Here is a 226919-nt window from a genome sequence, read left to right as displayed (position 1 = left end):
CGGCTTGATCAGCGAGCCGATCGGCCGCTGCGCATCCAGCGCCCGGTTGAAGCCGGCAAAGCGCGGCTGGCGACTGCCCAGCAGCGCCTGCACCTCGCCGGTCTGCGGATTGGTCACCACCATCGCCGTCTCGACCTCGTCGATCCCCTTGCGCCCGCCCAGGCGCTTGAGGGTTTCGGCCATCGCCGTTTCGGCCTTGAGCTGCAGGATCGGATCGAGGCTGGTGAAGATGCGCAGCCCCTCCTCGGTCAGGTCCTCGTCCTGGTAGTCCTGACGCAACTGGCGCTTGACCATGTCGAGGAAGGCCGGATAGGAGGTATTGGCCAGGCTGCCGCGATTGCTGACCCCCAGCGGGGCCTTTTTCGCCCGCGCCACCTCTTCAGCGCTGACCACCCCCTGCTCGGCCAGCAGATCGAGGACCAGGTTGCGCCGCTCCAGCGCCCGCTCCGGATAGCGCCGCGGGTTGTAGTAGGACGGCCCCTTGACCATGCCGACCAACAGCGCCACCTGCGGCAGGCTCAGCTCGGCCAGCGGCTGACCGAAGAAGTACTGGCCGGCCAGGCCGAAGCCGTGAATCGCGCGCTGGCCGTCCTGACCGAGAAACACCTCGTTGAGGTAGGCCTCGAGGATCTGCTGCTTGTCGTAATGCAGCTCCAGCAATACCGCCATCAGCGCCTCGGTACCCTTGCGGGTCAGGCTGCGCTCGTTGCTGAGGAAGAAGTTCTTCACCAGCTGCTGGGTCAGGGTACTGCCGCCCTGCACCAGTGCACCGGAGGTCGTGTTGACCCACATGGCGCGGGCGATCGACTTGGGCGATACGCCGAGATGGTGGTAGAACTCGCGATCCTCGACGGCGATCAGCGTTTCCAGCAGATACGGTGGCACCTGGTCCAACTGGATCAGGATGCGGTCCTCGTTGTGCGCCGGATACAGGCCGCCGACCAGCAGCGGCTCCAGTCGCGCCACCGCCAGCGCACCGCCGTTGGCCAGCGCGAGCCCGGCCACCTGATTGCCGGAAAAGCGCACGCGCAGTTGCTGCGCCGGCTCGGCGCCCTCGTAGAACTGGAAACCGCGGGTATGCAGTTCGACCTGATTGCCGTTCACCGCCAGCTCGCCAGGCCCCTGGACCTTCTGCGTGCGCCGGTAGCCGAGGGCCTGCAGTTCGGTGATGAAATCCTCGCGCGTCAGCTTGAGGCCGGAGAACAGCTCCAGCGGTCGGGCATAGACCTTGGCCGGCACGGTCCAGCGCTTGCCGGAGAACTTCTCCTGGACCACGGCGTCGAGGTAGATCGCCAGACCGGCCAGCAGCACCAGTCCGGCCGCACCGAGCTTGAGCAGCCAGCCCAGCCACGGCCGGGCTGGGCGCGGCACCGGTTTGCGGGAACGGGGAGTACGGGAAGAAGGGGTACGAGATCTGGTCATGTTGGGCATTATACGTGGTTGGACCCGGGCGGATGGCACGCCCGGCGGTTTGCACGACGGAACGCAGTCGCCATAATGGACGATTAGACATGTTCCCGACGAAAAGGATCGCCTGTGACCCAGTCCCTGATCGAAGCCCTGCAGAACCCCGCCCTGTACCCTCACCCGGTGGAGGGCTTCGAAGTCATCGAGACGCACATCTCCTGGGTTCTGCTCACCGGCCCCTATGCCTACAAACTGAAGAAGCCGGTGAATTTCGGCTTCCTCGACTTCAGCAGCCGCGAGGCGCGCGAACACTTCTGCCGCGAGGAATTGCGCCTCAACCAGCGCACCGCCCCGGACGTCTATCTGGAAGTCCTGCCGGTCACCGGCAGCCTGGAAGCACCGCAGCTCGGTGGCGACGGGCCGATCCTCGACCACATCCTGAAGATGCGCCAGTTCCCGCAGAGTGGCCTGCTGTCCAACGTGCTGGCCCGCGGCGAACTGACCAACGCGCACATTGACGAGCTGGCCCGCGAGATTGCCGACCTGCACGCCGACGCCACGCACGTGCCGATGGAGCATGCGCTGGGCAGCGCCGACGCGGTGATGGCGCCGGTACTGCAGAACTTCGAGCAGATCCGCCCGATGCTCGAGGACGCCGCCGACCTGGCCCAGCTGCAGCACCTGGAGGCCTGGGCCGAGGACACTTTCACCCGCCTCGAGCCGCTGCTCGACCGGCGCAAGGTCGACGGCTTCATCCGCGAGTGCCACGGCGACATCCACCTGGCCAACGTCACCCTGCTCGACGACCACGTCCTGCTGTTCGACTGCATCGAGTTCAACGAGCCGTTCCGCCTGATCGACGTCATCAGCGACGCCGCCTTCCTCGCCATGGACCTCGAGGACCGCGGCCTCAAGGCGCTGTCGCGCCGCTTCATCAATGCCTATCTGGAGTTGACCGGCGACTACCAGGGCCTGACCCTGCTGCCGTTCTACAAGGCCTACCGCGCCATGGTCCGCGCCAAGATCAGCCTGTTCCGCCTGGCCCAGGAGCAGGATCCGGCCGAGCGCGCAGCCATCCTGGGCCAATACCGCAACTATGCCGCCCTGGCAGAGAGCTACAGCGCCATCCCCTCGCGCTTTCTGGCCATCACCCACGGCGTGTCCGCGGTCGGCAAGAGCCACGTGGCCATGCGCCTGGTGGAGGCCTTCGGCGCCATCCGCCTGCGCTCGGACGTCGAGCGCAAGCGCCTGCTCCCGGCTGCCGCCGAGGCCGAGCTGTATTCCGCCGCCGCCACCCTCGCCACCTACAGCCACCTGCACCAGCAGGCCGCCAGCATTCTGCTCGCCGGCTTCCCGGTTGTGCTGGACGCCACCTACCTCAAGCAGGCCCAGCGCGAGGCCGCCCATGCCGTGGCCGAGCAGAGCGGCGTGCCCTTCCTGATCCTTGACTGCCATGCCCCGCAGGCGGTCATCGCCACCTGGCTGGCCGAGCGCCAGAAGGCAGGTGTGGACCCTTCCGACGCCACCCTCGCCGTGATCCGCGCCCAGGAAGCAAGCCGCGAACCGCTGTCCGAGGCCGAACAAAGCCTCAGCGGGCGGGTTGACACCGATCAGGCCGCCAGCCTCGACGGCCTGGTCGAGCGCATCCGGCGCCGCCTGCCGGGACTCTGAAGCACTCCCTGCGCAGCCGCGAACCGGCGGCTGCGCCCTCCCCGGGTCGCAGCCCCGCGACTGATGGCACTCGCAGGCTCGCCAGCGCCGACTAGACTTTCCGGCGAGAGGCCAGCAAAGAGCGTGGCATCGCGGCACGCCAACCGGATGCAAATCCGGGGCAAGGGGAGTGAGCATGAACGACGAGCTGCTGGAGATGAAGAACCTCGGCAAGACCTCGGTGCTGTGGCTGCATGCCGTCGGCATCCACAGCGCCAACGAGTTGCGCCGCCGCGGTTCGGTCGCCGCCTACCGGGCGGTACTCGCCCGCGGCTTCAATGCCTCACGGGTATTGCTCTACTCGATCGAAGGCGCTCTACTCGACCTGCACTGGAGCGAACTGCCGCGCGAACACAAGTCGCGCCTGCTGGACCAGCTCGCCACCCTCGATCCACGCAACAAGAGCTAGCTCACAACCTCCGCAGCCCCCAATTTACCTCGCGGGGTTAAAACCCTATTGTCTGCAGGCGCTTGGCGCCCACGTTCGATCTGCCCCCCAAGGAATCGCGCCCATGTACCTCACCGGCGAGCAACCGGCCTATGCCGACCGACTGATCAACCACTTGCAGAGCCTGCCCGGGCAGCTGCTGGAAGGCCTCACGCCCTCGGGGCCGACGCTGGAGATCGCCGACCTGCAGGATGTCTGCGCACAACTGCCTGGCAACCAGCTGTACTTCATCGAAAGCGGCCTGCTGCAAGCCCGCGTCGACGAGCGGCCGGTATTCTTCCTCTGTGAAGGCGACCTGCTCGGCCTGCGCCAGGGTCTCGATCTGCCGGACTGCCACTACAGCTGCGAAGACCCGGTACGCCTGCGCCCCTATTCGCGCAACGCCCTGTTCAACCACATCCATGCCGACATCCAGCGCCAGGAGCTGTTCACCCAGTACCTGATCGGCCAGATCGGTCTGCTCTCCGACGCCCTCGCCCGCCTGCGCCAGCCAGAATTGCGCCCGAGCACCGGCTTCCAGCACTTCGCCGCCGGCGAGGAGCTGATCCACCAGGGCGACGAGGCGGACAACGTGTTCATCATCGTCGAGGGTCATGCCGAGGCCTTCGTCGACGGCCACCGCGTCGGCGACGTGCAGAAGGACGAGATCTTCGGTGCCATGGCGGTCTTCACCGGCGAACAGCGCAGCGCCACGGTGATCGCCAGCGAGCCGTGCACGGTGATGGTGATCCCCAAAGAGCAATTCATCAGCCTGATGCACAGCAACCCGCGCATCGCCCACAGCCTGATCGAAAGCCTGGCCCGGCGCATCCGCCTGCTCAACCAGGAAGTCACCCAGCTGCGCAGTGCCCGCGACGCCTGACCGGCCTCAACACGCACGCAAGAGGCGGCCGGGGTCGATCCAGACCGCCTTTTTTCTGCCTGCCGTTTTATACGCCGGTCACGGCGCGCGCCGCTGGCGCAGCGCCGCGCAATGATCCCGGGCGGACTGCCCCGGGGTGTACCAGACGAAATCGGCCTGCGCCGCGCTGACTGCTGCACCCACCTCGGCCAGCTGCAGCACCTGCACGCCGCTTGTCGCGCCCAGATCGGCCAGGTGCAACGGGACGCCGAGGTCGCGGCGGACATGGAAGCCGCCGGCCAGCAGCACCGCCGGCGCTGGCGCCGCCAGCAGGCGCTCGGCCATGCGCCGGTCACGCTGCTGCTGCACGGCCAGCATGGCCGGCAGCTGGCTTTCCGGCAGCAGCTGGCAGTGCGACTCACGGATCTGCGCCCGCAGCGCCTCGCTTACGGCCGGCGCGATGGAGGCCGCCCCCTGCAGTTCCGGCGCCGCACGGTAGATGCGCTTGATCTCGGCGGGATCGAGATTGGCCGCCAGCAGCGGCTCCCTCCGCGGCAGGGCATGGCGCACCAGCGGCCCGTACAGCACCCAGTCCCAGCCCGCCTGCCAGGCCAGCGCCTGCGGCAGATCGGTCGGCCACTGACCGCGCGCGACCTGCACCCGCAGCGCATCGACCCGCGCCTGCTGCTCGGGGTTGAGCATCTCCAGCAACAGCGCACCCGGCGGGCGCTGCGTCGCCAGCGCCTGCAGCAACCACAGCTGCAGGGCATGATGATCGGGGTTGTCATGCTGCTCGCCGATCAGCAGCCGCGACGCCGGCGCCAGGCGCTCGACCAGCTGCGCGGGAGTCAGTCGCGCACCGCTGTGCAGATCGACGATCACACCCAGCTCGGCCTGCTCGCGCCCCTCAGGACTCTGCCAGACCGGCAGCGGCGGCAACGGCTGGCAGGCGGTCAGCAGAACCAGGCAAGCGAACAGCCAGATGCGCATTGCGAATGCTCCTCTTAACGAACGATGATCAGCGGATGGCCGCGCTCGGGATGGCGCTGCACCAGTACCTCGAGGCCGAATACCATCTGCAGCGGCGCCGCCTGCAACACCTCGGCCGGCGTGCCGAGCGCCTGCACGCGGCCGCGCTCGAGCAGCAGCAGGCGGTCGCAGTAACGCGCCGCCAGATTGAGATCGTGCAGGATCACCAGCACCGCCACGCCGCGCGTGGCCAGCGCCTGCACCGCCTGCAGGATCGTGTGCTGGTGCAGCGGGTCGAGCATCGCAGTCGGCTCGTCGAGCAGCAGCACCTGCCCCGCCTCTCCCGGCCACAGCTGCGCCAGCACCCGCGCCAGATGCACGCGCTGGCGCTCGCCACCGGACAACGCCAGGTAGCTGCGCCCGGCCAGGTGCGCGGCATCCGCCGCAACCAGTGCCGCGGCGACGATCTCGCCATCGCGCTGCCACCCGCTGGCATGCGGCAGGCGGCCCAGGGCCACCACCTCCTCGACCCGGAAGGCGAAGTTCAGCGTCGAACTCTGCGGCAGCACCGCCAGCCGCCGTGCCCGTTCGGCGCCGGACCACGCGGCCAGCTCGCGCCCGTCCAGCAGCACGCGCCCCTGCGCCGGAGCCAGCTCGCCGCTGAGCGCACCCAGCAGGGTGCTCTTGCCGGCACCGTTGGGCCCGAGCACGCCGAACACCTCGCCGGCACGCAGCTCGAGATCGATCCCCTGCAGCACAGTACAAGGCCCGCGCCGCACCGCCAGACGTTCCGCGCGCAGCATCAGACCCGCTCCCGGCGCAGCAGATAGAGAAAGAAAGGCGCCCCGAGCAACGCGGTCAGGGTGCCGAGCGGCAGCTCCGCCGGCGCCAGCAGCAGGCGCGCAGCCAGGTCGGCGAGCAGCAGCAAGGCGGCGCCCGCCAGGGCCGCGGCCGGCAGCAGGCGGCGATGGTCCGGGCCAGTGAGCAGGCGTACCAGATGCGGCACCACCAGGCCGACGAAACCGATCATGCCCGCCGCCGCCACCGCCGCACCAACGCCGAGGGCCACGCAGCACACCAGCTCGCGCTTGAGGCGCTCGACGTCGAAGCCCAGATGGCGCGCCTCCGACTCACCGAGCAGCAACGCGTTCAGCGCCGCGGCCCGTCGCGGCAGCCACAGCGCCACGCCCAGGCACACCGGCAGCAGCGGCCACAGGCGCGCATAACTGGCGCCGTTGAGGCTGCCGAGGTTCCAGAAGGTCAGGCTGCGCAGGGTGCTGTCATCGGCCAGGTAGCTGAACAGGCCGATGCCGGCACCGGCCAGCGCGCTGAGGGCGATGCCGGCCAGCAGCATGGTGGCCACCCGCGTCTCGCCGTCGCGCCGGCCCAGGCGATAGACCAGCGCCGTCACGCCGAGGCCGCCGCCGAAGGCACAGAGCGACAGCAGCCAGGGCGCCAGCCAGGCCGGCGGCGCGCCGAGCAGGGCACCGCCGACGATGGCCAGCGCCGCGCCCAACGCTGCGCCGCTGGACACGCCGACCAACCCCGGATCGGCCAGCGGATTGCGGAACAGCCCCTGCATCGCCACCCCGCTGAGCGCCAGCACGGCGCCGACGGCGAGGCCGAGCAATGCGCGCGGCAGGCGGATCTGGCCGACGATCAGCTCGGCCTGTTCGAGGCCAGCGCCGTCCAGCGGCAGGCCGAGCAGACGCAGCAGCGCCCGCAGGCTGTCGCCCAGCGACAGGCTCACCGGGCCAAGCGCCAGCGCCAGCCAGAAGGCCAGCAGCAACGCCAGCGCCAGCACGGGAAGCAGGAGGGGACCGCAGGCCGGGCGGTTCATCGCGACGGGTTGCCTTGCTCGGAAAACGGGGCAGCAGCATAACAGGCCGCCGCGATCATGCCCCACGACCGCGGCTCGCGAACTGGCAGAACTGCCGGTCACTGCGGATAATCGGCGCAGACTCCGGGAGACCACCATGCAGCCACTGTGCAACAGCGACGAACTGGCCGAAGGCGCCAGCCGCGGTTTCGGCCAAGGCGGCCGCAGCCTGCTGCTGGTCCGCCGCGAGGGGCTGGTGTTCGCCTATCGCAACCGCTGCCCGCACCGCGGCATCCCGCTGGAGTGGCAGGCCGACCAGTTCCTCGACGTCAGCGCCAGCCTGATTCAGTGCGCCACCCACGGCGCGCTGTTCCTCATCGAGTCCGGCGAGTGCGTGGCCGGCCCCTGCGCCGGGGAGCGTCTCGAAGCCCTGCCCTGCCGCGAGCAGGACGGCAGCATCTGGGTCGAGGTGTAGGGTGCGCGCGGCCAGCCGGACAGCTGGCGCCTGGAGCGTCCTAGAGGATCACCTCCAGCCGCCGGGTCAGCCGGATGCCCGCGGGCGACAGCTCGGCACCATAGGCCAGCACCTCCACCCCGGCGGCTACCGCCGCCTGCAGCGCCGCGGCGTACTGCGGGTCGATCTCCACCGCCGGGCGCACTGCCTCGATGGCCGAGAGATTCACGCAATACAGCTGCACGGCGCGCACGCCCTGACGCGCCAGGCTGGCCAGCTCGCGCAAATGCTTGCTGCCGCGCTCGGTGCGCGCATCGGGGAAGGCCGCCACCGGCGTGCCGTGAAAGCCGAGCGTGACGCTCTTGACCTCGACGAACGCCGGCCCCTGCGCATAGTCCAGGCGAAAATCCACCCGGCTGTTCTCCTCGCCGTAGCGCACCTCGCGCCGGAGCTGCACGAACCCCGCCAGTTCGGCGATCACCCCGTCCTGCAGCGCCTCCTCCACCAGCGCATTGGCCCGCGCGGTGTTGACGCAGGCCAACCGCCCCTGCGGCGTCTCGCTCAGCTCCCAGGTGCCGGGCAGCTTGCGCTTCGGATCGCTGGAGCGACTGAACCAGACGCGGCCGCCCTCGCTCATGCAGTTGTGCATCGAGCCGGTGTTCGGGCAGTGGATGGTCAGCGTCTCGCCATCCAGGGTCTCGATATCGGCGAGAAAGCGCTTGTAGCGGCGCAGCAGGCGGCCTTCCTCCAGCGGCGGCTCAAACTGCATCGGGATGCCAGCTCTGCAAGCCGCGGGCAATGCGCGCAACCGCCTGCTCAAGGCGCGGCAGGCTCTGGGTATAGGCGAAGCGCACGTGCTGTCCGGCCAGGTGGTGACCGAAGTCCAGTCCCGGGGTGATGGCCACGTGCTCGGTTTCGAGAAAGTGCCGGCAGAACGCCTGGGAGTCGCCACCGAACGCCGAGATGTCGGCATACAGATAGAAGGCACCCTGCGGCTCGACGGCGATCTTGAAGCCCAGCGCCCGCAGGGCCGGCAGCAGGTAGTCGCGGCGACGAGCGAACTCGGCGCGGCGCTGCTCGAGGATCGCCACGGTCTCGGGCTCGAAACAGGCCAGCGCGGCGTACTGCGCCATACTCGGCGCGCTGATGTAGAGGTTCTGCGCCAGCTTCTCCAGCTCCGCCACCGCGGCCGACGGCGCCACCAGCCAGCCCAGCCGCCAGCCGGTCATGCCGAAGTACTTGGAAAAACTGTTGAGGACAAAGGCGTCGTCGTCCACTTCCAGCACGCTGGGGGCGTCCAGGCCGTAGGTCAGGCCGTGGTAGATCTCGTCCACCAGCAGATGACCACCGCGAGCCTTGAGCGCGGCGGACAGCCCGGCCAGCTCGCCACGCTCGAGCACGGTGCCGGTGGGATTGGCCGGCGAGGCGACCAGCGCACCGACGCTGTTCGCGTTCCAGTGCCGCGCGACCAGCTCCGCGGTCAGCTGATAGTTCGACTGCGGCCCCACCGGCACCAGCTGCGCATCGCCCTCGACCAGGCGCAGGAAGTGGCGGTTGCACGGATAACCGGGATCGGCCAGCAGCCAGTGCTTGCCCGGATCGACCAGCAGGGCGCTGGCCAGCAGCAGCGCGCCGCTGCCACCGGGGGTGATGAGGATGCGCTCGGGGTCTATGCTTACTCCGTAGCGTCGGGCATAGAAGCCCGCCAACGCCTCGCGCAGCGCCGGCAGGCCGCGCGCCGCGGTGTAGCGGGTGTGGCCGGCGGCCAGCGCCGCCTGACCGGCACGCACGATGGGCGCCGCGGTGGAGAAGTCCGGCTCGCCGACCTCGAGGTGAATCACGTCGTGGCCGGCTGCCTGCAACTCGTTGGCGCGGGCCAGCAGGGCCATGACGTGAAAGGGCTGGATGGCGCGACTGCGTGCACTGAAGGACAGAGCCATGCGGCCCTCCAAGGATCGGACAAACGCCGATTCTAGCCAACTGTCACACGACGCGGCAGGCACCGTGTGCGCCGGAGTAGCTTCCGCCCCGCGATTCTGGTAGGTTCGCCCGCTTGCAAGCGCAGGGCCGGCTAGAATGCCGCAGATGGACACAACCTGCGCACAGGATTAGCGACCGTGAGAGGCGGACATACCATGCCGACCAAGACCCAAGACAAAATCCGCGCCTTCGAGCCCTATGTAGAAACCAAGGGCGAGGAGTACATGGGCGACAAGATGCGCGCCCACTTCACGGCCATCCTCAATGGCTGGAAGAAGCAGCTGATGGAGGAAGTCGACCGTACCGTGCACCACATGCAGGACGAGGCCGCCAACTTCCCCGATCCGGCCGACCGCGCCAGCCAGGAAGAGGAATTCAGCCTGGAACTGCGCACCCGCGACCGCGAGCGCAAGCTGATCAAGAAGATCGACGAGACCCTGCAGCTGATCGAGGACAACGACTACGGCTGGTGCGACTCCTGCGGCGTCGAGATCGGCATCCGCCGCCTCGAGGCGCGGCCGACCGCCACCCTGTGCATCGACTGCAAGACCCTCGCCGAAATCAAGGAAAAGCAGCTGGGTTCCTGACCCGCAACGGGGCGCCACGGCGCCCCGCGCTGTTTCTGCAGCCCATGAACGCCCCCGCCTACACCGGCCGTTTCGCCCCCACGCCCAGCGGCTACCTGCACTTCGGCTCGCTGGTCGCCGCCCTCGCCTCCTACCTCGACGCCCGCGCCGCCGGCGGCCGCTGGCTGCTGCGCATGGAGGACCTCGACCCGCCACGGGAGGTCCCCGGCGCCCAGGACGCCATCCTCCACACCCTGGAAACCTATGGTTTCGAGTGGGACGGCGCGGTCGAGCGGCAGAGCACGCGCCATGGCGCCTACGCCGCCGCGCTCGACGGGCTGCTGGCGCGCGGCCTGGCCTACGCCTGCACCTGCTCGCGCAAACAGCTCGAAGGCCAGCCGATCTACCCCGGCACCTGCCGCAACGCCGGCCACGACCCGGCCAACGCCGCCATCCGCCTGCGCGTGCCGGATGCCGAGTACCGCTTCGTCGACCGGGTGCAGGGCGCCTTCGCCCAGAACCTGGCCCGCGAGGTCGGCGACTTCGTCATCCGCCGCCGCGACGGCCTGTACGCCTACCAGCTGGCGGTGGTGCTCGACGATGCCTGGCAGGGGGTCAGCGACATCGTGCGCGGCGCCGACCTGCTCGACTCCACCCCGCGCCAGCTGTTCCTGCAGGAACAGCTCGGCCTGTCCCACCCGCGCTACCTGCACATCCCCCTGCTGCTGCAGCCGGACGGCCACAAGCTCGGCAAGTCCTACCGCTCGCCGCCGCTGCCGCCGGACCAGGCGCCGGCCCTGCTGACTCGCGCCCTGCGCGCCCTCGGCCAGCAGCCGCCGGCCGAGCTGGAGCAAGGTAACGCCGCCAGCGTGCTGGCCTGGGGGATCCGCCTCTGGCATCCCGCCGCCATTCCGCGCCAGGCGGGCCTGGCCGAGGCACAGCTGCGGTAACAGTACAACCCCGACTGTTACCGGCTTCTGCTTCGCGCGCGCCTCCGTTACCATCCGGGCATCCCACGACGAGGTATCCCATGTATATCTACCGGCTGGTCCTGCTCCTGGTGGTGGGGATCTACCTGTTTTCCCCGGCCATCATGGACTGGTGGATCGACCCCAACGGCGCCTGGTACCGACCGTACCTGCTGTGGCTGATCCTGATCATCGTCACCTTCATCCTCCAGAGTCAGCGCGATGCCGACGAGCTTTAACCTCACCCACCTGCTGCTGATCAGCGCCGCCTACCTGCTGGTGCTGTTCGGCATCGCCTGGCTGACCGAGCGCGGCGCGATGCCGCGCGCGCTGGTGCGCCACCCGCTGGTCTACACCCTGTCACTGGGGGTGTATGCCAGCGCCTGGGCGTTCTATGGCGCGGTCGGCCTGGCCTACCAGTATGGCTACGGCTTTCTCGCCATCTACCTGGGGCTTTCCGGCGCCTTCCTGCTGGCGCCGGTACTGCTCTATCCGCTGCTGCGCCTGACCCGGACCTACCAGCTGTCGTCGCTGGCCGACCTGTTCGCCTTCCGCTTTCGCAGCACCTGGGCCGGCACCCTGACCACCGTCTTCATGCTGATCGCGGTGCTGCCGCTGCTGGCCCTGCAGATCCAGTCGATCGCCGACAGCGTCGCCATCATCACCCGCGAGCCGACGCATGCCTACGTGGCGCTGATCTTCTGCGCCCTGATCACCCTGTTCACCATCCTCTTCGGCGCCCGGCAGATCGCCACCCGCGAGCGCCACGAGGGCCTGGTGATCGCCATCGCCTTCGAATCGCTGATCAAACTGTGCGCGATGACCGCCGTCGGCCTGTACGCGCTGTACGGCGTGTTCGGCGGGCCCGCCGAGCTCGAGCAGTGGCTGCTGCAGAACCAGACCGCCCTCAGCACCCTGCATACGCCGCTGCAGGAAGGTCCGTGGCGCACCCTGCTGCTGGTGTTCTTCGCGGCCGCCATCACCATGCCGCACATGTTCCACATGGCCTTCACCGAGAACCTCAACCCGCGGGCGCTGGTCACCGCCAGCTGGGGCCTGCCGCTGTTCCTGCTGCTGATGAGCCTGGCGGTGCCACCGATCCTGTGGAGCGGCCTGAAGCTCGGCGTGGCCACCAGCCCGCAATACTTCACCCTCGGCCTCGGCATGCAGGTGGGCCACCCCTGGCTGACCCTCGCCGCCTTCATCGGCGGCCTGTCCGCGGCCAGCGGCCTGGTGATCATTGTCACCCTGGCGCTGTCGGGCATGGTCCTCAACCATGTCGTGCTGCCGCTGTACCAGCCACCGGCCGAGGGCAACATCTACCGCTGGCTGAAGTGGACCCGCCGCGGCTTGATCGCGGCGATCATCGCCGCCAGCTACGGCTTCTACCTGCTGATCGGGGCGGGCCAGGACCTGTCGCACTTGGGCACCGTATCCTTCGTCGCCACCCTGCAGTTCCTCCCCGGCGCCCTGTCGGTGCTGTACTGGCCGACGGCCAACCGTCTCGGCTTCATCAGCGGCCTGCTGGCTGGTGCCGGCGTGTGGATCCTGACCATGCTGCTGCCGCTGGTCGGCAACCTGCCAGGCTTCTACCTGCCACTGCTCGACATGGTCTACGTGCTCGACGACACCAGTTGGCACATCGCGGCCATCGCTTCGTTGGCGACCAACGTGCTGGTGTTCACCCTGGTTTCGCTGTTCAGCCAGCCGAGCAGCGAGGAGCAGAGTGCCGCCGAGGCCTGCGCGGTGGACAACGTGCGCCGCCCGCAGCGCCGCGAACTGGTCGCCGCCTCGCCGCAGGAGTTCGCCGCCGAACTGGCCAAGCCGCTCGGCGCGCGCACCGCCCAGCGCGAGGTGGAACAGGCGCTGCACGACCTGCAGCTGCCTTTCGACGAGCAGCGCCCCTACGCCCTGCGCCGCCTGCGCGATCGCATCGAGGCCAACCTCTCCGGCCTGATGGGCCCGAGCGTGGCCCAGGACATCGTCGAGAACTTCCTGCCCTACAAGGCCGGCGACGAGACTTACGTCACCGAGGACATCCACTTCATCGAGAGCCGCCTGGAGGACTACCAGTCGCGCCTGACCGGCCTGGCCGCCGAGCTCGACGCCCTGCGTCGCTACCACCGGCAGACCCTGCAGGAGCTGCCGATGGGCGTCTGCTCGCTGGCCCAGGACCAGGAAATCCTCATGTGGAACCGGGCCATGGAGATGCTCACCGGCATCGAGGCGCAGCTGGTGGTCGGTTCGCGCCTGGGCACCCTGCCCGAGCCCTGGTGCGGGCTGCTGACCACCTTCATCGACGCCCCCGACGAGCACCTGCACAAGCAGCGCCTGGCTCTCGACGGCCAGACCCGCTGGCTGAACCTGCACAAGGCCGCCATCGACGAGCCGCTGGCGCCCGGCAGCAGCGGCCTGGTGCTGCTGGTCGAGGACCTCACCGAGACCCAGCTGCTCGAAGACCGCCTGATCCACTCCGAGCGCCTGGCCTCGATCGGCCGCCTGGCCGCCGGGGTGGCCCACGAGATCGGCAACCCGGTCACCGGCATCGCCTGCCTGGCGCAGAACCTGCGCGAGGAACGCGAAAGCGATGCCGAAATTAGCGAAGTCAGCCAGCAGATCATCGAGCAGACCAAGCGCATCACCCGCATCGTCCAGTCGCTGATGAGCTTCGCCCACGCCGGCGGCCTGCAGCAGGCCCGCGAGCCGGTGTGCCTGGCGGAAGTGACACGCGAGGCGATCAGCCTGCTGTCGCTCAACCGCGACTACGACGTGCAGTACTTCAACCTGTGCGATCCGCAGCACTGGGTCGAGGGCGACCCGCAGCGCCTGGCCCAGGTGCTGATCAACCTGCTGTCCAATGCCCGCGACGCCTCGCCGCCCGGCGGCGCCATCCGCGTGCGTTCGGAGGCCGGCGAGCACACCGTCGAGCTGATGGTCGAGGACGAGGGCAGCGGCATTCCCAAGTCGATCGTCGATCGCCTGTTCGAACCCTTCTTCACCACCAAAGACCCCGGCAAAGGGACCGGCCTGGGCCTCGCACTGGTCTATTCGATCATCGAGGAGCATTATGGAGAAATAAGCATCGACAGCCCGGCAGACCCGAGACACCAGCGCGGCACGCGCATCCGGATCACCCTGCCGCGCCATGGTGGCCCGACGGCTGCCGAAAACCCGTGAAGTCCATGGACACTGCAACCGCAGCGCCACCGCGTGGCAACACGCCGCAGCGCGCGGCCCAGCGCCTTTTCCAGGCGCCCCCGCGAAGCCGTCCGCAGAGACCGGCGCAGACAGTTTCCAGCCGCTTCCGAGCACGTCGCGAGAGCTGAACAGACATGCCACATATTCTCATCGTCGAAGACGAAACCATCATTCGCTCAGCGCTGCGGCGCCTGCTGGAGCGCAACCAGTACCAGGTCAGCGAGGCCGGCTCGGTACAGGAAGCGCGCGAGCGTTACAGCATCCCCGGCTTCGACCTGGTGATCAGCGACCTGCGCCTGCCCGGCGCACCCGGCACCGAGCTGATCGGCCTGGCGGCCGGCACCCCGGTGCTGATCATGACCAGCTACGCCAGCCTGCGCTCGGCGGTCGACTCGATGAAGCTCGGCGCCATCGACTACATCGCCAAGCCGTTCGACCACGACGAGATGCTCCAGGCGGTGGCGCGCATCCTGCGCGAGCGCCAGCAGGCGCGCAGCGCCGCTTCGACCGGTGCCCCGGCCGAAGCGGCGGCGACGCCGAGCGCAGCCACTGGCGACGAGATCGGCATCATCGGCAACTGCCCGGCCATGCAGAGCCTGTTCGGCAAGATCCGCAAGGTCGCGCCAACCGACTCCACCGTCCTGATCCAGGGCGAGTCCGGCACCGGCAAGGAGCTGGTGGCGCGCGCCCTGCACAACCTGTCGAAACGTGCCAAGGCGCCGCTGATCTCGGTGAACTGCGCGGCGATTCCGGAAAGCCTGATCGAGTCGGAACTGTTCGGCCACGAGAAGGGCGCCTTCACCGGCGCCACCGCCGGCCGCGCCGGCCTGGTCGAGGCCGCCGACGGCGGCACCCTGTTCCTCGACGAGATCGGCGAGCTGCCGCTGGAAGCCCAGGCACGCCTGCTGCGCGTCCTCCAGGAGGGCGAGATCCGCCGGGTCGGCTCGGTGCAGTCGCAGAAGGTCGACGTGCGCCTGATCGCCGCCACCCACCGCGACCTGAAGAACCTGGCCAAGCACGGCCAGTTCCGCGAGGACCTCTACTACCGCCTGCATGTCATCTCGCTGCACCTGCCGGCGCTGCGTGAGCGCGAGGACGACGTGCTGGAGATCGCCCAGGTGTTCCTGCAGCGCCAGTGCGCGCGCATGGGGCGCGAAACGCTGCAGTTTTCCGCCGAAGCGCTCAAGGGCATCCGCCACTACAACTGGCCGGGCAACGTGCGCGAGCTGGAGAATGCCATCGAGCGCGCGGTGATCCTCTGCGAGAGCTCGGACATCAGCCTCGACCTGCTGGGCATCGATGTCGAACTGGAAATGCTCGACGACTACAGCCACGAGCTGCCGCCGCACGCGGCAGGCAGCGCCAACGAGCCGACCGAAGACCTGTCGCTGGAAGACTACTTCCAGCACTTCGTCCTCGAGCACCAGGACCACATGACCGAAACCGAACTGGCCCGCAAGCTCGGCATCAGCCGCAAGTGCCTGTGGGAACGGCGCCAGCGCCTGGGCATTCCGCGGCGCAAATCCGGGGCCGCAGCCGATTCCTGAAGTGCTACCGCACCGCTCCGGCGTAACAGCAGCCGGGTTCTCCGGTAACGGGAACCCGGCTTTTTTTTGCCCGCGGCACCCAAAAAAAATCACAAGCCGTTGATTTTAAAGGGATTTAAAAAGATGGCACGGCACCTGCATTAGTATTTGCACAACAAAAACAACAACGCTGAACCAACACAATAAAAACAAGACGTAACGACTCCAGTACAACAAGAACAACAGGATGGAGGCGCAGCAAACTGATTCTTTTGGAGAGGAGCTCCCCCGACGGGAACCTCCCTCGACCGGACCGAGAACAATAAAACTGCCCCAAGGCAGCATCCTGCACCGGTTGAACCCGCAAGGGTCGCGGCACGCTCAGCGTCCAAAGTAATCCGTTTGTTCTTTAGCCCCTGCTTGGGGATATCACCGGCCTGCCAGTGCCGGACGGGTCGCCAACAAGAACAACAAGGCTCGGCAGAACAACAAGAACAAAGCACCAATCGACTTAAGGGGAGCCTCGGCTCCCCTTGTGCTTTGTGCATCAGCCTGCCTACTGGCCACCCTCTCGTTCACCATCCCACCGGCCAGTGCTAGAATTCGCCTCCATTGCGCGGGGCCGATCCTGTTCCCGCCTCATCCGGTAACCAGTCGCCCCATGCTGAAGAAGCTGTTCCAGTCCATCCGCTCCCCCCTGCGCCGCAAACGCGCCGTCCGCTCGACGCCGGAAGTCCTCGGCGGCAGCCAGCACGCGCTGCGCCGCGAGCAGATCAGCCGCAACGCCGTCGGCGTGGTCGAGCGCCTGCAGAAAGCCGGCTATCAGGCCTACCTGGTCGGTGGTTGCGTGCGCGACCTGCTGCTCGGGCACCAGCCCAAGGACTTCGACGTCGCCACCAGCGCCACGCCCGAGCAGGTGCGTGCCGAGTTCCGCAACGCGCGGGTGATCGGCCGGCGCTTCAAGCTGGTCCACGTCCATTTCGGCCGCGAGATCATCGAAGTGGCCACCTTCCGCGCCCACCACCCGCAGGGCGAGGACGACGAGGACAGCCATCTCGCCTCGCGCAACGAGAGCGGGCGCATCCTGCGCGACAACGTCTACGGCAATCAGGAAGACGACGCCCAGCGCCGCGACTTCACCATCAATGCGCTGTACTACGACCCGGCCAGCGAGCACATCCTCGACTACGCCCACGGCGTGCACGACATCCGCAACCGCCTGGTGCGCCTGATCGGCGATCCGGAACAGCGCTACCTCGAGGACCCGGTGCGCATGCTGCGGGCGGTGCGCTTCGCCGCCAAGCTGGACTTCGACATCGAGAAGCACAGCGCCGCGCCGATCCGCCGCCTGGCCCGCCTGCTCAACGACATCCCTGCAGCCCGCCTGTTCGACGAGATCCTCAAGCTGCTGCTCTCCGGGCAGGGCGAGCGCACCTTCGACCTGCTCTGCGAGTACGACCTGCTCGCCCCGCTGTTCCCGGCCAGCGCCGCCGCCCTCAAGGCCGACCCGGAGTATGCCGGGCGCCTGATGCGCAATGCCCTGGCCAACACCGACGAGCGCATCCGCCAGGGCAAGCCGGTCACCCCGGCCTTCCTGTTCGCCGCCCTGCTGTGGCCGGCCCTGCCGGCCCGCGCCGCCGCTCTGCAGGCGAGCGGCATGCCGGCGCTGCCGGCCCTGCAGGAAGCCGCCCACGAGGTGATCAGCGAGCAATGCCGGCGTACCGCGATTCCCAAGCGCTTCACCCTGCCGCTGCGGGAGATCTGGGACATGCAGGAGCGCCTGCCACGCCGCAACGGCAAGCGCGCCGACCTGCTGCTGGAGAACCCGCGCTTCCGCGCCGGCTACGACTTCCTGCTGCTGCGCGAAAGCGCCGGCGAACAGACCGACAACCTCGGCGAGTGGTGGACCCGCTACCAGGACGTCAGCGACAGCGAGCGCCGGAGCATGATCCGCGCCCTCAGTGAAGGCGAAGGCCGCGACAAGGCTGCGCCGCGCAAGCGCCGGCGCAGCCCGCGCAAGCGCCGCAGCGACGCCCCGTCCGCCCATTCGCAGGACTGATGCCCATGCCGCGCGTCTATATCGGTCTGGGCAGCAACTTGGCCGAGCCCGCCCAGCAGCTGGAGGCGGCCCTCGCTGCCCTTGGCCGCCTGCCGCGCTGCCGGCTGGTGGCGCAGTCCTCACTGTATGCCAGCGACCCGCTCGGCCCGCCCGACCAGCCGCGCTACGTCAACGCCGTGGCCGCGCTGGACTGCGAGCTGGCGCCGCTGGAACTGCTCGATGCGCTGCAGGCCATCGAACTCGAACAGGGCCGCGTGCGCAAAGCCGAGCGCTGGGGGCCGCGGACCCTCGACCTGGACATCCTGCTGTTCGGCAACCTGCAGCTGGACGAGGAGCGCCTGCGCGTGCCGCACTACCATATGCACGCGCGCGCCTTCGTGCTCTACCCGCTGGCGGAGATTGCCCCGCAGCTGGTGCTGCCGGATGGCCGCGCGTTGCAGGCACTGCTCGCCGCCTGTCCCCCGCAGGGGCTCGAGCGTCTGTCCGCGACGGCGAGCGCGGTGGTAACGACGTAACACGCCGGTAACACCGCATAATTGACTTCATCCCCCCCCATCAGGACTATAAGCAACCGTTTGCCCCGCGCCGGTACAGGTTGGCGCCAACGAGGATAACCACAATGCCTGATGTCACCCTCACCACCCTGCAGGGTTACAAGCAGCGTGGCGAGAAGATCGCCATGCTCACCTGCTACGACGCCACCTTCGCCAAGGTGGCCTGCGAAGCCGGCGTCGAGATGCTGTTGATCGGCGACTCGCTGGGCATGGTCCTGCAGGGCCACGACAGTACCCTGCCGGTCAGCGTTGCCGACATGGCCTACCACACCGCCTGCACCAAGCGCGGCAACCGGGGCGCGCTGATCGTTGCCGACATGCCGTTCATGGCCAATGCCACCCTCGCGCAGGCACTGGACAACGCCGCCACGCTGATGCGTGCCGGCGCCCACATGGTCAAGCTGGAAGGCGGCGCCTGGCTCGGCGAAACCGTGCGCCGCCTGGCCGACAACGGCATTCCGGCCTGCGTCCACCTCGGCCTCACGCCGCAGTCGGTCAACGTCTTCGGCGGCTACAAGGTCCAGGGCCGCGGCGAGGCCCAGGCCCGGCAACTGCTTGCCGATGCCGTGGCCCTCGAACAGGCCGGTGCCGCCATGCTGTTGCTGGAGTGCGTGCCCAGCACCCTGGCCGCGGAAGTCACCCGCGCCGTCGGCATTCCGGTGATCGGCATCGGTGCCGGCGCCGGCACCGACGGTCAGGTGCTGGTGCTGCACGACGCCCTCGGCCTGAGCCTGTCCGGCCGCGTACCCAAATTCGTCAAGAACTTCATGACTGGCCAGAGCAGCATCCCGGATGCCCTGGCTGCCTACGTACGGGCGGTCAAGGACGGCCAGTTCCCCGCCCCCGAACATGGTTTCTCCGCATGATCACCGTCAAGACCGTTCGCGAACTGCGCGCCGCCGTAGCCCGCGCACGTAGCGAAGGCAAGCGCATCGGCCTGGTGCCGACCATGGGCAACCTGCACAGCGGCCATGTCGCTCTGGTGGCCAAGGCCGCCCAGCGCGCCGATTTCGTGGTCGCCAGCATCTTCGTCAACCCGCTGCAGTTCGGCGCCGGCGAGGATCTCGACAACTATCCGCGCACCCTCGCCGCCGACCAGGAGAAACTCCTCGAGGCCGGCTGTCATCTGCTGTTCGCGCCGGGCGTCGAGGAAATGTATCCCGACGGCATGGCCGGGCAGACCATCGTCAGCGTGCCGGGCGTCTCCGAAGGCCTGTGCGGCGGCAGCCGCCCCGGCCACTTCGACGGCGTGTCCACGGTGGTGACCAAGCTGTTCCACATGGTCCAGCCCGATCTGGCGATCTTCGGCGAGAAGGACTTCCAGCAACTGGCGGTGATCCGCAAGCTGGTACGCGATCTCGACCTGCCGATCCAGATCATCGGCGAACCGATCGTGCGCGCCGCCGACGGCCTGGCGCTGTCCTCGCGCAACGGCTACCTCAGCGAGGCGCAGCGCGCCAGCGCCCCCGCGCTGTACCGGGTGCTGAGCGAGCTGGCCGCCACGCTGCGCAGCGGGGGCCACGACTACCCGGCCCTGCTCGCAGGGGCCAATGCCCGCCTGAGCGAGGCCGGCTTCGTGCCGGACTACCTGGAAATCCGCAACCCCCTCACCCTGCAGCCGGCCACCCCTGCCGACCGCCAGCTGGTGATCCTGGCCGCAGCCCGCCTTGGCACGACTCGGCTGATCGACAATCTGCTCGTGGATCTCGACGCCACGGCCTGAAGAGGAACCCGCCATGCATAGCATCATGCTCAAAGCCAAGCTGCACCGCGCCCAAGTAACCCACTCCGTACTGGACTACGAAGGCTCCTGTGCCATCGACGGCGAATGGCTGGATCTGGCCGGCATCCGCGAATACGAGCAGATCCAGCTGTACAACGTCGACAACGGCGAGCGCTTCACCACCTATGCGATCCGCGCCGAGGACGGATCGAAGACCATCTCGGTGAACGGCGCCGCCGCGCACAAGGCCGACGTCGGCCACCGCCTGATCATCTGCACCTACGCCCAGTACAGCGAAGCCGAACTGGCCCTGCACAAGCCGCAGATGCTGTATTTCAACCCGGGCAACCAGCTCAGCCACACCAGCCAGGCGATTCCCGTGCAGGTCGCCTGACCGCCGCGCGTCGCCCGACAAGCCCGGAACTTTCCGGGCTTGTCTTTTTCCTATAGCCATCACCAGACACCGGATCAGTCGATGGAACACTACCTCAAGCCGCTGGACGCCACCCAGCAACCGGCGTGGCAGGCCCTGCGCGCGCAGCGCGAACAGATGCAACAGTTCAACCTGCGCCAGGCCTTCGCCGCCGACCCGCAACGCTTTCGCCGCTACTCGCTGAGCCAGGGCGGCCTGTTCCTCGACTATTCGAAAAACCTGATCGACGAGCGCACTCTCGGCCTGCTGGTCGAGCTGGCCGAGCAGATGAAGCTGTCGCAGGCGATCGAGCAACTGTTCGCCGGCGCGCCGGTGAACGCTTCCGAGCGCCGCCCTGCGCTGCACACCGCCCTGCGCCGCCCTGTCGGCGAGCAGGTGCTGGTCGACGGCGTCGACGTGATGCCGCAAGTCCATCGCGTCCTCGCCCAGATGACCGAACTGGTGCAACGCATCCACAACGGCCTGTGGCGCGGCTACACCGAGAAGCCGATCACCGACGTGGTCAACATCGGCATCGGCGGCTCCTTCCTCGGCCCGCAGCTGGTTTCCGAGGCTCTGCTGCCGTTCGCCCAGCGCGGCGTGCGCTGCCACTACCTGGCCAACATCGACGGCAGCGAGTTCCACGAGGTGACCGCCAACATGCGCGCGGAAACCACGCTGTTCATCGTCTCGTCGAAGTCCTTCGCCACCCTGGAGACGCTGAAGAACGCCCAGGCCGCGCGCCGCTGGGTGCTCGACCAGGGCTGCGCCGTGGCCGACCTGCACCGCCACTTCATCGCCGTGTCCAGCAACCGCCAGGCCGCCGTCGAGTTCGGCATCGCCGCGGAAAACATCTTCCCGATGTGGGACTGGGTCGGCGGGCGCTACTCGCTGTGGTCGGCGATCGGCCTGCCGATCGCCCTGGCCATCGGCATGGGCAACTTCAAGGAGCTGCTGTCCGGCGCCTACGCCATGGACCAGCATTTCCAGAGTGCGTCCTTCGAGCAGAACATGCCGGTGCTGCTGGCCCTGCTCGGCGTCTGGTACGGCGACTTCTGGGGCGCCCACAGCCACGCGATCCTGCCCTACGACCACCACCTGCGCAATTTCAACCAGCACCTGCAGCAGCTGGACATGGAGTCCAACGGCAAGAGCGTGCGCCAGGACGGCAGCCCGGTCAGCTGCGGCACCGGGCCGGTGATCTGGGGCGGCGTCGGCTGCAACGGCCAGCATGCCTACCACCAGCTACTGCACCAGGGCACCCAGCTGATTCCCGCCGACTTCATCGTCCCGGTGACCAGCTACAACCCGCTGGCCGACCACCACCAGTGGCTGTACGCCAACTGCCTGTCGCAGAGCCAGGCGCTGATGTGCGGCAAGACCCACGCGGAAGCCGAGGCCGAGCTGCGCGACCAGGGCCTGAGCGAGGACGAGGTGCAGCGCCTGGCGCCGCACAAGGTCATCCCCGGCAACCGGCCGAGCAACACCATCGTTCTCGAGCGCGTCAGCCCGCGGCGCATGGGCGCACTGGTCGCGCTCTACGAACACAAGGTGTTCGTGCAGAGCGTGATCTGGGGCAACAACGCCTTCGACCAGTGGGGCGTCGAACTGGGCAAGGAGCTGGGCAAGAACCTCTACGGCCGCCTCACCGGCGAGGACGCGACGCCGGCCGCGGACGCCTCGACCCAGGGGCTGATCGACTTCTTCCGCGCCCGCCATCGCGGCTGATCCGCCGCCCCCTGCGGCCCGCCCCAACCGGTGGCGGGCCGTTACTTGCACCCCCCGCCCTCCGGGTCCACGCTGAAGGACATCGCGGACAGCCTCCCAGGAGCTGCGCCATGTTCGACATCCGTGTTCACCCGGTCGCCGCCGCCACCTACCAGCACGCCTTCCTGCATGCCGACGACTACCGGCGCCTGTACCGCCAGTCCATCGAGCAGCCGGAGATCTTCTGGGCCGAGCAGGCGCGCCGCTTCCTCGACTGGTTCAAGCCCTGGCGCAGCGTGCACCACGGCGACTTCGCCCAGGGTCAGGCCAGCTGGTTCAAGGGCGGCCAGCTCAACGTCGCCTACAACTGCCTCGACCGCCACCTGGCGCAGCGCGGCGAACAGACGGCGATCATCTGGGAGGGCGACGATCCGGCCCAGTCCACCCGCCTGACCTATCGCCAACTGCACGAGCAGGTCTGCCGCCTGGCCAATGCGCTCAAGCACCTGGGCGTGAACAAGGGCGACCGGGTGTGCATCTACCTGCCGATGATTCCCGAGGCGGCCTGCGCCATGCTCGCCTGCGCGCGCATCGGTGCCGTGCACTCGGTGGTGTTCGGCGGCTTCGCCCCGGATGCCCTGCGCGACCGCATCCTCGATGCCGACTGCCGCCTGGTGATCACCGCCGACGAGAGCCTGCGCGGCGGCAAGCACATCGCCCTGAAGGCCAATGTCGACCGCGCCCTGCAGGACTGTCCGAACGTCGCCAGCGTGCTGGTGATCGCCCACACCCATGCCGGCATCGACTGGTTCGCCGGCCGCGACCACTGGTACCACGAGGCGCTCGGCCAGGTCGACGCCGACTGCGCGGCCGAAGCGCTGGACGCCGAAGACCCGCTGTTCATCCTCTACACCTCCGGCTCCACCGGCAAACCCAAGGGCGTGCTGCATTCGACCGCCGGCTACCTGCTGGCCACGGCGATGACCTTCCGCTACGTGTTCGACTACCACGACGGCGAGGTGTTCTGGTGCACCGCCGACATCGGTTGGGTCACCGGCCACAGCTACGGGGTCTACGGCCCGCTGGCCAACGGCGCCACCACCCTGATGTACGAGGGCGTGCCGACCTATCCGGACGCCGCGCGCCCCTGGCAGGTGGTCGACAAGCACCAGGTGAACATCTTCTACACCGCCCCCACCGCCCTGCGCGCGCTGATGCGCGAAGGCGAGGCGCCGGTGCAGCGCACCTCGCGCGCCAGCCTGCGCCTGCTCGGTTCGGTGGGCGAGCCGATCAATCCGGAAGCCTGGGAGTGGTACTACCACGTGGTCGGCGACAGCCGCTGTCCGGTCGTCGACACCTGGTGGCAGACCGAAACCGGTGCCATCATGATCAGCCCGCTGCCGGGCGCCACCACCCTCAAGCCCGGCTCGGCAACCCGGCCGTTCTTCGGCGTGCAGCCGGTGCTGCTGGACGAACAGGGCCACGAGATCGAGGGCCCCGGCGCCGGCATGCTGGCGCTCAAGGCCAGCTGGCCGAGTCAGATCCGCAGCGTCTATGGCGATCACCAGCGCCTGCTCGACACCTACTTCAAGCCCTACCCCGGCTACTACTTCACCGGAGACGGCGCGCGCCGCGACGAGGACGGCGACTACTGGATCACCGGGCGGGTCGACGACGTCCTCAACGTCTCCGGCCACCGCCTAGGCAGCGCCGAGGTGGAAAGCGCACTGGTGCTGCACGACGCGGTGGCCGAGGCGGCAGTGGTCGGCTATCCCCACGACCTCAAGGGCCAGGGCGTGTACGCCTTCGTCACCCTGATGAACGCCGCCCAGCCCAGCGAGGCGCTGCGCCAGGAACTGGCCGACCTGGTGGCCAGCGAGATCGGCGGCTTCGCCCGCCCCGAGCTGATCCAGTGGGCCGCGGGCCTGCCGAAGACCCGCTCGGGCAAGATCATGCGGCGCATCCTGCGCAAGATCGCCTGCAACGAGCTGGACAACCTCGGCGACCTCTCGACCCTCGCCGATCCGTCGGTGGTGGACGCGCTGATCGAGCAGCGCCTGCAGCGCTGAGCGCCTGCTCGGCACGGGCGTCGATGCGACAGGACTGGTAAACTGCCGCGCCATCTTCCGAGGAGACGCGCATGTCCGCCTTGAACCAGGCGCTGTGCGCCGCCCTCGAGCGCCGCCAGGCCCTGTTCGCCGAACTGCACGCCCAGGGCACCGACTGCTACCGGCTGTTCCACGGCAGCCAGGAAGGCGCGCCGGGCCTCACAGTCGACCGCTACGGCCCGCAGCTGCTGGTGCAGAGCTTCCATCAGCCGCTCGAACGCGACGCCCTGCTGCAGCTGCTGGACCGCTGCCAGCACGCCCTGGCCACGCCGCTGCTGCCGGTGTACAACGACCGCTCGCAACCCAACTCGCGCATCGACCGCCGCGACCCGGTGTACCAGGCTGCGCCGGAGGCACTGGCCGATCTGGTCGGCCACGAATGGGGCCTCAACTACCGCGTGCGCGCCCGCCACGCCGGCCAGGACCCGCTGCTGTTCCTCGACCTGCGCAACGCCCGCGGCTGGGTCAAGCGCCACAGCGCCGGCAAGTCGGTACTCAACCTGTTCGCCTACACCTGCGGCGTCGGCCTGTGCGCCGCGGCCGGCGGCGCGCGCAGCGTCAGCAACCTCGACTTCGCCGAAGGCAACCTGGCGGTCGGTCGCGAGAATGCCGCGCTCAATCCGGACCTCGCTGCGATGCGCTTCATCGCCTCCGACTACTTCCCCGCCATCCGCCAGTTCGCCGGCCTGCCGGTGGCCCGGCGCCACGGTCAACGCCTGCCGGACTACCCACGGCTGGGCGCCGAGCAGTTCGATCTGGTGTTCCTCGACCCGCCGGCCTGGGCGCGCAGCGCCTTCGGCACCGTCGACCTGCTGCGCGACTACCAGAGCCTGCTCAAGCCGGCCCTGCTGGCCACCGCCGAAGGCGGCACGCTGATCTGCTGCAACAACCTGGCCCGGGTCGAACTGGACGACTGGCGCGACCAGGTGCTGCGCTGCGCCAGCAAGAGCGGGCGTCCGGTGCGCGAGGTCGAGGTGCTGACCCCGGCAGCTGACTTCCCGTCCCACGACGGCCGGCATCCGCTGAAGACCCTGATCCTGCACCTCTGATCCCGGTGCGGGCGGGATATCCCCGCCCCCGGCCGGCACGCCATCGCACCGTCACCCTCACCCTCACCCTTATCGAACGGGCGGAGCCCGCCACATTCGGAACCGACAGGGCATGCCATACTCCAAGGCACTTCATGCACTGACCGAAGCGCCCAGCCATGTCCAAAGGATTGAAACGCGGCCTTGCCGCCGTGGTAGTCGTTCCGCTGCTGTATGCCCTGCTCGGCTTTTTCCTGCTGCCGTGGGCAGGCCTCAAACTGGCCAACCAGAAGCTGGCCGAATACGCCACCGTGCCGGCCAGCCTCGAGCGCATCGAATTCAATCCGTTCAGCCTCGAACTGACCCTGCACCAGCTGCACCTCGGCGAACCCGGCGCCGAACAGCTGGCCTTTGCCCGTCTGTACGCCAACCTGCAGGTCGACAGCCTCTGGCAGGGAGCGCTGCACCTGCTGGAGCTGCAGCTGGAGCAACCGCATGTCGAGCTGCTGTTCGCCGCGGACCGGCCGTTCAACCTGCTGCAGCTGTTCAGACTGCCACCGGCAGCGAGCGCAGCCGAACCCCAGCCCGCCGGCGAACTGTTTCCGCTGCATGTCGACCGCCTGCAGCTGAGCGGCGGCAGCCTGCACCTCAATGACCAGCGGCCGCAGCCGAGCGTCGAGATACGCTACGAGGACCTCGCCATCGAGCTGCTCGACTTCGGCACCCGCGCCGAGGACCAGGGCCAGCTCCGCCTCACCGCCAGCGGCTCGAGTGGCGCCAGCCTGTCGCTGCAGGCGCTGCTGAGCCTGCAGCCGCTGCGCGCCGAAGGCCACCTGAACATCACCGACATCGCACTGAAGAGCTGGTGGCCCTATGTGCGCCGGCTGCTGCCGCTGGAGCTAGAACAGGGCGTGGCCAGTCTGGCCAGCGACTACCACCTGGAGTTGCAGGAAGGCCTGCAGCTGCAGCTGGACAACAGCCGGCTGCAACTGGACAGCCTGCAAGTGCGCGAGGCGGATGGCCGACCGCTGCTCGACCTGCAACGCCTGGAGGCCGCCGCCGAGCGCCTGGAGTTCCACCCCGGCCCGCAGCTGCAGCTGAGCAACGGCGCGCTGCGCCTGGCCACGCTCACCCTGCACGGTCTCGCCGAGCAGCCGCCACTGCGACTGGACAGCCTGGAGGTGACCGGGACCGCCCTCAACCTCACCGAGCGCAAGGTGGTCATCGGCCAGCTGCACAGCCAGGGGCTGGAGGCCCGCGCGGCGCGCGAGGCTGACGGCCGCCTCGACTGGCAGGCCCTGCTTGACCGCCAGCTCGCGGCCCTGGAGCAGCATCGCGCCGCCCGCGCCCAAGCGGCCGGCCAGGCGCCGGCCGCGGCCGAAGCCCCCCAGGCCAGCCAGCCCGCCGACGCTGCGCCGGCACTCTCCGCGCCCCCAGCGCCGGAAACCGCAGATGCAGCAGCAGCGGAGCCAAACACCGCGGCCGACACCCGGAGCACGAAGCAGACCACCGCCAGCGCCCCAGCGCCGCAGGCCAACAGCCAGGGGACTGGCGCAGCGCCAACCAGCGGCGTGGCTGAATCAGCGTCGCAGACGGCAGCCTCCGGCGACACGCGAGCATGGCAGGTACTGCTGCAGGACGCCCAGCTGCGCGGTTGGCGCGCCCGTCTCGAGGATCGCGTGCCGCAGCCGGCGGTAGCGCTGGACGTCGGCCCACTGGATCTCGACGTGCAGGGCTTCACCAGCAGCGGCGAGCAACCCTTCAGCCTCAAGCTGGCCAGCGGCATCGGGCCCCGCGGCCAGCTCGAGGCCGACGGCCAGCTGCGCCTTAAACCACTGAGCAGCCAGCTCAAGGTGCGCACGCGCGACCTCGACCTGCGCCTGGCCCAGGCCTATCTCAGCCCGTTCATCCACCTGGAGCTGCGCAGCGGCCTGCTCGCCAGCGATATCGCCGTCGACCTGCAGGGCAGCGCGCCGCTGGCGCTCAGGGTCAGTGGCCGCGCCGAAGTCAGCCAGCTGCACACCCTCGACACCCTCAAGGGTCGCGACTTCGTCAAGTGGCAACTGCTCAACGTCGACGGTCTCGACTACCGCCACGGCGAACAGCTGCGCATCGACCGGCTGCGCCTGCAACAGCCCTACGCGCGCTTCATCATCAATGAAGACCTCAGCACCAACGTCAAGGATCTGCTGATTGCCCAGCCGCCCAAGCCCACCTCCGCGCCGCCGAGCAAATCACTGCACGTGGTGGTCGGCGGCGTGGACATCGCGGACGGCTCGGCCAACTTCGCCGATCTCTCGCTGACCCCCAACTTCGCCACCGCCATCCAGCAGCTCAATGGCCGTATCGGCACCCTCGACAACCAGTCCAGCAAGCCGGCCACGGTGGACATCCGCGGCAAGGTCGACCGCTACGCCCCAGTGACCATCCAGGGGCGCCTGACCCCCTTCTCGCCGTTGGAGCAGCTGGACATCACCACCCGCTTCAAACGGGTCGAGCTGACCACCCTGACCCCCTACGCCGGCAAGTTCGCCGGCTACAAGATCCGCAAGGGTCGCCTCAACCTCGACCTGCACTACCGCATCGAGAAGGGCCGGCTGAACGCCGAAAACAAGCTGCTGCTGGAGGACCTGCAACTCGGCGAGCGGGTCGACAGTCCCAGCGCCACCGACCTGCCGGTGCGCCTGGCGGTGGCCCTGCTCAAGGATACCCACGGCAATATCGACATCGCCCTGCCGGTCCAGGGCGACCTCAACAACCCCGAGTTCAGCGTGGTGCCGATCGTCTGGCAAACCCTGCGCAACCTGGTGCTGCGCGCGGTGCAGGCGCCGTTCAAGCTGATTGCCGGGCTGATCGACGGCGGCGAGGAGCCGCTGGACAGCGTGCCCTTCGCCGCCGGCTCCAGCGAGCTGGACAAGCCGGCCCGCGCCACCCTGGACAAGCTGGCCAAGGCCCTGCAACAGCGCCCGACGCTGCGCCTGGAAGTCGAAGGCATGAGCCAGCAGGCCGCCGACGGCCCGCTGCTGGCCGAACAGCGCCTGCAGCGCGAATACCAGGACATCTGGTACCGCATGCTGCAGCGCCGCGGCGACAAGGTGCCGGCCGAGGCCAGCCAGCTCAAGGTTCCGGAGGACATGCAGGGGAGCCTGCTCGAAGGCATCTACCGCGCCCGCCTCAAGCAACAGCCGCCGGCCGAATGGCGCGAGCTGAAGAAGCCGGAGCGCGCCGCGCGCCTACGCCAGTCGGTGCTCGACTCCTGGGCGCAGAGTTCGCTGCTGCTGCGCCAGCTGGCCCAGGACCGCGCGCGGACGATCAAGGCTTATCTGGTCGAGCAGGGGCAGCTGGCCGACGAGCGCATCTACCTGCTGGAGGTCGGCAGCGCCGAGACCGTCGGGGACAACCAACGCATCGCCGTGCCGCTGCATCTGGATAGCGAGTAGATGGCCGTCGCACACGGTCCAACCCACATAGCCGGTGGTGCCCGCGCAGAGTGCCGCCCCCATCCGCCCCCGAGGACACTGCGGTGAAAAGATTTCTCTTCCTGGCCCTGCTCCTCGCCAGCCTGCCGCTCAGCGCCGCCACCCTGCGCTGCGACCGCGACCTGGTCAGCAGCGGCGACCATACCAGCGAAGTACTCGACAAGTGCGGCCAGCCGAACAGCCGCGAGACCATCGGCTACCGCCAGCGGGGCGACGACTGGGGCAACTACGAGGAGGTGCGCGTCGAGGAGTGGGTCTACGGCCCCCGCAACGGCATGTACTACTTCCTGCGCTTCGAAGGCAATCGCCTGATCAAAATCGACAGCGACCGCAGGCGTTAGCCCGCCGCCAACCCGCCGAATCGCGGACAACAAAAAAGGCCCCGGAGGGCCTTTTTCGTCACGCGATCACGTCGATCAGACGCCGGAGGCTTCGGCAGCCGCCACGTCCTTGATCGACAGCTTGATGCGGCCGCGGTTGTCCACGTCCAGCACCAGCACCTTGACCTCTTCGCCTTCCTTGAGCACGTCGGTGACCTTCTCGATGCGCTTGTCGCTGATCTGCGAGATGTGCACCAGACCGTCCTTGCCCGGCAGGATGTTGACGAAGGCACCGAAGTCGACGATGCGCTCGACCTTGCCGACGTAGATCTTGCCGATCTCGGCTTCGGCGGTGATGCCCAGCACGCGCTGACGGGCAGCCTCGGCGGCTTCCTTGGTCTCGCCGTAGATCTTCACGCTGCCGTCGTCTTCGATGTCGATCGAGGCCTTGGTCTCTTCGCAGATGCCACGGATGGTGGCGCCACCCTTGCCGATCACGTCACGGATCTTGTCCGAGTCGATCTTCATCTGGATCATGGTCGGCGCGTTTTCCGACAGCTCGGCACGCGGCTTGGCGATCACCTGGTTCATCTGGCCGAGGATGTTCAGACGCGCTTCCAGAGCCTGGTTCAGCGCGATCTCCATGATCTCTTCGGTGATGCCCTGGATCTTGATGTCCATCTGCAGGGCGGTGACGCCCTTGTCGGTACCGGCCACCTTGAAGTCCATGTCGCCGAGGTGGTCTTCGTCACCGAGGATGTCGGTCAGTACGGCGAACTTGTCGCCTTCCTTGACCAGACCCATGGCGATACCGGCCACCGGCGCCTTGATCGGCACACCGGCGTCCATCAGCGCCAGGGAGGCGCCGCATACGGAAGCCATCGAGCTGGAGCCGTTGGACTCGGTGATTTCCGACACCACGCGGATGGTGTAGGGGAAATCGGCCTGGGTCGGCAGCATGGCGGCGACGCCACGACGGGCCAGACGGCCGTGACCGATTTCGCGGCGGCCCGGGCTGCCCATGCGGCCGCACTCGCCCACCGAGAACGGCGGGAAGTTGTAGTGCAGCATGAAGGCGTCCTTGCGCTCGCCTTCCAGGGTGTCCAGCAGCTGGGCGTCACGGGCGGTGCCGAGGGTGGCGACCACCAGGGCCTGGGTTTCGCCGCGGGTGAACAGCGCCGAACCGTGGGTCTTGCCCAGTACGCCGACTTCGATGGCCAGCGGGCGCACAGTGCGGGTGTCGCGACCGTCGATACGCGGTTTGCCGTTGACGATGTTCTCGCGCACGATGCGGTATTCGAGCAGGCCGAAGACTTCCTTGACCGCGCCGGCCGGGAACTGGCCTTCGCCTTCACCGGCGAACTTGGCGATCACCTGCTCGCGCAGGGCGTCGAGGGTGGCGTAGCGCTGCTGCTTGATGGTGATGGTGTAGGCGTTGGAGATCGCCTCGCCGAACTCGGCCTTGACCGCTTCGATCAGCACGGTGTTGGCTTGCGGAGCCTGCCAGTCCCAACGCGGCTTGCCGGCTTCGGCAGCGAATTCCTTGATCGCGCGGATGGCGCTCTGGAATTCCTCGTGGGCGAACAGCACGGCGCCCAGCATCTGGTCTTCGGTCAGCTCTTCGGCTTGCGACTCGACCATCAGCACGGCGTCTTCGGTACCGGCCACCACCATGTCCAGACGCGAGCTCTGCAGCTGCTCGTAGGTCGGGTTGAGGATGTAGCCCAGCTCGTCGTGGTAACCGACGCGAGCGGCACCGATCGGGCCATCGAACGGGATGCCGGAAACGGCCAGGGCGGCGGAGGTGCCGATCATCGCGGCGATGTCCGGATCGGACTTCTTGTTGGTCGACACGACGGTGCAGACGACCTGCACTTCGTTCATGAAGCCTTCGGGGAACAGCGGGCGGATCGGGCGGTCGATCAGGCGCGAGGTCAGGGTTTCCTTCTCGCTCGGACGGCCTTCACGCTTGAAGAAGCCACCCGGGATGCGGCCGGCAGCGTAGGTCTTTTCCTGGTAGTGCACGGACAGCGGGAAGAAGCCCTTGCCCGGATCGGCCTGCTTGGCGCCGACCACGGTGACCAGCACGCTGACGTCGTCGGTGCTGACCAGCACGGCGCCGCTGGCCTGACGGGCGATGCGGCCCGTTTCGAGGGTGAAGGTCGTCTGACCGAACTGGAATTTTTTGATAACCGGATTCACGGTATTTTCCTTCTCTGTGTTGCCTTTGGGGAAATCGGGAGGAATGGCGGGGAGACCCGGCGCATTCTGCAGGTCATGTACCAAAGAGCCCGGTGGCCGGCGATCTTTCGTACATGACCTCGAAAAGCCAAAAGCTGGAGGCCCGGAGCTGGAAGCGGGGAAAACCCTCTTTCAACTCCAAGCATCCAGCTTCCGGCTTCCAGCTCAACTACGTCTTAGCGACGCAGGCCCAGACGTGCAACCAGGGTGCTGTAACGAGTTGCGTCCTTGCCCTTCAGGTAGTCCAGCAGCTTGCGGCGCTGGTTGACCATACGGATCAGACCACGACGGGAGTGGTGGTCCTTGGCGTTGGCCTTGAAGTGACCCTGCAGCTTGTTGATGTTGGCGGTCAGCAGGGCAACCTGCACTTCCGGAGAACCGGTATCGCCTACGGCTTGCTGGTAGTCGGCAACGATCTGGGCTTTATCTTGAACGCTCAGTGCCATGGTGGGCTTTCCTCTGAGGTAACAGGCCGGGGAATGTCCCCGTTTTCATGATGGAGGAGTGACCGTGCCTGCTGACAGCCATCCTCGTCCGGTCCTCAGGACCGAATCAGTCGACGCGGCGCAATGCGCCCGTCGTCGGTCACTTCACCGATACCGATGAAGCGACCTTCGTGATCACGTACCCGCAGCATGCCGAACTTCGGCGCCTCCGGGGCACGCACCGGCTGCCCGTGCAGCCAGTAATACGCGCTGTGTTCCGACAGCTGCACCGCCGGCCAGTGCTCCAGACCGCAGTCCACCGGCAGCAGGAAACGGTCGAGGGCCTCGGCCCCGCCTTCTTCGTGCGCCTGCAGCAGCGTGTCCAGGCTGATGGCCTGCTCCAGGCCGAACGGCCCGGCCTGGGTGCGGCGCAGTTCAGCAACGTGCGCTCCGCAGCCCAGCGCCTGGCCGAGATCCTCGACCAGGGTGCGAATATAGGTGCCCTTGCTGCAGGTTACCGAAAGATCGGCAAACGGCGGCTCGAAACGTGTCAACTCAAGTCGTTCAATAGTAACAGAACGCGCCTCGCGCTCCACTACCTCGCCAGCACGCGCCAGCTTGTACAGCGGCTGGCCGTCGCGCTTGAGCGCCGAGTACATCGGCGGTACCTGCTGGATCGGGCCACGAAAGCGCGGCAACAGCGCCTCCAGCTGTTCCCGACCGACGGTCACCTCACGCTTCTCGAGCACCTCGCCCTCGGCATCGCCGGTGGTGGTGGTGACGCCCAGGTGCATGACCGTGGCATAACCCTTCTCGGCATCCAGCAGGTACTGGGAGAACTTGGTCGCCTCGCCGAAGCACAGCGGCAGCACGCCGGTCGCCAGCGGATCAAGGCTGCCGGTATGCCCGGCCTTCTCGGCATTGAGCAGCCAGCGCACCTTCTGCAGCGCGGCGTTGGAACTGAAGCCGTGCGGCTTGTCGAGGATCAGGATGCCGCTGACCGCGCGGCGGATTCGTTTCACCTGGGCCACGCCTTACTCCTTGCCAGCGTCCGGATCGCCCTGATGCTGGCGATCTTCGGCGACTGCACGCTCGATCAGCACCGACAGCTGGGCGCCGCGACGCACGCTCTCATCGTAGAGGAAATGCAGCTGCGGAATGGTGCGCAACTTGATCGCGCGACCGAGCAGCATGCGCAGGTAGCCGGCGGCGTCCTTGAGCACGGCCTGGCTTTCGGCGATCTTCTGGTCGTCGTCATCCTGCCCCATGACGGTGAAAAACACCTTGGCGTGGGACAGGTCACGGCTGACTTCGGTGCCGGTCAGGGTCACCAGACCCAGGCGCGGATCCTTGATCTCGCGCTGGATCAGCTGCGCCAGCTCGCGCTGCATCTGGTCACCGATACGCTGGGTACGGCTGTATTCTTTGGCCATGACATTTATCCGTGAAAAAAAGCCTGAAGCTGAAAAGCGCAAGCCGGAAGTCTCCTAAAGGAGCCTCCGGCTTGTGTTTGTAGCACCCGCTGACGCTTAGAGGCTACGCGCTACCTCGACCTTCTCGAAGACTTCGATCTTGTCGCCGACGCGCACGTCGTTGTAGCTCTTCACAGCGATGCCGCATTCCATGCCGGCGCGAACTTCGGAGACGTCGTCCTTGAAGCGGCGCAGGGATTCCAGCTCGCCCTCGAAGACCACCACGTCGTCGCGCAGTACGCGGATCGGGCGGTTGCGATGGACGTTGCCTTCCAGGACCATGCAGCCGGCAACCGCGCCGAACTTCGGCGAACGGAAGACGTCACGCACTTCGGCGATGCCGAGGATGTTCTCGCGCACGTCGCTGCCGAGCATACCGGTGAGCGCCTTCTTGACGTCCTCGATGATGTCGTAGATGACGTTGTAGTAGCGCAGATCCAGACCTTCCTGCTCGACGATCTTGCGCGCACCGGCGTCGGCACGCACGTTGAAGCCGAAGATCACCGCATTGGAGGCCAGCGCCAGGTTGGCGTCGCTTTCGGTGATGCCACCGACACCGCCGCCGACCACGCGTACCTGCACTTCCTCGTTGCCCAGACCGGCCAGCGAGCCCTGCAGCGCCTCAAGCGAGCCGCGCACGTCGGACTTGAGGACGATGTTGAGGGTCTTCTTCTCTTCCTGACCCATGGTCTCGAAGATGTTTTCCAGCTTGCCGGCATGCGCACGGGCCAGCTTGACCTCGCGGAACTTGCCTTGACGGAACAGGGCTACTTCGCGGGCCTTCTTCTCGTCGGCGAGCACGGTCAGGTCATCACCGGCATCCGGAGTGCCGTCCAGGCCGAGGATCTCGACCGGAATCGACGGACCGGCTTCCTTGATCGGCTTGCCGTTCTCGTCGAGCATGGCACGCACGCGGCCATAGTTGACGCCAACCAGCACCATGTCACCCTGACGCAGGGTACCATCCTGGACCAGCACGGTAGCCACCGGACCGCGGCCCTTGTCCAGACGCGACTCGACCACCACGCCACGGCCCGGAGCCGACGGAGTAGCTTTCAGCTCGAGCACTTCCGCCTGCAGCAGCACGGCTTCCAGCAGCTCGTCGATACCGGTACCGACCTTGGCCGAAACCGGGATGAACTGGGTGGTACCACCCCACTCTTCCGGAATCACTTCGCGCGCAGCCAGATCGTGCTTGATGCGGTCGAGGTCGGCGGCCGGCTTGTCGATCTTGTTGATCGCCACGACGATCGGCACACCCGCCGCCTTGGCGTGCTGGATGGCTTCCTCGGTCTGCGGCATCACGCCGTCGTCGGCTGCCACCACCAAGATGACGATGTCGGTGGCCTTGGCGCCACGGGCACGCATCGCGGTGAACGCGGCGTGGCCGGGGGTATCGAGGAAGGTGACCATGCCGCGGTCAGTTTCCACGTGGTAGGCACCGATGTGCTGGGTGATGCCACCCGCCTCGCCGGTTGCCACCTTGGTGCGGCGGATATAGTCGAGCAGCGAGGTCTTGCCATGGTCGACGTGACCCATGACGGTAACCACCGGTGCGCGCGACTCGGCCTCACCTTCGAACTTGAGCGACTCGGCCAGCTGTTCTTCCAGCGCGTTCTCGCTGACCAGCGTGACCTTGTGGCCCAGCTCTTCGGCCACCAGCTGCGCGGTTTCCTGGTCGAGCACCTGGTTGATGGTCACCGGAGTGCCCATCTTGAACATGAACTTGACCACCTCGGCGCCCTTCACGGACATCTGCGCGGCCAGTTCGGCCACGGTGATGGTCTCGCCAATGCTCACTTCGCGCACGACCGGCCCAACCGGGCTCTGGAAGCCGTGCTGGTTGCGCTTCTTCAGCTTGCTCTTGCCACCGCGGCCGCCACGACGGAAACGATCGCTCTCTTCCTCGGTGCTGCGCGGGGCAACACGCGGAGCCGGAGCCTTTTCCTTGAGCGACGGACGTGGCTGAGCCTGCTTGCGCTCGCGACGCTCCTCCTCTTCGTTGCGCTTGGGCGCTACGCGGCGGGCATCTTCCTTGGCGCGATCGGCAACGGACGGCTTGGCCGCCTCGACCGGCGCGGCGGCTGCGGCAGCGGCCGCGGCTTGGCGGGCTTCCACGGCACGCACGCGCGCTTCTTCGGCGTCGTCAACGCGGCGCGGCTCGGTGCGCACTTCGACCTTCGGACGCGCGGGCGCCTCGGCGGCACGCTTCTCGACCGCGGGCCGCTCTTCGCGCTTCGGCTCGACCGCCACTTCGGCGGCCTCCGGAGTGACGAAGGTCTTCTTCTTGCGCACTTCGACGCTGATGGTCTTGCTGCCAGCCACCCGCAGGGTGCTGGTGGTCTTGCGCTTCAGGGTGATCTTGCTGGGCTCTGCCAGCTTTTCACCGTGACTGCTCTTCAGGTGCGCCAATAGTTTCTGCTTCTCTTCGTCGGTCACTACTTGCTCGGCGTGGCTGTGCGGCAGACCTGCCTCACGCATTTGCTGCAGCAGGCGCTCTACCGGTGTAGCGACCACTAGGGCCAGTTCTTTCACCGTGACTTGCGTCATGCACTTCTCTCCTCAGGCCGCGACCACTTACTCGAACCAATGGGCTCGGGCGGCCATGATCAGCTTACCGGCATGCTCTTCAGTCATGCCGTCGATCTCGAGCAGGTCGTCAATCGACTGCTCGGCCAGGTCTTCGCGAGTCGCCACACCCCGCAGGGCCAGCTCGACAGCCAGCTCCTTGGTCATGCCGTCCAGCTCCAGCAGGTCATCCGCCGGGTGGATATCCGCGAGCTTCTCTTCGTTGGCGATCGCCTTGGTCAGCAGACGGTCCTTGGCACGGGAGCGCAGCTCGTTGACGATCTCTTCATCAAAGCCCTCGATGCTGAGCATCTCTTCCATGGGCACGTAGGCAATTTCTTCCAGGGTGGTGAAGCCCTCCTCCACCAGCACTTCCGCCAGCTCGGCGTCGACACCCAGCTCGTCGACGAAGAGTTGCAGGATGTCGCCGGTTTCGGCCTGCTGCTTGGCCTGGATATCGGCTTCGGTCATCACGTTCAGGGTCCAGCCGGTCAGCTGGCTGGCCAGACGCACGTTCTGCCCGCTGCGACCGATGGCCTGGGCGAGGTTGTCCTCGGCCACGGCGATGTCCATGGTGTGGGTATCTTCGTCGACGATGATCGCCGCCACTTCCGCCGGGGACATGGCGTTGATGACGAACTGCGCCGGATTGTCGTCCCACAGCACGATGTCGACACGCTCGCCGCCCAGCTCACCGGACACCGCCTGCACGCGCGAGCCGCGCATGCCGATGCAGGCACCCTGCGGGTCGATGCGCTTGTCCTTGGAGCGCACGGCGATCTTGGCGCGCGAGCCCGGATCGCGGGCGGCGGCCATGATCTCGATCAGCCCTTCGGCGATCTCCGGCACCTCGATGCTGAACAGCTCGATGATCATTTCCGGCGCGGTACGCGACAGGATCAGCTGCGGGCCGCGGTTCTCGCTGCGGATTTCCTTGAGCAGGGCACGCAGGCGGGCACCGACGCGGAACGACTCGCGCGGAATGATGTGTTCGCGGGCCAGCAAGGCCTCGGCATTGTTGCCCAGATCGACGATGACGTTGTCGCGGGTAACCTTCTTCACCGTGCCGGAGATGATCTCGCCAATCCGTTCACGGTAGGCGTCGACCACCTGGGCGCGCTCGGCTTCGCGGACCTTCTGCACGATCACCTGCTTGGCGATCTGCGCGGCGATGCGGCCGAACTCGATGGACTCGATCTTTTCCTCGACGACGTCACCGACCTTGGCGTCTTCTTGCTTCTCGCGGGCCTCGGCCAGGGTCAGCTCGGCGGCCGGATTCTCCACGGCATCGTCGGCCACCACAGCCCAGCTGCGGAAGGTTTCGTAATTGCCGCTTTGACGATTGATCGATACACGTATCTCGACCTCGTCCTCGTAACGTTTTTTCGTGGCAGTGGCCAGAGCCAGTTCCAGCGCTTCGAAAATCACGCCGGCCGGTACGCCCTTTTCATTGGACACCGACTCTACTACCAGCAGTACTTCTTTGCTCATCGTACGCCTCGCCTTTCGCAATCCATTGGGATCCGCTGGATCCGCGCCTCAATCAAAACGGGGAATGATGTTGGCCTTGTCGATCGAGTCGATCGGCAGCAGGTACTCGTGCTCGTCCACCTGAACGACCACATCCTGCTCCTCGACGCCACGCAGCAAACCCTGGAAATTGCGTCGTCCCTCGTAGGGCGAGCGCAGCCTGATCTTCACCTGTTCCCCGGCATGGGCAGCGAACTGCTCCAGCGTGAACAGGGGGCGGTCCATCCCCGGAGAAGAAACTTCCAGGGTGTACTCGCCACTGACCGGATCCTCGACGTCAAGCACGCCACTGATCTGCCGACTGACTTTTTCACAGTCGTCGATCAGGATGCCGTCGGGATTGTCGATATAGACCCGCAGCAGCGAATGCCGCCCCTGGGAAATGAATTCGATGCCCCAGCACTGGTAGCCGAGGGCCTCGACTACCGGGGCCAGCAAGGCCTGCAACTGTTCTAGCTTGCTCGACACCTGATCGCCTCCGCATGCTGTACAAACAAAAAATGGGCGAAACGCCCATCCCGTAGGTGACCACTCTAAGAGTGGTACAAATCTTCCAACTAGCAAAAAGCCCCTTAAAAGGGGCCTTTTGATAAAACTGGTTGCGGGGGCAGGATTTGAACCTACGACCTTCGGGTTATGAGCCCGACGAGCTACCAGACTGCTCCACCCCGCGTCAAAGAGGATTAACTATACAGCGCCAAGCATCGCCAGTCAACCGAAGACCAGAAAACAACAAAGCCCGCATTCGCGGGCTTGTTGTATATGGTACCGAGGAGGGGACTCGAACCCCTACAGCCTATGGCCACTACCACCTCAAGGTAGCGTGTCTACCAATTCCACCACCTCGGCAAACTCTTTACTGCAAACCGCTGATTACCGCTTCTGCTGCTCTGCGCCTGCCGGTATATCCGAAGAGCCTGGCTTTTGCGCATCAAGCACCGGAACATCATCTGCAGCGGGCTTGCTTGGAACTTCTAGTACTGCCGGATCCGGCAAACCACCTTGAATAAGCATATCAGCTTTGTCTTTGGCAAAAAACCCCAAACCCAAGCTGGTAGCAAAAAAAACGGCAGCCAACACAGCAGTAAAACGACTCAGAAAGGTAGCAGAACCCTGGCTACCGAACACGGTACCCGAGGCACCCGCACCAAAGGAAGCGCCTGCATCAGCCCCCTTACCCTGCTGCAGCAGAACCAAGGCAACCAAGCCCAGCGCCGCCAGCAGATGCACCACAATCACAACTGTCTCGAGCATCTCTCAGCTTCCTGCGGCACGACAGATCGCACCGAACTCGTCCGCATTGAGGGAGGCTCCACCCACCAGCCCCCCGTCGATATCCGGCATGCCGAACAACTCGGCTGCACTGACGGCCTTGACGCTGCCGCCATAGAGAATTCTCACACCCGCCGCGATCTCGGCATTATCTGCCGCCAACTGCGCGCGGATCGCCGCGTGTACGTCCTGCGCCTGCTGCGGAGTCGCAGTCAGGCCGGTACCGATGGCCCATACCGGCTCATAGGCAATCACCGCACCCGCGAAAACACCGACACCCAACCCCTCGACTACAGCGCCCACTTGCTGCGCCACCACTTCAAGGGTTTGCCCCGCCTCGCGCTGCTCGAGAGTCTCCCCTACGCACAGCACCGGAATCAGACCACAGGACTGCGCCGCGGCAAACTTGCGAACGACTACCGCATCACTCTCGCCCAGCAGCAGCCGACGCTCGGAGTGCCCAACCAATACATAGCGGCAACCGGCATCAACCAACTGGGCAGCGGCAATTTCGCCAGTCAGCGCGCCCTGCACGGGGTCGACTGCGCAGTCTTGCGCACCGACAGCAATGGCCTTGCCTTCCAGCCCGGACTGAACCTGGGCAATGTACAGGCAAGGTGGCATCACCACCACATCGACACCGACTGGCAGGGTCAGCATGCGCAAATTCTTGATCAGCTCGGCGACGCTGGCACGCGTGCCATGCATCTTCCAGTTACCAGCGACCAGGGGGCGGCGCATGCTAAACCTCGTCGTCCAAAGTGGGCGCAGATGTTACTCAAGCACCGGCAAACTGGCAAGCGAAATCAAGCACATAGCTCTTTCACCAGCGCAGCCAGGGTTTCCGCGTGCGCGCGCACCACGGCTTCCTCATCACCCTCGACCATTACCCGCACCAGCGGCTCGGTACCCGACTTGCGCAGCAGCACACGACCGCGTCCGGCCATCTGCTCGGTCACCCGCGCACAAGCATCCTGCACCGCCGGGTGCGCCACCGGATCCTGACCGCCACCGAAACGCACGTTGATCAAGACCTGGGGGCACTTGTGCAGGCCGTGGCGCGCCTCAGCGAGGCTCTGCCCACGCCGGCGCAGGGCCAGCAGCACCTGCAGGGCGGCGATGATCGCATCGCCGGTGGTGACATGCTGCCTGCAGACGATATGGCCGGAGTTCTCGCCGCCCAGGACCCAGCCACGCTCGAGCATCTCAGCCATCACGTAGCGGTCGCCGACTTTCGCGCGCACCAGGGGAATGCCGCGCTCCTGCAGCGCCAGCTCGAGCCCCAGGTTGCTCATCAGGGTACCGACCACGCCACTGCCTTCCGGCAGGCGATCGCGCTCCTGGAGGTCGGTGGCGATGATGTACAGCAGCTCGTCGCCATCGACCACCGCGCCGGTGTGGTCGACCATCAGCACGCGGTCGCCGTCACCATCGAAGGCGATGCCCAGGTCGGCGCCCTGCTCGAGCACCGCCTTCTGCAGCTCGCCCACGTGCGTGGAGCCGACACCGGCGTTGATGTTCAGTCCGTCCGGCTGCGCGGCGATCACCGCCACCTCGGCGCCCAGTTCGCGGAACACGCTGGGCGCCACCTTGTAGGTGGCGCCATGGGCACAGTCGAGCACCAGCTTGAGCCCGGCGAAATCGGTGCTGGTCGGCACGCTGCTCTTGCAGAACTCGATATAGCGGCCCGCGGCATCATTCAGTCGCGAAGCCTTGCCCAGCTGCGCCGACTCGGCCACGACCATCGGCGCATCCAGCAGCTCCTCGATCATCGCCTCGATCTCGTCCGGCAGCTTGCTGCCCTTGCTGGAGAAGAACTTGATGCCGTTGTCATAGTGCGGATTGTGCGAGGCGCTGATGACGATACCGGCATCGGCGTGAAAGGTACGGGTCAGATAGGCCACCGCCGGCGTCGGCATCGGACCGAGCAGCATCACGTCGGCTCCGGCAGCGATCAGGCCAGCCTGCAGGGCGGACTCGAACATGTAGCCGGAAATCCGCGTGTCCTTGCCGATCAGCACCTTGCAGTGGCCCTGGCGACGGAACGCCATGCCCGCCGCCCAGCCCAGCTTGAGCATGAACTCCGGGGTGATCGGAAACTCGCCGACTCGTCCGCGGATGCCGTCGGTACCAAAATATTTTCTGCTCATTCCATCATCCTGCTGTCAATCCGCCCATTCCACGGCGGCAATCATGCGAACCACATCCACGGTTTCGGCCACATCGTGCACCCGCAGGATCTGCGCGCCCTTGGCCACCGCCAGCGCCGCCAGGGCCAGACTACCATACAGGCGCTCACCCACCGGCCTGTCCAGCACCTTGCCGATCATGCTCTTGCGCGACACGCCAACCAGCAGCGGCAAGCCGAACTCATGCAGTCGTTCCAGCTGCTGGAACAGGCGCAGATTGTGCTCCAGGGTCTTGGCAAAACCAAAGCCCGGATCCAGCACGATGCGCTCGCGGGCAATGCCCGCCTGCGCGCAGGCGGTCATGCGCTCGGCGAGGAAATCGTGCACTTCGGCGTAGATGTCCGGGTAGCGGGGATCGTCCTGCATGGTGGTCGGCTCGCCGCGCATGTGCATCAGGCACACCGGCAGGCCACTGTCCGCTACCGCCTGCAGGGCACCGGGACGCTGCAGGGCGCGCACGTCGTTGATCAGTCCGGCGCCGAGACGCGCCGACTCGCGCATCACCGCGGCGGTGGAGGTATCCACCGAGATGATCACGTCCAGCTCGCGGGCAATCGCCTCGACGGCCGGGGCGACCCGATCCAGCTCTTCCTGCGCGGAAACCGGCGGCGCACCGGGGCGGGTCGACTCGCCACCGACGTCGATCAGCGTGGCGCCGGCGCGCACCATCGCCTCGGCATGGCGCAGCGCGTCCTCCAGGTGATTGAAGGAGCCGCCATCGGAGAACGAGTCGGGGGTGACGTTGAGGATGCCCATCACCTGCGGGCGAGACAAATCGAGCAATCGGCTGCCACAGGGCAGCCGATCGCGAAAGGAACGCGTAGTCATCGGGAAATCAATGTTCTCCGGCCGGGCCGCCAAGCGGCTTGTCGACGCGCGGCTCGGCATCCTGCTGCGGCTTGGCACTGCTGCCCGAAGAACCGCTGCCGGAGTCGTTCCAGCCCTTGGGCTCGCGCGGCTCGCGGCCATCCATGATGTCGGCGACCTGCTCGGCGTCGATGGTCTCGAACTTCATCAGCGCCTGGGCCATGGCATGCAGCTTGTCGAGGTTGTCGCGCAGAGCCTGCTCGGCCTGCTCGTAGTTGCCGTCGATCACCGCCCGCACTTCGTCATCGATCAGCCGCGCGGTTTCCGCCGACACGCTGCTGCCGCGCCCGGACGAGCGACCGAGGAAGACCTCTTCCTCTTCATCGGCGTAGGACAGGAAGCCCAGCTTGTCGGACATGCCCCACTGGGTGACCATGGTCCGCGCGATGCGGGTGGCCTGGCCGATGTCGCCGGTGGCGCCGTTGGTGACCTTGTCGTGACCGAAGATGACTTCCTCGGCGATCCGCCCGCCGAAGATCATCTTCAGCTTGTTGTGCAGCCAGATGCGGCTGTAGCCGTGGTGATCGCGCTCCGGCAGCGAGATGGTCACGCCCAGCGCGCGACCGCGCGGGATGATGGTGACCTTGTGCACCGGGTCGGAAGGGAACAGACAGCCGAGGATGGCGTGACCGGACTCGTGGTAGGCGGTCATCAGCTTCTCGTCCTCGGTCATGACCATGGAGCGGCGCTCGGCGCCCATCATGATCTTGTCCTTGGCCAGCTCGAACTCCTTCATTTCGACGATGCGCTTGCCGTTGCGCGCGGCGAACAGCGAGGCCTCGTTGACCAAGTTAGCCAGATCGGCACCGGAGAAGCCGGGGGTGCCGCGGGCGATCACCGAAGGCTCGACGTCGTCGCCCAGCGGCACCTTGCGCATGTGCACCTTGAGAATCTGCTCGCGACCGCGCACGTCCGGCAGGCCGACCACCACCTGGCGGTCGAAGCGGCCCGGGCGCAGCAGCGCCGGGTCGAGCACGTCGGGGCGGTTGGTGGCGGCGATGACGATGATGCCGTCGTTCATCTCGAAGCCGTCCATCTCCACCAGCAGCTGGTTAAGGGTCTGCTCGCGCTCGTCATGCCCGCCGCCAAGGCCGGCGCCACGGTGACGACCAACGGCGTCGATCTCGTCGATGAAGATGATGCACGGCGCATGCTTCTTGGCCTGCTCGAACATGTCGCGCACACGCGAGGCGCCGACGCCGACGAACATCTCGACGAAGTCGGAGCCGGAAATAGTGAAGAACGGCACCTTGGCCTCGCCGGCGATGGCCTTGGCCAGCAGGGTCTTGCCGGTGCCGGGCGGACCGACCATCAGCACGCCGCGCGGGATGTGCCCGCCGAGGCGCTGGAACTTGCCCGGATCGCGCAGGAAGTCGACCAGTTCGCCGACCTCCTCCTTGGCCTCGTCGCAACCAGCGACGTCGGCCAGGGTGGTCTTCACCTGGTCCTCGGACAGCAGGCGCGCCTTGCTCTTGCCGAAGCTCATCGGCCCGCCGCGACCGCCGCCACCGCCCTGCATCTGGCGCATGAAGAACATGAACACGGCGATGATCACCAGGATCGGGAAGCTGGCCACCAGCAGCTGGCTCCAGATGCTCTGCTGCTCGGGCTGCTTGCCCTCGATCACCACCTTGCTCTCGATCAGGTCGCCGATCAGGCCGTTGTCCTGGATCGCCGGACGCACGGTACGGAAGGGTTCGCCGTCGACACGGCGGCCGGTGATGATGTAACCGTCGACGGTCACACGCTCGACCTTGCCGTCCTTGACCTCCTGGATGAACTCCGAATAGTTGAGCGACTGCGGCTCGTTCGGAGTGGAGAAGTTGTTCATCACCGTTACCAGCACGGCTGCGATGATCAGCCACAGGATCAGGTTCTTTGCCATGTCGTTCAATTGACTACCCTCTCTGACCAGCCCCGCCGCGGAAAACGCTTCACGCGGCGGCCGGTTCTTTGCCGGTCTAACTTACTACAGCAGCCCGATTGCTGGCAGATCGGGTTGTAACGTCATTTGACCCGGCACGCCGAGTCGGCTCCCTGCAGTCTAGGCGCCACGGAATCCGCGTGCGAGCAGATACTGCTCGCGCGAACGGTCGCGCGACGAACTCGGCTTGCGCATCTGCACCTTGTCGAACAGCTCGCGCACCTGCTTGTGGTAGGCATCGAAGCCTTCGCCCTGGAAGATCTTGATCAGGAAATCGCCGCCCGGACGCAGCACCCGGGTGGCCAGATCCAGCGCCAGCTCGCACAGGTACATGGCACGCGGCTGATCGGCCGAACGCACCCCACTCATGTTGGGGGCCATGTCGGAAATCACCAGGTCGACCGGATGGTCGCCGATCGCCGCGAGGATCTGCGCGAACACCGCATCGTCGGTGAAGTCGCCCTGGATGAAGGTGACATCGGGGATGCTGTCCATCGCCAGGATGTCCGAGGCGATCAGGCGCCCCTTGTCGCCGATCACCCGGCTGGTGACCTGCGACCAGCCACCCGGCGCCGCGCCGAGGTCGACCACCGTCATGCCGGGACGCAGAATGCGATCCTTCTCCTGGATCTCCAGCAGCTTGTAGCTGGCGCGCGAACGGTAGCCGTCCTTCTGCGCCATCTTCACGTAGGGATCGTCGAAATGCTCTTTCAGCCAACGCTGGCTGGTCTTGGAACGGGCCACGAAGTACCTCATCTGGGCGGCTAACGGACACTCGGGTACACTAGCCACCGCTTTTAACAGGATCAGACGCAGAGGTCGGATTATGCCGCTCAGCAACGAGCAGAAGAAACAGTACAAATCTATCGGCCACCATCTGAATCCGGTATTGATCGTGGCGGAAAACGGTCTGACCGAGGGCGTGCTTGGCGAACTGGAGCGCGCGCTCAACGATCACGAGCTGATCAAGATCAAGTTCGCTCTCACCGAGCGCGACGACCGCCGTGCCCTGATCGACGAGCTGTGCCGGCAGGCGCGCTGCGAGCTGGTGCAGGTGATCGGCAAGATGGCGCTGGTCTATCGCCGCGCCGCCCAGCAGAACCGCCACCTATCCAACATCGTCCGCCACTCGATCTGAGTCGCGGACACGGGCGATGCCAACGGCATCGCCCGTCCCACCTCACTGCTCGCCGGGCACCGGCTGCAGCACCAGCACCAGCCCGCAGGCTGCCACGGCCATGTAGCAGAACAGCGGCCAGCTGTTCCCCGCCAACCCCAGCCAGGGGCCGGCGAAGAATCCCGTCACCAGCAACAGCACCGCCAGCAGCAACTGACCGCGGAAGTCCGCCCACAGGCTGCGCAGACCGCGCTGCTGCAGCAGCACCAGCTTCTGCAGCAGCGCGCAGAAGCCAGCAAAGCCGAGCAGCAGCGGAATCAGGCTGGCGGAAATATCCTCGAGCAGCAATGGCGCCAGGCCGTAATGCTCCAGCGCCGGCAGCAGCACGAAGTACAGCAGCCACAGGCCGCCGACCCAGAAGGTCTGCGCCAGGCGCCAGCTGATGGCGCCGGCACGCAGCGGCGAGCGGGAGGGCTGCGCGTCAGAGATGGCGAACCTCGACAATCTCGTACTCGACCTTGCCGCTGGGGGTCACCACCACCACCACATCGCCCTCTTCCTTGCCCACCAGGGCGCGGGCGATCGGCGAGCCGACCGAGATCTTGGCGGCCTTGATGTCCGCCTCGTCCTCGCCGACGATCTGGTAGGTCACGCTTTCGTCGGTCTCGCAGTTGGCGATTTCCACCGTGGTGCCGAAGATCACCTTGCCGGTGTGCGGGATGGTCGTGACATCGATGATCACCGCGTGCTGCAGGCGACCCTCGATATCGCGAATCCGCGCCTCGACCATGCCCTGCTGCTCGCGGGCGGCGTGATACTCGGCGTTCTCCTTGAGGTCGCCCAGTTCACGCGCGGTACCGATGTCCTGGCTGAGCTTCGGCCGCACCACCTTGGTCAGGTGCGCCAGTTCTTCCTCCAGGGCGCGCGCGCCCTGGACCGTCATCGGGTATTTGGTCATGCCTTGATTCCTGCATGCAGGTCCTGCAGGCGACGCACGGTCTTCTCGGGACCGAACTTCAGCGCTTCACAGATCGCCTGACCACCGGCGATGGTGGTGGTGATGCAGATCTTGTGCTGCAGGGCGTTGCGACGGATCGAGAAGGAGTCGGCGATCGACTGACGGCCTTCGGTGGTGTTGATGATCAGGGTGACTTCGTCGTTCTTGATCATGTCGACCACGTGCGGACGACCTTCGGTCACCTTGTTCACCCGGCGTACCGGCAGGCCGGCGGCCTCGATCTCGCGGGCAGTGCCGGCGGTGGCGACCACTTCGAAACCGAGGGCCACCAGATCGCGGGCGACACCGGCGACGAACGGCTTGTCATCCTCGCGCACGCTGATGAACGCGCAGCCGCCGGTCGGCAGGATTTCGCTGGCGCCCAGTTGGGCCTTGGCGAAGGCTTCGGCGAAGCTGTCGCCGACACCCATCACCTCGCCGGTGGACTTCATTTCCGGGCCGAGGATCGGGTCGACGCCGGGGAACTTGGCGAACGGGAACACCGCTTCCTTGACGCTGAAGAACGGCGGGATGATTTCCTCGGTGAAACCGACTTCCGCGAGGGTCTTGCCGGCCATCACGCGCGCGGCGATCTTGGCCAGCGAAGTGCCGATGCACTTGGAGACGAACGGCACGGTACGCGAGGCGCGCGGGTTGACCTCGATGACGTAGATGTCCTCGCCCTGCACGGCCATCTGCACGTTCATCAGGCCGACCACGCCGAGCTCCAGGGCCATCTTCTTGACCTGGCTGCGGATCTCGTCCTGGATGTGCTTGGGCAGCGAGTACGGCGGCAGCGAGCAGGCCGAGTCGCCGGAATGCACGCCAGCCTGCTCGATGTGCTGCATGATCGCGCCGATCACCACGTTCTCGCCGTCGCACACCGCGTCGATGTCGACCTCGATGGCGCAGTTGAGGAAGTGGTCGAGCAGCACCGGACTGTCGTTGGACACCTTCACCGCTTCGCGCATGTAGCGCTTGAGCTCTTCCTCTTCGTAGACGATTTCCATCGCCCGGCCGCCCAGCACGTAGGACGGACGCACCACCAGCGGATAGCCGATGGCTTTGGACGCGGCCAGGGCCTCGTCTTCGCTGCGCGCGGTAGCGTTCTGCGGCTGGCGCAGGTTGAGGCGCTGCACCATCTGCTGGAAGCGCTCGCGGTCTTCGGCGCGGTCGATGGCGTCCGGGCTGGTGCCGATGATCGGCACGCCGGCTTCTTCCAGGGCGCGGCAGATCTTCAGCGGGGTCTGGCCGCCGTACTGCACGATCACGCCCTTGGGCTGCTCGACGCGGACGATTTCCAGCACGTCCTCCAGGGTCACCGGCTCGAAGTACAGACGGTCGGAGGTGTCGTAGTCGGTGGACACGGTTTCCGGGTTGCAGTTGACCATGATGGTCTCGTAGCCGTCTTCACGCATGGCGAGGGCGGCATGGACGCAGCAGTAGTCGAACTCGATGCCCTGGCCGATGCGGTTCGGGCCGCCACCGAGGACCATGATCTTGTCGCGGGTCGACGGATTGGCCTCGCACTCTTCCTCGTAGGTCGAGTACATGTAGGCGGTGTCGGTGGCGAACTCGGCGGCGCAGGTGTCGACGCGCTTGTACACCGGCAGCACTTTCAGCTTGTGGCGATGGCTGCGCAGGTTCTTCTCGGTGATGCCGAGCAGCTTGGCCAGGCGCGCATCGGAGAAGCCCTTGCGCTTCAGGCTCCACATCAGGTCGCGGTCGATGCTGGACAGGCCGAGGGTCTTGACCCGCTCCTCGTCCTTGATCAGGTCCTCGATCTGCACCAGGAACCAGTGGTCGATCTTGGTCAGTGCGTAGATGTCGTCGCAGCTCATGCCGGCACGGAAGGCGTCGGCCACGTACCAGATGCGATCGGCGCCCGGCACGGTCAGCTCGCGCTTGAGGGTGCTCTGCGCCTCGGAGCTGCTCAGGTCCAGCTTGGGATCGAAACCGGCCACGCCGACTTCCAGACCGCGCAGGGCCTTCTGTACCGACTCCTGGAAGGTGCGGCCGATGGCCATCACTTCGCCGACCGACTTCATCTGGGTGGTCAGGCGGGCGTCGGCCTTGGGGAACTTCTCGAAGGCGAAGCGCGGGATCTTGGTGACCACGTAGTCGATCGCCGGCTCGAAGGACGCCGGGGTGCGGCCGCCGGTGATGTCGTTGGACAGCTCGTCGAGGGTGTAGCCGACCGCCAGCTTGGCGGCGATCTTGGCGATCGGGAAGCCGGTGGCCTTGGAGGCCAGTGCCGAGGAACGCGACACGCGCGGGTTCATCTCGATCACCACCATGCGGCCATCGGCCGGGTTGATGCCGAACTGCACGTTGGAGCCGCCGGTTTCCACGCCGATCTCACGCAGCACCGCCAGCGAGGCGTTGCGCATGATCTGGTATTCCTTGTCGGTCAGGGTCTGTGCCGGAGCCACGGTGATCGAGTCGCCGGTGTGCACGCCCATCGGGTCGAAGTTCTCGATGGCGCAGACGATGATGCAGTTGTCCTTCTTGTCGCGGACCACCTCCATCTCGTATTCCTTCCAGCCGATCAGCGACTCGTCGATCAGCAGCTCGCTGGTCGGCGACAGGTCGAGACCGCGGGTGCAGATTTCCTCGAACTCTTCACGGTTGTAGGCGATGCCGCCACCGGTGCCGCCCATGGTGAAGGACGGACGGATGATGCACGGGAAGCCGACCTTGTCGAGCACACCGTAGGCTTCGTCCATGTTGTGGGCGATGCCGGAGCGCGGGCAGGCCAGGCCGATGTCGCGCATGGCCTTGTCGAAGCGCGAACGGTCCTCGGCCTTGTCGATGGTGTCGGCGTTGGCGCCGATCATCTCGACGCCGAACTTGGCCAGCACGCCGTGCTTTTCCAGGTCCAGCGCGCAGTTCAGCGCGGTCTGGCCGCCCATGGTCGGCAGCAGGGCGTCGGGACGCTCCTTCTCGATGATCTTGGCCACGGTCTGCCACTTGATCGGCTCGATGTAGGTGGCGTCGGCCATGGCCGGGTCGGTCATGATGGTGGCCGGGTTGGAGTTCACCAGGATGACGCGGAAGCCTTCCTCGCGCAGGGCCTTGCAGGCCTGGGCGCCGGAGTAGTCGAACTCGCAGGCCTGGCCGATGACGATGGGGCCGGCGCCGAGGATCAGGATACTTTTAATGTCTGTACGTTTTGGCATGGTCTCTCACACGAATCCGTTGATCTGTCGGCAAACTCAGCGACGCTTGGCCATTTCGGCGATGAAGCGGTCGAACAGCGGGGCCACGTCGTGCGGGCCCGGGCTGGCTTCCGGGTGGCCCTGGAAGCTGAAGGCGACCTTGTCGGTGCGCTCGATGCCCTGCAGAGTGCCGTCGAACAGCGATTTGTGGGTGGCGCGCAGGTTGCCCGGCAGGCTGGTCTCGTCGGCGCAGAAGCCGTGGTTCTGGCTGGTGATCATCACCACGCCGGTGTCGAGGTCCTGTACCGGGTGGTTGGCACCGTGGTGGCCATGACCCATCTTCATGGTCTTGGCGCCGGAGGCCAGGGCCAGCAGCTGGTGGCCGAGGCAGATGCCGAACACCGGAATCTCGGTCTCCAGCACGTCCTTGATCGCCTGGATGGCGTAGTCGCACGGCTCGGGATCGCCCGGGCCGTTGGACAGGAACACGCCGTCCGGCTTCAGCGCCAGCACGGTGCTGGCCGGGGTCTGCGCCGGCACCACGGTCACCCGGCAGCCGCGCGCCACCAGCATGCGCAGGATGTTCAGCTTGACGCCGAAGTCGTAGGCCACCACGTGGTAGGGCTGCTCGCCGGCCGGGATGTCGGCATGGCTGTCGGTCTCCAGGCTCCACACGCTGGAGTTCCACTCGTAGGGCTCACTGCAGCTGACCACCTTGGCCAGGTCCATGCCCTTGAGGCCGGGGAAGCTGCGCGCCAGCTCCAGGGCCTTCTCCTCAGTGGCGTCGGCGCCAGCGAGGATGCAGCCGTTCTGCGAGCCCTTTTCGCGCAGGATGCGAGTCAGGCGACGGGTGTCGATACCGGCGATGGCGACGGTGCCGTGCTCCTTCAGGTAGTCCGGCAGCGACTGCTTGTTGCGCCAGCTGCTGGCCAGCAGCGGCAGGTCGCGAATGATCAGGCCGGCGGCCCAGACCTTGTTCGACTCGGCGTCTTCCGGCGTGGTGCCGGTGTTGCCGATGTGCGGATAGGTCAGGGTGACGATCTGCTGGCAGTAGGAAGGATCGGTGAGAATTTCCTGATAGCCGGTCATTGCGGTATTGAATACCACCTCGCCGACGCTCTGCCCGTCGGCACCGATGGCTTCACCGCGGAAAATGCTGCCGTCGGCAAGCGCGAGTATGGCTGGCTTAGTCAAGAAGACCTCCCGTAAATAGAACCGTTTCATGCAAATTCAGGCTGCAAAAAAGCGGAATGACGTGAGAACCACATCACCCCGCTTTTTTCCATGTTGTCTGCATGCTCGTAGTGGACGCACTAAAGCGGAATTTTAGAGCAAAAATCGTCCAGCGGAAAGGTCTACCGCCCGCCGACGGCAGCGAGCGCACTCTTCGCGTGCAGCCGGCGACCTTTCCGGCCTGCGCATTTCAGCGCAGCTCCAGCACATCCTGCATGTCGTAGAGCGCCGGTGCACGACCGGCCAGCCACAAGGCCGAACGCACCGCACCCTTGGCGAAGGTCATCCGACTGGAAGCCTTGTGGGTGATTTCCACCCGCTCGCCGTCGGCGGCGAACAGTACGGTATGGTCACCGACCACATCGCCGGCGCGCACGGTGGCGAAACCGATGGTTTCGCGGGCACGGGCCCCGGTCTGGCCTTCGCGACCGTAGACCGCCACCTTGTGCAGGTCGCGCCCCAGGGCGTTGGCGACCACTTCGCCCATGCGCAGGGCGGTACCGGACGGCGCATCGACCTTGTGCCGATGGTGCGCCTCGATGATCTCGATGTCGACGTCGTCGCCCAGCACCCGCGCTGCGGTATCCAGCAGCTTGAGGCACAGGTTGACGCCGACGCTGAAGTTGGCGGCAAAGACGATCGGGATCTCCCGCGCAGCCGCGGCCAGCTGCTGCTTCTCCTCGACCGTGAAGCCCGTGGTGCCGATGACCATGGCCTTGCCCGCCCGGCGGCAGATCTCGAGGTTGTTCAGGGTCACGCTCGGGTGGGTGAAGTCGATCAGCACGTCGAACTGGTCGAGCACCGCGTCCAGCTCCCCCGCCATGACCACGCCGACACGCCCAAGGCCGGCCAGTTCGCCGGCATCGGCACCCAGCAGGGTACTGTCGGGACGGTCCACCGCCGCACTCAGCACCGCACCCGGCGCCTGCAGCACCGCCTCGATCAGGGTCTTGCCCATGCGCCCGGCGGCGCCCATCACTGCAATACGTCGCATAACTCTGCTCCGGAACACGGGCGGCGCGCGCCGCCCTGCCGTCCTGTACGGTTAAAGATCGTCGAAGAAGCGCTTCACGCCCTCGAACCAGCCACTGGCCTTGGGCGAGTGCGAGCTGTCGCCCTGCAGGGTGCCGCGGAACTCCTCGAGCAGCTCGCGCTGGCGCTTGCTCAGGTTGACCGGCGTTTCCACCGCCACCCGGCACATCAGGTCGCCGGCACCGCCGCCACGCACCGGCACCACGCCCTTGCCACGCAGGCGGAACAGCTTGCCGGTCTGGGTGCCTTCCGGGATCTTCAGCTTGACCCGACCATCGAGGGTCGGCACTTCCAGCTCGCCGCCCAGCGCCGCGTCGGCGAAGCTGATCGGCACCTCGCAGTACAGGTGCTTGCCGTCGCGCTGGAAGATCGCGTGCTCGCGCACGTTGACCACCACGTACAGGTCGCCGGCCGGACCGCCCTGAGCCCCCGCCTCACCCTCACCGGACAGGCGGATGCGGTCGCCGGTATCGACACCCGCGGGCACCTTGACCGACAGGGTCTTGTGCTCCTCCATGCGCCCCTGGCCATGGCAGCTGCCGCACGGATCGGAAATCATCTTGCCGCTGCCGTGACAGCGCGGGCAGGTCTGCTGCACCGAGAAGAAGCCCTGCTGCATGCGCACCTGGCCGACACCCCCGCAGGTGGTGCAGGTGACCGGTGCGCTGCCCTTCTTCGCCCCACTGCCATCACAGGTCTTGCAGCCGACCAGGGTCGGCACGCGGATGGTCACGGTGGTACCGCGCACCGCCTCCTCGAGATCCAGCTCGAGGGTGTAGCGCAGGTCGCTGCCGCGTTGCGGACCGCCGCGCTGGCCGCCGCGGCTGCCACCGAAGAAGTCGCTGAACACGTCGCCGAAGATATCGGAGAAGTTGGCGCCACCGGCACCGAAGCCGGCACCGCCGCCCATGCTTGGCTCGACCCCGGCATGCCCGTACTGGTCGTAGGCCGCACGCTTGCTGGCGTCGGAGAGCACCTCGTAGGCCTCGTTGGCCTCCTTGAATTTCTCTTCGGCGTCCTTGTCGTCGGGATTGCGGTCCGGGTGGTACTTCATGGCCAGGCGACGGTAGGCCTTCTTCAGCTCCGCCTCGCTGGCGCCGCGCTCGACCCCGAGCACCTCGTAAAAGTCACGTTTTGCCATTGCTCTCATGCACTCCGGATATGTCTGCCCCAGACACGCCAACGCGGGAGCAAGCTCCCGCGCGGCGGTTCAGACCCGCCGCAGTCAGGCTGCGGCAGCTGGGGACGGAAGCAAGCGTGACGCTTACTTGTTGTCCTTGACCTCTTCGAACTCGGCGTCGACCACGTCGTCGCCGGGCGCCTTGTCCTGCTGGGCGCCGCCTTGAGTGGCGTCCTGCGCCTGCTCGGCATACATCTTCTGCGCCAGCGGTGCGGTCACCTGGGACAGGGCGTTGATCTTGGCCTCGATGGCTTCCTTATCGTCGCCCTTGACCGCGGCTTCCAGCTCGCCCAGCGCGGTTTCGATGGCGGCCTTCTCCTCGGCCGTGGCCTTGTCGCCGGCCTCGGTGACCATCTTGCGGGTGCCGTGCACCAACTGGTCGCCCTGGTTGCGCGCCGCCACCAGCTCCTCGAACTTGCGGTCTTCCTCGGCATTGGCCTCGGCGTCGCGGACCATCTGCTGGATCTCTTCCTCGGACAGGCCGGAGTTGGCCTTGATCACGATGGACTGCTGCTTGCCGGTGGCCTTGTCCTTGGCGGACACATGCAGGATGCCGTTGGCGTCGATGTCGAAGGTGACCTCGATCTGCGGCACGCCACGCGGCGCCGGCGGGATGTCGGCGAGGTCGAAGCGGCCCAGCGACTTGTTCTGCCCGGCCTGCTTGCGCTCGCCCTGCAGCACGTGGATGGTCACCGCGTTCTGGTTGTCGTCGGCGGTGGAGAACACCTGCGACTTCTTGGTCGGGATGGTGGTGTTCTTCTCGATCAGCGCGGTCATCACGCCACCGAGGGTCTCGATACCCAGGGTCAGCGGCGACACGTCGAGCAGCAGCACGTCCTTGACGTCGCCAGCCAGCACGGCGCCCTGGATGGCGGCGCCCATGGCCACGGCTTCGTCCGGGTTGACGTCCTTGCGTGCTTCCTTGCCGAAGAACTCGGTGACCTTCTGCTGCACCAGCGGCATGCGGGTCTGGCCGCCGACCAGGATCACGTCGTCAATCTTGCTGGCATCGATGCCGGCATCCTTCAGCGCCACACGGCACGGCTCGATGGTGCGCGCGACCAGATCCTCGACCAGCGCTTCCAGCTTGGCGCGGGAAATCTTCACGTTGAGGTGCTTCGGACCGGTCGCATCGGCGGTGATATACGGCAGGTTGACGTCGGTCTGCTGGCTGGAGGACAGCTCGATCTTGGCCTTCTCGGCCGCTTCTTTCAGGCGCTGCATGGCCAGGGGGTCGCCCTTGATGTCCATGCCGGTTTCTTTCTTGAACTCGTCGACGAGGTAGTCGATCAGACGGATGTCGAAGTCCTCGCCGCCGAGGAAGGTGTCGCCGTTGGTGGCCAGCACTTCGAACTGGTGCTCGCCGTCGACTTCGGCGATCTCGATCACCGACACGTCGAAGGTACCGCCGCCCAGGTCATAGACGATGATGGTGTGGTCGCCCTTGGCCTTGTCCATGCCGTAGGCCAGCGCCGCGGCGGTCGGCTCGTTGATGATGCGCTTGACGTCCAGACCGGCGATGCGGCCGGCGTCCTTGGTGGCCTGGCGCTGGCTGTCGTTGAAGTAGGCCGGCACGGTGATCACCGCTTCGGTGACCGGCTCGCCGAGGTAGTCTTCGGCGGTCTTCTTCATCTTCTTCAGCACTTCGGCGCTGATCTGCGGCGGCGCCATCTTCTGGCCCTTCACTTCCACCCAGGCGTCACCGTTGTCGGCCTTGGCGATCTTGTAGGGCACCAGCTTGATGTCCTTCTGCACCACATCTTCTTCGAAGCGACGACCGATCAGGCGCTTCACCGCGTACAGGGTGTTGTGCGGGTTGGTCACCGCCTGGCGCTTGGCGCTCTGGCCGACCAGGATCTCGCCGTCGTTGGTGTAGGCGATGATCGACGGGGTGGTACGACCGCCTTCGGCGTTCTCGATGACCTTGGCCACGCCGTTTTCCAGCACGGACACGCAGGAGTTGGTGGTGCCCAGGTCGATACCGATGATTTTGCCCATATTACTCTCCCGAAACTTGGACTCGGGGCGACGCCTGTGGCGGTCGCCCGGATGACTGGATGCTTGGCACTACAAATGGGGGTGCCCCGACGACTTTCAAGGGCATTCCCGGCAATTCAGTTCACTCGGCCTTGCTCACCACCACCATGGCGGGGCGCAGCAGGCGACCGTTGAGCAGGTAGCCCTTCTGGAACACCTTGAGCACGCTGCCCGGCTCGACGGTGTCGCTCGGCTGCATGGCCATGGCCTGGTGCTGCTCGGGGTTGAACGGCTCGCCGTGCGGATCGAGCGCCTCGACCTGGTAGCGCTTGAGGGTGTCGTGGAACGCCTTGAGGGTCAGCTCCATGCCTTCGCGCATCGGACGGATGGCCTCGTCGGCCGGATCGGACAACTCGAGGCCGCGCTCCAGGCTGTCGACCACCATCAGCAGGTCGGCGGCGAACTTCTCCAGAGCGAACTTGTGCGCCTTTTCCACATCCTGCTCGGCACGCCGACGCACGTTGTGCAGCTCGGCCGCCGCGCGCAGGGCCTGATCCTGGGCGGCCGCCAGCTGCTCCTCGAGCGCCTGCACGCGCTGCGCCAGATCGTCGCCGGCGCTCTCAGCCTCGCCCGGCACTTCGGCTTCGGGGTTCTGCGGATCAAGCTTGTGTTCGTCAGCCATGGGGTCTCCTTGAAAGCAACGGTCGGGCACTTTGGCCCTTGATTCAGCCGCCTATATGGGGGGCCGCGGCGCCGGCTTCAAGGGGGATTGGCAGAACGAAAAAATGTACTGTATAAATAACCAGACAACTTCCTCGGGAGCCCGCCATGCTGGTCCATCTGTCGATCCGAAACTACGCCATCGTCGAGCAGCTCGATCTGGAGCTGCGCGCCGGCATGAGCGTCATCACCGGCGAAACCGGCGCCGGCAAGTCGATCATGCTCGACGCCCTCGGCCTCGCCCTGGGCGACCGCACCGACAGCGGCGTGGTCCGCCCGGGCGCGGACAAGGCCGACATCCTCGCCAGCTTCGACCTCGGCAGCATCGCCGAAGCACAGCAGTGGCTGGCCGAGCGCGACCTGGACAGCGACGGGCCATGCATCCTGCGCCGGGTGATCACCGCCGAGGGCCGCTCGCGCGCCTACATCAACGGCACCCCCTGCCCGCTGGGCGACCTCAAGCACCTAGGCGAGCTGCTGATCGACATCCACAGCCAGCACGAGCACCAGTCGCTGCTCAAGCCCGACACCCATCGCCGCCTGCTCGACGCCTACGCCGGCGGCGGCGAACTGGCACGCCAGGTGCAGCTGGCCGCCCAGCGCTGGCGCCAGACCCGCAGCGAACTGGAACACCTCAGCCGCAGCAGCGAGGAACAGCACGCCCGCCAGCAGCTGCTCAGCTACCAGCTGGAAGAGCTGGACAACCTCGCCCTCGGCGCCAGCGAACTGGAGCAACTGGAACAGGAGCACAAGACTCTGGGCAACGCCGAGAGCCTGCTCGGCGCCTGCCGCCAGGTGCTCGAGCTGTGCAGCGAGAGCGACAGCGGCAACGTGCTCGGTGCCCTGAGCAGCAGCCTGCAGCGCCTTGGCGGCGGCCCCGGCCAGCCCGCCGCCCTGGAAGAAGCGGTGAACCTGCTGACCAGCGCGCAGATCCAGGTAGAGGAAGCGGTCAGCAGCCTCAACCGCTTCCTCGACCATTTCGAGGCCGACCCGCAGCGCCTGCAGCAGATCGAGGAACGCCTGGACAGCATCTACAGCCTGGCGCGCAAGCACCGCATCCTGCCCACCGAGCTGCACGCCCTGCAGGAACAGTTGCGCAGCGAACTGCAGGCCCTGCATGCCGACGACGCCGCCGTCGAGCGCCTCGGCGCGGAACTGGAAGCCTACGCCCGCCATTACCGCGACAAGGCCGGCGAACTGAGCAACCTGCGCCGCGAAGCCGCCGGCCGCCTCGCCGGCGCAGTGGAAACGGAAATGCAGCGCCTGGGCATGCCCGGCGGGCGTTTCGCCATCGCCCTGCAGCCAACCGACAGTGCCGAGCTGCAGCCGCAGGGCCAGGAGCAGGTGGAATTCCAGGTCAGCGCCAACCCTGGCCAGCCGCTCAAGGGCCTGGCCAAGGTCGCCTCCGGCGGCGAACTGTCGCGCATCAGCCTGGCGATCCAGGTGATCACCGCGCAGACCTCGCGCGTGCCGACCCTGGTCTTCGACGAAGTGGACGTCGGCATCGGCGGCCCCACCGCCGAAGTGGTCGGCCAGCTGCTGCGTCGCCTCGGCGAGCGCGGCCAGGTGATCACCGTCACCCACCTGCCGCAGGTCGCCGCCCAAGGCCACCAGCACCTGTTCGTGCACAAGGAGCGCGGCAGCAGCGAGACCCGCACGGCGGTGGCCCAGCTCGGCCAGCACCAGCGCATCGAGGAGGTCGCGCGCATGCTCGGCGGCCTCGACCTCACCCGCGAGTCACTAGCCCACGCGCGCAAGATGGTGCAGGGCGCGCAGCGGGCGGCGGCCGCCTGAGTCGAGCATTCCCCACAAACGCCAACGGCGACCCGCAGGTCGCCGTTGGCTTGTCTCCGCCAGCCTTACTTGCGCCTGCTGACGTACAGCACCATCTTGTGATCGACCAGATCGAAGCCGTGCTGGGCGGCAATCTCGCGCTGCAGCTTCTCGATGTCCGCATCGATGAACTCGACGACCTCACCGGTATCGACGTTGATCATGTGATCGTGGTGCGCACCGTCGGACAGCTCGAAGACCGCATGGCCGCCATCGAAGTTGTGCCGCTCCACCAGACCGGCCGCCTCGAACTGGGTCAGCACCCGGTACACGGTGGCCAGGCCGACATCCTCGCCCGCCTCCATCAGCGCCTTGTAGACATCCTCGGCGCTCATGTGCCGCTGTCCGGCGGAGTCCAGCATCTGCAGGATCTTGACCCGTGGCAGGGTGACCTTCAGCCCCACCTTGCGCAACTCGTTGTTCTCTACCATGTTCAGCTTTCTCGCGGAGGAATGCTTCGCAGCCTCCCTCAATGCAGGTATGATCCCGGTTCTGTTGCCCGCCAAGATAGTGGAAGAGATCCACCGATGCAAAAAGCCAAGCTCATGCTGACCGGCCTCACCTTCCTGGGACTCGCCGCACTCGCCGGCTGTTCACTGCCGGGGGTCTACAAGATCGATATCCAGCAGGGCAACGTGATTACTCAGGATATGATAGACCAGTTGCGCCCCGGAATGACCCGGCGCCAGGTACGGTTTATCATGGGCAACCCGCTGATCACCGACACCTTCCACGCCAATCGCTGGGACTACCTGTACAGCCTCCAGCCGGGCGGCGGTGAGCGCCAGCAGGAGCGCATCAGCCTGCTGTTCAACAGCAACGACCAACTGAGCGGTCTGGCGGGCGACTTCATGCCGGGCGTGAGCCGCGACGAGGCCATCCGCGGCGACAGCGGCAGCACCGCCGTCACCCAAGCACCGGCCACCGAGCCAGGTGCCAGCGGCGAAGCAGTTCCAGCCCAGGCCGAACCGGAAGCCGCCCCCGCTCCGGGCTCGCTGCTCGAGCAACTGCAGCGCGAAGTCGACGAGGCCCAGCCAGTCCCGGTACCAACGCCGGAACCGCTGGAAGTCGAACCGACTCCGGAAGCCGAACCGGCCGAATAAGCGCCAGCACAGCAAAAAGCCCGAGCATCGACTCGGGCTTTTTCGTTGCCGCGGGAAAACCCGCGACTCACTCGTCGGCGCTGTCCGCCTTGACCTTGGCGACCTTGGCCGCACGTTGCTTGCGCGCCTCCTTGGGATCGGCAATCAGCGGCCGGTAGATCTCCACGCGCTCGCCCTCCTCCAGCACCCGCTCATCGGGCTTGGCCACCGCCTTGCCGAAGATCCCCATCGGCGCCGCCGCCAGATCCAGCCCCGGGAACAGTCCGGCGATGCCCGAGCGCACGGCGGCCTCGCGCATGGTCGTGCCGTAGGGCACGCTGAGGCGTAGCAGTTGCTGCTTGTCGGCGAGGGCGTAGACCACCTCGACGGCGATGGTGTCCGGCTTATCCATATAGCTGCTTGGCTCTCTGGCAGAAGGCATCGACCATGGTGGTGGCGGCCTGATTGAACAGCGGCCCGAGGGTCGCCTTGACCAGCGCCCCGGAGTACTCGAAGGCCAGGTCGAGGGTAATCTTGCAGGCCGCCTCGTTCAGCGCCTGGAAGCTCCACACGCCGTGCAGGGCGCGGAACGGCCCCTGCTCCAGGGTCATCTCGATCGACTCGCCCGGCACTAGGATATTGCAGGTGGTGAACTGCTGGCTGATCCCCGCCTTGCCCACCTTGAGCGTTGCCCGCATCCGCGCGGGGCTGCTCTCCAGCACCTCCGCCGCCGAACACCAGGGCAGGAATTGCGGATAGCTGGCCACATCGTTGACCAGGTCATACAGCGCCTGCGCCGGATAGGGCAGCAGGGCCGAGCGTTGGATGCGCGTGCTCATGCGGGGACTCGCCAGAAAATATCCACACATTGTCCGGAATTCGCCGCAGCGGCTCAAGCACACCGACACGCATGGCGCGGCGCCAGGCAAGTCCCTATAATGCGCAGCCTATGGCTAATCAGAAAAAACACCCCGCCGGCACCATCGCGCTGAACAAGAAGGCGCTGCACGACTACTACATCGAGCAGCGCTTCGAGGCCGGCATCGCCCTGGCCGGATGGGAAATCAAGAGTCTGCGCGCCGGCAAGGGCCAGCTCACCGACAGCTACGTGCTGCTCAAGGACGGCGAGGCCTGGTTGCTCGGCAGCCACATCACCCCGCTGAACGCGGCCAGCACCCACGTCATCGCCGACCCGACGCGCACGCGCAAGCTGCTGCTGCACGGCAAGGAACTGGACAAGCTGCAAAGCGCCGTCCAGCAGAAGGGCTTCGCCTGCGTGGCCCTGGCGCTGTACTGGAAGAAGCACCTGGTCAAGTGCGAGATCGCCCTGGGCAAGGGCAAGAAGGAATACGACAAGCGCGCCGTAGAGAAGGAGCGCGACTCCAACCGCGAGATCCAGCGCGCGGTGCGCAGCAAGGGCAAGGACGAGTAACTCGCCAGCCCGATGACGCCGGCACTCGCTGCCGGCGCGCCCCTCGACTCAGCCCTCCTGCACGCTCTGCCGCCGCCGCGCCCGCGCCTCGCGCCGCCCCTCCTGCTGCACCTCGGCCAGCACTTCCTGCACGTAATCGATGTGCCGGCTGGAAATCGCCCGCGCGTCCTCGGCGCGCCCCTCGACGATCGCCTCGAACAGCTCGCGATGCTGCTGCATCAGCATGTCGCGGGTTTCGCCGCGCTGCGCGTACATGCCGCCGATATTGGTCACCACGTTGCGCTTGAGCAGGTCGAACAACCCCTTGATGGTGTGCAGCAGCACCGCGTTGTGGCTGGCCTCGGCGATCGCCAGGTGGAAGCTGGCATCGGCCAACCCCTCCTCCGCGCCGCCACCCGGCACCGAGGCGACATAGCACTGCTGCAGACGCTCGAAAGCCCCGCGCAGGCGCAAGTGATCCACCGGCGTCGCCCGCTGCGCCGCGTAGAAGGCACAGGCGCCTTCCAGGGTATGGCGAAACTCCAGCAGGTCGCGCTGCGCCTCCACGCTGCTTTCCAGCAACTGCAGCAGCGGGTCGCTGAACGCCGAGCCCAACCCCTCGGCCACGTAGGTGCCGCCGCCCTGACGACTGCTCAGCAGGCCGCGCGCCGCCAACTTCTGGATCGCCTCGCGCAGTGACGGCCGCGACACGCCGAACTGCTCGGCCAGCACGCGCTCCGCTGGCAGGCGCTCGCCCGCCTTCAGCGAGCCCTCGAGGATCATCGCCTCCAGACGCTCGACGATGTCATCCGACAGACGGCGCTGCCGTACCGGCCCGAATCCCATTGCTCTTCTCTCCACTGGTTTGACCAACCGAAAACCCGTCTGCCACGGACTCGCCCAGCCCGATCATCCAGCCTAACGAGCCGCCCCGAGACCAGCAAGGGCAAGGCTGCGCCACCGGCTTACGACGAAAGTCGCAACGGGACAAATTGACACGCCGGCTGATCGAAATTTAATCTCTCTTCGTCGACGTGTAAATTGGTATTACCAATTGTCGCCAACAACTGCAACCACTGCAGCGAACCGCTAGCCGCGCCCGCCCGGCGCGCAACGCAACCGCTTCGGACCGGACAGTCGATTGCACCCAACAACAATCAGGGGGAAACCCACATGCAAGCCTGGCAACAGCTCTACACCCCGCTTGGCAGCCTCGGCCTGTCGGCGCTGGCCGCACTGATCCCGATCGTATTCTTCTTCCTCGCCCTGGCGGTGTTCCGCCTGAAAGGCCACGTTGCCGGCAGCATCACCCTCGCCCTGTCCATCCTGGTCGCCATCTTCGCCTACGGCATGCCGGCCGACATGGCCCTGGCCGCCGCCGGCTACGGCTTCATCTACGGCCTGTGGCCGATCGCCTGGATCATCGTCGCCGCGGTATTCCTCTACAAGCTCACGGTCAAGAGCGGCCAGTTCGAGGTGATCCGCAGCTCGGTGCTGTCGGTCACCGACGACCAGCGCCTGCAGGTGCTGCTGATCGGCTTCTCGTTCGGCGCCTTCCTCGAGGGCGCCGCCGGCTTCGGCGCGCCGGTGGCGATCACCGCCGCCCTGCTGGTCGGCCTCGGCCTCAACCCGCTGTACGCCGCCGGCCTGTGCCTGATCGCCAACACCGCACCGGTGGCCTTCGGCGCCCTGGGCATCCCGATCACCGTGGCCGGCCAGGTCACCGGCATCGACGCGTTCAAGATCGGCGCCATGACCGGTCGCCAGCTGCCGCTGCTGTCGATCATCGTGCCGCTCTGGCTGGTGGCGATGATGGACGGCTGGCGCGGCGTCAAGGAAACCTGGCCAGCCGCCCTGGTTGCCGGCGCCAGCTTCGCCGTGACCCAGTACTTCACCTCCAACTTCATGGGCCCGGAACTGCCGGACATCACCTCGGCGCTGGTCAGCCTGGTATCGCTGACCCTGTTCCTCAAGGTCTGGCACCCCAAGCGTGCGGGAAGCCGCGACGTGGTGGGCGTCACCGCCGGCGGCGCCGCGGTGATGGGCGGCTTCGGCGGCCCGCGCAGCACCACGCCGTCGCCGTACAGCGCCGGTCAGATCGTCAAGGCCTGGTCGCCGTTCCTGATCCTCACCGCACTGGTCACCGTGTGGACCCTGAAGCCGTTCAAGGCGATGTTCGCCGCCGACGGCGCCCTGCATGACTGGGTGTTCTACTTCGCCATCCCGCACCTCGATCAGCTGGTGATGAAGACCGCACCGATCGTCACCAAGGACACCGCCATCGCCGCCGTGTTCAAGCTCGACCCGGTGTCCGCTACCGGCACCGCGATCTTCCTGTCCGCGCTGCTGTCGATGATCGTGCTGAAGGTCAATTTCAAAGATGGTCTGACCAGTTTCAAGGATACCCTGGTCGAACTGCGCTGGCCGATCCTGTCCATCGGCATGGTGCTGGCCTTCGCCTTCGTCACCAACTTCTCCGGCATGTCCAGCACCCTGGCCCTGGTCCTGGCCGGCACCGGCGTGCTGTTCCCGTTCTTCTCGCCGCTGCTCGGCTGGCTGGGCGTGTTCCTGACCGGCTCGGACACCTCGTCCAATGCCCTGTTCGGCTCGCTGCAGGCCACCACCGCGCACCAGATCGGCGTCAACGACACTCTGCTGGTGGCGGCCAACACCAGCGGCGGCGTGACCGGCAAGATGATCTCGCCGCAATCCATCGCCGTGGCCTGCGCCGCCACCGGGCTGGTGGGCAAGGAGTCGGACCTGTTCCGCTTCACCCTCAAGCACAGCCTGATCTTCGCCGCCTTCGTCGGCCTGATCACCCTGGCCCAGGCCTACGTGTTCACCGGCATGCTGGTGCACTAAACCTGTTAGCTGAAGCACGCAGCGCCGGGGCCTCCCCGGCGCCTGCCATTCGATAACCGGGCCCACCCGGAGGCATGCCTGATGAACGAGCTGTTCCACAACGCCGCGCCCAACGCCACCCGCGTGGCGCCGCCGCTGCCGAAGCCGCGCCAGTACCCACAACAGAAGCCGGCCAATGCCTACCTGTTCGGCACCTGCGTGCTCGACCTGTTCTTCCCCGAGGCGGGGATGGACGCCATCCGCCTGCTCGAGCGCGAAGGCATCCGCGTGCACTTCCCGCAGGGACAGAGCTGCTGCGGCCAGCCGGCCTACACCTCCGGCTACACCGACGAGGCCCGCGCCGTGGCGCGCGCCCAGCTGGCGCTGTTCGAGCAGGACTGGCCGCTGGTGGTGCCGTCCGGCTCCTGCGCCGGGATGATCCGCGAGCATTACGGCGAGCTGTTCAAGGACGAGCCGGCCACCCTGGACCGCGCCCTGGCCCTGGCCGAGCGCACCTTCGAGCTGGCCGAATTCCTCCTGCATGTCTGCAAGGTGCAGTTCGAGGACCAGGGTGCCCCGACCCAGGTCGCCCTGCACACTTCCTGCTCGGCCCGTCGCGAGATGAATACCCACCTGCACGGCCGCGCCCTGCTCGCCCAGCTCGGCAACGTCGCGCGCGTCGACCACGACCACGAGAGCGAGTGCTGCGGCTTCGGCGGCACCTTCAGCGTGCGCATGCCGGACATCTCCGGCGCCATGGTCGCCGACAAGACCCGCGCCCTGCGCGAATCCGGCGCCGCCCAGGTGGTCAGTGCCGACTGCGGTTGCCTGCTCAACATCAACGGCGCCCTCGAGAAGCAGAACGCCGCACTGCGCGGCCAGCACCTGGCCAGCTTCCTCTGGCAACGCAGCGGAGGTGGCCGATGAGCCAGCGCATCCCCGCGGTGGAAATCTCCAGCCGCGAACTCAAGCACAACGCCCATGACGCGCTGCAGGACCGCCAGCTGCGCGGCAACATGCGCAAGGCCATGGACTCGCTGATCGCCAAGCGCCTGGCGTCGATGCCCGACGACTACGAGCGCGAGCACCTGCGCGAGATGGGCAACCACGTGCGCGCCCGCGCGCTGTCCAAGCTGCCCGAGCTGCTCGAACGCCTGGAAGCCAACCTGACCCGCAACGGCGTCAAGGTGCACTGGGCGGAGACGGTCGGTGAGGCCAACGCCATCGTCCTGCAGATCGCCGAGGCCCACCAGGCCAGGCAGGTGATCAAGGGCAAGTCGATGGTCAGTGAGGAAATGGAGATGAACCATTTCCTCGAGGCGCGCGGCATCGAGGCGCTGGAGTCGGACATGGGCGAGTACATCATCCAGCTCGACCACGAGAAGCCCACCCACATCATCATGCCGGCGATCCACAAGAACGCCCGCCAGGTCGCCTCGCTGTTCCATGACAAGCTCGGTGAAGCTTACACCGAGGACGTCGACCAGCTGATCCAGACCGGCCGGCGCATCCTGCGCCAGAAGTTCTTCGAGGCCGACATCGGCGTTTCCGGAGTCAACTTCGCGGTGGCCGAGACCGGCACCCTGCTGCTGGTGGAGAACGAGGGCAACGGCCGCATGTCGACCACGGTGCCGCCGGTGCATATTGCCGTCACCGGGATAGAAAAAGTCGTCGAGAACCTGCGCGACGTGGTGCCGCTGCTGTCGCTCTTGACCCGCTCGGCGCTCGGCCAGGGCATCACCACCTACGTCAACATGATCTCCGGGCCGCGCCAGGCCGACGAGCTGGACGGCCCGCAGGAAGTGCACCTGGTGCTGCTCGACAACGGTCGCAGCCAGGCGTTCGCCGACGGCGAACTGCGCCAGACCCTGAACTGCATCCGCTGCGGCGCCTGCATGAACCACTGCCCGGTGTACACCCGCATCGGCGGCCAGGCCTACGGCACCGTGTATCCGGGGCCGATCGGCAAGATCATCTCGCCGCATCTGATGGGCCTGGAGAACACCCCGGACCACCCGTCCGCCTCCTCGCTGTGCGGCGCCTGCGGCGAGGTCTGCCCGGTGAAGATCCCGATCCCCGCGCTGCTGCGTCGCCTGCGCGAGGAGAACGTGAAAAGCCCGGACGCCCCTCACCCGGTGATGCGCGGCCAGGGCAGCAAGTACTCGGCCGGCGAGCGCCTGCTGTGGCAGGGCTGGCGGCTGCTCAACACCAGCCCGCTGGCGTACCGCGCCTTCGGCCTGCTGGCCACCCGCCTGCGCGGGCTGACGCCAAGCAACATCGGCCCGTGGACGCAGAACCACAGCGCACCGAAACCCGCCGCCCGCTCGCTGCACGAGCTGGCCCGCGAGCACCTGGAGGGCAAGTGATGCCTGCCAAAGCCAATATCCTCGCCAAGCTGCGCAATAGTCTGAAAGGCACCCAACCGGTCGCCGACGACTACGACGTCGCCCTGGTGACCGAGCCGTGGCGCTACCCGGCCGGCGAGCGCATCGCCCGCCTGCGCCAACTGATGGAAGCGGTGCATACCGAAACCCACCTGACCAGCACGGCCGACTGGCCCGCGCTGCTCGAGCAGCTGCTGGCCGCCAAGCAGCTGCCCAGCCTGCTGATCGCCCTCGACACGCCCCACGGTGCCCAACTGGCCGCGCACTTCGCCGGCCGCGAGGGCCTGCCGCAACTGAAGGTCTACAACCGCCCGGTCGAGGCGTGGAAGGCCGAGCTGTTCGACGCCACCCCGGCCAGCCTGACCGGCACCCTCGGCGCCATCGCCGCGACCGGCAGCCTGATCCTCTGGCCGGACCGCCATGAGCCGCGGCTGATGAGCCTGGTGCCGCCGGTGCACTTCGCCCTGCTCAAGGCCAGCCAGATCCGCGACAACTTCCACCAGGTCATGCAGGAGCAGCAGTGGGCCGCCGGCATGCCGACCAACGCCCTGCTGGTCTCCGGGCCGTCGAAGACCGCCGACATCGAGCAGGTGCTGGCCTACGGCGCCCATGGCCCGAAAGACCTGATCGTGCTGATCCTGGAGGACGCATGAGTCTGCCGGCTGCCTTTATCAGTGCCGTCGAACGCCTGATCCCGCGCGAGCGGCGCTTCGACGACCCGCTGTCGACCCTGGCCTTCGGCACCGACGCCAGCTTCTACCGGCTGATTCCCCAGCTGGTGCTGCGCGTCGAATCCGAAGCCGAGGTGGTCGCCCTGCTCAAGCAGGCCCACCAGGACGGCGTGGCGGTGACCTTCCGCGCCGCCGGCACCAGCCTGTCCGGCCAGGCGATCAGCGACTCGGTGCTGATCGTCCTCGGCGACCACTGGAACGGCCGCGACATCCGCGCCAATGGCGCGCAGATCCGCCTGCAGCCCGGCGTCATCGGCGCCAACGCCAACGCCGTGCTGGCGCCGTTCCAGCGCAAGATCGGCCCGGACCCGGCGTCGATCAATGCGGCCAAGATCGGCGGTATCGTCGCCAACAACTCCAGCGGCATGTGCTGCGGTACCGCACAGAACAGCTACAAGACCCTGGCCGGCCTGCGCCTGGTGCTGGCCGACGGCACGGTGGTGGACAGCGAGGATGCGGCCAGCGTCGCCGCCTTCCGCCACAGCCACGCCGAACTGCTCGAGCAATTGGCCCAACTGGGTCGAGAAACCCGCGCCAACACCGCGCTGGCCGACCGGATCCGCCACAAGTACCGACTGAAGAACACCACCGGCTTCTCGCTCAACGCGCTGGTCGACTTCGACGAGCCGCTGGAGATCCTCAACCATCTGATGGTCGGCTCAGAAGGGACATTGGGCTTCATCAGCGCGGTGACCTACCACACCGTGCCCGACTACCCGCACAAGGCCAGCGCGCTGATTGTGTTCCCCGACGTGGAGAACTGCTGCCGCGCGGTGCCGCTGCTCAAGCAGCAGCCGGTGTCCGCGGTGGAACTGCTCGACCGCCGCAGCCTGCGCTCGGTGCAGGACATGCAGGGCATGCCGGCCTGGGTGAAGGAGCTTTCCGCCAGCGCCTGCGCCCTGCTGATCGAGTCGCGCGCCGCCAGTCAGAGCCTGCTGCACGAGCAGATCGGCCAGATCATGGCGTCCATCGCCGAGTTCCCGGTGGAGAAGCAGGTCGACTTCAGCGAGGACCCGGCGGTGTACAACCAGCTGTGGAAGATCCGCAAGGACACCTTCCCGGCGGTCGGCGCGGTGCGCCAGACCGGCACCACGGTGATCATCGAGGACGTCACCTTCCCGGTCGAGCGCCTGGCCGAGGGCGTCAACCGCCTGCTCGAACTGCTCGACAAGCACCACTACGACGAGGCGATCCTGTTCGGCCATGCCCTGGAGGGCAACCTGCACTTCGTGTTCACCCAGGGCTTCGACGACCCCGCCCAGGTGGCGCGCTACGAAGCATTCATGGGCGAGGTGGCGCAGCTGGTGGCGGTGGAGTTCGGCGGCGCGCTGAAGGCCGAGCACGGCACCGGGCGCAACATGGCGCCGTTCGTCGAGCTGGAATGGGGCGCGGAGGCCTACCAGCTGATGTGGCGGATCAAGCGCCTGCTCGACCCGCGCGGCATCCTCAACCCCGACGTGGTGCTCTCGGAAGACCCCGAGATCCACCTGAAGAACCTCAAGCCGCTGCCGGCCGCCGACGCGATCGTCGACAAGTGCATCGAGTGCGGCTTCTGCGAGCCGGTGTGCCCGTCCAACGGCCTGACCCTGACGCCGCGCCAGCGCATCGTCATCTGGCGCGACATCCAGGCCAGGAAGCGCGCCGGCATCGACACCACCGAGCTGGAGCAGGCCTACCACTACCACGGCCTGGACACCTGCGCGGCCACCGGTTTGTGCGCCCAGCGCTGCCCGGTGGGCATCAATACCGGCGACCTGGTGCGCAAGCTGCGTGCCCAGGAGGCCGGCCACCCCGGCACCGCCACCTGGCTGGCCCGCCACTTCGCCACCGCCATGCAGGGCACCCGCCTGACCCTGGCCGCCGCCGACGGCGCCCGCAGGCTGCTCGGCGCGCCGCGCCTGGCAGCGCTCAGCACCGGCCTGCGCCGACTGTCCGGCGAGCGCCTGGCGCAGTGGAGCGCGGTCATGCCGCAGCCGGTCAAACTGCAATTGCCGAGCGCGCCCCAACCGAGCGACAAGCCGCGGGTGGTCTACCTGGCGGCCTGCGTGTCGCGCGCCATGGGTCCGGCGTTCGCCGATACGGAACAGATGCCGCTGCTCGACAAGACCCGCGCGCTGCTGGAGAAGGCCGGCTACCAGGTGGTGTTCCCCGACAACCTGGACAACCTGTGCTGCGGCCAGCCGTTCGCCTCCAAGGGCTATCCGCAGCAGGCCGACGCCAAGCGCCAGGAGCTGTTGCTGGCGCTGCTGCAGGCCAGCCGCGGCGGCCTCGACCCGATCTACTGCGACACCAGCCCGTGCACCCTGCGCCTGCTGCAGGACCTCGACGATCCGCGCCTGCAGATCTTCGATCCGGTGCGCTTCATCCGCAGCCACCTGCTCGAGCGCCTGGAGTTCACCCCGCAACAGGCGCCGGTGGCGGTGCACGTCACCTGCAGTACCCAGCACCTCGGCGAGGCGCAGGGCCTGATCGACATCGTGCAGCGCTGCACGCAGACCGTGGTCATCCCGGAAGGCATCCACTGCTGCGGCTTCGCCGGCGACAAGGGCTTCAACGTGCCCGAGCTGAATGCCCATGCCCTGCGCTCGCTGCAGGACGCGGTGCAGCAGTGCGGCGAGGGCATCTCCACCAGCCGCACCTGCGAAATCGGCCTGTCGCAGCATGGCGGCATCGACTATCACGGGCTGGTCTATCTGGTCGACCGGGTGACCCGGGCCAGGGACGCGGCCGCGCAAGCCTGATCCCCGCCGCCAGCGACTCAAGTCGTGCCCCGCCGCCGTGGCGGGGCTTTTTTAGCTTGGGCAAGGCCGGCAATATGCAGTCGCCGGGCAGCGGCACTGACCTGCATCAACGGCGACGAAGATTGTTCCCTCGGATGCAAAAGATTATCCCAACGGACAAATTTACTTGGGGGAGACAGAGGCATACAATTGGCCAAATTTTTACAGGCCGTGACAAACTGCCGCAGCGTTTCCCGCAAGACTGCGCACAGGTCTGCACGCGTCGTATCCCCGCTTTCGAAGAGATTCCGGTATGCCCGAGTCGAGTGCCCTGCTTGCCCATAACTGGGCGTTTGCCATTTTCCTGCTTGGTGTCTTCGGCCTGATCGCCTTCATGCTCGGCGTGTCCAGCCTGCTCGGCAGCCGCGCTTGGGGCCGCAGCAAGAACGAACCGTTCGAAGCCGGCGTGGTCCCCACCGGCAGCTCCCGCCTGCGCCTATCCGCCAAATTCTATCTGGTCGCGATGCTGTTCGTGATCTTCGACGTTGAAGCCCTCTTTCTCTTTGCCTGGTCAGTCTCGATCCGCGAAAGCGGCTGGGCCGGCCTCATCGAAGCTACCGTTTTCATAGCAATTCTGTTGGCGGGTCTTGTCTACCTTTGGCGTATCGGCGCGCTCGACTGGGCGCCCGAAGCACGCCGCAAGCGGCAGGCGAAGCTGAAACAATGAGGCTTTGGCAATGCGATATGAACTTACCCGGATCGATCCGGATGCGGTCAACGACCAGTATCCGATCGGCCAGCGGGAGACCGTTTCCGATCCCCTCCTAGCGGACGAGATCAACAAGAACATCTTCATGGGCAAGCTGGAAGACGTCCTGCACAAGGCCGTCAACTGGGGGCGCAAGAACTCCCTGTGGCCGTACAACTTCGGCCTGTCCTGCTGCTACGTGGAGATGACCACCGCCTTCACCGCGCCCCACGACATCGCCCGCTTCGGCGCCGAGGTAATCCGCGCCTCACCGCGCCAGGCCGACTTCATGGTGGTGGCCGGCACCTGCTTCGTGAAGATGGCACCGGTCATCCAGCGCCTGTACGAGCAGATGCTGGAGCCCAAGTGGGTCATTTCCATGGGTGCATGCGCCAACTCCGGCGGCATGTACGACATCTACTCGGTCGTCCAGGGGGTGGACAAGTTCCTGCCCGTCGACGTCTACGTTCCCGGTTGCCCGCCCCGCCCGGAGGCGTTCCTGCAGGCGCTGATGCTGCTACAGGACTCCATTGGCGAGGAACGTCGTCCGCTGTCCTGGGTCGTTGGCGACCAGGGCGTCTACCGTGCCGACATGCCGGCGCAGCGCGACGTACGCCGTGAACAGCGCATCCAGGTGACCAACCTGCGCAGCCCCGACGAAGTATGAGCCCCTGCCCGCCTGACCGCGGGCGCGCCCATCCGTTGACCGACAGCGATCGAGAACCATGACTGCAGATACCGCTCTGGCCGTTCCGCCGTACAAGGCCGATGACCAGGATATCGTCATCGAATTGCAGGCGCGTTTTGGCGCCGACACCTTCACCCTCCAGCCCACCCGTACCGGCATGCCGGTGCTGTGGGTGCCGCGCGCGCGCCTGATCGAGGTGCTGAGCTTCCTGCGCCAGGTGAGCAAGCCCTATGTGATGCTCTACGACCTGCACGGCGTCGACGAGCGCCTGCGCACCCAGCGCCGCGGCCTGCCGGGCGCCGACTTCAGCGTGTTCTACCACCTGATGTCGCTGGAGCGGAACAGTGACGTGATGATCAAGGTCGCCCTCAGCGAAGGCGACCTCAACGTGCCCACCGCCACCAGCATCTGGCCCAACGCCAACTGGTACGAGCGCGAGGTCTGGGACCTCTACGGCATCACCTTCACCGGCCACCCGCACCTGACCCGCCTGCTGATGCCGCCGACCTGGCAAGGCCATCCGCTGCGCAAGGACTACCCGGCACGCGCCACCGAATTCGACCCCTACAGCCTGTCCGCCGCCAAGCAGGACCTCGAGCAGGAAGCCCTGCGCTTCAAGCCCGAGGACTGGGGCATGAAGCGCGGCAGCGAGCACGAGGACTACATGTTCCTCAACCTCGGCCCCAACCACCCGTCCGCCCACGGCGCCTTCCGCATCATCCTGCAGCTGGATGGCGAGGAGATCGTCGACTGCGTGCCGGAGATCGGCTACCACCATCGCGGCGCCGAGAAGATGGCCGAGCGGCAGAGCTGGCACAGCTTCATCCCCTACACCGACCGCATCGACTACCTCGGCGGGGTGATGAACAACCTGCCCTACGTGCTGTCGGTGGAAAAGCTCGCCGGCATCAAGGTGCCGCAGCGCGTCGACGTGATCCGCATCATGATGGCGGAGTTCTTCCGCATCCTGAACCACCTGCTGTACCTGGGTACCTACATCCAGGACGTCGGCGCGATGACCCCGGTGTTCTTCACCTTCACCGACCGCCAGCGCGCCTACAAGGTGGTCGAGGCGATCACCGGCTTCCGCCTGCACCCGGCCTGGTACCGCATCGGCGGCGTCGCCCACGACCTGCCGCGCGGCTGGGACCGCCTGGTGCGCGAATTCCTCGACTGGATGCCCAAGCGCCTGGTCGAGTACGAGAAGGCGGCGCTGCAGAACAGCATCCTGATCGGCCGCACCAAGGGCGTGGCGCAGTACAACACTAAGGAAGCGTTCGAGTGGGGCGTCACCGGCGCCGGCCTGCGCGCCACCGGTTTCGACTTCGACCTGCGCAAGGCGCGCCCGTACTCCGGCTACGAGAACTTCGAGTTCGAGGTGCCGCTGGCCAACAACGGCGACGCCTACGACCGCTGCATGGTCAAGATGGGCGAGATGCGCGAGAGCCTGCGCATCATCGAGCAGTGCCTGAACAACATGCCGGAAGGCCCGTACAAGGCCGACCACCCGCTGACCACGCCGCCGCCGAAAGAGCGCACGCTGCAGCACATCGAGACCCTGATCACCCACTTCCTGCAGGTTTCCTGGGGCCCGGTCATGCCGGCCAACGAAGCCTTCCAGATGATCGAGGCGACCAAGGGCATCAACAGCTACTACCTCACCAGCGACGGCAGCACCATGAGCTACCGCACCCGGATCCGCACCCCCAGCTTCGCCCACCTGCAGCAGATTCCCTCGGTGATCCGCGGCAGCATGGTGGCCGACCTGATCGCCTATCTGGGCAGTATCGACTTCGTGATGGCAGACGTGGACCGCTGATATGAGCACCCTTATCCAGACTGACCGTTTCGCCCTCAGCGAGACCGAGCGCTCGGCCATCGAGCACGAAATGCACCACTACGAGGACCCGCGCGCGGCGTCCATCGAAGCGCTGAAGATCGTCCAGAAGCAGCGCGGCTGGGTGCCGGACGGCGCCATCCACGCGATTGCCGCGGTGCTCGGCATCCCGGCGAGCGACGTCGAGGGCGTGGCCACCTTCTACAGCCAGATCTTCCGCCAGCCGGTCGGTCGCCACATCATCCGCGTCTGCGACAGCATGACCTGCTTCATCGGCGGCCACGAGTCGGTGCTCGGCGCCATCCAGCAGCAGCTGGGCATCGCCCCCGGCCAGACCACCGCCGACAATCGCTTCACCCTGCTGCCCGTGTGCTGCCTGGGCAACTGCGACAAGGCGCCGGCGCTGATGATCGACGACGACACCTTCGGCAACGTCAGCGCCGCTACCGTCGGCCAGCTGCTGGAGGACTACGCATGAAGACCCTGACCTCCATCGGTCCGCTCAACACCGTCGCCCGCACGCCGGAAACCCACCCGCTGACCTGGCGCCTGCGCGACGACGCCCAGCCGGTGTGGCTCGACGAATACCAGCGCAAGGACGGCTACGCCGCCGCGCGCAAGGCGCTCAAGGACATGGCCGAGGCGGACATCGTCCACGAGGTCAAGGAGTCCGGCCTCAAGGGCCGCGGCGGCGCCGGCTTCCCCACCGGGGTGAAGTGGAGCCTGATGCCGGCCGACGAGTCCATCAAGACCCGCTACCTGCTGTGCAACGCGGACGAGATGGAGCCCAACACCTGGAAGGACCGCCTGCTGATGGAGCAGCTGCCGCACCTGCTGATCGAGGGCATGCTGATCAGCGCGCGCGCGCTCAAGGCCTATCGCGGCTACATCTTCCTGCGCGGCGAGTACGTCGACGCCGCCGCCAACCTCAACCGCGCCATCGAGGAAGCCAAGGCCGCCGGCCTGCTGGGCAAGAACATCCTCGGCTCAGGCTTCGACTTCGAGTTGTTCGTGCACACCGGCGCCGGGCGCTACATCTGCGGCGAGGAAACCGCGCTGATCAACTCGCTGGAAGGCCGCCGCGCCAACCCGCGGGCCAAGCCGCCGTTTCCGGCGGCGGTCGGCGTGTGGGGCAAGCCGACCTGCGTCAACAACGTCGAATCGCTGTGCAACGTGCCGGCGATCATCGGCAACGGCGTCAAGTGGTACCACTCCCTCGCTCGCGAAGGTAGCGGCGACCACGGCACCAAGCTGATGGGCTTCTCCGGCAAGGTGAAGAATCCCGGCATCTGGGAGCTGCCGTTCGGCATCACCGCCCAGGAGCTGTTCGAGGACTACGCCGGCGGCATGCGCGACGGCTACCAGCTCAAGTGCTGGCAGCCCGGCGGCGCCGGCACCGGCTTCCTGCTGCCCGAACACCTGTCGGCGTCGATGCACAGCGCCGGCATCGGCAAGGTCGGCACCCGCATGGGTACCGGTCTGGCCCTGGCCGTCGACCACACCGTCAACATGGTCTCGCTGCTGCGCAACATGGAAGAGTTCTTCGCCCGCGAATCCTGCGGCTGGTGCACCCCGTGCCGCGACGGCCTGCCGTGGAGCGTGAAGATGCTCCGCGCGCTGGAGCGCGGCCAGGGCAGCGCCGAGGACATCGAGACCCTGCTGGGGCTGGTCAACTTCCTCGGCCCCGGCCGCACCTTCTGTGCCCATGCACCGGGTGCGGTGGAGCCGCTGGGCAGCGCGATCAAGTACTTCCGCGCCGAGTTCGAGGCCGGCGTGGCCCCGGGCAGTGCGCCGCGCGGCGCAGCGGTACAGATAGCGGGCGCCTGAGGCGCCGCCACACGGATCGGAGCCGGGAAGCGGGATGTTGTGCAGTACGCGCATTTCCCCGCCCCCGGCGCCTCCCGCCCACGGGCGCGAGGCACCACGGAATTCCATTAGCCAGTCCGCGCGAGCGGGCAAAGAAGAAACCTGAACCATGGCCACCATCCACGTAGACGGCAATTCGTACGACGTCGACGGCTCAGACAACCTGTTGCAGGCCTGTCTGTCCCTCGGTCTCGACATTCCCTACTTCTGCTGGCACCCGGCGCTGGGCAGCGTCGGTGCCTGCCGCCAGTGCGCGGTGAAGCAGTACAACGACGAGAACGACACCCGCGGGCGCATCGTCATGTCCTGCATGACGCCCGCCAGCGACAAGACCTGGATCTCCATCGACGACGAGGAAGCCAAGCAGTTCCGCGAAAGCGTCGTCGAATGGCTGATGACCAACCACCCGCACGACTGCCCGGTGTGCGAGGAAGGCGGCCACTGTCACCTGCAGGACATGACGGTGATGACCGGCCACAACAAGCGCCGCTACCGCTTCACCAAGCGCACCCACCAGAACCAGGAGCTTGGCCCGTTCATCGCCCACGAGATGAACCGCTGCATCGCCTGCTACCGCTGCGTGCGCTACTACAAGGACTACGCCGGCGGTGAGGACCTGGGCGTCTACGGCGCCCACGACAACGTCTACTTCGGCCGCGTCGAGGACGGCGTGCTGGAGAGCGAGTTCTCCGGCAACTTGGTCGAGGTCTGCCCGACCGGCGTGTTCACCGACAAGACCCACTCCGAGCGCTACAACCGCAAGTGGGACATGCAGTTCGCGCCGAGCATCTGCCAGCAGTGCAGCGTCGGCTGCAACACCAGCCCGGGCGAGCGCTACGGCGAGATCCGCCGCATCGAGAACCGCTTCAACGGCGCGGTGAACCACTACTTCCTGTGCGACCGCGGCCGCTTCGGCTACGGCTACGTCAACCGCAGCGACCGTCCACGCCAGCCGCTGCTGGGCAACGCCACGCTGGGCATCGACGCTGCGCTGGACCAGGCCGCCGAACTGCTCAAGGGCAAGAAGGTGATCGGCATCGGTTCGCCGCGCGCCAGCCTGGAAAGCAACTTCGCCCTGCGCGAACTGGTCGGCGCCGGCAACTTCTACAGCGGCATCGCCGCCAGCGAGCTGGAAAACCTGCGCCTGATCCGCCAGCTGCTGGACAACGGCCCGCTGCCGACGCCGTCGCTGCGCGAACTCGAGGACTTCGACGCCGTGTTCGTGCTCGGCGAGGACCTCACCCAGACCGCCCCGCGCATCGCCCTGGCCCTGCGCCAGGCGACCAAGGGCAAGGCCACCGAGATCGCCGCCGCGGCGCGCATCCCCGAGTGGCACCAGCTGGCCGTGCAGAACGTCGCCCAGAAGGCGCGCAACCCGCTGTTCATCGCCAGCGTCACCAGCACCCGCCTGGATGACGCCGCCGAGGAGTGCGTGCACGCCGCGCCGGACGATCTGGCCCGCCTCGGCTTCGCCGTGGCCCACGCCATCGACCCGAGCGCCCCGGCCGTGGCCGGCCTCGACGCCGAAGCCGCTGCCCTCGCCGCGCGCATCGCCGCCGCCCTGCTGGCCGGCCAGCGCCCGCTGATCGTCGCCGGCGCTTCGCTGAACTCCAAGGCACTGCTCGAGGCTGCCGGCAACATCGCCAAGGCCCTCAAGCAGCGCGAGAAGAACGCCGGCATCAGCCTGGTCGCCAGCGAGGCCAACAGCCTCGGCCTGACCCTGCTCGGTGGCGAGTCGCTCGACGCCGCGCTGGACGCCCTGACTTCCGGCCAGGCCGATGCCCTGGTGGTGCTGGAGAACGACCTCTACCGCCGCGCCGAGCAGGCCAAGGTGGACGCCGCACTCAACGCCGCCAAGGTGCTGATCGTTGCCGACCACCAGCACACCGCTACCAGCGCCCGCGCCCAGCTGGTGTTGCCGGCGGCCAGCTTCGCCGAAGGCGACGGCACCCTGGTCAGCCAGGAAGGCCGCGCCCAGCGCTTCTTCCAGGTGTTCGACGCCAGTTACTACAACGCCGACAACCTGGTGCGCGAGGGCTGGCGCTGGCTGCACGCCCTGCACAGCACCCTGCAGGGCCAGCCGGTCGACTGGACCCAGCTGGACCAAGTCACCGCCGCCTGCGCCGCCGTGCAGCCGGAGCTGGCCGGCATCAAGGACGCCGCGCCGACCGCCGCGTTCCGCATCAAGGGCCTCAAGCTGGCCCGCGAACCGCTGCGCTACAGCGGCCGCACCTCGATGCGCGCCAACATCAGCGTGCACGAGCCGCGCCAGCCGCAGGACCAGGACAGCGCCTTCGCCTTCTCCATGGAAGGCTACTCGGGCAGCGTCGAAGACCGTCAGCAGATCCCCTTCGCCTGGTCGCCGGGCTGGAACTCGCCGCAGGCCTGGAACAAGTTCCAGGACGAAGTCGGCGGCCACCTGCGCGCCGGCGATCCGGGCGTGCGCCTGTTCGACGCCCCGGCCGATCGCCTCGACTGGTTCGCCGTCCCGGCGGCCCAGGTCGGCGCTGCCGGTCGCTGGCAGGTCGTCGCCCTGCACCACATCTTCGGCAGCGACGAGACCTCCTCGCGCGCCGCGCCGGTGCAGGAGCGCATCCAGGCTGCCTACGTCGCCCTCGGCAGCGAGGATGCCGCGCGCCTGGGCCTCAACGACGGCGCCCTGCTCGGCTTCACCCTCGGCGGGCAGACCCTGCGCCTGCCGCTGCGCGTCGACGCGGAGCTGGCCAGCGGTCTGCTCGGCCTGCCCAGCGGCTTCGACGGCATCCCGCCGCTGACCGGCAAGCTGTTCGCCGAAGCCCTGCAGGAGGTTGCGCAATGAGCTGGTTCACACCGGAAGTGATCGCGGCGATCGTCGCCGTGCTCAAGGCCATCGTCATCCTGCTGGCCGTGGTGGTCTGCGGCGCCCTGCTCAGCTTCGTCGAGCGCCGCCTGCTCGGCCTCTGGCAGGATCGCCACGGTCCCAATCGAGTCGGGCCCTACGGCATGTTCCAGATTGCCGCGGACATGCTGAAGATGTTCTTCAAGGAGGACTGGACCCCGCCGTTCGCCGACAAGCTGATCTTCACCCTGGCGCCGATCGTCGCCATGAGTGCGCTGCTGATCGGCTTCTCGGTGATCCCGGTGACCGAGACCTGGGGCGTGGCCGACCTGAACATCGGCCTGCTGTTCTTCTTCGCCATGGCCGGCCTGACCGTGTACGCGGTGCTGTTCGCCGGCTGGTCGAGCAACAACAAGTTCGCCCTGCTCGGCGCCCTGCGCGCCTCGGCGCAGACGCTGTCCTACGAGGTGTTCCTCGGCCTGTCGCTGATGGGCATCGTCGCCCAGGTCGGCTCGTTCAACATGCGCGACATCGTCGACTACCAGGCGCAGAACCTGTGGTTCATCATTCCGCAGTTCTTCGGCTTCTGCACCTTCTTCATCGCTGGCGTCGCGGTGACCCACCGTCACCCGTTCGACCAGCCGGAGGCCGAGCAGGAGCTGGCCGACGGCTACCACATCGAGTACGCGGGGATGAAGTGGGGCATGTTCTTCGTCGGCGAGTACATCGGCATCGTGCTGGTGTCGGCGCTGCTGGTGACCCTGTTCTTCGGCGGCTGGCACGGCCCGTTCGGCATCCTGCCGCAGCTGTCGTTCATCTGGTTCGCCCTGAAGACCGCCTTCTTCATCATGCTGTTCATCCTGCTGCGCGCCTCCCTCCCGCGCCCACGCTATGACCAGATGATGGCCTTCGGCTGGAAGTTCTGCCTGCCGCTGACCCTGCTCAACCTGCTGGTGACCGCCACCCTGGTGCTGGCTGCCCAGTAAGGAGAAAGACGATGTTCAAATACATTGGCGAGGTGCTTTACGGCACCTGGACCCAACTGCGCAGCCTGGTGATGGTGTTTTCCCACGCCTTCCGCAAGCGCGACACCCTGCAGTATCCGGAAGAGCCCGTGTACCTGCCGCCGCGCTATCGCGGCCGCATCGTGCTGACCCGCGACCCCGACGGCGAGGAGCGCTGCGTGGCCTGCAACCTGTGCGCGGTGGCCTGCCCGGTGGGCTGCATCTCGCTGCAGAAGGCCGAGAAGGACGACGGGCGCTGGTATCCGGAGTTCTTCCGCATCAACTTCTCGCGCTGCATCTTCTGCGGCATGTGCGAGGAAGCCTGCCCGACCACCGCGATCCAGCTCACCCCGGACTTCGAGATGGCCGAGTACAAGCGCCAGGATCTGGTCTACGAGAAGGAAGACCTGCTGATCTCGGGCCCGGGCAAGAACCCGGAGTACAACTTCTACCGCGTCGCCGGCATGGCTGTTGCCGGCAAGCCGAAAGGCGCCGCGCAGAACGAGGCCGAGCCGATCAACGTGAAAGGCCTGCTGCCTTAAAGGACGGAAGAAAGATGGAATTCGCCTTCTATTTCGCCGCCGGGGTGGCCGTGGCGTCCACCCTGCGGGTGATCACCCACACCAACCCGGTGCACGCCCTGCTCTACCTGGTGGTTTCGCTGCTGGCCGTGTCGATGACCTTCTTCAGCCTCGGCGCGCCGTTCGCCGGCGTGCTGGAGATCATCGTCTACGCCGGCGCCATCATGGTGCTGTTCGTGTTCGTGGTGATGATGCTCAACCTCGGCCCGGCCACCGCCGATCAGGAACGCCAGTGGCTCACCCCCGGCGTGTGGATCGGTCCGGGGCTGCTCTCCGCGGCCATGCTGGCCCTGCTGCTGTATGTGCTGCTGGGCAACTCCAGCGGTGCCGCCATCGGCCTGTCGACCATCGACGCCAAGGCCGTCGGCACCCACCTGTACGGTCCCTACCTGCTGGCGGTGGAGCTGGCGTCCATGCTGCTGCTGGCAGCCCTGGTCGCCGCCTACCACCTCGGCCGCCACGAAGCCAAGGAGCCCACCGCATGAATGCGATTCCCATGGAGCACGGCCTGGCTCTGGCCGCCGTGCTGTTCAGCCTCGGCCTGGTCGGCCTGATGGTGCGGCGCAACATCCTGTTCGTGCTGATGAGCCTGGAAATCATGATGAACGCCTGCGCGCTGGCCTTCGTGGTCGCCGGCAGTCGCTGGATCCAGGCTGACGGCCAGATCCTGTTCATTCTGGTGATCACCCTGGCCGCCGCCGAGGCCAGTATCGGCCTGGCGATCCTGCTGCAGCTGTATCGCCGCTTCAATACCCTCGATATCGACGCTGCCAGCGAGATGCGCGGATGAACCTACTATTCCTCACCTGTCTGTTTCCGCTGCTTGGCTGGCTGCTGCTGGCCTTCTCGCGCGGCCGTCTGTCCGAGAACCTGGCCGCGCTGATCGGCGTCGGCTCGGTGGGCCTGTCGGCGCTCACCGCCGCCTGGGTCATCTGGCAGTTCAACGTCGCGCCGCCGGAAGGTGGCGTGTACACCCAGCTGCTGTGGCAGTGGATGAACGTCGCCGGCTTCGCGCCGAACTTCACCCTGTATCTGGACGGTCTGTCGGTCACCATGCTCGGCGTGGTCACCGGCGTCGGCTTCCTGATCCACCTGTTCGCCAGCTGGTACATGCGCGGCGAGGAGGGCTACTCGCGCTTCTTCGCCTACACCAACCTGTTCATCGCCAGCATGCTGTTCCTGGTGCTCGGCGACAACCTGCTGTTCCTCTACTTCGGCTGGGAAGGCGTGGGCCTGTGCTCGTACCTGCTGATCGGCTTCTACTACAGCAACCCGAACAACGGTAACGCCGCGCTCAAGGCCTTCATCGTCACCCGCATCGGCGACGTGTTCATGGCCATCGGCCTGTTCATCCTGCTGCTCAACCTGGGCACGCTGAACATCCAGGAACTGCTGGTGCTGGCGCCGCAGAAGTACGTGGCGGGCGACACCTGGCTGTGGCTGGCCACCCTGATGCTGCTCGGCGGCGCGGTCGGCAAGTCCGCCCAGCTGCCGCTGCAGACCTGGCTGGCCGACGCCATGGCCGGCCCGACCCCGGTGTCGGCGCTGATCCACGCGGCGACCATGGTCACCGCCGGCGTCTACCTGATCGCGCGCACCAACGGCCTGTTCCTGCTCACCCCGGAGATCCTCGAGCTGGTCGGCATCGTCGGCGGCGTGACCCTGGTGCTGGCCGGCTTCGCCGCGCTGGTGCAGACCGACATCAAGCGCATCCTCGCCTACTCGACCATGAGCCAGATCGGCTACATGTTCCTCGCCCTCGGCGTCGGTGCCTGGGAGGCGGCGATCTTCCACCTGATGACCCACGCCTTCTTCAAGGCCCTGCTGTTCCTCGCCTCCGGCTCGGTGATCCACGCCTGCCACCACGAGCAGAACATCTTCAAGATGGGCGGCCTGTGGAAGAAGCTGCCGCTGGCCTATGCCAGCTTCATCGTCGGCGGCGCGGCCCTGGCCGCCCTGCCGCTGATCACCGCCGGCTTCTACTCCAAGGACGAGATCCTCTGGGAAGCCTTCGCAAGCGGTCACAGCGGCCTGCTCTACGCCGGTCTGGCCGGTGCGTTCATGACCTCGCTGTACACCTTCCGGCTGATCTTCATCGCCTTCCATGGCGAGGCGAAGACCGAGGCGCATGCTGGCCACGGCATTGCCCACAACCTGCCGCTGGCGGTGCTGATCGTGCTGTCCACCGTGGTCGGCGCGCTGATCACCCCGCCACTGGACGGCGTGCTGCCGCAGAGCGTCGGTCATGCCGGCGGCGAAGCCCAGCACAGCCTGGAGCTCGTCTCCGGCGCCATCGCCATCCTCGGCATCGTCCTCGCCGCCCTGCTGTTCCTCGGCAAGCGCAGCCTGGTGACCGCCGTGGCGCAAAGCGCGCCGGGTCGCTTCCTGTCGGCCTGGTGGTTCGCCGCCTGGGGCTTCGACTGGCTGTACGACAAGCTGTTCGTGCAGCCCTACCTGCTGCTCTGCCGCCTGCTCGGTCGCGATCCCATCGACGCCAGCATCGGTCTGCTGCCGCTGCTGGCCCGAGGTAGCCACGTCGCCCTGCGCCGCAGCGAAACCGGCAACCTGCGCTGGTACGCCACCTCCATCGTCGGCGGGGCCGTGTTCGTGCTCGCTGCTCTTCTGCTTCTGAATTAAGGAAAACGGCCCGTCATGATTCTGCCCTGGCTAATCCTGATTCCCTTCATCGGCGGCCTGCTGTGCTGGCAGGCCGAGCGCTTCGGCGCCGCCCTGCCGCGCTGGATCGCGCTGCTGAGCATGTCCCTGCTGCTGGTCCTCGGCCTGTGGCTGTGGGGCTCCGCCGACTTCAGCCTGGCCCCGGCGCCGGGCGCCGCACCGGCCTGGGCCAGCGAGTTCCAGGTCCCGTGGATCGAGCGCTTCGGCATCTCCATCCACCTGGCGCTGGACGGTCTGTCGATCCTGATGATCGTGCTCACCGGCCTGCTCGGCGTGCTCTCGGTGCTCTGCTCGTGGAACGAGATCACCAAGCGCGTCGGCTTCTTCCACCTCAACCTGCTGTGGATCCTCGGCGCGGTGGTCGGCGTGTTCCTCGCCATCGACCTGTTCCTGTTCTTCTTCTTCTGGGAAATGATGCTGGTGCCGATGTACTTCCTCATCGCGCTCTGGGGTCACAGCGGCAGCAGCGGCAAGAGCCGCATCACCGCCGCCACCAAGTTCTTCATCTACACCCAGGCCAGCGGCCTGATCATGCTGGTGGCGATCCTCGCCCTGGCGTTCATCCACTACAGCCAGACCGGCGTGCTGACCTTCGGCTACGCCGACCTGCTGCAGACCGAACTGGCGTCGGGCACCGAGTACCTGCTGATGCTCGGCTTCTTCATCGCCTTCGCGGTGAAGTTTCCGGTGGTGCCGCTGCACTCCTGGCTGCCGGACGCCCATGCCCAGGCGCCGACCGCCGGCTCCGTGGACCTGGCCGGTATCCTGCTGAAGACTGCGGCCTACGGCCTGATCCGCTTCTGCCTGCCGCTGTTCCCTGACGCCTCGGCGCAGTTCGCGCCGATCGCCATGGGCCTCGGCGTGTTCGCCATCATCTACGGCGCCCTGCTGGCCTTCGCGCAGACCGACATCAAGCGCCTGGTGGCCTACTCCAGCGTGTCGCACATGGGCTTCATCCTGATCGCCATCTACTCCGGCAGCCTGATGGCGCTGCAGGGTGCGGTGGTGCAGATGATCGCCCACGGCCTGTCCGCCGCGGCGCTGTTCATCCTCTGCGGCCAGCTCTACGAGCGCCTGCACACCCGCGACCTGCGCGCGATGGGCGGCATCTGGGGACGCATGCCGTGGCTGCCGGCGATCAGCCTGTTCTTCGCCGCCGCGGCGCTGGGCCTGCCCGGCACCGGCAACTTCGTCGGCGAGATCCTGGTCCTGCTCGGCACCTTCCAGGTCCAGCCGTGGATCGCCGTGCTGGCCGCCACCGGCCTGGTGTTCGGCTCGGTCTATTCGCTGTGCATGATCCATCGCGCCTACTTCGGCCAGGCCAAGGCAGAAACCGCCCTGCCCGGCCTCAAGGCCCGCGAACTGGTCATGGTCCTCGGCCTGGCCGTGCTGCTGATCCTGCTGGGTGTCTACCCGCAGCCGGTGCTCGACACCTCGGCCGCCAGCATGCAGGGCGTACAGCAATGGCTGGGCGCCGCCCTCTCACAACTTGAGGCCAGGTAATTAGCGCTATGGAATTCACTACTCAACACCTGACCGCCCTGCTGCCGCTGCTGGTCACCGGTGCCACCGCCGTCGTCGTGATGCTGGCGATCGCCTGGAAACGCAATCACAGCCAGACCTTCCTGCTCTCGGTGGTCGGCCTCAACCTGGCCCTGCTGTCGCTGATCCCCGCCCTCGGCGTGGCGCCGCTGGAGGTCACCCCGCTGCTGCGCATCGACAGCTTCGCCGCCTTCTACAGCGCGGTGATCCTCGCCGCCACCCTGGCCTGCCTGACCCTGACCCACGCCTACCTGGGCGGGGCGTCGGGCAAGGGCTACCCGGGCAACCGCGAGGAGCTGTACCTGCTGATGCTGCTGGCCTGCGCCGGCGGTATGGTGCTGGTCAGCGCCCAGCACCTGGCTGGCCTGTTCATCGGCCTGGAGCTGCTGTCGGTACCGACCTACGGCCTGATCGCCTACGCCTTCTTCAACCGTCGCTCGCTGGAAGCCGGCATCAAGTACATGGTGCTGTCGGCCGCCGGCAGCGCCTTCCTGCTGTTCGGCATGGCCCTGCTGTACGCCGAATCCGGCAGCCTGAGCTTCACCGCCATCGGTGCCACGCTGGCCGCTGGCGCACCGGCCCAGCTGGTGCAGATCGGCGTCGGCATGATGCTGATCGGCCTGGCCTTCAAGCTGTCGCTGGCGCCCTTCCATCTGTGGACCCCGGACGTCTACGAGGGCGCCCCGGCGCCGGTGTCGGCGTTCCTCGCCACCGCCAGCAAGGTCGCCGTGTTCGCCGTGCTGCTGCGCCTGTACCAGCTCTCCCCGGCCTTCGCCGACGGCTGGCTGGGCAACCTGCTGAGCCTGCTGGCGATCGCCTCGATCCTGGTCGGCAACCTGCTGGCGCTGCTGCAGAGCAACCTCAAGCGCCTGCTCGGTTACTCGTCGATCGCCCACTTCGGTTACCTGCTGATTGCCCTGATCGCCAGCAAGGGCATCGCCACCGAGGCCATCGGCGTCTACCTGTTCACCTACGTGCTGACCAGCCTCGGCGCCTTCGGCGTGATCACCCTGATGTCGACGCCCTATCAGGGCCGCGACTGTGACGCGCTGTTCGAGTACCGCGGCCTGTTCTGGCGCCGCCCGTACCTGACCGCGGTGCTGGCCACCATGATGCTGTCGCTGGCCGGCATCCCGCTGACCGCCGGCTTCATCGGCAAGTTCTACGTGGTCGCCGCCGGTGTCGAAAGCCAGCAGTGGTGGCTGCTCGGCACCCTGATCCTCGGCAGCGCCATCGCGGTGTTCTACTACCTGCGGGTGATGGTCACCCTGTTCCTCGTCGAGCCCAGCCTGCAGCGCCGCGACGCGCCGCTGCAGTGGGCCCAGCGCGCCGGCGGCATCATGCTGCTGGTGGTCGCCGGTCTGACCCTGCTGCTCGGCGTCTACCCGCAGCCGCTGCTGGCGCTGGTGCAGAACGTCGGTTTCTGACGGGAAACGCGGACGCAAAAAAGCCGGTCGGGTTACCCCGACCGGCTTTTTTGTTTCTGCTGTCTCTGTAGGGTGGGTCAGCCGCGCCGCGGCGTAACCCACCATCGATGCCGCAGGCATCGCCATGGCCGGCCTGGCGGCCGGCTCGGTGGGTTACGGCCTGCGGCCTAACCCACCCTACGGTATCGGAATCAGTTCGCCGCTTTCGTCCAAGGCAGGATCGGGATGGCGGTGACCGAGTTCTGCGGACTACCTTCGATGATGCGGTCGCTGTAGACCATGTACACCAGCGTGTTGCGCTTCTCGTCGAAGAAACGCACCACCTGCATGGTCTTGAACACCAGCGAGGTGCGCTCCTTGAACACCTCCTCGCCGTCTTCCAGCGGCTCGCGGAAGCGGATCGGTCCGACCTGCCGACAGGCGATCGACGCCTCGGCGCGGTCCTCGGCCAGGCCCAGGCCGCCCTTGATGCCGCCGGTCTTGGCCCGCGACAGGTAGCAGGTCACCCCTTCCACCTGGGGATCGTCGAACGCCTCGACGACGATCTTGTGGTTGGGGCCAAGCAGCTTGAACACCGTGGACACTTCGCCGATGGTCTCGGCCTGAGCGCCGGCGGCAAGCAGCGCCAGGGTCGCAGTCAGCGGCTTGAGCAGCTTGTGCATGGCCATCCTCATACCCGCACCAGGTTGTCGCGATGCACCAGTTCCGGCTCGTCGATGTAGCCGAGTTCCTGCTCGATGGCTTCGGTGCTCAGGCCGATGATGCGCTGGGCATCGGCGGCACTGTAGTTGACCAGGCCGCGCGCCACCTCCTGGCCATCCGGACCGACGCAGACCACCATCTCTCCGCGGCGGAAGTTGCCGTCCACGGCGGTGACGCCGACCGGCAGCAGGCTCTTGCGCTGCTCGACCAGCGCGCGCACCGCACCGGCGTCCAGCTCCAGGGTGCCGCGGGTCTGCAGGTGGCCGGCCAGCCACTGCTTGCGCGCGGCATGTCGGCCACGCTCGGGGGTCAGCAGGGTGCCGAGGCGCTCGCCCGCCTTGAGGCGGTCCAGCACCTGCTCGATGCGTCCGCCGACGATGATGGTGTTGGCCCCCGAACGCGCGGCCAGACGCGCCGCGCGCAGCTTGGTCTGCATGCCGCCGCGGCCCAGGGCTCCACCGGTACCTCCGGCCACCGCGTCGAGCGCCGGATCGTCGGCGCGCGCCTCGAAGATCAGCTGGGCATCGGGGTTGTGCCGCGGGTCGGCGTCGAACATGCCGTCGCGGTCGGTGAGGATCACCAGCAGGTCGGCTTCCACCAGGTTGGCCACCAGCGCGGCCAGGGTGTCGTTGTCGCCGAAGCGGATCTCGTCGGTGACCACGGTGTCGTTCTCGTTGATCACCGGGATCACGCCGAGGTCGACCAGGGTGCGCAGGGTGCTGCGCGCGTTGAGGTAGCGCTTGCGATCGGACAGGTCGTCGTGGGTCAGCAGCACCTGGGCGGTCTGCAGCTCGTGCTCGGCGAAGCTCGACTCCCAGGCCTGGATCAGGCCCATCTGGCCCACCGCGGCCGCGGCCTGCAGCTGGTGGATGGTGGTCGGCCGGGCACTCCAGCCCAGCCGGCTCATCCCCGCCGCCACCGCCCCGGAGGACACCAGCACCAGTTCCACCCCGGCGCGCCGCAGCGCCACCATCTGTTCGACCCACACCGCCATGGCGTCGCGGTCGAGGCCGCGGCCGTCGGCGGTCAGCAGCGCGCTGCCGATCTTCACCACCCAGCGGCGGGCCTTGCTCACCTTCTCACGCATGTTCTGCAACCTTGCAATCAGGCTTGATCAGGGGCCGCAGGCGGCCCCGCGTCACTCGGACGTCAGCGGACGTAGATGATTTCCGGCCCGTCGCCGTCATCCTCTTCGTCGTCGAAGTCGTCGTCCTCGTCTTCCAGCGCCGCGGCACTCTTGACCCCGGTGCGGCGCAGCGCCCGCGCGTCGTCGAGCTCCTGCAGACGGGCGCGCGCCTCGTCCTCGATCTGCTGATCCAGCGCGGCCACGGCCTCGGCGAACGCCGGGTCCTCGGCAATGCGCAGGGTACGCTCGTCGATGTAGCGCATGATGTCGTGGCACAGCTGGTTGGTGCCTTCGCGCTCCAGCGCGGAGATCACGTACACCGGGCCCTTCCAGTCGAGCCGCGCGATCACTTCGCGCATGCGCTCCTCGCGCTCGTCATCGAGCAGCTGGTCGGCCTTGTTGAGCACCAGCCAGCGGTCGCGCTGGGTCAGCGCCGGACTGAAGCGTCCCAGCTCGTTGATGATCGCCGCGGCGGCTTCGGCCGGATCGGACTCGTCCAGCGGCGCCATGTCGACGAGGTGCAGCAGCAGGCGGGTACGCGCCAGGTGCTTGAGGAAGCGGATCCCCAGGCCGGCACCTTCGGCGGCGCCCTCGATCAGACCGGGAATGTCGGCGATCACGAAGCTCTTCATGCGGTCAACGCTGACCACGCCGAGGTTCGGCACCAGGGTGGTGAACGGGTAGTCGGCGACCTTGGGCTTGGCGGCGGATACCGCGCGGATCAGGGTGCTCTTGCCGGCATTGGGCATGCCGAGCAGGCCGACGTCGGCCAGCACCTTGAGCTCCAGCTTGAGGTCACGTGCATCGCCCGGCTTGCCATGGCTGGTCTGCCGCGGCGCACGGTTGGTGCTGGACTTGAAGCGGGTATTGCCCAGACCGTGCCAGCCGCCCATCGCCACCAGCAGGCGCTGACCGTCTTTGGTCAGGTCGCCGATGATTTCCTGGGTTCCGGCATCGATCACCGTGGTGCCGACCGGCACCGGCAGGGTCATGTCTTCACCCTTGCTCCCGGTGCAGTCCTTGCTGCCGCCGTTCTGCCCGCGCTGGGCGTTGAAACGGCGGGTGTAGCGATAATCCACCAGGGTGTTGAGGTTGCTGTCGGCCTCGAGCCAGATCGAGCCGCCGTCACCGCCGTCGCCGCCATCCGGACCACCATTGGGCACGAATTTTTCGCGGCGAAAACTCATGCAGCCGTTGCCACCGTCACCGGCCTGCACATGGATGGACACTTCATCGACGAATTTCATGGGTAACGCCTCCCGCGCCTGGCGGGTTATTAAAGCTTGGGATATTACAAACAAAAAAGCCCTGTCGGCAGACAGGGCTTTTTCAGCAAGCGGGTGGTCAGTTGGCCACGACGCTCACGTATTTGCGACCGAAGGCGCCCTTGGTCTCGAACTTGACCACGCCGTTCACCTTGGCGAACAGGGTGTGGTCCTTGCCCATGCCCACGCCGACACCGGCGTGGAACTTGGTGCCGCGCTGACGCACGAGGATGTTGCCGGCTACTGCAGCCTGGCTACCGTACATCTTCACGCCAAGGCGTTTAGCTTCTGAGTCGCGACCGTTGCGGGTAGAACCGCCAGCTTTTTTGTGTGCCATGAGTCAATATCTCCAGAAAAAGGGATCAGGCCTGAATGCCGGTGATCTTGATTTCAGTGAACCACTGACGGTGGCCCTGACGCTTCATGTGGTGCTTGCGGCGACGGAACTTGATGATGGTCACCTTGTCGTGACGGCCCTGGGCGATCACTTCGGCGGTGACTTTGGCACCCGCCACGACCGGCGCGCCGATCTGCACGTCGTCGCCATTGGCAACCAGCAGAACCTGGTCGAAAGCAACGCTTTCGCCGGTGGCTACGTCGAGCTTTTCAATCTTGAGGAATTCGCCTTCAGCGACTTTGTACTGCTTGCCGCCGGTAACAATTACTGCGTACATGGAATGTCTCCGTTAGACCTGCTCACCTGGCGCTTTAGTGAAGGAGTTATTGGCCAGCATGGCTGCATGACGCCGGAACAAGGTCGTCGATGCAATTGCGTAAGGCAGGGAGTGCCAGGGAAGTTCGGGCCGGGGATTGTACGCAATGCCGTGCGGCCAGGCAAGTGCGCCCCTGGCCCGCCTTGACAGTGCCAGACCCGGCACCTAGCATGCCGCGCAACCTTAGAGGAGCCTTGACCGCTGATGCAACCCCAGGTCTTTTACCGCGTGGTGGCGGACGATTTCACCGCCGTCGACGAGATCATCCGTCGCCGCCTGACCTCCCGCGTGCCCCTGGTGGCGAAGATCGGCGACTACATCGTTTCCGCCGGCGGCAAGCGCCTGCGTCCGCTGCTGGTGCTGCTGGCCGGCAACGCCCTCGGCCAGCGCGGCGAGCGCCTCAACCTGCTGGCCGCCACCATCGAGTTCCTGCACACCTCGACCCTGCTGCACGACGACGTGGTCGACAAGTCCTCCCTGCGCCGCGGCCGCTCCACCGCCAACGCCCTGTGGGGCAACGCGCCCAGCGTGCTGGTCGGCGACTTCCTTTATGCGCGCTCCTTCGAGATGATGGTCGAGCTGGGCTCCCTGCCGGTAATGCAGGTGATCTCCCAGGCCACCCGGGTGATCGCCGAGGGCGAAGTGCTGCAGCTGTCCAAGGTGCGCGACGCCAGCACCACCGAAGAGATCTACATGGAAGTCATCCGCGGCAAGACCGCGATGCTGTTCGAGGCGTCCACCCACAGCGCCGCGCTGCTGTCTGGTGCCAGCGCCGCACAGGCCGAGGCGCTGCGCACCTACGGCGACGCCCTGGGCATCGCCTTCCAGCTGGTCGACGACCTGCTCGACTACCGCGGCGACGCCGCCACCCTGGGCAAGAACGTCGGCGACGACCTGGCCGAAGGCAAGCCCACCCTGCCGCTGATCTACGCCATGCGTGAAGGCACGCCCGAACAGGCGGCCCTGGTGCGCAAGGCCATCCAGCAGGGCGGCATCGAGGACCTCGAAGGCATCCTCGCCGCAGTGGAAGCGTCCGGCGCCCTGGACTACACCGCCCAGCTCGCCCGCGACTACGCGGCCCGCGCCATCGCCTGCCTGGAGGCCCTGCCGCCCAGCGAGTACCGCGAGGCGCTGGTGGCGCTGACCGAGTTCGCCGTCGCCCGCACCCACTGAGATTCCGGCAGTCGACAAAACGCCCGTCCGGCCTGGCCGCGACGGGCGTTTTCGTTTTCCCGCGCCGCAAGGGCGCGGGAAAACGCGTCTTACAGGATGTCCAGCAGCTCGACGTCGAACACCAGCACGCTGTGCGGCGGGATGCTGCCAATCGCCTGAGCGCCGTAGGCCAGCTCGCTCGGCACGTGCAGGCGCCACTTGCTGCCGGCGTTCATCAGCTGCAGGGCCTCGACCCAGCCCGGAATCACGCCGCCGACCGGGAATTCCGCCGGCTGGCCGCGCTCGTAGGAGCTGTCGAACACGGTGCCGTCGATCAGGGTGCCGTGGTAGTGGGTGCGCACCTGGTCCTCGGCGCTCGGCTTGGCGCCTTCGCCCGCCACCAGCACCTCGAACTGCAGGCCGGAGGCCAGCACGGTGACGCCTTCGCGCTTCGCGTTCTCGGCCAGGTAGTCGCGACCGGCCTGGGCAGCCTGCTCGGCCTTGGCGGCCTGCTCGGCCTGCATGCGCTCGCGGATCACCTGGAAGCTGGCGTTCATCAGCTCGTCGGCCACGCGGCTGTCGGCATTGTTGTAGGCATCGGTCAGGCCGGCCAGGATGGCCTCCAGGCTGGCGCCGGGCGGCGGGTTGTCGCGCAGCTGACCGCCGAGCTGGCGGCCGATGCCGTAGCTGACGCGGGCTTCGTCGGTGGAAAGGTCGAGTTGGGACATGGGAACTCCACTGAGGCGGAAAAAATGGCCGGCCAGACTAGCACAGGCACCGCCCGGCCGGGGCGGCACCAGCAAGGGTCGGCAGGGCAATAGCCCGAAGCTGAAAACGCGGGGTAAATCCTTCGCGCCCCGGTGTGGGGCGAACTTATTCGCGCCTAAATTAGCGCCTACAACCCACCGGCGCCTGTCCGCCCGCGCCGGCAGCGCTCCGAGCAGTAGCGCACCTCGTCCCAGCAGCGCGCCCATCTCCGGCGCCAGGCGAACGGCAGGCCGCACCCCGCGCAGTGCTTCACCGGCAGATCGGCCTTCTTCCTCACAGCGCCTCCCCGCCATCCAGGCGCGCCAGCAGCGCCTCGCCGCGCTGCCACAACGCCTGCTGCTTGCCCTCGTCCATACGCGCCAGGTTCTTGTAGACCATGCCCAGGCGCGGATTGCCCTCCAGCCGGTCGCGGTGGCGCATGAGGAAGTGCCAGTACAGCGCGTTGAACGGGCAGGCGTCGTCCGTGGTGCTTTCGTTCACCCGGTAGGCGCAGCCCTGGCAGTAGTCCGACATGCGCTTGATGTACTGGCCGCTGGCGCAGTAGGGATTGGAGCCCAGGTAGCCGCCGTCGGCGTGCAGCACCATGCCCAGCACGTTGGGCAGCTCCACCCAGTCGAAGGCGTCCAGGTACACCGCCAGATACCAGTCGCACAGCTGCGCCGGCACGATGCCGGCGAGCAGGGCGAAGTTGCCGGTGACCATCAGCCGCTGGATGTGGTGGGCGTAGGCGTGCTCGAGGGTCTGGCCGATGGCCTGGCGCATGCAGTTCATTCGCGTCTGCCCGCTCCAGTAGAACGCCGGCAGGGGGCGCGTGTTGCCGAAGGCGTTGCGCTGCGCGTAGCCGGGCATCTGCAGCCAGTAGATGCCGCGCACGTACTCGCGCCAGCCGATCAGTTGGCGGATGAAGCCCTCGGCGGCGTTCAGCGCCACCCGCCCCTGCCTGTACGCAGTCTCCACGTCGGCGCACAGCCGGCGCACGTCGAGCAGGCCAACGTTGAGCGCGGCGCTGATCCGCGCGTGGAACAGGAACGGTTCGCCGCTGGCCATGGCGTCCTGGTAGTCGCCGAAGGCGCCCAGGCCGAAGTCGAGGAAATGCTGCCACAGCTGCTCGGCCTCGGCGTGGGTCACCGGGTAGTCGAAGCCGTCGTGGCGCCCGTAGTGGTGGGCGAAGCGTTCGGCCACCAGCGCCAGCACCTCGCGGCTGATGGCATCCGCCGTGAAGCGCAGCGGCATGGGGCCGCGCAGGCCGCGGGGCAGCGCCTTGCGGTTGTCGGCGTCGAAGTTCCAGGCGCCGCCCTCGGGCGTGCCGTCCGGGTGCAGCAGCAGGCCGCTCTGGCGGCGCATCTCGCGGTAGAAAAACTCCAGGCGCAGCTGCTTCTTGCCACTCGCCCAGCGGGCGAACGCGTCGCGCGAGCAGAGAAAGCGGGTATCGGCGTGCCAGGTGATCGGCAAACCGTTGGCCTTGAGCGCCTGCTCCACCCGCCAGTCGCCGGCCTCGGTGACGTGGATGGCCTGCGGCTGGTGCAGAGCGGCGAAGCGCTGCAGCTCGCCGGCCAGCGAGCCGGAGTTGTCCGGATCGTCGAGCGTCACGTAGTCCACCGCCACGCCCCGCTCGCGCAGCGCCTGGGCGAAGTGGCGCATGGCGCTGAACACGAAGGCGATCTTCTGCGGATGGTGCGGCACGTGCCCGGCTTCCTCGGCCACCTCGGCGAGCAACACGCGGTCGCGCTGCACGTCGAGCCCGGCCAGCGACGCCAGCTCGAAGGACAGCTGGTCTCCGAGGACCAGGCGCAGCGCGCCCATGCTCATGATCGGTTACTCACAGTTCGACGATCTCCATCTCGGGATGCCGGCACCGACCGCGCGATCGGCATCGGCCCTGCGCTGGCCTCGAACGGCGGATGCCGGCCACTGAGCTACAGAGCCGGCACTGCCGGCGGCGCTGCAGGCGTCACCAGTGCGAACGCATGCCGATTGGCACGCGCAGCGGCTCGCGACTGCCCTCGGCCAGGCCGCACATCTCGTCGTAGGGCGAATGGTGGACCAGGTGGAACGGCAGCAGTGGCACCTCCTGCAGCAGATCGCGGGCGTGCTCCACCGAGCGCAGGTGGCAGACGCGCCCGTGCTCGTCGAGCAGGCTGTGCGGGCGGCCGTCCATCTGCGCCTCGAGGACATAGATGCCGCCCTCCAGGGAGATCAGGTCAAGGCCGTCGATGCGCCCGGCAAGGGCGTGGGCGGACAGGTCGTGCAGGTTCATGGCAATCACCTCGGCAGCGAATCTGTACAAATAATGCAACAGGTACAATATTTGTACAAGATCGGCCGTGCGGCAAGGCAAAACCGCCACCGCCCGTCTGCCAGAGGCAAGACGGGCGGTGCAGGAGGCAGCAATAGCTAGCTTGAAGCCTGTTCACAGACTCGCGGATCACACCCGGCAGCATGCTGCCGACGCAGCGCCGTTCATGGGCAGGCTCAGTGCTTGGTCAGCTTGTCCACGTAGGCCATGGCAAAGGCCGAGACGACGAAGGTCATGTGGATGATCACGTACCACAACAGCTTGTCGTTGGGGATCTTCTGCGCGTCCATGAACATGCGCAGCAGGTGGATCGAGGAGATCGCCACGATCGAGGCCGCCACCTTCAGCTTCAACGAGCCGGAATCCATCTTGCCCAGCCACTCGAGCTTTTCCTTGCCCTCGTCGATGTCGAGCTGGGAGACGAAGTTCTCGTAGCCGGAAATCATCACCATCACCAGCAGGCCACCGACCAGCGCCATGTCGATCATCGACAGCAGCACCAGGATCAGCTCGGCCTCGGCCAGTTCGAACACATGGGGCAGGACGTGGAAGATTTCCTGGAAAAACTTCAGGGCCAGCGCCAGCAGCGCCAGCGACAGCCCGAGATAGATCGGCGCCAGCAGCCAGCGCGCGGCATACATGGTGTTTTCGATGAATCGTTCCATGGGATAGAGGCACGGCATTGCACAAGGGAGGCCGAGTATAGCGGGCCTGCCGGCGCGACTGCAGCCGGACTTGCCGGGCCAGCCTGTGGATAACTGTGTGGAGGAGTTCTGGATGAATGGCTGCGGGCAGCGCGGCGCCTGCCCGGCCGAGCGCGGGGCAGCCCCAACGGCCGCAGCGGGTGGCCTAGGGCTGCAGGCGGAAATGCCCCGAGGGATGGCCGCGCCCGGCATCCTGCCGGCGCAGTTCGGCCTGCAGATGCAGACGCCAGATGGCCGGTTCATCATCCGCCTGGTAGCCCTGACGCAACAGGTTATCGACGATCTCGTCGAGCACCCCCTGCGCCTCCGAAGCCCCGTGGAACGGGCCTTGCGCCTTGACTGCCGAAGGCTGGGCGGCATTCAGACCGGCGGCGCAGAACAGCATCCACAGCCCCTGCCCGCCCGCCAGCGGATGGAGCATGCACTCGATACGGGTGACGATTCCCGGACTGTGCCGGGTCAGACAGAGGTGGCGCGGCATGGCGACTTTCCTCCCAATGGACACTATTGAGCCTAGTCGCACTGTGCCCGCGAGGAAAGCCCCCAGTTATCCCCGCGATCTGTGGATAACCTTGTGCATGACGCGGGGGCAGATGCTGCGGAGGACCGCCGAGTGCTCCGCACGCCGGCCTGGTCAGAAAACGATCAGGTCGGCGGCCGCCGCCAAAACCGCCGCCGCGCCTCAGCGGCGCCGGCGGCGGGCCTGGCGGCTCGGGCTGCCCGGCACAGGCGTCGTCGGGGCGGCGGCCCGGCCATGCGCCTCCGCCCCCTCCTCGTCCTCGTCTTCCTCGTCGTCGTCCATGGCGGCAATCTCGCGCAGACGTTCGACCACCCGTGCATTGACGCTGCCCTCGGGGAACACGCCGCTGTCGCCGGCCGTGCCGGCCAGCTCGCCGACCAGCAGGCTCAGCGCCTCGTCCACCGTGCGCACCGCGTAGACGCTGAACAGCCCGGCCTGCACCGCCTGGATCACCCGCTCGTCGAGCATCAGATTGCAGACGTTGGCATGCGGGATGATCACTCCCTGCTCGCCGGAGAGGCCGCGCCCCTCGCAGAGGCGGAAGAAGCCCTCGATCTTCTCGTTGACCCCGCCGACCGCCTGCACCTCGCCGAACTGGTTGATCGAGCCGGTGATGGCGAAGCACTGCTTGAGCGGCGTGCGCGACAGCGCCGAGATCAGCGTGCACACCTCGCCGAGCGAGGCGCTGTCGCCGTCGACGTAGCCGTAGGACTGCTCGAGGGCGATGCTCGCCGAGATCTCCAGGGGAAACTCCTGGGCGTAGCGGCTGCCGAGGTAGCCGGTGAGGATCATCACCCCCTTGGAGTGGATCGGCTGGCCGAGGCTGACCTCGCGCTCGATATCGACGATCCCCGAGTTGCCCGGGTAGACGGTGGCGGAGATGCGTGCCGGCACGCCGAACGCCGAGTCGCCGACTTCCAGCACGGTCAGGCCGTTGCACTTGCCCATCGCCGCGCCGGCGGTGTCGATGAGGATCACCCCGGCCAGCATGTCGTCGAGGATGCGCGCCGACACCCGGCCGGTGCGGGTGGCCTTGGCCTTCAGGGCGCGCTCGATGTGGCCGACGTCGGTCACCGTCTCGCCGGCCAGCTGGCGCATGAAGTCGGCCTCGCTGACCAGCTGGAACAGGTCGCCGATGCGCGCCGACAGGCGGCCCTGATGCTCGGCCAGGCGCGCACTGTAGGTGGCCAGACGGGCCACCGCGTCGTTGCTCAGCGGCGCCATGCCCTCCTCCGAGGTGCGCGTCTTCAGCAGCTGGGCGAACTGCTCGAGGCTGTCCTCGGCCAGAGGCATGTCCTCGTCGAAGTCGGCCAGCACGCGGAACATCTCCTGGAAATCCGGATCCAGCTCCTGCAGCGCGTAGTAGATCTGCCGCGCGCCGACGATCACCACTTTGACCTGCAGCGGGATCACCTGCGGCGTCAGGGTGACGGTGGCCAGGCGGCCGAGTTCGGCCAGCGGCGACTCCATCTTCAGCTGGCGCGAATGCAGGGCGCGCTTGAGCGCGTCCCAGACGAACGGCTCGGACAGCAGCTTTTCCGCCTCGAGGATCAGGAAGCCGCCGTTGGCCCGGTGCAGCGCGCCCGGGCGCAGCTGGCGGTAGCTGGTGTACAGCGCGCCCTGGTCGGAGCTGTACTCGATACGGCCGAACAGGTTGTCGTAGGTCGGGTGCGGCTCGAACACCACCGGCGCACCGCCACCATGGGCATGGCCGACCACCAGGCTGGGGCTGTAGAACTCCACCAGGTTCTGGCGCTTCTGCGCATCCGGGCGGGTGTCCTCGACCAGCTGGTCGACCACGGTCTTCAGCAGGTTGACCTGCATGGCCTGCAGCCAGGCGCAGACCCCGGCGTTTTCCGCGTACTTCTGCGACAGCGGTGCCAGCAGCGGCTGCAGGGCCAGGGTGATGGTTTCCTCGTTGAGCTGGCGCTGCTGGTTGCTCAACTCGCGCTTCCACTGAGGCAGGCTGGCCAGCTCCTCGTTGAGGCGCTCCTCGAGACTGGCGATGTCGTCGTGGAAGCGCTCGCGCTCGGCCTCCGGCAACTGGGCGAATTCGGCCTCGTCCAGCGCCTGAGCATCCTTCATCGGCGTGAAGGCGATGTTGCCGCTGTCGCGGTACAGGGCGATGCTCTTCTCCAGCGCCAGCTTCTCGATCACGTCCAGGGCGCGGTCGTAGCGCTGGTTGAAGACGCGCTCGATGGCGCTCTTCTTCTGCTGGTAGCTCGGCGTCTCGAACGCCGCCGGAAAGGTCGCCAGCAGGTTGTCGATCAGTTGGTCGATGTCGGCCATCAGCGCCTGCGCGCGCCCCGAGGGCAGCTGCAGCGCACGCGGTTCACGCGGCTCGTCGAAGTTGTTGACGTAGACCCAGTCGCACGGCGTGGCCTGGCGCTTGGCTTCGGCCTTGAGGTAGCGGCGCACGAAGGAGAAGCGGCCGGTACCCGACTCGCCCATGACGAACACGTTGTAGCCGGGCCGCGGCATGGCCACGCCGAACTGCAGGGCGGCCACCGCGCGCTCCTGGCCGAGCACGCCGCGGAACGGCTCCAGCTCGTCGGTACTGGTGAAGGTCAGCTGTTCGGCACTGAACTGGCTGCTGAGCTGCTCGGGCAGCAGGCGAAGCGAGGGGAGGAAATCGGGCATCAACGGGGGTCCACACGAGTGATGGGCATGCGCGGCAGCGCGGCTGCGGAGCAGTAATGCCGCCGATTGTTGACCCGCCGTCCGGGATTGACAAGAAGCAGGCGGAGCGCCTGTCGTGCCGTACCGACGGCGGCGCCCATCGGCAGCGGCGCCCGCCACCCCGGGCCGGGCAGCACTCGCGGCCGCCGCTCGCGCCGGCTCAGTCCCCGACGTGGCCGGCGCAGTCCAGGCACAACTCGGCGGTCGGCACGGCCTGCAGTCGCGCCGGCGCGATGGCCGCCCCGCAGGCGGCACAGGTGCCATAGCGCCCGGCCGCCAGACGCTCGCGGGCGTGCGCCACCTGGCGCAGGCCGTCCTCGGCCTCGGCCAGCAGGGCGCGCAGCACGTCGTCGTTCTGCCGCTGCACCGCCTGCTCGGGGAAGCTCGCCGAGTGGGGATCGGTCAGCTCGCGACGGATCGCCTCGGCACGTTGGGAGTACTCGGCGGCCAGGGCGTCGAGGGTGGGGCGGGGATCGACAACGGCATTCATCGCGGACTCTCCAGCAGTGAGCATCTGTTCACAGTCTGGCGCGTCTTAACCGATTTGCACTGATGTCGGTCAAGTACCGCTCGGCGGCCGACGAGCAGAATTGTCAAAGATGTTGCCGATGGCAAACCTGCAACACGCCGTGCGCTATATTTGCCGACTCGCTGCGAGCCGCTGCACGGCCCCATCAGCCAAGGAATCGGCAGGATGACCCACTACGAAGATCCCAGCCGGGATCGCCTGAAACACCATTTCGCCCAACGGGTGATCCACCAGGCGCGCCACATCCTGGAGGTCTGGCAACGTCTGCAGCGCAGCGAATGGACCGCCGCCGACCTGGCCGAGCTGACGGCGGCCAGCCAGCGCCTGCGGCAGTACGCCGAGCGCTTCGAGCAGCCCACCCACGGCCAACTGGCCGTGGCCCTCGAGCAGTGCCTGCAGGCGGTCGGCGCCAATCGCGGACGCCTCAACAGCCCGCTGATCAGCCAGCTCAACAGCCTGATGCAACGCCTGGCGCGTACCGGCCTGCGCCAGGACGATGCGCCCGACTGCGCGACGCTGCCGCTGCTGCGCAAGCCGATCTACCTGGCCCTGCAGGATACCGAGCGCAGCGATCGACTGGCGCGCCAGCTGGAGTTCTTCGGCTTCACCGCCCTGCCGCTGGCCAGTGAAGCGGCCTTTCGCCAGGCCATGGCCCAGCGCCACCCGACGGCCATCGTCATGGAAGTCGAGTTCGGCGGCCGGCAGCACGGCCTGCAACTGGCGGCCGAACTGCAGCAGGGCCTCGAGCAACCGCTGCCGGTGATGTTCTTCAGCGAACACGAGGCCGACACCGAGACCCGCCTGGCCGCGGTACGCGCCGGCGGACGCGACTTCTTCAGCGGCAGCCTGGATGCCGCCGTGCTGCTCGATCGCCTCGACGACCTGACCCGGCTCTACCAGCAGGATCCGTACAAGGTGCTGATCGTCGACGACTCGCGCGCCCAGGCGACCATGACCGAACGCATGCTCAACAGCGCCGGCATCGTCACCCGCAGTCTCACCGACCCGATCCGGGTCATGGCCGAGCTCAGCGAGTTCCAGCCCGACCTGATCATCCTCGACATGTACATGCCCGAATGCCTGGGCACCGAGCTGGCCAAGGTGATCCGCCAGCACGAGCGCTACGTCGGCGTACCGATCATCTACCTGTCGGCCGAGGGCGACCTGGACAAGCAGCTCGAGGCCATGAGCGAGGGCGGCGACGACTTCCTGACCAAGCCGATCAAGCCCCGCCACCTGATCGCCACCGTGCGCAACCGCGCCGCCCGCGCGCGCAACCTCAAGGCGCGCATGGTGCGCGACAGCCTGACCGGGCTGTACAACCACACCCACATCCTGCAGCTGCTCGAGGATGCCCACCTGCGTGCGCGCCGCGACCAGCAGCCGCTGTCCTTCGCCATGCTCGACATCGACCACTTCAAGCAGGTCAACGATCGTTACGGCCACCCGATGGGCGACCGGGTGATCAAGAGCCTGGCGCTGTTCCTCAAGCAGCGCCTGCGCAAGAGCGACCACATCGGCCGCTACGGCGGCGAGGAGTTCGCCGTGGTTCTGCCGGACACCGACGCCGCCGCCGCCGCCAAGGTCCTCGACGATATCCGCCGACGCTTCGCCGAGATCCATTTCCCGGCGCAGCCGCAGGACCTGAGCTGCAGTTTCAGCTGCGGCATCGCCCAGCTGCACGGCAAGCAGGAGGCCAAGGCGCTGGCCAGCGACGCCGACCAGGCGCTGTATCGCGCCAAGCATGCCGGGCGCAACCGGGTGGTGGTGTTCGCCAGCGAGGTGCGCCACATGGCCGAGCTGGAGATGCTCGGTTAGCCGCGCCGCCGCGCAGCCATAAAAAAACGGAGCCAATCGGCTCCGTTTTTTTTTCATCCCGCCAGCCGATCAGGCCAGCTTCTTGTAGCGCACCCGATGCGGCTGGGCGGCCGCGTCGCCGAGGCGCTTCTTGCGGTCGGCCTCGAACTCGGTGTAGTTGCCTTCGAAGAAGTACACCTTGGCATCGTCCTCGTAGGAGAGGATGTGGGTGGCGATGCGGTCGAGGAACCAGCGATCGTGGGAGATCACGATGGCGGCGCCGGGGAAGTCCAGCAGCGCCTCTTCCAGGGCGCGCAGGGTTTCCACGTCGAGGTCGTTGGACGGTTCGTCGAGCAGCAGCACGTTGCCGCCCTGCTTGAGGGTCAGCGCCAGGTGCAGGCGACCGCGCTCACCGCCGGAGAGGTCCTTGACGAATTTCTGCTGGTCGCCGCCCTTGAAGTTGAAGCGGCCGACGTAGCCGCGCGACGGCACCTCGTAGTTGCCCACCTTGATCATGTCGAAGCCGTCGGACACCTGCTCCCACACGGTCTTGCTGCCGTCCAGATTCTCGCGGCTCTGGTCGACGCTGGCGATCTGCACGGTCTCGCCGATGTCGATGGTCCCGGCGTCCGGCTGCTCGCGGCCGAGGATCATGCGGAACAGCGTCGACTTGCCCGCACCGTTGCCGCCGATCACGCCGACGATGGCGCCCTTGGGCACGCTGAAGGTCAGGTCGTCGATCAGCTGGCGCTCGCCGTAGCCCTTGCACACGCCGTTGAACTCGATGACCTTGTCGCCCAGGCGCGGACCGGCCGGGATGTAGATCTCGTTGGTCTCGCTGCGCTTCTGGAATTCCTGCGACTGCATCTCCTCGAAGCGCTGCAGGCGGGCCTTGGACTTGGCCTGGCGGGCCTTGGCGCCCTGGCGCACCCACTCCAGCTCGGCCTTCATGGCCTTCTGGTGCGACGCTTCCTGCTTGGCCTCCTGGGCCAGGCGGGCGGCCTTGGATTCCAGCCACTGCGAGTAGTTGCCCTCGAAGGGGATGCCCTGGCCGCGGTCAAGCTCGAGGATCCAGCCGGCGACGTTGTCGAGGAAGTAGCGGTCGTGGGTGATCGCCACCACGGTGCCGGGGAAGTCGTGGAGGAAGCGCTCCAGCCAGGCCACCGAGTCGGCGTCCAGGTGGTTGGTCGGTTCGTCCAGCAGCAGCATGTCGGGGGCCGACAGCAGCAGGCGGCACAGCGCCACACGGCGCTTCTCGCCACCGGAGAGGTGCTCGATCTTGGCATCCCAGGCCGGCAGGCGCAGGGCGTCGGCGGCCACTTCCAGCTGGCGCTCGAGGTTGTGGCCGTCGGAGGCCTGCAGAATCGCCTCCAGCTTGGCCTGCTCGGCGGCCAGCGCGTCGAAGTCGGCGTCCGGCTCGGCGTAGGCCGCGTACACGGCGTCCAGGCGCGTCTGGGCGTCCTTGATCTCGCCTACCGCCTCCTCGACGATGTCGCGCACGGTCTTTTCCGGATCGAGCTGCGGCTCCTGCGGCAGGTAGCCGATCTTGATCCCCGGCATCGGCCGGGCTTCACCCTCGAACTCGGTATCCACGCCGGCCATGATGCGCAGCAGGGTCGACTTGCCCGAGCCGTTCAGGCCGAGCACGCCGATCTTGGCGCCGGGGAAGAACGACAGGGAGATGTCCTTGAGAATCTGGCGCTTCGGCGGCACGACCTTGCCGAGCCGATGCATGGTGAAAACGTATTGAGCCATGACTGACCTGAATGGTTGACGATACAGATGGGCGAGGCAGCGCTGCGGCGAATTTCTTCGCCCGCTGGCGCCTCGCGCGCGTGGCGCAAAGCTACCCGAAATGCGCCATGCAGGGCAAACCGCCGGGACTGGCGGGGCTCGCCACGCCGGCGCAGCCGATGAGGGCCGCTTGTCCGTCGCTTGATCGCCATTCATGTGCCAGTGCCGCGTCATTCGGGTAGAATATCGCTCTTATATCCCCTTATTTGCCCTGCTCCCCAGAGGACCGCCATGTTCAGCCGTGATTTGACCCTCGCCCGTTATGACGCCGACCTGTTTGCCGCCATGGAGCAAGAAGCCCAGCGCCAGGAAGAGCACATCGAGCTGATCGCCTCGGAGAACTACACCAGCCCGGCGGTAATGGAAGCCCAGGGCAGCGTGCTGACCAACAAGTACGCCGAAGGCTACCCGCACAAGCGCTACTACGGCGGCTGCGAATACGTCGACATCGTCGAGCAACTGGCCATCGACCGCGCCAAGCAGCTGTTCGGCGCCGACTACGCCAACGTCCAGCCGCACGCCGGCAGCCAGGCCAACTCCGCCGTGTTCCAGGCGCTGGTCAAGCCGGGCGACACCGTGCTGGGCATGAGCCTGGCCCACGGCGGTCACCTGACCCACGGCGCCAGCGTCAACTTCTCCGGCAAGATCTACAACGCCGTGCAGTACGGCCTGAACCCGGAAACCGGCCTGATCGACTACGACGAGGTCGAGCGCCTGGCCGTCGAGCACCAGCCGAAGATGATCATCGCCGGCTTCTCCGCCTACTCGCAGGTGCTGGACTTCCCGCGCTTCCGTGAAATCGCCGACAAGGTCGGTGCCTACCTGTTCGTCGACATGGCTCACGTGGCCGGTCTGGTCGCCGCCGGCGTGTACCCGAACCCGGTGCCGTTCGCCGACGTGGTCACCACCACCACCCACAAGACCCTGCGCGGTCCGCGTGGCGGCCTGATCCTGGCCAAGGCCAACGAAGAGATCGAGAAGAAGCTGAACTCCGCCGTGTTCCCGGGCGGCCAGGGCGGCCCGCTGATGCACGTGATCGCCGCCAAGGCGGTGTGCTTCAAGGAAGCGCTGAGCCCCGAGTTCAAGGCCTACCAGCAGCAGGTGGTAAAGAACGCCCAAGCCATGGCCGAAGTGTTCGTCGAGCGCGGCTTCGACGTGGTTTCCGGCGGCACCCAGAACCACCTGTTCCTGCTGTCGCTGATCAAGCAGGACATCACCGGCAAGGACGCGGACGCCGCCCTGGGCCGCGCCTTCATCACCGTCAACAAGAACGCCGTGCCGAACGACCCGCGCTCGCCGTTCGTCACCTCCGGTCTGCGCATCGGCACCCCGGCGGTCACCACCCGCGGTTTCGGCGAAGCCGAGTGCCGCGAGCTGGCCGGCTGGATCTGCGACATCCTGCAGAACATGGGCGACGAGTCGGTGATCGACGCCGTGCGCGAGAAGGTCAAGGCCGTCTGCGCCAAGCTGCCGGTATACGGCAAGTAAGGCTCACTCGCTGCAATGAAGAAACCCGGCCTCGGCCGGGTTTCTTTTTGCCCGCCCTTCAGCGAGGCCCTGTCGCTGCCGAATTAACCTGCAGACGCGAAAACCATAGAACAACCAAGGAGGTTCCCCCGCATGTCCGCACCCACCCAGGAGCGCCGACGCTTCCAGCGTATTCCCTTCGAGGCAGAGGTCCTGCTGCTGCAAGGGCAGAGGCGCTGGCAGGTGCGCCTGCATGACCTGTCACTCAAAGGCCTGCTGGTCAGCCGGCCGAACGATTGGGACGCACTGGCCGATGCGCCGGTGCACGCTTGCCTCGAACTCGCGCCCGGCGTCGAGGTGTCCATGCTGGTGGCCATCGCCCACCAGCGCGATGACGTGCTCGGCTTCCATTGCTGCGAGATCGATCTCGACTCACTCACCCACCTGCGCCGGCTCATCGAACTGAACCAGGGCAACAGCGGACTGCTGGAACGCGAACTGGGCGCCCTGATGCAATACTGACCCGCTGGCGACGGCCTCAGACCTGCGCCGCGGCGAAACCGGCGCGGATTTCCTCTTCCGGCAGGTTGTCGCCGATAAACACCAGCACGCTCTCGCGCGTCTCATCGCGGCCCCACTCGGTGTCCCAGTCGAAGCCGTACAGGCGCAGCACGCCCTGGAACACCATGCGCCGCGGCTCGCCGGCGACGTGCAGCACGCCCTTGTAGCGCAGCAGCGCATTGCCGTGCTGCTCCAGAAACTGCTCCATAAAGGCGCTGAGCTTGTCGATGTCCAGTGCCTGCTCGCTGCGCAGCACCAGGGTGGCAATGCGGTCGGGGCTGGCTGCCGGCAACAGCGGGCGCAGGCTCAGCGCCGGACCGAAGTCGGCGTTGAGGTTGAAGCCGCGCACGTCGAGCAGCTCGGCCAGGTCGATGCGGCCGTGCTCGACCACGCGGATCGGCGCGCGGCGGTTGATCCGCTGCAGGCGCTGGGTCAGCGCCTCGACCTGCTCGCTGGCGACCAGATCAGTCTTGCTCAGCAGGATGCGGTCGGCGAAACCGACCTGGGCCTGGGCGATGGCTTCCTGCAGGTGGCGACCGGCGTTGGCGGCGTCCACCAGGGTGAGGATGCCGTCCAGCACGTAGCGGCTGCACAGCTCCTCGTCGGCGAAGAAGGTCTGCGCCACCGGCGCCGGGTCGGCCAGGCCGGTGCACTCGATCACCAGGCGGTCGAAGGCCAGCTCGCCGCTGTCGAGCTTGTCGAGCAGCAGGTACAGGGCCTTCTCCAGCTCGATGTGGATCGAGCAGCAGACGCAGCCGTTGGCCAGGGTCAGCAGCTCGACCGGCGCGCTGCCGAGCAGTTGGCCGTCGATCGGCGTCTCGCTGTACTCGTTCTCGATCACCGCCAGCCTGAGGCCGTGCTCGGCCTGCAGCAGGTGCTTGAGCAGGGTGGTCTTGCCGGCGCCGAGAAAGCCGGTCAGCACGGTGACCGGAATGGGGGAATGCGACATGGGCGCTCCTCGAAACGAAACGCGCCACGACGGGGCGTGGCGCGGGAATTCAATGGCGGGACGGGCATCTGGCGTAGGGTGGACAACGCCGCAGGCTTGTCCACCGTTACTCTGTGGCCAATGGTGGACAACGCTACGCGGTTGTCCACCCTACCCCAGGTCAGCAGCAGCGGATCGGGCGTCCCTTGCCGCCGCCATAGCGGGCATCCTGGCGCTCGCGGAAAAACTCCTCGTAGCTCATCACCGGCTGGTCCGGATGCTTGTTCTGCATGTGCTCGAGGTAGGTGTCGTAGTCCGGCATGCCGACCAGCATGCGCGCGGCCTGCCCGAGATACTTGCCCATGCGGCTGAGGTCGTTGAACACGCGGGTACTCCTCTATCAAGCGCCGGGCTCCGCCAAACGGAGCCCGGCACGGCTTGGCATCAGGCGTCCGGCATGCCCTGGAACGGCATTTCCTTGTCCGAGCGCTCGGCCTTGACCCAGGCGACCCGGCCGACCTTCAGCGAATAGAACAGGATGCTGAACACCACCACCAGGAACAGCACGCTGAGGCTGGCGTTGGTGTAGGCATTCATGATCACGTTCTGCATCTGGGCCAGATCCTTAGCCGGGGCCAGCACCTGACCGGCGGCCAGGGCAGTCTCGTACTTGTTGGCCAGGGCGAGGAAACCGACCGCCGGATTGGCGTCGAACAGCTTGATCAGGCTCGCCGCGGTGGTGCAGATCAGCAGCCAGACGGCCGGCAGCAGGGTCACCCAGACGTACTGCTGACGCTTCATCTTGATCAATACCACGCTGCACAACATCAGCGCGATACCGGCCAGCATTTGGTTGGAGATGCCGAACAGCGGCCACAGGGTGTTGATGCCACCCAGCGGATCGATCACGCCCTGGTACAGCAGGTAGCCCCACAGCGCCACGCAGCCGGCGGTGGCGACCACGTTGGCCGTCCAGGAGTCGGTACGCTTGAGCGCCGGGACGAAGTTGCCGAGCAGATCCTGCAGCATGAAGCGCCCGGCACGGGTGCCGGCGTCCACCGCGGTGAGGATGAACAGCGCCTCGAACAGGATGGCGAAGTGGTACCAGAACGCCATGGTGTTCTCGCCCGGCAGCACCTGATGGAGGATCTGCGCGATGCCCACCGCCAGGGTCGGCGCACCGCCGGCGCGGTTGAGGATGCTGCTCTCGCCGATGTCGCGGGCGACGCCTTCCAGCGCCTCCGGGGTGATGGCGAAGCCCCAGCCGCTGACTGCCGCGGCCACGCTGGTGACGTCGGCACCGACCACGGCGGGCGGGCTGTTCATGGCGAAGTACACGCCCGGCTCGATGATCGAGGCGGCGACCATCGCCATGATGGCGACCATCGACTCCATCAGCATGCCGCCGTAACCGATGTAGCGGGCATGGCTCTCGTTGGCCAGCAGCTTGGGCGTGGTGCCCGAGGAGATCAGCGCGTGGAAACCGGATACCGCGCCGCAGGCGATGGTGATGAACAGGAACGGGAACAGCGCGCCCTTCCACACCGGACCGGTGCCGTCGGTGAACTGGGTCAGCGCCGGCATCTTCAGTTCGGGAGCGAGGATCAGGATGCCGATGGCCAGGGCGGCGATGGTGCCGATCTTCAGGAAGGTCGACAGGTAGTCACGCGGCGCGAGGATCAGCCACACCGGCAGCACGGCGGCGACGAAGCCGTAGCCCACCAGCATCCAGGTGATCTGCTCGCCGGTGAAGGTGAACGCCGTGGCCCAGTAGGCATCCTGGGAAATCGCCCCGCCCAGCCAGATCGAGCCCAGCAGCAGGGCCACGCCGATCAGCGAGATCTCGCCGATGCGGCCCGGACGCAGGTAGCGCATGTACACGCCCATGAACATGGCGATCGGGATGGTCGCCATCACCGTGAACATGCCCCACGGGCTGTGCGCCAGCGCCTTGACCACGATCAGCGACAGCACCGCGAGGATGATGATCATGATCAGGAAGCAGCCGAACAGCGCGATGGTGCCGGGGATGCGGCCCATCTCCTCGCGCACCATGTCGCCCAGCGAGCGGGCGTTGCGGCGGGTGGAGATGAACAGGACCATGAAGTCCTGCACCGCACCGGCCAGCACCACGCCGGCGATCAGCCACAGGGTGCCGGGCAGGTAGCCCATCTGCGCGGCGAGCACCGGGCCGACCAAGGGGCCGGCGCCGGCGATGGCGGCGAAGTGGTGACCGAACAGCACGTGCTTGTTGGTCGGCACGAAGTCCAGACCGTCGTTGTTGAGCACCGCCGGGGTGGCGCGGTGGGGATCCAGCTGCATCACCTTGGTGGCGATGAACAGGCTGTAGTAGCGGTAGGCCACCAGGTAGATCGCCACGGCGGCGACCACGATCCACAGCGCGTTGATGGCTTCGCCGCGGCGCAGGGCGACGACGCCCAGGGCGACCGCCCCCAGTACCGCCAGAGCGAACCAGGCAATCCGACTGACCAATTGATTCATCGAGGTTCTCCCGCCACCGACCGGCGAAGGCCTGCGGCGTCATTGTTATTGGGTGTGCACGCCCAACAGGCGCAGCCTTGTTACTATCCTCGCATCGCGCAAGCATCGATATTCGCAGTGCTACCCAGAGCCACTACGTAGAACTACGCAGCTCCGGAAGGAGCCGGTCCTGCAGCTGCGCCGCCCAAATCGAGACTCCCACATGCAACTCAAGCACAAAATCGTCGCCCTCGGCGTCCTGCCGCTGCTGCTGGCCGCGGCAGTCATCTGCGCGCTGGTCATCGTGCAGAACCAACGGCTGGGGGAGCAGCAGGTCCAGCTGATCGAGCATGCGATCCTCTCCAGCAAGCGCGCCGAGCTGAAGAACTACGTGGCCATGGCGATGAGCGTGATCGCCCCGCTGCATGCCGGCGGGCGCGGCGATGCGCAGGCGCAGCAGCAGGCGCTGGCCGCGCTGGCCAAGATCAGCTTCGGCGAAGACGGCTACTTCTTCGTCTACGACGCCCACGGCCGCAACCTGATGCACCCGCGCCAGGCCGAGCTGGTCGGCCGCGATCTGTGGAACATGACCGACGCCCACGGCCTGCCCGCCGTGCAGGCGCTGCTGGCCAGCGCCTCCGCCGGCGACGGCTTCCAGCGCTACGCCTGGCGCAAGCCGTCGAGCGGCCAGGAAACCGACAAGCTGGCCTACGTGGTGATGCTGGAGGGCTGGGGCTGGATGCTCGGCACCGGCCTCTACCTCGAGGATGTCGAGCAGGCGACCCGCCAGGTGCGCCAGGAGGTCGCCGACGGCATCCATGCCACCATGGTCGCCATCGCCAGCGTGGCGCTGATCGCCGTGCTGCTGGTATGCGCCGCCGGCCTGACCCTCAGCGTCAGGGAACACCGGCTGGCCGACAGCAAGCTGCAGGCACTCAACCAGCGCATCCTCAACCTGCAGGAGGAGGAGCGCTCGCGGGTGTCGCGCGAACTGCACGACGGCATCAGCCAGCTGCTGGTGTCGATCAAGTTCCAGTTCGAGCTGGCCGCCCACCAGCTGGCGGCCGGCGCCAGCGGCGGCCTCGACTCCCTGCACCAGGCCACCGAGCGCCTCGGCAGCGCCATCGGCGAAATCCGACGCATCTCCCACGACCTGCGCCCGTCGCTGCTCGACACCCTCGGGCTGCCGGCCGCCATCGGCCAGCTGGCGGCGGAGTTCGAGCAGCGCTGCGCGCTGCGCGTGCGCTATGCCAACCGCCTGGCCGACGACGCCCAGCTGCCCGACGCCACCGCGGTGGCGCTGTTTCGCATCGTTCAGGAGGCACTGACCAACATCGAACGGCATGCGCGCGCCGGCACGGTGCACATCGACCTCGAGGCGGACGGCCACGCCGTGCAGCTGCAGGTCGGCGACGACGGCATCGGCTTCAACCCGCGCAAGATCGAGCAGATGCCCGGCGGCATCGGCCTGCGCAACATCCGCGAGCGGGTCGAACACCTCGGCGGGCGCTTCAGCCTTTCGTCCAGCTCAGGCCACACGGGGATGTGTGTAGTATTGCCGCTGCCGGTCGTCTGAGCCGCCGGTGTTTCCTAGCCGAAGAGCCACCGCATGAACCCCAGCCCTCCCATCCGGATCGCCCTCGTCGACGATCACGCCCTGATCCGCGACGGCATCCGCGCCCTGCTCGGCGTGATGCCGCAGTTCACGGTGGTCGGCGAGGCGGACAGCGCCGCCGCAGCGCTCGAGCTGCTCGCCGTGGTCGCGGTGGACGTGCTGCTGCTCGACATCGGCCTCAAGGACAGCACCGGCCTGGAGCTGACCCGCAGCCTGGCCGAACGGCACCCCGAGGTGCAGGTGCTGATCCTCAGCATGTACGACAACCTCGAGTACGTGCGCAGCTCGATCCGCGCCGGCGCGCGCGGCTACGTGCTGAAGAATGCGCCCTCGCGGGAAATCGTCGCGGCGATCAGCGCGATCGCCGCCGGCGGTACCTTCTACAGCTCGGAGATCGCCCGCAAGCTGGCCGACCACAGCCCGGACTCGCACAACCTGACCCCGCGCGAGGTGCAGATCCTGCAGATGCTCGCCCGCGGCCTGGACAGCAAGGCCATGGCCCGCGAGCTGGAGATCAGCGTGCGTACCGTGGAAACCCACCGCCTGAGCATCCGCCGCAAGCTGAACATCGACGGCACCGCGGCGCTGATGAAGTATGCGCTGAGCATCACCCAGCCCTGAGAGCCAGCCAGCGCAACACAGCGACCGCCCGTAGGGTGCGCCATGCGCACCGGAACCTTGCCAGCGACCTTAGGTGCGCGCGGCGCACCCTACGAGAGCTGGCCGGTCGGCTTCCGGCTCACTCGAACAACGCATCCAGCGCCTGCTCCAGGCGCGTCACCGCCACCACGGCAAGGCCCGGCGGCGCCTCCTTGGGCGCGTTGCCCTTGGGCACGATGGCGCGCTTGAAGCCGTGCTTGGCGGCTTCCTTGAGGCGCTCCTGGCCGCTGGGCACCGGGCGGATCTCGCCGGACAGGCCGATCTCGCCGAACACCAAGAGGTCGTGGGGCAGCGGCTTGTTGCGCAGGCTGGAGATCACCGCGGCGAGCAGCGCCAGGTCCGAGGCAGTCTCCAGCACCTTGACCCCGCCGACCACGTTGAGGAACACGTCCTGGTCGTAGGTGGGGATGCTGCCGTGGCGGTGCAGCACGGCGAGCAGCATGGCCAGGCGGTTGGGATCTAGCCCCAAGGTGACGCGCCGCGGGTTGGCCATGTGGCTGGTGTCGACCAGCGCCTGCACCTCCACCAGCATCGGCCGCGAGCCCTCCCAGGTGGCCATCACCACGCTGCCCGGCACCGATTCGGCGGCGCGGGTGAGGAAGATCGCCGAGGGGTTGCTGACCTCCTTGAGGCCGCGGTCGGTCATGGCGAACACGCCCAGCTCGTTGATCGCGCCGAAGCGGTTCTTCACCGCGCGCAGCAGGCGCAGGCGGCCGTCCGACTCGCCCTCGAAATACAGCACGGTGTCGACCATGTGCTCGAGCACCCGCGGCCCGGCCAGCGCGCCCTCCTTGGTGACGTGGCCGACCAGGAAGATCGCCGTGCCGCTCTGTTTGGCGAAGCGCACCAGCAGCGCCGCGCTCTCGCGCACCTGCGCCACGCCGCCCGGCGCCGACTGCAGCTGCTCGGTGAAGATGGTCTGGATCGAGTCGATCACCATCACCCGCGGCTGCTCGTGGCGCGCGGTGGCGATGATAGTTTCGATGCAGGTCTCGGTCATCACCTTGAGCTTGTCTTCCGGCAGGCCGAGGCGCCGCGCGCGCATGGCCACCTGCTGCTGCGACTCCTCGCCGGTGACGTACAGCGCCGGCATGCGCTGGGCCAGGCTGCACAGGGTCTGCAGCAGGATGGTCGACTTGCCGATGCCCGGATCGCCGCCGATCAGCACCACCGAACCGTCGACCAGGCCGCCGCCGAGCACGCGGTCCAGCTCGCCGGAAGCGGTGGAGAAGCGCGGCGTCTCCTCGACGCTGACCTCGGCCAGGGTCTTGACGTTGGCCTGCTGGCCGGCCCAGCCGCCGCGCCCGCTCGGTGTCGCCGTGCCTTCCAGCACGGTCTCGACCAGGGTGTTCCAGGCGCCGCATTCGCCGCACTGCCCGGCCCACTTGGGGAAGGTGGCGCCGCACTCGGTGCAGCCGTACATGCGTTTGGCCTTGGCCATGGCAGTCTCCGCCCTGAAAAGCGGCGATAATAGCGCCCCGCCCGCGCCCGAGTCCCCCGCCATGCAGATCGAACTAGTCCCCGCCAGTGCCGAGCAGCTGCCGCTGGTGCGCAACCTGTACCAGTTCTATGCCTACGACTCGTCGGACTGGGAAGCCGAGGACGTCGAGATCGACGGACGCTTCTACATCCACGAGCCGCATCTGGCGCGCTACTGGCAGGAGCCGGGCTGGAGCGCCCAGCTGATTCTCGCCGACGGTTTCATCGCCGGCTTCCTGCTGATCGAGCGCTGCGAACTGCCGGGCCTCGACGCCGCGGAGTTCGCCGACCTGTTCATCCTGCGCAAATACCGCCGCCAGGGCATTGGTCGCGCGCTGGTGGCGCAGCTGATGGGCGACGGCACGCCCTGGGTGGTGCGCTTCTACCGCCAGGACGCCTTGGCCTGCGCGTTCTGGCAGGCCCTGCTGGCGCAGCTGCCGCTGCGCGCCCTGCCGATATCCCCGGCTGACGGCGAGGACGAGCTGCTGAGCTACCTGATCAATCCGCCGACCCACTGAGCCGCCCCCATGACGCCGGCGACCGATGAGCTAGGCTCAAGGGACCTCATCCAGCCGGGAGTGATCGTCATGCCCCACGCACGTCATCCACTGCACCGCGAATTCCCCGAGCGCCAGGAACAGTTGCGCGCGCTGTTGGCCAGCGACAGCCATTTCGGCCAGTTGGCCGAACGCTACGAGGCGCTGGACAAGCGCATCTACGCTGCCGAGGATGGCCGCGAGCCGCTTGACGACAGCGCCCTGCAGACCCTGAAGAACCAGCGGGTGACCCTCACCGAGCAGATCGCCGAACGCCTGCGCCAGGCCGCCAACGGCGGCTGAACCGCCCACTGGCGCACATGTCCAACCGCCACGCTCGGACTATACTGGCCGTCACCAACACCTCAGGGAGTGAACCATGAGCCTGCTGCAAGAATTCAAGGCCTTCGCCGTCAAGGGCAACATGATCGACATGGCGGTCGGCATCATCATCGGCGCCGCCTTCGGCAAGATCGTCTCGTCGCTGGTCGGCGACGTGATCATGCCGCCGCTGGGGATGATCATCGGCGGGGTCGACTTCAGCGACCTGGCCGTCACCCTCAAGGCGGCCGAAGGCGAGGCACCGGCGGTGCTGCTGGCCTACGGCAAGTTCATCCAGACCATCATCGACTTCGTCATCATCGCCTTCGCCATCTTCATCGGCATCAAGGCGATCAACAAACTCAAGCGCGAGGAGGAAGCCGCTCCGGCCGCGCCGCCGGCACCGACCAAGGATCAGGAGCTGCTCAGCGAGATTCGCGACCTGCTCAAGATGCAGCAGAACAAGTAGGCCTGCTGCAGAACGCACAACGGCGCCCATCGGGCGCCGTTGTCGTTTCAGGCTCGGCGCAGATCAGGCCGCCTCGACCGGCGGCTTGAGCAACAGGCGACTGACCCGGCGCTCCTTGACCTCGATCACCCGCAGCTGCCAGCCGGCGAACTCCAGCGCATCGCCGATCACCGGCAGGCGGTCGAGCAGGCTCAGGGTCAGCCCGGCGAGGGTCTGGTAGTCGTCGGTGGGCCGCGCCTGGAAGCCCAGGCGCTCGCGCAGCAGGCTGAGGTTGAGCGCGCCGCTGACCTTGTAGCCCTCGGCGCACGGCTCGATGTCCGGCCCCGTCACCTCGCTGGCGTCCGGCAGCTCGCCGGCGATCGCCTCGAGGATGTCGGTCAGGGTCAGCAGGCCCTGGAACTCGCCGAACTCGTTGACCACGAAGGCCACGTGGGCCTGGGCCTCGCGCATCTGCTCCAGGGCATTGAGCACCGAGCAGCTGTCCGGCAGGTTGAGCGGCACACGCAGCAGGCCCTCGATGTCCGGCTGCGCGCCGCGCAGCAGCTCCTTGAACAGCTCCTTCTTGTGCACGTAGCCCAGCGGCTCGTCCACCGCACCGCCGCGCAGCACCAGCAGGCGCGAATGCGCCGACTCGAGCAGGACCCGCTGGATCTGCGCCGGCGCATCGTCGAGGTCGATGTGGTCGACCGCGTGGCGCTCGGTCATCGCCGTGCGGATCGAGCGCTCGGCCAGATGCAGCACGCCGCTGATCATCACCCGCTCGCGGCGGTCGAACAGCTCGGCCTCGCCCGCCTCGCCACCGTCGAGCATGTCGGCGATCTCCTCGCCCACCTCGTCGGCCTGCACCTTGCCACCGAGCAGACGCAGCACCGCGTGGGCGGTGCGCTCGCGGTGGCTGCGCTCGCCCTGCAGGCTGCGCTTGCGGCGATGGCGGGCCAGCTGGTTAAACACCTCGATGAGGATCGAGAAACCGATGGCCGCGTACAGGTAGCCCTTGGGAATGTGGAAGCCGAAGCCCTCGGCGGTCAGGCTGAAGCCGATCATCATCAAAAAACCCAGGCACAGCATGATCACCGTCGGCCGCGCGTTGACGAAGGCGGTCAGCGGCTTGCTGGCCACCATCATCAGGCCGATGGAGATCACCACGGCGACCATCATCACCGACAGCTGCTCGACCATGCCCACCGCGGTGATCACCGCATCCAGGGAGAACACCGCATCGAGCACCACGATCTGCGCCACCACCGGCCAGAACTGCGCGTAGGCCTTGCTGCCAGCGCCCTGCTGGACGTGGCCCTCGAGACGTTCGTGCAGCTCCATGGTGGCCTTGAACAGCAGGAACACGCCACCGAACAGCATGATCAGGTCACGCCCGGAGAAGCTCTGGCCGAGCACCTCGAACAGCGGGCTGGTCAGGGTCACCAGCCAGGCCATGCTGGCCAGCAGGCCCAGGCGCATCAGCAGCGCCAGCGCCAGGCCAATCAGCCGCGCGCGGTCGCGCTGCTGCGGCGGCAGCTTGTCGGCGAGGATGGCGATGAACACCAGGTTGTCGATGCCCAGCACGATTTCCAGGACGATCAGGGTGAGCAGGCCCATCCAGGCCGTAGGATCGGCGATCCATTCCATAACAGTCAGACTCTCTCAGCAGACGAACGAACGCGCAGCGGCACGCCAACGGCCAGATGGCCGGCGTGCCGGAGGCAAACGGAAAACGGGAAAGCGGCCACGCGCAAGGCGCGCCACACCGCAGGCAAGGCAGGGAGGGGGGCCGCACGCGAGGCAAAGACCGCGGGCGGCTGACAACTATCGCTGTCCATCGACAACCATCTACAGGGAACAAGCCAGGGATCATAAGGCCTGGCGCGTGTCGGTTTGGCGAAAAAGCGTAACCAGTTTTTTAACGGCGCAGCGCATTACCAGTAGTTCTCCTGCGCCAGCTGCCCCGGCCGACGACTCAGGCTGAGCTGCAAGCCGCGCAGCTTGAGGCGCTCGTGCAGCTCCTCGACCATCGCCGGGTTGCCGCACAGCATCAGCCGCGAGTGCTCGGCAGTGATGGCGATTCCCGCCGCACGCTCCAGCTCGCCGCTGTCGAGCAGCGCGGTCAGCCGTTCCTGCAGGCAGCCGGGCACACGCTCGCGGGTCACCACCGGCAGGTAGACCAGCTTGTCCGCCACCCCCTCCAGCCAGTCGCGCCGCGGCAGGTCGGCGATCAGCGGCTGATAGGCCAGCTCGGCGGCGCTGCGCACGCTGTAGGCCAGCACTATGCACTGGAAACGCTGCCATACCGCAGGGTCCTGGAGGATCGACAGAAAGGGCGCGACGCCGGTGCCACTGGCCAACAGCCAGAGGTCGCGGCCGCCAGCAAAGCGATCGAGGGTGAGGAAACCGTAGGGCTGGCGCTCCACCAGCAGCTCGTCGCCCACCGCCAGCTGGCTGAGTTCGCCGGTGAACTCGCCGTCCGGCACCTCGATGGAGAAGAACTCGAGGAACTCGTCGTGGGGTGCCGAGACCATCGAATAGGCCCGCCAGACGATGCAACCGCTGGCCTTGCGCACGCCGAGGCGGGCGAACTGGCCGGCGGCGAAGCGAAACCCCGGATCGCGCGTACAGCGCAGGCTGAACAGGCTCGGCGACCAGCGCCAGACGTCGAGCAGGCGCTGGCGGGTGAACTTCTCGGCGCTGGCGGTCATACTTGCCCTCCTCGCCTGCCGCCGGCGCATGCCGCGGCAGGGCCTCCTTCATATAGCGCAAATCGCCCGCCCATGCCCCAGTTCGTCACCCCCTTCGCCAGCCTCGACCTGCTGCGCCAGCCCGAGCAGCGCCACGACCCGCTGCAGGCCTTCGATGCCGCCGACGAATACCTGCTCGAGCACCTGCATGCGCAGGGCCTCGCCGCAGGCAGCCGCGTGCTGCTGCTCAACGACGGCTTCGGCGCCCTGGCCTGCGCCCTGGCCGCCCATGCCGCGGTGGTCAGCAGCGGCGACTCGTTCCTCGGCGCCCTGGCGCTGCACAAGAACCTGGCGCGCAACGCGCTGGCGGCGGACGCCGTGCAGTTCGTGCCGGCCAACGCGCGCGCCGCGGGGCCGTTCGACGTGGTGCTGATCCGCGTGCCGAAGACCCTGGCGCTGCTCGAGGAACAGCTGATCCGCCTGCACGGCCAGCTGGCTCCCGGCGCGCGGGTGATCGCCGCCGGCATGGTCAAGCACCTGCCGCGCGCCGCCGGCGAGCTGCTCGAGCAGTACATCGGCCCGGTGCAGGCCTCGCTGGCGGTGAAGAAGGCCCGCCTGCTCAGCGCCAGCCCCGAGGCCAAGCCGGCGCCGCAGTCGCCCTATCCGACCCGCTACCGGCTGGACAGCCCGCCGCTGCAACTGGTCAACCACGCCAACGTGTTCTGCCGCGAAGGCCTGGACATCGGCACCCGCGCCTTCCTGCCGCTGCTGCCCACCGGCCTCGGCCAAGCGCGGGTGGCCGATCTCGGCTGCGGCAACGGCGTGCTGGCCATCGTCAGCGCGCTGGCCAACCCCGAGGCCGAGTATCTGCTGCTCGACGAGTCGTTCATGGCCATCCAGTCGGCCGAGGAGAACTGGCGCGCTGCGCTGGGCGAGCGCCCGGTGGAGCTGCGCGCCGCCGACGGCCTGGCCGGGCAGCCGGCCGACTCGCTGGACGTGGTGCTGTGCAACCCGCCGTTCCACCAGCAGCAGGTGGTCGGCGACTTCCTCGCCTGGCGCATGTTCCAGCAGGCGCATGCCGCGCTGGTGCGCGGCGGCGAACTGTGGATCGTCGGCAACCGCCACCTCGGCTACCACGCCAAGCTCAAGCGCCTGTTCCGCGAGGTGACGCAGGTCGGCGCCACGCCCAAGTTCGTCGTCCTGCGGGCGCGCAAGGGCTGAGCCAGCATGCGCAGGGGGGGATGGCCACCCCGTGGAGAACTCACACCGCGATTTTCCACCGCCAGCCTCGAGGGTGGAAAAGACCTGCGGTCGTTTTCCACCCTACGAATGATTCAAGTGCCGCTGGTATGATGCGCGCCTGCTTTTCCGGGCGCCCGCCCGGCTATTCCGACTGATGGCGACCGCGTTCGCCCTGCACTCCGACGAGCGACCGATGCCCCACGATCCGACCCAGTACGCCGCCCAGCTTGCCGAGAAGAAGGCCCGCCTAGAGACCCTGCTGGCGCCGTTCGACGCCCCCGAGCCGGAAGTGTTCGACTCGCCGGCCGAGCACTACCGCCTGCGCGCCGAATTCCGCCTGTGGCGCGAGGGCGAGGATCGCCACTACGCCATGTTCGCCGCCGGCGACAAGCACACGCCGATCCTGCTGGAAGACTTCCCGATCGCCAGTGCGCGCATCAACGCCCTGATGCCGCGCCTCAAGGCCGCCTGGGCCGACCCGGTGATCGGCTTCAAGCTATTCCAGGTCGAGTTCCTCACCACCCTGGCCGGCGATGCGCTGATCACCCTGTGCTACCACCGTCCGCTGGACGACGCCTGGCAGGTCGCCGCCGAGCGCGTCGCCGCCGAACTGGGCGTCAGCCTGATCGGCCGCTCGCGCGGCCAGCGCCGGGTCATCGGCAAGGACTACGTGGAAGAGGAACTGCTGGTCGCCGGGCGCACCTTCCGCTACCGCCAGCCGGAAGGCGCCTTCACCCAGCCCAACGGCATCGTCTGCCAGAAGATGCTCAACTGGGCCCATGAGGTGCTCGGCGAACGCGACGACGACCTGCTCGAGCTGTACTGCGGCAACGGCAACTTCACCCTGCCGCTGTCCACCCGCGTGCGCCGCGTGCTGGCCACCGAGATCAGCAAGAGCTCGGTGAACGCCGCGCTGGCCAACCTGGCCGACAACGGCATCGACACCATCGAGCTGGTGCGCCTGTCCGCCGAGGAGCTGACCCAGGCGCTCAACGAGGTGCGCCCGTTCCGCCGCCTGGCCGGTATCGACCTGAAGAGCTACGACTTCGGCAGCGTGTTCGTCGACCCGCCGCGCGCCGGCATGGACCCGGACACCTGCGAGCTGACCCGCCGCTTCGAGCGCATCCTGTACATCTCCTGCAATCCGGAAACCCTGGCCGCCAACCTCGCCCAGCTCCACGACACCCACCGGATCGTGCGCTGCGCGCTGTTCGACCAGTTCCCCTGGACCCACCACATGGAAAGCGGTGTGCTGCTGCAGCGGCGCTGACCTGCCAGCGGATTGTCAGGCTGGCGCTGCTATGCTCGGCGGTCTGCGCCAAGGAGTCCCGCCGATGACCGAAACCACCACCGCCAGCGCGCCGCCAGCGTCGATCCAGCCGGCGCCGCTCGGCCTGCTCACCGCCCTGCTGTTCTGGCTGAAGCTCGGTTTCATCAGCTTCGGCGGGCCGGCCGGGCAGATCGCCATGATGCACCAGGAGCTGGTCGAGCGGCGCCGCTGGATCTCCGAGAAGCGCTTCCTGCATGCGCTGAACTTCTGCATGCTGCTGCCCGGCCCCGAGGCCCAGCAGCTGGCCACCTACCTCGGCTGGCTGCTGCACCGTAGCCGCGGCGGGGTGATCGCCGGGGTGCTGTTCGTGCTGCCGTCGCTGTTCATCCTGATCGGCCTGTCGTGGATCTACCTCGCCTTCGGCGACGTGCCGCTGGTAGCCGGGCTGTTCTACGGCATCAAACCGGCGGTGACCGCCATCGTCGTGCACGCGGCGCAGCGCATCGGCGCGCGGACGCTGAAGAACCACTGGCTGTGGGGCATCGCCGCGGCCGCCTTCGTGGCGATCTTCGCCCTCGACGTGCCCTTCCCGCTGATCGTGCTGGGCGCGGCGCTGCTCGGCTACTGCGGCGGACGCCTGGCGCCGGAGAAGTTCCAGACCGGCGGCGGCCATGCCGCAACGCATCACGCCGGCGGCCCGGCGCTGATCGACGACCACACCCCGACGCCCGAGCACGCGCGCTTTCGCTGGTCGCGCCTGCTGCAGATCGCCGCGGTCGGAGCCCTGCTCTGGCTGCTGCCGATGGGCCTGCTCACCGCGCTGTACGGCTGGGACGGCCCGCTGACGCAGATGGGCTGGTTCTTCACCAAGGCCGCGCTGCTCACCTTCGGCGGCGCCTACGCGGTGCTGCCCTACGTCTACCAGGGCGCGGTGAGCCACTACGGCTGGCTGACGCCGACGCAGATGATCGACGGCCTGGCGCTGGGCGAAACCACGCCGGGACCGCTGATCATGGTGGTGGCCTTCGTCGGCTTCGTCGGCGGCTACGTGCAGCAGCTGTTCGGGGCGGAGCAGGCCTTCCTCGCTGGCGCGCTGGCCGCCTGCCTGGTCACCTGGTTCACCTTCTTGCCGTCGTTCCTGTTCATCCTCGCCGGCGGGCCGCTGGTGGAGTCGACCCACGGCGAGCTGAAGTTCACCGCGCCGCTGACCGGCATCACCGCCGCGGTGGTCGGGGTGATCCTCAACCTGGCGCTGTTCTTCGCCTACCACGTGCTGTGGCCGCAGGGCTTCGGCGGCCGCTTCGACTGGCCCTCGGCGCTGATCGCCCTGGCCGCCGCGCTCGCCCTGCTGCGCTTCAAGCGCGGGGTGATCGAGGTGCTGAGCGGCTGCGCACTGCTCGGCCTGCTGGCGCATCTGGCGCTGCGCTGATGGCGACGGCCCAGGGCAACCACTGGGCGGCCGCGACGGCGCGGGAGCGATTCAGGGCGGGATTGGCCCGGGCGGGCGAGTAGACTAGCCGCGATTCCAACAGAGGCCGCCCGATGAGTTGCACCAGCCGCAAGATCGACCATTTGCGCCGGCAGATCCCGGGCTTCGCCTGCGAGCCCGGCTGTCACGACTGCTGCGGGCCGGTCACCGCATCGTCCGAGGAAATGTCGCGCCTGCCGGTGAAAAGCGCCGCCGCGCACGACGCCGCGCTGGCCGAATGGAACTGCGTCCATCTCGGCCCTCAGGGCTGCGAGGTGTACGCCCAGCGCCCGCTGATCTGTCGCCTGTTCGGCACCACCGTGAGCCTGCCCTGCCCCCGCGGCCGCGGACCGCAAGCGCCGACGCCTCCCCAGGTCGAGCAGCAGGTGCATGAGCTGATTGCGACCACCCGTCAGGTGCTGGTCTAGCGCCACAGCCGGACCGGCGACCAACCCCCGAAGCAACGAGAGAGATCGATGAACAACGAACTGCAGGTAGTGGACATTCAACTGGGCGACGGCAAGGAGGCCGTCAAGGGCGCGCTGATCACCACCCAGTACGACGGCTTCCTGGAGGACGGCACCAAGTTCGACTCCTCCTGGGAGCGCGGCAAGCCGTTCCAGTGCGTCATCGGCACCGGCCGGGTGATCAAGGGCTGGGATCAGGGCCTGATGGGCATGAAGGTCGGCGGCAAGCGCAAGCTGTTCGTACCGGCGCACCTCGCCTATGGCGAACGCCAGATCGGCGCCCACATCAAGCCGCACTCGAACCTGATCTTCGAGATCGAGCTGCTGGAAGTGCTGACCCGCGACGATTGATGGCTTACAAGCGTCGCCCCTGGATGATGCGGACCAGGATCACCACAATCGCCACCACCAGCAGGATGTGAATGAAGCCACCCATGGTGTAGGTCGACACCAGTCCCAGCACCCACAGCACGAGCAGGACAATCGCGATCGTCATCAGCATGTCGGTATCTCCGGTGAAGGTCTGGCCGCATTGGGCCAGACCGGACGCGGCCAGCGCCGCGGACCCGGCATCCGTGCCTGCGCCCCGGGCCGGGGCCGTGCGAAATGGCGCGGCCCCGCAGCGCGCACCCGCCAGTCAGCCGAGTTGATCGATCATGACCGCGTTGGAATAGATCAGGCTGCCATCGCGCGCCAGATGCCCCACCAGATGGAACTGGCCGCGCTGGTCGTCACTCAAGTAGACGCGGAACTGGCAGTCGGACAAGGCGCCGCAGGCGTCCGGAATCTTCAAGTCCAGGGTCGCCATGTCGACATCGACCATGACTTCGGCTGCATGGGTCTTTTGCAGCTGCTCTTCGGCCTGCTCGAGACGCAGATGCACCGGCTCACTGACGTAGAACTCCATGAAACCCACCGGGGTGGACTGTTCCTCGGCGCCTTTCTTGTACCAGCCTTCGATGCTCAAGTTATTCATGGCACAACCTCCTGAAGGGGACGGCTGAACACTCTGGCTCGGAGCCAGCTCAATATCAGACAACGCACCACCGACTTTGCTCCACAAGAGCCGTCTGCACCGCCTTCGGCAGTGACGGCCCCCCAGTAGCCGCCGCTCCGGGTGGTGCGGTCCTGATACGCGAACAATGACAGCCATCCCACGCGGCATCGGTGCGCTGGGCCACTTATGCCGCGCCACCCGGCCATGCCGGTCCGGCGATGTCGCCGCGGCGCCACTCAGTACTCGACCACCACCTGCGCGCTGGTCGGCTGCGCCTGGCAGGCCAGCGTCCAGCCCTCGGCCAGCTCGCGCTCGCCGAGCACCTGGTTGCCCGGCTGCGCCACGCTGCCCGCGGTGACCCGGCAACGGCAGGCGGCGCACACGCCGCTGCGGCAGCTGCTCGGCGTGGCCAGGCCGGCGCGCTCCATGCCGTCGAGCAGCACCTCGCCGGCCTTGACCTCGAGGCGGTGGCGACGGCCGCCGATGCGCACCTCCAGCTGGCTGGCGATGCCCGGCGCCTCGCCGCGTGCCGGAGCGGCGGCGAAGCGCTCGCTGTGCAGGCGCGCCGGCGGCACGCCGAGCCACTGCAGGGCGGCCTCGGCCATGTCCATGAACGGCGCAGGGCCGCAGATGAAGCAGTCGGCGCGGCTCCAGGCAGCGAGCTGCTCGCTCAGGCCGGCGACATCCAGGCGGCCATCCTGGTCATCCCGCCACTGCAGCAGGCTGAAACGCTGCGGCCAGGCACTGGCCAGCGCCTCCAGCTCGCGGCGGAAGATCGTCGCCTCGCGGTCGCGGTTGGCATAGAACAGGCAGACCCGGCCGCTGCCCTGGCTCAGCGCCGCCTGCAGAATGGCGAACAGCGGGGTGATGCCGCTGCCGGCGCCGACCAGCAGCAGGTCGGCGTCCAGCGAGGCGGGGGTGAAGCGGCCGGCCGGCGGCAGCACCTCCAGGCTCACCCCCGGCTCGAGGTGGTCCAGCAGCCAGTTCGACGCCCGCCCGCCGGCCACCCGCTTGACCGTGACGCGCAGCCGCGCGCCGCTCTCGGCCGGTGCCGACAGCGAGTAGCTGCGCCACAGCGGCGGCTCCTGGCAGGGCACGCGCAGGTTGAGGAACTGCCCAGGCCGCGCGGCGAACTGCGCGCGCAGCGGCTCGGGCACGCTGAACTCGATGCTGGCGGCGTCGGCGGTTTCCGCGTGCACCGCCGTGACGGTCAGCGGCTGCGCCAGCGCCGGCGTGCCGGCAGACGGCGCTGCCTGTGCGGGTGCCGCTGCCGGCGTGCCGCGCAGCATGCGCCAGGCCAGACGGCGGCGGAATGCCAGCAACCACAGCACGTGCAGGCCGATCAGCCACAGCGACAGGTTGGCGAAGAACTCGTGCACCTCCTCCTGGTCGATCCAGGCGCTGAAGTCGAACGGCGTCGCGCTGCCCAGCAGGTTGGCCGGGGTCGCCGGGTAGAACGGCTGCAACGCCGCGCCCAGCACCTCGCCGTTGTCCACCATGCCCAGGCCGAGCAGGCCGGCGACGATGATGCTGGCCAGCATCGCCAGAGTCAGCAGCTTGCCGCCCAGCGCCACGCGGTCGCCCTGCCACTGCGCGCGGGAAGGCAGCAGGTCGGCAAAGCCGCGCACGCGCAGCAGGCCGAGCAGCGGCCGCACCAGCAGCACGGCCAGCAGGCCGTAGCCCAGCCAGACGTGCAGCAGCTCGCCATCGTCGCCGCTCAGGTAGGCCGCGCCGAACAGGCCGGCCAGCAGCCAGTGGAACACCCGCAATCGATTGAACGCCGCCATGGCGGATTCCTCGTTCAGTGAACTATGCCGGGCAGCCTGACAGGCCCAGCTGAAGCCAGGCTGAAAATACCCACACGAAGATTAAGGTTGGCTTCAGCGAGTGCGCGGAGGATGGGCGCCACCCACCTCTCTGGAATCGAACAGCATGAAGCGCATCGGCATTGCCCTCCTTTTCGGCCTGACCAGCTCGCTGGCGCTGGCCGAGCCCGTAGCCCTGCTGGAGGCCTACAAACTGCAGGCACAGCAGGACAACCCTGCCTTCGTCGGTTTCTCCGCCGAGCGCGGCAAGCAGCTGTACTTCGCCGAGCAGCAGCAGGACGGCAAGACCATGAGCTGCACCACCTGCCACACCCGGGACCCGCAGCAGACCGGCAAGACCCTGGCCTTCCGCAAGATCGAGCCGCTGGCGCCCTCCGTCACCCCCACGCGCTTCACCGACACCCGGAAGGTGGCGAAGTGGTTCCGCCGCAACTGCAACGACGTGTTCGCCCGCGAGTGCACCGCGCAGGAAAAGGGCGACTTCATCACCTGGATCGTCAGCCAGTAAGCGGAGGTCGCCATGCAACGCAAAGGACTCGCCCTGGCGCTGGTCGCCATGCTGGCTGGTGCGGGCATACTGTTCGTGCAGGCCGCAAGCCACGAAACCCACGAGCACCATCGGCACCATGAGTCGCACAGGTCCCATCCGGCTCGCGACAGCGCTGCGGCCCAGGACGCCCAGCCCGCTCAGCCCGTCCAAGCCCAGTACAAACGGCCGAAGCAACTGGCAGTGCCGGCCGACGCCCCGCAGGCGTGGCTGAACGAATGCGGCAGCTGCCACATGGCCTACCCGCCCGGCCTGCTGCCGCCCAAGGCCTGGGAACAGCACATGAACACCCTGAGCCACCACTACGGCAGCGATGCCTCGCTGGATCCGGCCGAAGAGCAGCAGATCCGCGACTTCCTGCTGCTGGTGTCCAGCAACAACCGCCTGCCGGTGGAGGGCGTCGTCAGCGCCGACGCGCAACCGCGGATCACCGAGAGCCGCTGGTTCAAGCGCCGGCACGACGAGGTCAGCGCGGCGAAGTTCGCCCGCGAATCGGTGGGTGGCGCCGGCAACTGCGTGGCCTGCCACCGCAATGCCGAGCGCGGCTCGTTCGGCAAGGTGAAGATCCCGCGCTAGCGCTGCAGCAGGCCCAGCACCCAGCGGCCGATCAGGCCGGCGAGCAGGCCGGCGAGCGCCGCCACGGCCCAGTCGGCCAGGTGCAGCGGCTGCAGGTGCAGGCGCGCGGCCAGTGCCGGCAGCTGGACGAACAGCAGCAGCGAAGCCAGGCCGAGCCCGCAGACGGCGCGCGCCATGGCGCTGCGCAGCTGGCTCAGGCTGGCGGTGATGGTCAGGCTGGCGACCACCAGCACGGCGATGGCCATGCTGCGGGCGTGGGTCACCACTGGCGCCTCGGCCAGCACCTGGCCATCCAGCGCCAAGCCGTCCAGGGCCTGCCACCAGGCACCGAGCAGCACCAGGGTGATCAGCGCGCCGCCCAGCAGAATCGCCCACCAGGCCCGGCGCGAGAAGAAGCGCGCCGGGCCACGCCGCGCCAGCACGCCCAGTCTCCCGTCCGGCGCCAGCTCCTGGAACACCAGCAGCGCGGTCGGGTGGATCAGCAGCTCCAGCCAGACCACGTGGATCGGCAGGTACAACAGCGGCGCGCCGGCCAGCGGCACCAGGGTGGCGCTGGCGACCAGCGGGATGTGCACCAGCAACAGGTAGGCGAAGCTCAGCTGCAGGTTGCGAAACAGCTGGCGGCCCTCGCCGATGGCGCGCACCAGGGTGCCGAAGTTGTCGTCGAGGAGGACGATGGCGGCGATCTCGCGGGCGCTCTGCGTGCCGCGCTCGCCCATGGTGATGCCGACGTCGGCGGCTTGCAGCGCCGGCACGTCGTTGACCCCGTCGCCGGTCACCGCGACGATCTCCCCCTCCGCCTGCAGCGCGCGCACCAGTTCGAGCTTCTGCGCCGGGATGGCGCGCGCCACCACGTCGACATCGTCGGGCCACTCGCAGCCTGGCTCCGCCACCAGCACCTTCGGCTCGCCGCCGCCCAGGCCGATCTCGCGGGCAATGGCGCGCGCGGTCAGCGGGTGGTCGCCGGTGACCATCACCACGCGGATCCCCGCCGCCCGGCACTCCGCCACCGCCTCGCGCACGCCGTCGCGCAGCGGATCCTCGAAGGCCAGCAGGCCGGCGAAGACGAAGCCCTGCGCCGGCTCGCTGGCCGGGCACGCGGCCGCCGCCAGGCGGCGGGTGGCGCAGGCGATCACCTTGTGCCCACCGGCCGCGTAGAGGTCCACCTGGCGGCGCCAGCCGGCCAGCGCCGCCGCGTCCAAGTCGCAGAGGGCGAACAGGGTTTCCGGCGCGCCCTTGGTCACCACCCGCCACGCGCCCGCCCCGTCCGGCCAGATCGCCGTCTCGCGGCGGCGCTGCTCGGTGAACGGAAACAGCGCCGCGTGCGGCGCCAGATCGGGCGCCTGGCCGGCCGCCAGCAGGGCGGCATCCAGCGGATCGTCGGCCTCGCTGCGCACCGCCTGCAGCGCCAGCTGCAGCAGGCTGGCGGCGTCGAAGCCGGGCGCGGCCAGGCGATGGCTGAGCACCAGGCTGCCGGCGGTGAGGGTGCCGGTCTTGTCCGAGCAGATGCAGGTCACCCGGCCGATGTTCTCCACCGCCACCGCGCGGCGCACCAGCGCCTTGTGCCGGGCCAAGCGGTACACGCCAACGCCGAGGAAGAAGGTGAACACCACCGGGAACTCCTCCGGCAACGCCGCCACCGCCAGGGTCACCGCGCTGAGCAGCGCATCCACCGCGCCGAAGCCCTGCACCAGGCGGACCGCGGCGAGCAGCAGGCACATCGCCAGCGCCACCCACAGCAGGGTCGCCACCAGGCCGGCGATGGCCTGCTGCAGCGGCGTGCGCGCGTGGCTGCCCTCGCGGGCGGCGCGGACGATCGCGCCGTAGCGCGTCTCCTGGCCGGTATGCAGTACGCGCAGGGTCGCCTGGCCAGCGAGCAGGCGGGTGCCGGCCGCCGCCCAGTGGCAGTCGTCGGCCACCGCCGGGAAACGGTCCGCCACCGCCAGCACCTGCTTGCGCACCGGGAAGGCCTCGCCGGTGAGGGTCGATTCGTCGACCAACATCTCGCTGCCGGCGACCAGCACGCCATCGGCGGGAAAGTATTCGCCGGGAGCCACCTGCGCCAGGTCGCCGGGCAGCACCGCGCGGGCGGCGATCTCGCGCAGCGTGCCATCGCGCCACACCCGCGCCGTGCCGGCCAGGCGGCTGGCCAGGCCGGCGGTGGAGGCGCGGGTGCGCTGGTGCAGCCAGGCGTCCATGCCCAGCAGCGGGATGACCGCCAGCAGAAGGGTCAGCGCTTCGGCGCGGTCGCCGAGCAGACCGAACAGCAGCGCGGTACCGAGCAGGAACCACAGCATCGGATCGCGCAGGGTCTCGCCGGCCAGGGCCGACCAGTGGCGGGCGGCGTCCTCGACGATGGCGTTGGCGCCGTAGCCCTGGCGCTGGTCGACCTCGGCAGCGCTCAGGCCGCGTTCCGGCGACTCCAGCCCCGCCAGGCGGTCGAGAGGAATGGCACGGCGCATCGGGCGAATACCTCGTCTGCTGCGGGCGTGGCCGCGACAGCCATGACATTAGCATGGCCGCCGCGTGGCGCCCGGGCCGGCGCGCCAGGCAGGATCCAGCCGGGCCGCGGGCAAGGTTGATCAGCGGACTGGCAGGCCGGCGCGGCAACGGCGACACTGCAGACAGCGATGGCGCCGCACGGGCGCGCCGAGGAGCTTGACGATGCGCTGGAAACGGGCACGACGCAGTGACAATGTGGTGGACGCCCGCGCGGGCGGCATGCGCAGCGGCGGCAAACTCGGCCTGGGCGGCCTCGCCGCCATCGTCATCGTAGGCCTGCTGATGGGCAAGGACCCGCTGCAGATCCTCGGCCAGATCGGCAGCGAGCTGGCGCAGCAGCAGCCTTCCGGCGACAGTCAGCCGGCAACGGCGGGCGACGAGCACAGCGAGTTCGTCCGCGCCGTGCTCGGCGACACCGAGGACACCTGGCAGGCCCTGTTCGCCGACGCCGGCGAGCAATACCAGGCGCCCAAGCTGGTGCTGTTCAGCGGCAGCGTACGCTCGGCCTGCGGCTTCGCCAGTGCGGCGGTAGGGCCCTTCTACTGTCCTGGCGATCGTCAGGTATATCTCGACCTGCAGTTCTTCGACGAGCTGGCGCAGCGCTTCGCCGCCGCCGGCGACTTCGCCCAGGCCTACGTGATCGCCCACGAGGTCGGCCACCACGTGCAGACCCTGCTCGGCGTTTCCGCCAAGGTCAATGCCGCCCGCCAGCGTGGCGCGACCATGCAGGGCGCCAACGGCCTGCTGGTGCGTCAGGAGCTGCAGGCCGACTGCCTGGCCGGGGTCTGGGCGCACCATGCCCAGCGCCGTCTCGACTGGCTCGAACCGGGCGACCTCGAAGAGGCGCTGAACGCCGCGAACGCCATCGGCGACGACCGCCTGCAGCGGCAGACCCAGGGCCAGGTGGTGCCGGACGCCTTCACCCACGGCACCTCGCAGCAGCGCGCGCGCTGGTTCCGGGTCGGCTTCGACGAAGGCGACCCGGGCAGCTGCGACACCTTCAAGAGTTCGCGGCTGTAGCCCTGGCCCTGGCCCGCCGCGACGCCGCCTAGCCCTCCAGCATCCGCTGCAGCTCGGCGCAGTCGCGGGCGTAGTGGTCGGTCAGTTCCGGCCAGGGATTCTCCGAGCGATTGACCAGCACGCTGCGCGCCCCGGCGGCGCGGGCGCAGGACAGGTCGTGGACGAAGTCGCCGACCATCACCAGCGCGTCCGGCGCCACCGTCCAGCGCGCGGCCAGCTGCAGCAGGCCGTGCGGCTGCGGCTTGGGCGGCGCCTCGTCGCGGCCGAGGACATCGTGCACCACGAAGCAGTCGAGCAGGCCGATGGCCTCGAGGGTGATCAACGCCAGCGGCCGGGCATTGCGGGTGAGGATGCCCAGCCGGCAACCGCGCGCGTGCAGCGTGCGCACCAGCGCCACCGCGCCGGGAGCGGGCCGCGCCGCCTGCGCCAGGGTCTGCTCGTGGGCCAGCAGCCAGGCGTGCTTGGCCGCCGCCAGCTCGGCCGGCAGGGCGGCGAGATGGGCGAGGATGTCGTCCTGCGGCGGGATCTCCAGCGCCCGGCGGATCGCCGCGAAGTCGTGCACGGCGACGGTCAGGGTGCCGTCCATGTCGAACACCCAGTGGCGCAACTGCGGCAACGGCAGCCGCTCGATCAACCCGCCCATGGCGTCACGCCCAGTCCGGTCGCTGGCGGATCAGCCCTTCCTGGACCGCCGAGGCGACCAGCTCGCCGGCGCGGTTGAAGATGCTGCCGCGGGTGAAGCCGCGGCCGTGGCCGGCCCAGGGGCTGTCGAGGGCGAACAGCAGCCAGTCGTCGACCCGCACGTCGTTGCGGTGGAACCACAGCGCGTGGTCGAGGCTGGCGACCTGCATCGAGCGATCCCACATCGACACGCCGTGCGGCAGCAGCGCGGTGGTCAGCAGGCCGAAGTCGGTGGCATAGGCCATCAGGTACTTGTGCAGCGCGGGAACGTCCGGCAACTGGCCGTCGGCACGCACCCACAGGTACTTGATCGGCGCGCGCGGCTGCGCAGGGCTGGCATTGCCCGGATTGACCGGACGGACCTCGATCGGAATATCGAAGTACGCGCGCTCGCGCCCGCCGTCCGGCTGCTGGGCGAGGCGCTGGCGGTGCAGTTCGTGCTCGGACAGCAGGCCTTCCGGGCCGGGCACGTCGGGCATCTGCTCGACCTGGTGGTGGAGGCCGCCCTCGTCGCACTGGAAGGACACGCTGCAGCTGTAGATCGGCTGGCCCTTCTGGATCGCCAGCACGCGGCGGGTGTTGAAGCTGCCACCGTCGCGCACGCGGTCGACCTGGTAGAGCACCGGCATGGTCGCATCGCCCGGGCGCAGGAAGTAGGCATGCATCGAGTGCATGTGGCGCTCGGCCGGCACCGTCTGGCTGGCCGCCGACAGCGACTGGCCGATCACCTGGCCGCCGAACAGCTGGCGCAGGCCGAGATCCTGGCTGACGCCGCGGAACAGGTTTTCCTCGATGGTTTCCAGACTGAGCAGGGCTACCAGCTCATCGAGCACTCGGCTCATGGCTATCTCCTTGTACCGCCGCGACGGGCGGCGGCCATCGCAAATGGGGGTAGGCCGGATGACCGCTCAGACGAGCGTCCACCTGCGCCTTGCCAGGGTGAAATGGTAAAGCCTTTGCAGGCGGCTGTCGGCCATTCCCGGCAATTCGTGCACTGCAGGAGCGAAACAGCCGCCGATTGCCCGACAGCCGGGCGAACCGCGCGGGCGGCCCAACTGGCGCCAGGTCCGCCCCTGCGCTGCTTGGTTCATCGCGGCCCTCTCCCGCTCGCCATGGCGCGGCGCATAATGCCGTTCCGCCCTGCCTCGATGATTGCACCGATCATGCCGCTGCCGCTGGTCTATCACGACGACTACAGCCCGCCGTTCCCGGTCGAGCACCGTTTTCCGATGGAAAAGTTCCGCCTGCTCCACGAGCACCTGCAGGACAGCCTGCCGGCGGCGGTCTACCACCAACCCGCACTGTGTCCGGCGGACATCCTCGCCCTGGCCCACGATCCGGCCTACATCGCCCGCTACCTGGCCGGCGAGCTGCCGCGCGAGGAGCAGCGCCGCCTCGGCCTGCCGTGGAGCGCGGCGCTGGCGCGGCGCACGGTGCGCGCGGTGGGCGGCTCGCTGCTGACCGCCGAGCTGGCGCTGCAGCATGGCCTGGCCTGCAACCTGGCGGGCGGCACCCACCACGCCCACTACGACCAGCCCTCCGGTTTTTGCATCTTCAATGACCTGGCGGTGATCGCCCGCTACCTGCTGGCCAGCGGGCGGGTGGGCCGGGTGCTGATCTTCGACTGCGACGTGCACCAGGGCGACGGCACCGCGCGTCTGCTGGCCGGCTGCGCCGGCGCGGTGACCGTGTCGTTGCACTGCGAGCGCAACTTCCCGGCCAGCAAGGCGCACAGCGACTGGGACATCGCCCTGCCGGCGGGACTGGGCGATGCCGGCTACCTGAAGACCGTCGACGATGCGCTGGACTACCTGCTGCCGGTCTACCAGCCGGACCTGGTGCTGTACGACGCCGGGGTGGACGTGCACAAGGACGACGCCCTCGGCCTGCTCGAACTCAGCGACGCCGGGATCGCCGCCCGCGACACGGCGGTGCTGCGCCATTGCCTGGAGCGCGACATCCCGGTGGCCGGGCTGATCGGCGGCGGCTACGACCGCGACCGCCGCGTGCTGGCGCGCCGCCACGGCATCCTCCAGCACAGCGCGGCGCGGATCTGGCAGGAATTCGGCATGACCTGAACGCAGGGTGCGCCCTTCCCCCCTCTCCCGGTTCCGGGAGAGGGGGGACTCCGTGACTCAGGTCGTCAGATACGACGAACGGGTCAGCCCCAGCCGCAGGGCATCGAGAAAGCGCGTGCGCTCGGCGGCGCTGAGGCTGGAGCCGGCGACCTTCTCGCGGTACAGCGCCATCAGCTCGGCCGGCTCCAGGTGCACGTAGCGCAGCATGTCCTCGATGGTGTCGTGGGTCTCGATGCCGGCGTGGAACACGCTGCCGTCGGGGCGCTGGTAGACGTTCACCGAGTCGGTGTCGCCGAACAGGTTGTGCATGTCGCCGAGGATCTCCTGGTAGGCGCCGACCAGGAACACGCCGAGCAGGTAGTCCTCGCCCTCGCGCAGCGCATGCACCGGCAGGCTGGTCTCGATGCTCTGCTCGTCGACGTACTGGCGGATCTTGCCGTCGGAGTCGCAGGTCAGGTCCTGCAGCACCGCGCGGCGCTGCGGCTGCTCGGCCAGGCGGTGGATCGGCAGGATCGGCAGGATCTGCTCGATGGCCCAGGTATCCGGCAGGCTCTGGAACACCGAGAAGTTGCAGATGTACTTGTCCGCCAGCTTGTCGTTGAGTTCGTCGAGCACCTGGCGGTGCGAGCGCTGGCGCGCCTTGAGCTGGTCGTACAGGCGCCGGCAGATGGCGAAGTAGCACTGCTCGGCCAGCGCCTTCTGCGCCAGCGACAGCTTGCCGGCGGAATACTGCGCGGCCACCTCGCCGACCAGGTGGGTGGCGCGCCAGTAGATCTCGGCGACCATCTCCGGGTCGGTCGGGGCGAGCAGCTCGAGCAGCGCCTGCAGCGTTTCCGGCTGCTCCACCGCCGGGTCGAACTCCGGCACGCTGTCGTTGTGCCGCTCGACGTCAGTCACCTCGACCACCAGTACCGCGTGGTGGGCGGTCATCGCCCGGCCGCTCTCGGAGAAGATGTGCGGGTGCGGCAGCTGCTGGCGGTCGCAGAACTCCTTGAGCATGCCGACCACGGTGGCGGCGTAGTCCTCCATGTCGTAGTTGATCGAGCTGGCGTTGCGCGAATGGGTGCCGTCGTAGTCGACGCCCAGGCCGCCGCCGACGTCGACGTGATCCACCGGCAGGCCCAGCGCGCGCAGCTCGCCGTAGTAGCGGATCGCCTCGCGAAAGCCCCGCCGGTAGTCGGCAATGTTGGCGATCTGCGAGCCCATGTGGAAATGCAGCAGGCGCACGCCCTGGTCCAGCCCCGCGGCGCGGAACCGTTCGGCCACCCGCAGGATCTGCGCGGCGGACAGGCCGAACTTGGACTTCTCGCCACCGGTGTCGGCCCACTTGCTCGAGGCCAGCGAGGACAGCCGCACGCGCAGGCCGATCTGCGGCTGCACGCCGAGGGCGGCGGCCTCCTCGATCAGCAGCGCCACCTCGGATTCCTTCTCGATGACGATGAACAGGTTGTGGCCGAGCTTCTGCCCCATCAGCGCCAGGCGGATGAACTCGCGGTCCTTGTAGCCGTTGCAGACGATGGTGCCGCCGGTGGGCGCCAGCGCCAGCACCGCCATCAGCTCCGACTTGGAGCCGGCCTCCAGGCCGATGGACACATCCTGTGTGGCGATGATGTTCTCCACCACCGCCTCCTGCTGGTTGACCTTGATCGGGTACAGCGCGGTGTAGTCGCTCTGGTAGTCCAAGCGCAGGATGCTGGCATCGAAGGCGCCGGTGAGCTGGCGCACGCGATCCTGGAGGATGCCGGGAAAGCGCACTAGCAGCGGCAGCGACAGGCCGGAGGCACGCAGCTGGTCGACCAGCTGGTGTAGGTCGATGGGCGAGCCGTGCGGACCGTGCGGGCGCACCTCGACGTTGCCGGCCTCGTTGATCGCGTAGTAGCCGGCGCCCCAGTGGCGGATGCCGTAGACGCGCCGGCTGTCGGCCACGCTCCAGGGGGTTTCGTCGTCCTTGCGGGTGCTGCGGGGCATGCGCTGTTCTCCCTGTGCTGGCGACCGGCACCCGGCCGCGATCAGATGGGGCGCCCGGCGCGGCAGGCCGGACGCCGGGCGGCACTCAGCCGCCGGATTTCTTCGCCTTGAAGCCGCGCCTGGTGAGCTCGGCGATCAGCAGCTCGACGTGCTCGCCCTGGATCTCGATCACCCCGTCCTTGAGCGCGCCGCCGGTGCCGCAGCGCTTCTTCAGCGCCGTGGCCAGCTCCTTGAGTTGGTCGCCGGCCAGCGGCACGCCGCTGATGGTGGTCACCGCCTTGCCGCCGCGGCCCTTGGTCTCGCGGCGCACGCGGGCAATGCCGTCGCCTTCGGGGAGCACCGGCTGGCCGCAGATGCACGCGCCCTTGGGCTGGCCGCAGTCCGGGCAGTGCCGGCCGGCGTCGGTGGAGTAGACCAGGCCGCCGAGGGCGGCCAGGGAGGAAGCCTTCTTGTTCACGTCGGCCTCCTCAACCCTGCTCGAGCAGCTGGCGCAGGTCGATGATCGCGGCGTTGGCGCGCGAGATGTAGTTGGCCATCACCAGCGAGTGGTTGGCCAGCACGCCGAAGCCGTCGCCGTTGAGGATCATCGGGCTCCACAGCGGCTCCTGCGCCGCCTCCAGCTCGCGGATGATCTGCCGCACGCCGACCGTGGCGTTCTTCTTGGCCAGCACGTCGGCGAAGTCGACCTCGATGGCGCGCAGGAAATGCGACAGCGCCCAGGCCTGGCCGCGCGCTTCGTAGAACACGTTGTCGATCTGCAACCAGGGGGTCTTGACGATCTCCTCGCTGCCGGCAGTGATGGCGATGCTGGTGTCGGTGGTCAGGCGCATCTGGCCGACGCTGGCGGACAGGCGTTGCGACAGCGAGCCGAGACGGGTCTCGACGTCGGTCAGCCAGTTACGCAGGTTGTCGGCGCGGGCATAGAACTGCGCCTGGTTCTGCACCGGATCGGACAGGCGTTTCTGGAAGCTGGTCAGCGACTTGATGCCGTCGCGGTATTCCTGCTCGCTGGCCGGCAGCGCCCAGCTGCTGTTGTCGAAGTGGAACTTCGGTTCGGCCTTGGCCAGGTCGGCGTCCTCGGTGGACTGCGACTGCGAGCGGGCGAAATCCTTGCGCAGGGCACGGGCCAGGTCGCGCACCTGCACCAGCACGCCGTATTCCCAGTTGGGCATGTTGTCCAGCCACAGGCCGGGCGGGGCGATGTCGTTGGACAGGTAGCCGCCCGGCTTGTCGAGCAGGGTGCCGGCCACCGTCTTCAGGGTCTCCACCGTGGTGTAGCCGGGTACCAGCTGCACCTGGGCCTGCGCGGCGGCGCCCTGGGCATTCTCCTGCACCGGGAACAGCTCGGGCTCGAGGCTCCAGTACCAGCCGACCACCAGCGCAACGAGCAGGTAGACGCCGACCACGCCGCCGACCGCGCGGCTTGCCCAGATGCCGCCGAAGTAGCTGCGGGCATCCGCCACCGAATCATCGACATTGTCGCGCATGGCGCCGACCTTCTTCTTCCAGTCCAGCATGGCTTGGTCCTTTCTCACCGAGATACAAATTCAGGCTGGCAGCCCCGCTCGCAAGGCTGCAGATTGCGTTTCACTATAAAGCATGGCTGTCGCGGGCGTCGGCAGAAAAGAGCGACTGCCCGCCGCAACGCGATGCCGATCCCTTCCGGTATCATGCCGGCGTTCCCGAACGAGAGACTGCGATGCGTCGTCTGCTGCCCCTGCTCCTGCTCCTGCTCACCCTGCCGGCCAGCGCCGGGCTGTTCGACAGCCGGCCGAACCCGGCGTTCGGCACCGCCGCGCTGAACAACAGCGGCGACTTCCTGCCGGTCGGCGAAGCCTTCAAGCTCAGTCTGGTCGAGGCCGATGACCAGCGGGTGAAGCTGCGCTTCGTCAATGCCGAGGGCTACTACCTGTACCGCCACCGCTTCCAGGTGCACAGCGAGCCGGCCGGGCTGCTGGCGGGCGAGCTGCAGCTGCCGGCAGGCAAGGCCAAGCACGACGAGTACTTCGGCGACGTCGAGGTGTACTACGGGGTGACCGACATGGCGGTGCCGATCGCCAACCCGTCCGGGCAGGCGTTCCGCCTCAAGGTCACCTACCAGGGCTGCGCCGACCAGGGCCTGTGCTATCCGCCGGAAACCGCCACCTTCACCATCGACGGCAAGGCGCCGGCAGGCGCGAGCCCGATCGCCCCGCCAGCGGCCGCAGCCATTCCGGCGGTCGCCGCCAACCCGGCCGCCACGAGCGTCTGGAGCTGGCGCGAGCTGGCGCTGTTCTTCCTCGCCGGCCTCGGCCTGACCTTCACCCCCTGCGTGCTGCCGATGCTGCCGATCCTCTCCGGCGTGGTGTTGCGCGGCCAGGCGGGCGGCGCCCGCGGGCTGATCCTCTCGCTGGCCTACGTGCTGCCGATGGCCGCCTGCTTCGCCGTGCTCGGCGCGCTGATGGGCCTGTTCGGCGCCGAGCTCAACCTGCAGGCGCGCCTGCAGTCGCCGTGGATCCTGGTGCCCTTCGCGCTGTTCTTCGCCACCTTCGCCCTGGCCATGTTCGGCGTCTACGAGCTGCGCCTGCCGACCTTCATCCGCGAGCCGCTGGACCGCCTGGCCGGCCATGCCCGCGGCGGCTCGATCTGGGGCGCGGCGCTGCTCGGCGTGTTCTCCAGCCTGCTGGTGTCGCCCTGCGTGTCGGCGCCGCTGGCCGGCGCGCTGCTGTACATCAGCGCCAGCGGCGATGCCCTCGGCGGCGGCCTCAAGCTGTTCGCCTTAGGGCTCGGCATGGGCGCGCCACTGGTGCTGTTCGCCACCGGCGGCGGCGCCCTGCTGCCGCGCTCGGGGGTGTGGATGACCACGGTGCGCAACGCCTTCGGCGTGCTGCTGCTGGCGGTGGCGATCTGGCTGCTCGAGCGGGTGCTGCCCGGCCAGCTCAGCCTGGCGCTGTGGGGCCTGCTGGCCGGCGGCGTGGCGCTCAACCTGGGGGCGCTGGAAATGGTGCCCAAGACCCACCGCCAGCGCGTCGCCCAGCTGTTCGGCCTGCTGCTGCTGGTCTATGCCCTGGCCGCCTGGACCGGCGCCCTGCGCGGCGAAACCGATCCGCTACGCCCGTTCGGCCGCCCGGCGTTGGCCGCCGCCAGCCAGGGCATCAGCAGCTCCCATGCCGGCTGGCAGACCGTCAGCACCCCGGCCGAACTGGATGCCGCCTTCGCCGCCGCCAGGAGCGCCGGCCAGCCGCTGCTGCTCGACTGGTACGCCGACTGGTGCATCAGCTGCAAGGTGATCGAGCGCGAGGTGCTGCCGGCGCCGCAGGTCGCTGCGCAGCTGGCCGCCTACCGCCTGGTGCGCTTCGACATGACCGCCGGCACCCCCGAGCAGCGCGCCCTGCTCGACCGCTACCGGCTGTTTGGCCCGCCGGCGCTGCTGCTGTTCGCTGCCGACGGCAGCGAGTGGCAGGACCTGCGGGTGATCGGCGAAACCGACGCCGCCGGCCTCGCCGCGCAGCTGGAAAAGGCCGCCCAGCGCTTCTGAGGCGACGATTCCGGTCATCGTCAGCCATCATGCGGCCATCTACGGCAAAAACCGGGCGACTGGACAGGCGCCCGGTATTTCCGGCATAGTCCCGCAACTTTTTTCCCCGTACCTCTACAGGACATCGCCCGCATGGCCACTTTCCTGGTTCTGCATGGTCCCAACCTGAACCTGCTGGGCACCCGCGAGCCGGGCGTCTACGGCGCCACCACCCTCGTCGACATCAACACCGACCTGGAGGCGCGCGCCCGCGCGGCCGGCCATCACCTGCTGCACCTGCAGAGCAACGCCGAGTACGAACTGATCGAGCGCATCCACGCCGCCCGCGGCGAAGGCATCGACTTCATCATCATCAACCCGGCGGCATTTACCCATACCAGTGTCGCATTGCGTGACGCGCTGCTGGCGGTGAGCATCCCATTCATCGAAGTTCACCTGTCGAACGTGCACAAACGCGAACCCTTCCGCCACCACTCCTACTTCTCCGATGTGGCGGTCGGCGTGATCTGCGGACTCGGCGCCAGCGGCTATCGCCTGGCCCTGGAAGCCGCAATCGAACAACTGCAACGCCCCTGACCTCTTTTGGAGCGCCCTGATGGACATTCGTAAAGTCAAGAAGCTGATCGAACTGCTGGAAGAGTCCGGCATCGACGAGCTGGAAATCTGTGAAGGCGAAGAATCCGTTCGCATCAGCCGCCACAGCAACAAGCAGCCGCAGTACGCCCAGCCGATGTACGCACCGGCGCCGGCCCCGGTCGCCGCCCCGGCCCCGCTCGCTGCTGCCCCGGCCGCTGCCGCCGCTCCGGCTGCCCCGGCCCTGGCCGGCCACGTGGTGCGCTCGCCGATGGTCGGCACCTTCTACCGCGCCTCCTCGCCGGACGCCAAGCCGTTCGCCGACGTCGGCCAGACCGTGAAGAAGGGCGACATCCTGTGCATCGTCGAAGCGATGAAGATGATGAACCACATCGAAGCCGAAGCCAGTGGCACCATCGGCTCGGTACTGGTGGAAAACGGCCATCCGGTCGAGTTCGACCAGCCGCTGTTCACCATCGTCTGACCCGCGGAGAATCCTGCGATGCTGCAAAAAGTCCTGATTGCCAACCGCGGCGAGATCGCCCTGCGCGTGCTGCGCGCGTGCAAGGAACTGGGCATCAAGACCGTGGCTGTGCACTCGACTGCCGACCGCGACCTGATGCACGTGTCGCTGGCCGATGAGTCTGTCTGCATCGGCCCGGCGTCCTCCGCCCAGTCCTACCTGAGCATCCCGGCGATCATCGCTGCCGCCGAAGTCACCGGCGCCGACGGTATCCACCCGGGCTACGGCTTCCTCGCCGAGAACGCCGACTTCGCCGAGCAGGTGGAGAAATCCGGCTTCACCTTCATCGGCCCGACCGCCGACGTGATCCGCCTGATGGGCGACAAGGTCTCGGCCAAGGACGCCATGAAGAAGGCCGGCGTACCGACCGTGCCGGGCTCGGCCGGCCCGCTGCCGGAAGACGAGGAAGAAGCGCTGAAGATCGCCCGCGAAGTGGGCTATCCGGTGATCATCAAGGCCGCTGGCGGCGGCGGTGGTCGCGGCATGCGCGTGGTCCACAAGGAAGAGGACCTGATCGATTCGGCCAAGCTGACCCGCAACGAAGCCGGTTCCGCCTTCGGTAACCCGATGGTCTACCTCGAGAAGTTCCTGACCAATCCGCGCCACGTGGAAGTCCAGGTGCTGTCCGACGGCCAGGGCAACGCCGTGCACCTCGGTGACCGCGACTGCTCGCTGCAGCGCCGCCACCAGAAGGTGATCGAGGAGGCGCCTGCGCCGCTGATCGACGAAGAAGCCCGCCGCAAGGTCCAGGCCCACTGCGTGCAGGCGTGCATCGACATCGGCTACCGCGGCGCCGGCACCTTCGAGTTCCTCTATGAAAACGGCAGTTTCTACTTCATCGAGATGAACACCCGCGTGCAGGTGGAACACCCGGTCACCGAGATGGTCACTGGCGTCGACATCGTCAAGGAAATGCTGCGCATCGGCGGCGGCGAGAAGCTGTCGATCACCCAGGACGACGTGGTGATCCGCGGTCATGCCATCGAGTGCCGGATCAACGCCGAAGACCCGAAGACCTTCATGCCCAGCCCGGGCAAGGTCAAGCACTTCCACGCTCCAGGCGGCAACGGCGTGCGCGTCGATTCGCACCTGTACGACGGCTATACGGTACCGCCGTACTACGATTCGCTGATCGGCAAGCTGATCACCTTCGGCGCCACCCGCGACGAAGCGCTGGGCCGCATGCGCAATGCCCTCGACGAGCTGATCGTCGACGGCATCAAGACCAACGCCCCGCTGCACGCGGAGCTGGTGCGCGACCCCGGCTTCTGCAAGGGCGGTGTCAACATCCACTACCTGGAAAAGAAACTGGGTATGGACAAGCACTGAGCCTCGGCTCGCTGCTTGCACAGAGGCCGCCTTCGGGCGGCCTCTGTCGTTTCTGCCTGGCGTAGGGTGCGCCGTGCGCACCAACCGGGCCACGCCCCCATCACGCTGCGCACGGCGCACCCTACGGAGCCGCACTGGCAGCGCACCGCCCCCTCCAGTAAGCTTGCCCGCCATTCGCCCCCACTCCTCATGAGGCCTCCGCCATGCCCTGGCTGCAAGTCCGACTCGCCATCACTCCCCACCAGGCCGCCGTGCTGGAAGACCAGCTGCTGGAGCTGGGCGCGGTCTCCGTGACCTTCATGGACGCCGAGGACCAGCCGATCTTCGAGCCGGACCTGGGCACCACCCCGCTGTGGACCCACACCCACCTGCTCGCCCTGTTCGAGGACGGCACCGACGCCGACGCGGTGCTCGCCCACCTCAAGCTGCTGCGCGGCGGCGAGCTGCCCGAATACCAGGTCGAGCGCATCGAGGACCAGGACTGGGAGCGCAGCTGGATGGACAACTTCCACCCGATGCGCTTCGGCCGCCGCCTGTGGATCGTGCCGAGCTGGCATGCCGCGCCGGAGCCGGAGGCGGTCAACCTGCTGCTCGATCCGGGCCTGGCCTTCGGCACCGGCACCCACCCGACCACCGCGCTGTGCCTGGAGTGGCTGGACGGCCAGGAGCTCGCCGGCTGCCGGGTGCTCGACTTCGGCTGCGGCTCGGGCATCCTCGGCATCGCCGCGCTGCTGCTCGGCGCCGCCTCGGCGCTGGGCACCGACATCGACCCGCAGGCGCTGGAGGCCTCCCTGGACAACGCCGGGCGCAACGGCCTGCCGGCCGACGCCTTCCCGGTCTACCTGCCCGAGCAGCTGCCGCAACAGCCGGTCGACGTGGTGGTGGCCAACATCCTCGCCGGCCCGCTGGTGCAGCTGGCGCCGACCATCACCGCCCTGGTCAAGCCGGGCGGTCGCCTGGCGCTGTCCGGCATCCTCGCCGAGCAGGCCGAGGAAGTGCGCGCCGCCTACGCCGAGGCCTTCGACCTCGACCCGACCGCAGTGAAGGAAGGCTGGGTGCGCATCAGCGGCGTGCGCCGCTGAGCTGCCGAGCCATGCTGCGCTGCGCTAGAATCAACCCCTGACCTGTTCCGGAATAGCGCAGCATGACCGAGTCATTCGTCACCCAGTGCCCCCATTGCCAGACCCGCTTCCGCGTCACCCGCGCGCAGCTCGGCATGGCCCGCGGCGCCGTGCGCTGCGGTGCCTGCCTGCAGGTGTTCAACGCCGCCGAGCAGCTGGCCACCACGCCGCTGGCGCAGGCGGCCGAGCCGGAGGCGCCGGGCGACGAACAGGACACCACCCTGACCGCCGCTGCCGCCGGCGCACTGGCCGCCGGCCTGAGCGACAGCAGCGCCGCGAACATCCAGCTGGCCGGCTACACCCCCGCACCGCCCATGCCGACCTCGGCGGACGCTGCCACGCCGCCCGCCGCGTCACCCACTGCACCCACTGCGCCGGCCGCGGCAGCCCCCGCGGCGAAAGCCGCGGACGACGACACCCTGTGGATCCACGACGACCTCGATCTGGACAACCTCGACCTCGAGCTTGACGAGGAACTGGCCAAGCTGGAGCCGGACAGCTTCGAGCTGAGCAGCGAGTTCCTCGACTACCACCCGCCGCAGAGCCCCTTCGGCAGCGCGGCCAGCAACAGCCGCGACCCGCACGATGAAAGCTGGGCCGAAGCCCTGCTGCACGACCAGTCCCCCGGCACGCCGCGCGGGGCCAAACCGCTCGATGCCCGCCACCGCGAGGAACCGCCGCTGGCGGAGGACAACCCCTGCGACGAGCTGGGCGGCCTGGCCGACGATGCCCAGGAAGTCGCCGCCCATCCGCAGGCCGCACTGGTCGCCGAGCGCGACCAGCCGCTGTCGGTCAGCGAGGCGGCGGCCACCCTGGCGGCCAGCGCCGCGGCCCAGCGCAGCGAGCCCCAGCTGCGCGCCGAAGGTCTGCGCCACCTCAACGACGAGCCGCTGCAACTCGACTGGCAGGCGCCACGTGCCAACTGGGGCCGCCGTCTGCTGTGGCTGCTGCTGATCCTGCTGGCCCTGGCCGGCCTGGCCGGGCAGTACATCTGGCATCACCTGCCGGAGCTGGCCCGTCAGGAGCAGTGGCGCCCCTGGTTCGAGAAGGCCTGCCCGCTGCTTGGCTGCAGCCTGCCGCCGCGGGTCGACGTCAGCCTGATCAAGAGCAGCAACCTGACCGTGCGCAGCCACCCGACCCATCCCGGCGCGCTGACCGTCGACGCGATCATCTACAACCGCGGCGACTTCGCGCAGCCCTTCCCGCTGCTCGAGCTGCGCTTCGAGGACATCAACGGCCAGCCGCTGGCCAGCCGCCGCTTCAAGCCGGGCGAGTACCTCAGCGGCGAACTGGCCGGGCGCACCAGCATGCCGCCGCAGACGCCGATCCACATCGCCCTGGAAATCCTCGATCCGGGCGCCCAGGCGGTGAACTACAGCCTGGCCTTCCACTCGCCGGACTGAACCCCTGCGCCGTCGCCACGGCGGCGCTGTTCAAAAAACATCCAGAACAGTCTTTAACCGCTCCCGCGGAGCGGGTATCATCGCCACCCTTTTCCAGCAGCTGATTTGCCCCCTGCGGCAGGGATACCCCATGTCGGTGGTTCGCATCGGCCCTTACACGCTCCCCAATCGCCTGATCCTGGCCCCCATGGCCGGCGTCACCGATCGTCCGTTCCGCCAACTGTGTCGCCGCCTGGGCGCCGGCCTGGTCGTGTCCGAAATGCTCACCAGCGACGTGAGCCTGTGGCACAGCCGCAAGTCGCGCCTGCGCATGCTCCACGACGGCGATCCCGAGCCGCGCTCGGTGCAGATCGCCGGCGGCGACCCGCAGATGCTCGCCGAGGCGGCGCGCCGCAACGTCGAGCTGGGCGCGCAGATCATCGACATCAACATGGGCTGCCCGGCCAAGAAGGTCTGCAACAAGGCCGCCGGCTCGGCGCTGATGAAGGACGAGCAGCTGGTCGGGCAGATCCTCGATGCGGTGGTCGGCGCCGTCGATGTGCCGGTGACCCTGAAGATCCGCACCGGCTGGGATCGCGACCACAAGAACGGCGTGAGCATCGCGCGCATCGCCGAGCAGGCCGGCATCGCCGCGCTGTCGGTGCACGGCCGCACCCGCGCCGACCTGTACACCGGCGAGGCCGAGTACGCCACCATCGCCGCGATCCGCGAGGCGGTGAGCCTGCCGCTGTTCGCCAACGGCGACATCGACTCGCCGCACAAGGCCCGCGCCGTGCTCGACGCCACCGGCGCCGATGCGCTGATGATCGGCCGCGCCGCCCAGGGCCGGCCGTGGATCTTCCGCGAGATCGACCACTACCTGCAGACCGGCGAACTGCTGCCCGGACCGCAACTCGAGGAAGTCGAGAGCATCCTCCTCGAGCATCTGAGCGAGCTGCATGCCTTCTACGGCGAAGTGATGGGCGTGCGCATCGCCCGCAAGCACGTCGGCTGGTACCTCGCCACCCTGCCGGGGGGCAGGGACTTTCGTAACGACTTCAACCGCCTGGACTGCCCCGCCGCCCAGCACGCGAGCGTGCGCGGCTTCCTGGCCAGGCAGCAGGACATCTGCAGAGGGACGGCCGCATGACGACCCTGACCGAGAATTTTGTGAGTGGAATGACTGCCGTGAGCGACAACGCCAACCTGAAACAGCACCTCATCGCCCCCAGCGAGGAGCGGCGCACCCTGCGCGACAGCGTGGAGCAGGCCTTGCACAACTACTTCGCCCACCTCGACGGCCAGCCGGTGACCGACGTCTACAATCTGGTGCTGTCGGAAGTGGAGGCGCCGCTGCTGGAAACCGTGATGCGCTACGTCAAGGGCAACCAGACCAAGGCCTCCGAGCTGCTCGGCCTGAACCGCGGCACCCTGCGCAAGAAGCTCAAGCAGTACGACCTGCTGTAACCCGATCCGCCTGGAAGGGCAGCAGTCCGGCTGCTGCCCTTTCTGTCCAATCCTGTCCTGATGGAATCCGAGATGACCGACCAGACCACCCGCCTTCCCGTCCGCCGCGCGCTGATCAGCGTGTCCGACAAGACCGGCGTCGTCGACTTCGCCCGCGAACTCGCCGCCCTCGGCGTCGAGATCCTCTCCACCGGCGGCACCTTCAAGCTGCTGCGCGAAAACGGCGTGGCCGCGGTCGAAGTGGCCGACTACACCGGCTTCCCGGAAATGATGGACGGCCGGGTGAAGACCCTGCATCCGAAGATCCACGGCGGCATCCTCGGCCGTCGCGATCTCGACGGCGCGGTGATGGCCGAGCACGGCATCAACCCGATCGACCTGGTCGCGGTCAACCTCTACCCGTTCGCAGCTACCGTGGCCAAGGCCGGCTGCACCCTGCCGGACGCCATCGAGAACATCGACATCGGCGGCCCGACCATGGTTCGCTCGGCGGCCAAGAACCACAAGGACGTCGCCATCGTGGTCAACGCTGGTGACTACGCCGGCATCGTCGCCTCGCTGAAGACCGGCGGCCTGACCTATGCCCAGCGCTTCGACCTGGCGCTCAAGGCCTTCGAGCACACCGCCGCCTACGACGGCATGATCGCCAACTACCTGGGCACCGTCGACCAGAAGGCCGAGACCCTGTCCACCGAAGGCCGCAGCGAATTCCCGCGCACCTTCAACAGCCAGTTCATCAAGGCGCAGGACATGCGCTACGGCGAGAACCCGCACCAGAACGCGGCCTTCTACGTCGAGGCCAACCCGGCCGAGGCCAGCATCGCCACCGCCAAGCAGCTGCAGGGCAAGGAACTGTCCTACAACAACGTGGCCGACACCGACGCCGCGCTGGAGTGCGTGAAGAGCTTCGTCAAGCCGGCCTGCGTGATCGTCAAGCACGCCAACCCGTGCGGCGTCGCCGTGGTCCCGGAAGCCGACGGCGGCATCCGCAAGGCCTACGACCTGGCCTACGCCACCGACACCGAGTCCGCCTTCGGCGGCATCATCGCCTTCAACCGCGAGCTGGATGGCGAAACCGCCAAGGCCATCGTCGAGCGCCAGTTCGTCGAAGTGATCATCGCCCCGAGCATCAGCGCCGAAGCCCGCGAAGTGGTCGCCTCCAAGGCCAACGTGCGCCTGCTCGAATGCGGCCAGTGGCCGGCCGAGCGTATTGCCGGTCTGGACTACAAGCGCGTCAACGGCGGCCTGCTGGTGCAGAGCCGCGACATCGGCATGATCGGCGAAGCGGATCTGAAGGTCGTCACCCAGCGCGCGCCGAGCGAGCAGGAAATCCACGACCTGATCTTCGCCTGGAAGGTGGCCAAGTTCGTCAAGTCCAACGCCATCGTCTACGCCAAGAACCGCCAGACCGTCGGCGTCGGCGCCGGCCAGATGAGCCGCGTCAACTCCGCGCGCATCGCCGCGATCAAGGCCGAGCACGCCGGCCTGCCGGTACCCGGTGCGGTGATGGCGAGCGACGCCTTCTTCCCGTTCCGCGACGGCATCGACAACGCTGCCAAGGCCGGCATCACCGCGGTGATCCAGCCGGGCGGCTCGATGCGCGACGCCGAGGTGATCGCCGCCGCCGACGAAGCGGGCATTGCCATGGTATTCACCGGCATGCGCCACTTCCGTCACTAAGGGTGGCATGGCCGCGCTGAAGCGCCCGTCTGCGGCGTTGGCGGCGGACTCGCCGATGCTCATTGCCATTGAGGCAACTGCGCTCGTCGAGCCCACCGCCGCCTTGCATCCAGACACTTCATCGCGACCCGAAAGATTCGAATATGCAGGGCACTGGCCCGGCACCAGACTCGTAGGGTGGACAGCCGCAGCTGTCCACCGATCGGGCCACAGGCCCGACTCCCCAAGGAGAACGCAATGAACGTACTGATCATCGGCAGCGGCGGCCGCGAGCACGCCCTGGCCTGGAAAGTGGCGCAGGACCCGCGCGTCGCCAAGGTCTTCGTCGCCCCCGGCAACGCCGGCACCGCCACCGAAGCCAAGTGCGAGAACGTCGCCATCGACGTGCTGGCCATCGAGCAACTGGCCGACTTCGCCGAGCAGAACGTGCAGCTGACCATCGTCGGCCCGGAAGCGCCGCTGGTGAAGGGCGTGGTCGACCTGTTCCGCAGCCGCAAGCTGGCGATCTTCGGCCCGACCGCCGCCGCCGCCCAGCTGGAAGGCTCCAAGGCCTTCACCAAGGACTTCCTGGCCCGCCAGCAGATCCCCACCGCCGACTACCAGAACTTCACCGAAGTCGAGCCGGCGCTGGCCTACCTGCGCGAGAAGGGCGCGCCCATCGTGGTCAAGGCCGACGGCCTGGCCGCCGGCAAGGGCGTGATCGTCGCCATGACCCTCGAAGAAGCCGAGGAAGCGGTGCGCGACATGCTGTCTGGCAACGCCTTCGGCGACGCCGGCGCGCGCGTGGTCATCGAGGAGTTCCTCGACGGCGAGGAAGCCAGCTTCATCGTCATGGTCGACGGCGAGAACGTGCTGCCGATGGCCACCAGCCAGGACCACAAGCGCGTCGGCGACGGCGACAGCGGCCCGAACACCGGCGGCATGGGCGCCTACTCGCCGGCTCCGGTGGTCACCGCCGAAGTGCACCAGCGGGTGATGGACGAGATCATCTACCCGACCGTGCGCGGCATGGCGGCCGAAGGCAACGTCTACACCGGCTTCCTGTACGCCGGGCTGATGATCGACAAGGCCGGCAAGCCCAAGGTCATCGAGTTCAACTGCCGCTTCGGCGACCCGGAAACCCAGCCGATCATGGTGCGCCTGGAGTCCTCGCTGGTCCTGCTGGTCGAGGCCGCGCTGGCCAAGGCGCTGGACAAGGTCGAGGCGACCTGGGATCCGCGGCCCACCGTGGGCGTGGTGCTGGCTGCCGGCGGCTACCCGGGCGACTACGCCAAGGGTGACGTGATCGAGGGTCTCGACGCAGCGGCGAAGATCGACGGCAAGGTGTTCCACGCAGGCACCGCGCTGAACGCCCAGGGCCAGGTGGTCACCGCCGGCGGCCGCGTGCTGTGCGCCACCGCCATCGGTGCCAGCGTGTCCGACGCCCAGCAGCAGGCCTACCGCCTGGCCGAGCAGATCCGCTGGAACGGCTGCTTCTACCGCCACGACATCGGCTACCGCGCCATCGCCCGCGAGCGCGGCGAAGGCTGAGCCCGCGTCGGCCCTGCCCGCGCCAGACCGGCGGGCAGGGCCACGGCGCAGAGGAAGCCGGACACCCCCGGCTTCCCCCTCCCCCTCCCTTCTTCGCCCCCGCGATCACGGCGCTATTGCTACCATTCGGCGCAAAATCGTTCGGTTCTCACGCCCATTGGTTTAGAGCAAAGCCGGCTTCCGGTATAATTCCCCACCACACTTGTAGGGATAGCTCATCGTGCGCCGGCTCGGAATTGCCATAGCATCATTCGTCAGTCTGCTCATGCTCGTCCCGCTCGGGGTGCTGAGCCTCGTCGACCACGTCACCGCCCTGCAGACCCGGTTGCCCAGCCTCGACAGCCATCTGCTGCTCGGCACGCTGTGCGGCGCCCTGCTGATGCTGATGGCCGACCACCTGTTACGCTTCGCCTTCCGCCGCGACCGCCAGAACCTGCTGCTGGCCGGGCTCTGCGCGCTGCCGTCGCTGCTCGGCCTGAGCGGCCTGTGGCCGGATCTGTCGCCCCTGACCAACGTCGCCCTGCTGAGCGCCAGCCTGCTCGGCCTGTTCCTCTACGGCTACCTGCTCGCCGCCCGCCAGCGCCGCACCGTGCATGCCGATTTCCGCGCCAGCCGCGCCGAGGCCGCCAGCCAGGCCGAGCAGGAGGCCAAGGCCAAGTTCCTCGCCAGGATCAGCCACGAGATCCGCACCCCCATGAACGGCGTGCTGGGCATGACCGAACTGCTCATGGGCACGCCGCTGTCGGCCAAGCAGCGCGACTACGTGCAGACCATCCACAGCTCGGGCAACGAACTGCTGCAGCTGCTCAACGAGATCCTCGACCTGTCGGCCCTGGAGTCCGGGGAGATCGAACTGGACGACGTGCAGTTCGACCTGCCCGCCCTGCTCGACGAGTGCCTGGAAACCTTCCGCACCCGCGCCGAGCTGCAGGGGGTCGAGCTGATCAGCTTCATCCAGCCGCAGGTGCCGCGCACCATCGGCGGCGACCCGGCCCGCCTGCGCCAGACCCTGCTCAACCTGCTGGACCACGCCTTCAAGCAGACCGACGAGGGCGAGGTGCTGCTGGTCGCCGCGCTGGAGCGGGGCGACAGCCTGCCGCGCCTGCGCATCGCCGTGCAGGACAGCGGCCGGCCGCTGAGCAGCGAGGAGCGCGAGATCCTCCTCAACACCCATCTGCGCAGCCGCGACTACCTCAACGAGAGCCGCCTCGACGGCCACCTCGGCCTGGTCCTCAGCCGCCAGCTGGTCACCCTGATGCGCGGCGAGTTCGGCATCGAGAGCGGCGAGCAGCAGGGCTCGACGCTGTGGCTCAACCTGCCGCTGTCCGCGGCCAGCCTGGCCCAGCCGATGCTCGACCCGACGCTGCAATTGCGCGATGCGCGGGTGCTGGTGGTGGACGACAACGACACCTGCCGCAAGGTGCTGATCGAGCAGTGCAGCAGCTGGGGCCTGCAGGCCAGCGGCGTCGCCTCCGGCGCCGAGGCGCTGGCGCTGCTGCGCACCAAGGCCAACCTGCGCGAATACTTCGATGCGGTGCTGCTCGACCACGATATGCCGGGGATGAGCGGCATGCAGCTGGCCGCGAAGATCAAGGAAGACCCGCACATCAACCACGACCTGCTGCTGGTGATGCTCAGCGGCCTGAGCCAGGCGCCGAGCAAGCTGGTGGCGCGCAACGCCGGGATCAGCCGCATCCTCGCCAAGCCGGTGGCCGGCTACACGCTCAAGGCCACCCTCGCCGAGGAGCTCGGCCGCCAGCGCCGCGGCCTGGGCGGACCCGGCAGCCTGCGGGCGACGCAGCCCCTGGTGCCGGAAGACTTCCGCGTGCTGGTGGCCGAGGACAACAGCATCTCGACCAAGGTGATCCGCGGCATGCTCGGCAAGCTCGACGTCGAGCCCGATCTGGTCAGCAACGGCCGCGACGCGCTGCGCGCCCTGCAGCGCCAGCGCTACGACCTGGTGCTGATGGACTGCGAGATGCCGGTGCTCGACGGCTTCGCCGCCACCGTCCAGCTGCGCGCCTGGGAAGCCGCGCAACAGCACCCGCGCACGCCGGTGGTCGCGCTGACCGCGCACATCCTCGGCGAGCACAAGGAGCGCGCGCTGCGCTCCGGCATGGACGGCCACATGGCCAAGCCGGTGGAACTGTCGCAACTGCGCGAGCTGGTGGAACACTGGGTCGCCGTCAAGGAACAGCGCAGCCGCGCCGCTCAGGCCTCCTGAACGCCCGCGGCGCCGGATGAACCGGGGCTGCCGGGGCGAACGCTCAATCGACCAGGCGCAGGGTGCCCTTCATCAGCGCCGAATGGCCGGGGAAGGAGCAGAAGAACAGGTACTGCTGCCCCTCTTCGAGCAGCGCCACCGGGAAGGTCACCGTGTCCGACTCGCCGCCGCCGAGCACCCGGGTGGCGGCGATCACCCGCGGATCGCCGGGACGAATAAAGCTGCGCGATATCCCGCCCACCAACCCGGCCTGCGCCACGGCCTGCTGGTCGGCGGCGCGGGCCAGCACCCAGTTGTGTCCCATCAGGGTTTTTTCCTGGCTGCCGCTGTGCCGCAGGTGGACGGTGAACTCGCGACAGCTGCGGCTGACCTCGATGGCATTGCGATTGAAGGCGATCCGGTCGCTGGCCTCGATCTCGACACTGCAGGTCGCCGCCCACAGGGACGGGCTGAGCAACGCTAGCAGAGCGGCAAGCAGGGTTTGACGGGGCACGAAGCGGGACTCCTCGGTGAAGACGACGGGAACCCCCTGAAGACCGCCTCCCCGCCGGCCAAGTTCCGACCGGCGGTCGGCTATCGTTGTCATAGAGGGATTCAAGCGGCGCCCGTCCGCCCTGCGGCAGACAATCGGGGCGTCCATCCGGAGGGCAGCAGCATGAACTTCCAGGAACTGTTCGACCGCGTACTGAGCGCCTATGCCGCCTATGCCGGCTGCGTCTGCGGTGCCTGCGCCGACTGAGCGCCCCGCGGGTCGAGCGGATCGATCAGCCCGGCCACGCAGGCCATGCCGACCAGATCGCTGAGCCGTTCGGCCTGCATGCGCTTCATCACCCGCGCGCGGTACAGCTCGACGGTCTTCACGCTGATCGCCAGCTGCTCGGCGATCTCGCGACTGGTGTAGCCCTGCACCAGCGGCAGCAGCACGTCGCGCTCGCGCGGGGTCAGACTGTCCAGCCGCGCGCGCAGCGCCGCCGTGCCATCCCGGCGGGCCAGCCGCTCGCTCTGGCGGCGCAGCGCCTGCTGCACGCTGTCGAGCAGCAGCTGCTCGTTGCACGGCTTCTCGATGAAGTCGCAGGCCCCCGACTTGAACGCGCGCACCACGATCGGCACGTCGGCATGGCCGCTGACGAAGATCACCGGCAGGTCGAGGCCGCGCGCGTGCAGCTCCTCCTGCACGTTCAGCCCGCCCATGCCCGGCATGCGCACGTCGAGCAGCACGCAGGCCGGCCGCGCCGGATCGCAGGCGTCGAGAAAGGCGCGGCCGTTGGTGAACGGCAGGGCCTGCAGGCCGACCGACTCCAGCAGCCAGACGGTCGAATCGAGCATGCCCTGATCGTCGTCGACCACATACACCACCTGCTCCTGTGACATCGCTCACTCCTGCTGTTCGGTTGGTCCGCTGTGCCCTGCCGGCTCCGGCCGCTCGCCACGCCCGGCCAGCGGCAGGCAGCAGCTCAGGCGCAGCCCCTCGGCCTGGCGGCTGGCGCGCAGCTCGCCGCCGAAGCCCTCGACGATGGTGCGGCTCATCGACAGGCCGAGCCCGAGGCCCTCGGCCTTGCGGGTGTAGAAGGGGGTGAAGATCTGCTCCAGCTCCGCCTCGTCGACGCCCGGCCCCTGGTCCTCGACCACGATGCACAGGCGCTGCCCGCCGGCCTCTGCCGTCGCCGCCAGGCGGATGCGCGAGGGCGCGTGCGGATGCGCCTCGCGGTTGGCCTCGATGGCGTTGCGCAGCAGGTTGAGCAGCACCTGCTCGAGCAGCACCCGGTCGGCGTACACCGGCGGCAGATTGTCCGGCAGATCCTCGACGATCGCCACCCGGCCGTTGGCCGCCTCCCAGGCGCACAGGCGCACCGCCTCGCGCGCCAGCACCGCGACATCCAGCGCCTGCATGCGCCGCTGGCCCTTGCGCAGGAAGGCGCGCAGGCGGCGGATCACCTCGGCGGCGTGGTTGGCGTGGGCGGTGATCCGCTCCAGGCCCTGGGCCACCCGCTCCAGCGCCTGCGGGTTGTCGGCCGCGCCCTGCAGGTAGCGCTGGCTGGCGCTGGCGTAGTTGACCACCGCGGCCAGCGGCTGGTTGATCTCGTGGGCGATCCCCGAGGCCAGCTCGCCGAGGGTGACCAGCCGTGCGGTGTGCGCCAGTTCGTCCTGGTGGCGGCGCAGCTGGGTCTCGCGCAGCTCCCGCTCGGTCATGTCGCGCGCCACCAGCGAGAAGTAGCGGGCCGCGCCGCTGCCGGCATGGGCCAGCAGCACCAGCGACACCGGCAACGAGTCCTGGCCGCCCGGCGGGTGCAGGCGCATGTCGCTCTCCCACACGCCGCTGCGCTCGGCGCAGGCCAGGCCCTCGTCGAGCAGGCGCGCCCGGTCGCCCGCATCCAGCAGCGCGGCCAGCGCCGGCGCCGCCTCGCCCTCGGCCAGTCCCAGGGCCCGGCGGGCCGACTGGTTGAGGTAGGTGAGGTTGCCGGCGCGATCGAGGAACAGCACCAGGTCGGTGGTCGCCTCGATCACCTCGGCCAGGCGCCGGCGCACCTCCTCGCCCTGCACCCGCGCGGTGACGTCGCGCGACACGCTGACGATCTCCACCACCGCGCCGGTGTAGGTCTCGCGGATCGCCCGGCAGGCGGTCTCGAACCACAGGTAGTGGCCGTCACGATGGCGCAGGCGGTAGCTCAGGGTATGGTAGCCACGCTGCGCCAGCACCTCGGCGGCCTGGCGCATCTGGCCGAGGTCGTCCGGGTGCAGCAAGGCGCGCACCGGCGTGCCGCGCAGCTGTTCGGGCCAGTAGCCGAGCAGGGTCCAGGACGCCGGCGAGGCATCGAGGAAGCGGCCGTCCGGGGTGTGGCGGGAGATCAGGTCGGTGGTGTTCTCGGTGATCAGCCGGTACAGCCGACTGGCCTGCGCCGCCTCGCGTTCGCTGCGCAGCTGCGCACTGGCGTCGCGGCCGCGGACCAGCACCCGGCCGCGGCCCGGCTCGGGAATGAACTGCCAGAGCAGGCTGCGCCCGCCGACGACCGCGCTCACCGGCCCCACGCTGCGCAGCTGCTGGCGGCAGGCCTGCTGCAGCTGCGGGTGGTTGACCGGCAGCAGCGCCAGCGCCTGCTCCAGGCGGCAATCGTCGAGCAGCCGCTGGGCCGCGCGGTTGAGGTCGAGCAGCCGGCCGTCAGCGTCCAGCAGCAGGGTCGGCGCATCGTCGGCCTGCAGCAGCGGCGCCGCAGGAGCCGGCTGGCGGGCCAGCCGCAGCAAGGCGCCCAGCAGCTCGCCAAGCCAGCCGGCCAGGGCGGTCGCGGCGGCGTCGCGCAGCACCAGCAGCAACAGGCCCGGCTGGCCGGGCGCCAGTTCCAGCGCCAGCGCCACGCCCCGATCGATGCCGGCACGCCGCAGGCGCCCGCCCAGCCAGCACGGCAGCCGGCACAACGCCTCGACGCTCAACTCGCCGGCGCAGGCCAGCTGCGCGAACACCGCCGCGTCGCTGGCCTGCGCCGGATCGCCCGGCCCCGGTGGCAGACGGCGACCGCTGCCCAGCTCGGCATAGATGCCGGCCGCCGCCTGCCAGCCGAGATAGTAGGCCTGCGCCACCTCCGGCCGGCTCCGCGCCAGGCGCAGCAGGGCATCGGCCAGCTCGTCGCGCGGCACCGCCTCGCCCGCCAGGCGCCACAGCCCGAGCAGCTCGCGCGCCGCTGGCGTGCCCGCCGGCTCCGCAGCTTCCGCCATTAATCCGCTTCCTTATAGTGATTTCACTATATCAGTATGGTTAAAAGCCTATACCAATTTCCATCCGGGCTGGCTATGCTCGGGACCAAGACACCACTGGAGCGTGGTGCCGCAGGTCGTCGATACGGCTGCGCCGTCGCGACGACCGCATGAAAAACAGAGCTAATAATCAGCCAGCGGATACCCACCATGTCGATCTACGAGCAGGGCCTTGCGCCCGCCCCAGTTAACCACGTCGCCCTCTCCCCGCTCAGCTTCATCGAGCGCACCGCCAGCATCTATCCCGAACGTCTCGCCGTGATCCACGGCGCGATCAGCCGCAACTGGCGCGAGACCTACCGACGCTGCCGGCGCCTGGCCTCGGCGCTGGCCGGCCGCGGCATCGGCCAGGGCGACACGGTGGCGGTGATGCTGCCGAACATCCCGGCCATGCTCGAGGCGCACTTCGCCGTGCCGATGATCGGCGCGGTGCTCAACACCCTCAACGTGCGCCTGGACGCCGAGGCCATCGCCTTCATGCTGCAGCACGGCGAGGCCAAGGCGCTGATCGCCGACCGCGAGTTCTTCGACGTGATCCACGCCGCGGTCGGCATGCTCGGCCGGCCGATCCTGGTGATCGACGTCGACGACCCGGAATACGGCGAAGGCCGGGCGGTCAGCGATCTGGACTACGAGGCGCTGCTGGCCGAGGGCGACCCGGAATTCGCCTGGCAGTGGCCGGCCGACGAGTGGCAGGCGATCAGCCTCAACTACACCTCCGGCACCACCGGCAACCCCAAGGGCGTCGTCTACCACCACCGCGGCGCCTACCTCAACGCCCTGGGCAACCAGATGACCTGGGCGATGGGCCACCACCCGGTGTACCTGTGGACCCTGCCGATGTTCCACTGCAACGGCTGGTGCTACCCGTGGACCATCACCGCGCTGGCCGGCACCCACGTGTTCCTGCGCCGGGTCGACCCGCAGAAGATCCTCACCCTGATCCGCGAGCACCGCGTCACCCACCTGTGCGGCGCGCCCATCGTGCTCAACGCCCTGGTCAACATGCCCGCCGCGGCCAAGGCCGCCATCGACCACCCGGTGCACGCCATGGTCGCCGGCGCCGCGCCGCCGGCCAAGGTGATCGGCGCGGTGGAGGAAATGGGCATCCAGGTCACCCACGTCTACGGCCTCACCGAGGTCTACGGCCCGGTCACCGTGTGCGCCTGGCACGAAGAGTGGGACGCCCTGAGCCTCGACGAGCGCGCACGGATCAAGGCCCGCCAGGGCGTGCGCTACCCAACCCTGGAAGGGGTGATGGTCGGCGACCCGAAGACCCTCGAGCCGGTGCCGCGCGACGGCGAGACCCTCGGCGAGATCTTCATGCGCGGCAACACGGTGATGAAGGGCTACCTGAAGAACCCCAGCGCCACCGAGGAAGCCTTCGCCGGCGGCTGGTTCCACACCGGCGACCTCGCCGTGTGCCATCCCGACGGCTACGTGGAGATCAAGGACCGCCTCAAGGACATCATCATCTCCGGCGGCGAGAACATCTCCACCATCGAGGTGGAAGGCGTGCTGTACCGCCACCCGGCGGTGCTCGAGGCCGCGGTGGTGGCCCGTCCGGACGACAAGTGGGGCGAGACGCCGTGCGCCTTCGTCACCCTCAAGCAGGATCATCAGCAGATCGCCGACAGCGAGATCGTCGCCTTCTGCCGCGAGCACCTGGCGCACTTCAAGATTCCGCGCACGGTGGTGTTCGCCGACCTGCCGAAGACCTCCACCGGCAAGATCCAGAAATACGTGCTGCGCGACTGGGCCAAGGCGCTGTAACGCTCCGCCCAACCACTGCACGGAGCCGCGCCATCCCCACGGCGGGAGGCGCGGCCCCACCCCCGACTATCCGGCGCCCCGCCGCCCGAACCAGCGAGATTCCGTCATGCCCGAATTCAATGCCCCCCTGCGCGACATGCGCTTTGTCCTCCACGAAGTCTTCGACGCCCCGGCCCTGTGGGCGCGCCTGCCGGCGCTGGCCGAGACGGTCGACGCCGACACCGCCGACGCCATCCTCGAGGAGGCCGCCAAGGTCACCGGCCAGCTGCTCGCCCCGCTCAACCGCAGCGGCGACGAGGAAGGCGCGCGTTTCGACGGCGGTGCGGTGAGCACACCGGCCGGCTTCAAGGAGGCCTACGCCACCTACATCGACGGCGGCTGGGTCGGCCTCGCCGGCAACCCCGCCTACGGCGGCCTGGGCATGCCCAAGATGCTCGCCGTGCAGTTCGAGGAAATGCTCTATGCCGCCGGTTCCAGCTTCGCCCTGTACTCGGCGCTGACCTCCGGCGCCTGCCTGGCCATCGACGCCCACGCCAGCGAAGAGCTCAAGCAGACCTACCTGCCACGCCTGTACAGCGGCGAGTGGGCCGGCACCATGTGCCTGACCGAGGCCCACTCCGGCAGCGACCTCGGCCTGCTGCGCACCCGCGCCGAGCCGCAGGCCGACGGCAGCTACGCGATCAGCGGCAGCAAGATCTTCATCACCGGCGGCGAGCAGGACCTCACCGCCAACATCGTCCATCTGGTGCTGGCGCGCCTGCCCGACGCGCCGCCCGGCTCGCGCGGCATCTCGCTGTTCCTGGTGCCCAAGTTCCTGGTCAACGCCGACGGCTCGCTGGGCGCGCGCAACCCGGTCGCCTGCGGCTCCATCGAGCACAAGATGGGCATCAAGGCCTCGGCCAGCTGCGTGATGAACTTCGACGGCGCCACCGGCTGGCTGGTCGGCGAGCCGAACAAGGGCCTGGCGGCGATGTTCACCATGATGAACTACGAGCGCCTGTCCATCGGCATCCAGGGCATCGGCTGCGCCGAGGCCTCCTACCAGAGCGCCGTGGCCTACGCCCACGAGCGCCTGCAGTCCCGCGCCCCGGGCGGCGCCCAGCAGCCGGAGAAGAGCGCCGACCCGATCATCGTCCACCCCGACGTGCGGCGCATGTTGCTGAGCATGAAGGCGCTGACCGAGGGCGGCCGCGCCTTCGCCACCTGGGTCGGCCAGCAGCTCGACCTGGCCAAGTTCACCGAGGACGCCACTGAGCGCGCGCAGGCCGCCGCGCTGGTCGCCCTGCTCACCCCGGTGGCCAAGGCCTTCTTCACCGACACCGGGCTGGAAAGCTGCGTGCACGGCCAGCAGGTGTTCGGCGGCCACGGCTACATCCGCGAGTGGGGCCAGGAGCAGCTGGTGCGCGACGTGCGCATCGCGCAGATCTACGAAGGCACCAACGGCATCCAGGCCCTCGACCTGCTCGGCCGCAAGGTGCTGGCCGGCGACGGCGCCAGCCTGCGCCTGTTCGCCGCCGAGATCCGCGCCTTCGTCGACAGCCCGGCCGGCAGCGCCCAGCCACACTCCGCCGAACTGCTCGCCGCCCTGGAGCGCCTGGAAAGCGTCAGCGCCTGGCTGGGCGAGCAGGCCGCGGCCAACCCGGCGCAGGTCGGCGCCGCTGCGGTCGACTACCTGCACCTGTTCGGCTACGTCGCCTACGCCTTCATGTGGGCGCGCATGGCCGCCGTGGCCGGCGAGCGCCGCGCCAGCGACGAGCGCTTCTACGCCGCCAAGCTGGCCACCGCGCGCTTCTACTTCGCCAAGCTGCTGCCGCGCATCCACTCGCTGGAAGCCAGCATCCGCGCTGGCAGCGAGCCGCTGTACGGGCTGGACGCAGAGCAATTCTGACCGCCCGTTGAGCGTCTGGCGCGGCAGCGCTCGCCAGAGCCTGCCGCGCTTTTTTATTCCGTGGGGCAGGCTGAGCGCCTGCCCGCACCCGGCACCGACAACAACAAGAAGGACCCGACCATGCGCACCCTGACCACCCTGCCCGGCAACAGCCAGAAGCTCGACGGCGGCGCCATGTTCGGCAACGCGCCGCGCGCCCTGTGGGAGCGCTGGATGGCGGCCGACGCCCTGCACCGCATCGATCTGGGCTGCCGCGCCCTGCTGGTGCGCGAGGACGAGCGCAACGTGCTGATCGAGACCGGCATCGGCGCCTTCTTCAGCCCCGAGCTGCGCGAGCGCTACGGCGTGCAGGAAAGCCGCCACGTGCTGCTCGACAGTCTCGCCGCCCACGGCCTGTCCGACGCCGACATCGACGTGGTGGTGCTCACCCACCTGCACTTCGACCACGCCGGCGGCCTGCTCGCGTCCTGGGCCGCGGGCCAGCCGGCGCGCCTGCTGTTCCCCCACGCGCGCTTCGTCACCGGCCGCCGCCAGTGGCAACGCGCCATCGCGCCGCACGCCCGCGACCGCGCCTCGTACATCCCCGAGCTGCTCGAACTGCTGGAAGCCAGCGGCCGCCTGGAGCTGCTCGACGACGGCCAAGGCTCGGCCACCCTCGGCGCCGACTGGCGCTTCCATATCAGCGACGGCCACACCCCTGGGCAGATCCTCCCCGAGGTCGCCATGCCCGGCGGCCCGGTGCTGTTCGCCGGCGACCTGATCCCCGGCGCGCCCTGGGTGCACCTGCCGATCACCATGGGCTACGACCGCTTCCCGGAGGGCCTGATCGAGGAAAAGACCGCGCTGCTGGAGGACCTGCTGGCGCGCAATGGCCGGCTGGTGTTCACCCACGATCCGCAGGTGGCGATGGGCCGGGTGAGCCGCGATGCCAAGGGCAAGTATGGGCTGAGCGAGAGTTGCGCGGCGGTGGTGGGGTTGGCGGAGTGACGAGCACGGTATAACCGCAAGGCTGCCGCTGGCATGTGTGGGCCGTGAGGCGCTTCACCTTTCGGGACTTCCCAGGCCCCCGGACCTGACGATCTAATGGCCCGGCGCGGGATGCCGAATGTCCCGCGCCGCCCATGCAGGAGCATGGGTCCGTCACCGCAAAGGAATCTGCCCGATGTCCCTCGTCGCCCTCCTCGGCCGCTTCGCGCTCGCCTACCTGTTCCTGCTGTTCGGCATCGCCATCGGCATGCACCTGATCGGCCTGCAGAGCAACTCCGGGACCAATACCGCAGCCCTGCTGGGAGCGGTCATGTGGGCCTGCCTGGCATTCGCCAAGAAGAATGGCCGCTATCTCAGCAGTTCGGAACAACGCGCGACCTTCCTCGGCATGCTGATCGTCGACCTGCTGCTGCAGTCGAGCATCATCCTGCTGGTCAGCACCACCTCGCCCCTGTCGTTCGGCGCGGTCTTTTATGCCCTTGCCTTCGTGGCGGGCCTGCATGCGCTCGTCATCTGGCTCATGATCGGCACGGCCGGCAAGCAGTACGCCAAGGACGCGACCAGAACCCGGAAAAGCTGAGCGTTCGCCACCGACGGCGATGCAAACTCAATTCCCGCCGCGTACCTGCAACCCCACCCCCAGCTCCGCCGCAATCGCCAGCGGCAGCAGCAAGGTATCCAGCAGCGCGCTGGCCGGCAGGTCGAGGGCGGGATGTTTCGGCGCCTCGGCGCCGAAGTGGTCGCGTGGGCAACAGCCGCCGTTGAGTGCGTACCAGTCCAGCCGGGTGCCGGCGTAGATCAGCGGCGCGCCGGGCTGGGCGGCATCCAGCACCCGCACGCTGGCGCAGCCGCCGAGCAGCACCGGCGCCAGCAGCAGGAGCGCAGGGGCGAATTTATTCGCCCCGCCAGGCTCACTCATCGGGACTCACCCGGTGGTGCTCGCCCCAGCGCGGCAGCATGTCCTGGGGGACGCCCAGCTGGTTGAGGATGCGCGCTACCACGAAGTCGACCAGGTCGTCGATGGACTGTGGCTGGTGGTAGAAGCCCGGCGCGGCGGGCAGGATCACCGCGCCGAGGTTGGACAGCTTGAGCATGTTCTCCAGGTGGATGCTGGAGAACGGCGCCTCGCGCGGCACCAGGATCAGCTGGCGGCGCTCCTTGAGGGCGACGTCGGCGGCGCGCTCGATCAAGTTGTTGCAGGCGCCGCTGGCGATCGCCGACAGGCTTCCAGTGGAGCACGGCACCACCACCATCGCCGCCGGGGCGCTGGAGCCGGAAGCCGGCGGCGCCATCCAGTCGTCCTGGCCGAACACCCGCACCTGCCCCGGCGCCGCGCCGGTGTACTCGGTGAGGAAGGCCTGCATCGCCCGCGGCTTGGCCGGCAGGGCGACGTCGGTCTCGGTGGCCATCACCAGCTGCGCCGCCTTGGAGATCAGGAAGTGCACCTCACGCTCCTCCTGCACCAGGCAGTCGAGCAGGCGCAGGCCGTACTGCGCACCGGAGGCGCCGGTCATGGCCAGGGTAATGCGCTCGGGACCGCTCATCGCCATGCTCCTTATTCCGCCAGTGCCGCGGCCAGCTTGCCGTGCAGACCGCCGAATCCGCCGTTGCTCATCACCACCACCTGGGTGCCCGGCGTGGCGCTGGCCTTGACCGCGGCGATGATCGCTTCCAGCGAGTCGCACACGGTGGTCGGCACGCTGGAGCCGGCCACGGTGGCGGCCAGGTCCCAGCCGAGGTTGGCCGGCGCGTACCAGATCGCCCGGTCGGCCTGGACCACCGAGTCCGGCAGGCCGTCGCGGTGGGCGCCGAGCTTCATCGAGTTGGAGCGCGGCTCGATCACCGCGATGATCGGCGCGCTGCCGACGCGCTTGCGCAGGCCGTCGAGGGTGGTGGCGATGGCCGTCGGGTGGTGGGCGAAGTCGTCGTAGAGGGTCACGCCGTTGACCTCGGCGACCTTCTCCATGCGCCGCTTGACGCTCTTGAAGCCGCTCAGCGCCGCGCAGCCCTGCGCCGGGGTGACGCCGACATGACGCGCCGCCGCCAGGGTGGCCAGGGCGTTGGCGACGTTGTGCTGGCCGGTCAGCTCCCACGCCACGGTGCCCTGCTCCGCGCCGTCGAACAGCACGGTGAAGCGCGAGCCGTCTTCGCTGAGCAGCCGGGCCTGCCACTGGCCGCCGGCGCCGGTGGTCTGCACCGGGGTCCAGCAGCCCATCTCCAGCACCCGCGCCAGCGCTTGCTCGCCGGCCGGGCGGATGATCAGGCCCTGGCCGGGGATGGTGCGCACCAGATGGTGGAACTGCCGCTCGATGGCCGCCAGATCCGGGAAGATGTCCGCGTGGTCGAATTCCAGGTTGTTGAGGATGGCGGTGCGCGGGCGGTAGTGGACGAACTTGCTGCGCTTGTCGAAGAAGGCGCTGTCGTACTCGTCGGCCTCGACCACGAAGAACGGCGTGCCGCCCAGGCGCGCGGACACCGCAAAGTTCTGCGGCACGCCGCCGATCAAAAAGCCCGGGCTCATCCCGGCATCTTCCAGCACCCAGGCCAGCATGCTGCTGGTGGTGGTCTTGCCGTGGGTGCCGGCCACCGCCAGCACCCAGCGGCCCTGTAGCACGTGGTCGGCCAGCCACTGCGGGCCGCTGACGTAGGGCAGGCCGGCGTTGAGCACGTGCTCCACCGCCGGGTTGCCGCGCGACAGGGCGTTGCCGATCACCACCAGGTCCGGCGCCGGGTCGAGCTGCGCCGGGTCGTAGCCCTGGGTCAGCTGGATGCCCTGGGCCTCGAGCTGGGTGCTCATCGGCGGGTAGACGTTAGCGTCGGAGCCGGTGACGCGGTGGCCGAGCTCCTTGGCCAGCACCGCCAGCGAGCCCATGAAGGTGCCGCAGATGCCGAGAATGTGGATATGCATGGATGACCTCGAATACGGGCGGGCGCGGCCCGGAAAACTGCCGCGCAGGTTAGCACAGGCCCCCATGGACAACAGGCGGCGGCCGACAATTCCGCCGCCCGCGCGAAGCGCCGCACGCCTTGATCTTGCCCGCCGCACACACCACTCTGAGAGACCGCGATCACCGCAAGGAGCTACCCATGGCCGCAGGCCCGCAGCGCTGGCGCCGCTTCCTGCTCTGGCTGACGCTGGCCCTGCTGCTCGCCGGGCTGGCGGCGGCCGGCTTCGGCTGGCAGCAATGGCGGCGCGTGCAGCAGGAGTTGGGCATCGTCCGCCTCGACTGGCAGGGCCTCGCGCTGTCGCGCCACGGCCTGCAGCTGCAGCGCCTGGAGCTGGAGCAACGGGCCGCCGACGGCCGCCGCCTGCAGCTCGGCGCCGACGCCCTGCAGCTCGACTGGCGGCTGAGTCGCGCCGAGTCCTACCTGCAGCGCCTCGCCGTGCAGCAGCTGCAGCTCGACTGGCAGGCGCCGCTCACCCCGACCGGCCAGGCCAGCCGCCTGCCCGGCGCCGACGCCCTGGGCCGCCTGCTCGCCTGGCTGCCGCGCGAGGTGGCGATCGAGCGTATCGCCGCCAGCCTGCCCTGCCCCGACGGCCGCTGCCGGCTGGACGGCCAATTGCAGTTGCAGCAACCCGGCGCCGCCCTGCTGCCGGCCAGCCTGCGCCTGGAACTGCAGGCCGCCGAACACCACATTCTGCTCACCGGCGACCTGGGCGGCGCGCTGGACGCTGCCCACCTACAGCTGGCAATGACGCTGGACGACCAGCCGCACCTCGCCCTCGGCGCCCGGCTCGCCGCCGCTGCCGACGGCCGCGTGCTGCACGGCACACTGCAGCTGCCGGCGCGCCCGCCGGTGCTCTGGCTGCACGACTGGCTGGCCCAGTGGCTGGGCGCCGCCGCCGCGCCGCTGCGGCAAGTACCGGACGCGCTGCAACTGGATGCCGAGTGGACGCTGCAGCTGCCCGCCAGCTGGCAGCCGCAGGATGGCCTGCCGCCACAGATCCAGCTCGACCACGCCCGCCTGCAGGCCCGCCTGCCGCGCCTGCAGGCGGACGACCTCGAGCTGCGCCAGCCGAGCGCCGACCTGCGCCTGAGCGGCCGCTGGCAGGCGCCGGAGCTGCTGCTGAGCTTCGCCCCCGACTCGCAGATCAGCGTGCAACGCCTGGACAGCGCGGCCGCCGGCCTGCGCCTCGACGACCTGCGCGCCGACCTCGCCGGCCTGCAGCTGACCCACGCTGCAGCCGGCCCGCTGCAGCTGGCCGGCCCGCTCGCCCTGCACACCGCCCGCCTGCAGCAGGCCCAGCTGCAGGCGCAGCGCTGGGACTGGCAGGGCCGCCTGGCCGCCAGCACAGCCGACATCCGCCTCGCCGGTACCCTGCGCAACGCCGCCGGGTTGGCCGTCGACCTGCACATGCAGCACCCGGCCAGCGGCGCCCTGCAGGTCGGCTATACGCTGGCCGAACTGGCCCTGGCCAGCGGCAATCCGCTGGCGAAAACCCTGGTCGACTGGCCGGCGCTGCTGGAGCTGGCCAGCGGCCGACTGCAGGGCCACGGCACGCTGCAGCTGGCCGCCGGCAGCAGCGCGCCTAGCGCCGATCTGGTCCTGCAGCTGCTGCAGGTCGGCGGCATCTATGATCGCAGCGAACTGAAGGGACTGGACGCCCGCCTGACCGCGCAGCTGCGCGGCCAGCGCCTGGAGCTGCAGCTGCCCGAGCTGCGCCTGGCCAGCCTCAACCCCGGCGTGCCGCTCGGCCCGCTGCAGCTGCGCGCCGACTACCAGGCCGAGCTGGCACAGCCGCTGGCCGGCCGCCTGCAGCTGTGGCAGGCCGACAGCGGCCTGTTCGGCGGCCAACTGCGCACGCTGCCAACCCGCCTCGACCTGGCGCGCCGGCCACTGGCGCTGACCGTGCAGGTCAACGGCCTGGAACTGGCCGAACTGCTCAAGGTCTACCCGGCAGAAGGGCTGTCCGGCAGCGGCACCCTCGACGGCCAACTACCGCTGCGCATCGAGCGCGACGGCGTGCACATCGACCGGGGGCAGCTGCAGGCGCGCGCACCCGGCGGGGTGCTGCAGCTGCGCTCGGAGCGCATCCGCGCCTTCGGCCGCGACAATCCGGCCCTGCAACTGGCCACCACGGCGCTGGAGGATTTCCGCTACGATCGGCTGGAGAGCCAGGTCGACTATGCTGCGCAGGGCACGTTGCGGCTGGCCCTGCGCCTGCAGGGACGCAACCCGGCGCTGGAAGGCGGCCGGCCGGTGAACTTCACCATCAACCTGGAAGAGAACGTCCCGGCCCTGCTGACCAGTCTGCAGCTGTCCGGACGGGTCAACGACGCCATCCAGCGCCGCGTGCAGCAACGTCTGCAACCGCGCCACTGACACGGGAGACCGCAAGCATGCGCCTGCGTTATATCGGCTCCACCCTGCTGCTCGGCCTGCTGCTCGGCGCCTGCACCCCCACGGTGCAGCTGGCCGCGCCCAAGGAGCCGATCAACATCAACCTGAACGTGAAGATCGAGCACCAAATCTACATCAAGGTCGACAAGGCGCTGGACAACATTCTCGACGAATCCAGCGGCCTGTTCTGAGGAGCCCGACATGACCTTCACCAAGCGCATCGCCCCCCTGCTGCTCGCTTTCGGCCTCAGCCTGCCGGTGCTGGCCATGGACCTGTCCGGCGCGATGACCGCCCTGCCTGCCGCCAAGGTGGCCGGCCAGTTGGGCGAGCAGACCGACGGCTACCTCGGCGTGGTCCAGCCCGGCGGCCAGAGCGCCGAGGTTGCCAAGCTGATCAACCAGGCGCGCCGCGCCGAATACCAGAAACTGGCGACCCAGAACGGCATCCGGCTCAGCGACGTCGAGGCCATGGCCGGCAAGAAGGCGGTCGAGAAGACCCCGCCCGGCCAGTTCATCCGTCTCGATGGCCAGTGGCGGCGCAAGTAGCCGCCAGCGTGCGCGCTTCCGGACCCGCAAGCGCGCGGCCAAAACCTGCCCACGCCTGCCGGACCGCGCCGGGGTGGCGATGGCGTACAATCGGCCATCACCTTCGCCGCTCACAGGGACTGTCCGCCGTGTTCTTCCGCAACTGGCGCCGCCGCCGTCTGCTCGCCCGCCATCCCCTCGACCCGCAGCTGTGGGCCGCGGTGTGCGCCGATCTGCCGATCCTCGCCGGCCTCGATGCCGCCGAGCGGCAGCGCCTCGGCGAGCTGTGCCTGCTGTTCCTGCACGACAAGCAGCTGAGCAGCCTGCCCGGCGTCGAGCTGGACGACAGCGCACGCCTGTACCTGGCCGCCCAGGCCTGCCTGCCGCTGCTCAACCTGCCGGATCTGGACTGGTACCAGGGCTTCCGCCAGCTGCTGCTGTACCCCGACGACTTCCTCAGCCCGCAGCGCCACCGCGACGAGGCCGGCGTCGAGCATGTCTGGGACGACGAGCGCAGCGGCGAGGCCTGGCAGCAGGGCCCGGTGATCCTCGCCTGGCCGGGGGTGCAGGCCAGCGGCACGCTGGACGGCTACAACCTGGTGATCCACGAGCTGGCGCACAAGCTGGACATGCTCAACGGCAGCGCCAACGGCCAACCGCCGCTGCACCCGGACATGCGCAGCGACGCCTGGGCCGGCGCCATGCAGGCCGCCTACGATCGCCTCAACGCCGAGCTGGACCGCAACCCCGACGCCGCGACCGCCATCGATCCCTACGCCGCGGAAAGTCCGGCCGAGTTCTTCGCCGTGGCCAGCGAGTACTTCTTCAGCGCCCCGGACCTGCTGCAGGACGCCTTTCCCGCCGTGTACGAGCAACTGGGCCTGCTCTACCGCCAGGATCCGCGGCAGCGCCTGGCCAGCGAGCTGAGCCAGCTGCACGCCCAAGCGTCCCAGCTGATGACGAACGAAACGACTATGCCGGCCACTCCGGACGGCGAGACATGAATGGTTGCCATGCGGCAAAGTGGCACACTCGGGCGAATGCGCCTATAATCTGCGCCAATTTTTGGCCTGACCCTTTGGAGTCATCATGAGCTTCAGCAAGATCCCGGCTGGCAAAGACCTGCCGAACGACATCTATGTTGCCATCGAGATCCCGGCCAACCACGCGCCGATCAAGTACGAAATCGATCACGACACCGACTGCCTGTTCGTCGATCGCTTCATGGCCACCCCGATGTTCTACCCGGCCAACTACGGCTTCATCCCGCACACCCTGGCCGACGACGGCGACCCCCTCGACGTGCTGGTAGTGACCCCCTACCCGGTAGCCCCGGGTTCGGTGATCCGCGCTCGCCCGGTCGGCGTGCTGAACATGAGCGACGAGGCTGGCGGCGACGCCAAGCTGGTCGCCGTACCGCACGACAAGCTGACCGTCCTCTACAAGGATGTGCAGGAATACACCGACCTGCCGGCCCTGCTGATCGAGCAGATCAAGCACTTCTTCGAGAACTACAAGGATCTCGAGAAGGGCAAGTGGGTGAAGGTGGAAGGCTGGGGCAACGCCGAAGAAGCCCGCCAACTGATTCTCAAGGCGGTTGCGGCTTACCAGAAGTAAGTCGAACCCGCCAAGGAAAAGCCGGCCACAAGCCGGCTTTTTTATGCCCATATGTTTTATCTGGGTTTATCTTGAGTGACTCTTTCCGCTAAGGTGACGCGCTTCTCTGCCGGACCTGTCTGCCCATGCATCTTTCCCAGCTGCTCGGCCCGTTCGCTCTACTCGCCACGCTCCTGCTGGCGCTCGGCAGCCTGTTCGGCATGCTGCGGCGGCGACAGGCCAAGCGGCGCCTGGCTGCGCTCAGCGCAGTAGCCGACGCCTTCGCCGCCGGCAACAGCCTGACCCGCGCCGACGCCAGCGGCAACGATGCCATCGGCCGGCTGGCGCAGCGCTTCAATCACATGATCGCCCAGCTCGAAGGCGAGCGCCGCGCCCTGCGCGACAGCGAGCAGCTGCTGCGCAGCCTGATCGAGGCCGCTCCGGTCGGCATGCTGGTGCTCGACCAGCAGGGCAATATCGATTCGGCCAACCCGGCGGCCGCACAGATCTTCGGCAGCAGCCCGGAGCAGCTGCGCAGCCATCGCGCCGACGATCTGCTGCTCGGCCAGGACGCCTGGTCGCGCCTGCTCGAGCAGCCCAACCGCAGTCTCGAGTTCGCCGCCCGCCGCGGCAGCGGCAGCTTCGCGCTGGAAGCCTCGTGCACGCCCTTCCTGCGCGCCGGCCAGCCGCTGCAGCTGCTGCTGGTGCGCGACATCGACGACCGCAAGCTGGCCGAGAACCGCTTGCACTACCTGGCCCACTACGACCCGCTGACCGGCATCGCCAACCGCACCCAGCTGCTCGCCCGCCTCGAGCTCGGCCTGCAGTGCGGCGCCGCGCAGGCGTTGCTGTTCATCGACCTCGACCATTTCAAGCGGATCAACGACACCCTCGGCCACGACATCGGCGACCTGCTGCTGCGCGGCGTGGCCGATCGCCTGCGCAAGCACGCGCCGCCCGGCGCCCTGCTCGCCCGCCTGGGCGGCGACGAGTTCATCGTGCTGCTCTCCGGCGGCCTGGTCGAGCAGGCCGACAGCCTCGCCGAGCAGCTGCTGCAGAGCTTCCGCCAGCCATTCCACGTGCGCCAGTACGAGCTGTTCACCAGCCCGAGCATCGGCATCACCTGCCAGCAGGGCGGCCACACCAGCGCCACCCAGCTGCTCAAGGAAGCCGATCTCGCCCTCTATCACGCCAAGGGTCGCGGGCGGAACCGCCTGGCCCATTTCGACCACCAACTGGCCGACGACGCCGAGCAGCGCCGCCGCCTCGAGGAGGAGCTGCGCGCCGCCCTCGTCCGCCACGAGTTCGAGCTGTACTACCAGCCGCAGATCGACGGCGACGGCCAGGCGCACACCTTCGAGGCCCTGCTGCGCTGGCACTCACCCAGCCGCGGCCTGGTCAGCTCGGCCCAGTTCATGCCGGTGCTGGAGGAAACCGGGCTGATCATCGAGGCCACCCGCTGGGTATTCCGTCAGGCCTGCCGCCAGTTGCGCCACTGGCAGGACGAGGGCCGCGACTGGAGCATTGCGGTCAACCTGTCGCCGCTGGACTTCCGCCAGGGCGACCTGGCCGGCGCGCTGCTGGCGATCCTCGCCGAGGAGCAACCGCCGGTGCAGCGGCTGGAGCTGGAGATCACCGAGAGCACCCTGCTCGACGCCGACCAGCAGATCATCGACAGCCTGCTCGCGCTCAAGCGCGCCGGCCTGACCCTGTTCCTCGACGACTTCGGCACCGGTTACGCCTCGCTGACCTACCTGCAGCACTTTCCCTTCGACGGGGTGAAGATCGACCGCCAGTTCGTCGCCGGCCTGCCGGACAGCCGCGAGTCGGTGGCGCTGGTGCGCGGCATCCTGGTGATCGCCGAGCAGCTGGGCATGCAGGTGGTCGCCGAGGGCGTGGAAAACCAGCGCCAGGCCGACTTCCTGCGCGCCCACCACTGTCAGCGCCTGCAGGGCTACCTGTTCGGCCGCCCGCAGTCGGCCTTCGCCTGCAATCAGGCCAGCGAGATGGCGGATGCCGAAGCCCTGCCACTGGCCCTCACCTAGGGACATCTGCGCGGCGACCAGCGCCAGCCTTGGCAAACCGGTAGGGGAGGACTTCATACGCCTGCCCTGCGCCCCAACTGCGCGCTGGACGCCTGAGCCACCCAGGCTGCTAAGCTGACGCACCAAATCCGTGCAGAACCCTCCATGCTCCTCAGCGACCTATCCCTGCTGCTGCTCGCCGGCTTCGCCGCCGGCGGCATGAACGCCCTGGCCGGCGGCGGCACCTTCTTCTCCTTCCCGGCGCTGCTGGCCAGCGGCCTGCCGCCGGTCACCGCCAACGCCACCAACGCCGTGGCCCTGTGGCCGGCTAGCATCGCCGGCGCCTGGGCCGCGCGCAGCTCGCTGCGCCCGCTGGGCGGCTACCTGCTGCCGCTGCTGGCGGCCGGCCTGGCCGGCGGCCTGGGTGGTGGCCTGCTGCTGCTGGCCGGCGGCGACGCCGTGTTCCGCGTGCTGATTCCCTGGCTGCTGCTGGTCGCCACCGCGCTGTTCGCCGCCAGCCCGTGGCTCAGCCGCCTGCTCGCCGCGCGCCGCCGCGAGGCGACGGCCGTACCGCCGCACGGCCCACTGTCGCTCGGCGCCCACGCGCTGGTCTCGGTGTACGGCGGCTACTTCGGCGCCGGCATGGGCATCCTGCAGCTCGCCGCCTTCGCCATCGAGGGCCATGCACTGGCGCGCGCCAATGCGCTGAAGAACCTGATCTCGGCGGTGATCTACAGCGTCGCCAGCCTCACCTTCATCCTCGCCGGGCGGGTCAGCTGGAGCGAGCTGTTGGTCCTGCTGGCCGGCGCCACCCTCGGCGGCTACGCCGGCGGCGCGCTCGGCCAGCGCCTGCCGGCCCGCTGGCTGCGCGTGCTGGTAATCGCCGTGGGCAGCGGCATGACCCTGTACTACTTCTGGGCCACCTACGCGCGCTGAGCGCCCATGCTGCGCACCGGGAGAGGCATCACCGGCCACCCGGTTGCCATTTGCCCGCCGTCCGCGGCTCTGCTAGTGTCGCGCCGTTTTCCGCCGCCCGAGACTGCCGCCATGGCCCGCAAGAAAGCCGCCCCCGATTTCGAACAGTCGCTGACCGAACTGCAGACGCTGGTCGAGCGCCTGGAAAGTGGCGAACTGTCCCTCGAGGACTCGCTGGCCGCCTTCGAGCAGGGCATCCGCCTGACCCGCGAATGCCAGGGCGCGCTCAGCCAGGCCGAGCAGAAGGTACAGATCCTCCTCGGGACCGACGGCGCCACCGCCCCCTTCGCGGCGGAGGGCGATGCGGTATGAGCCTCAAGCAGTACCAGGCCGCCTGCCAGGCACGCGTCGATGCCGCACTAGAAAGCCTATTCGTCGCCCCGCGTGGCGAGCTCGAACGCCTGTACCAGGCCATGCGCTACAGCGTGATCAACGGCGGCAAGCGGGTACGCCCGCTGCTCGCCTATGCCGCCTGCGAAGCCCTCGGCGCCGAGGCCGCACAGGCCAACGGCGCCGCCTGCGCGGTGGAACTGGTCCACGCCTACTCGCTGGTCCACGACGACCTGCCGGCGATGGACGACGACGACCTGCGCCGCGGCCAGCCGACCACCCACATCGCCTTCGACGAGGCCTGTGCCATCCTCGCCGGCGACGGCCTGCAGGCGCTGGCCTTCGAAGTGCTGGCCGACGCCGCACTGAATCCGCAGGACGCCGACACCCGCCTGGACATGCTCGCCAGCCTGGCACGCGCCGCCGGCCCCGCCGGCATGGTCGGTGGCCAGGCCATCGACCTCGGCTCGGTCGGCCGCCAGCTCGACCAGGCCGCGCTGGAAACCATGCACCGGCACAAGACCGGTGCGCTGATCGAGGCCAGCGTGCGCCTTGGCGCCCTGGCCAGCGGGCGCAGCGACGCCCGCAGCCTCGCGGCGCTGCAGGACTATGCCCGCGCCATCGGCCTGGCCTTCCAGGTGCAGGACGACATCCTCGACGTGGAAAGCGACACCGCCACCCTCGGCAAGACCCAGGGCAAGGACCAGGCCCACGACAAGCCGACCTACCCGGCGCTGCTCGGCCTCGATGCCGCCAAGACCTACGCCCTCGAGCTGCGCGACCAGGCGCTGGCCGCGCTGGCGTGCTTCGACTCCCGAGCCGACGCCCTGCGCCAGCTGGCCTGCTACATCGTCGAACGCCGCCACTGACGCGGGGTGCGCCACGCGCACCGCCACTTGTCCGACCTGCGCAGGCGGGAAAAGACCTGCGCGAGTTTTCCGCCCCCCGACCGCCACTACCTTCGCCTCGCTTGGGTGGACCCTCGGCTTCGGGTAAACTCCCGCATCTTTTTGCCGATTGCCGAACCCGTCCGATGCCCAAGACGCTGCAAGAGTTTCCCCGCCAGCGGCCCGACACCCCCCTGCTCGACCGCATCGACAGCCCTGCCGTGCTGCGCACCCTCAGCGAAAGCGAGCTGGACACCCTGGCCGACGAGCTGCGCCAGTACATGCTCTACACGGTGGGACGCACCGGCGGGCACTTCGGTGCCGGCCTCGGCGTGGTCGAGCTGACCATCGCCCTGCATTACGTCTACAACACCCCCGAGGACCGTCTGCTGTGGGACGTCGGCCACCAGGCCTACCCGCACAAGATCCTCACCGGGCGCCGCGAGCGGATGGCCAGCCTGCGCCAGAAGGGCGGCCTGGCCGCCTTCCCGCGGCGCAGCGAGAGCGAGTACGACACCTTCGGTGTCGGCCACTCCAGCACCTCGATCAGCGCCGCCCTGGGCATGGCCCTCGCTCACCGCCTGCAGGGCAACGACCGCCGCACCGTGGCGGTGATCGGCGACGGCGCACTGACCGCCGGCATGGCCTTCGAGGCGCTCAACCATGCGCCCGAGGTCAAGGCCGACATGCTGGTGGTGCTCAACGACAACGACATGTCGATCTCGCGCAACGTCGGCGGCCTGAACAACTACCTGACCAAGATCCTCTCCAGCCGCACCTACGCCAGCATGCGCGAGGGCAGCAAGAAGATCCTCTCGCGCATCCCCGGCGCCTGGGAAATCGCCCGCCGCACCGAGGAGCACGCCAAGGGCATGCTGGTCCCCGGCACCCTGTTCGAGGAATTGGGCTGGAACTACATCGGCCCGATCGACGGCCACGACCTGCCGACCCTGGTCGCCACCCTGCGCAAGATGCGCGACCTCAAGGGCCCGCAGTTCCTGCACATCATCACCAAGAAGGGCAAGGGCTTCGCCCCCGCCGAGGCCGACCCGATCGGCTACCACGCCATCGGCAAGCTCGAGCCGGAGAACCCGCAGGCCGCCAAGCAGCCGAGCGGGCCGAAGTACTCGGCGGTGTTCGGCCAGTGGCTGTGCGACATGGCCGTCCAGGACGAGCGGCTGATCGGCATCACCCCGGCGATGAAGGAAGGCTCCGACCTGGTGGCCTTCAGCGAACGCTTCCCCGAGCGCTACTTCGACGTCGCCATCGCCGAGCAGCACGCGGTGACCCTGGCCGCCGGCCTGGCCTGCGAGGGCGCCAAGCCGGTGGTGGCGATCTACTCGACCTTCCTGCAGCGCGCCTACGACCAGCTGATCCACGACGTGGCGGTGCAGGATCTCGACGTGCTGTTCGCCATCGACCGCGCCGGCCTGGTCGGCGAGGACGGCCCGACCCACGCCGGCAGCTTCGACATTTCCTTCCTGCGCTGCATCCCCGGCATGCTGGTGATGACGCCGAGCGACGGCCACGAGCTGCGCCGCATGCTCAGCACCGGCTACCAGCACCGCGGCCCGGCGGCGGTGCGCTACCCGCGCGGCAACGGTCCGCTGCTGGCCGCCGACGACAGCCTCGAACCGCTGCCGATCGGCAAGGGCGTGCTGCGCCGCCAGGGCCGCGGCGTCGCCCTGCTGGTGTTCGGCGTGCAACTGGCCGAAGCCCTGCAGGTGGCGGACAAACTCGACGCCACCGTGGTCGACATGCGCTTCGTCAAGCCGCTGGACCAGGAGCTGGTGCGCCAACTGGCCGCCAGCCACACGCTGCTGGTGACCATCGAGGAAAACGCCATCATGGGTGGCGCCGGCTCGGCCGTCAGCGAGTTCCTCGCCGGCGAGGCCATCGTCAGGCCGCTGCTGCACCTCGGCCTGCCGGACAGCTACGTGGAACACGCCAAGCCGGCCGACATGCTCGCCGAGTGCGGCCTCGACGCCGCCGGCATCGAGGCCGCGGTACGCCGGCGCCTGGCGCTGCTTGAGAAAGATTCAACTCAAGTCGTCTGAAAGCTGCTTGAGTTCCACGACGCCGCGCACTAAGGTGCGCGGCGTTTTGCTTTTCGTCAGGGTGTGCCGGCATTGGCCGGCATTAAACGGGAAGCCGGTGCGTCCTATGGACAATCCCGGCGCTGCCCCCGCAACGGTAATCGACTGCAGGCCATCGCCTGCAACCTTGTCCAACCGCCACTGGGATTTCCTGGGAAGGCGGGCAAGGGTCGACAGCCCGGAGACCGGCCCCGACGAATTCGACAGGTGTTGCGGAGGGCCGCACCGTCAGTCACGCGCCGTTCGTCGGCGCGTCGCTGGTTCCTGCCCTCCTCGAAAGTCTGCCTTCCACTTTTGAGGATTTCCTGATGAAGCTTTCCCGTCTGGCGCTGGCCATCACGCTGCTGCCCACCAGCCTGTGGGCCGATGACGCCAACATCGACAGCAGCGAAGAGCTGCAAGCGCCCGCCCTGGTCATCAGCTCCGGGCGCAAGGCCGAACTACGCAAGCAAGCCACAACGGCAAATAGCGTCTTCACGCGCGCCGATATCGAGCGGCTGCAACCTGCGAGCGTGCCAGAACTGCTGCAGCGCGTTCCGGGCGTGCAGGTCGTGCAGAGCGGTGGCCGTGGCAGCAATGTCAGCCTGTTCATCCGCGGCACTGGCACAGCCCAGAGCCTGGTGCTGATCGACGGTCAGCGCACCGGCTCCGTTTCCGCTGGCGGCGCCAGCCTGCAGCATCTCAGCATCGACCAGATCGAGCGTATCGAAGTCCTGCGCGGCTCGCGCTCCGCGCTCTATGGCGCGGATACCATTGGCGGCGTGGTGCAGATCTTCACCCGGCGCGCCGAAGGCCCCGGCCTGCAGCCGCGCCTGCGCCTGGCAGCCGGAAGCCAGGGCACCTGGGAACGCAGCATGGGCCTGTCCGGGGGCGACCAGCAAACCCGCTTCAGCCTGAACGCCAGCCTGGACGAAACCCAAGGCATCGACCGTACCGGCCCCTCCTACCCCTCCGATGCCGATCACGACGCCTATCGCAACCAGGCCGTCAGCTTCACCCTCAGCCACAAGCTCGCCGAAAACCTGAGCACCGGCCTCAACGTGCTCGACCAGCGCGGCAAGACCGAATATGACAACCCTTTCGGCCGCTGGGATACCGCCTGGAACGTCCACCCGCAGAAGCCTTACGATCACTTCAGCCTGAGCAGCACCTCAGCCTGGCTCGACTGGCGCGCCAGCGAGCTGTGGAGCAGCCGCCTGGAAGTCGGCCACGGCGAGGACAAGCAGGAAAGCTTCGACAAGCTGTTCCCGGGTAGCGAGGCATTCAACAGCTACCGCGACTCGGCCAGCTGGCTCAACACCCTGACCCTGAACGACCGGCACAACCTGCTGGTCGGCGCCGACTACCTGCGCGACAAGCTGCACAGCACCACCGAGTATTCGCAGACCAGCCGCTGGAATCAGGCCGGCTTCATTCAGCACAGCTATCGGGGCGAACGTTTCGCCACCGAACTGGGCCTGCGCCACGACAAGAACCAGCAGTACGGTAGCGAAAACACGTTCAACGCTGCACTGACCCTGCCGCTGAATGCGCGCAACGATCTAGTCCTGTCCTACGCCGAAGGCTTCCGTGCCCCGACCTTCAACGACCTGTACTCGCCAGCCAGCTGGGGCGCCAACCCCGACCTACAACCGGAGCGTTCCAAGAGTTACGAGCTGCAGTGGCGCAGCCAGCTGGCGGAAAAGACCCGCCTGGAAGCCTCGCTGTATCGCACCGATGTACGCGACCTGATCGTCTACGTCTTCGACCCGGCGACCTTCAACGGCAGCAACTACAACGTCGCCGAGGCTCGCATCAACGGTTTCGAGCTGACCCTGCAACAGGAGCTGCTGGGTTGGCAGCACGCCCTGGGCGCCAGCATCATCGACCCGCGCGACCGCCAGACCGGCCATACCCTGGCCCGGCGCGCCAAGCGCACATTCAGCTATGATCTGGACCGACAGTTCGGCGCCTTTGCCGTCGGCGCCAGCTGGCGACTGGCCAGCTCGAGCTATGACAAGCTCGACAACCAGACGGAAATCGCCGGACATGGCGTACTCGACCTACGCAGCAGCTGGCAGGCCACACCGGAACTGGCGTTCGACATGAAGTTGGCCAACCTGCTGGACAAGGACTACAGCCGCTCACTGTACCAATACAATGGCCAGGATCATGGCTACCAGGAAGAGCCCCTCAGCGTGAAAGTCGGCCTGACCTGGACGCCGGCACTGCAATAGGGCCCAGCCATTGCCGAACCGGCTCCAGAAAAACGAGGCCCCGCGGATGCGGGGCCTCGTCGTTTCCAGCAGCGAAACTCAGCGCGCCCCGTCCAGCAACGTACACAGCTTCGCCGTGGCGGCGAGCATCTGGAAGCTCGGCCGCTCGATGCCCTCGTCCGGCACCTCCCAGACCTGGCCGCGGCGCACCGCGGTCAGCTGCGGCCAGGCTTGCCAGGCGGCGGCCTGGCCCGGCTCGCCGACCAGGATCACCGCCGGATCGCGGGCCAGCACCGACTCGACGCTGACCTGCGGCGCCGGCAGGTCGAGATCACCGAACACGTTGCGCGCGCCGCACAGGCGCAGAGCATCGCTGATGATCTGCCGACCGCCGAGGGTGTACATGGGGCGGTCCCAGACCTGGTAAAACACCGCCAGCGGCTCGGCCCGTGCATGGCGCGCGGCCAGCTGGCGCACGCCCTCGCGCATCTGCGTGGCCAGCCGCCCGCCCTGCTCGGGGTGACCGACGGCGGCGCCGATCAGCGCCAGCTGCCCGGCCAGTTCGGCGAGGCTGTGCGGCTGCGCCTCGATCAGCGGGATACCGAGGCTGCCGAGCTGGGCCTGCATGGCCGGGCCGACGCTGTCCGGCCACAGCAGGATCAGGTCGGGCTGCAGCGCCAGCAGGGCCTCCAGATTGAGCTGGCCGTAGCGACCGAGGGACGGCAGGTGGGCCAGCGCCGGCAGACGCGGGCCGGCGTCGAGCACGCCGACCAGGCGTTCGGCGGCACCCAGTTCCACCATAATCTCGCTGAGCGACGGCGCCAGCGCCACCACCCGCCGGGCGCCCTGCCCGGCCGGTTCCGCAGCCTGTGCCAGCGCGGCGCCGAGCAGCAGGACGGCGAGCAGCAGGCGGCGCATCAGCGCAGCTGGCACGGCAGTCGGTAGAGGATGGCGATCAGCACGGAGGCAAAGGCCAGCAGCAGCACCGGCACGCCGTGCAGGTCGGCCAGTTGGCCAAACGCAGCGAACCAGGCCGGCAGCAACGCGCCGAGCAGGCCGTGGCGCTGGGCCTTGGCCAGTTCGCTCCAGGCGGTGCCTTCGTCCGCACCGTTGAGGGCGCGACCGCAGCCGATCAACGCATGCTTGTAGCGACGGAACAGCGGCAGGCCGACGAACATGCTCAGCAGCGCGGCGACGAACAGCGGCATGGCCAGGCTGTCGGGCAGCGGCGCCTGCTCGGGCCCGAAGGCGCCGAGCAGGATCAGCGGCAGCAGGGCCACGGCCAGCAGTCCCCACCAGCGGCGGGCGAACGCCGGCCGCTGCACGCCGGCCTGACTCATTCGGATTCAGCCTGATGCTGGTTGCCGAGCAGGTGGCCGAGCTTGCCGGCCTTGGTCGCCAGGTAGTGCTTGTTGTGCGGGTTGAGGCCGCTGTGCAGCGGCACGCGCTCGGCCAGGCGGATGCCGTAGGTTTCCAGGGCCTTGAGCTTGCGCGGGTTGTTGGTCATCAGCTTGAGCGCGGTGATGCCCAGGTGGTCGAGCATCGGCCGGCACATCGCGTAGTCGCGCTGGTCGGCACCGAAGCCCAGGCGCTCGTTGGCCTCGACGGTGTCGGCGCCGGCGTCCTGCAGCTCGTAGGCGCGGATCTTGTTGAGCAGGCCGATGCCGCGGCCTTCCTGGCGCAGGTAGAGCAGCACGCCGCGCCCTTCGGCGGCGATGGCCGCCAGCGCGGCCTCCAGCTGGGCGCCGCAGTCGCAGCGCAGGCTGAACAGCGCATCGCCGGTCAGGCACTCGGAGTGCAGGCGGCCGAGCACCGGCGCGCCATCGGCGACGTCGCCCAGGGTCAGGGCCACGTGCTCCTTGCCGGTGGCCTCATCGAGAAAGCCATGCATGGTGAACACGCCAAACGGGGTTGGCAGCTTCGAGGCGGCGACAAAGACGACGGACACCGGAACACTCCTGAAAGTCGTAAGGTCCCGATTGTAGCAGCAGCATCGCCGAGGAAGTCAGTCGGGAATTGCATGGCAGACATGCAGCCGGGGGAAGCGTATCGCTCCGTAGGGTAGAAAACCCGCGCAGCGGTTTTCTACCAGCCCATGCAGCCCAACCGGTGGACAATCGCTGCGCGAGTTGTCCACCCTACCCCGCGCCGACGCCGAGCTGGGCCAGCGCCGCGGCCAGCAGCGGCGCCACGCTCACCGCGTTGCTCGCATGCTGGATGCAGTCGCTGCTCCAGACATGGCGCACGCCGGCGGCGCAAATGACTGCCAGCGCGTCGGCGGCGAACAGCGCATGGGTCACCGCCACGTCCACCGAGGCGGCGCCGGCGGCCAGCAGCAGCGCGGCAGCGCGCGCCAGGGTATGCCCGGAACTGGCCACGTCGTCCAGCAGCACCACCGCGCGGCCCCGCACCGCCACCTCCGGCAGGGCGATGTCCACCTGGCGGTCGCCGTGGCGGATCTTGCTGCACACGCCGTAGTCGAAGCCGTGTAGCTCCGCGGCCGCCTCGATCCACTGCAGCGATTCGGCATCCGGGCCGACCAGCAGCGGGTTTTCCAGCCGCCCGGCGATCAGTTCGGCGAGCAGCGGCGCCCCCGACAGGCTGAGCGCATCGCCGTGCGGAATCGCCTCGTCCAGCCGGGCGATGCGGTGCAGATGCGGATCGACGGTGATCACGCCATCGAACAGCTCGGCGAGGAAACGGCCGACCACCTGCTGGCTGACCACCTCGCCGGGGTGGAAGGCGATGTCCTGGCGCATGTAGGCCAGGTACGGCGCCACCAGCAGCAGCCGGGTGGCGCCGAGACGCCGCGCCTCGCCGGCCACCAGCAGCAGCTCGACCAGTTTTTCGTTGGGCCGGTCGAGGCTGCGGTACAGCACCAGCTCGGCGGGCAGGCTGTCGCCCGCGGCCAGCGGCAGGCGCAGGCGCAGTTCGTCATCGGGAAAACGATGGCGCTCGATGGCCGCGGCGCGCAGGCCGGCAGCCGCCGCCAGACGCTCGGCAGCCGCCTGCTCGTCGGCGAAGTACAGCAGCAATGCGCTCATCAGAACTCCACGAACAGATGGGGCAGCTCGTCGGCACTGCCGATGGCGAAGCCGACGCTGCGCTGGCTGGCCTGGCGGGCGAACTCCAGATCGGCCGGATAGGCGGCGTACACGCGGTACAGCGGCGCCCCGACCTCGACCCGCTCGCCGAGCTTGTAGAGCAGGTCGACCCCGGCGCCCTGCACCTTGGGCGCGCCGGCCAGGCGGGCGATGCGCGCCAGCTGCAGGTTGTCGATGCCGATGACCACCCCGCCCTGCGCTGCCGCCACCTCGAAGCTGAGCGGCGCCAGCGCCGGGGCATTGTGGTCGAAGCCACGGCCCCCCTGGGCGGCGATGATCGCCTGCATCTTGGCCAGGGCACGGCCGGAGTCGAGGATGTCGCGGGCGATGGCGAAGCCGTCGCCGCCGCGCACGTCGGGATCGAACTCGAGCATGCGCCCGGCCAGGCGCAGGGCCTTCTGGCGCAGGTCGTTGGGCGCGCGCGGGTCGTGCTCCAGCACGCGCATCACGTCGCGCGCCTCCAGCACCGGACCGATGCCATTGCCCACCGGCTGGCGGCCGTCGGTGATCACCACGTCGAGGGTCAGGCCCAGGCGCGCGGAAACGAACTCGAACAGCTTGCGCAGGCGCTGCGCCTCGGGCATCGAGCGCACCTTGGCGGTCGGCCCGACCGGGATGTCCAGCACCAGATGGGTGGAGCCGGCGGCGAGCTTCTTCGACAGGATCGAGGCGACCATCTGCCCCGGCGAGTCGATCGACAGCGGCCGCTCCACGGCGATCAGCACGTCGTCGGCCGGCGACAGCTCGCTGGTGCCGCCCCAGGCCAGGCAGCCACGGTGCTCGCGGACGATCTCCTCGAGGCGCGCGAAGGGCAGCTCGACGCTGGCCAGCACCTCCATGGTATCGGCGGTACCGGCCGGCGAGGTGATCGCCCGCGACGAGGTCTTCGGGCAGAGCATGCCGTGCGCCGCGACGATCGGCACCACCAGCATCGAGGTGCGGTTGCCGGGGATGCCGCCGATGCAGTGCTTGTCGACCACCGGGTGCTCGTGCCAGTCGAGGCGGCGACCGACCTGGGTCATCGCGTCGCTGAGGAAGTACACCTCCTCGCGATCCAGCTCGCCCTGGTTGCAGGCGACCACGAAGGCGGTCAGTTCGATCTTCGAATAGCGGTGCTCGGCGATGTCGCGGACGATGGCGCGGAAGTCCTCGCGATCCAGGCGCTCGCCGGCGATCTTGCGGTGCAGCGCGGGAATCGACGACGGCGGCTCGGCCTGGCAGATGCTCGCCGGGTGGCCATTGGGCACGCCGAGCAGGGCGAAGGCGTCCTCGGACAGGCCGAGCTGGCCACAGTCGACGATGGCAGTGTCGTCGACCACGTTGAGGCTGGCGAGAATCAGCCCGCCGTTGGCGCGCACCTCGACCTTGGACAGCGCCTGGAAACCTTCGGCACGGTACACGGCGCAGTCGCGGTGCAAGTAGGCGACGTTCTCGCGGTAGGTATCGATGGCGACGCGGTGCAGCTGCAGGGTCGCCGCTTCGCATTCGCAGCCGTCGTCGGGCGGGGTACTGGTGTCCATGGCGCGGGCCTGTGGGGAACGGTTCCCCGACTATGCCGCCGCCGCGGAGCCAGCGGCAAGTATCAGTGCTTGGCCTCCAGGCGCAGCAGGCCCTGCTCCTCGCGCCAGCCGACCCGATTGAGGAAGCTCATGCCCAGCAGCACCTCGGTGGGCGAGCCGCCGGCAACGATGGCGGCCTCGACGCCGAGCAGCTCGATAGTGCCGACCTTGACGCTGTTCAGGCGCATGCTCCAGGCCGGCACCACGCCGCCGGCGGTGTTGACCTGCATCGGCTGGCCGCGCGTCTTGTAGTCGAGACCGAGACGGCTCGCCTGCGCCTCGTTCATCGCCACCGAGGACGCGCCGGTGTCGACCAGGAACTGCACCCCCTGGCCGTTGATCGAGCCGGCCGACCAGTAGTGGCCGTCGCCGCGCCGGGCGATGCTCATTTGCTGGCGCTGCGGCTCGGCATAGCCGGTGCCGCTGTATTCGCGCGACAGGCCGAATGGACGCTCGGCGCCCTCCACCCGCAGCACCGCGCCGCGGGCATCGGCGCTGACCAGGGTGACGCCGGCCGGACCGCTCTGGCCGACCTTGAGCAGCTGGCGCTGACCGTCGACGCTGACCACCGCCGCGCCGGGAAACAGGCCGACCACCTGCACCTGCGGCGCCGCCGCCAGCGGTGCGGCCAGCAGCAGGCTGGTGCAGAAAACCAGGAAAGAACGCATATACAACCTCCGTGTTGTCGGGAAATTCAGGCCAGCAGCACCACCAGCCCCTGCAGCAGCAGCCAGGCAGCGGCGCCGGCCAGCAGGTCGTCGAGCATGATGCCGACGCCGCCGTGCACCCGGCGATCGACCCAGCTGATCGGCCAGGGCTTGAGGATGTCCAGCACGCGGAACAGCACGAAGCCGACCAGCAGCCACGGCCAACCGGGCGGCGCCAGCCACAGGGTGATCCAGATGCCGACGATCTCGTCCCAGACGATGCCGCCGTGATCGTGCACGCCCAGATCGCGGGACACCTTGCCACACAGCCAGAAACCGAACAGCGAACCGAGCAGCAGGATCAGGCCGTAGCCCCAGTGCGGCAGCAGCTGCAGCAGCGGCACGAACAGCAGGCCGACTAGGGTGCCCCAGGTGCCCGGCGCCTTGCGCATGGCGCCGGAGCCGAAACCGAAGGCGATGAACTGCCAAGGGTCGCGCCAGATCGAGGCCGGCGCGAGGTCGGGACGCTCAGGTTTGGCCATCGCCACCTCCGAAATGCTGGTAGCCGCCGGCGGCCGGGGTGATGTCGTGGCCGTCACGGTCGAGCACGCGCACGCCGCTGCCCGCCGCGACCCGGCCGATGAGATGGAACGGCTGGCCGGTGGCCTGCAGCGTCGGCAGCGCGGCCGGCGGCAGGCTGAAGGCCAGCACGTAGTCGTCGCCGCCGGTCAGCGCCAGGTGCAGCGCCCGGGCGCCGGCCGCCTCGCGGAGGGCCGCGGCCAGCGGTAGCCGCGCGGCCTCGATCAGCAGCGCCACGCCGGACTGCTCGGCGATATGCCCGCAGTCGGCGAGCAGGCCGTCGGAGACGTCCAGCGCCGCGCTGGCCAGGCCGCGCAGGGCCTGACCGAGGAGCAGTTGCGGCTGCGGTGTCCAGTAGCGCGCCAGCAGCTCGGCATCGCCCGCGCCGCTCGCGGCGCGCTCGCCGAGCACCAGCGGCAGGGCCGCCGCGGCCTCGCCGGTCGTCCCGCCGAGGCACAGCAGGTCGCCGGGACGCGCGCCCGAGCGCAGCAGGGCCTGGCCGACGGGCAGGCGGCCGAACACGGTGACGTTGATGTTGAGCGGGCCGCGGGTGGTGTCGCCGCCGATCAGCGCCAGCTGGCAGGCGCGCGCCATCACATCGAGCCCGCGGGCGAAACCCGCCAGCCAGGCCGGCTCGGCGTTCGGCAGGGTCAGCGCCAGGGTGAAGCCGAGCGGCGCCGCGCCCATCGCCGCCAGGTCACTGGCCGCAGCGGCCAGCACGCGCTGGGCGAGCAGGAAGGGATCGTGATGTTCGGGGAAGTGCACCCCGGCAACCTGGGTGTCGGTGGACACCGCCAGTTGTTCGCCGGGTCGCAGTTGCAGCAGCGCGCAGTCGTCGCCGATGCCGCGCGCCACGCCGGAAACCGGCGTGGCGCAGGCGGCCGCGGCGAAGTACTGACGGATCAGCTCGAATTCGCCGAGGCCGGCCATCGCGCGGGGATCAGCTGCGCTTGTTGCGTACTTCGGCGCCGCGCAGGCGCGGGGCCAGCTTGTCCAGCACGCCGTTGACGAACTTGTGGCCGTCGGTGGCACCGTAGACCTTGGCCAGCTCGATGCCCTCGTTGATCACCACACGATAGGGCACATCGGCGCGGTTGAGCAGCTCGTAGGTCGACAGGCGCAGGATCGCCAGTTCGACCGGATCGAGTTCCGCCACCGGGCGGTCGAGGCAGGGTGCGAAGGCGGCATCCAGCTCCTGCTTCAGGCGCGGCACGCCGTGCAGGATCTCGCGAAAGTAGGCGCCGTCGACATCGCTGAAGTCGTTGTCGACGCGGAACTGCGCTTCGATCTCGTTGATCGACTGACCGGCCAGCTGCCACGAGTAGAGGGCCTGCACCGCCAGGCTGCGGGCCTTCTGGCGCATGGCGATCTTGTTCGGTCGGGCGGCCTTGGGCGCCGGAGTGCCGCTATCGTGCTCGCTCACTTGGCCTCCAACTGCGCCAGCAGGCTGACCATTTCCAGGGCGGACAGGGCCGCTTCGGCGCCCTTGTTGCCAGCCTTGGTGCCGGAACGCTCGATGGCCTGCTCGATGGAGTCGACGGTCAGCACGCCGAAGGCAACCGGCACGCCGAACTGCAGGGACACCTGGGCCAGGCCCTTGGTGCACTCGCCGGCGACGTATTCGAAGTGCGGAGTACCGCCGCGGATCACCGCGCCGAGGGCGATGATGGCGTCGAATTCGCCACGCTGGGCGACTTTCTGGGCAACCAGCGGAATCTCGAAGGCGCCCGGGGCGCGGATGATGGTCAGCTCGCTCTCGCTGACGCCGTGGCGCACCAGGGCGTCGATGGCGCCCTGTACCAGGCTTTCGACGACGAAGCTGTTGAAGCGGCCAACCACCAGGGCGTAACGGCCTTTGGGGGCGATGAAGGTACCTTCGATGGTCTTCAGGGTCATGACGGATTCCAGATAAAGAGCCGGGGCGCCAGTGCGCCCCGAGGTGTTATTCACAGATAGCGTTATTCGCAGGTGACGTATTCTACAACTTCCAGATCGAAGCCGGATATCGCGTTGAACCTGACCGGCGAGCTGAGCAGGCGCATCTTGCGCACGCCCAGATCGCGGAGGATCTGCGAGCCGGCACCGACGGTGCTGTAGGTGGTCGGCTCGGCCGGCTTGGCACCGCCGAGCTGCTCCTCGAGCAGGGCCAGCAGCTCGTTGCCGCTCATCGCATGGTTGAGCAGCAGGACCACGCCGCTGCCCTGCTCGGCCACCTTGAGCATCGCCTCGCGCAGGCTCCAGCGCCCCGGACGCTTGACGCTGAGCAGGTCGCGCAGCGGGTCCATGTTGTGCACGCGCACCAGGGTCGGCTCGTCGGCCTTGATCTCGCCCTTGATCAGCGCCAGGTGCACCTGGCCCTCGACCTCGTCGCGGTAGGTAAACAGCTTGAACTGGCCCAGCTCGCTGTCCAGCTGGCGCTCGGAGACGCGCTCGACGGTGCGCTCGTGGACCAGGCGGTAGTGGATCAGGTCGGCGATGGTGCCGATCTTGATGCCGTGTTCTTCGGCGAACTTTTCCAGTTCCGGGCGACGGGCCATGCTGCCGTCGTCGTTCATGATCTCGCAGATCACCCCGCTCGGCTGGAAACCGGCCATGCGCGCCAGGTCGCAGGCCGCCTCGGTGTGGCCGGCGCGCGCCAGCACGCCGCCGGGCTGGGCCATCAGCGGGAAGATGTGCCCGGGACTGACGATGTCCTCGGCCTTGGCCTCCAGCGCCGCGGCGGCCTGTACGGTGCGCGCGCGGTCGGCGGCGGAGATGCCGGTGGTCACCCCCTCGGCGGCCTCGATGGACACGGTGAACTTGGTGCCGAAGCCGGAGCCGTTGCGCTGCACCATCAGCGGCAGGCCGAGGCGCTCGCAGCGCGCGCGGTCCATCGGCATGCAGATCAGGCCGCGCGCATGCTTGGCCATGAAGTTGATGTCCTCGGCGCGCACGCACTCGGCGGCCATGATCAGGTCGCCTTCGTTCTCGCGGTCCTCGTCATCCATGAGAATGACCATCTTGCCCTGGCGAATGTCCTCGACCAGCTCGGCAATCTTGTTGAGCGCCACAGGCACCCCCTTAATGAATTCGTGATGGAAAAGCGGCTCAGCCCTTGAGGAAGCCGTGTTCGGCGAGGAACGCCTCGCTGATGCCGTGACCGGCCGGCTCGGCAGCCTGGTCGCCGAGCAGCAGCCGCTCCAGGTAGCGCGCCAGCAGGTCGACCTCGAGGTTGACCCGCCGACCGCTGCGGTAGTCGGCCATGATGGTTTCCTGCAGGGTGTGCGGGACGATGGTCAGTTCGAAGTCGGCGCCATCCACCGCGTTCACCGTCAGGCTGACGCCATCGACGGTGATCGAGCCCTTGAGGGCAATGTACTTGGCGAGTTCGCGCGGCGCACGCACGCGAAACTGGATGGCGCGGGCATTGTCGGCGCGCGAGACGACCTCGCCGACGCCGTCGACGTGACCGCTGACCAGGTGGCCGCCGAGGCGGGTGGTCGGCGTCAGCGCCTTCTCGAGGTTGACCGGGCTGCCGACCTTGAGGTCGCCGAAGGCGGTGCGGGTCAGAGTCTCGCGGCTGACGTCGGCCCAGAAGCCGTCGCCGGGCAGTTCCACCGCGGTCAGGCAGGTGCCGTTGACGGCGATGCTGTCGCCGAGCTTGACGTCGCCGAGGTCAAGCTTGCCGGTGGCGACGTAGACGCGCACGTCACCGCCCTTGGGGGTCATGGCGCGGATGCTGCCGATGGCTTCGATGATTCCGGTAAACATCAGGCCTCCCGCATCGCGACGAGGGTATTCACTTGCATGGTCGAACTCCTGTTTTGGATAAAACAGGGCGTTGGATCGAAGGGGATTTCGCGGGCACGGATGGGCCGCCCCGAGGAAGGAATCCCGCTCTCTCTCATCCGGACTGTAACCGTCGGCCCCGGAATCGCACCGGATCTGCTGACCTTGCCGCCCAGGGTGGCAAGCGCTCGCGGGCTGGGCGCAGACTGCGCCATCACCGCCGGTGGGGAGTTGCACCCCGCCCTGAGAACGTCGCGGCCGTTGGCGACCGCGTGGGACTTTGTACCATATTTTTGCCGCAGCGGTGCGCCGCTACCCGGCCCCTGGTGCACGAGGTGCCCCGGCCGTGGCAATCGCATCCGCCGAGCGCGTTGGATCGGTTACGCCGGCACGGCGACGATGAGCCAATCGCGGCCGACCGCGCGGATCTCGCGGATGCTCAGCTGCGGCGCCTCGGCCATGCGCTGCAGCGGCCAGTCGAGCAGCGGCCGGGCGCTGGAGCCGAGCAACTGCGGCGCCATGAAGATCCGGTACTCGTCGACCAGCCCCTCGCGGGCGAAGGCGCCGGCCAGGCGCGGGCCGGCCTCCACCAGCACCTCGTTGGCGCCGCCGCCGGCGAGCTCGAGGAGCAGGCGGCGCAGGTCGACATGGCCGTCGCCGCGCGACAGGCACAGCAACTGGTGGCCGGCGGCGCGGTATTCGTCGCCGCGGCCATCGTCGTCGCAGCAGGCCACCCACGCCGGCCCGGCCTGGAAGAAGGCCGCGCTCAGCGGCACGCGCAGCTGGCCATCGATGAGCACGCGCAACGGCGGCCGGCCGACCGCCAGAGCCACCTGCTCGGCGTCCACGCCGAGCTCGTCGGCACGCACGGTGAGGCGCGCGTTGTCGAACAGCACGGTATCGGCACCGGTGACGATCACGCTGGCGCGCGCGCGCAGGCGCTGCACCGCCGAGCGCGCCGCGGCGCCGGTGATCCACTGGCTCTCGCCGCTGGCCATGGCGGTACGCCCGTCCAAGCTCATCGCCAGCTTGACCCGCACCAGCGGCAGGCCCAGCTCCATGCGCTTGATGAAGCCCTGATTGAGTTCCCGCGCCTCGGCCTCCAGCACGCCACTGGTCACCTCGATGCCGGCATCGCGCAGCAGGCCGAGACCGCGACCGGCTACCAGCGGATTGGGGTCCTGCATGGCCGCCACCACCCGGCCGACGCCGGCCCTGACCAGCGCCTCGGCGCACGGCGGGGTACGCCCGTGGTGGCTGCACGGCTCGAGGGTGACGTAGGCGGTGGCGCCGCGGGCGCGTTCGCCGGACTGGCGCAGGGCGTGCACCTCGGCGTGCGGCTCGCCGGCACGCACGTGCCAGCCCTCGCCGACGATCTCGCCGCCGGCGACTATGACGCAGCCGACGCGCGGATTGGGATGGGTGGAGAACAGCCCCTGGCGCGCCAGTTGCAGCGCACGGGCCATGAAGGCCTGATCGCAGGCCTTGGCAGCATCTTGCATGGAGTCAGCCTTTGCTGGGGTCGCGGGACAGACGCTCGATTTCCTCGCGGAACTGGTCGAGGTCCTGGAAGTGCCGGTAGACCGAGGCGAAACGGATGTAGGCCACCTCGTCGAGGCTGCGCAGCTCGTCCATCACCAGCTCGCCGACCACCCGCGAGCGGACCTCGCGCTCGCCGGTGGCGCGCAGCTTGTGCTTGATGTGGGCGATGGCCTCTTCGAGGCGCTCGACGCTGACCGGGCGCTTTTCCAGCGCGCGCTGCATGCCGGCGCGCAGCTTGTCCTCGTCGAACGGCTGGCGCACGCCGTCGGACTTGATCAGCCGCGGCATCACCAGTTCAGCGGTCTCGAAGGTGGTGAAGCGCTCCTGACAGGCCAGGCATTCGCGGCGCCGGCGCACCTGCTGGCCCTCGGCGACCAGACGCGAGTCGATGACCTTGGTGTCGTGGGCGCCGCAGAAGGGACAGTGCATGATGGCTCGGCCGGTCAAGTGAAGTTGGCGGTCATGGTACCCCATGGCGCATTCAAGACAAGCCGCCGGCGCCGGGTTATAAGGACCGCCGGACCCACTGCCCGGAGCCCCCGCATGCCCCCGCCGCCCGCCGAACTGCTCGCCCCGCTGCACACCCTGCTCGGCGACGCCCAGCTGACCGCCAGTACGCTGCCGGATACCGATATCCGCCTGTGGCTGCTCGACGCCGCCAACATGGACCGTGCCTTCAGCCCGGAGGAGACCCGGCGCATCCTCGAGGAGCCGCCGTACTGGTGCTTCTGCTGGGCCAGCGGCCTGGCGCTGGCGCGCTGGCTGGCCGAGCGCCCGCAATGGGTACGCGGCAAGCGCGTGCTCGACTTCGGCACCGGCAGCGGCGTGGCGGCGATCGCCGCCGCACGGGCCGGCGCCGCGGAGGTGGTGGCCTGCGACCTGGACCCGCTGGCCTTGGCCGCCTGCCACGCCAATGCGGCGCTGAATGGTGTCGAGCTGGGCTATTCGGCGGACTTCTTCGCCGAAGCGGATCGCTTCGACCTGATCCTGGTGGCCGACGTGCTCTACGATCGTGCCAACCTGCCGCTGCTGGATGCGTTCCTGTCCCGCGGCCGCCAGGCGCTGGTCGCCGACTCGCGGGTGCGCGACTTCCAGCATCCGTTGTACCGGCGCCTGGCCGTGCTGGATGCCTGCACCTGGCCGGATCTGGCCGAGCCGCGCGAATTCCGCACGGTCAGCCTGTACCACGCCGCGCGGGGCGCTGCCTGAGCAACATCAAGCAGTCCGGCAAACGGCCTGCAGCCAGTGCCCCTGTTGTCGGGCAGGGTCACCCCCGGGCGGCAATACTGTCAGGCGACCACCTCGCCCGGAGTTCCGTCATGCCCAGCGACACCCTGCGCCTGTTCTTCGCCCTGCCCTGCCCGCCCGAGCTGGCCGAGGCGCTCTGCATCTGGCGCGACAGCCTGGCCCTCGGCGGCAAGCCGGTGGCGGCAGACAACCTGCACCTGACCCTGGCCTTCCTCGGCCAGCAACCCCGCACCCGGCTGGAGGAACTGCAACTGCTCGCTGCCGGCATCGAGGCGCCGCCCTTCACGCTGGATCTGGACCGGCTGGGCGGCCACCGCGGCACGCTGTGGCTGGAGCCGAGCCAGATGCCCAGCGCACTGGCGGCGCTGGCGGCCGACCTGCAGCAGCGCCTGCTGGCCATCGGCATGCCCCTCGACAGCCGCCCGTTTCGCGCCCACCTGACCCTGCTGCGCCACGCCGGCGCGCGACCGGTCGGCGCCACGGTCGACTTCGCCTGGCCCGTCGAGCGTTTCGCTCTCTATGCGTCGGAAAACACCGCGCGCGGCGTGCGCTACCGCGAGCTGGGCGGCTGGCCGCTGGTGCCGGGGCTGCGCCGCCCGGGAAGCGACAGGCGGCCGCCGCAGTAGCGCGCAACCGCCCGCTCCGCCGCCGCCATCGGTGGCGGGCGCCACTGGCTCAGCGCTGCGGTACGGCGATCAGGAAGCGGAACAGGGTGCCGTGCTGCTCGACGGACAGGCAGTCATAGCCCTTGGCCCTGGTGTCCTCGGGAATGCCGTGCACCGACTGCGAGCAGTCGGTGACCACTTCCAGCAGCTCGCCCGGCTGCAGGGTCGCCAAGGTCTCCAGGGTGGCGATGGCGTTGTACGGGCAGTGTTCGCCGCGCAGGTCGAGGGACAGGGTCGGTTGGTTCTGATTCATCAGGCAGCACTCCGGGAGACACGGAAACGACGGGCATTGAGCCCGACCAGCAACATGGCCACCGCCAGGCCGACGCAGGTCAGCAGCAGACCGCTGCCGGGGCCGAAACTCGCCAGCAGGTTGATCTTCGGATAGGGCAAGGCCAGGGCGCCGCCCAGCTCGTCCCAGTACACCGCCACCAGGGTACCGCCGATCACGTTGCCGAGACCGACTACCCAGAAGTGCACCTGGCCTTCCATCGCCCGGTACATCCAGCCGGTCTCGCAGCCGCCGGCGACCACGATGCCGATGCCGAACAGCAGGCCGCCGAGGATCGCGTTGGGGCCCATCCAGAAGATCTTCGGCGTCGCGCCCAGGCCGATGGCGGCGAAGGTGCCGATGCTGGCCACCGCCATGCCCAGCAAGATGCCGTAGGCGATGCTGCTGCGCCCGGTGGTCCACAGGTCGCGGGCGGCGCTGGTGAAGCAGATCTGCGCGCGCTCGATCAGGCCGCCGAACAGCAGGCCGAACAGGCAGGCCATGCCCAGCACCAGCGAAACATTGAAGCGCCAGGCCGCGAACGCCAGGCCGGCCACCAACACCGCCACGCCCAGGCGGCTCTGCACGCCGGCGCGCCGGGCCAGACTCGCGGCGTCCGGCAGCAGCGTGCTGGCCTGGCTACCGACCTTGAGGGGAATGCGCAGGAACGGCAGCAGGCAGATCTTCACCCCGACCCAGGCGCCGCCGACGGTGGCGAGCATGAAGGCCCAGGCATGCAGGGAGAACATCGGAATTCCGGTGAAGAAGGCGGCCAGGTTGCAGCCCATGGCCAGGCGCGCGCCGAAGCCGGCGACGATGCCGCCGAGCAGCCCCTGCAGCAGGCGGCGCTTGCTGGTCGGCCAGCGCAGGCCGACATTGCCGGCCCACAGTGCCGTGCACAGGGCACCGACGAACATGCCGACGATCATCACCCCGTCGATGCGCTCCAGCGGCGTGCCCGCAAGGCCGATCAGCTTGAAGTAGCTCCACTCCTGCGGCTGGTAGCCGAACCAGGAAAGGATATGTCCACCCCAGCGGGTGAACTCGCCGGTCACCGCCCAGAAGGTCCCGGTGATGGCGAAGTAGTAGGCGGAAGCGATCCCCAGTGCGACCAGCGCCGGCAAGGGCGACCAGAAACGCACCAGGTAACGTTGTCGGAAATCGGCTACTGCGGACATGCAACACTCTCCTTGTCGGGCGCCATACGGAGCGCCCGAACGCCAAAAGGCGCGGATTCTACGCCTGGCGCCGCGCACCGTCAGCCGCCGCAACGCCGCCCGACGCGCCCTTGCTTCCGTAGGCGAGCGCCCCCACTTACCATGCATGCATCTTTTCTTCCGCACACGCCCGTTTCGAGAACCCCGATGAGCGAAAGCCCGTACATCTTCGACGTCACCACCGCCAGCTTCGAGCAGCTGGTGATCGAAAACTCCTTCCACAAGCCGGTGCTGGTGGACTTCTGGGCCGAGTGGTGCGCGCCATGCAAGGCGCTGATGCCGATGCTGGCGAAGATCGCCGAGGGCTACCAGGGCGAGCTGCTGCTGGCCAAGGTCAACTGCGATATCGAGCAGGACATCGTCATGCGCTTCGGCATCCGCAGCCTGCCCACCGTGGTGCTGTTCAAGGACGGCCAGCCGGTCGACGGCTTTGCCGGTGCCCAACCGGAGTCGGCGATCCGCGCCATGCTCGAGCCTCACGTGCAGGAGCCGCCACCCGCACCGGCCGACCCACTGGAAACTGCGCGCGCGCAGTACGCCGCCGGGCAGCTCGGCGCGGCGGAACAACTGCTCAAACAGCTGCTCGGCGAGGACAACCAGAATGCCGCGGCGCTGATCCTCTACGCCCGCTGCCTGGCCGAGCGCGGCGAGCTGGACGAGGCGCAGGCGGTGCTGGATGCGGTGAAAAGCGACGCGCACAAGCAGGAGCTGGCCGCCGCCCGCGCCCAGCTGACCTTCCTGCGCCAGGTGGTCGGCCTGCCGGAAGCGGCCGAGCTGAAGAGCCGCCTGGCCCAGGATGCCGGCGACGACGAGGCCGCCTTCCAGCTGAGCATCCACCTGCTCGCCCGCCAGCAGTACGAGGCGGCGCTGGATGGCCTGCTGCGCCTGTTCATGCGCAACCGCAGCTACGGCGACGACCTGCCGCGCAAGACCCTGGTGCAGGTATTCGACCTGCTCGGCAACGAGCATCCGCTGGTGATCGCCTACCGGCGCAAGCTGTATCAGGCACTGTACTGAGTCCGGCGCCGCCGCCACTCCCGCTGCCGTGGGCCAGCGCCCCGGCGCGGCCCAGCCGCGTCCGCGCCAGCCCCCTGGCGCTCGGCTGCGCTGATCCGTTGAGCTGGGTCAAGACAATGAGCACTCCAGTCGTTAGCATAGGCAGCAGATCGCTAAGAACTTATTGTTATTGGAGCTCACCATGATCCGCAAAACCCTCAGCGCCTCCCTGCTGGCTCTGGCCATCGCCGCTCCCTTCGCCCAAGCCTACGAGGCCGGCGACATCATCGTGCGTGCTGGCGCGATCACCGTCGACCCGCAGGAAGACAGCAGCAGCCTGAAGTTTGACGGTGCGGCTGCTGCCGGCACCAAAGCCACGCTGGACAGCGATACCCAGCTGGGTCTGAACTTCGTCTACATGCTGAACAGCAAGGTTGGCGTCGAGCTGCTGGCAGCCACCCCGTTCAGCCATGAAGTGGGCGTAAAAGGCCTGGGCAGCCTGGATGGTAAGTTGGGCGATATCAAGCACCTGCCGCCGACCCTCAGCGTGGTCTACTATCCGCTGGACTCCAAAACCGCCTTCCGTCCCTATGTCGGTCTCGGTCTCAACTACACCACTTTCTTCCAGGAAGACGTAACCAGCAACCGTGCAGCCCAGGGCTTCAGCAACCTCAACCTGGATGACTCCTTCGGCCTGGCCGCACAGGTGGGCATGGACTACATGCTGACCGACAACGTCATGCTCAACGCCCAGCTGCGTTACATCGACATCGACACCGACGCTTCCGTCGATGGCCCGACCGCCCTTGGCATCAGCCGGACCAAAGTCGACGTCGACGTCGACCCGATGGTCTACATGGTCGGCCTCGGCTACAAGTTCTGATAACCGTACCCCCAACGGCGACAGAAACGACAAAAGGCACCTTCGGGTGCCTTTTGTCGTTGTGGGCCATGCGGTTTCAACCGCGTCCGCTACTCCGCTACGCAGCGCAGCAGCCGTCAGCGCCCGAGCAGCCGTGCCAGCCCGGTCTTGAACGGCGTCGGCTCGGGGCAGGCGAAGCGCGCCAGCATTCGCCGGTTGTCCGCCCGCGAGTGACGGATATCGCCGGCACGCGCGGCGCCGTAGGTCACCGGCGGCAGGCCGCCGAGCAGCTCGCCGAGGGCCGCCAGCAGCTGGTTCAGGCTGGTGGCGCGATTGAGGCCGACGTTCACCGCCCCCGCTTCCACCTGCGGCAGCTCCAGTGCCTGCACCAGCAGCGCCACCACGTCGGCGACGTAGACGAAGTCGCGGGTCTGTTCGCCGTCGCCGAACACGCTGATCGGCAGGCCGGCCTGGGCTCGCTCGCTGAAGATGCTGATCACCCCGGAATACGGCGAGGACGGATCCTGGCGTGGACCGAAAACATTGAAGAAGCGGAAGATCGCCGGCGTGAGGCCATGCTGGCGGCGATAGAAATCGAGGTAGTACTCGCTGGCCAGCTTGTCCGCCGCGTAGGGGGTCAGCGGCGCCTTCGGCGTGTCCTCGTCGATCGCCTCGCCCTCGCCGTTCTGCCCGTACACCGCCGCGCTGGAGGCGAACACCACCCGGCGCACGCCTTGCTCGCGCATCGCCTCGCACAGATTCAGCGTGCCGATGAAGTTGCTCTGGTGGGTACTCACCGGATCGTCCACCGAGGCCTGCACCGAAGCCACCGCAGCCAGATGGGCCACCGCCGTGCAACCGGCGAGCGCGGCGCGCAGCGCCGCCGCATCGGCGACATCGCCCACCACCAGCTCGAGGCGCGGATTATCCAGCGGCAGATTGTTGCGCTTGCCGGTGGAGAAGTTGTCCAGCACGCGCACCGCATGGCCGCGCGCCAGCAGCGCGTCGACCAGGTGCGAGCCGATGAAACCCGCGCCGCCGGTCACCAGAACCAGGGAGTCAGCCATGACGGTAGTAGCGATCCAGCAATGCCGGCAGGGCCGCACGCCAGGCGCGTGGCTTGATGCCGAAGGTGTTGAGGATTTTCTTGCAGGCCAGTACCGCGTGCTGCGGCTCTTCCGGGGCGTCCGGCCGTTCGGCATGGGGTTGCGGCGTGAGGTCCTGGGGTAGCTCCGACCGGTAGCGGCGCGCCTCGGCCAGGGTCGCCTGGCCGAGGGCCAGACTGGTGGTCGCCTCGATGCCGCCGTAATGATAGGTACCCCACAAGGGCGCGTTGCAATCGAGCTGCTTGAGCACCGAGAGGATCACCCGCGCGGCGTCGTCCACCGGGGTCGGATTGCCGCGGCGGTCGTCGGCGAGGAACAGCTCCTCGCCGCTCTCGGCCCACTTGAGCAGGCGCCCCAGGCGCCCCTCCGGGCTCTCGTCCAGCAGCCAGCCGAAGCGCAGCAGGATATGCCGCGGGCAGACGGCCCGCACCAGCTGCTCGAAGCGCCACAGCGCCTGACCACGCATGCTCAGCGGGCGCACGTCGTCCTTCTCGCTGTAGGCCGTGGCGCGGGCGCCGTCGAACACCTTGTAGCTGGAAGGCTGCAGCAGGATGATCTCGTGGTGCAGGCAGAGCTCGGCCAGCCGCTCGATGGCGCGCTCCTGGACGAACAGGCGCTCGACCTCGACCTGCTCGGACTGGAACCAGTCATGGTAGTAGGCCAGGTTGATCAGCACGTCGGGGCGCTGCTCGTCGAGCAGGCAGGTCAGGCTGGCGGGATCCCACCCCTGTGCGGGCGGCACCGGGGCCTGAAGCTCGATGTTCTCTTCCGCCCCCAAGCGCAGCAGCGCCTGTCCAAGGGCATTACCGCCGCCCAGCAGCATCAGGCGCATGCGCATGGTGATGGACTACCTCGGTCAGAACGGGATGTCGTCGTCGAAGCTGTCGTAGTCCGGCGCCGGCTGCTGGGCGGCCGGTTGCTGCGGAGCAGGACGCGATTGGCGCGGCGCCTGCTGCTGCGCTTCGCGCGGAGGACGCGGCGCGCGCGGCGCTTCGTCGCCGGCATTGCCGCCACGACCACCGAGCAGCTGCATCTGGCCACCCATGTCCACCACGATCTCGGTGGTGTAGCGCTTGACGCCGTCCTTTTCCCATTCGCGGGTCTGCAGGCGGCCTTCGACGTACACCTGCGAGCCCTTGCGCAGGTACTCGCCGGCGATTTCCGCGACCTTGCCGAAGAACACCACGCGGTGCCACTCGGTGCGCTCCTGCAGCTGGCCGGTCTGCTTGTCCTTCCAGCTGTCGCTGGTGGCCAGGGTGATGTTGGTCACGGCGTTGCCGTTGGGCAGATAACGGGTTTCCGGGTCGCCACCGACGTTACCCACCAGAATGACTTTGTTGACTCCGCGAGCCATAGAATTCTCCTCGGCTTCAGCACGCCGGTGCCGGATTGACCAGGCGTTCGAGCGACGTGCGATCCAGTTGTTGGGTATCCACCTTGACGTAGACGGCGGCCTCTTCGGCCACCACGAAGGCATCGGCCACTCCGGGCGTTGCCTTCAGGCGCGCGGCCAGCCCCGCCTCGCGCTGGGCCAGGGGCGACAGCGGCAGGCGCACACTGGTCACATACGGCGGTTCGCGCATAGTAGCAGCAAACCCCAGCCACAGGGCAGCCAGCAGCGCACAGCCGAGGAACACGGCACTCACCCCGCCCTGCTGGAACAGCCAGCCACCGAGCAGGCCGCCCAGTGCGGCGCCGAGGAACTGGCTTGTCGAGTACACGCCCATCGCCGTGCCCTTGCCACCGGCCGGCGCCATCTTGCTGATCAGCGACGGTAGCGACGCCTCCAGCAGGTTGAAGGCGGTGAAGAACACCAGATTGCCGATCACCAGCGCATGCAGGCTGCTGCCGAACTGCCAGAAGAACAGCTCGCACAGCAGCAGCAGCGCCACCGCACCGAGCAGCACGCGCTTCATCTGGCGCTTCTTCTCGCCGTAGATGATGAACGGGATCATGCCGAAGAAGCCGACCAGCAGGCCGATCAGGTACACCCACCAGTGCTCCTCCTTGGGCAGCCCGCCCCGCTCCACCAGTGCCAACGGCAGGGCGACGAAGCTGGCCATGAGGATGGCGTGCAGCGCCGCGATGCCGAAGTCCAGGCGCAGCAGGTCCGGATGGCGCAGCGTCGCTCCCAGCGCCTGGCTCGCCACGCGCGCTTCACGATGCTGCAGGGCTTGCTGCGGCTTGGGCACCAGCACGGCGATGATCAGGATGCCGAGCAGGGCCATGCCGGCGGTGACCCAGAACAGCCCGGACAGACCGAAGGCGCGGGTCAGCAGCGGACCGACCACCATGGCCACGGCGAACGACAAGCCGATGCTCATGCCGATCATCGCCATCGCCTTGGTGCGGTGCTGTTCGCGGGTCAGGTCGGAGAGCAGCGCCATCACCGCCGCCGAGATCGCCCCGGCGCCCTGCAGCACGCGTCCGGCGATCACCCCCCAGATGGAGTCGGCGGTGGCCGCCAGCGCCGCGCCGGCAGCGAAGATCAGCAGGCCGATGTAGATCACCGGCAGGCGACCGACGCGGTCGGAGACGATGCCGAAGGGAATCTGCAGCACGGCCTGGGTCAGGCCGTAGGCGCCGATGGCCAGGCCAATCAGCAGCGGCGTGGCGCCCACCAGGTCCTGGCCGTAGGTCGCCAGCACCGGCAGCACCATGAACATGCCGAGCATGCGGAAAGCGAACACCGAGGCCAGGCCGGCAGCCGCGCGCTGCTCGGTCGGACTCATGCGCTCAGTGTGCGGATCGTGCATGACAACACCTCGAAAAACGGGGGCACGATTCTAGCAGCACCGCGTGCGCCGGCACAGGCGCGGCGCTTTGCCGCTCGGCCGAACGCGGCCGTATACTCGTGGGTTTCCGCCCGCCATGCGAGGCCGCAGTGGACAAGATCCTGATTCGTGGGGCACGTACCCACAACCTGAAAAACATCGACCTGACCCTGCCGCGCGACAAGCTGATCGTGATCACCGGCCTGTCCGGTTCGGGCAAGTCGTCGCTGGCCTTCGACACCCTGTACGCCGAGGGCCAGCGCCGCTACGTCGAGTCGCTGTCCGCCTACGCCCGCCAGTTCCTGTCGATGATGGAGAAACCCGACGTCGACACCATCGAGGGCCTGTCGCCGGCGATCTCCATCGAGCAGAAGTCCACCTCGCACAACCCGCGCTCCACGGTCGGCACCATCACCGAGATCTACGACTACCTGCGCCTGCTCTATGCCCGCGTCGGCACGCCGCGCTGCCCGGACCACGACGTGCCGCTGGAGGCGCAGACGGTCAGCCAGATGGTTGACCAAGTGCTGGCCCTGCCCGAGGGTAGCAAGCTGATGCTGCTGGCCCCGGTGGTGCGCGAGCGCAAGGGCGAGCACCTGTCGGTGTTCGAGGAGCTGCGCGCCCAAGGCTTCGTGCGCGCACGGGTCAACGGCAAGCTCTTCGAGCTGGACGAGCTGCCCAAGCTCGACAAGCAGAAGAAGCACAGCATCGACGTGGTGGTGGACCGTTTCAAGGTGCGCAGCGACCTGCAGCAGCGGCTGGCCGAGTCCTTCGAGACCGCCCTGCAGCTGGCCGACGGCATCGCCCTGGTCGCCCCCATGGACGGCGAGGAAGGCGAGGAAACCATCTTCTCCGCGCGCTTCGCCTGCCCGCACTGCGGCCACTCGATCAGCGAGCTGGAGCCCAAGCTGTTCTCCTTCAACAACCCGGCCGGCGCCTGCCCGAGCTGCGACGGCCTGGGCGTGAAGCAGTTCTTCGACCCGCGGCGGCTGGTCAACGGCGAGCTGACCCTGACCGAGGGGGCGATCCGCGGCTGGGACCGGCGCAACGTCTACTACTTCCAGATGCTCGGCTCGCTGGCTGCGCACTACGGCTTCAGCCTGGAAGAGCCGTTCGACGACCTGCCGGTGGCCGTGCAGAAGGCCCTGCTGCACGGCAGCGGCCGCGAGGAGGTGGAGTTCCGCTACCTCAACGACCGCGGCGACATCGTCAGGCGCGCCCACCCGTTCGAGGGCATCGTGCCCAACCTGGAGCGCCGCTACCGCGAGACCGAATCGAACAGCGTGCGCGAGGAGCTGGCCAAGTTGCTCAGCACCCAGGCCTGCCCGGACTGCCGCGGCACCCGCCTGCGCCGCGAGGCGCGCCATGTATGGGTCGGCGACAAGACCCTGCCCGCGGTCACCGCCCTGCCGGTGGGCGATGCCTGCGGCTACTTTGCCGAACTGGCGCTGAGCGGCCGCCGCGGCGAGATCGCCGAGAAGATCCTCAAGGAAATCCGCGAACGCCTGCAGTTCCTGGTCAACGTCGGCCTCGACTACCTGACCCTCGATCGCAGCGCCGACACCCTGTCCGGCGGCGAGGCGCAGCGCATCCGCCTGGCCAGCCAGATCGGCGCCGGCCTGGTCGGCGTCATGTACATCCTCGACGAGCCGTCGATCGGCCTGCACCAGCGCGACAACGAACGCCTGCTGGCCACCCTCACCCACCTGCGCAACCTCGGCAACACGGTGATCGTGGTCGAGCACGACGAGGACGCCATCCGCCTGGCCGACTACGTGGTCGACATCGGCCCCGGCGCCGGCGTGCACGGCGGGCGCATCGTCGCTGAAGGCACCCCGGCCGAGGTGATGGCCCACCCCGACTCACTGACCGGCAAATACCTGTCCGGACGCGAAAGGATCCGTTACCCGGCCGCGCGCACGCCAGCCAACCCGCAGAAACTGCTCAGGCTCAAGGGGGCGCGCGGCAACAACCTGCAGAACGTCGACCTGGAAATCCCCGTCGGCCTGTTCACCTGCGTCACCGGGGTGTCCGGCTCCGGCAAGTCGACGCTGATCAACAACACCCTATTCCCGCTGGCTGCCACCGCACTGAACGGCGCCACCACGCTGGAGGCGGCGCCACATGGATCCTTCGACGGCCTGCAGCATCTCGACAAGGTGGTCGACATCGACCAGAGCCCGATCGGTCGCACGCCGCGCTCCAACCCGGCCACCTACACCGGTCTGTTCACGCCGATCCGCGAGCTGTTCGCCGGCGTGCCGGAATCGCGCTCGCGCGGCTACAACCCGGGGCGCTTCTCCTTCAACGTCAAGGGCGGCCGCTGCGAGGCCTGCCAGGGCGACGGCGTGATCAAGGTGGAGATGCACTTCCTGCCGGACATCTACGTGCCCTGCGACGTGTGCAAGGGCAAGCGCTACAACCGCGAAAGCCTCGAGGTGAAGTACAAGGGCAAGAACATCCACGAGGTGCTGGAAATGACCATCGAGGAGGCCCGCGCCTTCTTCGATGCGGTACCGGCGCTGGCGCGCAAACTGCAGACGCTGATCGACGTCGGCCTCTCGTACATCAAGCTCGGCCAGAGTGCGACCACCCTGTCCGGCGGCGAGGCGCAGCGGGTCAAGCTGTCGCGCGAGCTGTCCAAGCGCGATACGGGGAAAACCTTGTACATCCTCGACGAGCCGACCACCGGCCTGCACTTCGCCGACATCCAGCAACTGCTCGACGTCCTGCACCGCCTGCGCGACCACGGCAACACGGTGGTGGTGATCGAGCACAACCTCGACGTGATCAAGACCGCCGACTGGCTGGTCGACCTCGGCCCAGAGGGCGGCTCGCGCGGCGGGCAGATCATCGCCAGCGGCACACCGGAGCAGGTGGCGGCCATGCCGCAGTCGCACACCGGGCATTTCCTCAAACCGCTGCTGGAGCGGGAGAGGAGCTAGGCCCCGCGCCTCCCGCCACCAACGACAAGGCCGGGCATGAAAGCCCGGCCTTGTCGTATCCGTGCGCCGAATGACGGCCAGAATTGCCCCGAGCAGAAAACGCAGGCAACAAAAAACCGGGCACAGGGCCCGGTTTCTTGTGAATCACCCGAACTTACTCGGCAGCTGCTTCCACAGCACCGGCAACCGGACGATCAACCAGCTCGACGTACGCCATGGGGGCGTTGTCGCCAGCGCGGAAACCGCACTTGAGGATGCGCAGGTAGCCGCCCGGACGGTTGGCGTAGCGCTTGCCCAGCTCGTTGAACAGCTTGCCGACCATTTCCTTCGAACGGGTACGGTCGAAAGCCAGACGGCGGTTGGCAACGCTGTCAACCTTGGCCAGGGTGATCAGCGGCTCGGCAACGCGACGCAGCTCTTTCGCCTTGGGCAGGGTGGTCTTGATCAGCTCGTGTTCGAACAGCGACACCGCCATGTTCTGGAACATGGCACTGCGGTGGGCGCTGGTGCGGCTCAGATGACGGCCACTTTTACGATGACGCATGATTGAAATTCCTTACCAAACCTTGAGTTCGGTGATTGGGGACGATCAGGCAGTCGCCTTATCATCCTTTTTCAGACTTGCCGGCGGCCAGTTGTCGAGGCGCATGCCGAGGGAAAGACCGCGGGAAGCCAGAACGTCCTTGATCTCGGTCAGGGACTTCTTGCCCAGGTTCGGCGTCTTGAGCAGCTCTACTTCGGTGCGCTGAATCAGGTCACCGATGTAGTAGATGTTCTCTGCCTTGAGGCAGTTGGCCGAACGCACGGTCAGTTCCAGATCGTCGACAGGGCGCAGCAGGATCGGATCGATCTCGTCTTCCTGCTCTTCCACCACCGGCGCGCTGTCACCCTTGAGATCGACGAACGCGGCCAGCTGCTGCTGCAGGATGGTCGCGGCACGACGAATGGCCTCTTCGGGATCGAGGGTACCGTTGGTTTCCAGGTCGAGAACCAGCTTGTCCAGGTTGGTCCGCTGCTCGACACGGGCGCTTTCCACCACGTAGGCCAGACGGCGCACCGGGCTGAACGTGGCATCGAGCTGGAGGCGGCCGATACTGCGGCTTTCATCCTCGTCGCTCTGGCGGGCGTCGGCGGGCTCATAGCCACGGCCGCGCGCCACCTTGATGCGCATGTTCAGGGCGCCGTTGTCCGCCAGGTGGGCGATCACGTGATCACCGTTGACGATCTCGACATCGTGATCCAGCTGAATATCGGCAGCGGTCACCACGCCCGAGCCCTTCTTCGCCAGGGTCAGAGTCACTTCATCGCGACCGTGCAGCTTGATGGCCAGGCCTTTCAGGTTGAGCAGGATCTCGATTACATCTTCCTGCACACCCTCGATGGCGCTGTACTCGTGGAGTACGCCATCGATTTCAGCCTCAACCACTGCACAGCCAGGCATGGAGGACAACAGGATGCGACGCAGCGCGTTGCCCAGTGTGTGACCAAAACCGCGCTCGAGAGGCTCGAGCGTGATCTTGGCGCGGGTCGGGCTGACCACCTGAACGTCGATATGACGGGGGGTCAGAAACTCATTTACCGAACTCTGCATGGATGCACCTATTTTCTAGCTCTTACTTCGAGTAGAGCTCGACAATCAGGTTTTCGTTGATGTCAGCGGACAGATCGCTGCGAGCCGGCACGCTCTTGAACACGCCGGACTTCTTCTCGGCATCAACTTCCACCCACTCAACGCGGCCACGCTGGGCGCACAGCTCGAGAGCCTGAGCGATACGCAGCTGGTTCTTGGCCTTCTCGCGGATAGCGACTACGTCGCCAGCCTTGACTTGGTAAGACGGGATGTTGACGGTCTGACCGTTGACGGTGATGGCCTTGTGCGAAACCAGCTGACGGGATTCGGCGCGGGTGGCACCGTAGCCCATGCGGTATACGACGTTGTCCAGGCGGCACTCGAGCAGCTGCAGCAGGTTCTCGCCGGTCGAACCCTTGCGACGGGTTGCTTCCTTGTAGTAACCGCTGAACTGACGCTCCAGCACACCGTAGATGCGGCGAACTTTCTGCTTTTCACGCAGCTGGGTGCCATACTCGGACAGGCGACCACGACGCTGGCCGTGGATACCAGGGGCCGCTTCGATGTTGCACTTCGACTCGAGGGCGCGAGCGCCGCTCTTGAGGAAAAGGTCAGTGCCTTCGCGACGGGACAGTTTGCATTTGGGACCAATGTAACGAGCCATTCTTCACTGTCTCCTATTACACGCGACGCTTCTTCGGCGGACGGCACCCGTTGTGCGGGATCGGCGTCACGTCGGTGATGCTGGCAATCTTGTAACCGCAGGCGTTCAGAGCACGCACAGCGGATTCACGGCCCGGACCGGGACCCTTGACGTTGACGTCGAGGTTCTTCAGACCGTACTCCAGAGCGGCCTGACCGGCACGCTCGGCTGCAACCTGGGCAGCGAACGGAGTGCTCTTACGCGAGCCGCGGAAACCGGAACCACCCGAGGTCGCCCAGGACAGAGCATTGCCCTGACGGTCGGTGATGGTCACGATGGTGTTGTTGAAAGACGCGTGGATATGGGCGATGCCATCAACCACTGTCTTTTTGACTTTCTTACGAGGACGAGCAGCAGGTTTTGCCATGACTATATTCCTGTCGATTCGCGGATGCGATTACTTGCGGATCGGCTTGCGCGGACCCTTGCGAGTACGGGCGTTGGTCTTGGTGCGCTGACCATGAACCGGCAGACCGCGACGATGACGCAGGCCGCGGTAGCAACCGAGGTCCATCAGGCGCTTGATGTTCATGTTGATTTCGCGGCGCAGGTCACCTTCGGTGGTGAGCTTGGCGACTTCGCCACGCAGCTGCTCGATCTGCTCGTCAGAGAGATCTTTGATCTTCGCCGCCGGGTTGACCCCGGTGGCCGCACAGATGCTCTGCGCGGTAGTGCGACCGACACCATAGATGTAGGTCAGCGAGATAACAGTGTGTTTGTTATCCGGAATGTTGACGCCTGCAATACGGGCCATTCAGAAAAACTCCAATTGACAGCTATCCGCGCCCCGGAAGCCAAGAAAAGGGCGCAGATCTTAACGCTGTAATAACAAATAATCAACCCGGCAGCACACTAGCTGCCGGGTTGGTTCGCAGATCACACTCAGCCTTGGCGCTGCTTGTGGCGCGGCTCTGCGCTGCAGATCACACGAACGACGCCTTCACGGCGAACGATCTTGCAGTTGCGGCACAGCTTTTTAACCGATGCACGAACTTTCATCACCAACTCCTCGAACCTTACGGGTTGATCAGCGGAGCATGCCGCCGCCATAGCCCTTCAGGTTGGCTTTCTTCATCAGGGAATCGTACTGGTGCGAAACGAGGTGCGATTGTACTTGGGACATGAAGTCCATCACAACCACCACGACGATCAGCAACGAGGTCCCGCCAAGGTAGAATGGCACGTTGGCCGCCACCACCAGGAACTGGGGCAGCAGGCACACGGCCGTCATGTACAGAGCACCGAACATGGTCAAGCGCGTCAGCACGCCATCGATGTAGCGCGCGGATTGCTCGCCGGGACGGATACCCGGAATGAACGCACCGGACTTCTTCAGGTTTTCCGCCACATCCTTCGGGTTGAACATCAGTGCCGTATAGAAGAAGCAGAAGAAAACGATCCCCGCACTAAACAGCAAAATGTTCAACGGCTGCCCGGGAGCGATGGCCTGCGCGACGTCCTGCATCCAGCCCATGCCCTCACCCTGGCCGAACCAGGCACCCAGGGAGGCCGGGAACAGCAGGATGCTGCTGGCAAAGATCGCCGGAATCACACCGGCCATGTTCACTTTCAGCGGCAGGTGGCTGGTCTGCGCCGCGAAGACCTTGCGGCCCTGCTGACGCTTGGCATAGTGCACCGCAATGCGGCGCTGACCACGCTCGATGAACACCACGAAACCGATGATCGCTACCGCCAGCAGACCGATGGCGATCAGGGCGAAGATATTGATATCGCCCTGCCGTGCAGACTCGAAAGACTGCCCGATCGCCGAGGGCAGACCGGCCACGATGCCGGCAAAGATCAGCATCGAAATGCCGTTGCCGATACCGCGCTCGGTGATCTGCTCACCCAGCCACATCATGAACAGGGCACCCGCCACGAAGGTGGTGACCGCCACGAAGTGGAAGCCGAAATCGGCGCTGAAGGCTACACCCTGACCGGCCAGACCAACGGACATGCCGATGGCCTGGACCAACGCCAGGGCAACAGTGCCGTAGCGGGTGTACTGGCTAATCTTGCGACGGCCAGCCTCACCTTCCTTCTTCAACTGCTCCAGCTGCGGGCTGACCACGCTCATGAGCTGCATGATGATCGACGCCGAGATGTACGGCATGATCCCCAATGCAAAGATGCTCATGCGCTCCAGCGCACCACCGGAAAACATGTTGAACAGGCTAAGAATGGTCCCCTCGTTCTGCTTGAACAGCTGCGCCAGCCGGTCAGGATTGATCCCGGGCACCGGGATGTGCGCGCCGATTCGATAGACGATGATCGCCATGAACAGGAAACGCAAACGAGCCCAGAGCTCGGACAGCCCGCCATTGCTGAGCGCGGAGAGAGCACCTTGCTTAGCCATTTAGTCCTCGATTTTGCCGCCAGCTGCTTCGATAGCCGCACGTGCACCCTTGGTGACGGCGATACCTTTCAGGGTGACCGCACGACCAACTTCGCCGGACAGCATGACTTTCACGCGCTGTACGTGCTGGTTGATCAGATTGGCGTCCTTCAGAGCCTGCACAGTAACGACATCGCCTTCCACCTTGGCCAGCTCGGAGGTGCGCACTTCTGCACGATCCATGGCTTTCAGGGAGGTGAAGCCGAACTTCGGCAGACGGCGGTGCAGCGGCTGCTGGCCACCCTCGAAGCCGGGGGCAATCTTGCCGCCGGAGCGAGAGGTTTGACCCTTGTGGCCACGGCCACCGGTCTTGCCCAGACCGCTACCGATACCACGGCCCGGACGCAGCTTTTCGCGACGGGCACCCGGCGCGGAACGCAGATCGTTCAGTTGCATGGATTAACCCTCCACACGCAGCAGGTAGTAGGCCTTGTTGATCATCCCGCGATTTTCGGGAGTATCAATGACTTCTACGGTGTGGTTGATGCGACGCAGGCCGAGACCCTTGACGCACGCCTTGTGATTGGCCAGACGACCGATCACACTCTTGATCAGAGTGACTTTGATCTTGGCATTCGACATGATCAGAGAATCTCCTCGACACGCTTGCCACGCTTGGCCGCCACGGAGTCCGGAGACTGCATGTTCTTCAGACCCTTGAAGGTGGCATGAACCACGTTCACTGGGTTGGTCGAACCGTAGCATTTGGCCAGAACGTTCTGCACACCAGCCACTTCCAGGACGGCACGCATGGCGCCGCCGGCGATGACGCCGGTACCTTCCGAAGCCGGCTGCATGTACACCTTGGAGGCGCCATGGGCAGACTTGATCTGGTACTGCAGGGTGCTGCCGTTCAGATCGACCTGGATCATGTTGCGGCGTGCAGCTTCCATCGCTTTCTGGATGGCAGCAGGCACTTCGCGGGATTTGCCGCGACCGAAACCGACACGACCCTTGCCGTCACCAACCACGGTCAGGGCTGTGAAGGTGAAGATACGACCACCCTTCACGGTCTTGGCAACGCGGTTAACCTGGATCAGCTTCTCGATGTAGCCTTCGTCGCGCTTCTGCTCGTTATTAGCCATAACTTAGAACTCCAGCCCGCCTTCACGAGCAGCATCGGCCAGTGCCTTGACACGGCCGTGGTACTTGAAGCCAGAACGGTCAAATGCCACCTGGGTGACACCAGCGGCTTTCGCGCGCTCGGCGACCAGCAGGCCAACCTTCTTGGCAGCTTCGACGTTGCCGGTGGCAGCGCCACGCAGCTCTGCGTCCAGAGTCGAGGCGCTGGCCAGGACCTTGGCGCCGTCGGCCGAGATGACCTGGGCGTACATGTGCTGGGAAGAGCGGTACACGCAAAGGCGTACTGCTACCAGCTCGCGCATCTTCAGGCGTGCCTGGCGAGCGCGACGCAGACGGATAACTTTCTTGTCGCTCATTTGCTATGCCCTACTTCTTCTTGGCTTCTTTACGACGGACTACTTCGTCGGCGTAACGCACACCCTTGCCTTTGTAAGGCTCCGGACGACGGAAGTCACGAATTTCGGCAGCCACCTGACCAACCACTTGCTTGTCGATACCCTTGATCAGGATATCGGTCTGGCTCGGGGTTTCCGCAGTGACGCCTTCCGGCAGTTCGTACTCGACCGGATGCGAGAAGCCGAGGGCCAGCGACAGGATCTGACCTTTAGCTTGGGCACGGTAGCCGACGCCGACCAGCTGCAGCTTGCGCTGGAAGCCTTCGCTGACACCCACAACCATGTTGTTTACCAGGGCGCGGGTGGTACCGGCCATGGCACGATTCTGCTGATCACCGTGGCGCGCAGCAAAGCGCAGCTCACCGGCTTCATGAATCACTTCAACCGAAGGATGCACCTTCAGCTCCAGAGCGCCCTTGGCACCCTTCACCGAAAGCTGCTGACCGGCCAACTGAACTTCGACACCGGCAGGCAGCTTGACGGGGTTCTTAGCAACGCGAGACATGCTGATCCCCCCTTAGAATACGGTGCAGAGCACTTCGCCACCGACACCGGCAGCGCGAGCAGCACGATCCGTCATCACACCCTTGTTGGTGGAGACGATGGAAACGCCGAGACCGCCGCGAACTTTCGGCAGCTGCTCGACAGCCTTGTACTGGCGCAGGCCGGGACGGCTCACACGCTTGAGCTCTTCGATGACAGGCTTGCCTTCGAAATACTTGAGCTCGATGGACAGCTGCTGCTTGATGTCGCCGCTGACCTGGAAATCCGCAATGTAGCCTTCGTCCTTGAGGACCTTGGCAACTGCTGCCTTCAGCTTGGAAGACGGCATGCTTACCGCGGTCTTCTCAGCCATCTGGGCATTACGGATACGAGTTAGCATGTCCGCTAACGGGTCCTGCATACTCATGGGCTTGATGCTCCTGAAACAAAAAAAAGCCTTTCGGCCATATTTGCCCGCCACCTGGAAAGACCAGGCTCAGGCGAGCCAGACATTCTAGAGACTGATCAAAAACGAATCAAGCCCCATGCGGGGCTTGATTCGTTCGACGCGGCTCCCGGACTGCTCCGGGAGCAACGTTTTACCAGCTGGCCTTGACCAGACCCGGTACATCACCACGCATGGCGGCTTCACGAAGCTTGTTACGGCTCAGGCCGAACTTGCGGTAGTAGCCGTGCGGACGACCGGTGATGCGGCAGCGGTTGCGCAGACGGCTGGCCGACGCGTCGCGCGGCTGCTTCTGCAGGGCTACCAGGGCTTCCCAGCGCTGCTCCGGAGTGGAGTTCGGGCTGGCAATGGCAGCTTTCAGCTCGGCACGCTTTTTGGCGTACTTCGCTACCGTTTGCTGACGCTTCAGCTCACGGTTTTTCATGCTCGTTTTGGCCATGTTCCTACTCCAATCAGTTGCGGAACGGGAATTTGAAGGCGCGCAGCAGCGCACGGCCTTCATCATCGGTACGGGCGGTGGTGGTCAGGGTGATGTCCATGCCACGCAGCGCATCGATCTTGTCGTAATCGATTTCCGGGAAGATGATCTGCTCTTTCACGCCCATGCTGTAGTTGCCACGACCGTCGAAGGACTTGGCATTCAGGCCGCGGAAGTCACGCACGCGCGGCAGGGAGATGGTGATCAGACGATCCAGGAACTCGTACATGCGCTCGCCACGCAGAGTCACCTTGACACCGATCGGCCAGCCTTCGCGGACCTTGAAGCCGGCGATGGACTTGCGAGCCATGGTGACCACCGGCTTTTGGCCGGAGATCTTTTCCATGTCGGCAACTGCATGTTCGATGACTTTCTTGTCACCGACCGCTTCGCCGAGACCCATGTTCAGGGTGATTTTGGTAATGCGCGGAATCTCCATCACGTTTGCAAGCTGCAGTTCTTCCTTCAGCTTGGGAGCGAGTTCGTTCCGGTAAATCTCTTTCAATCGTGCCATGGTGTTTTACCTATGATTCTCAAGCGCCAACCGGCTTCTGGGTGGACTTGAAGACACGAATTTTCTTGCCGTCTTCGACCTTGAAGCCAACGCGATCAGCCTTGTTGGTTTCAGCGTTGAAGATCGCAACGTTGGAAACGTGCAGCGGCGCCTCTTTCTCGACGATACCGCCTTGAACGCCCGACATCGGATTCGGCTTGGTGTGGCGCTTGACCAGGTTGATCCCGCCGACGACCAGACGGTCTTCAGCGAGCACCTTCAGCACCTTGCCACGCTTGCCCTTGTCCTTGCCGGCGATGACGATGACTTCGTCGTCACGACGAATCTTTTGCATGACGGCTACTCCTTAGAGTACTTCGGGGGCCAGGGAGACGATCTTCATGAACTTCTCGGTACGAAGTTCGCGAGTCACCGGGCCAAAGATACGGGTGCCGATGGGCTCCTGCTTGTTGTTCAGCAGGACCGCAGCATTGCCATCGAAGCGGATGATGGAACCATCCGGACGGCGCACGCCGTGACGGGTGCGGACTACGACCGCGCTCATCACTTGGCCTTTTTTCACCTTGCCGCGCGGAATTGCTTCCTTCACGGTCACCTTGATGATGTCGCCAATACCGGCGTAACGACGGTGCGAGCCACCAAGGACCTTGATGCACATGACGCGACGGGCACCGCTGTTGTCAGCGACGTCGAGCATGGATTGAGTCTGAATCATATCTTTCTCCGACCCTTAGTCCTTAGACTTCCACGGCACGTTCGACGACTTCGACCAGGGTCCAGGCCTTGGTTTTGGCCAGCGGACGAGTCTCGCGAATGGTGACCAGGTCACCCAGGCGGCACTGGTTGGTTTCGTCGTGGGCGTGCAGCTTGGTCGAGCGCTTCACGTATTTACCGTAGATCGGGTGCTTGACGCGACGCTCGATCAGGACGGTGATGGTCTTGTCCATTTTGTCGCTGACGACTTTGCCAGTCAGCGTACGGACGGTCTTCTGAGCTTCAGCCATGATTACTTACCTGCCTGCTGGTTGAGCACAGTTTTCACGCGAGCGATGTCGCGCTTCACTTGCGAGAGCAGGTGAGACTGCCCCAACTGGCCAGTTGCTTTCTGCATGCGCAGATTGAACTGGTCGCGCAGCAGGCCGAGCAATTGCTCGTTCAGCTGCTCCGCGGATTTTTCACGAAGTTCATTCGCTTTCATCACATCACCGTCCGCTTAACAAAGGTGGTCTCGAGCGGCAGCTTTGCAGCCGCCAGGGCGAAAGCCTCGCGAGCCATCTCTTCGGATACACCCTCGATCTCGTACAGGACCTTGCCCGGCTGGATCAAGCATACCCAGTACTCGACAGAACCCTTACCTTTACCCATACGAACTTCCAGGGGCTTCTTGGTGACAGGCTTGTCGGGGAACACGCGAATCCAGATCTTGCCGCCACGCTTGACGTGACGGGTCAGGGCGCGACGCGCAGACTCGATCTGACGAGCAGTGAGGCGACCACGACTAACAGACTTCAGCGCGAACTCGCCGAAGCTGACTTTGCTACCGCGCTGAGCCAGACCACGGTTGTGGCCGGTCATCTGCTTGCGGAATTTTGTACGCTTGGGTTGCAGCATGTTGCGTACTCCTCTTACTTAGCAGCTTTTTTGCGAGGCGCAGGCGCTTGCGGCTTGAGCTCTTCGTGCTGGCCACCGATGACCTCGCCCTTGAAGATCCAAACCTTCACACCGATCACACCGTAGGTGGTGTGCGCTTCGTAGGTGGCGTAGTCGATATCGGCACGCAGGGTGTGCAGCGGCACACGACCTTCGCGATACCATTCGGTACGGGCGATTTCCGCGCCGCCCAGACGACCACTCACCTGGATCTTGATGCCCTTGGCACCAATACGCATGGCGTTCTGTACCGCGCGTTTCATCGCACGACGGAACATGACGCGGCGCTCCAGCTGCTGAGCTACGCTTTGCGCAACCAGCATACCGTCGAGCTCCGGCTTGCGGATCTCTTCGATGTTGATGTGCACCGGCACACCCATTTGCTTGGTCAGTTCCTGACGCAGCTTCTCAACGTCCTCACCTTTCTTGCCGATCACGATGCCGGGACGAGCGGTGTGGATGGTGATGCGTGCAGTCTGAGCCGGACGAGCGATCTCGATACGGCTCACGGACGCGCTTTTTAATTTGTCTTGGAGGTACTCACGAACCTGCAGATCGGCAAACAGATAATCGGCGTAAGTGCGCTTATCTGCGTACCAGACGGAGGTGTGCTCCTTGACGATGCCCAGGCGAATGCCAGTGGGATGTACTTTCTGACCCATCTGATCGACTCCGTTACTTGTCCGCAACCTTGACAGTGATATGGCAAGACCGCTTGACGATGCGATCAGCACGGCCTTTGGCTCGCGGCATGATGCGCTTCAGCGAACGCCCTTCGTTGACGAAAACGGTGGAAACCTTCAGGTCATCCACGTCTGCGCCTTCGTTGTGCTCGGCGTTGGCCACGGCCGACTCAAGCACTTTCTTGATGATGGCGCCGGCTTTCTTGTTGCTGAAAGCCAGCAGATTGAGCGCCTCACCAACCTTCTTGCCACGGATCTGGTCAGCGACCAGGCGGGCTTTTTGGGCGGAGATGCGAGCGCCCGACAACTTAGCGGCTACTTCCATTTCCTACCCCTTAACGCTTGGCTTTCTTGTCTGCTGCATGCCCGCGATAGGTGCGGGTAGCGGCGAACTCGCCCAGTTTGTGGCCGACCATGTCTTCGTTCACCAGAACGGGGACATGTTGACGACCGTTATGCACGGCGATGGTCAGACCGACCATCTGCGGCAGAATCATCGAACGACGCGACCAGGTCTTGATCGGCTTACGGTCGTTCTTTTCTACCGCCACTTCGATCTTCTTGATCAGATGAAGATCGATGAACGGACCTTTTTTCAGAGAACGCGGCACTGTCGTATCCCTCTACGTTACTTGCGGCGACGGACAATCATGTTGTCGGTGCGCTTGTTGGAACGGGTCTTCGCGCCCTTGGTCGGGAAGCCCCACGGCGACACCGGATGACGGCCACCAGAGGTACGACCTTCACCACCACCATGCGGGTGGTCAACCGGGTTCATGGCAGAACCACGAACGGTCGGACGGATGCCCTTCCAGCGCTTGGCGCCGGCCTTACCCAGCGAACGCAGGCTGTGCTCGGAGTTCGAGACTTCGCCCATGGTCGCGCGGCACTCGGCCAGGACCTTGCGCATCTCGCCGGAACGCAGACGCAGGGTTACATAGGCACCTTCACGAGCGACCAGCTGTACCGAAGCACCAGCGGAACGCGCGATCTGAGCACCCTTGCCCGGCTTCAGCTCGATACCGTGAACGGTGGAACCGACCGGAATGTTGCGCAGCGGCATGGAGTTGCCGGCCTTGATCGGCGCATGGGCGCCGGAGACCAGCTGATCGCCAGCACTCACGCCCTTCGGCGCGATGATGTAGCGACGCTCGCCGTCTGCATACTTCAGCAGAGCGATGTGGGCAGTACGGTTCGGATCGTATTCGATACGCTCGACAGTGGCAGGAATGCCATCTTTGTCGTTGCGACGGAAGTCGACCAGACGATAGTGCTGCTTGTGACCACCACCGATGTGGCGAGTGGTGATGCGACCGTTGTTGTTACGACCACCGGTCTTGCTCTTCTTCTCAACCAGCGGAGCGTACGGAGCGCCCTTGTGCAGGTCGGAATTGACCACCTTGACCACGAAACGACGGCCAGCGGAAGTCGGCTTGCATTTAACGATTGCCATGATGCACTCCTACCTTACTCAGCGCCGCTGGCGAAATCGAGATCCTGGCCCGGCTGGAGGGCGATGTACGCCTTTTTCCAGTCGTTGCGCTTGCCGAAACCACGGGCAGTGCGCTTGGTCTTGCCCTTGACGTTCAGGGTGCTTACGCGCTCCACCTTAACGTTGAACAGGGTTTCGACGGCCTTCTTGATTTCCAGCTTGGTTGCATCAGTGGCAACCTTGAAAACGAACTGGCTCTTGCCATCGGCAAGGGTGGTGGCCTTCTCGGAGACGTGCGGGCCAACCAGCACTTTAAATACGCGTTCCTGGTTCATCCCAGCAGCTCCTCGAATTTCTTCACGGCGGACACGGTGACCAGCACCTTGTCGTAGGCGATCAGGCTGACCGGGTCGGAACCCTGAACGTCGCGCACGTCGACGAACGGCAGGTTGCGAGCTGCCAGGTACAGATTCTCGTCTACCGCGTCGGTCACGATCAGCACATCGCTCAGACCCAGACCGGCCAGCTTGCCAACCAGGCTCTTGGTCTTCGGCGCGTCGACGGCAAAATCTTCGACCACAACCAGACGGTCCTGACGCACCAGCTCGCTCAGGATCGAGCGCATGGCAGCGCGGTACATCTTCTTGTTGAGCTTTTGCGAGTGATCTTGCGGCTTGGCGGCGAAGGTCACGCCACCCGAGCGCCAGATGGGGCTGCGAGTGGTGCCGGCACGGGCGCGGCCCGAACCCTTCTGACGCCACGGCTTCTTGCCGCCACCACGGACCTCGGAACGGGTCTTCTGGGCGCGAGTGCCCTGACGACCACCAGCCATGTAGGCAACGACAGCCTGGTGCACCAGGGTCTCGTTGAAATCATCACCAAAGGTACGCTCGGAGACTTCGATCGCCTGCGCACCGTTTACATTCAGTTGCATCTCTCGAATCTCCCTTAAGCCTTGGCAGCCGGACGCACGATCACGTCACCGCCAGTGGCACCCGGGACAGCGCCCTTGACCAACAGCAGGTTGCGTTCGGCATCGACACGGACAACTTCCAGGGACTGCACGGTCACGCGCTCGGCACCCATATGACCGGACATCTTCTTGCCCTTGAACACTCGACCAGGAGTCTGGCACTGGCCGATGGAACCCGGAGCACGGTGAGATACGGAGTTGCCGTGAGTGTTGTCCTGACCGCGGAAGTTCCAGCGCTTGATGGTACCGGCATAGCCTTTACCCTTGGACTGACCGGTCACATCGACCATCTGCCCAGCCTGGAACTGCTCAACGGTGAGCTGATCGCCAGCCTGGAACTCTTCGCCAGCGAGGCGGAATTCCATGACAGTGCGACCGGCAGCAACGCTGGCCTTGGCAAAGTGACCGGCTTGCGCCTTGGTCACACGGGAGGCGCGACGCTCGCCAACAGTTACCTGTATGGCGCGATAGCCATCGCTCTCTTCATTCTTGAACTGGGTGACGCGATTCGGCTCGACTTCGATGACCGTAACCGGAATAGAGACACCATCTTCGGTGAAAATGCGGGTCATGCCGCACTTGCGACCGACTACACCAATAGTCATGTCTTGTACCTCTTGAGTGTACGGGGCTTTCACCCGCTATGGCCGCCCATTTCAGAGCGTTACACGACCGAAATCCTGGATTGGATTTCAGCCGAGGCTGATTTGCACTTCGACACCGGCAGCAAGGTCGAGCTTCATCAGCGCGTCGACGGTCTTGTCGGTCGGCTGAACGATGTCGAGCACACGCTTGTGAGTACGAATTTCGTACTGATCACGCGCATCCTTGTTGACGTGCGGAGAAACCAGCACGGTGAACCGCTCCTTGCGGGTCGGCAGAGGAATCGGACCACGGACCTGAGCACCAGTACGTTTCGCGGTTTCCACGATTTCCTGGGTAGATTGATCGATCAGGCGGTGATCAAAAGCCTTCAACCGAATACGGATTTGTTGATTTTGCATTTGACCTCAGACTCCAAGCTATTCCCACCAGACGGAATACGCCCGGTAAAAGGAGGCGCAATTGTACGGACGCCCCCCAAGGGTGTCAACCAATGGGCAGAAACGAGAAAGCCCCCGCTAGGCGGGGGCTCCTCTGCTACCGAACTTCGATTATTCGAAGATCTTGGCAACCACGCCGGCGCCGACGGTACGACCGCCTTCGCGAATCGCGAAGCGCAGGCCGTCTTCCATGGCGATCGGAGCGATCAGGGTGACAACCATCTTGATGTTGTCGCCCGGCATTACCATCTCAACGCCTTCCGGCAGTTCGCAGTTGCCGGTTACGTCGGTGGTGCGGAAGTAGAACTGCGGACGGTAGCCCTTGAAGAACGGAGTGTGACGACCGCCTTCTTCCTTGGACAGCACGTACACTTCAGCTTCGAACTTGGTGTGCGGCTTGATGGTGCCCGGCTTAGCCAGAACCTGGCCACGCTCGACGTCTTCACGCTTGATGCCGCGCAGCAGTACGCCGACGTTCTCGCCAGCACGACCTTCGTCGAGCAGCTTGCGGAACATCTCAACGCCGGTGCAGGTGGTCTTGGTGGTCGCGCGGATGCCGACGATTTCCACTTCTTCCTGGACCTTGACCACGCCGCGCTCGACGCGACCGGTTACCACGGTGCCGCGACCGGAGATCGAGAACACGTCTTCGATCGGCATCAGGAACGGCTTATCGATGGCACGCTCCGGCTCCGGAATGTAGGTGTCCAAGGTCTCAACCAGCTTGCGCACGGCAGAGGTGCCCAGCTCGTTGTCGTCCTGGCCGTTCAGAGCCATCAGCGCGGAACCGATGATGATCGGAGTGTCGTCGCCCGGGAAGTCGTAGGTGCTCAGCAGGTCGCGAACTTCCATCTCGACCAGTTCCAGCAGTTCGGCATCGTCTACCACGTCGGCCTTGTTCAGGAACACGACGATGTAGGGAACGCCTACCTGGCGGGACAACAGGATGTGCTCGCGGGTCTGCGGCATCGGACCATCGGCAGCCGAGCAAACCAGGATCGCGCCGTCCATCTGGGCAGCACCGGTGATCATGTTCTTCACATAGTCAGCGTGACCCGGGCAGTCAACGTGAGCGTAGTGACGAATGGCCGAATCGTACTCAACGTGGGAAGTGTTGATGGTGATACCGCGAGCCTTCTCTTCCGGAGCGTTGTCGATCTGGGAGAAGTCACGAGCGGAGCCGCCCCAAGTCTCGGCGCAGACCTTGGTCAGCGCAGCGGTCAGGGTGGTCTTGCCATGGTCAACGTGACCGATGGTGCCCACGTTCAGGTGCGGTTTGTTACGTTCAAATTTTTCTTTAGCCACGACAGTGAACCTCTTGCTAAAAGGACTGAATCAACCTTGTTTCTTGACGATAGCTTCGGCGATGTTGGCCGGAGCTTCCGAGTACTTCGAGAACTCCATGGAGTAGCTCGCACGACCCTGGGACATCGAACGCACGTCGGTAGCGTAACCGAACATCTCGCCCAGCGGCACTTCGGCGCGGATCACCTTGCCGGACACGGTGTCTTCCATGCCCTGGATCAGGCCGCGACGACGGTTCAGGTCGCCCATCACGTCGCCCATGTAGTCTTCCGGAGTCACCACCTCAACCTTCATGATCGGCTCAAGCAGGACTGCACCACCCTTCTGGGCCAGCTGCTTGGTCGCCATGGAGGCTGCGATCTTGAACGCCATTTCGTTGGAGTCAACGTCATGGTAGGAACCGTCGAACACGGTTGCCTTCAGGCCGATGAGCGGATAGCCAGCGACAACGCCGTTCTTCATCTGCTCTTCGATGCCCTTCTGGATCGCCGGGATGTATTCCTTCGGAACCACACCACCCACGACTTCGTTCTTGAACTCCAGACCTTCCTGACCTTCGTCGGACGGCTCGAAGCGGATCCAGCAGTGACCGAACTGGCCACGACCGCCGGACTGACGAACGAACTTGCCTTCGATCTCGCACTTGTTGCGGATCATTTCACGGTAAGCCACCTGCGGCTTGCCGATGTTGGCCTCGACGTTGAACTCGCGCTTCATGCGGTCAACGAGGATGTCCAGGTGCAGCTCACCCATGCCGGAGATGATGGTCTGGCCGGTTTCTTCGTCGGTCTTGACGCGGAACGACGGGTCTTCCTGAGCCAGCTTGCCCAGAGCGATACCCATCTTCTCCTGGTCAGCCTTGGTCTTCGGCTCGACCGCCACGGAGATTACCGGCTCCGGGAAGTCCATGCGCTCGAGAATGATCGGCTTGTCGATGGAGCACAGGGTGTCGCCAGTGGTGACATCCTTCATGCCGATCAGGGCGGCGATGTCGCCCGCGCGGCACTCTTTGATCTCGTCACGCTGGTTGGCATGCATCTGCACCATCCGGCCGACGCGCTCCTTCTTGCCCTTCACCGAGTTCATCACCGAGTCACCCGAGCTCAGCACGCCAGAGTAGACGCGCGCAAAGGTCAGGGTGCCGACGAACGGGTCGGTGGCAATCTTGAACGCCAGAGCCGAGAACGGCTCGTCGTCGCTGGCATGGCGCTCGTCGGTGATTTCCTCGTTATCCGGGTTGACACCCTGGATAGCCGGAATCTCGGTCGGAGCCGGCAGGAAATCGATGACGGCGTCGAGTACCAGCGGAACGCCCTTGTTCTTGAACGAGGAGCCGCAGACAGCCGGAACGATTTCGCAGGCGATGGTACGCTGACGCAGGCCAGCCTTGATCTCGTCGAGGGTGAGCTCACCCTCTTCGAGATACTTGTTCATCAGCTCTTCGTTGGCCTCGGCAGCCGCCTCGACCATGTTCGAACGCCACTCTTCTGCCAGATCCAGCAGCTCCGCAGGAATCTCTTCCTCGCGGTAGGTGGTGCCCTTGTCGTCGTCGTTCCAGTAGATCGCCTTCATCTTCAGCAGGTCGATCTGACCTTCGAAGTTTTCCTCGGCACCGATCGCCAGCTGCACCGGCACCGGAGTGTGGCCCAGACGCTGCTTGATCTGGCCGACCACGCGCAGGAAGTTCGCGCCGGCACGGTCCATCTTGTTGACGTAGACGATGCGCGGTACGCCGTACTTGTTGGCCTGACGCCATACGGTTTCGGACTGCGGCTCAACGCCGGAAGTGCCGCAGAACACCACGACAGCACCGTCCAGCACACGCAGCGAACGCTCCACCTCAATGGTGAAGTCCACGTGGCCGGGGGTGTCGATGACGTTGACGCGGTAGTTGTCGTACTGACCGCGCGAGCCCTTCCAGAAGGTGGTCACGGCAGCGGAGGTGATGGTGATACCACGCTCCTGCTCCTGCACCATCCAGTCGGTGGTCGCAGCACCATCGTGCACTTCACCCATCTTGTGGCTGAGGCCGGTGTAGAACAGGATCCGCTCGGTGGTGGTGGTCTTACCGGCGTCCACGTGGGCGCAGATGCCGATATTGCGATAGCGGTTGATTGGTGTAGTACGGGCCACGGTAGGGTCCTCGCTAGATGAAAGCGCTTCTTAGAAACGGTAGTGCGAGAAGGCCTTGTTGGCTTCGGCCATGCGGTGCACGTCTTCACGCTTCTTCACAGCAGCGCCTTTGCCTTCGGCAGCATCGATCAGCTCGCCAGCGAGGCGCAGAGCCATGGACTTCTCACCGCGCTTGCGCGCGTAGTCCACCAGCCAGCGCATGGCCAGAGCGTTGCGACGGGACGGGCGAACTTCGACCGGAACCTGATAGGTAGCACCGCCGACACGACGGGACTTCACTTCGACCAGCGGAGCGATGGCGTCGAGTGCTTTCTCGAAGGTTTCCAGGGGGTCGACGTTCTTGCGCTGCTTGACGGTTTCCAGGGCACCGTAAACGATGCGCTCGGCCACGGCTTTCTTGCCGCTTTCCATCACGTGGTTCATGAATTTAGCCAGGATCTGGCTTCCGTACTTCGGATCGGCCAGGATTTCACGCTTGGCCGCTACACGACGTCTTGGCATTGATAAGCCCTCAAACGGTCTTCAGGTTAGCCCGGGACTTGCCCGACCTTACTCTTATCGACTCGACAAAAATGGATTCGGAAAATTACTTCGGACGCTTGGCGCCGTACTTCGAACGACCCTGCTTACGGTCCTTGACGCCGGAGGTATCCAGCGAACCGCGCACGGTGTGGTAACGCACACCCGGAAGGTCTTTTACACGACCGCCACGGATCAGCACTACGCTGTGTTCCTGCAGGTTGTGACCCTCACCACCGATGTAGGAAGCGACTTCGTAGCCGTTGGTCAGGCGCACACGGCAAACCTTACGCAGCGCCGAGTTGGGCTTCTTCGGGGTGGTGGTGTAAACGCGAGTACATACCCCGCGACGCTGGGGGCAGTTCTGCAGCGCCGGCACGTCACTCTTTTCGGTGACGCGCTTGCGCGGCTGGCGCACCAGCTGGTTGATAGTTGCCATCTACTAGCTCCACTGATTGTCTTTCGACACAAAAATTTCGCAAAGCGAAACGCCCCGCGAGATTAAGGGGTGCATGAGTCTAAAGAGCTTGACACCCCTCGTCAAGGCACCCCCGGCCGCCAGGGCGACCGGGGGTAGCACTCATTTTTCGCTGAAGTTCAGCGCTTCGGTCAGCGCCGCTTCGACTTCGCTGGCACTCACGCGCTGCGGCTTGTCGGCTTCGCGACGACGCTTGCGCTCGCTGTGGTAGGCCAGACCGGTACCGGCCGGGATCAGTCGACCCACCACCACGTTCTCCTTCAGGCCGCGCAGGTAGTCGCGCTTGCCGGTAACCGCCGCCTCGGTGAGGACGCGGGTGGTCTCCTGGAAGGAGGCCGCGGAGATGAACGACTCGGTCGACAGCGAGGCCTTGGTGATGCCCAGCAGCACGCGCTCGAACTTGGCGATGAACTTGTCGTCTGCCGCCAGGCGTTCGTTTTCTTCCAGCACCTGGGTCAGCTCGGCCTGGTCGCCCTTGATGAGACTGGAGTCACCCGACTCGCTGATCTCGACCTTGCGCAGCATCTGGCGCAGGATGGTTTCGATGTGCTTGTCGTTGATCTTCACGCCCTGCAGGCGGTACACGTCCTGGATCTCGTTGACGATGTACTTGGCCAGCGCGCTGACACCCAGCAGGCGCAGGATGTCGTGCGGGTTGCTCGGACCGTCGGAGATCACTTCGCCCTTGTTCACCTGCTCGCCTTCGAAGACGTTGAGGTGACGCCATTTCGGAATCAGCTCCTCGTACGGATCGCTGCCATCGTTCGGCGTGATGACCAGACGGCGCTTGCCCTTGGTCTCCTTGCCGAAGCTGATGGTGCCGCTGATTTCCGCGAGGATCGACGGCTCCTTCGGACGCCGCGCTTCGAACAGGTCGGCCACGCGCGGCAGACCACCGGTGATGTCGCGGGTCTTCGAGGTTTCCTGCGGGATACGCGCCACCACGTCACCGACGCTCACCTTGGCACCGTCGGACAGGTTGACGAGGGTCTTGGCCGGCAGGAAGTACTGGGCCGGCACGTCGGTACCCGGCAGCAGCAGTTCCTTGCCGGACGCATCGACCAGCTTGACGGCCGGACGGATGTCCTTGCCGGCGGCCGGACGCTCGTGCAGATCCATGACCTCGATGTTGGTCAGACCGGTCAGCTCGTCGGTCTGGCGGCGTACAGTGATGCCCTCCTCCATGCCGACGAAGGTCACGGTACCGGCCATCTCGGTGACGATCGGGTGGGTGTGCGGGTCCCACTTGGCCACCACGGAACCGGCCTCTACCCGGTCGCCTTCCTGCACGGAAATCACCGCGCCATACGGCAGCTTGTAACGCTCGCGCTCGCGCCCGAAGTCGTCGGCCACTGCCAGCTCGCCGGAGCGGGATACCGCCACCAGCGCGCCGTCGGTACGCTCGACGTGCTTCAGGTTGTGCAGGCGGATGGTGCCGCCGTTCTTCACCTGAATGCTGTCCTGCGCCGCGCTTCGACTGGCCGCACCACCGATGTGGAAGGTACGCATGGTCAGCTGGGTACCCGGCTCACCGATCGACTGGGCAGCGATGACGCCGACCGCTTCACCGATGTTCACCTGGTGGCCACGGGCCAGATCGCGACCGTAGCACTTGGCGCAGATGCCGTAGCGGGTTTCGCAGGCAATCGGCGAACGCACGATCACTTCGTCGACGCTGTTCAGCTCGAGGAAGTCGACCCACTGCTCGTCGATCAGGGTACCGGCCGGCACGATGATCTCGTCGGTGCCCGGCTTGGGCACATCGCGGGCAATCACGCGACCCAGCACGCGCTCACCGAGCGGCTCGACGATGTCGCCGCCTTCGATGTGCGGGGTCATCAGCAGGCCCTGTTCGGTACCGCAGTCGATCTCGGTCACCACCAGGTCCTGGGCCACGTCGACCAGGCGACGGGTCAGGTAACCGGAGTTCGCGGTCTTCAGCGCGGTATCCGCCAGACCCTTACGGGCACCGTGGGTGGAGATGAAGTACTGCAGTACGTTCAGGCCTTCACGGAAGTTCGCGGTGATCGGCGTCTCGATGATCGAGCCGTCCGGCTTGGCCATCAGACCACGCATACCGGCGAGCTGACGGATCTGCGCCGCGGAACCCCGCGCACCGGAGTCCGCCATCATGTACATGGAGTTGAAGGACTCCTGATCGACTTGGTTGCCGTGACGGTCGACGACCTTCTCTTTCGAGAGGTTGGCCATCATCGCCTTGGACACTTCGTCGTTTGCCTTCGACCACAGGTCGATCACCTTGTTGTACTTCTCGCCCTGGGTCACCAGACCCGAGGCGTACTGGGTCTCGATCTCCTTCACCTCGGCGGTGGCGGCATCGATGATGCGCGCCTTCTCGGCCGGGATGACGAAGTCGTTGACGCCGATCGATACGCCGGAGATGGTCGAATAGGCGAAGCCGGTGTACATCAGCTGGTCGGCGAAGATCACGGTGTGCTTGAGACCCACCACGCGGTAGCTGTGGTTGATCAGCTTGGAGATCGCCTTCTTCTTCATCGGCTGGTTGACGACGTCGAACGACAGCCCCGACGGCACCACCTGGAACAGCAGCGCACGGCCAACAGTGGTGTCGACGATGCGGGTGTTCTTGGTGATCACGCCGCTGTCGCGATCCTTGACCACTTCGTTGATGCGCACCTTGACCTTGGCGTGCAGGGAAACCTCGCCGGCGCGGAACACGCGGTCGACTTCCTGCAGGTCGGCGAACACGCGACCTTCGCCCTTGGCGTTGATGGCCTCGCGTGTCATGTAGTACAGACCCAGCACCACGTCCTGCGACGGCACGATGATCGGCTCGCCGTTGGCCGGGGACAGGATGTTGTTGGTCGACATCATCAGCGCGCGCGCTTCCAGCTGAGCCTCGAGGGTCAGCGGGACGTGCACGGCCATCTGGTCACCGTCGAAGTCGGCGTTGTACGCGGCGCACACCAGCGGGTGCAGCTGCAGGGCCTTGCCTTCGATGAGCACCGGCTCGAACGCCTGGATACCCAGACGGTGCAGGGTCGGCGCACGGTTGAGCAGCACAGGGTGTTCGCGGATGACCTCGGCGAGCACGTCCCACACCTCGGGCAGCTCGCGCTCGACCATCTTCTTGGCCGCCTTGATGGTGGTGGCCATACCGCGCGCTTCGAGCTTGCCGAAGATGAACGGCTTGAACAGCTCGAGAGCCATTTTCTTCGGCAGACCGCACTGGTGCAGACGCAGGGTCGGGCCGACGGTGATTACCGAACGACCGGAGTAGTCGACGCGCTTGCCGAGCAGGTTCTGACGGAAGCGACCCTGCTTGCCCTTGATCATGTCGGCCAGGGACTTCAGCGGGCGCTTGTTCGAGCCGGTGATGGCACGGCCGCGGCGGCCGTTGTCCAGCAGGGCGTCGACCGCTTCCTGCAGCATGCGCTTTTCGTTGCGCACGATGATGTCCGGCGCCGACAGGTCGAGCAGGCGCTTGAGACGGTTGTTGCGGTTGATCACGCGACGGTACAGATCGTTGAGATCGGAAGTCGCGAAGCGGCCACCGTCCAGCGGCACCAGCGGACGCAGGTCCGGCGGCAGTACCGGCAGCACGGTCAGTACCATCCACTCCGGCTTGTTGCCGGAGCCCTGGAAGGCTTCCATCAGCTTCAGGCGCTTGGACAACTTCTTGATCTTGGTTTCCGAGTTGGTCTGCGGAATTTCTTCGCGCAAGCGACCGATCTCGTGCTCCAGGTCGATGCCGCCCAGCAGCTCGAACACGGCCTCGGCGCCCATGCGCGCGTCGAAGTCGTCACCGTGCTCCTCGAGGGCCTCGAAGTACTGCTCATCGTTGAGCAGCTGACCCTTTTCCAGCGGGGTCATGCCCGGATCGATGACCACGTAGCTCTCGAAATAGAGCACGCGCTCGATGTCGCGCAGGGTCATATCCAGCAGCAGGCCGATACGGGACGGCAGCGACTTGAGGAACCAGATGTGGGCGACCGGCGAAGCCAGCTCGATGTGGCCCATGCGCTCGCGGCGCACCTTGGCCAGGGCGACTTCCACGCCGCACTTCTCGCAGATCACGCCGCGGTGCTTGAGGCGCTTGTACTTGCCGCACAGGCACTCGTAGTCCTTCACCGGGCCGAAGATCTTGGCGCAGAACAGGCCGTCGCGCTCCGGTTTGAAGGTACGGTAGTTAATTGTCTCCGGCTTTTTGACTTCACCGAAGGACCAGGAACGGATCATCTCGGGCGATGCCAGAGAGATACGGATGGCATCGAACTCTTCGACTTGACCCTGGTTTTTCAACAGATTAAGCAGGTCTTTCAAGGCCTTTCCTCCTCACGGAGCCGGCGGCAGGCTCACCTGCCGCCGGAACGCGTCGCGGGTTATTCGGTTTCCAGCTCGATGTCGATGCCGAGCGAACGGATTTCCTTGATCAGCACGTTGAAGGACTCGGGCATGCCGGCCTCCATGCGGTGATCGCCATCCACGATGTTTTTGTACATCTTGGTCCGGCCGTTCACGTCGTCCGACTTCACGGTCAGCATTTCCTGCAGGGTGTAGGCGGCGCCGTAGGCTTCCAGCGCCCAGACCTCCATCTCCCCGAAACGCTGGCCACCGAACTGCGCCTTGCCGCCCAGCGGCTGCTGGGTAACCAGGCTGTAGGAGCCGGTGGAGCGCGCGTGCATCTTGTCGTCGACCAGGTGGTTCAGCTTGAGCATGTACATGTAGCCGACGGTGGTGGTGCGCTCGAAGGCGTTACCGGTACGGCCGTCGTACAGCTGCATCTGGCCGCTTTCCGGCAGATCGGCCAGCTTCAACATGGCCTTGATCTCGCGCTCGTCGGCACCGTCGAACACCGGGGTGGCCATCGGCACGCCCTTGCGCAGGTTCTCGGCCAGGGCCAGGACTTCCGCGTCACTCAGGCTGTCGAGGCTTTCCTGGCGACCGCCGATCTCGTTGTAGATCTCGTGCAGGAAGGCGCGCAGTTCGGCGATCTTGCGCTGCTCTTCGAGCATGCGGTTGATCTTCTCGCCGAGGCCCTTGGCCGCCAGACCCAGGTGGGTCTCGAGGATCTGGCCGACGTTCATCCGCGACGGTACGCCCAGCGGGTTGAGGACGATGTCCACCGGCGTGCCGTAGGCATCGTGCGGCATGTCTTCGACCGGCATGATCACCGACACCACACCCTTGTTACCGTGGCGCCCGGCCATCTTGTCGCCCGGCTGGATGCGGCGCTTGATGGCGAGGTAGACCTTGACGATCTTCAGCACGCCCGGCGCGAGGTCGTCGCCCTGCTGCAGCTTGCGCTTCTTGTCCTCGAACTTGTCGTCGAGCAGCTGACGGCGGTCGGAAATGTAGGCCTGGGCCTTCTCCAGCTGCTCGTTCAGCGCCTCTTCGGCCATGCGCAGCTTGAACCACTGGCCGCGCTCGAGGCCGTCGAGGTACTCGTGGGTGATCTCGGCGCCCTTCTTCAGGCCGAGCGGACCACCATCGGCCTGACGGCCGACCAGCGCCGAGCGCAGACGCTCGAAGGTGGCACCTTCGACGATGCGGAACTCCTCGTTGAGGTCCTTGCGGATCTCGTCGAGTTGCTGCTTCTCGATCGCCAGGGCGCGGGAGTCACGCTCCACGCCATCGCGAGTGAAGACCTGGACGTCGATGACGGTGCCCTTGGTGCCGGTCGGCACGCGCAGGGAGGTGTCCTTCACGTCGCTGGCCTTTTCGCCGAAGATCGCCCGCAGCAGCTTCTCTTCCGGGGTCAGCTGGGTCTCGCCCTTCGGCGTGACCTTGCCGACCAGGATGTCGCCGGCGCCGACTTCGGCACCCACATACACGATACCCGCCTCATCCAGCTTGTTCAGCGCAGCTTCACCGACGTTCGGGATATCCGCAGTGATCTCCTCCGGGCCGAGCTTGGTGTCGCGCGACACGCAGGTCAGTTCCTGGATATGGATGGTGGTGAAGCGGTCTTCCTGGACCACGCGCTCGGACAGGCAGATGGAGTCTTCGAAGTTGAAGCCGTTCCACGGCATGAACGCGACGCGCATATTCTGACCCAGAGCTAGCTCACCCATGTCGGTGGACGGACCGTCGGCCATGATGTCGCTGCGCGCAACCTTGTCACCCTTCTGCACCAGTGGACGCTGGTTGATGCAGGTGTTCTGGTTGGAACGGGTGTACTTGGTCAGGTTGTAGATGTCGACACCCGCTTCGCCGGTCTCGACCTCGTCGTCGTTAACGCGCACCACGATGCGGCTGGCATCGACCGAGTCGATCACGCCGCCGCGACGGGCCACCACGCAGACGCCGGAGTCACGGGCGACGTTGCGCTCCATGCCGGTACCCACCAGCGGCTTGTCGGCACGCAGGGTCGGCACGGCCTGACGCTGCATGTTCGAACCCATCAGAGCGCGGTTGGCGTCGTCGTGCTCGAGGAACGGAATCAGCGAAGCCGCGACAGAAACCACCTGCTTGGGCGACACGTCCATCAGAGTGACGTCTTCCGGCGCCTTGACGGTGAATTCGTTCAGGTGACGCACGGCCACCAGCTCGTCGACCAGCTGACCCTGCTCGTTGAGGGTCGCGGAGGCCTGGGCGATGACGTGGTTGCCTTCCTCGATCGCCGACAGGAAGACGATCTCGTCGGTCACCTGGCCACTCTTGACCACGCGGTACGGGCTCTCGAGGAAACCGTACTGGTTGGTACGGGCGTAGGTGGCCAGCGAGTTGATCAGGCCGATGTTCGGACCTTCCGGCGTTTCGATCGGGCACACGCGGCCGTAGTGGGTCGGGTGCACGTCGCGCACTTCGAAGCCGGCACGCTCGCGGGTCAGACCGCCCGGGCCGAGCGCGGAAACGCGGCGCTTGTGGGTGATCTCGGACAGCGGGTTGTTCTGGTCCATGAACTGCGACAGCTGGCTGGAGCCGAAGAACTCCTTGACCGCGGCAGCCACCGGCTTGGCGTTGATCAGGTCCTGCGGCATCAGGCCTTCGCTTTCGGCCATCGACAGGCGTTCCTTGACCGCGCGCTCGACGCGCACCAGGCCGACGCGGAACTGGTTCTCGGCCATTTCGCCGACGCAACGCACGCGGCGGTTGCCCAGGTGGTCGATGTCGTCGACGATGCCCTTGCCGTTACGAATGTCGACCAGGGTCTTGAGCACGGCGACGATATCTTCGCGGCTCAGTACGCCCGGGCCTTCGATCTCTTCGCGACCGATGCGGCGGTTGAACTTCATCCGGCCGACCGCAGACAGGTCATAGCGCTCGGGGCTGAAGAACAGGTTGTTGAACAGGGTCTCGGCGGAATCCTTGGTCGGCGGCTCGCCGGGACGCATCATCCGGTAGATCTCGACCAGCGCTTCCAGCTGGTTGCTGGTGCCGTCGATCTTCAGGGTGTCAGAGATGAACGGGCCGCAGTCGATGTCGTTGGTGTACAGCGTCTCGAGGCGCACCACCTGGGCCTTGGCGATCTTGGCCAGCAGGTCGGTGGTCAGCTCGGTGTTGCACTCGGCGATGATCTCGCCGGTGGCCGGATGCACGATGGCCTTGGCCAGGGTGCGACCGAGGATGTAGTCCAGCGGGACTTCCAGCTCCTTGATACCGGCCTTTTCCAGCTGGTTGATGTGGCGCGCGGTGACGCGGCGGCCCTGCTCGACGATGACCTTGCCGCTGTCATCCTTGATGTCGAAACCGGCGATCTCGCCACGCAGACGCTGCGGCACCAGCTCGAGGTTCAGCGACTGATCCTTGAGGTGGAAGACGTTGGTGTCATAGAAGGTATCGAGGATCTCCTCGGTACCGTAGTTCAGTGCGCGCAGCAGCACGGACGCCGGCAGCTTGCGGCGACGGTCGATACGCACGAACACGGCATCCTTCGGGTCGAACTCGAAGTCCAGCCAGGAGCCGCGGTAGGGGATGATGCGTGCGGAGTACAGCAGCTTGCCCGAGCTGTGGGTCTTGCCCTTGTCGTGATCGAAGAACACGCCCGGCGAACGGTGCAGCTGGGAAACGATGACGCGCTCGGTACCGTTGATGATGAAGGTACCGTTCTCGGTCATCAGGGGGATTTCCCCCATGTAGACTTCCTGCTCCTTGATGTCCTTGATTGCCTTGCTCGACGATTCCTTGTCGAAAATCATCAGACGCACTTTCACGCGCAGCGGTACGGCGAAGGTCACGCCGCGCAGCACGCATTCCTTGACGTCAAATGCCGGTTCGCCCAGGCGATAACCGACGTATTCCAGGGCGGCATTGCCGGAATAGCTGATAATCGGGAAAACGGATTTGAAGGCCGCATGCAGGCCGACGTCGCGGAGATGCTCCTTGCCAGCGCCCGCCTGCAGGAATTCGCGGTACGAATCCAGTTGGATGGCCAGCAGATATGGCACATCCATGACGTCCGGCAACTTGCTAAAGTCCTTGCGGATACGTTTTTTCTCAGTATATGAGTAAGCCATCAGCGTTCCCCAGCTTGGTCACCTGCTTGTTTGGCCTCTCCTATGGGAGCAGCCTGAAAATCGTGCAAACCTTGGTTTGCGGCCACCGCACGGGGTGGCATTTCACGTTACGGGCAGCTGGCCAAGCCAGGGCTGCCCACAACGGAAAAAGGCCGGTGGCATAGGCCACCAGCCATCAGTCCGGAATCAGCGAGCGGACTGTCGACGCAATGTCGGCTCAGCTTACTTGAGCTCGACCTTCGCGCCTGCTTCTTCCAGAGCCTTCTTGGCTGCTTCAGCCTCGTCCTTGGAAGCGCCTTCCTTGACCACGCTCGGAGCGCTGTCAACGACAGCCTTGGCTTCTTTCAGGCCCAGGCCGGTCAGTTCGCGAACGACCTTGATGACGTTGACTTTCTTCTCGCCAGACTCGAGCAGCATGATGTTGAACTCGGTCTGCTCTTCAACCACAGCAGCGGCAGCGGCCGGGCCGGCAGCAGCAGCAGCAGCGGCAGTTACGCCGAACTTCTCTTCCATTGCCTTGATCAGTTCAACAACCTGCATCACGGACATTTCGGAAACGGCGTTGATGATGTCTTCGTTGGTCAGAGCCATGACTCTATTCCTGTATTGGTTGGCAGCCTTGTGGCCGCCTTATTAAACAAAAAAGGTGGAAGATTCCGCGGTGCCTCAGGCAGCCTCGGCTTCCTTCTTGTCGCGAACCGCCGCCAGAGTACGAGCCAGCTTGCTGGTGGCGCCTTGGATCACGCTCATCAGCTGAGAAATAGCTTCGTTGTAGGTCGGCAGGGTTGCCAGTACGTCGATCTGATTGGCCGCAATGAACTTGCCTTCGAAGGCAGCCGCCTTGATCTCGAACTTGTCCTGACCCTTGGCGAACTCCTTGAAAATACGGGCGGCAGCGCCCGGATGCTCGTTGGAGAATGCGATCAGGGTCGGGCCCTTGAACACGTCGTTCAGCACTTCGAAAGAAGTGCCTTCAACGGCGCGGCGAGCCAGGGTGTTACGTACGACTTTCACGTACACACCAGCTTCGCGGGCCTCTTTACGGAGTCCGGTCATGGCGCCTACGGTCACGCCACGGGCATCAGCCACGACAGCGGACAGGGCAGCTTTGGCAGCCTCGTTGACTTCAGCGACAATGGCCTTCTTGTCTTCGAGCTTAATTGCCACGGGTTTACTCCTGGATGTTACCGTATCGTCCAGCCGGAGCCGGACGGCGTTTTGGTGTCTGATTCGGTAACCGAATCGGGAGCACCATCTGCGTAGGCTGGAGATTTAAGGCTTGCGCCGCCTACGGTCTTGGACAGCCCCCGCCAGGCAGGGACCCCAATACTGTGGGCGTACCGGCGAACCGGTACGCCAATATTCTTACGCGTCCAGGGAAGCCTGGTCGATCTGCAGGCCCGGACCCATGGTGGTGCTCAGGGTCACGCGCTTGACGTACACGCCTTTGGCCGCAGCAGGCTTCAGACGCTTGAGGTCGGCCAGCAGGGCTTCGACGTTCTGCTTCAGCTTGCCGGCTTCGAAATCGACCTTGCCCACGGAAGCGTGGATGATGCCGTTCTTGTCGGTACGGAAACGCACCTGACCAGCCTTGGCATTCTTCACGGCAGTCGCGACGTCGGGGGTGACGGTGCCGACTTTCGGGTTCGGCATCAGGCCGCGCGGACCAAGGATCTGGCCGAGCTGACCAACGACACGCATCGCGTCCGGAGAGGCAATGACCACGTCGTAGTTCAGATCGCCGCCTTTCATTTCGGCAGCCAGTTCGTCCATGCCAACGCGGTCTGCGCCGGCAGCCAGAGCTGCTTCGGCAGCCGGGCCCTGGGTGAACACGGCAATGCGCACGGTCTTGCCGGTGCCGTTCGGCAGCACGGTGGCGCCACGCACGACCTGGTCGGATTTACGCGGATCTACGCCGAGATTGATGGCGATGTCCACCGACTCCTTGAACTTGATGGTCGACAGATCGGCCAGCAGTTTGGCAGCGTCTTCAAAACCGTATTGCTTGCCGGCTTCGATTTTTTCGGCGATTGCCTTTTGGCGCTTGGTCAGCTTAGCCATTACACACCCTCCACGTTGAGGCCCATGCTACGAGCGGAACCGGCGATGGTACGCACGGCCGCATCCAGGTCAGCTGCAGTCAGATCGGCGGTCTTGGCCTTGGCGATCTCTTCGAGCTGAGCACGGGTAACGGTGCCCACTTTCTGGGTGTTCGGGCGAGCGGAGCCGCTGGCAATGCCGGCAGCCTTCTTCAGCAGAACCGAAGCCGGGGTGCTCTTGGTTTCGAAGGTGAAGCTGCGGTCGCTGTAAACGGTGATGATCACCGGAGTCGGCAGGCCCGGCTCCATGCCCTGGGTACGGGCATTGAACGCCTTGCAGAACTCCATGATGTTGACGCCGTGCTGACCGAGAGCCGGACCGACGGGCGGCGACGGGTTGGCCTGAGCGGCCTTTACTTGCAGCTTGATATAAGCCGTAATCTTCTTAGCCATTTGCTACTCCAGTTGCGGGTACATGCGCCTTGCGGCTCCCCGATTGCTTTCGCGTTTTTCCCAGTGACAACAAAACCCCGCAGCCAGCAGCTGCGGGGTTGGGATCCCTATCGATCAGACCTTCTCGACCTGGCCGAACTCCAGCTCCACCGGAGTGGAGCGACCGAAGATGAGCACGGCCACGTGCAGCCGGCTCTTCTCGTAATTCACTTCTTCCACGACGCCATTGAAGTCTGCAAACGGACCATCAACAACGCGAACGACCTCGCCCGGCTCGAACAGGGTCTTCGGACGCGGCTTGTCGCTGCCATCGGCGACGCGACGAAGGATGGCCTCGGCCTCCTTCTCGGTGATCGGCGCCGGCTTGTCTGCCGTGCCACCAATGAAGCCCATGACGCGCGGAGTATCCTTGATCAAGTGCCAGGTGGCCTCGTTCATCTCCATCTGCACCAGCACGTAGCCAGGGAAGAACTTGCGCTCGCTCTTGCGCTTCTGGCCGTTGCGCATCTCCACCACTTCTTCGGTGGGGACCAGAATTTCGCCGAACTGGTCTTCCATGCCGGCCAGCTTGACACGCTCGACCAGGGAGCGCATTACATGCTTTTCGTATCCCGAATAGGCATGCACAACATACCAACGCTTAGCCACAGTGCACCTTACCCTACGATCAACGAAACCAGCCAACCCAGCAACGAGTCGACGCCCCACAGGAGCAGCGACATCACCAGCACCACAGCCACCACGATCAACGTGGTCTGGGTGGTTTCCTGACGGGTCGGCCAGACCACCTTGCGGATCTCGGTACGTGCATCCTTGGCCAAAGCAAAGAACGCACCACCCTTGGCAGTTTGCAATGCAACGAAAATGGCACCCGCCGCCAGAGCGACGATCCCCAGCACGCGATACAGGACAGGCGTAGCTGCGAAATACTGATTCCCCACAACAGCCACAGCCACCACAACGGCAACCACCGACCACTTAAGGATATCGAGACGGGAATCTTTGCTTTCAGCCTTGGCGTTCATCTGCAAGGACCTTATAAAGGATGCCAGATTGGAGAAATCTGGCAGGCCAGGAGGGAATCGAACCCCCAACCTGCGGTTTTGGAGACCGCCGCTCTGCCAATTGAGCTACTGGCCTGTAACTGGACAGGCCGACGATTATGCCAGCCTCCCCAAGAAAGATCAACGACTTATTCGAAGATCTTGGCAACTACGCCGGCGCCGACGGTACGACCGCCTTCGCGAATCGCGAAGCGCAGGCCGTCTTCCATGGCGATCGGAGCGATCAGGGTGACAACCATCTTGATGTTGTCGCCCGGCATTACCATCTCAACGCCTTCCGGCAGTTCGCAGTTGCCGGTTACGTCGGTGGTACGGAAGTAGAACTGCGGACGGTAGCCCTTGAAGAACGGAGTGTGACGACCGCCTTCTTCCTTGGACAGCACGTACACTTCAGCTTCGAACTTGGTGTGCGGCTTGATGGTGCCCGGCCTGGCCAGAACCTGGCCACGCTCGACGTCTTCGCGCTTGATGCCGCGCAGCAGCACGCCGACGTTCTCACCAGCACGACCTTCGTCGAGCAGCTTGCGGAACATCTCAACGCCGGTGCAGGTGGTCTTGGTGGTCGCACGGATGCCGACGATTTCCACTTCTTCCTGAACCTTGACCACGCCGCGCTCGACGCGACCGGTTACCACGGTGCCGCGACCGGAGATCGAGAACACGTCTTCGATCGGCATCAGGAACGGCCTGTCGATGGCACGCTCCGGCTCCGGAATGTAGGTGTCCAGGGTCTCAACCAGCTTGCGCACGGCAGAGGTGCCCAGCTCGTTGTCATCCTGGCCGTTCAGAGCCATCAGCGCGGAACCGATGATGATCGGAGTGTCGTCGCCCGGGAAGTCGTAGGTGCTCAGCAGGTCGCGAACTTCCATCTCGACCAGTTCCAGCAGCTCGGCATCGTCTACCACGTCGGCCTTGTTCAGGAACACGACGATGTAGGGAACGCCTACCTGGCGGGACAGCAGGATGTGCTCGCGGGTCTGCGGCATCGGACCATCGGCAGCCGAGCAAACCAGGATCGCGCCGTCCATCTGGGCAGCACCGGTGATCATGTTCTTCACATAGTCAGCGTGACCCGGGCAGTCAACGTGAGCGTAGTGACGAATGGCCGAATCGTACTCAACGTGGGAAGTGTTGATGGTGATACCGCGAGCCTTCTCTTCCGGAGCGTTGTCGATCTGGGAGAAGTCACGAGCGGAGCCGCCCCAAGCCTCGGCGCAGACCTTGGTCAGCGCAGCGGTCAGGGTGGTCTTGCCATGGTCAACGTGACCGATGGTGCCCACGTTCAGGTGCGGTTTGTTACGTTCAAATTTCTCTTTAGCCATCGAGACACTCTCCCGTCAAGGTACCCAAAAATTGCCCACATAGAACAAGGGCAGATATTTGCATATCTGCCCTTGTTTATTTGGAGCTCATGAGCGGATTTGAACCGCTGACCTCACCCTTACCAAGGGTGTGCTCTACCAGCTGAGCTACATGAGCCAAACCTTTGCACGAACAACACAACTGGAGCGGGTAGCGGGAATCGAACCCGCATCATCAGCTTGGAAGGCTGAGGTTCTACCACTGAACTATACCCGCGGAGCTTGCGGCTCACGCTAAATCTGGTGGAGGGGGAAGGATTCGAACCTTCGAAGTCGATGACGTCAGATTTACAGTCTGATCCCTTTGGCCGCTCGGGAACCCCTCCAAACTGCGCGAAAGTTTATTTCACCTTTTGCGCCCTGTCAAGCAACCTGTTGATTTTCTTGACATCTTTTGGCGCCTGCTTGGCAGTAGCGCCTCAAGTGGTGCGCATTCTAGGCTAGCTTTCAGTGATGCGCAACCCCTGAACACTGGATAAGTTGATGTTTTAGATCGGAAAAATCGCCAGCCAGCCGTGCCAGCAAGTCGCCATCCACAAGGCGCTGATTTTTCTCGGCAATTCGTACCCAGTACTCCTGGTAAATCCGCGGCAGCTCACGCACCTGTGGCTCATAACCGGCAGCACGCAGCTTCTCGGCCACACTGACGGCTGAATCCAACTGCGGGAACACACCCAGGAGGATTCCGTTGGCCAGCTCGCCCTCGGTTATCAGGTAGCCGTCGATCTTCCGCGCCTGCAGCTCGCGCAGCTGACGCAGGGATGCCTGCTGGGAGGCTAACGGTGGGATATATACCCAGTGATCGCTACCCAGCGAGGCATCCGTCGAAACCACGCGCGCAGCGATATCCAGACTCAGCAACCGCTGTTCGAGCAATCCCGCCCGCTCGGCGCTCTCGAAACCGCCCAGCAACAGGCAGCCCGGCGCACTTTGCTCGACCGCCAACCCGCCGCCTGCCGCCAAAGCCTTCACTGGCGCCTCAGCAAGCAGCTTGAGCTCTTGTTGCGGAGCCGCAACCACCTGGACAGCACCTAGGCGCAACTCGGTAGACACCTCAGGCAATTGGCGGTTGTACCAAATGAACTGTGTGGCATTCAGAATCAGCAGCAATAGAAACAACCAGCGCATCCAGTCAACCTCGCTTGATCGGGCAGGCGAGCCCCAGACCGATGAAGACCAGATCGGCAACAGCTCTTGCCTCAGGCAGCACATCGGCTACCAGATTAGCGTCGCCACCAGTCAGGAACACCATGAAATCATTGCCCAACAGCTCTCTGGCCTGAGCGCCCTGCATGCTGACAAACCCCCTGAGCATCAGCACGCAACCTCGCTCCACCGCCTCCGCTGTACTCCGCCCCGGCTGCAACTCTACCCCCGCGCGCGCCGCCTCCGCATCATCGTAACGGATGCGGCGGGTATGGGTGCACAGCTGGGTACGCATGAGCGGCAGACCAGGGCCGATATATCCTCCCAGATGCTCCCCGGTCGAGCTGACCAGATCGGCGGTGACTGCCGTGCCAAGATCGATGATCAGGCAAGCCTTGCCGGCCAGATGATATCCGCCAAGGATCGCCAACCAACGGTCCAGTCCCAGACGGGAGTAATCCCGGTAGCCATTCCTTACGCCAGCACACACAGCCGCAGCACCAGCCTGCAGCACTTGCAACGGATAGCGCTCACGCAGGGCCGCCAGCAACTGCGCGGTCTCTTCATCGTTACGCACACTGACAATGCGGCACCAAGACAACTCTAGCCCCGCAACAGAGCCCAGCTGCACCAGCAACTCGCCATCAGCTCTGGCGGCCCCCTGATACACCGGCGCACGTCCATCGGCGACGATCACCCGCCACTTGACCAGCGTATTCCCGCAATCCAGCTCAAGAATCATGCTGCAGCCTCAGGCTCAGTTCACCACCGCTGTACACCTGCTCTCCCCCATCAACCTCCAGCCGCAATGCACCATCGACCGTCACCCCCAAGACTGTGCCGGCAATTTCCCTAACGCCATTGGTCAATCGAACGAGGCAACCATGCCAGGCATGGCTGTCTTCCCACTCCTCGTGGAAAGCGGCAAAACCCTGCTCTCGATGCAGGCTCAGGCAACCCTCGAGCGCTTCGACCAACGCCGCAGCCAGCTCGTTCCGATCGACAAGACGACCAGTCTCCCGCCGTATTGATGTCCAATCCTGATCAATGCCATCGGCCATCAGCATGTTGGCGTTAACTCCTATCCCGATCACAACATGACAGATGTCTGCGGGATCGCCATTCAACTCCAACAGGATTCCGGCGATCTTTTTCGTACCGACCAACAAATCGTTCGGCCACTTCAGCCCCACCCCAGCCACTCCAGCCTGGCGTAACGTCCGCAGCACGGCGAGCCCGACGACCAGGCTCAGCGCCTGCAGCTGGGACACCGAGCGCTCGATCCTTATCAACTGGGAAAAATACAGGTTTTCTCCATACGGACTGACCCATTGCCGACCACGTCGTCCTCGACCTGCAGTCTGTGCTTCGGCCATAACGACGAAGGGCGGCACAGTTTCAGATAGAAGACCAAGGGCCGCAGCATTGGTCGAGCCGACTCGCTCCTCTAGACGAAGGCGCACATTAGGCAGGCGCTTCGCCAGAACGTCGGCAGACAACAGACTCAGGGGCTGCTCCAGGCGATAGCCTTTGCCGCGAACACTGCATAGGCGCAGGCCGTTTTCGATCTGCAACTGCCGCAACCGCTTCCATACTGCACTGCGACTGATGCCCAGCAGCCTTCCCAGCTCTTCACCCGAGTGAAACCGGCCATCGGCCAAGAGTCGTAACAGTTGCAAGATAGATACCCCGTATCAACGTGCTACGCATCATAACCGGCAGCTTGGAGAGGCTGCAAAATTCGAGGACGAAAAGACGAAACCCCGACCAGCTGAGCTGATCGGGGTTTCTGTAGAGGTGCTTGACGATGACCTACTCTCACATGGAGAAGCTCCACACTACCATCGGCGATGCGTCGTTTCACTGCTGAGTTCGGG

At 66.9% G+C, this 226919-nt stretch carries 219 protein-coding genes, 6 tRNA genes, 1 pseudogene and 2 riboswitches (1 of these 228 running past the window's edge); of the genes and pseudogenes, 90 read left to right on the top strand and 136 right to left on the bottom strand.

The features are described from left to right. Positions 1-1422, bottom strand: partial view of a penicillin-binding protein 1B gene (gene mrcB, locus KRX52_RS19570; protein ID WP_217683398.1) — the 5' portion only. The gene continues 924 nt to the left of window position 1, outside the view; the window shows 1422 of its 2346 coding nt (coding positions 1-1422); it begins with the start codon at positions 1420-1422; the stop codon falls past the left edge of the window. A gap of 114 nt (positions 1423-1536) precedes the next feature. On the opposite strand from mrcB, the gene KRX52_RS19565 reads away from it, so the two are divergent. The 3 genes from KRX52_RS19565 to KRX52_RS19555 all read left to right on the top strand — a co-directional run bounded on the left by KRX52_RS19565 (position 1537) and on the right by KRX52_RS19555 (position 4427). Beyond that, positions 1537-3078 carry a bifunctional aminoglycoside phosphotransferase/ATP-binding protein gene (locus KRX52_RS19565; protein WP_217683397.1) on the top strand — a complete coding sequence of 514 codons (1542 nt, stop codon included), beginning with the start codon at positions 1537-1539 and terminating at the stop codon, positions 3076-3078. Positions 3079-3253: 175 nt separating this feature from the next. Continuing rightward, a complete protein-coding gene (locus tag KRX52_RS19560; protein WP_217683396.1) occupies positions 3254-3526 on the top strand; it encodes a TfoX/Sxy family protein in 273 nt (90 codons plus the stop codon). Between the two features lie 103 nt (positions 3527-3629). Next, on the top strand, positions 3630-4427 hold the full coding sequence (locus KRX52_RS19555) for a Crp/Fnr family transcriptional regulator (protein WP_217683395.1): 798 nt from the start codon (positions 3630-3632) through the stop codon (positions 4425-4427). 78 nt (positions 4428-4505) lie between these two features. On the opposite strand, the gene KRX52_RS19550 is transcribed toward KRX52_RS19555, so the two are convergent. From KRX52_RS19550 to KRX52_RS19540, 3 genes are read right to left on the bottom strand one after another with little or no spacing between them, the layout of a single operon-like run. Then, positions 4506-5396 (bottom strand): ChaN family lipoprotein, encoded by an 891-nt coding sequence (locus KRX52_RS19550; RefSeq protein ID WP_217683394.1) that lies wholly within the window; start codon positions 5394-5396, stop codon positions 4506-4508. A gap of 14 nt (positions 5397-5410) precedes the next feature. Then, positions 5411-6178 carry a heme ABC transporter ATP-binding protein gene (locus tag KRX52_RS19545; protein ID WP_217683393.1) on the bottom strand — a complete coding sequence of 256 codons (768 nt, stop codon included), beginning with the start codon at positions 6176-6178 and terminating at the stop codon, positions 5411-5413. After that, positions 6178-7161, bottom strand: coding sequence for a FecCD family ABC transporter permease (locus tag KRX52_RS19540; protein WP_217683415.1), 984 nt, complete (start codon positions 7159-7161; stop codon positions 6178-6180). The genes KRX52_RS19545 and KRX52_RS19540 overlap by 1 nt, the downstream gene beginning before the upstream one ends. Before the next feature lie 190 nt (positions 7162-7351). On the opposite strand from KRX52_RS19540, the gene KRX52_RS19535 reads away from it, so the two are divergent. Continuing rightward, entirely contained in the window at positions 7352-7669 is a 318-nt protein-coding gene (locus KRX52_RS19535) for a Rieske (2Fe-2S) protein (RefSeq protein ID WP_217683392.1), read from the top strand. Positions 7670-7709: 40 nt separating this feature from the next. Here KRX52_RS19535 and sfsA read toward each other — a convergent pair whose 3' ends face one another. After that, complete coding sequence (gene sfsA, locus KRX52_RS19530; RefSeq protein WP_217683391.1) at positions 7710-8417, bottom strand: DNA/RNA nuclease SfsA; 708 nt, start codon at positions 8415-8417, stop codon at positions 7710-7712. Further along, positions 8407-9588 carry a pyridoxal phosphate-dependent aminotransferase gene (locus tag KRX52_RS19525; RefSeq protein ID WP_217683390.1) on the bottom strand — a complete coding sequence of 394 codons (1182 nt, stop codon included), beginning with the start codon at positions 9586-9588 and terminating at the stop codon, positions 8407-8409. The genes sfsA and KRX52_RS19525 overlap by 11 nt, the downstream gene beginning before the upstream one ends. 195 nt (positions 9589-9783) lie before the next feature. Between KRX52_RS19525 and dksA the strand changes: the two genes are divergently transcribed. From dksA to KRX52_RS19450, 15 genes are all read left to right on the top strand, one after another. Then, complete coding sequence (gene dksA, locus KRX52_RS19520) at positions 9784-10215, top strand: RNA polymerase-binding protein DksA (RefSeq protein WP_217683389.1); 432 nt, start codon at positions 9784-9786, stop codon at positions 10213-10215. A 44-nt stretch (positions 10216-10259) separates the two neighbouring features. Beyond that, positions 10260-11144, top strand: a complete 885-nt coding sequence (gene gluQRS, locus KRX52_RS19515) for a tRNA glutamyl-Q(34) synthetase GluQRS (protein WP_217683388.1) — start codon at positions 10260-10262, stop codon at positions 11142-11144. 80 nt (positions 11145-11224) lie between these two features. Then, positions 11225-11401 carry a hypothetical protein gene (locus KRX52_RS19510; RefSeq protein ID WP_217683387.1) on the top strand — a complete coding sequence of 59 codons (177 nt, stop codon included), beginning with the start codon at positions 11225-11227 and terminating at the stop codon, positions 11399-11401. After that, the gene (locus tag KRX52_RS19505; protein ID WP_217683386.1) at positions 11385-14339 is read left to right on the top strand and encodes a sensor histidine kinase; all 2955 of its coding nucleotides are present in this window, start codon (positions 11385-11387) and stop codon (positions 14337-14339) included. Before KRX52_RS19510 ends, KRX52_RS19505 begins: the two co-directional genes overlap by 17 nt. Before the next feature lie 155 nt (positions 14340-14494). Continuing rightward, positions 14495-15907 carry a sigma-54-dependent transcriptional regulator gene (locus tag KRX52_RS19500; protein WP_217683385.1) on the top strand — a complete coding sequence of 471 codons (1413 nt, stop codon included), beginning with the start codon at positions 14495-14497 and terminating at the stop codon, positions 15905-15907. Between the two features lie 640 nt (positions 15908-16547). After that, positions 16548-17945 (top strand): polynucleotide adenylyltransferase PcnB, encoded by a 1398-nt coding sequence (locus KRX52_RS19495; protein WP_217683384.1) that lies wholly within the window; start codon positions 16548-16550, stop codon positions 17943-17945. Positions 17946-17950: 5 nt separating this feature from the next. Further along, positions 17951-18460: a 2-amino-4-hydroxy-6-hydroxymethyldihydropteridine diphosphokinase gene (gene folK, locus KRX52_RS19490; protein WP_217683383.1), complete on the top strand. Its 510-nt coding sequence runs from the start codon at positions 17951-17953 to the stop codon at positions 18458-18460. Between the two features lie 104 nt (positions 18461-18564). Beyond that, positions 18565-19365, top strand: coding sequence for a 3-methyl-2-oxobutanoate hydroxymethyltransferase (gene panB, locus KRX52_RS19485; RefSeq protein WP_217683382.1), 801 nt, complete (start codon positions 18565-18567; stop codon positions 19363-19365). After that, complete coding sequence (panC, locus tag KRX52_RS19480) at positions 19362-20222, top strand: pantoate--beta-alanine ligase (RefSeq protein ID WP_217683381.1); 861 nt, start codon at positions 19362-19364, stop codon at positions 20220-20222. The genes panB and panC overlap by 4 nt, the downstream gene beginning before the upstream one ends. Positions 20223-20235: 13 nt before the next feature. Then, entirely contained in the window at positions 20236-20616 is a 381-nt protein-coding gene (panD, locus tag KRX52_RS19475) for an aspartate 1-decarboxylase (protein ID WP_217683380.1), read from the top strand. 81 nt (positions 20617-20697) lie between these two features. Next, a complete protein-coding gene (pgi, locus tag KRX52_RS19470; protein ID WP_217683379.1) occupies positions 20698-22362 on the top strand; it encodes a glucose-6-phosphate isomerase in 1665 nt (554 codons plus the stop codon). A 110-nt stretch (positions 22363-22472) separates the two neighbouring features. Further along, positions 22473-24410: an acetate--CoA ligase gene (acs, locus tag KRX52_RS19465; protein ID WP_217683378.1), complete on the top strand. Its 1938-nt coding sequence runs from the start codon at positions 22473-22475 to the stop codon at positions 24408-24410. 71 nt (positions 24411-24481) lie between these two features. Continuing rightward, positions 24482-25498, top strand: a complete 1017-nt coding sequence (locus KRX52_RS19460) for a class I SAM-dependent rRNA methyltransferase (RefSeq protein ID WP_217683377.1) — start codon at positions 24482-24484, stop codon at positions 25496-25498. A gap of 158 nt (positions 25499-25656) precedes the next feature. After that, positions 25657-28917 (top strand): DUF748 domain-containing protein, encoded by a 3261-nt coding sequence (locus KRX52_RS19455; protein ID WP_217683376.1) that lies wholly within the window; start codon positions 25657-25659, stop codon positions 28915-28917. Between the two features lie 83 nt (positions 28918-29000). Next, positions 29001-29297 (top strand): DUF2845 domain-containing protein, encoded by a 297-nt coding sequence (locus KRX52_RS19450; RefSeq protein ID WP_217683375.1) that lies wholly within the window; start codon positions 29001-29003, stop codon positions 29295-29297. A 75-nt stretch (positions 29298-29372) separates the two neighbouring features. Here KRX52_RS19450 and pnp read toward each other — a convergent pair whose 3' ends face one another. From pnp to rlmE, 15 genes are all read right to left on the bottom strand, one after another. After that, complete coding sequence (gene pnp / locus KRX52_RS19445; RefSeq protein WP_217683374.1) at positions 29373-31478, bottom strand: polyribonucleotide nucleotidyltransferase; 2106 nt, start codon at positions 31476-31478, stop codon at positions 29373-29375. Positions 31479-31693: 215 nt separating this feature from the next. Further along, positions 31694-31963 carry a 30S ribosomal protein S15 gene (gene rpsO / locus KRX52_RS19440; RefSeq protein ID WP_217683373.1) on the bottom strand — a complete coding sequence of 90 codons (270 nt, stop codon included), beginning with the start codon at positions 31961-31963 and terminating at the stop codon, positions 31694-31696. Between the two features lie 95 nt (positions 31964-32058). Next, complete coding sequence (truB, locus tag KRX52_RS19435; RefSeq protein WP_217683372.1) at positions 32059-32973, bottom strand: tRNA pseudouridine(55) synthase TruB; 915 nt, start codon at positions 32971-32973, stop codon at positions 32059-32061. Between the two features lie 3 nt (positions 32974-32976). After that, a complete protein-coding gene (gene rbfA, locus KRX52_RS19430) occupies positions 32977-33375 on the bottom strand; it encodes a 30S ribosome-binding factor RbfA (RefSeq protein WP_217683371.1) in 399 nt (132 codons plus the stop codon). Positions 33376-33471: 96 nt separating this feature from the next. Beyond that, positions 33472-35964, bottom strand: a complete 2493-nt coding sequence (infB, locus tag KRX52_RS19425) for a translation initiation factor IF-2 (RefSeq protein ID WP_217683370.1) — start codon at positions 35962-35964, stop codon at positions 33472-33474. Positions 35965-35991: 27 nt separating this feature from the next. Further along, on the bottom strand, positions 35992-37473 hold the full coding sequence (nusA, locus tag KRX52_RS19420) for a transcription termination factor NusA (protein WP_217683369.1): 1482 nt from the start codon (positions 37471-37473) through the stop codon (positions 35992-35994). A 48-nt stretch (positions 37474-37521) separates the two neighbouring features. Then, positions 37522-37980, bottom strand: a complete 459-nt coding sequence (gene rimP, locus KRX52_RS19415; protein WP_217683368.1) for a ribosome maturation factor RimP — start codon at positions 37978-37980, stop codon at positions 37522-37524. 128 nt (positions 37981-38108) lie between these two features. After that, a tRNA-Met gene (locus KRX52_RS19410) sits at positions 38109-38185 on the bottom strand. Between the two features lie 90 nt (positions 38186-38275). Next, positions 38276-38361 (bottom strand) — tRNA-Leu (locus KRX52_RS19405). A gap of 24 nt (positions 38362-38385) precedes the next feature. Beyond that, positions 38386-38766 carry a preprotein translocase subunit SecG gene (gene secG, locus KRX52_RS19400; protein WP_217683367.1) on the bottom strand — a complete coding sequence of 127 codons (381 nt, stop codon included), beginning with the start codon at positions 38764-38766 and terminating at the stop codon, positions 38386-38388. A 3-nt stretch (positions 38767-38769) separates the two neighbouring features. Beyond that, positions 38770-39525: a triose-phosphate isomerase gene (gene tpiA / locus KRX52_RS19395; protein WP_217683366.1), complete on the bottom strand. Its 756-nt coding sequence runs from the start codon at positions 39523-39525 to the stop codon at positions 38770-38772. A gap of 65 nt (positions 39526-39590) precedes the next feature. After that, positions 39591-40934: a phosphoglucosamine mutase gene (glmM, locus tag KRX52_RS19390; RefSeq protein ID WP_217683365.1), complete on the bottom strand. Its 1344-nt coding sequence runs from the start codon at positions 40932-40934 to the stop codon at positions 39591-39593. Positions 40935-40949: 15 nt separating this feature from the next. Next, a complete protein-coding gene (gene folP, locus KRX52_RS19385; protein ID WP_217683364.1) occupies positions 40950-41801 on the bottom strand; it encodes a dihydropteroate synthase in 852 nt (283 codons plus the stop codon). Between the two features lie 7 nt (positions 41802-41808). After that, positions 41809-43725 (bottom strand): ATP-dependent zinc metalloprotease FtsH, encoded by a 1917-nt coding sequence (gene ftsH / locus KRX52_RS19380; RefSeq protein WP_217683414.1) that lies wholly within the window; start codon positions 43723-43725, stop codon positions 41809-41811. A 159-nt stretch (positions 43726-43884) separates the two neighbouring features. Then, positions 43885-44508, bottom strand: a complete 624-nt coding sequence (gene rlmE / locus KRX52_RS19375; RefSeq protein WP_217683363.1) for a 23S rRNA (uridine(2552)-2'-O)-methyltransferase RlmE — start codon at positions 44506-44508, stop codon at positions 43885-43887. A gap of 82 nt (positions 44509-44590) precedes the next feature. Between rlmE and KRX52_RS19370 the strand changes: the two genes are divergently transcribed. After that, a complete protein-coding gene (locus KRX52_RS19370) occupies positions 44591-44902 on the top strand; it encodes a YhbY family RNA-binding protein (protein WP_217683362.1) in 312 nt (103 codons plus the stop codon). Between the two features lie 42 nt (positions 44903-44944). Here the strand turns inward: KRX52_RS19370 and KRX52_RS19365 are convergent, their stop codons facing one another. From KRX52_RS19365 to grpE, 8 genes are all read right to left on the bottom strand, one after another. Then, positions 44945-45340, bottom strand: coding sequence for a DUF4149 domain-containing protein (locus KRX52_RS19365; RefSeq protein ID WP_217683413.1), 396 nt, complete (start codon positions 45338-45340; stop codon positions 44945-44947). 22 nt (positions 45341-45362) lie between these two features. Further along, positions 45363-45839: a transcription elongation factor GreA gene (greA, locus tag KRX52_RS19360; protein WP_217683361.1), complete on the bottom strand. Its 477-nt coding sequence runs from the start codon at positions 45837-45839 to the stop codon at positions 45363-45365. Next, positions 45836-49057: a carbamoyl-phosphate synthase large subunit gene (carB, locus tag KRX52_RS19355; RefSeq protein WP_217683360.1), complete on the bottom strand. Its 3222-nt coding sequence runs from the start codon at positions 49055-49057 to the stop codon at positions 45836-45838. The genes greA and carB overlap by 4 nt, the downstream gene beginning before the upstream one ends. Positions 49058-49093: 36 nt before the next feature. Beyond that, positions 49094-50230: a glutamine-hydrolyzing carbamoyl-phosphate synthase small subunit gene (gene carA / locus KRX52_RS19350; RefSeq protein WP_217683359.1), complete on the bottom strand. Its 1137-nt coding sequence runs from the start codon at positions 50228-50230 to the stop codon at positions 49094-49096. 229 nt (positions 50231-50459) lie between these two features. After that, complete coding sequence (gene dapB / locus KRX52_RS19345) at positions 50460-51263, bottom strand: 4-hydroxy-tetrahydrodipicolinate reductase (protein ID WP_217683358.1); 804 nt, start codon at positions 51261-51263, stop codon at positions 50460-50462. Positions 51264-51314: 51 nt separating this feature from the next. After that, positions 51315-52442 carry a molecular chaperone DnaJ gene (gene dnaJ / locus KRX52_RS19340; RefSeq protein WP_217683357.1) on the bottom strand — a complete coding sequence of 376 codons (1128 nt, stop codon included), beginning with the start codon at positions 52440-52442 and terminating at the stop codon, positions 51315-51317. Positions 52443-52565: 123 nt separating this feature from the next. After that, positions 52566-54479 (bottom strand): molecular chaperone DnaK, encoded by a 1914-nt coding sequence (gene dnaK, locus KRX52_RS19335; RefSeq protein ID WP_217683356.1) that lies wholly within the window; start codon positions 54477-54479, stop codon positions 52566-52568. A 121-nt stretch (positions 54480-54600) separates the two neighbouring features. After that, positions 54601-55140 carry a nucleotide exchange factor GrpE gene (gene grpE / locus KRX52_RS19330; protein ID WP_217683355.1) on the bottom strand — a complete coding sequence of 180 codons (540 nt, stop codon included), beginning with the start codon at positions 55138-55140 and terminating at the stop codon, positions 54601-54603. Positions 55141-55286: 146 nt separating this feature from the next. Between grpE and recN the strand changes: the two genes are divergently transcribed. Then, positions 55287-56972, top strand: coding sequence for a DNA repair protein RecN (gene recN, locus KRX52_RS19325; protein WP_217683354.1), 1686 nt, complete (start codon positions 55287-55289; stop codon positions 56970-56972). Between the two features lie 65 nt (positions 56973-57037). Here recN and fur read toward each other — a convergent pair whose 3' ends face one another. After that, on the bottom strand, positions 57038-57442 hold the full coding sequence (gene fur / locus KRX52_RS19320) for a ferric iron uptake transcriptional regulator (RefSeq protein WP_217683353.1): 405 nt from the start codon (positions 57440-57442) through the stop codon (positions 57038-57040). Positions 57443-57538: 96 nt separating this feature from the next. Here fur and KRX52_RS19315 point away from each other — a divergent pair, with 96 nt between their 5' ends. Further along, on the top strand, positions 57539-58114 hold the full coding sequence (locus KRX52_RS19315) for an outer membrane protein assembly factor BamE (RefSeq protein ID WP_217683352.1): 576 nt from the start codon (positions 57539-57541) through the stop codon (positions 58112-58114). 67 nt (positions 58115-58181) lie between these two features. Here the strand turns inward: KRX52_RS19315 and KRX52_RS19310 are convergent, their stop codons facing one another. Continuing rightward, positions 58182-58505, bottom strand: coding sequence for an RnfH family protein (locus tag KRX52_RS19310; RefSeq protein ID WP_217683351.1), 324 nt, complete (start codon positions 58503-58505; stop codon positions 58182-58184). Continuing rightward, positions 58498-58932 (bottom strand): type II toxin-antitoxin system RatA family toxin, encoded by a 435-nt coding sequence (locus KRX52_RS19305; protein ID WP_217683350.1) that lies wholly within the window; start codon positions 58930-58932, stop codon positions 58498-58500. The genes KRX52_RS19310 and KRX52_RS19305 overlap by 8 nt, the downstream gene beginning before the upstream one ends. 110 nt (positions 58933-59042) lie before the next feature. Here KRX52_RS19305 and smpB point away from each other — a divergent pair, with 110 nt between their 5' ends. After that, positions 59043-59525 (top strand): SsrA-binding protein SmpB, encoded by a 483-nt coding sequence (smpB, locus tag KRX52_RS19300; RefSeq protein ID WP_217683349.1) that lies wholly within the window; start codon positions 59043-59045, stop codon positions 59523-59525. Positions 59526-59573: 48 nt separating this feature from the next. Here smpB and KRX52_RS19295 read toward each other — a convergent pair whose 3' ends face one another. Next, a complete protein-coding gene (locus KRX52_RS19295) occupies positions 59574-60350 on the bottom strand; it encodes a GntR family transcriptional regulator (protein WP_217683348.1) in 777 nt (258 codons plus the stop codon). Between the two features lie 327 nt (positions 60351-60677). Between KRX52_RS19295 and KRX52_RS19290 the strand changes: the two genes are divergently transcribed. The 18 genes from KRX52_RS19290 to nuoN all read left to right on the top strand — a co-directional run bounded on the left by KRX52_RS19290 (position 60678) and on the right by nuoN (position 83367). Continuing rightward, entirely contained in the window at positions 60678-62366 is a 1689-nt protein-coding gene (locus tag KRX52_RS19290; protein ID WP_217683347.1) for a lactate permease LctP family transporter, read from the top strand. An 81-nt stretch (positions 62367-62447) separates the two neighbouring features. Continuing rightward, on the top strand, positions 62448-63272 hold the full coding sequence (locus tag KRX52_RS19285; protein ID WP_217683346.1) for a (Fe-S)-binding protein: 825 nt from the start codon (positions 62448-62450) through the stop codon (positions 63270-63272). Then, positions 63269-64711 carry a LutB/LldF family L-lactate oxidation iron-sulfur protein gene (locus tag KRX52_RS19280; protein WP_217683345.1) on the top strand — a complete coding sequence of 481 codons (1443 nt, stop codon included), beginning with the start codon at positions 63269-63271 and terminating at the stop codon, positions 64709-64711. Before KRX52_RS19285 ends, KRX52_RS19280 begins: the two co-directional genes overlap by 4 nt. Further along, entirely contained in the window at positions 64711-65382 is a 672-nt protein-coding gene (locus tag KRX52_RS19275) for a LutC/YkgG family protein (protein ID WP_217683344.1), read from the top strand. The genes KRX52_RS19280 and KRX52_RS19275 overlap by 1 nt, the downstream gene beginning before the upstream one ends. Beyond that, positions 65379-68201: an FAD-binding and (Fe-S)-binding domain-containing protein gene (locus KRX52_RS19270; RefSeq protein WP_217683343.1), complete on the top strand. Its 2823-nt coding sequence runs from the start codon at positions 65379-65381 to the stop codon at positions 68199-68201. Before KRX52_RS19275 ends, KRX52_RS19270 begins: the two co-directional genes overlap by 4 nt. A gap of 292 nt (positions 68202-68493) precedes the next feature. Then, a complete protein-coding gene (locus tag KRX52_RS19265) occupies positions 68494-68907 on the top strand; it encodes an NADH-quinone oxidoreductase subunit A (RefSeq protein WP_217683342.1) in 414 nt (137 codons plus the stop codon). 10 nt (positions 68908-68917) lie between these two features. Beyond that, positions 68918-69595: a NuoB/complex I 20 kDa subunit family protein gene (locus tag KRX52_RS19260; protein WP_217683341.1), complete on the top strand. Its 678-nt coding sequence runs from the start codon at positions 68918-68920 to the stop codon at positions 69593-69595. Between the two features lie 58 nt (positions 69596-69653). Then, positions 69654-71435 carry an NADH-quinone oxidoreductase subunit C/D gene (gene nuoC, locus KRX52_RS19255; RefSeq protein WP_217683340.1) on the top strand — a complete coding sequence of 594 codons (1782 nt, stop codon included), beginning with the start codon at positions 69654-69656 and terminating at the stop codon, positions 71433-71435. Between the two features lies 1 nt (position 71436). Further along, positions 71437-71931, top strand: coding sequence for an NADH-quinone oxidoreductase subunit NuoE (gene nuoE, locus KRX52_RS19250; RefSeq protein WP_217683339.1), 495 nt, complete (start codon positions 71437-71439; stop codon positions 71929-71931). After that, the gene (gene nuoF, locus KRX52_RS19245; RefSeq protein WP_217683338.1) at positions 71928-73280 is read left to right on the top strand and encodes an NADH-quinone oxidoreductase subunit NuoF; all 1353 of its coding nucleotides are present in this window, start codon (positions 71928-71930) and stop codon (positions 73278-73280) included. Before nuoE ends, nuoF begins: the two co-directional genes overlap by 4 nt. A 148-nt stretch (positions 73281-73428) precedes the next feature. Next, entirely contained in the window at positions 73429-76137 is a 2709-nt protein-coding gene (nuoG, locus tag KRX52_RS19240; RefSeq protein ID WP_217683337.1) for an NADH-quinone oxidoreductase subunit NuoG, read from the top strand. Then, complete coding sequence (gene nuoH / locus KRX52_RS19235) at positions 76134-77123, top strand: NADH-quinone oxidoreductase subunit NuoH (protein ID WP_217683336.1); 990 nt, start codon at positions 76134-76136, stop codon at positions 77121-77123. Before nuoG ends, nuoH begins: the two co-directional genes overlap by 4 nt. Before the next feature lie 11 nt (positions 77124-77134). Further along, positions 77135-77683 (top strand): NADH-quinone oxidoreductase subunit NuoI, encoded by a 549-nt coding sequence (gene nuoI / locus KRX52_RS19230; RefSeq protein WP_217683335.1) that lies wholly within the window; start codon positions 77135-77137, stop codon positions 77681-77683. A 14-nt stretch (positions 77684-77697) separates the two neighbouring features. Beyond that, positions 77698-78207 (top strand): NADH-quinone oxidoreductase subunit J, encoded by a 510-nt coding sequence (gene nuoJ / locus KRX52_RS19225; protein ID WP_217683334.1) that lies wholly within the window; start codon positions 77698-77700, stop codon positions 78205-78207. Next, positions 78204-78512, top strand: a complete 309-nt coding sequence (gene nuoK / locus KRX52_RS19220) for an NADH-quinone oxidoreductase subunit NuoK (protein WP_217683333.1) — start codon at positions 78204-78206, stop codon at positions 78510-78512. Before nuoJ ends, nuoK begins: the two co-directional genes overlap by 4 nt. Next, positions 78509-80359: an NADH-quinone oxidoreductase subunit L gene (nuoL, locus tag KRX52_RS19215; RefSeq protein WP_217683332.1), complete on the top strand. Its 1851-nt coding sequence runs from the start codon at positions 78509-78511 to the stop codon at positions 80357-80359. The genes nuoK and nuoL overlap by 4 nt, the downstream gene beginning before the upstream one ends. A gap of 15 nt (positions 80360-80374) precedes the next feature. Further along, positions 80375-81901, top strand: a complete 1527-nt coding sequence (gene nuoM, locus KRX52_RS19210; RefSeq protein WP_217683331.1) for an NADH-quinone oxidoreductase subunit M — start codon at positions 80375-80377, stop codon at positions 81899-81901. An 8-nt stretch (positions 81902-81909) separates the two neighbouring features. Further along, the gene (gene nuoN, locus KRX52_RS19205) at positions 81910-83367 is read left to right on the top strand and encodes an NADH-quinone oxidoreductase subunit NuoN (RefSeq protein ID WP_217683330.1); all 1458 of its coding nucleotides are present in this window, start codon (positions 81910-81912) and stop codon (positions 83365-83367) included. A 191-nt stretch (positions 83368-83558) separates the two neighbouring features. On the opposite strand, the gene KRX52_RS19200 is transcribed toward nuoN, so the two are convergent. The 5 genes from KRX52_RS19200 to rplU all read right to left on the bottom strand — a co-directional run bounded on the left by KRX52_RS19200 (position 83559) and on the right by rplU (position 87134). Further along, positions 83559-84029: a CreA family protein gene (locus KRX52_RS19200; RefSeq protein ID WP_217683329.1), complete on the bottom strand. Its 471-nt coding sequence runs from the start codon at positions 84027-84029 to the stop codon at positions 83559-83561. An 8-nt stretch (positions 84030-84037) separates the two neighbouring features. Continuing rightward, the gene (proB, locus tag KRX52_RS19195) at positions 84038-85156 is read right to left on the bottom strand and encodes a glutamate 5-kinase (RefSeq protein WP_217683328.1); all 1119 of its coding nucleotides are present in this window, start codon (positions 85154-85156) and stop codon (positions 84038-84040) included. A 62-nt stretch (positions 85157-85218) separates the two neighbouring features. After that, the gene (gene cgtA, locus KRX52_RS19190) at positions 85219-86442 is read right to left on the bottom strand and encodes an Obg family GTPase CgtA (protein WP_217683327.1); all 1224 of its coding nucleotides are present in this window, start codon (positions 86440-86442) and stop codon (positions 85219-85221) included. A 97-nt stretch (positions 86443-86539) separates the two neighbouring features. Then, on the bottom strand, positions 86540-86797 hold the full coding sequence (gene rpmA / locus KRX52_RS19185; protein ID WP_217683326.1) for a 50S ribosomal protein L27: 258 nt from the start codon (positions 86795-86797) through the stop codon (positions 86540-86542). A 25-nt stretch (positions 86798-86822) separates the two neighbouring features. Beyond that, positions 86823-87134, bottom strand: coding sequence for a 50S ribosomal protein L21 (gene rplU, locus KRX52_RS19180; RefSeq protein WP_217683325.1), 312 nt, complete (start codon positions 87132-87134; stop codon positions 86823-86825). A gap of 243 nt (positions 87135-87377) precedes the next feature. Between rplU and KRX52_RS19175 the strand changes: the two genes are divergently transcribed. Continuing rightward, on the top strand, positions 87378-88346 hold the full coding sequence (locus tag KRX52_RS19175; protein ID WP_217683324.1) for a polyprenyl synthetase family protein: 969 nt from the start codon (positions 87378-87380) through the stop codon (positions 88344-88346). 89 nt (positions 88347-88435) lie between these two features. Here KRX52_RS19175 and bamJ read toward each other — a convergent pair whose 3' ends face one another. The 8 genes from bamJ to KRX52_RS19135 form a co-directional block, all read right to left on the bottom strand. Continuing rightward, entirely contained in the window at positions 88436-89053 is a 618-nt protein-coding gene (bamJ, locus tag KRX52_RS19170; protein ID WP_217683323.1) for a BamJ family beta-barrel-assembly machinery protein, read from the bottom strand. Between the two features lie 167 nt (positions 89054-89220). Further along, positions 89221-89370 (bottom strand): DUF2256 domain-containing protein, encoded by a 150-nt coding sequence (locus KRX52_RS19165; RefSeq protein ID WP_217683322.1) that lies wholly within the window; start codon positions 89368-89370, stop codon positions 89221-89223. Then, positions 89367-90902, bottom strand: a complete 1536-nt coding sequence (locus KRX52_RS19160; protein ID WP_217683321.1) for a cryptochrome/photolyase family protein — start codon at positions 90900-90902, stop codon at positions 89367-89369. Before KRX52_RS19160 ends, KRX52_RS19165 begins: the two co-directional genes overlap by 4 nt. Positions 90903-91044: 142 nt before the next feature. Beyond that, complete coding sequence (locus KRX52_RS19155) at positions 91045-91350, bottom strand: DUF6482 family protein (RefSeq protein ID WP_217683320.1); 306 nt, start codon at positions 91348-91350, stop codon at positions 91045-91047. A gap of 215 nt (positions 91351-91565) precedes the next feature. After that, the gene (locus tag KRX52_RS19150) at positions 91566-92054 is read right to left on the bottom strand and encodes a TIGR00645 family protein (RefSeq protein WP_217683319.1); all 489 of its coding nucleotides are present in this window, start codon (positions 92052-92054) and stop codon (positions 91566-91568) included. 184 nt (positions 92055-92238) lie between these two features. Beyond that, a complete protein-coding gene (locus tag KRX52_RS19145; protein WP_217683318.1) occupies positions 92239-92574 on the bottom strand; it encodes a PA4575 family protein in 336 nt (111 codons plus the stop codon). Between the two features lie 201 nt (positions 92575-92775). Further along, positions 92776-95253: a Lon protease family protein gene (locus KRX52_RS19140; RefSeq protein WP_217683317.1), complete on the bottom strand. Its 2478-nt coding sequence runs from the start codon at positions 95251-95253 to the stop codon at positions 92776-92778. Between the two features lie 199 nt (positions 95254-95452). Beyond that, entirely contained in the window at positions 95453-95782 is a 330-nt protein-coding gene (locus KRX52_RS19135) for a TraR/DksA family transcriptional regulator (RefSeq protein WP_217683316.1), read from the bottom strand. 204 nt (positions 95783-95986) lie between these two features. Here KRX52_RS19135 and KRX52_RS19130 point away from each other — a divergent pair, with 204 nt between their 5' ends. Then, positions 95987-97639, top strand: coding sequence for a response regulator (locus KRX52_RS19130; RefSeq protein WP_217683315.1), 1653 nt, complete (start codon positions 95987-95989; stop codon positions 97637-97639). A 69-nt stretch (positions 97640-97708) separates the two neighbouring features. Here the strand turns inward: KRX52_RS19130 and ettA are convergent, their stop codons facing one another. Beyond that, complete coding sequence (gene ettA, locus KRX52_RS19125) at positions 97709-99373, bottom strand: energy-dependent translational throttle protein EttA (protein ID WP_217683314.1); 1665 nt, start codon at positions 99371-99373, stop codon at positions 97709-97711. A 270-nt stretch (positions 99374-99643) separates the two neighbouring features. Here ettA and glyA point away from each other — a divergent pair, with 270 nt between their 5' ends. After that, the gene (gene glyA, locus KRX52_RS19120; protein WP_217683313.1) at positions 99644-100900 is read left to right on the top strand and encodes a serine hydroxymethyltransferase; all 1257 of its coding nucleotides are present in this window, start codon (positions 99644-99646) and stop codon (positions 100898-100900) included. Between the two features lie 132 nt (positions 100901-101032). Further along, positions 101033-101401: a PilZ domain-containing protein gene (locus KRX52_RS19115; protein ID WP_217683312.1), complete on the top strand. Its 369-nt coding sequence runs from the start codon at positions 101033-101035 to the stop codon at positions 101399-101401. Positions 101402-101417: 16 nt separating this feature from the next. Here KRX52_RS19115 and yjiA read toward each other — a convergent pair whose 3' ends face one another. The 3 genes from yjiA to KRX52_RS19100 all read right to left on the bottom strand — a co-directional run bounded on the left by yjiA (position 101418) and on the right by KRX52_RS19100 (position 104870). Next, entirely contained in the window at positions 101418-102389 is a 972-nt protein-coding gene (gene yjiA / locus KRX52_RS19110) for a GTPase (protein ID WP_217683311.1), read from the bottom strand. 160 nt (positions 102390-102549) lie between these two features. Then, positions 102550-102753 carry a YbdD/YjiX family protein gene (locus KRX52_RS19105; protein ID WP_217683310.1) on the bottom strand — a complete coding sequence of 68 codons (204 nt, stop codon included), beginning with the start codon at positions 102751-102753 and terminating at the stop codon, positions 102550-102552. A 59-nt stretch (positions 102754-102812) separates the two neighbouring features. Beyond that, the gene (locus KRX52_RS19100) at positions 102813-104870 is read right to left on the bottom strand and encodes a carbon starvation CstA family protein (RefSeq protein WP_217683309.1); all 2058 of its coding nucleotides are present in this window, start codon (positions 104868-104870) and stop codon (positions 102813-102815) included. Between the two features lie 202 nt (positions 104871-105072). Here KRX52_RS19100 and KRX52_RS19095 point away from each other — a divergent pair, with 202 nt between their 5' ends. After that, complete coding sequence (locus tag KRX52_RS19095) at positions 105073-106425, top strand: cache domain-containing protein (protein WP_217683308.1); 1353 nt, start codon at positions 105073-105075, stop codon at positions 106423-106425. A 33-nt stretch (positions 106426-106458) separates the two neighbouring features. Beyond that, the gene (locus tag KRX52_RS19090) at positions 106459-107085 is read left to right on the top strand and encodes a response regulator (protein ID WP_217683307.1); all 627 of its coding nucleotides are present in this window, start codon (positions 106459-106461) and stop codon (positions 107083-107085) included. A 118-nt stretch (positions 107086-107203) separates the two neighbouring features. On the opposite strand, the gene radA is transcribed toward KRX52_RS19090, so the two are convergent. Next, positions 107204-108565 (bottom strand): DNA repair protein RadA, encoded by a 1362-nt coding sequence (gene radA / locus KRX52_RS19085; RefSeq protein WP_217683306.1) that lies wholly within the window; start codon positions 108563-108565, stop codon positions 107204-107206. Positions 108566-108626: 61 nt separating this feature from the next. On the opposite strand from radA, the gene KRX52_RS19080 reads away from it, so the two are divergent. From KRX52_RS19080 to mscL, 3 genes are all read left to right on the top strand, one after another. Then, on the top strand, positions 108627-109121 hold the full coding sequence (locus KRX52_RS19080) for a GNAT family N-acetyltransferase (protein ID WP_217683305.1): 495 nt from the start codon (positions 108627-108629) through the stop codon (positions 109119-109121). Positions 109122-109190: 69 nt separating this feature from the next. Then, positions 109191-109442: an HP1242/YdcH family protein gene (locus KRX52_RS19075; protein ID WP_217683304.1), complete on the top strand. Its 252-nt coding sequence runs from the start codon at positions 109191-109193 to the stop codon at positions 109440-109442. A 76-nt stretch (positions 109443-109518) separates the two neighbouring features. After that, positions 109519-109929 (top strand): large-conductance mechanosensitive channel protein MscL, encoded by a 411-nt coding sequence (mscL, locus tag KRX52_RS19070; RefSeq protein WP_217683303.1) that lies wholly within the window; start codon positions 109519-109521, stop codon positions 109927-109929. Between the two features lie 63 nt (positions 109930-109992). On the opposite strand, the gene KRX52_RS19065 is transcribed toward mscL, so the two are convergent. Both KRX52_RS19065 and KRX52_RS19060 read right to left on the bottom strand, forming a co-directional pair. Continuing rightward, positions 109993-111555: a TerC family protein gene (locus tag KRX52_RS19065; protein ID WP_217683302.1), complete on the bottom strand. Its 1563-nt coding sequence runs from the start codon at positions 111553-111555 to the stop codon at positions 109993-109995. Positions 111556-111842: 287 nt separating this feature from the next. Beyond that, positions 111843-112619 (bottom strand): ferredoxin--NADP reductase, encoded by a 777-nt coding sequence (locus KRX52_RS19060; RefSeq protein WP_217683301.1) that lies wholly within the window; start codon positions 112617-112619, stop codon positions 111843-111845. A 72-nt stretch (positions 112620-112691) separates the two neighbouring features. Between KRX52_RS19060 and KRX52_RS19055 the strand changes: the two genes are divergently transcribed. The 5 genes from KRX52_RS19055 to KRX52_RS19035 all read left to right on the top strand — a co-directional run bounded on the left by KRX52_RS19055 (position 112692) and on the right by KRX52_RS19035 (position 117396). Next, a complete protein-coding gene (locus KRX52_RS19055; protein WP_217683300.1) occupies positions 112692-113819 on the top strand; it encodes a methyltransferase in 1128 nt (375 codons plus the stop codon). A 214-nt stretch (positions 113820-114033) separates the two neighbouring features. Further along, the gene (gene trmA / locus KRX52_RS19050; protein WP_217683299.1) at positions 114034-115110 is read left to right on the top strand and encodes a tRNA (uridine(54)-C5)-methyltransferase TrmA; all 1077 of its coding nucleotides are present in this window, start codon (positions 114034-114036) and stop codon (positions 115108-115110) included. A 64-nt stretch (positions 115111-115174) separates the two neighbouring features. Beyond that, the gene (chrA, locus tag KRX52_RS19045; protein WP_217683298.1) at positions 115175-116539 is read left to right on the top strand and encodes a chromate efflux transporter; all 1365 of its coding nucleotides are present in this window, start codon (positions 115175-115177) and stop codon (positions 116537-116539) included. 113 nt (positions 116540-116652) lie between these two features. Further along, a complete protein-coding gene (locus tag KRX52_RS19040) occupies positions 116653-117006 on the top strand; it encodes a YkgJ family cysteine cluster protein (protein WP_217683297.1) in 354 nt (117 codons plus the stop codon). Between the two features lie 48 nt (positions 117007-117054). Then, positions 117055-117396 (top strand): FKBP-type peptidyl-prolyl cis-trans isomerase, encoded by a 342-nt coding sequence (locus KRX52_RS19035; RefSeq protein WP_217683296.1) that lies wholly within the window; start codon positions 117055-117057, stop codon positions 117394-117396. Between the two features lie 4 nt (positions 117397-117400). On the opposite strand, the gene KRX52_RS19030 is transcribed toward KRX52_RS19035, so the two are convergent. The 3 genes from KRX52_RS19030 to KRX52_RS19020 all read right to left on the bottom strand — a co-directional run bounded on the left by KRX52_RS19030 (position 117401) and on the right by KRX52_RS19020 (position 119829). Continuing rightward, positions 117401-117547: a lmo0937 family membrane protein gene (locus tag KRX52_RS19030; protein WP_217683295.1), complete on the bottom strand. Its 147-nt coding sequence runs from the start codon at positions 117545-117547 to the stop codon at positions 117401-117403. Between the two features lie 135 nt (positions 117548-117682). Then, positions 117683-118021 (bottom strand): hypothetical protein, encoded by a 339-nt coding sequence (locus KRX52_RS19025; protein ID WP_217683294.1) that lies wholly within the window; start codon positions 118019-118021, stop codon positions 117683-117685. Positions 118022-118278: 257 nt separating this feature from the next. After that, positions 118279-119829, bottom strand: a complete 1551-nt coding sequence (locus KRX52_RS19020) for a 2Fe-2S iron-sulfur cluster-binding protein (RefSeq protein WP_217683293.1) — start codon at positions 119827-119829, stop codon at positions 118279-118281. A 145-nt stretch (positions 119830-119974) separates the two neighbouring features. Here KRX52_RS19020 and KRX52_RS19015 point away from each other — a divergent pair, with 145 nt between their 5' ends. Beyond that, positions 119975-120376 (top strand): DUF1924 domain-containing protein, encoded by a 402-nt coding sequence (locus KRX52_RS19015; protein WP_217683292.1) that lies wholly within the window; start codon positions 119975-119977, stop codon positions 120374-120376. A gap of 12 nt (positions 120377-120388) precedes the next feature. Continuing rightward, a complete protein-coding gene (locus KRX52_RS19010) occupies positions 120389-120991 on the top strand; it encodes a diheme cytochrome c (RefSeq protein ID WP_217683291.1) in 603 nt (200 codons plus the stop codon). Here KRX52_RS19010 and KRX52_RS19005 read toward each other — a convergent pair. Continuing rightward, positions 120988-123453 (bottom strand): cation-translocating P-type ATPase, encoded by a 2466-nt coding sequence (locus tag KRX52_RS19005; RefSeq protein WP_217683290.1) that lies wholly within the window; start codon positions 123451-123453, stop codon positions 120988-120990. The two genes, KRX52_RS19010 and KRX52_RS19005, sit on opposite strands and share 4 nt — an antisense overlap. A 202-nt stretch (positions 123454-123655) precedes the next feature. Between KRX52_RS19005 and ypfJ the strand changes: the two genes are divergently transcribed. Further along, positions 123656-124513: a KPN_02809 family neutral zinc metallopeptidase gene (gene ypfJ, locus KRX52_RS19000; protein ID WP_217683289.1), complete on the top strand. Its 858-nt coding sequence runs from the start codon at positions 123656-123658 to the stop codon at positions 124511-124513. Positions 124514-124541: 28 nt separating this feature from the next. Here the strand turns inward: ypfJ and KRX52_RS18995 are convergent, their stop codons facing one another. Both KRX52_RS18995 and KRX52_RS18990 read right to left on the bottom strand, forming a co-directional pair. Next, positions 124542-125156 (bottom strand): HAD family hydrolase, encoded by a 615-nt coding sequence (locus KRX52_RS18995; protein WP_437439719.1) that lies wholly within the window; start codon positions 125154-125156, stop codon positions 124542-124544. A 4-nt stretch (positions 125157-125160) separates the two neighbouring features. After that, entirely contained in the window at positions 125161-126036 is an 876-nt protein-coding gene (locus tag KRX52_RS18990; protein ID WP_217683288.1) for an acyl-CoA thioesterase, read from the bottom strand. Positions 126037-126357: 321 nt separating this feature from the next. Between KRX52_RS18990 and KRX52_RS18985 the strand changes: the two genes are divergently transcribed. Next, a complete protein-coding gene (locus KRX52_RS18985; RefSeq protein WP_217683411.1) occupies positions 126358-127272 on the top strand; it encodes a histone deacetylase family protein in 915 nt (304 codons plus the stop codon). Positions 127273-127329: 57 nt separating this feature from the next. Here KRX52_RS18985 and speA read toward each other — a convergent pair whose 3' ends face one another. The 3 genes from speA to KRX52_RS18970 form a co-directional block, all read right to left on the bottom strand. Beyond that, positions 127330-129240, bottom strand: a complete 1911-nt coding sequence (speA, locus tag KRX52_RS18980; protein WP_217683287.1) for an arginine decarboxylase — start codon at positions 129238-129240, stop codon at positions 127330-127332. A gap of 85 nt (positions 129241-129325) precedes the next feature. Then, positions 129326-129697, bottom strand: a complete 372-nt coding sequence (locus KRX52_RS18975; RefSeq protein ID WP_217683286.1) for a translation initiation factor Sui1 — start codon at positions 129695-129697, stop codon at positions 129326-129328. A gap of 10 nt (positions 129698-129707) precedes the next feature. Next, on the bottom strand, positions 129708-130757 hold the full coding sequence (locus KRX52_RS18970; RefSeq protein ID WP_217683285.1) for a DUF2333 family protein: 1050 nt from the start codon (positions 130755-130757) through the stop codon (positions 129708-129710). A gap of 182 nt (positions 130758-130939) precedes the next feature. On the opposite strand from KRX52_RS18970, the gene KRX52_RS18965 reads away from it, so the two are divergent. The 11 genes and pseudogenes from KRX52_RS18965 to KRX52_RS18915 all read left to right on the top strand — a co-directional run. Then, entirely contained in the window at positions 130940-132757 is a 1818-nt protein-coding gene (locus KRX52_RS18965; RefSeq protein ID WP_217683284.1) for a protein-disulfide reductase DsbD, read from the top strand. 132 nt (positions 132758-132889) lie between these two features. After that, on the top strand, positions 132890-133333 hold the full coding sequence (aroQ, locus tag KRX52_RS18960) for a type II 3-dehydroquinate dehydratase (protein WP_217683283.1): 444 nt from the start codon (positions 132890-132892) through the stop codon (positions 133331-133333). A gap of 19 nt (positions 133334-133352) precedes the next feature. Continuing rightward, a complete protein-coding gene (accB, locus tag KRX52_RS18955) occupies positions 133353-133814 on the top strand; it encodes an acetyl-CoA carboxylase biotin carboxyl carrier protein (protein ID WP_217683282.1) in 462 nt (153 codons plus the stop codon). An 18-nt stretch (positions 133815-133832) separates the two neighbouring features. Then, complete coding sequence (accC, locus tag KRX52_RS18950; protein WP_217683281.1) at positions 133833-135182, top strand: acetyl-CoA carboxylase biotin carboxylase subunit; 1350 nt, start codon at positions 133833-133835, stop codon at positions 135180-135182. Positions 135183-135385: 203 nt separating this feature from the next. After that, the gene (gene prmA / locus KRX52_RS18945) at positions 135386-136264 is read left to right on the top strand and encodes a 50S ribosomal protein L11 methyltransferase (RefSeq protein ID WP_217683280.1); all 879 of its coding nucleotides are present in this window, start codon (positions 135386-135388) and stop codon (positions 136262-136264) included. Between the two features lie 62 nt (positions 136265-136326). Continuing rightward, complete coding sequence (locus KRX52_RS18940; RefSeq protein WP_217683279.1) at positions 136327-137706, top strand: DUF3426 domain-containing protein; 1380 nt, start codon at positions 136327-136329, stop codon at positions 137704-137706. 130 nt (positions 137707-137836) lie between these two features. Beyond that, complete coding sequence (dusB, locus tag KRX52_RS18935) at positions 137837-138835, top strand: tRNA dihydrouridine synthase DusB (RefSeq protein WP_217683278.1); 999 nt, start codon at positions 137837-137839, stop codon at positions 138833-138835. Then, the gene (gene fis / locus KRX52_RS18930) at positions 138832-139152 is read left to right on the top strand and encodes a DNA-binding transcriptional regulator Fis (RefSeq protein ID WP_217683277.1); all 321 of its coding nucleotides are present in this window, start codon (positions 138832-138834) and stop codon (positions 139150-139152) included. Before dusB ends, fis begins: the two co-directional genes overlap by 4 nt. A 72-nt stretch (positions 139153-139224) precedes the next feature. Continuing rightward, complete coding sequence (gene purH, locus KRX52_RS18925; RefSeq protein WP_217683276.1) at positions 139225-140832, top strand: bifunctional phosphoribosylaminoimidazolecarboxamide formyltransferase/IMP cyclohydrolase; 1608 nt, start codon at positions 139225-139227, stop codon at positions 140830-140832. Between the two features lie 237 nt (positions 140833-141069). Further along, the gene (gene purD, locus KRX52_RS18920) at positions 141070-142362 is read left to right on the top strand and encodes a phosphoribosylamine--glycine ligase (RefSeq protein ID WP_217683275.1); all 1293 of its coding nucleotides are present in this window, start codon (positions 141070-141072) and stop codon (positions 142360-142362) included. A 439-nt stretch (positions 142363-142801) separates the two neighbouring features. Next, positions 142802-144586, top strand: a pseudogene (locus tag KRX52_RS18915) (response regulator); the annotation flags it as partial. A gap of 43 nt (positions 144587-144629) precedes the next feature. Here KRX52_RS18915 and azu read toward each other — a convergent pair. From azu to KRX52_RS18900, 3 genes are all read right to left on the bottom strand, one after another. Continuing rightward, positions 144630-145079, bottom strand: coding sequence for an azurin (gene azu, locus KRX52_RS18910; RefSeq protein WP_367890560.1), 450 nt, complete (start codon positions 145077-145079; stop codon positions 144630-144632). Positions 145080-145288: 209 nt separating this feature from the next. Then, the gene (locus tag KRX52_RS18905) at positions 145289-145957 is read right to left on the bottom strand and encodes a response regulator transcription factor (protein ID WP_217683272.1); all 669 of its coding nucleotides are present in this window, start codon (positions 145955-145957) and stop codon (positions 145289-145291) included. A gap of 3 nt (positions 145958-145960) precedes the next feature. Further along, positions 145961-148294 carry a PAS domain S-box protein gene (locus KRX52_RS18900; protein WP_217683271.1) on the bottom strand — a complete coding sequence of 778 codons (2334 nt, stop codon included), beginning with the start codon at positions 148292-148294 and terminating at the stop codon, positions 145961-145963. Positions 148295-148483: 189 nt separating this feature from the next. Between KRX52_RS18900 and KRX52_RS18895 the strand changes: the two genes are divergently transcribed. The 4 genes from KRX52_RS18895 to KRX52_RS18880 all read left to right on the top strand — a co-directional run bounded on the left by KRX52_RS18895 (position 148484) and on the right by KRX52_RS18880 (position 153561). Next, entirely contained in the window at positions 148484-150106 is a 1623-nt protein-coding gene (locus KRX52_RS18895) for an acyl-CoA synthetase (RefSeq protein ID WP_217683270.1), read from the top strand. A 106-nt stretch (positions 150107-150212) separates the two neighbouring features. After that, the gene (locus KRX52_RS18890; protein ID WP_217683269.1) at positions 150213-151994 is read left to right on the top strand and encodes an acyl-CoA dehydrogenase C-terminal domain-containing protein; all 1782 of its coding nucleotides are present in this window, start codon (positions 150213-150215) and stop codon (positions 151992-151994) included. A 120-nt stretch (positions 151995-152114) separates the two neighbouring features. Continuing rightward, entirely contained in the window at positions 152115-152981 is an 867-nt protein-coding gene (locus KRX52_RS18885) for an MBL fold metallo-hydrolase (RefSeq protein WP_217683268.1), read from the top strand. Positions 152982-153156: 175 nt separating this feature from the next. Continuing rightward, the gene (locus tag KRX52_RS18880) at positions 153157-153561 is read left to right on the top strand and encodes an ABZJ_00895 family protein (protein ID WP_217683267.1); all 405 of its coding nucleotides are present in this window, start codon (positions 153157-153159) and stop codon (positions 153559-153561) included. A 27-nt stretch (positions 153562-153588) separates the two neighbouring features. Here the strand turns inward: KRX52_RS18880 and KRX52_RS18875 are convergent, their stop codons facing one another. From KRX52_RS18875 to mpl, 3 genes are read right to left on the bottom strand one after another with little or no spacing between them, the layout of a single operon-like run. Then, positions 153589-153900 carry a YceK/YidQ family lipoprotein gene (locus tag KRX52_RS18875; protein ID WP_217683266.1) on the bottom strand — a complete coding sequence of 104 codons (312 nt, stop codon included), beginning with the start codon at positions 153898-153900 and terminating at the stop codon, positions 153589-153591. Continuing rightward, on the bottom strand, positions 153893-154525 hold the full coding sequence (gene ubiX, locus KRX52_RS18870) for a flavin prenyltransferase UbiX (protein WP_217683265.1): 633 nt from the start codon (positions 154523-154525) through the stop codon (positions 153893-153895). Before ubiX ends, KRX52_RS18875 begins: the two co-directional genes overlap by 8 nt. Before the next feature lie 11 nt (positions 154526-154536). Beyond that, the gene (gene mpl, locus KRX52_RS18865; RefSeq protein WP_217683264.1) at positions 154537-155889 is read right to left on the bottom strand and encodes a UDP-N-acetylmuramate:L-alanyl-gamma-D-glutamyl-meso-diaminopimelate ligase; all 1353 of its coding nucleotides are present in this window, start codon (positions 155887-155889) and stop codon (positions 154537-154539) included. Between the two features lie 179 nt (positions 155890-156068). Between mpl and KRX52_RS18860 the strand changes: the two genes are divergently transcribed. From KRX52_RS18860 to KRX52_RS18810, 11 genes are all read left to right on the top strand, one after another. Then, a complete protein-coding gene (locus KRX52_RS18860) occupies positions 156069-158306 on the top strand; it encodes an intermembrane phospholipid transport YdbH family protein (protein ID WP_217683263.1) in 2238 nt (745 codons plus the stop codon). Between the two features lie 17 nt (positions 158307-158323). Then, positions 158324-158515 carry a YnbE family lipoprotein gene (locus tag KRX52_RS18855; protein ID WP_217683262.1) on the top strand — a complete coding sequence of 64 codons (192 nt, stop codon included), beginning with the start codon at positions 158324-158326 and terminating at the stop codon, positions 158513-158515. A gap of 10 nt (positions 158516-158525) precedes the next feature. Beyond that, positions 158526-158870, top strand: a complete 345-nt coding sequence (locus tag KRX52_RS18850) for a YdbL family probable chaperone protein (protein WP_217683261.1) — start codon at positions 158526-158528, stop codon at positions 158868-158870. Between the two features lie 128 nt (positions 158871-158998). Next, positions 158999-159853 (top strand): M90 family metallopeptidase, encoded by an 855-nt coding sequence (locus KRX52_RS18845; RefSeq protein WP_217683260.1) that lies wholly within the window; start codon positions 158999-159001, stop codon positions 159851-159853. Between the two features lie 85 nt (positions 159854-159938). Next, positions 159939-160466 (top strand): inorganic diphosphatase, encoded by a 528-nt coding sequence (gene ppa / locus KRX52_RS18840; RefSeq protein ID WP_217683259.1) that lies wholly within the window; start codon positions 159939-159941, stop codon positions 160464-160466. Between the two features lie 125 nt (positions 160467-160591). Beyond that, the gene (locus tag KRX52_RS18835; protein WP_217683258.1) at positions 160592-162490 is read left to right on the top strand and encodes a putative bifunctional diguanylate cyclase/phosphodiesterase; all 1899 of its coding nucleotides are present in this window, start codon (positions 160592-160594) and stop codon (positions 162488-162490) included. 144 nt (positions 162491-162634) lie between these two features. Beyond that, positions 162635-163405: a sulfite exporter TauE/SafE family protein gene (locus KRX52_RS18830; RefSeq protein WP_217683257.1), complete on the top strand. Its 771-nt coding sequence runs from the start codon at positions 162635-162637 to the stop codon at positions 163403-163405. Between the two features lie 111 nt (positions 163406-163516). Further along, positions 163517-163756 carry an exodeoxyribonuclease VII small subunit gene (locus KRX52_RS18825; RefSeq protein ID WP_217683256.1) on the top strand — a complete coding sequence of 80 codons (240 nt, stop codon included), beginning with the start codon at positions 163517-163519 and terminating at the stop codon, positions 163754-163756. After that, complete coding sequence (gene ispA / locus KRX52_RS18820) at positions 163753-164643, top strand: (2E,6E)-farnesyl diphosphate synthase (protein ID WP_217683255.1); 891 nt, start codon at positions 163753-163755, stop codon at positions 164641-164643. Before KRX52_RS18825 ends, ispA begins: the two co-directional genes overlap by 4 nt. Positions 164644-164807: 164 nt before the next feature. After that, complete coding sequence (gene dxs / locus KRX52_RS18815; RefSeq protein WP_217683254.1) at positions 164808-166718, top strand: 1-deoxy-D-xylulose-5-phosphate synthase; 1911 nt, start codon at positions 164808-164810, stop codon at positions 166716-166718. A gap of 42 nt (positions 166719-166760) precedes the next feature. Next, positions 166761-166965, top strand: a riboswitch (cobalamin riboswitch). 100 nt (positions 166966-167065) lie between these two features. Further along, positions 167066-168973, top strand: coding sequence for a TonB-dependent receptor domain-containing protein (locus tag KRX52_RS18810; RefSeq protein ID WP_217683253.1), 1908 nt, complete (start codon positions 167066-167068; stop codon positions 168971-168973). 78 nt (positions 168974-169051) lie between these two features. Here the strand turns inward: KRX52_RS18810 and KRX52_RS18805 are convergent, their stop codons facing one another. The 14 genes from KRX52_RS18805 to nrdR all read right to left on the bottom strand — a co-directional run bounded on the left by KRX52_RS18805 (position 169052) and on the right by nrdR (position 180580). Next, positions 169052-169870, bottom strand: coding sequence for a cobalamin-binding protein (locus KRX52_RS18805; protein WP_217683252.1), 819 nt, complete (start codon positions 169868-169870; stop codon positions 169052-169054). Next, a complete protein-coding gene (locus tag KRX52_RS18800; protein ID WP_217683251.1) occupies positions 169870-170292 on the bottom strand; it encodes an MFS transporter in 423 nt (140 codons plus the stop codon). The genes KRX52_RS18805 and KRX52_RS18800 overlap by 1 nt, the downstream gene beginning before the upstream one ends. Then, the gene (gene ribA / locus KRX52_RS18795) at positions 170289-170900 is read right to left on the bottom strand and encodes a GTP cyclohydrolase II (RefSeq protein WP_217683250.1); all 612 of its coding nucleotides are present in this window, start codon (positions 170898-170900) and stop codon (positions 170289-170291) included. Before ribA ends, KRX52_RS18800 begins: the two co-directional genes overlap by 4 nt. Positions 170901-171090: 190 nt before the next feature. Further along, complete coding sequence (locus KRX52_RS18790) at positions 171091-171996, bottom strand: ribose-phosphate diphosphokinase (RefSeq protein ID WP_217683249.1); 906 nt, start codon at positions 171994-171996, stop codon at positions 171091-171093. Next, positions 171996-173576 carry a thymidine phosphorylase family protein gene (locus tag KRX52_RS18785; RefSeq protein ID WP_217683248.1) on the bottom strand — a complete coding sequence of 527 codons (1581 nt, stop codon included), beginning with the start codon at positions 173574-173576 and terminating at the stop codon, positions 171996-171998. Before KRX52_RS18785 ends, KRX52_RS18790 begins: the two co-directional genes overlap by 1 nt. Before the next feature lie 62 nt (positions 173577-173638). Then, positions 173639-174283: a retropepsin-like aspartic protease family protein gene (locus KRX52_RS18780; protein ID WP_217683247.1), complete on the bottom strand. Its 645-nt coding sequence runs from the start codon at positions 174281-174283 to the stop codon at positions 173639-173641. Between the two features lie 26 nt (positions 174284-174309). Continuing rightward, on the bottom strand, positions 174310-174804 hold the full coding sequence (locus KRX52_RS18775) for a phosphatidylglycerophosphatase A family protein (RefSeq protein WP_217683246.1): 495 nt from the start codon (positions 174802-174804) through the stop codon (positions 174310-174312). Beyond that, positions 174791-175771, bottom strand: a complete 981-nt coding sequence (thiL, locus tag KRX52_RS18770; protein WP_217683245.1) for a thiamine-phosphate kinase — start codon at positions 175769-175771, stop codon at positions 174791-174793. Before thiL ends, KRX52_RS18775 begins: the two co-directional genes overlap by 14 nt. Before the next feature lie 10 nt (positions 175772-175781). Then, positions 175782-176264, bottom strand: coding sequence for a transcription antitermination factor NusB (gene nusB / locus KRX52_RS18765; protein WP_217683244.1), 483 nt, complete (start codon positions 176262-176264; stop codon positions 175782-175784). Next, the gene (gene ribH / locus KRX52_RS18760) at positions 176261-176737 is read right to left on the bottom strand and encodes a 6,7-dimethyl-8-ribityllumazine synthase (protein WP_090306466.1); all 477 of its coding nucleotides are present in this window, start codon (positions 176735-176737) and stop codon (positions 176261-176263) included. Before ribH ends, nusB begins: the two co-directional genes overlap by 4 nt. Before the next feature lie 62 nt (positions 176738-176799). Continuing rightward, positions 176800-177891: a bifunctional 3,4-dihydroxy-2-butanone-4-phosphate synthase/GTP cyclohydrolase II gene (gene ribBA / locus KRX52_RS18755; protein ID WP_217683243.1), complete on the bottom strand. Its 1092-nt coding sequence runs from the start codon at positions 177889-177891 to the stop codon at positions 176800-176802. Between the two features lie 37 nt (positions 177892-177928). Next, the gene (locus KRX52_RS18750; RefSeq protein WP_217683242.1) at positions 177929-178591 is read right to left on the bottom strand and encodes a riboflavin synthase; all 663 of its coding nucleotides are present in this window, start codon (positions 178589-178591) and stop codon (positions 177929-177931) included. A 121-nt stretch (positions 178592-178712) separates the two neighbouring features. Further along, positions 178713-178864, bottom strand: a riboswitch (FMN riboswitch). Positions 178865-178989: 125 nt separating this feature from the next. Further along, positions 178990-180111 carry a bifunctional diaminohydroxyphosphoribosylaminopyrimidine deaminase/5-amino-6-(5-phosphoribosylamino)uracil reductase RibD gene (ribD, locus tag KRX52_RS18745; RefSeq protein WP_254797684.1) on the bottom strand — a complete coding sequence of 374 codons (1122 nt, stop codon included), beginning with the start codon at positions 180109-180111 and terminating at the stop codon, positions 178990-178992. Between the two features lie 4 nt (positions 180112-180115). After that, the gene (gene nrdR / locus KRX52_RS18740) at positions 180116-180580 is read right to left on the bottom strand and encodes a transcriptional regulator NrdR (protein ID WP_217683241.1); all 465 of its coding nucleotides are present in this window, start codon (positions 180578-180580) and stop codon (positions 180116-180118) included. 114 nt (positions 180581-180694) lie between these two features. Here nrdR and KRX52_RS18735 point away from each other — a divergent pair, with 114 nt between their 5' ends. After that, positions 180695-181360, top strand: coding sequence for a class I SAM-dependent methyltransferase (locus KRX52_RS18735; protein ID WP_217683240.1), 666 nt, complete (start codon positions 180695-180697; stop codon positions 181358-181360). A gap of 110 nt (positions 181361-181470) precedes the next feature. After that, positions 181471-182025: an RNA 2',3'-cyclic phosphodiesterase gene (thpR, locus tag KRX52_RS18730; RefSeq protein WP_217683239.1), complete on the top strand. Its 555-nt coding sequence runs from the start codon at positions 181471-181473 to the stop codon at positions 182023-182025. A gap of 49 nt (positions 182026-182074) precedes the next feature. Here the strand turns inward: thpR and yedF are convergent, their stop codons facing one another. Then, a complete protein-coding gene (gene yedF, locus KRX52_RS18725) occupies positions 182075-182317 on the bottom strand; it encodes a sulfurtransferase-like selenium metabolism protein YedF (protein ID WP_437439718.1) in 243 nt (80 codons plus the stop codon). Further along, positions 182317-183513, bottom strand: a complete 1197-nt coding sequence (gene yedE, locus KRX52_RS18720; RefSeq protein ID WP_217683238.1) for a selenium metabolism membrane protein YedE/FdhT — start codon at positions 183511-183513, stop codon at positions 182317-182319. The genes yedF and yedE overlap by 1 nt, the downstream gene beginning before the upstream one ends. 186 nt (positions 183514-183699) lie before the next feature. On the opposite strand from yedE, the gene trxA reads away from it, so the two are divergent. Next, positions 183700-184569: a thioredoxin gene (gene trxA / locus KRX52_RS18715; RefSeq protein ID WP_217683237.1), complete on the top strand. Its 870-nt coding sequence runs from the start codon at positions 183700-183702 to the stop codon at positions 184567-184569. Positions 184570-184750: 181 nt separating this feature from the next. After that, the gene (locus KRX52_RS18710) at positions 184751-185431 is read left to right on the top strand and encodes an OmpW/AlkL family protein (protein WP_217683236.1); all 681 of its coding nucleotides are present in this window, start codon (positions 184751-184753) and stop codon (positions 185429-185431) included. Positions 185432-185547: 116 nt separating this feature from the next. On the opposite strand, the gene KRX52_RS18705 is transcribed toward KRX52_RS18710, so the two are convergent. From KRX52_RS18705 to KRX52_RS18690, 4 genes are read right to left on the bottom strand one after another with little or no spacing between them, the layout of a single operon-like run. Next, positions 185548-186477, bottom strand: coding sequence for an NAD-dependent epimerase/dehydratase family protein (locus KRX52_RS18705; RefSeq protein WP_217683235.1), 930 nt, complete (start codon positions 186475-186477; stop codon positions 185548-185550). Next, entirely contained in the window at positions 186470-187354 is an 885-nt protein-coding gene (locus KRX52_RS18700; RefSeq protein ID WP_217683234.1) for a sugar nucleotide-binding protein, read from the bottom strand. Before KRX52_RS18700 ends, KRX52_RS18705 begins: the two co-directional genes overlap by 8 nt. 18 nt (positions 187355-187372) lie before the next feature. Continuing rightward, entirely contained in the window at positions 187373-187870 is a 498-nt protein-coding gene (locus tag KRX52_RS18695) for a single-stranded DNA-binding protein (protein WP_217683233.1), read from the bottom strand. A 16-nt stretch (positions 187871-187886) separates the two neighbouring features. Further along, the gene (locus tag KRX52_RS18690; RefSeq protein WP_217683232.1) at positions 187887-189272 is read right to left on the bottom strand and encodes an MFS transporter; all 1386 of its coding nucleotides are present in this window, start codon (positions 189270-189272) and stop codon (positions 187887-187889) included. A gap of 128 nt (positions 189273-189400) precedes the next feature. On the opposite strand from KRX52_RS18690, the gene uvrA reads away from it, so the two are divergent. Then, a complete protein-coding gene (gene uvrA, locus KRX52_RS18685) occupies positions 189401-192235 on the top strand; it encodes an excinuclease ABC subunit UvrA (RefSeq protein ID WP_217683231.1) in 2835 nt (944 codons plus the stop codon). A gap of 154 nt (positions 192236-192389) precedes the next feature. Here uvrA and rplQ read toward each other — a convergent pair whose 3' ends face one another. The 48 genes from rplQ to birA all read right to left on the bottom strand — a co-directional run bounded on the left by rplQ (position 192390) and on the right by birA (position 226724). Continuing rightward, entirely contained in the window at positions 192390-192779 is a 390-nt protein-coding gene (rplQ, locus tag KRX52_RS18680) for a 50S ribosomal protein L17 (RefSeq protein ID WP_217683230.1), read from the bottom strand. Between the two features lie 45 nt (positions 192780-192824). Then, positions 192825-193826, bottom strand: coding sequence for a DNA-directed RNA polymerase subunit alpha (locus KRX52_RS18675; RefSeq protein ID WP_217683229.1), 1002 nt, complete (start codon positions 193824-193826; stop codon positions 192825-192827). Positions 193827-193848: 22 nt separating this feature from the next. Beyond that, entirely contained in the window at positions 193849-194469 is a 621-nt protein-coding gene (gene rpsD / locus KRX52_RS18670; protein WP_217683228.1) for a 30S ribosomal protein S4, read from the bottom strand. 16 nt (positions 194470-194485) lie between these two features. Next, positions 194486-194875: a 30S ribosomal protein S11 gene (gene rpsK / locus KRX52_RS18665; protein ID WP_003093689.1), complete on the bottom strand. Its 390-nt coding sequence runs from the start codon at positions 194873-194875 to the stop codon at positions 194486-194488. A 30-nt stretch (positions 194876-194905) separates the two neighbouring features. Next, positions 194906-195262: a 30S ribosomal protein S13 gene (gene rpsM / locus KRX52_RS18660; protein ID WP_090213056.1), complete on the bottom strand. Its 357-nt coding sequence runs from the start codon at positions 195260-195262 to the stop codon at positions 194906-194908. Between the two features lie 128 nt (positions 195263-195390). After that, positions 195391-195507, bottom strand: a complete 117-nt coding sequence (rpmJ, locus tag KRX52_RS18655) for a 50S ribosomal protein L36 (protein WP_014854209.1) — start codon at positions 195505-195507, stop codon at positions 195391-195393. Between the two features lie 28 nt (positions 195508-195535). After that, positions 195536-196864, bottom strand: a complete 1329-nt coding sequence (secY, locus tag KRX52_RS18650) for a preprotein translocase subunit SecY (RefSeq protein WP_217683227.1) — start codon at positions 196862-196864, stop codon at positions 195536-195538. Further along, positions 196865-197299: a 50S ribosomal protein L15 gene (rplO, locus tag KRX52_RS18645; RefSeq protein ID WP_217683226.1), complete on the bottom strand. Its 435-nt coding sequence runs from the start codon at positions 197297-197299 to the stop codon at positions 196865-196867. 3 nt (positions 197300-197302) lie between these two features. Further along, positions 197303-197485 carry a 50S ribosomal protein L30 gene (rpmD, locus tag KRX52_RS18640; RefSeq protein ID WP_217683225.1) on the bottom strand — a complete coding sequence of 61 codons (183 nt, stop codon included), beginning with the start codon at positions 197483-197485 and terminating at the stop codon, positions 197303-197305. A 2-nt stretch (positions 197486-197487) separates the two neighbouring features. Continuing rightward, entirely contained in the window at positions 197488-197988 is a 501-nt protein-coding gene (gene rpsE / locus KRX52_RS18635; RefSeq protein ID WP_217683224.1) for a 30S ribosomal protein S5, read from the bottom strand. A gap of 3 nt (positions 197989-197991) precedes the next feature. Continuing rightward, complete coding sequence (gene rplR / locus KRX52_RS18630; RefSeq protein ID WP_217683223.1) at positions 197992-198342, bottom strand: 50S ribosomal protein L18; 351 nt, start codon at positions 198340-198342, stop codon at positions 197992-197994. Positions 198343-198352: 10 nt separating this feature from the next. Beyond that, positions 198353-198886, bottom strand: a complete 534-nt coding sequence (gene rplF / locus KRX52_RS18625) for a 50S ribosomal protein L6 (protein WP_217683222.1) — start codon at positions 198884-198886, stop codon at positions 198353-198355. A 12-nt stretch (positions 198887-198898) separates the two neighbouring features. Further along, the gene (gene rpsH / locus KRX52_RS18620; RefSeq protein ID WP_217683221.1) at positions 198899-199291 is read right to left on the bottom strand and encodes a 30S ribosomal protein S8; all 393 of its coding nucleotides are present in this window, start codon (positions 199289-199291) and stop codon (positions 198899-198901) included. A 172-nt stretch (positions 199292-199463) separates the two neighbouring features. After that, positions 199464-199769: a 30S ribosomal protein S14 gene (gene rpsN / locus KRX52_RS18615; protein WP_217683220.1), complete on the bottom strand. Its 306-nt coding sequence runs from the start codon at positions 199767-199769 to the stop codon at positions 199464-199466. 13 nt (positions 199770-199782) lie between these two features. Then, positions 199783-200322: a 50S ribosomal protein L5 gene (rplE, locus tag KRX52_RS18610; RefSeq protein ID WP_217683219.1), complete on the bottom strand. Its 540-nt coding sequence runs from the start codon at positions 200320-200322 to the stop codon at positions 199783-199785. Between the two features lie 19 nt (positions 200323-200341). Beyond that, a complete protein-coding gene (gene rplX, locus KRX52_RS18605; protein ID WP_217683218.1) occupies positions 200342-200656 on the bottom strand; it encodes a 50S ribosomal protein L24 in 315 nt (104 codons plus the stop codon). Positions 200657-200668: 12 nt separating this feature from the next. Then, complete coding sequence (gene rplN, locus KRX52_RS18600) at positions 200669-201037, bottom strand: 50S ribosomal protein L14 (protein WP_090306378.1); 369 nt, start codon at positions 201035-201037, stop codon at positions 200669-200671. Positions 201038-201059: 22 nt separating this feature from the next. After that, the gene (gene rpsQ / locus KRX52_RS18595) at positions 201060-201326 is read right to left on the bottom strand and encodes a 30S ribosomal protein S17 (RefSeq protein WP_217683217.1); all 267 of its coding nucleotides are present in this window, start codon (positions 201324-201326) and stop codon (positions 201060-201062) included. A gap of 2 nt (positions 201327-201328) precedes the next feature. Further along, complete coding sequence (rpmC, locus tag KRX52_RS18590; RefSeq protein ID WP_031596249.1) at positions 201329-201520, bottom strand: 50S ribosomal protein L29; 192 nt, start codon at positions 201518-201520, stop codon at positions 201329-201331. Continuing rightward, positions 201520-201933: a 50S ribosomal protein L16 gene (rplP, locus tag KRX52_RS18585; protein WP_217683216.1), complete on the bottom strand. Its 414-nt coding sequence runs from the start codon at positions 201931-201933 to the stop codon at positions 201520-201522. Before rplP ends, rpmC begins: the two co-directional genes overlap by 1 nt. A 14-nt stretch (positions 201934-201947) precedes the next feature. Continuing rightward, positions 201948-202634 carry a 30S ribosomal protein S3 gene (gene rpsC, locus KRX52_RS18580; RefSeq protein WP_217683215.1) on the bottom strand — a complete coding sequence of 229 codons (687 nt, stop codon included), beginning with the start codon at positions 202632-202634 and terminating at the stop codon, positions 201948-201950. 13 nt (positions 202635-202647) lie between these two features. Continuing rightward, positions 202648-202980, bottom strand: a complete 333-nt coding sequence (gene rplV / locus KRX52_RS18575) for a 50S ribosomal protein L22 (RefSeq protein WP_090306366.1) — start codon at positions 202978-202980, stop codon at positions 202648-202650. 10 nt (positions 202981-202990) lie between these two features. Next, positions 202991-203266, bottom strand: a complete 276-nt coding sequence (gene rpsS / locus KRX52_RS18570) for a 30S ribosomal protein S19 (protein WP_217683214.1) — start codon at positions 203264-203266, stop codon at positions 202991-202993. A 17-nt stretch (positions 203267-203283) separates the two neighbouring features. After that, positions 203284-204108 (bottom strand): 50S ribosomal protein L2, encoded by an 825-nt coding sequence (rplB, locus tag KRX52_RS18565; protein WP_217683213.1) that lies wholly within the window; start codon positions 204106-204108, stop codon positions 203284-203286. A gap of 14 nt (positions 204109-204122) precedes the next feature. Beyond that, on the bottom strand, positions 204123-204422 hold the full coding sequence (rplW, locus tag KRX52_RS18560) for a 50S ribosomal protein L23 (protein WP_217683212.1): 300 nt from the start codon (positions 204420-204422) through the stop codon (positions 204123-204125). Continuing rightward, complete coding sequence (gene rplD / locus KRX52_RS18555) at positions 204419-205021, bottom strand: 50S ribosomal protein L4 (protein ID WP_217683211.1); 603 nt, start codon at positions 205019-205021, stop codon at positions 204419-204421. The genes rplW and rplD overlap by 4 nt, the downstream gene beginning before the upstream one ends. A 14-nt stretch (positions 205022-205035) precedes the next feature. Further along, positions 205036-205665 (bottom strand): 50S ribosomal protein L3, encoded by a 630-nt coding sequence (gene rplC / locus KRX52_RS18550; RefSeq protein ID WP_217683210.1) that lies wholly within the window; start codon positions 205663-205665, stop codon positions 205036-205038. Positions 205666-205752: 87 nt separating this feature from the next. Then, positions 205753-206064, bottom strand: a complete 312-nt coding sequence (gene rpsJ / locus KRX52_RS18545; RefSeq protein ID WP_003186070.1) for a 30S ribosomal protein S10 — start codon at positions 206062-206064, stop codon at positions 205753-205755. 150 nt (positions 206065-206214) lie between these two features. Beyond that, positions 206215-207408, bottom strand: a complete 1194-nt coding sequence (tuf, locus tag KRX52_RS18540) for an elongation factor Tu (RefSeq protein ID WP_217683209.1) — start codon at positions 207406-207408, stop codon at positions 206215-206217. Between the two features lie 30 nt (positions 207409-207438). Next, entirely contained in the window at positions 207439-209541 is a 2103-nt protein-coding gene (gene fusA / locus KRX52_RS18535) for an elongation factor G (protein ID WP_217683208.1), read from the bottom strand. Positions 209542-209571: 30 nt separating this feature from the next. Then, complete coding sequence (gene rpsG / locus KRX52_RS18530; RefSeq protein ID WP_090313836.1) at positions 209572-210042, bottom strand: 30S ribosomal protein S7; 471 nt, start codon at positions 210040-210042, stop codon at positions 209572-209574. Between the two features lie 85 nt (positions 210043-210127). Next, entirely contained in the window at positions 210128-210499 is a 372-nt protein-coding gene (gene rpsL / locus KRX52_RS18525; RefSeq protein ID WP_090213017.1) for a 30S ribosomal protein S12, read from the bottom strand. A 141-nt stretch (positions 210500-210640) separates the two neighbouring features. Further along, positions 210641-214843, bottom strand: coding sequence for a DNA-directed RNA polymerase subunit beta' (gene rpoC, locus KRX52_RS18520; protein WP_217683207.1), 4203 nt, complete (start codon positions 214841-214843; stop codon positions 210641-210643). A 59-nt stretch (positions 214844-214902) separates the two neighbouring features. After that, a complete protein-coding gene (gene rpoB, locus KRX52_RS18515) occupies positions 214903-218979 on the bottom strand; it encodes a DNA-directed RNA polymerase subunit beta (RefSeq protein ID WP_217683206.1) in 4077 nt (1358 codons plus the stop codon). 222 nt (positions 218980-219201) lie between these two features. Further along, positions 219202-219570: a 50S ribosomal protein L7/L12 gene (gene rplL / locus KRX52_RS18510; RefSeq protein ID WP_217683205.1), complete on the bottom strand. Its 369-nt coding sequence runs from the start codon at positions 219568-219570 to the stop codon at positions 219202-219204. A 75-nt stretch (positions 219571-219645) separates the two neighbouring features. Beyond that, complete coding sequence (rplJ, locus tag KRX52_RS18505) at positions 219646-220146, bottom strand: 50S ribosomal protein L10 (RefSeq protein ID WP_217683204.1); 501 nt, start codon at positions 220144-220146, stop codon at positions 219646-219648. 198 nt (positions 220147-220344) lie between these two features. Further along, positions 220345-221040 (bottom strand): 50S ribosomal protein L1, encoded by a 696-nt coding sequence (rplA, locus tag KRX52_RS18500; RefSeq protein WP_217683203.1) that lies wholly within the window; start codon positions 221038-221040, stop codon positions 220345-220347. Then, on the bottom strand, positions 221040-221471 hold the full coding sequence (rplK, locus tag KRX52_RS18495; RefSeq protein WP_217683202.1) for a 50S ribosomal protein L11: 432 nt from the start codon (positions 221469-221471) through the stop codon (positions 221040-221042). Before rplK ends, rplA begins: the two co-directional genes overlap by 1 nt. Positions 221472-221585: 114 nt before the next feature. Beyond that, positions 221586-222119, bottom strand: coding sequence for a transcription termination/antitermination protein NusG (gene nusG / locus KRX52_RS18490; protein WP_217683201.1), 534 nt, complete (start codon positions 222117-222119; stop codon positions 221586-221588). Positions 222120-222127: 8 nt separating this feature from the next. Then, a complete protein-coding gene (gene secE / locus KRX52_RS18485) occupies positions 222128-222496 on the bottom strand; it encodes a preprotein translocase subunit SecE (protein WP_217683200.1) in 369 nt (122 codons plus the stop codon). 39 nt (positions 222497-222535) lie between these two features. Then, positions 222536-222611 (bottom strand) — tRNA-Trp (locus KRX52_RS18480). A gap of 52 nt (positions 222612-222663) precedes the next feature. Next, positions 222664-223857, bottom strand: a complete 1194-nt coding sequence (gene tuf / locus KRX52_RS18475; protein WP_217683199.1) for an elongation factor Tu — start codon at positions 223855-223857, stop codon at positions 222664-222666. An 81-nt stretch (positions 223858-223938) separates the two neighbouring features. Next, positions 223939-224014: transfer RNA gene (locus KRX52_RS18470), tRNA-Thr, on the bottom strand. 25 nt (positions 224015-224039) lie between these two features. Next, positions 224040-224113 (bottom strand) — tRNA-Gly (locus KRX52_RS18465). Between the two features lie 24 nt (positions 224114-224137). After that, positions 224138-224222, bottom strand: a tRNA-Tyr gene (locus KRX52_RS18460). A 121-nt stretch (positions 224223-224343) separates the two neighbouring features. Next, positions 224344-225024 carry an SPOR domain-containing protein gene (locus KRX52_RS18455; protein ID WP_217683198.1) on the bottom strand — a complete coding sequence of 227 codons (681 nt, stop codon included), beginning with the start codon at positions 225022-225024 and terminating at the stop codon, positions 224344-224346. Between the two features lie 4 nt (positions 225025-225028). Then, positions 225029-225784: a type III pantothenate kinase gene (locus KRX52_RS18450; RefSeq protein WP_217683197.1), complete on the bottom strand. Its 756-nt coding sequence runs from the start codon at positions 225782-225784 to the stop codon at positions 225029-225031. After that, positions 225774-226724, bottom strand: coding sequence for a bifunctional biotin--[acetyl-CoA-carboxylase] ligase/biotin operon repressor BirA (gene birA, locus KRX52_RS18445; RefSeq protein ID WP_217683407.1), 951 nt, complete (start codon positions 226722-226724; stop codon positions 225774-225776). Before birA ends, KRX52_RS18450 begins: the two co-directional genes overlap by 11 nt. Between the last annotated feature and the right edge of the window lie 195 nt (positions 226725-226919).

It is taken from the genome of Geopseudomonas aromaticivorans, from assembly GCF_019097855.1.
Lineage (GTDB): Bacteria > Pseudomonadota > Gammaproteobacteria > Pseudomonadales > Pseudomonadaceae > Geopseudomonas > Geopseudomonas aromaticivorans.
The sequence above is the reverse complement of the archived record's forward strand: the minus strand, read 5'-3'. Positions and strand labels throughout refer to the sequence as shown.

Coding starts and splice junctions, on each gene's coding strand:
- KRX52_RS19560 (WP_217683396.1), top strand. CDS start 3,254: ATGAACGACGAGCTGCTGGAGATGAAGAACCTCGGCAAGACCTCGGTG.
- KRX52_RS19555 (WP_217683395.1), top strand. CDS start 3,630: ATGTACCTCACCGGCGAGCAACCGGCCTATGCCGACCGACTGATCAAC.
- KRX52_RS19550 (WP_217683394.1), bottom strand. CDS start 5,396: ATGCGCATCTGGCTGTTCGCTTGCCTGGTTCTGCTGACCGCCTGCCAG.
- KRX52_RS19545 (WP_217683393.1), bottom strand. CDS start 6,178: ATGCTGCGCGCGGAACGTCTGGCGGTGCGGCGCGGGCCTTGTACTGTG.
- KRX52_RS19535 (WP_217683392.1), top strand. CDS start 7,352: ATGCAGCCACTGTGCAACAGCGACGAACTGGCCGAAGGCGCCAGCCGC.
- sfsA (WP_217683391.1), bottom strand. CDS start 8,417: ATGCAGTTTGAGCCGCCGCTGGAGGAAGGCCGCCTGCTGCGCCGCTAC.
- KRX52_RS19525 (WP_217683390.1), bottom strand. CDS start 9,588: ATGGCTCTGTCCTTCAGTGCACGCAGTCGCGCCATCCAGCCCTTTCAC.
- dksA (WP_217683389.1), top strand. CDS start 9,784: ATGCCGACCAAGACCCAAGACAAAATCCGCGCCTTCGAGCCCTATGTA.
- gluQRS (WP_217683388.1), top strand. CDS start 10,260: ATGAACGCCCCCGCCTACACCGGCCGTTTCGCCCCCACGCCCAGCGGC.
- KRX52_RS19510 (WP_217683387.1), top strand. CDS start 11,225: ATGTATATCTACCGGCTGGTCCTGCTCCTGGTGGTGGGGATCTACCTG.
- KRX52_RS19505 (WP_217683386.1), top strand. CDS start 11,385: ATGCCGACGAGCTTTAACCTCACCCACCTGCTGCTGATCAGCGCCGCC.
- KRX52_RS19500 (WP_217683385.1), top strand. CDS start 14,495: ATGCCACATATTCTCATCGTCGAAGACGAAACCATCATTCGCTCAGCG.
- KRX52_RS19495 (WP_217683384.1), top strand. CDS start 16,548: ATGCTGAAGAAGCTGTTCCAGTCCATCCGCTCCCCCCTGCGCCGCAAA.
- folK (WP_217683383.1), top strand. CDS start 17,951: ATGCCGCGCGTCTATATCGGTCTGGGCAGCAACTTGGCCGAGCCCGCC.
- panB (WP_217683382.1), top strand. CDS start 18,565: ATGCCTGATGTCACCCTCACCACCCTGCAGGGTTACAAGCAGCGTGGC.
- panC (WP_217683381.1), top strand. CDS start 19,362: ATGATCACCGTCAAGACCGTTCGCGAACTGCGCGCCGCCGTAGCCCGC.
- panD (WP_217683380.1), top strand. CDS start 20,236: ATGCATAGCATCATGCTCAAAGCCAAGCTGCACCGCGCCCAAGTAACC.
- pgi (WP_217683379.1), top strand. CDS start 20,698: ATGGAACACTACCTCAAGCCGCTGGACGCCACCCAGCAACCGGCGTGG.
- acs (WP_217683378.1), top strand. CDS start 22,473: ATGTTCGACATCCGTGTTCACCCGGTCGCCGCCGCCACCTACCAGCAC.
- KRX52_RS19460 (WP_217683377.1), top strand. CDS start 24,482: ATGTCCGCCTTGAACCAGGCGCTGTGCGCCGCCCTCGAGCGCCGCCAG.
- KRX52_RS19455 (WP_217683376.1), top strand. CDS start 25,657: ATGTCCAAAGGATTGAAACGCGGCCTTGCCGCCGTGGTAGTCGTTCCG.
- rpsO (WP_217683373.1), bottom strand. CDS start 31,963: ATGGCACTGAGCGTTCAAGATAAAGCCCAGATCGTTGCCGACTACCAG.
- rbfA (WP_217683371.1), bottom strand. CDS start 33,375: ATGGCCAAAGAATACAGCCGTACCCAGCGTATCGGTGACCAGATGCAG.
- infB (WP_217683370.1), bottom strand. CDS start 35,964: ATGACGCAAGTCACGGTGAAAGAACTGGCCCTAGTGGTCGCTACACCG.
- nusA (WP_217683369.1), bottom strand. CDS start 37,473: ATGAGCAAAGAAGTACTGCTGGTAGTAGAGTCGGTGTCCAATGAAAAG.
- secG (WP_217683367.1), bottom strand. CDS start 38,766: ATGCTCGAGACAGTTGTGATTGTGGTGCATCTGCTGGCGGCGCTGGGC.
- tpiA (WP_217683366.1), bottom strand. CDS start 39,525: ATGCGCCGCCCCCTGGTCGCTGGTAACTGGAAGATGCATGGCACGCGT.
- glmM (WP_217683365.1), bottom strand. CDS start 40,934: ATGAGCAGAAAATATTTTGGTACCGACGGCATCCGCGGACGAGTCGGC.
- folP (WP_217683364.1), bottom strand. CDS start 41,801: ATGACTACGCGTTCCTTTCGCGATCGGCTGCCCTGTGGCAGCCGATTG.
- ftsH (WP_217683414.1), bottom strand. CDS start 43,725: ATGGCAAAGAACCTGATCCTGTGGCTGATCATCGCAGCCGTGCTGGTA.
- KRX52_RS19370 (WP_217683362.1), top strand. CDS start 44,591: ATGCCGCTCAGCAACGAGCAGAAGAAACAGTACAAATCTATCGGCCAC.
- greA (WP_217683361.1), bottom strand. CDS start 45,839: ATGACCAAATACCCGATGACGGTCCAGGGCGCGCGCGCCCTGGAGGAA.
- carB (WP_217683360.1), bottom strand. CDS start 49,057: ATGCCAAAACGTACAGACATTAAAAGTATCCTGATCCTCGGCGCCGGC.
- dapB (WP_217683358.1), bottom strand. CDS start 51,263: ATGCGACGTATTGCAGTGATGGGCGCCGCCGGGCGCATGGGCAAGACC.
- dnaJ (WP_217683357.1), bottom strand. CDS start 52,442: ATGGCAAAACGTGACTTTTACGAGGTGCTCGGGGTCGAGCGCGGCGCC.
- dnaK (WP_217683356.1), bottom strand. CDS start 54,479: ATGGGCAAAATCATCGGTATCGACCTGGGCACCACCAACTCCTGCGTG.
- grpE (WP_217683355.1), bottom strand. CDS start 55,140: ATGGCTGACGAACACAAGCTTGATCCGCAGAACCCCGAAGCCGAAGTG.
- recN (WP_217683354.1), top strand. CDS start 55,287: ATGCTGGTCCATCTGTCGATCCGAAACTACGCCATCGTCGAGCAGCTC.
- fur (WP_217683353.1), bottom strand. CDS start 57,442: ATGGTAGAGAACAACGAGTTGCGCAAGGTGGGGCTGAAGGTCACCCTG.
- KRX52_RS19315 (WP_217683352.1), top strand. CDS start 57,539: ATGCAAAAAGCCAAGCTCATGCTGACCGGCCTCACCTTCCTGGGACTC.
- KRX52_RS19310 (WP_217683351.1), bottom strand. CDS start 58,505: ATGGATAAGCCGGACACCATCGCCGTCGAGGTGGTCTACGCCCTCGCC.
- KRX52_RS19305 (WP_217683350.1), bottom strand. CDS start 58,932: ATGAGCACGCGCATCCAACGCTCGGCCCTGCTGCCCTATCCGGCGCAG.
- smpB (WP_217683349.1), top strand. CDS start 59,043: ATGGCTAATCAGAAAAAACACCCCGCCGGCACCATCGCGCTGAACAAG.
- KRX52_RS19295 (WP_217683348.1), bottom strand. CDS start 60,350: ATGGGATTCGGGCCGGTACGGCAGCGCCGTCTGTCGGATGACATCGTC.
- KRX52_RS19290 (WP_217683347.1), top strand. CDS start 60,678: ATGCAAGCCTGGCAACAGCTCTACACCCCGCTTGGCAGCCTCGGCCTG.
- KRX52_RS19285 (WP_217683346.1), top strand. CDS start 62,448: ATGAACGAGCTGTTCCACAACGCCGCGCCCAACGCCACCCGCGTGGCG.
- KRX52_RS19280 (WP_217683345.1), top strand. CDS start 63,269: ATGAGCCAGCGCATCCCCGCGGTGGAAATCTCCAGCCGCGAACTCAAG.
- KRX52_RS19275 (WP_217683344.1), top strand. CDS start 64,711: ATGCCTGCCAAAGCCAATATCCTCGCCAAGCTGCGCAATAGTCTGAAA.
- KRX52_RS19270 (WP_217683343.1), top strand. CDS start 65,379: ATGAGTCTGCCGGCTGCCTTTATCAGTGCCGTCGAACGCCTGATCCCG.
- KRX52_RS19265 (WP_217683342.1), top strand. CDS start 68,494: ATGCCCGAGTCGAGTGCCCTGCTTGCCCATAACTGGGCGTTTGCCATT.
- KRX52_RS19260 (WP_217683341.1), top strand. CDS start 68,918: ATGCGATATGAACTTACCCGGATCGATCCGGATGCGGTCAACGACCAG.
- nuoC (WP_217683340.1), top strand. CDS start 69,654: ATGACTGCAGATACCGCTCTGGCCGTTCCGCCGTACAAGGCCGATGAC.
- nuoE (WP_217683339.1), top strand. CDS start 71,437: ATGAGCACCCTTATCCAGACTGACCGTTTCGCCCTCAGCGAGACCGAG.
- nuoF (WP_217683338.1), top strand. CDS start 71,928: ATGAAGACCCTGACCTCCATCGGTCCGCTCAACACCGTCGCCCGCACG.
- nuoG (WP_217683337.1), top strand. CDS start 73,429: ATGGCCACCATCCACGTAGACGGCAATTCGTACGACGTCGACGGCTCA.
- nuoH (WP_217683336.1), top strand. CDS start 76,134: ATGAGCTGGTTCACACCGGAAGTGATCGCGGCGATCGTCGCCGTGCTC.
- nuoI (WP_217683335.1), top strand. CDS start 77,135: ATGTTCAAATACATTGGCGAGGTGCTTTACGGCACCTGGACCCAACTG.
- nuoJ (WP_217683334.1), top strand. CDS start 77,698: ATGGAATTCGCCTTCTATTTCGCCGCCGGGGTGGCCGTGGCGTCCACC.
- nuoK (WP_217683333.1), top strand. CDS start 78,204: ATGAATGCGATTCCCATGGAGCACGGCCTGGCTCTGGCCGCCGTGCTG.
- nuoL (WP_217683332.1), top strand. CDS start 78,509: ATGAACCTACTATTCCTCACCTGTCTGTTTCCGCTGCTTGGCTGGCTG.
- nuoM (WP_217683331.1), top strand. CDS start 80,375: ATGATTCTGCCCTGGCTAATCCTGATTCCCTTCATCGGCGGCCTGCTG.
- nuoN (WP_217683330.1), top strand. CDS start 81,910: ATGGAATTCACTACTCAACACCTGACCGCCCTGCTGCCGCTGCTGGTC.
- KRX52_RS19200 (WP_217683329.1), bottom strand. CDS start 84,029: ATGCACAAGCTGCTCAAGCCGCTGACTGCGACCCTGGCGCTGCTTGCC.
- proB (WP_217683328.1), bottom strand. CDS start 85,156: ATGCGTGAGAAGGTGAGCAAGGCCCGCCGCTGGGTGGTGAAGATCGGC.
- cgtA (WP_217683327.1), bottom strand. CDS start 86,442: ATGAAATTCGTCGATGAAGTGTCCATCCATGTGCAGGCCGGTGACGGT.
- rpmA (WP_217683326.1), bottom strand. CDS start 86,797: ATGGCACACAAAAAAGCTGGCGGTTCTACCCGCAACGGTCGCGACTCA.
- rplU (WP_217683325.1), bottom strand. CDS start 87,134: ATGTACGCAGTAATTGTTACCGGCGGCAAGCAGTACAAAGTCGCTGAA.
- KRX52_RS19175 (WP_217683324.1), top strand. CDS start 87,378: ATGCAACCCCAGGTCTTTTACCGCGTGGTGGCGGACGATTTCACCGCC.
- bamJ (WP_217683323.1), bottom strand. CDS start 89,053: ATGTCCCAACTCGACCTTTCCACCGACGAAGCCCGCGTCAGCTACGGC.
- KRX52_RS19160 (WP_217683321.1), bottom strand. CDS start 90,902: ATGAGCATGGGCGCGCTGCGCCTGGTCCTCGGAGACCAGCTGTCCTTC.
- KRX52_RS19155 (WP_217683320.1), bottom strand. CDS start 91,350: ATGAACCTGCACGACCTGTCCGCCCACGCCCTTGCCGGGCGCATCGAC.
- KRX52_RS19150 (WP_217683319.1), bottom strand. CDS start 92,054: ATGGAACGATTCATCGAAAACACCATGTATGCCGCGCGCTGGCTGCTG.
- KRX52_RS19145 (WP_217683318.1), bottom strand. CDS start 92,574: ATGCCGCGCCACCTCTGTCTGACCCGGCACAGTCCGGGAATCGTCACC.
- KRX52_RS19140 (WP_217683317.1), bottom strand. CDS start 95,253: ATGCCCGATTTCCTCCCCTCGCTTCGCCTGCTGCCCGAGCAGCTCAGC.
- KRX52_RS19135 (WP_217683316.1), bottom strand. CDS start 95,782: ATGAATGCCGTTGTCGATCCCCGCCCCACCCTCGACGCCCTGGCCGCC.
- KRX52_RS19130 (WP_217683315.1), top strand. CDS start 95,987: ATGACCCACTACGAAGATCCCAGCCGGGATCGCCTGAAACACCATTTC.
- ettA (WP_217683314.1), bottom strand. CDS start 99,373: ATGGCTCAATACGTTTTCACCATGCATCGGCTCGGCAAGGTCGTGCCG.
- glyA (WP_217683313.1), top strand. CDS start 99,644: ATGTTCAGCCGTGATTTGACCCTCGCCCGTTATGACGCCGACCTGTTT.
- KRX52_RS19115 (WP_217683312.1), top strand. CDS start 101,033: ATGTCCGCACCCACCCAGGAGCGCCGACGCTTCCAGCGTATTCCCTTC.
- yjiA (WP_217683311.1), bottom strand. CDS start 102,389: ATGTCGCATTCCCCCATTCCGGTCACCGTGCTGACCGGCTTTCTCGGC.
- KRX52_RS19100 (WP_217683309.1), bottom strand. CDS start 104,870: ATGAATCAATTGGTCAGTCGGATTGCCTGGTTCGCTCTGGCGGTACTG.
- KRX52_RS19095 (WP_217683308.1), top strand. CDS start 105,073: ATGCAACTCAAGCACAAAATCGTCGCCCTCGGCGTCCTGCCGCTGCTG.
- KRX52_RS19090 (WP_217683307.1), top strand. CDS start 106,459: ATGAACCCCAGCCCTCCCATCCGGATCGCCCTCGTCGACGATCACGCC.
- radA (WP_217683306.1), bottom strand. CDS start 108,565: ATGGCCAAGGCCAAACGCATGTACGGCTGCACCGAGTGCGGCGCCACC.
- KRX52_RS19080 (WP_217683305.1), top strand. CDS start 108,627: ATGCAGATCGAACTAGTCCCCGCCAGTGCCGAGCAGCTGCCGCTGGTG.
- KRX52_RS19075 (WP_217683304.1), top strand. CDS start 109,191: ATGCCCCACGCACGTCATCCACTGCACCGCGAATTCCCCGAGCGCCAG.
- mscL (WP_217683303.1), top strand. CDS start 109,519: ATGAGCCTGCTGCAAGAATTCAAGGCCTTCGCCGTCAAGGGCAACATG.
- KRX52_RS19065 (WP_217683302.1), bottom strand. CDS start 111,555: ATGGAATGGATCGCCGATCCTACGGCCTGGATGGGCCTGCTCACCCTG.
- KRX52_RS19060 (WP_217683301.1), bottom strand. CDS start 112,619: ATGACCGCCAGCGCCGAGAAGTTCACCCGCCAGCGCCTGCTCGACGTC.
- KRX52_RS19055 (WP_217683300.1), top strand. CDS start 112,692: ATGCCCCAGTTCGTCACCCCCTTCGCCAGCCTCGACCTGCTGCGCCAG.
- trmA (WP_217683299.1), top strand. CDS start 114,034: ATGCCCCACGATCCGACCCAGTACGCCGCCCAGCTTGCCGAGAAGAAG.
- chrA (WP_217683298.1), top strand. CDS start 115,175: ATGACCGAAACCACCACCGCCAGCGCGCCGCCAGCGTCGATCCAGCCG.
- KRX52_RS19040 (WP_217683297.1), top strand. CDS start 116,653: ATGAGTTGCACCAGCCGCAAGATCGACCATTTGCGCCGGCAGATCCCG.
- KRX52_RS19035 (WP_217683296.1), top strand. CDS start 117,055: ATGAACAACGAACTGCAGGTAGTGGACATTCAACTGGGCGACGGCAAG.
- KRX52_RS19030 (WP_217683295.1), bottom strand. CDS start 117,547: ATGCTGATGACGATCGCGATTGTCCTGCTCGTGCTGTGGGTGCTGGGA.
- KRX52_RS19025 (WP_217683294.1), bottom strand. CDS start 118,021: ATGAATAACTTGAGCATCGAAGGCTGGTACAAGAAAGGCGCCGAGGAA.
- KRX52_RS19020 (WP_217683293.1), bottom strand. CDS start 119,829: ATGGCGGCGTTCAATCGATTGCGGGTGTTCCACTGGCTGCTGGCCGGC.
- KRX52_RS19015 (WP_217683292.1), top strand. CDS start 119,975: ATGAAGCGCATCGGCATTGCCCTCCTTTTCGGCCTGACCAGCTCGCTG.
- KRX52_RS19010 (WP_217683291.1), top strand. CDS start 120,389: ATGCAACGCAAAGGACTCGCCCTGGCGCTGGTCGCCATGCTGGCTGGT.
- KRX52_RS19005 (WP_217683290.1), bottom strand. CDS start 123,453: ATGCGCCGTGCCATTCCTCTCGACCGCCTGGCGGGGCTGGAGTCGCCG.
- ypfJ (WP_217683289.1), top strand. CDS start 123,656: ATGCGCTGGAAACGGGCACGACGCAGTGACAATGTGGTGGACGCCCGC.
- KRX52_RS18995 (WP_437439719.1), bottom strand. CDS start 125,156: ATGGGCGGGTTGATCGAGCGGCTGCCGTTGCCGCAGTTGCGCCACTGG.
- KRX52_RS18990 (WP_217683288.1), bottom strand. CDS start 126,036: ATGAGCCGAGTGCTCGATGAGCTGGTAGCCCTGCTCAGTCTGGAAACC.
- KRX52_RS18985 (WP_217683411.1), top strand. CDS start 126,358: ATGCCGCTGCCGCTGGTCTATCACGACGACTACAGCCCGCCGTTCCCG.
- speA (WP_217683287.1), bottom strand. CDS start 129,240: ATGCCCCGCAGCACCCGCAAGGACGACGAAACCCCCTGGAGCGTGGCC.
- KRX52_RS18970 (WP_217683285.1), bottom strand. CDS start 130,757: ATGCTGGACTGGAAGAAGAAGGTCGGCGCCATGCGCGACAATGTCGAT.
- KRX52_RS18965 (WP_217683284.1), top strand. CDS start 130,940: ATGCGTCGTCTGCTGCCCCTGCTCCTGCTCCTGCTCACCCTGCCGGCC.
- aroQ (WP_217683283.1), top strand. CDS start 132,890: ATGGCCACTTTCCTGGTTCTGCATGGTCCCAACCTGAACCTGCTGGGC.
- accB (WP_217683282.1), top strand. CDS start 133,353: ATGGACATTCGTAAAGTCAAGAAGCTGATCGAACTGCTGGAAGAGTCC.
- accC (WP_217683281.1), top strand. CDS start 133,833: ATGCTGCAAAAAGTCCTGATTGCCAACCGCGGCGAGATCGCCCTGCGC.
- prmA (WP_217683280.1), top strand. CDS start 135,386: ATGCCCTGGCTGCAAGTCCGACTCGCCATCACTCCCCACCAGGCCGCC.
- KRX52_RS18940 (WP_217683279.1), top strand. CDS start 136,327: ATGACCGAGTCATTCGTCACCCAGTGCCCCCATTGCCAGACCCGCTTC.
- dusB (WP_217683278.1), top strand. CDS start 137,837: ATGTCGGTGGTTCGCATCGGCCCTTACACGCTCCCCAATCGCCTGATC.
- fis (WP_217683277.1), top strand. CDS start 138,832: ATGACGACCCTGACCGAGAATTTTGTGAGTGGAATGACTGCCGTGAGC.
- purH (WP_217683276.1), top strand. CDS start 139,225: ATGACCGACCAGACCACCCGCCTTCCCGTCCGCCGCGCGCTGATCAGC.
- purD (WP_217683275.1), top strand. CDS start 141,070: ATGAACGTACTGATCATCGGCAGCGGCGGCCGCGAGCACGCCCTGGCC.
- KRX52_RS18905 (WP_217683272.1), bottom strand. CDS start 145,957: ATGTCACAGGAGCAGGTGGTGTATGTGGTCGACGACGATCAGGGCATG.
- KRX52_RS18900 (WP_217683271.1), bottom strand. CDS start 148,294: ATGGCGGAAGCTGCGGAGCCGGCGGGCACGCCAGCGGCGCGCGAGCTG.
- KRX52_RS18895 (WP_217683270.1), top strand. CDS start 148,484: ATGTCGATCTACGAGCAGGGCCTTGCGCCCGCCCCAGTTAACCACGTC.
- KRX52_RS18890 (WP_217683269.1), top strand. CDS start 150,213: ATGCCCGAATTCAATGCCCCCCTGCGCGACATGCGCTTTGTCCTCCAC.
- KRX52_RS18885 (WP_217683268.1), top strand. CDS start 152,115: ATGCGCACCCTGACCACCCTGCCCGGCAACAGCCAGAAGCTCGACGGC.
- KRX52_RS18880 (WP_217683267.1), top strand. CDS start 153,157: ATGTCCCTCGTCGCCCTCCTCGGCCGCTTCGCGCTCGCCTACCTGTTC.
- KRX52_RS18875 (WP_217683266.1), bottom strand. CDS start 153,900: ATGAGTGAGCCTGGCGGGGCGAATAAATTCGCCCCTGCGCTCCTGCTG.
- ubiX (WP_217683265.1), bottom strand. CDS start 154,525: ATGAGCGGTCCCGAGCGCATTACCCTGGCCATGACCGGCGCCTCCGGT.
- mpl (WP_217683264.1), bottom strand. CDS start 155,889: ATGCATATCCACATTCTCGGCATCTGCGGCACCTTCATGGGCTCGCTG.
- KRX52_RS18860 (WP_217683263.1), top strand. CDS start 156,069: ATGGCCGCAGGCCCGCAGCGCTGGCGCCGCTTCCTGCTCTGGCTGACG.
- KRX52_RS18855 (WP_217683262.1), top strand. CDS start 158,324: ATGCGCCTGCGTTATATCGGCTCCACCCTGCTGCTCGGCCTGCTGCTC.
- KRX52_RS18850 (WP_217683261.1), top strand. CDS start 158,526: ATGACCTTCACCAAGCGCATCGCCCCCCTGCTGCTCGCTTTCGGCCTC.
- ppa (WP_217683259.1), top strand. CDS start 159,939: ATGAGCTTCAGCAAGATCCCGGCTGGCAAAGACCTGCCGAACGACATC.
- KRX52_RS18835 (WP_217683258.1), top strand. CDS start 160,592: ATGCATCTTTCCCAGCTGCTCGGCCCGTTCGCTCTACTCGCCACGCTC.
- KRX52_RS18830 (WP_217683257.1), top strand. CDS start 162,635: ATGCTCCTCAGCGACCTATCCCTGCTGCTGCTCGCCGGCTTCGCCGCC.
- KRX52_RS18825 (WP_217683256.1), top strand. CDS start 163,517: ATGGCCCGCAAGAAAGCCGCCCCCGATTTCGAACAGTCGCTGACCGAA.
- ispA (WP_217683255.1), top strand. CDS start 163,753: ATGAGCCTCAAGCAGTACCAGGCCGCCTGCCAGGCACGCGTCGATGCC.
- dxs (WP_217683254.1), top strand. CDS start 164,808: ATGCCCAAGACGCTGCAAGAGTTTCCCCGCCAGCGGCCCGACACCCCC.
- KRX52_RS18810 (WP_217683253.1), top strand. CDS start 167,066: ATGAAGCTTTCCCGTCTGGCGCTGGCCATCACGCTGCTGCCCACCAGC.
- KRX52_RS18805 (WP_217683252.1), bottom strand. CDS start 169,870: ATGCGCCGCCTGCTGCTCGCCGTCCTGCTGCTCGGCGCCGCGCTGGCA.
- KRX52_RS18800 (WP_217683251.1), bottom strand. CDS start 170,292: ATGAGTCAGGCCGGCGTGCAGCGGCCGGCGTTCGCCCGCCGCTGGTGG.
- KRX52_RS18790 (WP_217683249.1), bottom strand. CDS start 171,996: ATGAGCGCATTGCTGCTGTACTTCGCCGACGAGCAGGCGGCTGCCGAG.
- KRX52_RS18785 (WP_217683248.1), bottom strand. CDS start 173,576: ATGGACACCAGTACCCCGCCCGACGACGGCTGCGAATGCGAAGCGGCG.
- KRX52_RS18780 (WP_217683247.1), bottom strand. CDS start 174,283: ATGCGTTCTTTCCTGGTTTTCTGCACCAGCCTGCTGCTGGCCGCACCG.
- KRX52_RS18775 (WP_217683246.1), bottom strand. CDS start 174,804: ATGGCCAAACCTGAGCGTCCCGACCTCGCGCCGGCCTCGATCTGGCGC.
- thiL (WP_217683245.1), bottom strand. CDS start 175,771: ATGGCCGGCCTCGGCGAATTCGAGCTGATCCGTCAGTACTTCGCCGCG.
- ribH (WP_090306466.1), bottom strand. CDS start 176,737: ATGACCCTGAAGACCATCGAAGGTACCTTCATCGCCCCCAAAGGCCGT.
- KRX52_RS18750 (WP_217683242.1), bottom strand. CDS start 178,591: ATGTTTACCGGAATCATCGAAGCCATCGGCAGCATCCGCGCCATGACC.
- ribD (WP_254797684.1), bottom strand. CDS start 180,111: ATGCAAGATGCTGCCAAGGCCTGCGATCAGGCCTTCATGGCCCGTGCG.
- nrdR (WP_217683241.1), bottom strand. CDS start 180,580: ATGCACTGTCCCTTCTGCGGCGCCCACGACACCAAGGTCATCGACTCG.
- KRX52_RS18735 (WP_217683240.1), top strand. CDS start 180,695: ATGCCCCCGCCGCCCGCCGAACTGCTCGCCCCGCTGCACACCCTGCTC.
- thpR (WP_217683239.1), top strand. CDS start 181,471: ATGCCCAGCGACACCCTGCGCCTGTTCTTCGCCCTGCCCTGCCCGCCC.
- yedF (WP_437439718.1), bottom strand. CDS start 182,317: ATGAATCAGAACCAACCGACCCTGTCCCTCGACCTGCGCGGCGAACAC.
- yedE (WP_217683238.1), bottom strand. CDS start 183,513: ATGTCCGCAGTAGCCGATTTCCGACAACGTTACCTGGTGCGTTTCTGG.
- trxA (WP_217683237.1), top strand. CDS start 183,700: ATGAGCGAAAGCCCGTACATCTTCGACGTCACCACCGCCAGCTTCGAG.
- KRX52_RS18710 (WP_217683236.1), top strand. CDS start 184,751: ATGATCCGCAAAACCCTCAGCGCCTCCCTGCTGGCTCTGGCCATCGCC.
- KRX52_RS18705 (WP_217683235.1), bottom strand. CDS start 186,477: ATGGCTGACTCCCTGGTTCTGGTGACCGGCGGCGCGGGTTTCATCGGC.
- KRX52_RS18700 (WP_217683234.1), bottom strand. CDS start 187,354: ATGCGCATGCGCCTGATGCTGCTGGGCGGCGGTAATGCCCTTGGACAG.
- KRX52_RS18695 (WP_217683233.1), bottom strand. CDS start 187,870: ATGGCTCGCGGAGTCAACAAAGTCATTCTGGTGGGTAACGTCGGTGGC.
- KRX52_RS18690 (WP_217683232.1), bottom strand. CDS start 189,272: ATGCACGATCCGCACACTGAGCGCATGAGTCCGACCGAGCAGCGCGCG.
- rplQ (WP_217683230.1), bottom strand. CDS start 192,779: ATGCGTCATCGTAAAAGTGGCCGTCATCTGAGCCGCACCAGCGCCCAC.
- KRX52_RS18675 (WP_217683229.1), bottom strand. CDS start 193,826: ATGCAGAGTTCGGTAAATGAGTTTCTGACCCCCCGTCATATCGACGTT.
- rpsD (WP_217683228.1), bottom strand. CDS start 194,469: ATGGCTCGTTACATTGGTCCCAAATGCAAACTGTCCCGTCGCGAAGGC.
- rpsK (WP_003093689.1), bottom strand. CDS start 194,875: ATGGCAAAACCTGCTGCTCGTCCTCGTAAGAAAGTCAAAAAGACAGTG.
- rpsM (WP_090213056.1), bottom strand. CDS start 195,262: ATGGCCCGTATTGCAGGCGTCAACATTCCGGATAACAAACACACTGTT.
- rpmJ (WP_014854209.1), bottom strand. CDS start 195,507: ATGAAAGTTCGTGCATCGGTTAAAAAGCTGTGCCGCAACTGCAAGATC.
- secY (WP_217683227.1), bottom strand. CDS start 196,864: ATGGCTAAGCAAGGTGCTCTCTCCGCGCTCAGCAATGGCGGGCTGTCC.
- rplO (WP_217683226.1), bottom strand. CDS start 197,299: ATGCAACTGAACGATCTGCGTTCCGCGCCGGGTGCCCGTCGCGAAAAG.
- rpmD (WP_217683225.1), bottom strand. CDS start 197,485: ATGTCGAATGCCAAGATCAAAGTCACTCTGATCAAGAGTGTGATCGGT.
- rpsE (WP_217683224.1), bottom strand. CDS start 197,988: ATGGCTAATAACGAGCAGAAGCGCGACGAAGGCTACATCGAGAAGCTG.
- rplR (WP_217683223.1), bottom strand. CDS start 198,342: ATGAGCGACAAGAAAGTTATCCGTCTGCGTCGCGCTCGCCAGGCACGC.
- rplF (WP_217683222.1), bottom strand. CDS start 198,886: ATGTCTCGCGTTGCTAAGAACCCCGTCAAGCTGCCTGCCGGTGTCGAA.
- rpsH (WP_217683221.1), bottom strand. CDS start 199,291: ATGAGTATGCAGGACCCGTTAGCGGACATGCTAACTCGTATCCGTAAT.
- rpsN (WP_217683220.1), bottom strand. CDS start 199,769: ATGGCCAAAACGAGCATGAAAAACCGTGAGCTGAAGCGTCAGCAAACG.
- rplE (WP_217683219.1), bottom strand. CDS start 200,322: ATGGCACGATTGAAAGAGATTTACCGGAACGAACTCGCTCCCAAGCTG.
- rplX (WP_217683218.1), bottom strand. CDS start 200,656: ATGCAAAAGATTCGTCGTGACGACGAAGTCATCGTCATCGCCGGCAAG.
- rplN (WP_090306378.1), bottom strand. CDS start 201,037: ATGATTCAGACTCAATCCATGCTCGACGTCGCTGACAACAGCGGTGCC.
- rpsQ (WP_217683217.1), bottom strand. CDS start 201,326: ATGGCTGAAGCTCAGAAGACCGTCCGTACGCTGACTGGCAAAGTCGTC.
- rpmC (WP_031596249.1), bottom strand. CDS start 201,520: ATGAAAGCGAATGAACTTCGTGAAAAATCCGCGGAGCAGCTGAACGAG.
- rplP (WP_217683216.1), bottom strand. CDS start 201,933: ATGCTGCAACCCAAGCGTACAAAATTCCGCAAGCAGATGACCGGCCAC.
- rpsC (WP_217683215.1), bottom strand. CDS start 202,634: ATGGGTCAGAAAGTACATCCCACTGGCATTCGCCTGGGCATCGTCAAG.
- rplV (WP_090306366.1), bottom strand. CDS start 202,980: ATGGAAGTAGCCGCTAAGTTGTCGGGCGCTCGCATCTCCGCCCAAAAA.
- rplB (WP_217683213.1), bottom strand. CDS start 204,108: ATGGCAATCGTTAAATGCAAGCCGACTTCCGCTGGCCGTCGTTTCGTG.
- rplW (WP_217683212.1), bottom strand. CDS start 204,422: ATGAACCAGGAACGCGTATTTAAAGTGCTGGTTGGCCCGCACGTCTCC.
- rplD (WP_217683211.1), bottom strand. CDS start 205,021: ATGCAACTGAATGTAAACGGTGCGCAGGCGATCGAAGTCTCCGAGCGT.
- rplC (WP_217683210.1), bottom strand. CDS start 205,665: ATGACTATTGGTGTAGTCGGTCGCAAGTGCGGCATGACCCGCATTTTC.
- rpsJ (WP_003186070.1), bottom strand. CDS start 206,064: ATGCAAAATCAACAAATCCGTATTCGGTTGAAGGCTTTTGATCACCGC.
- rpsG (WP_090313836.1), bottom strand. CDS start 210,042: ATGCCAAGACGTCGTGTAGCGGCCAAGCGTGAAATCCTGGCCGATCCG.
- rpsL (WP_090213017.1), bottom strand. CDS start 210,499: ATGGCAACTATCAACCAGCTGGTGCGCCAGCCGCGCAAGCGCGTCACC.
- rpoB (WP_217683206.1), bottom strand. CDS start 218,979: ATGGCTTACTCATATACTGAGAAAAAACGTATCCGCAAGGACTTTAGC.
- rplL (WP_217683205.1), bottom strand. CDS start 219,570: ATGGCTCTGACCAACGAAGACATCATCAACGCCGTTTCCGAAATGTCC.
- rplA (WP_217683203.1), bottom strand. CDS start 221,040: ATGGCTAAGCTGACCAAGCGCCAAAAGGCAATCGCCGAAAAAATCGAA.
- rplK (WP_217683202.1), bottom strand. CDS start 221,471: ATGGCTAAGAAGATTACGGCTTATATCAAGCTGCAAGTAAAGGCCGCT.
- secE (WP_217683200.1), bottom strand. CDS start 222,496: ATGAACGCCAAGGCTGAAAGCAAAGATTCCCGTCTCGATATCCTTAAG.
- tuf (WP_217683199.1), bottom strand. CDS start 223,857: ATGGCTAAAGAGAAATTTGAACGTAACAAACCGCACCTGAACGTGGGC.
- KRX52_RS18455 (WP_217683198.1), bottom strand. CDS start 225,024: ATGCGCTGGTTGTTTCTATTGCTGCTGATTCTGAATGCCACACAGTTC.
- KRX52_RS18450 (WP_217683197.1), bottom strand. CDS start 225,784: ATGATTCTTGAGCTGGATTGCGGGAATACGCTGGTCAAGTGGCGGGTG.